Below are 225,527 nucleotides of genomic sequence, written 5' to 3' on the forward strand. Positions count from 1 at the left end.
TCGCGCTCGGTGCGGGTTTCGCCGACGCAGACGATGGCCAGCAGACCCGCCCGCCGCGCGGCAAGGGCCTTGGCACGCACGATCTCGTCGGTTTCGTGGTGATCGGTACGGCGCTCGGAATGACCGACGATGACGGCAGTCGCTCCCGCGTCCGCCAGCATTTCGGCGGAAATATCGCCGGTATGGGCTCCGGAGGCCTCCGCGTGGCAGTCCTGCCCCCCGATAGCAAGCTTCGATCCTTTGGCGCGGGCGGCGAAAGCCGCCACCAGCGTGGCGGGCGGGCAGATCAGCAGGTCAGCATTCCCCTTGGCGGAGGCGCCCGATTCCAGGATCGCCTCCAGTTCCGGCAGCGAACCCCTCAGGCCGTTCATTTTCCAGTTGCCCGCAATTAGCGGTCGGATGGCAGCCGGCATCACTCCTCCCCCTCTGGTGATCACCTCCGCTAGCAGAGGGTTCGTCCTCGCGCCACCCGCCGGCAGGCCTTATCCAGCACTCGTCGGCCCTGCCGCGGCCTCGCACCGGTTGCTCCCGCCGGGGCGGCGTTTTATACGAGACGGAACAATGCGGTGAGGGTCTTCGGCCCAGTCTGTTCCGCCTCCTCTTACAAATGTGGTGTCATGCTTCGAGGGATACGAAACGTCACGTCGAACCGGGTCGGCAAGGCAATCATGAGCGTGCTGTTCGGCATCCTCATTGTCAGCTTCGCCGTCTGGGGCATCGCCGACATTTTCAAGGGTTCGACGCAGACGACGCTCGCAACGGTCGGCAACACCGATATCCCGCTGGAGCAGTTCCGCTCGGCCTATACCGACAAGCTGCAACAGATCAGCCGCCAGATCCGCCGGCCGCTCACCCCCACGCAGGGCCGCGCCTTCGGCATCGACCGCCAGTTGCTGCAACAGACCATCGCCGAGACGGCGCTCGACGAGGAAGGCCGCCGCATGGGCCTTCGGATGTCGGACGCGGAAATCGTCCGCACCATTTCAAGCGATCCGACCTTCGCCGGACCGAACGGCAAGTTCGACCCCGCCCGCTTCGCCATGGCGATGCGCGATTACAGCTACACCGAGCAGCGCTATATCGCGGAGCAGCGCCGCCTCACCCTCCGGCGTGAGCTGATCGGCAGCATCGTCGCGGGCGTCGAGCCCACCAAAACCCAGATCGAGGCGATCAGTCGTTTCCAGGACGAGCAGCGCACCATCGACTACGCCAAGATCGGCCCCGATCAGGCCGGCACTATCGAAGCTCCGTCGCCGGACGCGCTCAACACCTATTTCGAGGCCCACAAGGCTCAGTTCCGCGCGCCGGAATATCGCAAGGTGGTCTACCTTACGCTCTCACCCGACGAACTCGCCAAGAAGGTCGTGGTGTCCGACGACGATGCGCGCAAGGTGTATGACAGCCGCCGCGCCGATTATGTGAAGCCTGATCGCCGCGAAGTGCAGCAGATCGCCTTCCAGAGCGAGGACGCCGCCAAGGCCGCGCGCGCGAAGATCGCTGGCGGCATGTCCTTCGAGGACCTTGCCAAGGACATGAAGCTGACATCCGGGGACATGAACCTCGGCCTCGTCAGCGAAAAGAGCCTCGGTGATCCCATCATCGCCAAGGCCGCGTTCGCACTGCCGCTCAATGAAGTCAGCCAGCCGGTGAAGGGCGCGCTCGCGACCGTGCTGCTCAAGGTCACCAAGATCGAGCCCGGCTCGACGGAGGCCTTCGAGAAGGTCGCTCCTGCCATCAAGAAGGAAATCGCCGAGCAGCGCGTGCGCACCGATTTCGACAAGATGCGAAACGCCGTCGAGGACGAGCGCAGCGGCGGCGCCAGCATCGCGGAGGCCGCACAAAAGAGCGGCCTCGAAGCGACAACGGTCGATGTCGACCGCTCCGGCCGCACACCGGACGGCAAGGAAGCGGCCCTGCCGAAGGGCGTCGATCTGATTACGGCGGCGTTCGGCAGCGATGTCGGCGTCGACAACGATCCCCTCACCTTCCCGGGCGGCGAAGTCTGGTTCGACGTGCTTGGCATCACCCCCTCGCGCGACCGCACGCTCGACGAGGTCAAGGATCAGGTCACCGCCCGCTGGCGCGACGAGCAGGTCGCCACGCGCCTGCGCGCCAAGGCCAAAGAACTGGTCGAGAAGATCAACAAAGGCGGCGTGTTCGCGACCGAGGTGAAGGCCGCCGGGCTGACCACGCAAACCTCCACCCCGTTCAAGCGCGAGGACAAGGTCAACGGGCTGCCGGATATCGTCGTCGATACGGCTTTCCGTACCGCGAAGGGCAGCGCCGCGATGGCAGAAAATATACCGGCCAGCAGCGGCGTGGTCGTTTTCCAGGTCACCAACGTCGCCACCCCGGCGGTCGATCTCAATTCGGACGCATCGAAGAAGATGAAGGAAGGCCTCGCGCAAAACCTGAGCGACGAGCAGATCGGGCAATACATCACCCATCTGGAAACCACTCTCGGCGTGAAGGTGAACGAGAACGTATTCGCGATCGCGACCGGCGCGACCGGCAACCAGTGACCGGCCGCGCATGAGCGATTTCAAATCGATCCTCGCCAAGCTCGCGGACGGCAAATCGCTATCGCGTGAGGAAGCGGTCAGCGCATTCGACTATCTGATGTCAGGCCAGGCCACGCCGTCGCAGATCGCCGGCGCGCTGATGGCGATGCGGGTGCGTGGCGAAACCGTGGACGAGATCACGGGTGCCGTGAGTGCCATGCGCGCGAAGATGCTGCGCGTGACCGCACCAGCTGATGCAGTGGACGTGGTCGGCACCGGCGGCGACGGCGCAGGCTCCGTCAATGTCTCGACCTGTGCGGCGTTTATCGTCGCAGGCGCAGGCGTGCCGGTTGCCAAGCACGGCAATCGCGCGATGTCGTCGAAATCCGGCGCGGCTGACGTGCTGGCCTCGCTCGGCGTCAATATCGAACTGACCCCCGAACAGGTCGGCGCCTGTATCGCCAAGGCGGGTATCGGCTTCATGTTCGCACCCACGCATCACCCGGCGATCCGCCATGTCGGACCGACGCGCGTGGAACTTGGTACCCGCACGATTTTCAATTTGCTGGGGCCGCTCGCCAATCCGGCGGGCGTGAAGCGGCATATGATCGGTGTGTTCGCCAGACATTGGGTCGAGCCCGTGGCGCAGGTTCTGAAGAACCTTGGCGCGACCTCGGCCTGGGTCGTGCACGGCTCAGATGGACTCGACGAGATCACCCTCACCGGTCCGACTTACGTGGCAGAACTGGCCGATGGCGCCATCCGTTCATTTGAAGTCTCACCTGAAGACGGCGGTCTTTCCATCGTGAAAAACGCCGACCTCCAGGGTGGCGATGCCACCGCCAATGCGGCCGCGCTCAAGGCGGTGCTCGACGGCGCAAAGAACCATTACCGCGACGTTGCCCTGCTCAACGCCGGTGCTGCGCTTGTTGTCGCAGGCAGGGCGAAAGACCTCAAGGAAGGTGTTGCGCTCGGCGTCAAGGCGCTCGACAGTGGGGCGGCCGCGGCGAAACTGGCGCAACTCGTTGCCGTGTCCCGTGCTTGAGGAAGACGTATCCTTGTCCGACATTCTGCAAAAGATCGAACGCTACAAGCGCGAGGAAATCGCAGCCGCCAAGGCCGCGCGCCCGCAGGCCAAGGTCGCGGACGCGGCCCGGCGCGCACCACCCGCGCGCGGCTTCGCCAAAGCGATCCGCGATACCATTGCCCGCGACGAATTTGCGCTGATCGCCGAGATCAAGAAGGCGTCGCCATCAAAGGGACTGATCCGCGCCGATTTCGATCCGCCCGCTCTCGCAAAAGCATATGAGGCGGGCGGCGCGACCTGCCTCTCGGTGCTGACCGACACCCCCTCCTTCCAGGGCCATCTCGACTTCATGGTCGCCGCGCGTGCGGCCGTCTCATTGCCGGTGCTGCGCAAGGACTTCATGTACGACACCTATCAGGTGATGGAGGCGCGCGCGCACGGAGCCGATTGCATCCTCATCATCATGGCCGCGCTCGATGATGCGGCGGCGCGCGACATCGAGAACGCCGCGTTCGACCTCGGCATGGACGTGCTGCTCGAAGTTCACAATCAGGAAGAACTTGAACGGGCCTTGAAGCTGCACTCGCCTTTGCTCGGCATCAACAATCGTAATTTGCGCACCTTCGAGACGACGCTTGCAACCAGCGAGGCGCTCGCGGCCTCCGTACCGAAAGATCGCATCATGGTCGGCGAGAGCGGCATCTTCACGCCCGCTGACATCGCGCGGCTGGCGAAGGTCGGCATCTCGACCTTCCTCGTCGGCGAAAGCCTGATGCGGCAGGCCGACGTTACCTCCGCCACCCGCACCCTGCTTGCGAAGGCTTCATGAGACGATGACCAAACCTTCCCTCACCCATATCGACGCCAAGGGCGAAGCGCATATGGTCGATGTGTCGGCAAAGGACGCGACCGAACGCGTCGCGATGGCGGAAGGTTTCGTGGTGATGAGCGCGACTACGCTTAAACTCATCGTCGATGGCAACGCCAAGAAAGGCGACGTTCTCGGCACCGCGCGCGTCGCCGGTATCATGGCGGCGAAACGCACCTCCGATCTCATTCCGCTGTGCCATCCGCTAGCTCTCTCCAAAGTCACGCTCGACATCACCACCGATGACAAGCTGCCCGGCTGCCGTGTCGAGGCGAGCGTCAAGGTGACGGGGCCGACCGGCGTGGAGATGGAAGCACTGACCGCGGTGTCGGTTGCCTGCCTGACCATCTACGACATGATCAAGGCGGTCGAGCGCGGCGTTCACATTGAAGGCATCCGCCTTCTCGAAAAGAGTGGCGGCAAGTCCGGTCACTACAAGCATGAAAAATAACACGGAAGCTCCATCATGGCGCTAATGCCGGTCGCCGACGCACTGAACTCCATCCTCAACGGCATACAGCCTCTGCCCGCAGAAGACGTCGCACTGGACGATGCGCTTCATCGCACTCTGGCCCGCGACATCGCCGCACGCCGAACCCAGCCACCCGCGCCGATGTCGGCGATGGACGGTTACGCCATCCATCTCGAGGATGCCCTCAAGGGCGCGCGCCTCGGTGTAATCGGCGAGAGCGCCGCCGGGCGCCCGTTCGACCAATCCGTCGGCAAGGGCCAGGCGGTCCGCATCTTCACCGGAGGCGTGGTGCCCGACGGCGCTGATACCATCGTCATTCAGGAGGACGTGCAGCGCGACCGCGATTTCATCACTTTATCGGAAGCCGCCCCTGTGCCCCGCCACATCCGCAAAGCGGGTATCGATTTCCGTGAAGGCGACGTCCTGTTGAAGCGCGGAACCCTCCTCAGCGACCGCGATTTGTCGCTCGCCGCATCGATGAACCACCCGGCATTGCCGGTACATCGCAAGCCGAAGGTCGCGATCCTCGCCACCGGCGACGAACTGGTGATGCCGGGCTCGCAACCGGCACCTGGCCAGATCATCTATTCGAACGCCTATGCCATTCGCGCGCTCATGCATAACAGCGGTGCCGAACCAATCGATCTCGGTATCGCCCGCGATACGCTGGAAGATACCCGCGCCGCCATCCGTCGCGCCGAGGCGCTCGGTGCCGACATTCTCATCACCACCGGCGGCGCGTCGGTCGGCGAGCACGATCTCGTCAAACCATCGTTCGAGGCCGAAGGCATCGACATCAAATTCTGGAAGATAGCGCTTCGCCCCGGCAAGCCGATGATGCACGGCCGCAAGGGAGCGATGAGCGTGATCGGCCTGCCGGGCAATCCGTCATCGTCCTACGTCTGTTCGTTCGTGTTCGTGGTGCCCCTGATCCGCGCACTTTCAGGGCGCGCGCACATCGCCCATTGCATCGAGACTGCCATCCTCGGCCACAATCTGCCCGCCAACGATCATCGTCAGGAATACATGCGGGCGCGGATCGCGATCAACGATAGCGGCATCGCCGTCGCGACCGCCGTCGATCATCAGGATAGCTCGCTGCTGAACAATCTATCCGCTGCGGATGCGCTGCTGATCCGCCCGCCGCACGCACCCGCCGCACCGGCAGGCGCGCGCTGCGACATCATCCGGCTGCCAATTTGAGCCTTACGGCCGGGAATCGACCGGCCGGCGGCGCTTCTGCCATGCCGCCACGATCACGAGTAGCGGGATCGCCAGCGCGACCCACGACAGCGCCCACCAGACACCGCCCTGTCCGAGCAGTGCCGACAACAACCCGAAGATCATCAGGGCGGCGAGAGCGGCCGGCCAGCGCCAGATCCGGGAAAATCCAAAGCGCATAGTCACTCCGCCGCTTCACGCGAGACGGCAAGTGCCGCGCTGGCGTTGCTTTCCACCAGTTCCGTATCCGACTCGCTGGCAGACGACGTTCGCCGCGACAGCCATAGATAGAGCCCGCTGCCCAGAACCATGATGGTGACGAGATCGAGCAGTGCCCAGATGATCTTCAGCGGCATGCCGCCGTAATCCTCGAAGTGCAGCGGCCGCGACACTTCCAGCGCACGCAGATACCACGGCATCTCGACCACCGCCTGTAGCTTGCCGCCGCGGGCATCGACCATCACCGGACTGAACAGCCGCGATGTCAGCGGCTCCTTGCCCTTCGCCCAAAAGAGATAATGAAACGGCGAACCGAACTGCGAGCCGGGAAACACCACGCTGGTGATGCGCATGTCAGGCACGGCCGCCTGCGCCGTCTCCAGCGCCTGCTGCACCGAACTCATCTCAGAAGCGGCCGGCGTGGTCTGGCCCTTGAAGGGTTCGAGCATCGCGCGCACGTCCGTGTTCTGCCACAGCATGAACATCGGCTTCGACAGTTCGTTGATGACTCCGGTCGCGCCGACCACGAGCGCCCAGGCCAGCGTCACGACGCCGATCATGTTATGCAGATCGAGCCATTTCAGGCGCGGCGAGCGATCCGCGCGCACGGTGGCGAAATCGAGCTTGCGCATGAACGGACCATAGACCGCGATCCCCGAGACAATCGCGACGACGAACAGAAAACCCATCGTGCCCAGGAACAATTCGCCGGGAAGGCCCGCGAACATATCCCTGTGCAGCGTAAGCATCAGCCCGAGGAAGGTCGGGCTTTCCTCGGTCAGCGGCTTCGACTGCCGGATCACCTGCGCCGTGCGCGCGTCGTATTTGATCCAATGCGCCACCTTACGGTTGGCCTTAAATGCTTCCCATGACGGCGCCATCGTAACGATGACCTTGGGCTCGTCGTCCATGAACGTCGAGACGACGATCTCGTCAGGATACATCTGCCGGCTCTTGGCGACGATCCCATCCAGATTGGCGCTGGGCGTATCCGCGGGCAGCGACGCATAAGGTGGATCAGTATCGAGCAGATGCTCGATCTCCTCGCCGAATATCAGCGGCAGACCGGTGATGCAGATCACCAGCAGAAATGCCGTGCAAATCAGACTGGCCCATTTATGGACCCAGAACCATTTTCGAAAGGCGGAGCGAGTCATTTATGCTCTGCCGATGATCTGCATGTTCGAAAGGTCAGGAACGGGCGGGCGGCGGGCAGCGGCTTCAATTTCCGCCAGCAAAATGTCGACATCAGATGGCAATGGCTGCCAGCCGCAAGGGCATTCCTGTGCATGATGCGTGGCGGAAGACTGCCGATAGATCGCGCCGAGCGCGGAAGCCATCATCCGCATCACCGTCATCGGAGGCACCGCGGAACTGTCGAGTGTCCGGCAAAACGTCGCCATCAGGTGGTGATCGATCTCGGCCTGCATCGGTTCGGGCCCGTCGTGATCTGCCATCGACATCTCTCCTACTGCTCATCGCATCACGCGAAGACGTAGGCGGTTGCCACGAGGCCCTCAACCGAACATTCCCTTCTGGAATTAGAAGATATCGAAGCCATCGCATGGGCAGCATTGCGCGATCAGATGAGCAGCGCCTTGGGCGTCGCTCAAAGGCGTGCGCCGCTACACCCGGGGGCCAAATACGACTTCCGGTCCATTCCGGCATGATTTCCTAAAAACAGCGCCTTCGGATTCATAAGAATTTAACTATTGCAGAACATGTATGGAACATATAGTGTATGTTCATGATTTGTTTCGAGTGAGTCTGGCACCTGTCGTGAACAAACAGGCGGCCGAGGAAACGGGTGATGACCCGCTTGAACATGACTATCCGCTGGACGATGAGATTGAGGGCTGCGCCGGATGCTGACACGCAAACAATATGAACTGCTGCGCTTCATCAACGAGCGGCTGAAGGAAAGCGGCGTTCCGCCTTCCTTCGATGAGATGAAGGATGCCCTCGACTTGCGGTCGAAGTCCGGCATCCACCGGCTTATCACGGCGTTGGAAGAGCGCGGCTTCATCCGCAGGCTCGCCAACCGCGCCCGCGCCATCGAGGTCATCAAGCTGCCCGAGCCCGTCGCCAGCAGCGGCGCCCGGCGCGGTTTCACGCCCAGCGTGATCGAAGGCAATCTCGGCAAGGTGCGCAGCACTGTTCCTGGCGGTTTCGATGAAAGTGGCGAGCAGCCCGTCGCGGTCCCGGTGATGGGGCGCATCGCCGCTGGTACTCCGATCGAGGCGCTGCAGACCCGCAGCCACACCATCAGTGTGCCGCCCGATATGCTCGGCTCCGGCGAGCATTACGCGCTCGAAGTGCGCGGCGATTCGATGGTGGAAGCCGGCATCCTCGACGGCGACATGGCGCTGATCCAGCGCAACGAGAATGCCGATACCGGCGACATCGTCGTGGCGCTGATCGACGAGGAGGAAGCGACTCTGAAGCGTTTCCGCCGCCGCGGGGCCTCCATTGCTCTGGAGCCTGCCAACGCCGCCTATGAGGTCCGCATCCTGCCGCCCAACCGTGTCCGCATTCAGGGCAAGCTGATCGGGCTTTACCGGAAATACTAGGACCGCCACCGCTCAGTCGGCTGCCTCCTGCTCGGCCTCCGGCGGCGTCGCATCGACGGATTGCGAGGTCGCTCCATGCCTTGCTGCGGCGTTAGTCCGCACGCGGGCGGATGCCATCGCGGGAGCCCATGGCCGGTCCACACCCTCAGGCTCACTCATAGTGATGCTGTAGCCCTGCGCCGTTCTTTTTAATGCAACGCCGCCCAGCCCACGCAGATCGTCGCGATAGAAAACGCGGGCGGCGCAATCGGCGGGCGTCTGATATGGCGTGATGAGGATTTTGGCCTGCGCGCAATCATCGACCAGTGCCTCTGGCTGTCTCGTCAGCGCGATCAGATCGCCCTCTTTCCCCTCGACCACGCAGCCCGCCTCGTCGCACGAGACGCCTTGCGCAATGCTCGGGTCGGTGACGGCGCGCGGATCGGCATCGGCCGCCAGCCACTCGCGCCAAACAAAGACATTCTTCGCAGTGTGCATGATGCGCAAACGGCTATCCTTGCCGCGCACCGCAACGCTCGATGCATCGCGCGCGATCAGGATGTCGGGCTCCGTCACAACAGCCGCCCATACCACGCCGCAACCGATCAACCCCACTCCTGCCCAGCGCAGCGGCGAGCGCAACAGACCGAGCACGACGATGCCGCCGCTCATGACGATCAGCGGCCCGATGCTAAAGGCATGAACGCGGCCGAACGCACCCGGCAACGCCGCCACCCATTGCGACACGAAGATCATCCAGTCGATGCCGACACCCATCAGGTGCCAGAACAGGCTGTCGAAACCGAACGGAATGGCCACGATCCCGAGCAAGCCGGCTGGCATCACCAGCACCGACACCACTGGCATCGCGACCAGATTGGCGATGACGCCGTAAGGCGCGATCCGGTGGAAATGAAACGCGGCATAAGGCGTGGTCGCAAGGCCCGCGACAAACGACGCGAGCGCCAGCACCACAAGCTCGCGTCCACCCCAGGCAGCGAAGCGCCCGAGGTTGCTATCGTCGCTCGCGGCAAACCATTGCGGCATCCCGATCTGCGCCAGTACGACAAGCCCAAGCGTTGCAGCAAACGACATTTGAAAACTGGGATGCACCAGCGCCTCCGGGGCGATCAGCAACACCAGCATGGCGGCCAGCGCCAGCGTGCGAAACGTGATCGCGCGACGGTCCGCCATCACCGCGACCAGCACCAGCGCCGTCATATAGAAGGAGCGCTGTGTCGCGACCTCCGCACCCGATAGCAGCAGATAGAACAGCGCCGCGATCAACGCCGCCAGTGCGGCCCATTTCTTGATCGCATAGCGCGTGCTCAACATCGGGCTTAGCGCCAGCAGCGCGCGGATCGCGAAGAACACTACGCCCGCGACCACCGCCATGTGATAACCGGAGATCGACAGCACATGGCCGAGCCCAGAGACAAACAGTGCATCGTTGTTCGTCGTCGAGATCGCATCGCGCCGGCCGGTGAGAAGTGCGGTTGCAATTGCGCGCTGGTCGCCGCTCAAGACCGTGCGAATGCGTGCGTCCACGGCGTCACGCAAACCCTGCATCAACGCCGCATAACGCAACCGCCAGTCGCCTTGCTTCGGCGTGTCCTGTGTCCTGATCGTTCCGAGCACGAAACCGGATGCGCCGATGCACTGAAAATACATGTCTCGCGCAAAATCGTAGCCACCAGGGCGAAGCGGTCGCAGCGGCGGCAACAACCTCGCCTTCAGCGTCACATAGCTGCCGACCGCAGGCGCCGTGCCCTTGCGCACCGATAATCTGACCCGCTGCAAGCGCGGCGCGCCGCGCGCTTCCATTTTCTCAACCCGCAGCATGAAGCGGTCGGCGCGCTCGCGTTCTTCATGCGTCTCGACAAAGCCTTCCAGCGTCGCCGAACCCACCGGGGTCAGCAGCACCGCGTGCGAGACGTATGCAGTCTTCAGCGTCGCGGTGGCAAAGCCGGCAAGCAGCGCCGCAAACAACGCGATATAGGGAAACATCGGCTTTCGCCGCACGGCCAGCGCAAGCAGACACGTCAGTCCCGCGACCGGCGCGACAACCGCCGCCATCGGCTCGCGCGCAGCCGTGAAATAGAGTGCAATGCCTGCGCCGAAAGCGACCGGAATCCATGGCAGCAACCGGCCGGGACCAGTCTCGGCGCGTATCCAGTTGAGGTTCGATTCCGTGAGCGAGCGCCACCAGCGCCCAGGGAAAGTAGACGCGATCGCTGTCTCGCGCGTCGGCCATGCGATGGCCCTGCCCGCGCGCGGCCTTTCCTGCTCCCGGCCCCCGTCCGCCATTCCGCCGCCCGTATGTCGGCTATCCCACCGCCATGCTAGCGGAGGCGATCAGACCCCGACACGGGAACGGATGCAGAATCCGACAGCCGGTTAGCCCGCAACCTTGGCGTAGCTGTCGCGCAGGCCGACGGTGCGGTTAAACACCAGCCTGTCGGGCGTCGAGTCGCGGTCGCGGACGAAATAGCCCTGCCGTTCGAACTGCACCGCACCATCTGCCGCCTCGCCCTTGAATGCAGGCTCGACCTTGCAGCCCGTCAGCGTTTCCAGCGAATTCGGATTGAGCTGCGCGGCGAAATTGCCCGCCTCCGGCTGCGGGGTCGCGAACAGATTGTCGTAGACACGAACTTCCGCCGGCACCGCCGCAGCGGCGCTGACCCAGTGGATCGTCGCCTTCACCTTGCGGCCGTCAGGCGCGTTGCCGCCGCGCGTTGCCGGATCATACGTGCAGCGCAACTCAATCACCTCGCCCGCCGTGTTCTTGATAACCTCGCGGCAGGTGATGAAATAGGCATAGCGCAGCCGCACCTCGCGCCCCGGCGCGAGACGGAAGAACTTCTTAGGCGGCTCCTCCATGAAATCGTCTTGCTCGATGTAAAGCTCACGCCCGAACGGAATCTTGCGCGTGCCCTGTGTCTCGTCCTCGGGATGATTGACCGCCTCGAGTTCCTCGACCTGACCTTCGGGGTAATTCTCGATCACCACTTTCAGCGGGCGCAACACCGCCATGCGGCGCAACGCAGTTTTGTTCAGCGTCTCGCGGATCGCGAAATCAAACATGCCGATATCGACGGTCGAATTGGCCTTGGCGACGCCGATGCGCTTGACGAAATCGCGCAGCGCCTGCGGAGGCACGCCGCGCCGCTGCAGCCCGGCGAGCGTTGGCATGCGCGGATCGTCCCAGCCGGAGACATGGCCCTCGCGCACAAGCTCAGTGAGCACGCGCTTGGACAGCAGCGTATAGGTCATGTTCAGCCGCGCGAATTCGTACTGGCGCGGATGCGAGGGCACCGGCAGATTGTCGAGGAACCAGTCGTAAAGCGGCCGGTGATCCTCGAACTCCAGCGTGCAGATAGAGTGCGTGATGTGCTCAATGGAGTCGGACTGGCCATGCGCGAAATCGTAGCTCGGATAGATGTTCCACGCCGTTCCGGTGCGGGGATGGTGCGCGTGCAGGATGCGATAGAGCACAGGGTCGCGCAGGTTGATGTTGCCGGAACCCATGTCGATCTTGGCGCGCAGCACGCGCGTGCCGTTTGGAAATTCACCAGCGCGCATCCGTGCGAACAGGTCGAGATTCTCCGCAACTGAACGATTGCGGAACGGGCTGTTCTGCCCGGCCTCGGTCAGGGTGCCGCGCGTCAGCCGGATCTCGTCCGGCGACTGGTCGTCGACATAGGCCTTGCCAGCGCGGATCAGGTCCTGCGCCCAGGCGTAAAGCTGCTCGAAATAGTCCGAAGCAAAATGCAGGTGTTCGCCCCAGTCGAAACCGAGCCAGCGGACGTCGCGCTGGATGGCGTCGATGAACTCCTGCTCCTCCTTCGCCGGGTTGGTATCGTCGAAACGCAGATGGCAGCGCCCGCCGAATTCCTCGGCAATACCGAAATTCAGGCAGATCGACTTGGCATGGCCGAGATGCAGGTAGCCGTTGGGTTCCGGCGGAAAGCGCGTCACCACGCCCTTGTGCTTCCCCGAGGCCAGGTCTGCCGCCACAATCTCGCGGATGAAGTCGCGGCCCGCATCCGGCGTCGATTCGTCAGTCATTTTTATCCCTTCAAGTTGCGCCCTATGTGCCAAATCCGCGCCGCCGCGCCAAGAGCACATCCAAGGGATGGGGCCTGCCTTGGCAGCCTGTAAAAAACGAACTTTTGGCCTTCCGGTGGCATTTGCCGCCGGGATGCCGGGACAGTGTCCCGGCAGTATGATAAAGGCCCGCCCAACCCCTCCCGAGAGCGATTGAACCACCTGAAATGACCAAACCCGTTGTCACCCGCTTTGCGCCATCTCCGACCGGCTTTCTCCATATCGGCGGCGGACGCACCGCTCTGTTCAACTGGCTCTATGCCCGCAAAAATGGTGGCAAGATGCTGCTGCGGATCGAAGACACCGACCGCGAGCGTTCCACGCAGGCAGCGATCGATGCGATCCTCGACGGGCTAAAGTGGCTGGGTATCGATTGGGACGGCGAGACGATCTACCAGTTCAGCCGCGCGGGGCGGCACCGCGAGGTCGCCGAGCTGCTTCTGGCTGAGGGCAAGGCCTATCGCTGCTACGCGACTCCGGAGGAACTGACCCAGATGCGCGAGGCAGCGCGGGCCGAAGGCCGGGCCGTGCGCTACGATGGCCGCTGGCGCGATCGCGACCCGGCGGAGGCTCCTGCCGGGGCCAAGCCGGTGATCCGTCTCAAGGCGCCCCAGAGCGGGGAAACCGTGATCGAGGATCAGGTCCAGGGCCGCGTGGTCTGGCAGAACGAGAACCTGGATGATCTGGTGCTGCTTCGTTCCGACGGTACCCCCACCTACATGCTCGCCGTCGTCGTGGATGACCACGACATGGGCGTCACCCACGTCATCCGCGGCGACGACCACCTGATCAACGCTGCGCGCCAGAAGCATATCTACGATGCGCTAGGATGGGATGTGCCGGTCATGGCGCACATTCCGCTGATCCACGGGCCGGACGGCTCAAAGCTCTCCAAGCGCCATGGCGCGCTTGGCGTCGAAGCCTATCGCGCCATGGGATACCTCCCGGCGGCGCTACGGAATTATCTGGTGCGGCTCGGCTGGAGTCATGGCGATCAGGAAATATTTTCCACACAGGAAATGATTGAGGCATTCGATCTCGGTTCGATCGGCCGCTCGGCCGCGCGCTTCGATTTCGCCAAACTCGAAAACCTGAACGGCCATTATATTCGCTCCACCGACGATGCCGAACTGGTGAAAAGTTTCGAGGATGTCCTGCACTTCATCCCGCAAGGCCCCGCGTTGCAGGCCAAACTCAACGACACCACGCGCGCGCAACTCTTGCAGGCGATGCCCGGACTGAAAGAGCGCGCCAAGACGTTGATCGAACTGGTCGAGAGCGCCAACTACATCTTCGCCGACCGGCCCCTCACGATGGACGCAAAGGCGTCAGCATTATTGACGTCGCAAACCCGCGCGCTCATTAGCGAACTCCGCCGTCACCTCGCCGAGGTGAAGGAATGGAACGGGGCAACGACAGAAGCCGCGATGCGTGATTACGCCGAGAAAAACAACCTGAAACTCGGAGCTGTCGCCCAGCCATTGCGCGTGGCTCTGACCGGCAGAACGACGTCTCCCGGTATTTTTGACGTCCTGGCCGTTCTAGGACGTGAAATATCCTTGGCAAGGTTGCAGGATCAGAGCCAGTAACCCCCTACCAAGGCTTAAGATCGCCGTCTTGCAGCGCACATAGCAATACGGTACCCCTTCTGCCGAAGATTTTGGGCGATCGGCCGACTTCGAGATTGTCCACTGCTCGCAATCTGTACCAAGAGACATCGGGGGATCCACGATGGATGTGAAGTCCAACACAAAACAAGCCACCCTTACCGTAGGCGACAAGAGCGTAAACTTGCCTGTCTACAGCGGCACGGTGGGCCCGGATGTCGTCGACATCAGCAAGCTCTACGCTCAGACCGGTATGTTCACCTACGATCCAGGCTTTACCTCCACGGCAAGCTGCCAGTCGAAAATCACTTACATCGATGGCGACGCAGGTATCCTTCAGTACCGCGGCTATCCGATCGAACAGCTCGCCGAACACGGCGACTTCCTCGAAACATGTTACCTCCTCCTGTACGGCGAGCTGCCGACCAAGGCGCAGAAGGACGATTTCGATAAGCGCGTCACGCATCACACCATGGTGCACGAGCAGATGGCGCGTTTCTTCCAGGCGTTCCGCCGTGACGCGCATCCCATGGCCGTGATGGTGGCCTCTGTCGGCGCCCTCGCCGCGTTCTATCACGACTCGACCGACATCAACGATCCGCAGCAGCGCATGATCGCCTCCATGCGGATGATCGCCAAGATTCCGACGCTCGCGGCGATGGCCTACAAATATTCGATCGGCCAGCCGTTCGTTTATCCGCAGAACCGGCTGCACTTCGCCGAGAACTTCCTGCACATGTGCTTTGCGGTGCCGTGCGAGGAATACAAGGTCAACCCCGTTCTCGCCGACGCGTTGGACAAGATCTTCATCCTCCACGCCGACCACGAGCAGAACGCATCAACATCGACGGTGCGCATCGCGGGATCGTCCGGCGCCAATCCGTTTGCCTGCATCGCGGCTGGCATCGCCTGCCTGTGGGGACCTGCACATGGCGGCGCTAATGAGGCCGCATTGGCGATGCTCGGCGAAATCGGAACCGTCGACAAGATTCCGGAATTCATCGCAAAGGTGAAGGACAAGAACAGCAATGTCCGCCTGATGGGCTTCGGGCATCGCGTCTACAAGAACTACGATCCGCGCGCCAAGCTGATGCAGCAGGCCGCGCACAAGGTTCTGAAGGAAACCGGCCACGGCAACGATCCGTTGCTGCATGTCGCCATGGAGCTGGAAAAGATCGCGCTGAGCGACCAGTACTTCATCGACCGCAAGCTGTACCCGAATGTCGACTTCTATTCGGGCATCACGCTGAAGGCGATGGGCTTCCCGACATCGATGTTCACCGTGCTGTTCGCGGTTGCCCGCACCGTCGGCTGGATAAGCCAGTGGAGCGAGATGATCGAAGACCCTGAACAGAAGATCGGCCGCCCGCGCCAGCTCTTCAACGGCTCGACCAAGCGCGATTACGTGCCGCTCGACCAGCGCAAGTAAAAGCTTCGAGACAGAAAACGGCCGGATCTTCCGGCCGTTTTTATTTTTGCGGCTTCATTTCCCGCAAGATAACGTCTGCCGCCTGCTCGCTCGGCGAGCGCCCGCCGGTGTCCATGATCCGATCGAGCTTCGCGAAAGCCTCAAGCTGGTGCCGACGCTGTGGCGTATCGTTCAGAACACTCAGCAACGCAGGCGCGAGGTTCTGCGCCGTGCATTCCTCCTGATGGAACTCAGGGATGACATTCTCACCGATTACAAGATTGGCGAGGATGATCGAGGACACACGGACGACGCGACGTGCGATCCAGGCTTCCACCGCGCCTCCGCGATAGAGCGTCACCATCGGCACGCCGGCCAGCGCCAGTTCGAGCGTTACGGTTCCCGACTTTGCCAGCGCCGCGCGCGCATTGCGAAACGCAGACTGCTTCTCCGCTTCTGTCGTGACGATGCGCGGCCGTATTGGCCATTGCGCAACAGCCTCGTTCACAGCGTCCAGCAGATGCGGCAAGGTCGGCAGCACAGCTTCGACCACAAGCCCCTGCTCGCGTAGCGACGCCAATGTCTCGCCAAACACCGGCATGTGGTGGCGGATTTCACCGCGACGGCTGCCTGGCAACAGAACAAGCACCGGTGGCGGCGTTTTCCGCCGCCGCGCTTCCTCCGCATCTGGCCGCAATGTATCGAGCCGTTCGATCAGCGGGTGGCCGATATAGGTACAAGCCGGGCCGCCGAGGTTGAGATGCACGTCGGGCTCGAACGGTAGCACCGCCAAGACGTGATCCACATAACGGGTCATCGCCCGCGCGCGACCCGGACGCCACACCCATACCGTCGGCGAGACATAGTCGACGATGGGTATCGAAGGAACGGTCTTGCGAACCTTCTTCGCCACGCGGTGGGTGAAGTCGGGACTGTCGATGATCACCAGAATGTCAGGCCTGGCCTGGACGACCGCCGAAGCCGCCTCCCGGATACGCCGAAGCAGCATAGGAAGCTGCCGCGCGACTGCTGCGAAGCCGACGATCGCGAGATCGTCAATCGGGAACAGCGAGACGATCCCCTGCTCCTCCATTTCACGGCCACCGATGCCTGCAAACACAACCTCGTTGCCGAGCCGATGATGCAACTCCTTCATCAAGGCCGCGCCAAGGTGGTCGCCGGAAGGCTCGGTCGCAATCAGAAAGATTTTTCGCGGGCTCCCCATGACCTTCTGCGTCATGGTCAGGACTCCAGCCCGACGACGAAGATGCCGGCATTGTCCGCCGCCTCAACCATCGCTTGCGGTTCAGCGACAACCGAGTGCCCTGCCATCACAGCAATCCCGGCAAGGCCGGCTTCTGCTACCCCCCGGATCGTCTGCGGTCCGAGCGCGGGAAGATCGAGGCGCAGATCCTGCCCCTGCTTCGGCGCCTTGACGAGAACGCCCCGCCCGGGCTTCGCGCGCAACCGCCCGCTCTCTCGGAGCTCCTTGATCCGTACGAGCAGAGCATCGGTCCCCGCAATGTCCTCGATGCTCACCACATGGCCATCGATGACAACGACCGCCTGTCCGACATCGAACGGACTGATCGCTCGCAGCACCTCCCGCCCCTTCGCCGCATCATTCAGACTCGCTGCATCGGGTTGCGCATGCGTGAGGCAGCCGGATGGCATCAGGAGATCAGGCGCGAGGTCGCGCACGCCGAGCACGCGAAAGCCGCCGTCCTCGAACACCCGCGCCGTGGCTGACAAGATATGGTCGTCGCCGCCACGCAGGCCCTTCAAAATCCGGGGAATAAGCCGCATCGCCAGCCAGTCGAACCGCAGATCTTTGAACGCAGGCCGGACCAGATTGCCGATGAAGGTGATGTCGGAGCACCCTTCCTCGCGTAGCGCCTTCATGATCGAACCAAACTGGCCGACTGAAAACCAGTGATGGCGATAATTCACGATGCGCTGTGGATCGCAGAATCCCTTCAGGCCGATAAAGACCGGGGTGCGCCCCTGCGCGAGCAGGCTGTCGGCCAGCGCAAATGGAAGCACGCCACCTCCAGCAATCAATCCGACCGGATGTTGATGATCGGTCCGATTGTCCATCGTCATCCCGTTCAGGAGTGATCGGAATGAAACGAGGGAAGGCATAACGGCCGATTCCGATCGGCCGTTATAAAATCGAGAATGTCCAGAATCGCTGGATCGGAATCATGATCCTTTTGCAGCGCCGGCAGCCGTTCTGCGAAAACGCCGGGCCCAAAAAACAACTTATCGTAAAACGACCGCACGACCCTGAGGCGTGGCGGGGTAAACCCGCGCCGCTTCATGCCAACAATGTTCAGCCCCTCCAGACGAGCCCGCTGACCATTAGCCATGACATACGGGATGATGTCGTGAGTAACGCCAGACATGCCGCCGATTATCGCCTGTGAGCCGATCCGCGTAAACTGATGGACCGCCGACAGACCGCCCATGAAGACGAAATCGCCAACCTCACAGTGACCGCCAAGCGTCGCCGATGTTGCGAAGATCACGTCATTGCCAACGCGGCTGTCGTGACCGACATGTGCATTGTTCATAAAATATCCGCGATCTCCGACGGTCGTGACACCGCCACCCGAGACGGTGCCCGCATTCATCGTCACGCCCTCGCGGATGGTGCAACTGTTTCCGATGACGAGCTTGGTCAGCTCGCCGCGATACCCGGTCGACTGCGGCGCCGTGCCGAGCGATGCGAATGGGTAGATCGTGCAGCTCTCGCCGATCGTCGTCGCGCCGGCGATATTGACGTGAGAAATGAGTGTCGTCCCTGCGCCGATCACGGCATGCGGGCCGACCACGCAAAAGGGTCCGACAGTAACATCGGCGCCGAGAACGGCACCGGATTCAACACGCGCGGAAGGATCAATCTTGGCCATGAACTCAATCCGCCAGCATCGCGCCGACATCGGCCTCGGCGACCGTGACACCATTCACCTTGGCATCACCGTGAAACCACCACATCGCGCGTTTCCGGTTCACGAGCCGCATGTGGTACGAGATCACATCACCCGGCCCCGCCGGCTTGCGGAATTTGCATTTATCGATGGTGAGGAAGTAAACCGCCGTCGGCCGCTCGGTCTCGGTCGATAGCATCCCGATCACGCCCGCTGTCTGCGCCATACCCTCGATCATTAACACGCCCGGATAAATCGGCCGGTTCGGAAAATGACCCTGAAAGCACGGCTCGTTCGCCGTGACGTTCTTGATGCCGATGCCGCTAAAATCGTCGCGAATATCCACCACCCGATCAATCAGGAGGAACGGATACCGGTGCGGCAGGGTCTTCATGATGGTGCCGATGTCCACCGACTCCAAGCGTATTGGCGCTTGCGCTTCCATTATTGTTGCCCTTCTTCACTCGCACCCGGCAATTTCTTCGACTTGCCGCCGTTGAGACCTTCGCGGCCGAGCTTCTCGACCTCGAACAGTTCGCGGAAAAATTGCTTGATCGGCTTCGCGGGAGAGCCACCCCATTTCACATTTGCCGGCACCTCGCCGACGACGCTCGAGCGCGCCGCGAGCATCGAGCCCGCGCCGATGGTGGCATGATCGCTGACGCCGACGCGCGCGCCCAGCACGGCGCCATCGCCAAGCGTCGAACTTCCCGCCACACCGCTCTGGCTGACGATAATGCAGCGCCGCCCAATGGTGACGTTATGGCCAATCTGCACCAGATTATCGATCTTGGTGCCCTCGCCGATCACAGTATCGCGCAACGCCCCGCGATCGACCGTGGTGCCTGCGCCGATCTCGACGTCGTTCTGGATCAGAACCCGCCCACGCTGAGGGACCTTCTTGTGCCCCTTCGGTCCGGACACGAAACCATAGCCATCCTGACCGATCCGGCAGCCCGGATGGATGATGACATCGTTGCCGATGAGGCAATGCAGAATCGTCACGCCCGGGCCGATGCTACAGTTGCGACCGATCTTGACGCCCGCACCGATTACCGTGCTGGCCCCAATCACCGTTCCCATGCCGATCTCGACATCGGGGCCGATCACAGCCAGTGGATCGACGATCACACCATCCTCCAGCAGCGCATCGGGATGGACGACGGCAGATTCGGCTATTCCCTCATTGCCGAACGAGGAGGCCGGCCGCAGCGTGTCGGCATAGAGCACGCGGGCAACCTCCACGAAGGCTGTGTACGGGTTGGCGACACGCAGCACAGCGATGTGGTCGGGCACGTCCGCCTGAAGGCTCGCGCTGACGAGGCAGGCTCCCGCATGCGAGCGATGCAGTTCCTCGCCGTATTTGCGCTTGTCGAAGAATGCGAGGTCCCTGGGACCCGCCTGATCAAGCGTGGACGTTCCGCTGACAGTCTGCCCGGCCCGCGACGGGTCGGCCAATTGAGCTCCCGTCAGAGCGGCAATGTCACCCAAGGTCATGGGCTCCGGCTGCTTGAAAAAGCCCGGCTGCGTCATGCCTGCTGCCTCGCAGAATACTGGCCTTGAAAATCCATAATGGAAGCAGTCCGGAACAAATCATCCATAAAATCAAGCGGCCGGAGGTGATCCGGCCGCTTCAATTTCGGTGAAAACGAGCTGTGTCTCAAGCCCGGATCAGAACGAAGTACCGCCGCCGAACCGGAACTCCTGGACGCGGTCGCCGGTAACCTTGTTGATCGGCACGGCATAGTCGAACCGGAGCGGACCGAACGGCGAGGCCCAGATCAGGCCGACACCCACCGACGAGCGAACCTTCATGGTATCCGTGCCGCCGAGATTGACGGACTGCCCCAGATATTGGGTAACACCTTCATAGCCCCACAACGAGCCGGCATCCGCGAACACCGCCCCCTTCAGGCCAGTTTCCTTGGGCAGGAACCAGAACGGCATCTGCAACTCGGCCGAAGCGCCCCAGTACTTGGTGCCACCCAGCGCATCGTTCGTCGTTCCAAATGTCGTGTCGCGCGGACCGATGCCCATCGGGGCGAAACCACGAACGAGGTTTGGACCCATCTGGAAATTGTCCAGCATGCGGACGTTACCGTTTGGATTGCCAACATTCGCGGCACCGCCTCCACCCCAGCCATTGAGGATACCACCCTGCAGATGGATGAAGCCGACGATGTCGGACACGACCGGCGTATAGAACTTCACGTCACCGGTGGACTTCACATAGCGCACGTCGCCGCCGAGGCCAGCGAAATCTTCTGCCCAAGTGGCCAGAATACCGGAGGTCGGGTTCTTGTTGTTGTCGAGGGTGTTGTAGGTCAGCGTGGCGCCTGCTGACGAGGTCAGGACTCTGCCGAAAGCAAGGCCTGCCTTGACAGGAACCGAGGCTTCCCCATCGACGAAACAATCTTGAATGGTATTAGGCGGAGTAATCTGGGGATACGGGATACCGTTATTACAGTTCTGAAACTGCCACGGCAGCTCAATCTTTTGCTGCGAGATTGAATAGCGCACCTGCAATGACAAATCTTCGCGCAACTGGAAGCCAAGACGCGGGCTGAAGCCGAACGTGTCGGAGTTATACGACACGTAGCTGTTGGCCAACTGCTTGCGCTGATAGAGGTCGAGACCCAGCGCGACGCGATAACCGAGCAGATACGGCTCGACGAATGACAGCGTGTAACCACGCGCATACTGGCCGTACTGCACCGACGCCTTCGCGTACAGGCCGCGGCCCAACAGGTTGCGTTCGGAGACGCTGACTTCCGCGAGCGCACCGTCGGCGGTCGAGTAGCCGCCCGACACCGAGAAGTCGCCGGTTGATTTTTCTTCCACGTCGACGTTGACGATGACGCGATCCGGCGAGGAGCCCGGCTCCTGCGTGATCTTCACTTCCTTGAAGTAATCGAGATTCTTCAGGCGACGCTCGGCGCGGTCGATCAGCGCACGATTGTAGGCATCGCCCTCACCGATATCGAATTCACGGCGCAACACGTAATCGCGCGTGCGCGTGTTGCCGCGGATGTTGATGCGCTCGATGTAGACGCGAGGTCCTTCCGTCACGTCGAACACGATCGAAACGGTGTGATTCTCGAAGTTGCGGTCGCCGCGCGGCTTGACCTGCGCGAAGGCATAACCGCGGCGCGAGGTATCGACCGTCATGTCCTCGACCGATTTCTCGACCGCCTCGACGTTGTAGACGGAGCCGACGCTGACGCGCGACAGGGAACGCAGCGTATTCGCATCGAACGAAGGAATCGTGGAATTGAAGCTGATCGAGCCCACGCGGTACTTCTGACCTTCCTCGATCTTGAAGGTCACAATGAAGCCCTTCACCGAGGGATCGTATTCGGTCAGCGCCGCAACAACCTGCACGTCCGCATAACCGTTCTTGAGATAGAAGCGGCGAATCAGGTCGCGGTCGGCTTCCACGCGATCCGGGTCGTAAACGTCGCCGGAGGAGAGGAAGGACAGGAAATTGGATACGCGGGTCTTGATGATGTCGCGCAGGCGGTAGCTCGAGAACGCGTGGTTGCCGATGAAGTTGATCGCCTGCACGCCGGTCTTCTTGCCTTCCTGAATGACGAAGATCAGGTCGACGCGATTGTTCGGCTGCTCGATGTATTCCGGCGTCACCGTGACGTCATAGCGGCCGGCGTGCCGGTAAATCTCGATGATGCGCTGGGTGTCGGACTGCACCATGGCGCGCGACAGCGTGCCGCGCGGCTTGGACTGCACCTCAGCGGTGAGTTGCTCGTCCTTGATCTTCTTGTTGCCCTCGAACACGACGCGACCGAGCACGGCGTTCTCGGACACCACGACCACAAGGCGGCCACCGCGATGTTCGATTCGGACGTCGGAGAACAGACCAGTGTTGATCAGCGCCTTGAGGCCATCGTCGACCGCGGCGTTGTCGAGGCGGCCACTTGGGCCCGGCTTGAAGTAGGAGCGGATCGTATCGGCTTCGATACGGCGATTGCCTTCAACCCCAATGGAAGCAACCGTCTGGGCATAAGCCGCGGTTACGCTAAAACCGACGGCAGCCACTGTCGCAGCAGGCGCAGCAAATAGAACCAGGGCAGCGGCCAGGCCACCCCGTAGACCCCGCAATCCAACCATCATGCGCTAGGCGCCCTTATCATTCCAAAGCCGACCCTCAGAAAGGGCCGGGAGATTCCCCAAAACATTGCCCGCTTGTAGCCAATTTTAACACTCGGGCAAACGTCCTTTCGCATCGAAAACCTAAAATCCCACCAAGACGTTGCCTATCGGCCACGGGTGGTAAAATTGTTACGATCCAGCGAGATGCAGGATGTCGTTGTAGGTGGCGAACACCATCAGCATCAGCACCAGAGCAAGGCCAAACCGGAAACCCATTTCCTGCGACCTTTCGGACAGCGGACGCCCCCGAATTGCCTCCACTGCATAGAACAAAAGGTGACCGCCATCGAGCATTGGAACCGGAAACAGGTTCAAAAGGCCGATCGAGACCGAGAGCACGGCCGTCAGGTGGACCAGGGCGGCAAGGCCGATGGTCGCCACCTGCCCCGAGATCTGGGCGATTCGGATCGGCCCACCGAGCTGATCGGCGCTCGCGCGGCGGGTGAAGATGTCACCGATGTAGAGGATCGTGCTTTTGGCGACGAACCAGGCCTCCTTGACGCCGAGCCAGAGGCCCGTCGCCGGATCGACGCGCTCAACCGCATGCTCTCCCGGCGTTGCGGACCGGCTGATGCCGAGGATGCCGATCTTGTGGACGTTGTTGAAGCTGTCCTTCACCTCGCGCAGTTCAGGCGTGGCGGTGAGATTTTCGACGCGATCGCCACGCTTCACCGTGAAGTGCAGTTGCTCGCCCGCACGTGTGGAGACGATGCGCTGCATGTCCACGAAGGTTTCAATGGTCTGCCCGTCGATCGACGTGACAACGTCGCCCGGCTTGAAACCCGCTGCAGCAGCGGCGCTGTTGGCCTGCACGGTGTCGACCCGCGCACTGGTGTTGGGCTTGCCGTAGAATGTGAACAGGGCACCGAAAATCACGATCGCCAGAATGAAATTCGCGATCGGGCCTGCCGCCACGATGGCGGCGCGGCGCGCAACGCTCTTGTGGTGGAAGCTATCCTGCCGCTCCTTCTCCGACATCGCGGCAAGCATCTGGGGCGCAGGCGTTGAGGCCTCGCTCGCATCGCCGAAGAATTTCACGTAGCCGCCGAGCGGAATGGCGGAGAGCTTCCAGCGGGTGCCGGTGCGGTCATTGAAACCGAACAGTTCGGGGCCAAAGCCGAGGGAGAACGTCAGCACGCGCACACCAGCCCAGCGCGCCACCAGGAAGTGCCCCAGTTCGTGGAAGAAAACGACGACCGTCAGGACAAACAGAAAAGGAATGAGATAGCCGATCAGGCCGTGGCTTAACGTATGGAAAGCATTGAAGAAAAAATCCACGTCCGTTCCTCGCGTGCAAGCCGCACAGGCCTGCTTCCCCAATCGTCTAGGATGCCTTTAAGGCAATTTGAGGCAAGAGACCTGCTGCGGTTTTTCGCGCAGTATGGTCAACAGCCAAAGCCTCGTCCGCACTCTGCGGCGCCTGCGCCGTTCCCTTGGCCACCAGAGCCTCGAGCGTCGCTTCCACGAGCCGCGCGATGCCGCCGAACGGAATCTTGCGATCAAGGAATGAGGCAACCGCAACCTCGTTAGCCGCGTTGAGCACAGTCGGCGCTGCGCCGCCCGCCCGTAGCGCCTCCTGCACCAACCGCAGGGCCGGAAACCGGACCGGATCTGGCGCCTCAAAGGTCAGTTGGCCCAATGTGGCAAGATCGAGACGCTGGGCCGGACCGTCGATCCGGTACGGCCAGCCGAGGCAATGCGCGATCGGCGTGCGCATGTCGGGCGCGCCCATCTGCGCCACCACCGAGCGGTCGGAGAATTCGACCAGGCCATGGATGATCGACTGCGGGTGCACCAGTACGTCGATCTGGTCGGCCTCAAGTTCAAACAGATGAAACGCCTCGATGATCTCCAGCGCCTTGTTGAACATGGTCGCGGAGTCGATGGTGATCTTGCGGCCCATGCTCCAGTTCGGATGCTTGAGCGCCTGCTCCACGGTCGCATTCTCGATCTGCTCGCGCGGCGCCGAACGGAACGGCCCGCCGGATGCCGTCAGAATGATGCGAACGAGATCTTCGCGGCGGCCCGCGCCGAGCGCCTGGAAGATCGCGTTGTGCTCGGAATCGACCGGCAGCACCGTCGCCTTGCTGGCAGCTGCGTGCTTCATGAAGGCTTCGCCCGCGCAGACAAGACATTCCTTGTTCGCCAGCGCGACAATCTCGCCGCGTCCGGCTGCGGCCATTGCGGGCTTGAGGCCCGCGGCACCACTCATCGCCGCCATCACCCAGTTGGCGGGACGAAGTGCCGCCTCGACCAGTGCGCCCTCGCCCGCTCCCGCCTCGATGCTCGAGCCGGCAAGCGCGTCTTTCAGCTCGCCATACCTCGCCTCGTCAGCAATCGCGGCAAAGCGCGCGTTGAGTTCGCGCGCGAGCTTCGCAAGCTCGGCGACATTGCTGTGTGCAGTCAAAGCCTCGACGCGATAGCGATCCGGCGAACGGCGCACCAGATCGACGGTGCTCTGGCCGATCGAGCCGGTGGCGCCAAGAATCGTGACGACACGATCGGCATGCAGCATCGGTTCGCTTTGACGGAGAGGCACAACACTCATCAGATCACCAAATCATGAAACCACGGCCGATGCCATCCGCGCCGGCACGCAAAAACCCAATCAAAGCCACGAAAATAATCGCAGCGACGAACCCATCGAGCCGATCCATCAGGCCACCATGGCCCGGAATGATCTGACTCGAATCCTTGACCCCGAAACGGCGCTTCACTGCCGACTCGAACAGATCGCCGAGTTGCGCCACCACCGACATCGCGAGCGCGAGAATGAGCAGCGGCACAAACCGCCCCCAGCCAAGCCAACTGACGACCAGCGCTACCACGGCGCTCAGAACAAGCGCGCCGATCGAGCCTGCCCATGTCTTGTTCGGGCTGACGCGCTGCCAGAGTTTCGGGCCGCCGATGGCGCGGCCCGCGAAATAGCCGCCGATGTCGCTCGCCCAGACAACGAACAGCGTGAACATCAGCGCGTAAAACCCCATCGCGCCGTCGAGCCGCACCATTGCCGAGGCAATAAGCGCCGCCGCCGCGTAGATGAATCCCGCCGTGGTCCAGCGCCGCTGCTCCGTCGCCAGAAAGACGATCAGCGTGACGCCGAGAATGAACGCGGCCCACGCTACACCGCCCCATCCGAACCAGAGCGCCAGGCCGATCAGTTCGAGAGCGATCACGCCAGCGGCGAAGGTGCGTGGGTTGCGCGCCGGATTGACGATCTCGTGCCATTCGTAAAACAGGCCGACCGCGATCGCGGTGACCAGCAGCACCCAGAGCCAGCCGCCGGCGAATACGAACATCAAGGCCACCGGCGCCAGCAATGCGGCAGCAGCGATCCGCGCAATGAGATTGCGCGATCCCTTCACGGGGAGTATTGGCGCGGAAGAGTCCGGCATCGCGCCGTTCACGATCCTGTCTTTGCGATCAGGCCGCCGAAACGGCGCTCGCGGGTCGCATATTCGGCAATCGCTCCTTCCAGGGCCGCCTTGTCGAAATCCGGCCAATGAATCGGCACGAAAACAAGTTCACTGTAAGCCGCCTGCCACATCAGAAAATTCGACAGCCGCTGCTCGCCGCTGGTGCGGATGATCAGATCGGGATCGGGGATGTCGGGCACATCGAGATAACTGCCGAGCGTTTCGGCCGTGATCGTCGCCGGATCGCGCTTGCCTTCGGCGACCTCGACCGCCAGCCGCTGTGCGGCATGGGCGATTTCATGGCGCGAGCCGTAGTTGAACGCCACCACCAGCGTCAGCCGCGTGTTGTGGCGCGTCAGATCTTCGGCTTCCTTCAGGAGCGCCTTGATGTCCGGCTCCAGTCCCTCGCGCTCGCCGATGATGCGCACGCAGACGCCGTCACTGTGCAGGGAGGCAAGATCGTTACGGATGAAGCGGCGCAAGAGGCCGAACAGATCGCCGATCTCGCTCGCGGGACGCGACCAGTTCTCCGAACTGAAGGAGAAAATCGTCAGATACGAAATGCCGAGTTCATGCGCGGCGCGTAAAACCTTGCGCAGCGCCTCGACGCCGCGGCGATGCCCTTCCGCGCGCGGCAGTCCACGCGCAGCCGCCCAGCGTCCGTTGCCGTCCATGATGATTGCGACATGCCGCGGCGATCCGGTGTTTTCCGGCTCTCCAGTCTGCGGCGTGTCGCCTTTCAACATCGGTTTCTCTCAGACGGTGAGAATTTCTTTTTCCTTGGTGGCGAGCAGCTTGTCGATGTCGGCAATAGCGGCATCGGTCACCTTCTGGATTTCGCCGGACGCCCGCTCCTGATCGTCCTCGGACATCTGGCGATCCTTCTCCAGCTTCTTGACGATGTCGAGGCCGTCGCGGCGAACGTGACGCACCGCGACCTTGGCCGCCTCCGCATATTTATGCGCGACCTTCACGAGTTCCTTGCGGCGCTCCTCGTTCAATTCCGGAATCCGCAGCCGGATCACCTGGCCCTCTGTCGCGGGATTGAGGCCAAGGTTCGAGTTGACGATCGCGGTCTCGACCGCCTTGACCATCGACTTGTCCCAGACCTGCACGGAGAGAAGGCGCGGTTCGGGGACGCTGACGGTTGCGACCTGATTGAGCGGCATGTGGCTGCCATAGGCTTCGACCTGGACCGGCTCGACCATCGAGATCGCTGCGCGCCCGGTGCGCAGGCCGCCGAGTTCGTGCTTCAGCGAATCCTTGGCGCCATCCATGCGGCGCTTCAGATCGTTGATGTCGAAACCGTTCGTCGTCATGAACTTCCGCTCCTTGTCAGCCAGCCACGATCGTGCCGTTGCCGGTGCCGTCCAGAATTGCGCCGATCGACCCGGATTCGGCGATTGAAAACACGATGATAGGCAATGAGTTCTCGCGGGCAAGCGCGAACGCTGTCGCGTCCATCACCTTGTAGCCGCCCTCGATAGCCTGGGAATGCGTCAGCCGTTCGAACCGCTTGGCGGTCTTGTCGACTTTCGGGTCGGCGCTGTAGACGCCGTCCACATTGGTGGCCTTCAGCACCGCCTGCGCGCCGATCTCGCTCGCGCGCAGCACGGCGGTGGTGTCGGTGGTGAAGAACGGATTGCCCGTGCCGCCCGCGAACAGCACGATGCGGCCGTCCGCGAGATAACGCAGCGCCGCCTTGCGGGTGAACAGTTCACAGACCTGCGGCATCGCCAGCGCGCAGAGCGTGCGCGCGGACTGGCCCTTGCGCTCCAGCGCCGATTCCAGCGCGAGGCAGTTCATGACGGTGGCGAGCATGCCCATGGTGTCGCCGGTCGGCCGCGATACGCCGCGCGAGGATACATCCACGCCGCGGAAGATATTGCCGCCGCCCACGACGACGGCGACTTGAATGCCGCGCTCCACCGCCTCGATGAGGTCGCCTGCAACGCGGTCCAGTGTCGGTTGATCGATGCCGAAAGGCTGGTGGCCGGCGAGATACTCGCCGGACAGTTTCACCACGACGCGACGATAGAGCGGCTCACCCATGACGCGTTGTCCCTTCCAGATCGGTTGAGCGGAAGTCTCCGCTCAGCCCTGTCCGGCAGCGGCGGCGACTTCGGCGGCGAAATCGGATTCTTCTTTCTCGATTCCCTCGCCGAGAGCATAGCGCACAAATCCGGCAACCTTGATAGGCGCGCCGACCTTGCCTTCGGCTTCCTTCACGGCCTGGGCGACGCTTTTGCCGCTGTCATGAATGAAGGCCTGCTCCAGCAGGGTGACTTCCTTGTAGTAGGTCTTGAGGCCCGATTCGACGATCTTCTCGATCATCGCAGCCGGCTTGCCCTGCTGGCGGTACTTGTCGGCCAGCACGTCCTTCTCGCGGGCAACCACCTGCGGGTCGAGACCGGCGGCGTCCAGCGCCTGCGGATTGGCGGCAGCGACATGCATCGCGAGCTGGCGGCCGAGGGCTGCCAGTTCGTCGGCCTTACCGGTCGATTCGAGCGCGACGATCACGCCCATCTTGCCGAGGCCGTCAGTGACGGCATTGTGCACGTAGCTGGCGACCACGCCCTTGCCGACCGAGAGCGTAGCGGCACGGCGCAGCGTCATGTTCTCGCCGATGGTGGCGATCGCGTCGTTGATCGCGGCTTCCACCGTGACGGCGCCGACCTTGGCAGCCTTGATCTTCTCGACATCGGCGCCAGCGTCGAGCGCGACCTGGCCGATCATCTTGACGAGGCCCTGGAACTGCTCGTTGCGGGCCACGAAATCGGTTTCCGAGTTCACCTCGACGACAACGCCCTTGTTGCCGGAGACGACCGCGCCGATCAGGCCTTCGGCGGCGACGCGCCCGGCCTTCTTCGCGGCCTTCGACAGGCCCTTCTTGCGCAGCCAGTCCACCGCGGCGTCGATATCGCCGTTGTTTTCATTGAGCGCCTGCTTGCAATCCATCATGCCCGCGCCGGTCTTTTCGCGCAGATCCTTGACCATCGCTGCTGAGATCGTTGCCATCGTCAAATATCCTCTCGCCTGCAGTTCGCGGCTGCGGTGCCGCATGCCATCGTCTTACAGGGCGTTTCTTGCCTGAAAATGATGCGGCCGGCAGAGCCGGCCGCGAAGGTGGTCTTGAATTATTCCGCGTCGGCGGTCAGCGCCTTCGACTGGGTAACCCAGCCATCGGCGCGGGCCGGAAGACCGACTTCTTCGCCGATCTTGTGTGCGGTGTCGTGGTCGAGTTCGGCGATCTGCCAGTAGTGGAAAACGCCGAGATCGTTGAGCTTCTTCTCGATCGCACCGGACACACCCGACAGCTTCTTGAGGTCGTCGGCAACGCCGCGCGGACCGGCGAGGCCCTGGAAGCCGTCGGCCTTCGGAGCCGCTGCCGCGTCTTCCTTCGGCGGGTTGGCCATGGCGCCGATATCGATGCCGGCATCGCCCTGACCGCGGGAAATACCGTCGATGGCCGCACGCGCAATGAGGTCGCAATACAGCGCGATGGCGCGGCCCGCGTCGTCATTACCCGGAACGACGTAGGTGATGCCCTTCGGGTCGCAGTTGGTGTCGACGATCGCCGCGACCGGAATGTTGAGGCGCTGAGCCTCCTGGATCGCGATATCTTCCTTGTTGGTATCGATCACGAAGATCAGGTCGGGCAGACCACCCATGTCCTTGATGCCGCCGAGCGAACGGTCGAGCTTGTCGCGCTCGCGCTGAAGCGTGAGGCGCTCTTTCTTCGTGTACTGGTTGCCTTCGGCGGAGCCCAGCATCTCTTCGAGCTGGCGCAGACGCTTGATCGAGCCCGACACCGTCTTCCAGTTGGTCAGCGTGCCGCCGAGCCAGCGCGAGTTGACGAAATACTGCGCCGAACGCTTCGCGGCTTCCGCCACGCCATCCTGTGCCTGGCGCTTGGTGCCGACGAACAGGATACGGCCGCCCTTGGCGACGGTGTCGCTCACCGCCTGCAGCGCACGATGCAGCAGCGGAACGGTCTGAGCGAGGTCGATGATGTGGATGTTGTTGCGGGCACCGAAGATGTAATCCGCCATTTTCGGATTCCATCGGTGGGACTGGTGACCAAAGTGAACGCCAGCTTCCAAGAGCTGACGCATCGAGAAATCGGGAAGCGCCATTGTGTATTCTCCGGTTGGTTCCTCCGGAAACGTGTGAGCAATGGACCTTACGGATGCGTCCGAAATGGACAGATCGTGCGGTCCGGTTGCCACCGGACGGCCTGTGACAGCCATGTTTCCGTGTGAGATGGCGCGGCTTATACCCACAGAGGGGCCATAACGCAAGGATTTGGGGGCATTATTTGCCCCCCCCCGCCCCCGGGTTCCGGCGTTGAAGAGAAGGCCGGCGGGGATACCCCGCCGGCCTGGCCTTTTTCAGCATTTCGGTACGTTCGGCGGACACCGCTTGGCCGGCGGGGCTGGCCGTGGTGGCGCCGGGCGCGGCGGGGCCGCTCTTGGTGGAGGGGCCGCCCGGGGTGGCGCTGCCCTTGGCGGTGGCGCTGGCCGCGCGGCCGGGGCCGGACGCGGAGGAGCCGCTGGCCGGACCATCGGCGGCGGACGCTGCGGAGCCATCCGGGGTGGCGGCGCCATACGCGGTTGAGGAGCTGCCCGATGTGGTGGAGGCGCCATTCGGGGCTGGGCCTGCGGGCGAACCTGCGGCGCGGGCCGTGAGGGGGCGACAGGCCGCTGGACCTGCGGCACGGGTCGCGTTCCGGTGGGCGGCGGCGACGGCCGGGCCGATGGCGGCCTCATGGCATCCGGTCCGCGACGATCGGGACGCTGTCCCATATGGCCCGGTCCGCCCGCACCTGGACCACCGGCATTCGGAGCGCCCGGACCACCCGGACGTGCCTGCGGCGTTGCCGCGTTCGGCTGCGGTCCCCGTGCGGCGGGAGCATTCGGCACATTGCTGCGACCCGGCACCGGCAACGCATTGCGATTCGGCGTCGTGGCCGGCGTCATGGTCCGCGCACCCGGCGCAGCCGGCGGCGTGTTGGCGGCGGGACCGAACTTGCGCGGCCCCGGCAGTGGCGCGCGGCGGTCGACGTTGCCGACATTGGCGCGCGGATTGATGAACGAACTCGCGGGGCGCCGCGCCTTACCCTCCTGAATGAGAGTAGCGCGCCGCTGCACCGCGCCGGGCAATGCCGTGCCGGCATTGAATTGCGGCGACAGCCGCTGACCCGCGGGGCCGTTCGGTCCCGGCCGGTTGAAGCTGCCCGGTCCACGCCGGTTGATCTGGTTGTCGATCACCGCGCGGTTGTGGATGTTGGCGAAGATGAAGTTGTGCTGCGGCGGTCGCACATAGATCGGCGGACGCACGAAGATCGGGATCGGCACGAAAATCGGCTGCGGCAGGATGAACAGATCATCCGAATAATACGGCGGCGGCAGATCGATGAAATCCTCCGGTGGCGGCGGCAGATAATAAACCGGCGGCGGTGGCGGCGGCGCAAAATCGAAATCCGGATCGGAGAACATCAGCACCGGCCGGTCGACATACACAATTTCATCCGGCGGCGGCGGCGGCACGTCGTAGTCGATCATCGCGAACGACTGCGGCGGCTCCAGCGCAGCAGATAAAATAGAAAGACGGCGGCGCGCATCGGCGGCATGCGGGCCGTGCGGATAGCGACGCAGATAGGACCAGTAGGCATCCGGCGTATCGGTGCGATAAGTCCGCCGCCATGTGATCGCCTCGCGCCGCGCAGCCACGATCACGCGCACGCGCTTGGCCATCGGATCGCCGGCATAGGCATTGAGGAAATCCTCATAGCCCTGCAGCGTGTCGCGCTCGAGTGCTGCGGCATAGGCATCCTGCGCACCCATGTCCTTGATCGGCTTGTTGCGCGCGGCGGCGGCCTGCTCGGGCGTCGCCTGCGGCGGCGCATCCGGCGCGCGGTCGAAGAACACGAATGGCGCGTCCACCTTTTGTGCGTCCCACGGCACCTGCGCGCCCTTGGTGGTTTCGTTGACGCGCAACCGCACGCGATCGAACAGTTCCGGCAACGGCAGACCGCCCGCGCGGATCATCTCGGCGAGCGCCTGCGCGTAGGCGCCATAAGCGCCCTGCTCCTCCGGCGCGACGGTGCCCGGCGCTGCGTTGAACGCGATCAGCATCTTCGGCTCGGGATCGACCAGCGCGAGACCGCTCGCGATCTGCGCATTCCCATCAATGAAGGGCTGCTGGCGCGCGATGTCGAGCACGACGACGCCCGCCTTCAGCGGCAGCGCCGCAAGCTGGCGCATGTAGTCGTTGAGGCGCAGGCCCTCGGTCGGAATGTCGGTGTCGCGCTCGATCTTGGAATCGACAGGGATGAAATAGTTCTCGCCCGCGAGTTGCAGGCCGTAACCCGAGAGATAGACCATTGCCACCGTATCGGGTCCGGAGGCTTCCGCCTTCTGGATGAAATCGCGGAAGCTGCCGCGCAGCGTATCGCCGTCGAGATCGCGCGCGCCGATCACCTCAAATCCCGCAGCCTGCAATGTCTGCGCGACGAGACCTGCGTCATTAGCGGCGGTCGCGAGCGGTGCCTTGGTGTAGGCGCCGTTACCGATCACAAGCGCGATGCGCTTTTCCTGCGGCTGCTGCGATGGCTGTTGAGCCTGACCGGATACCGGCAGCGTTGCCACGGCCAGTAAAGCGACGGCAGCAAACAATCCCACGAGACGAAACGCCATGGCAGCCTCCGATGCGATACTTCGCGATCATGGCATATTCGGCCCGGACGTGTCTGAATATTATTTGAACGGCCTCTAAAGCGTCTGTACATCCACAACGCCGGTGATCGCCTTCAGCGCACCGGCGATCTGCGGCGACACCTTGAAGCGACCTGGCAGTTTCATATCCACCTCGGTCTCGAGATCGAGCATCATCACCACTGTGACCTCGCCCGCGCTGCCCGAGCGCGCGGCTGCCCCCTGCGCATGGTCTTCGAGGCGGCGGCGGATCGATTCGACCGGCTTGCCATCGCGCAGGAATATCTTGAGCGCCATCGGCGTCTTCGCAGCCGCCTGATCGAGCAGTTCGACATTGTTGATCCGCGCGCGCACGTCTTCGCCCTGTAATTCAGCGGCCAGCTGCAGCAACACCACGAGCCCCGGCTCCAGCATGTCGCGGAATTGGCCGAGCGCCTCAGAGAACAGCACCGCCTCGAAATGTCCGGTCGGATCGGACAGGCCGATGATGCCCATCTTGTTACCGGTCTTGGTGCGACGCTCCATGCGCGACACAACCGTGGCGGCAACCTTGCCTGCGGTGCGGCCGTTCTTCACCGCGTTGGAGAATTCCGCCCACGACTGCACGTTGAGCCGCTGAAGCACGACCCTGTAATCGTCAAGCGGATGACCGGAGAGGAAGAAGCCGACCGCGCCGTACTCACGCTGCAATCGCTCCGCCGGAAGCCACGGCTCGACATTCGGCAGGATCAGCGTCGGCGCGCCGCTCTGGCTGCCGAACATGTCACTCTGCCCGAGCGTGACCGCATCATGACTGCGCTGGCAGGCGGCAAGGATCGCGTCAGCGCCTGCGAACACTGCAGCGCGGTTGGGGTTGAATTCGTCGAACGCACCGGCTGCGGCGAGGCTTTCCAGTACGCGCTTGTTGATCGCACGCGGCGGCACGCGCGCGGCGAAATCCGCGAGCGAGGTGAACGGTCCGCCGTTCTTGCGCGCTTCCACGATCATGTCGACCGCGTGTGTGCCCACGCCTTTCAGCGCCGCGAGGGAATAGAAGATCGTATTGCCGCCGACGGTGAAGGTGCCTTCCGAACGATTGATCGACGGCGGCTCGACCTTGATGCCGAGCCGCTGCGCCTCGGCGCGAAATTCGGACAGTTTGTCCGTGTTGCCGGTATCGAGCGTCATCGAGGCGGCGATGAACTCCACCGGGTAATGCGCCTTCATGAACGCGGTCTGGTACGACACCAGCGCGTAGGCGGCGGCATGGCTCTTGTTGAAGCCGTAGTCGGCGAATTTCGCGAGCAACTCGAAAATCTGCTCGGCCTGCCCCTTGGTGATGCTGTGCTCGACCGAGCCGGAGACGAAACGCACGCGCTGCTTTTCCATCTCGGCACGGATCTTCTTGCCCATCGCGCGGCGTAAGAGGTCCGCCTCGCCGAGCGAATAACCCGCCATCACCTGCGCGATCTGCATCACCTGTTCCTGATAGATGATGACGCCGAACGTCTCTTTCAGGATCGGCTCCAGCACCGGATGCAGATATTCCGGCTCTTCGTCGCCATGCTTGCGCGCGCAATAGGTCGGGATGTTCGCCATCGGACCCGGACGATAGAGCGCGACCAGCGCGATGATGTCCTCGAAACGGTCAGGGCGCATGTCGACAAGCGCGCGCCGCATGCCCTGACTTTCAACCTGGAACACGCCGACCACGTCGCCACGCGTCAGCATCTCGTAGGTTTCCTTGTCGTCGAGCGGCAGGTGCGCCAGATCGACATGGACGTTGCGCTGCTTCAGCAGTTTCACCGCGACATCGAGCACCGTCAGCGTCTTGAGGCCGAGGAAGTCGAATTTCACAAGCCCCGCGGGCTCGACCCATTTCATGTTGAACTGGGTCACCGGCATGTCGGATTTCGGATCGCGATACATCGGCACGAGTTCGGACAGCGGGCGGTCGCCGATCACGATGCCCGCCGCGTGGGTCGAGGCGTGCCGCGTCAAACCTTCAAGACGCTGGGCGATGTCGAAGGCACGCGCCACCACTGGGTCCTCATCGCGGAACGCCTGCAATTTCGGCTCGCCCGCGATGGCAGCGGCGAGCGTCACGGGTGCGGCAGGATTCTGCGGCACCAGCTTGGTGAGCTTGTCGACCTGACCATAAGGCATCTGCAACACGCGGCCAACGTCGCGCAGCACGCCGCGCGCCTGCAGGGTGCCGAAGGTGATGATCTGACCGACCTGATCGCGGCCATAGCGCTCCTGCACGTAATGGATCACCTCGCCGCGGCGATCCTGACAGAAGTCGATGTCGAAGTCCGGCATCGACACGCGCTCGGGATTGAGAAAGCGTTCGAACAGCAGGCCGAAGCGCAGCGGATCGAGGTCGGTGATGGTCAGCGCATAGGCCACCAGCGAGCCCGCGCCGGAGCCGCGCCCCGGCCCGACCGGAATGCCCTGCGCCTTCGCCCACTTGATGAAGTCGGACACGATCAGGAAGTAGCCCGGATATTTCATCCGCTTGATGACATCGAGTTCGAAGGCGAGGCGGTTGTAATAGTCCTCTTCGGTCTGCCCTTCCGCGAGCCCGTGCTTCTCGATCCGGTGCGCCAGCCCCTCCTGGGCCTGCCGCTGCAACTCGGCCGCCTCGGCGGCGGACGGGTCCTCGTGATGTCCGCTACCGACGGTAAAGTGCGGCAGGATCGGCTTGCGCGTTTTGGGGCGGAACGAGCAGCGCTGCGCGATCTCAACCGTGGACGCCAGCGCCTCGGGAAGATCGGCGAACAACACGGCCATCTCGGCGCGGGTCTTGAAACGATGGTCCGGCGTCAGGTGCGCGCGCTCCGTCTCCGCGATCAGCCGCCCGCCCGCGATACAAAGAAGCGCATCGTGGGATTCGTAATCATCGGCGGTAGCGAAATACGGCTCGTTGGTCGCGACCAGCGGCAGGCCCTTGCCGTAGGCAATGTCGATCAGCGCGCTCTCAACGCGCCGTTCGCTGTCGAGCCCATGACGTTGCAGTTCGATATAGAGCCGGTCGCCGAACAGGCCTACCAGTTTCTCCACCCGCTGGAGCGCAAGCTCCGGCTGCTCGGCGGTGAGCGCCTGCGACACCGGCCCTTCCGGTCCGCCGGTCAGCGCGATCAGGCCGCTGGTATCATCCTTAAGCCATTCCGCCTTGATGTGGGGAATCTGCTGCCCGGGCATGTCGAGGAAGGCGCGCGAATTCAACCGCATCAGGCTGCGATAACCCTCCTGGCTCGCAGCGAGCATTACGATGCGAGCCGGTCCGAGCGCCTGCGCGTTGCGCGCATTCGGATCGACGTCGCCGAAATCGACTGCGAGCGCACAGCCGATGATCGGCTGAATGCCGACGCCCGCGAGTTTCTCGGAGAACTCCAGCGCGCCGAACATGTTGTCGCGGTCGGTCAGCGCCAGTGCCGGCTGGTGATCGGCCTTCGCAAGCTCGGCGAGCTTGGGAATCTTCATCGCGCCCTGCAGCAGCGAGTAAGCCGAGTGGACGTGAAGATGGATAAATCCGGGAGAAGCCATCCGGGCAGACTTTCGCGCGCTGGGGAATTGAAAAGGGCCGCGGGAGGCGACTCACTGCCTCAACGGTGCCGCCCGCTCCCGTCGCTGTCCATGCGTAACCACATCCTGGCTGGCGCTATCATCCCTTTCCCCAGCTTGCGGCCCGCACCCCGGTTCCCAGATCGTTTTACAGTTGAGGAATAAGGTGCGCCCACACCGCCACGGTTCCCACAAACAGCACCAGCGAGGCCAGTGCGGCGGCTTCCTCGAAGAACATCTTCAACATGATCGGCTCCTTGATCCCCGGAAATGCCCGGAAAGCTTGGTTGGAACATATGGAGAACAATGTTCTATATCTGTTCTTTCGTCAAGACGCACGGAAGCGTGACTGAATAAACAGCCTTAACGAAGGTTTGACGGGACAGACCCAACCCGTCACCGAACCACTGGCGTCGAAGTGTATTGACCATGGAACTGGACACGTTCACGAACGGGTTCAGACGATTCATAAGATACAGAAGATACAGACGCGCAAATTTCAGGAGACACCGATGCGCAAATTGCTTTTCGCGGCCCTCGCGCTCAGCGCGTACGCTAGCCTCGATATCACGCCGGCGGCCGCGCAGGAGTATCCTTACTGCATCCGTGGCCGCGACTATCCGGGTTTTGGCGATTGCAGCTACCCCAGTTACGCGGCTTGCGCGGCCGCAGCATCCGGCCGCTTCGCCTATTGCGAGCGTAATCCATTCATCCAGCGCGTGCCCGACGCGCCGCGTCCGGGCCGCCGCGTTTACCGCGAAACCTACTGAGGCATAAGAGACGCTGGAGGGGCCGTCATGAATGACATGATCGTACGCCGACTATCCTTGGCCTTCTCCGCGCTCGGTCTTGCCCTGTTAATGGGCGCAGCGACCTCTTCGCCTGCGCAGGCGTTGATTGACTACCCTTATTGCATGAAGGTCTATACGCGCGACCAGTACACCGATTGCAGCTATTCGACGCTGGCGCAATGTCAGATGAGCGCATCGGGCCGCTCGGCGATGTGCTACCGCGACCCGTTCTATGACGGGCCGCCCGGCAGCCCTTATGTGATCAAGCAGCCGCGCGTGCCCTATTCGCCGTTCGGCAGCAATATCGATCCTAATTACGATCCCTATCGCGCAGCGCCCGCGCCCGGACCTCATCGACAGGTCCGCCACAAGCGCAAGACGCATCACACGCATTGATGCTGTGAGGCGCAGCCTCAGTCCAGCTCCACCACCTGCCCGTCCGCCAGCGAGACGCGGCGGTCCATCTGATTGGCCAACTGCATGTTGTGGGTCGCGATCAGCATCGCCACCTGCGTCGCCTTCACGAGTTGCATCAGTGCATTGAAGACGTGATCGGCGGTGTGCGGGTCGAGGTTGCCGGTCGGCTCGTCCGCGAACAGAACACGGGGCGCGTTGGCTACCGCGCGCGCGATCGCGACACGCTGCTGTTCGCCGCCGGACAGTTCGGCCGGGCGATGCGTGATGCGGTCGCCGAGGCCGAGATAGGCCAGGATTTCCTTGGAGCGCTGCACCGTCTCCTTGCGCGGCAGGCCACGGATCATCTGCGGCATCATCACGTTTTCCAGCGCCGAGAATTCCGGCAGCAGGCGGTGTGACTGGTAGACGAAGCCGATATCGGTGCGGCGAATCTGGGTGCGGTCACCGTCCGACAGCGTCGATGTCGGCGCGCCATTGACGTAGACCTCGCCGGAATCCGGCTGCTCGAGAAGTCCCGCGATATGCAGCAGCGTCGATTTGCCGGTGCCCGATGGCGCCACCAGCGCCACCGACTGCCCCGCCCACAGCGCGAGCTTGGCGCCGTTAAGAATGGTCAGCGTGGTTTCGCCCTGCCGGTACTGGCGATGGATGTCGTGGAGGAATACCACCGGCGCGTCGTTGTCTCCGTCTTGCATCGGCGCGCTCACTCGTATCTCAGGGCTTCAATGGGATCGAGCCGCGCCGCGCGCCACGATGGGTACAGCGTCGCCAGGAACGACAGCGTCAATGCCATGATGACGACCGCCGCTGTCTCGCCGATGCTGATCTCGGCCGGCAGCTTGGACAGGAAGTACAGTTCCGGCGAGAACAGTTCGGTATTGGTCAGCCAGGAGATGAACTGGCGGATATTCTCAATGTTCAGACAGATGATGACGCCGAGCAGGAAACCGACCAGCGTGCCGACCACGCCGATCGCCGCACCCGTGATCAGGAAGATGCGCATGATCGAGCCCTGCGTCGCACCCATGGTGCGCAGGATGGCGATGTCGCTGCCCTTGTCCTTCACCAGCATGATCAGGCCGGAAATGATATTGAGCGAAGCAACCAGCACGATCAGCGTCAGGATCAGAAACATGACGTTGCGCTCGACCTGCAGCGCGTTGAAGAAGGTCGAGTTGCGCTGCCGCCAGTCCACCATGAAGATCGGTCGCTGCGCCGCCTCCGCCACCGCCTTGCGGTATTCATCCACCTTGTCGGGATTATCGGTATAGATCTCGATGGCGGTGACATCGTTGGGACGGTTGAAATAGGCCTGCGCTTCTTTCAGCGGCATGAACACGAAGGAGGAATCGTATTCCGACATGCCGATCTCGAACACGGCGGCGACCTTGTAGGGCTTGATGCGCGGCGTAGTGCCCATCGGCGTCACGGCGCCGCGCGGCGCAACCAGTGTGACGGTATCGCCCGCGTGTAACGACAACAGATCGGCGAGACGGCGGCCGATGGCGACGCCCTGCCCGTCGTCAAAACCCTCAAGCGTGCCCTGCTTGATATTCTTGGAAATCGAGGTGAGCTTTTCGAGATCGGCGGCGCGAATGCCGCGCACCAGCACGCCGGAAGCGTTGAATGGCGAGGATGCCAGCGCCTGTCCCTCGACGATGGGCGCGGCGAGACGGATGCCCTGCACGCCATTGATGCGGTCGGCGACTTCCTTCCAGTCGGTCAGCGGCGATTCCAGCGGCTGCACCAGCAGATGACCGTTGAGACCGAGAATCTTGTCGAGCAGTTCTTTCCGGAAACCGTTCATCACCGCCATCACGATGATCAGTGTGGCGACGCCCAGCATGATGCCGAGGAACGAGAAGCCCGCGATGACCGAGATAAATCCTTCCTTGCGCCGCGCCCGCAGATAGCGCGCCGAGATCAGCCACTCGAAAGGAGCAAAAGGGGCAGTCCGAACTGGCTCACTCATCAAATCTGTCCATCGCCCCGGATTCCATGCGAATCAGGCGAATTGTAGTCTAGGCCCACGTCCGCGCCGCCCCCGCAGCGCAATGATTCACCGCTCAATCGCACCAGCGCCGACAATGCGACGTTAAATATCGGTCATGTCAGTTGGCGGACTTCCATTTCGTCTGGAAATGGCGGGACGCCTCGTCAACGCTCATCATCTCGCGGCTGCCGTCGGCGCGTTTCTTGATCTCGACCTTGCCTTCGGCGAGGCCCTTCGGTCCGACCAGAATCTGCCACGGAATACCAATCAAATCGGCAGTGGCGAACTTGCCGCCGGGCCGCTGGTCAGTGTCATCGTAGAGCACGTCCACGCCCGCCGCCGACAATTCCTTGTAGAGCTTCTCGCAGGCTGTGTCGGTATCCGCCGCACCTTGCTTGAGATTGAGAATGGCGACGCGGAAGGGCGCCACTTCCTCCGGCCACTGGATGCCGTTTTCGTCGTGGCAGGCTTCGATGATCGCGCCGACGAGGCGCGAGACGCCGATGCCGTAGGAGCCGCCATGGATCGGCTTCTCTGCACCGTCCGAGCCGACCACCAGCGCCTTCATCGAATCCGAATATTTAGTGCCGAAGTAGAAAATCTGGCCGACTTCGATACCGCGCGTGTTGACGCGCTTGTCGGCAGGCACTTCTTTTTCATAGCGCGCGGTGTCGTGTACGTCCTCGGTCGCGGCGTACAATTCGGTCCACTGCTTGATGATCGGCGTGAGATCGCCGTCATAATTCACGTCCGCACCCGGCACCGGCAGGTCGAGCACGTCCTTGTTGCAGAACACGCCGGATTCGCCGGTCTCCGCCAGCACGATGAACTCGTGGGACAGATCGCCACCAATCGGCCCGGTCTCGGCGCGCATCGGGATCGCCTTCAGCCCCATGCGGGCGAAGGTGCGCAGATAGGCGACGAACATCTTGTTATAGGACAGCCGCGCGGCGGCCTCGTCGATGTCGAACGAATAGGCATCCTTCATCAGGAATTCGCGGCCGCGCATCACCCCGAAACGCGGGCGTTGCTCGTCGCGGAACTTCCACTGGATGTGATAAAGGTTCAGCGGCAGGCTGCGGTACGACTTCACGTAGGCGCGGAAAATCTCCGTGATCATTTCCTCGTTGGTCGGCCCATACAGCAACTCACGCTTGTGGCGATCCTGAATGCGCAGCATCTCAGGCCCGTAGGCGTCGTAGCGGCCGCTCTCGCGCCACAAATCTGCCAGTTGCAGCGTCGGCATCAGAAGCTCGATGGCGCCGGCGCGGTCCTGCTCCTCGCGGACGATCTTCTCGATCTTCTTCAGCACCCGGAAGCCGAGCGGCAACCAGGCATAAATACCCGCAGCCTCCTGCCGCATCATGCCCGCGCGCAGCATCAGCCGGTGCGAGACGATTTCCGCCTCTTTCGGCGTTTCCTTGAGGATGGGGAGAAAAAAGCGCGTCAGCCGCATGGGATGCTCTGGAATCGTGGGGCGGGAAGCCGTCACTGAAACCGGATTGGCGGGCAAAATACAAGGGTTTTACCGACGCAGCCAGCCGTTGCTCGAACGACTGGCTGCCTTTTACCGGCTCTTTTGATGAAAACGCGGGTCGCTGCCCCGTCAGGTAGGCTCAGTGTCCCTTTTGCATATTGTCTGTGTTCTGCATTTTCATGCCGTCCATCTTCATCGCTCCGCTCGAGGCGGCGTTGTCGGCCTTCATAGCCCCGATGGAATTGACCTTGAACTCAACATCCACGGCCCCGGCCTTTTCGAAGGTCAGCCTGCCCTTGATGGTTTCTCCTTGCTTGAGAGGAGCCTTCAGTCCCATCAACATCAGATGATTACCTTCGGGATTGAGCTTCGCCGTCTGGCCGGGCTTGATCTCGATGCCGTTGGGCAAGGGCCGCATCTTCATCACGCCGCCGTCCATTTTCATTTCATGGATTTCGACATGATCCGCAGCCGATATGGACACGCCGGTCAACCGATCGGCCGTCTTGCCATTATTAGTAACCACAAGATACGCGCCGCCGACCTTGGCGCCAGCAGGCGTGGCCCGCGCCCACGGCTGCACAACCGTCAGATCGCCAGCCTTATAGTCGGTTGCGAAGGTCGGTGTGATCGCGCCAACCACCAGAAGCAGCATGGCGCTTGCAACACTTGTCATCTTCCGCATTATTTCTTCCTTTCGCTTGCTGCCCAGTTTTCGAGACTTGAAATATTGGCAGATCCTTCGATCGTGGTCGTAGTGCCGTCCTTACTCATCAGGATTGTGCGCGGAATGTCCCCCTGCCACTTGGGATCAACCTCGTAGCGAAGCCGCTCGGCGAAGGTGTCACCGAATGCCCAGTTCTCGGTGGACGCCAGCCCCGCCTGCGACACCATTGCCCGCACCGCGGCGGGCGTGTTCGGAACCAGATCGGCATCGATCATCACCACGTCCACGCCGGGATTGGCTTTCACGAACTTGCCAAGCTCCGGCAGTTCGACCTTGCACGGCCCGCAGGTGACGCCCCAGAAATGCACCAGCGTCGACCGCCCGGCATGGGCCTGCCGGATCGTTTGCCAGCTTCCGCGCTCGAACGGCCTGATCTCGATGGTGGTGGCATCGGCCAGCGCGACGTTCGCGAACAGGACCGCCGCCGCAACCGCGAACAGCCGGCCCATCAGATGCTGTTTCATGTGAGGTCTCATGTTCTCTGCCCGACCGGCTGGAAATGATAGCCGTCCTTCTTTGTCATCCACGACAGGAACACTGTGCGGCCATAGCTCACCAGCAACGGATGGTCTGAGGAATCTGCCGTCGCTGCGACTGTCTTCGGCTCCGACCATGTCTTGCCGTCATCGGTGGATTGCATCATTCGCACCGTGGTCTTCTCTCCGTCGAATTCCTTCCACGCCAGATAAGTATCTTTGGCGGTGGCAAGCACGAAGGCCCGCGCCGGATTGTGCGACGGATCGCCGATCGCGACCGGATCGGAGAATGTCGCGCCGCCATCAGTCGAGCGCGCATAGAACAGGCCCTGACGATTTTTGCCGTTGGTGTACCAGGTCGCATGATAGGTGCCGGTCGGCGCGATCGACAGGCTTGGTCCCTGATGCGGACAGGCGGAAATCTTCCAGTCGTCATTGCTGACGCGGTGAATAGCGCCGGGCGTTTTCAGATTGCTGAACGTCGTGATGGCGTGATCGCGTACACCGCCCTCGAAGATATTGCGGAAGATCACGACTGGGCGCCCATGACCGGCAAACGCCACACCGAGGCGGCAACACTCGCAGGTGTTGTCGTGCACAAGCTGCGCCTGCGAATACACCACGCCGTCCCGCGATGTCGCGAAGAACAGACCCGCGCCATCATAGGCTTCGCCCTTCTTCTTCGCGGGCGCGCGGTTGCGCTTGTCGAGCCATGCCGCGAACACCGTGCCATCATTGTCGAGCGCGAGCGCCTCGAACCGCTGGCTGACATTGCTCGGCGTGATGGGCTTGATGGGAGCGAACGTCTTGCCGCCATCAGCCGAGCGCGTGGTGAAGACCTCGCCGTTAAATGCCTTGTCGCGGAACGTCGAGAACGCCACGATCAGGTCGCCGTGCTTGTCGATCACGATCTTGGGGCGTGCATCCGGGCCCCAGTCCATATCGAGCTTCTGATCGGTGACGGCAACAGGCTTGCTGAAATTTCGTCCGCCATCTGTTGAGCTGGCAACGGCGACCTTGCCGCCCGCCAGCATCGCGATCCAGAGCTTGCCATCCGGCCCAAATGCGGGTGTCACCTTGGTCGCGCAAGACAGCGCGACTTCCGTGCAACCGGCATCGCTTGCGTGGCTATGCATGTCATGCGCAAGCGCTGGCGCCTGCCAAAGCATCAGCGCGGCAGCGGAAGCAATCCACTTTTTCATGATGACCTGTTTCATCGGAACGCCACCTTCATGCCGGCGATGAATGCACGCGGCGAGCCCGCGTAGATCGAGCCTGTCTTGTTTGCCAGAACGCTCGCCGAATCCTGTATGCCGGTGTTCGACACACTATTTGGGATATTATTGGCCGAGGCAACGTAGGTCCTATCGAACAGGTTGCGGACCTCAAAGTAAACATTGAGTGTCTTGAAGACGTCCGACTTCAGGCCAGTCGTATAGTGCACGTTGAGATTCACCAGTTCGTAGCCCGGCGCTTTCAGCAGATTGGCGTTGTCCATGTAGAAGGCATCCTTCCACTGGACTTCGACGAACGCGCCGAGGCCGGCATAGATGCCCGCCATCTCGTCATAGCCGAGACGCGCAGTCAGTTCGTTCGGAGAGATGCCGGGAATTTTATTGCCCGCACGATTGAAGCTGAAGCTCGCGCCGTTATTCAGTATCTCGGTGTAGTCGGTGTAGATCTCATCGAGATAGGTATAGGCGAGCGTCGCGCGCCAGCCGGGCTGGAATCGCCAGTCGGCGGCGAGTTCGATGCCGCGATGCTCCGAGCGCGGCGCGTTGAACATGAAGCTGGAATTCGGTTGGTTCGGTGGTGTGGCCTGCGACACAAGCTCGTTGCGGAAGAATTCATAGAAGCCGGTGAGGCTGACCTTGACCGTCTTGTTAGGCGTCCAGTCGACCCCGAGGTCGTAGCCGACATTCCGCTGCGGCACGAGGTTCGTGTTGTTGCCGTTCTGGCCATTGGCAAGCACGAACAGGTTGCCGAGCTGCGGCGTGCCGTAGCCGGTGCCGACGCGCGCCCGCCCCTGCCACTCATTACTGAACTTGTAGAGCAGCGCGACTTCCGGCGCGACGTTGGTGAACTGCTTGTCGGCTGGAGTCAGCGCTAGCGTTGCGGTCGGATCGTTGGTGGGAGGATATTTATACGCGGTGTTCACGCCTTTGAGCTGAGTGTTTTCCCAGCCGATCCCGGCGATGGAGGTCAGCGCATCGGTCAATCGCACCTCTTCGCGTGCCCGCAGGCCGAAATTGGTGTGCGTGCCGGTGACGTTCGAGGACAGCAGCCCGAGCGTGGCGTTGCCGCCCGGCATCACGTTGCGGGTGTCGCCGGACCAACTCAGCGTGTTGTAGAAGCCGCCAAAGTAAGTCGTGGAATCGAAACCGAACAACTGACCCTTGTGGGTGATGTCGCTCATGAAATTGTAGGAGGGATAATCGCCGATCGCACTGGTCGTCCCCGTCGGCTGATTGATATTGCGGTCGTCGAACACCAACTGGTTGCGCCATGTCGTCTGGTTGTCGAAATCGTGCTCCCACCGCGCACCGACGATGGTCCGGCGGTCATCGCGGTTGAGTCCCGCCTGTTCCGCAGTCTCCTTGTCTACCCCAGCAGAATTATTGAAACCGTTTTTATTGAGCGTCACCGTCGCACAACCCGGTGCCATGCCCGCAAAAGTCGAACAGCCGCGCTGGAACGGATTCTGCTCAAACTGGTTGAGCGACAGCCGGATCGGTAGCCGCGCATCGAGATTGTTGTTGATGATCTTCAGCGTGAAGCGGTCGTCGGGCGTCGCCTGATAGGTGCCGAGGAAATTCACCGTCTGGGTGTTGAACCAGCTATTGCCGATGAAGCCGTCGCCGCGTGCATCGCTCGCGAACAGCGAGGCTTCGAAGTTGCCGACTTTCTTTCCGACGGTGAAATAATTGTTGAGGTAGCCGAAGCTGCCGCCATCGATGCCGTACTCGACGCCGTCGATGCTGCCGCCGGGACGGGTGCGGAAATTCAGCGCGCCACCGGTGGCATAATTGCCGTACAGCGCCGAGGACGGCCCCCGGATCACGTCGATGGCGCCATAGGCGTGCGGATCAATCAGATCACTTCGGGAGAGGCCGTCCGGCTGGGTCACCGGAAAGCCGTCGTCGAAGATCACCATGTTGCGGATGCCGAAGCCGTTGCGCGCGTTCGAGCCGCGAATCGAGATGCCGAAATCGCGCGGCCCGTTGCCCTGCTTCACCGAGATACCAGGGCTGTCGCGCAGCACGTCGCTCACTGAAAACGACGGGCGATTGTCGAACTGATCGTGGCCAATGGTGGTCGTGGTCTGGCCGGTCGGCGATTGCGTCAGCCCCGCAAGCGCCGCCGCCGGCGTAGTGCTGCCGCCGGTCACAATCACCCGTGGCGGATTTGCTGGCGTGCTGGCGGCGGATCGCGAGGATCGTGTTGCCGCAGCCGCGCGCGCTTTCGGCTTGCGGGCGGGCTTGGCGCGCGCCGTGCGCGGCGCATCTACCATCACCTCGGGGAGAACGTGGCCGTCGACGTGGTCGGCAAGGCTGGATGACGCACCAGCAAAGAGCGCGCCGCAAGCGGCGAGAATCGTGACGCCACCAAGGGCGTTTGGCTTGAACATTGAAATATTCCCGATAACTGCCATGGGCAGTTGTTTCGAACATGAGAACGGCAGGCGGGTTTCGCCGCCGCGTGGACTGTCTCAATCAGGAATAGGCGGGAGGGCCGCGCGCATGCGGCCGATCATCGATTCCGCTGCTGCGGAATGGCGTCCGGCTCTCGAGCCACGCCACACGCTGATAGACGCGCTGGATGGCGACGTAAGGTGCAATGGGATGATCGAGAGTCGGTGCGACATGCGCCAGAACGCAAAGCGGGCAACAGGCCACATGATTTGCCGCGGGCGCGGCGTCGGAAGCCTCGTCGCCATGCCCTGCGCAGATCACAATACCGCTGAGCGGATCGGAGGTCGCGGCGGCAGCGGCACGCATCATCGCAATCGGTGCAAAAAGCTGCACCAGAACCGCGATCATGATGATGGGAACCAGATGTCCCAGCCGCCTGCGCATTGCTACCCCCACCGGATGAAAATCCGGGTGTGACTGACTAAGCACGGCAATATCGAAATGTCGATATCGCTTGTTCCTCCATTTAGAACACCGCCGCGCAACAAAAATTCAAAGCCGGACTCCAATATGAATTTTGTTTCCAAAAATGATGACAGGCGGAAAATCTTGCGCTACACATGCGCGTCAGTCAGGGCGGCCATACTGCCGAACCTGCTGTGGTCTAGGTCTTGGGAGGAGGCCCGACGCGCACAACGCAGCGTCATCCCCGTCTAAACAACGATAGATCCAACTGTTCGGGGACACAGGGTCGCGACATTTAAGCAGCAGGGCTTCCGGCCCTGCTCTTTTTTTGCCCCTATTTCCGGCCCATTTTCTCGCCTGTCTTTGTCGACCTCATCTTTGGTGGCCTGGCTCTGTTCGCATCATGCTGATCGCGCGCAGCTACGCGCGCATTGCGCTGGATCAAGCGCGATAGCGATGGAAAAATATCAGACCATTCAATTTGATCGTGTCACGATCCAATTCCGTGGATCAAAACGGCAGGCCGATCGCCTTACTTATGCGATCCATATCGATAAACCCGAACTGATATGCAAAAAATGCACAGCCGAAAATAATCGACGAGATCAGCGTCGTCCACAGCAGCTTACGGCCCATGCGCGCCAGCACCGGCGCGCCGGGATCGGTCCCCATGCTCACCTCGCCGCTTTCCTGCTGGCTGTGCACGCCGAACGGCAGCACCGCGAACAGGGTGATCCACCAGACGACGAAATAGATCGCAAAGGCGGAGGAGATTGTCTGAGCCATTTTACGCCTCCTCGATCTCGATCAGTGTTCCCGAAAAATCCTTCGGGTGGAAAAACAGCACCGGCTTGCCGTGCGCCCCGATGCGCGGTGTACCGTCGCCAAGCACCCGCCTGCCATCGGCAACGAGCCGGTCGCGCGCCGCGATAATATCATCAACCTCGAAGCAAATGTGGTGAATGCCACCATCCGGGTTGCGCTCAAGGAATTTTGAGATCGGCGACGCCTCGCCCAAAGGCTCGATGAACTCGATCTTGGTGTTTGGCAGCGTCACAAACACCGTGACGACGCCGTGCTCCGGCTGGTCTGCCGGTGCGGATACCTCGGCACCAGCTGCCGCATAGACGGCGGCAGCTGCCCGTGCATCCCTGACTGCGATCGCCATGTGGTTGAGCCGGCCCAGCATCACGCCTTTCAGACCTCCAGAACGTGGACGACGCAGACCGTCTTCTTGCCCCACTGCTCGGCGATCGCCGAGCGGACCGCGCGCCGCACCGCTTCACCGACCGCATCGGAATCGCGCCGTTTGGCGCGCGGCAGGTTGTCGAAGGTCGCAACCGCGACGTCGAAAATCAGTTCATCCATCAACTCGCCTGCGGCATTGCGCTCGGGAATGCCCACCAAGTCGACCTGTGGATCGTCCGCCAGTTCCCCCTGCTCCGTCAGCGCCAATGCCACGAACGCACTGCCGGCAAACGCCAGCCGTCGCCGTGCCACCACCGCGCGCGCGTTCTGGTCCTCCAGAATCTTGCCGTCCTTGTAGAGGCGGCCAGACGGCACCTGCTCAATGATGGCAGGCTCGCCCGGCGCAAGCCGGACCTGATCGCCATTCTTGCAGATCAGCACCTTCGGTACGCCACAGGACCGCGCGAGGCTCGCATGTTCCGACAGATGCAACGCCTCGCCATGCGCCGGAATCAGCAGTTGCGGTCGCACCCATGAGATCATGTCGCGCAGCTCGTCGCGGCGCGGATGGCCGGAGACGTGGACCATGTGGGTCCTGTCGGTGATGACCTTGATGCCCTGACTGACAAGGCCGTTGATGATCGTTCCGACCGACTTCTCGTTGCCAGGAATGGTGCGCGAGGAGAAAATGACCGTATCGCCACTGTTGAGCGTCACCTCGGGATGATCGTCATTGGCGATGCGCGCCAGCGCCGCGCGCGGCTCACCCTGGCTGCCGGTGCACAGCGCCAGCACCTTGTTCGGCGGAAAATGACCATAGAGGTCGGCGCTGCGAAAGGGCGCGATGCCGTCGAGATAACCGGTCTCGCGCGCGACCTGCGCCACGCGCTCCATCGCGCGCCCGATCAGCACGACCTCCCGGTCCGCCTCGCGCGCGGCTTCCGCCACGGCGCGCATTCGCGAAACATTGGAGGCGAAGGTGGTTACCGCCACCCGCCCCTTTGCGTCCTTGATGATCTCGGTCAGACCATGCGCGACTTCGCGCTCGGACGGCGAACGGCCCTCCCGCACGGCATTGGTGGAATCGCCGATCAGTGCCAGTACGCCCTCGTCGCCGAGTTCGCGCAGCCGCTTCTCATTGGTCGGCTCACCGATCAGCGGCGTGGGATCGAGTTTCCAGTCGCCGGTGTGAAGCACCAGCCCCTCGGACGTGCGGATCGCCAGCGCATGCGATTCCGGAATCGAGTGCTGCACGGCGACGAATTCGACGTTGAACGGGCCGATATCGACCCGTCCGCCGGATTCGATCACAGTAACCGGGATATTCGGCGGGTTGCGTTCGCTCGCACACTTCGCCTCGAACAGCGCGGCGGAAAACTTCGTGGCGAAGATCGGACATTGCAGCCGTGGCCACAGATCAATGATCGCGCCGAAATGGTCTTCGTGGGCATGCGTCAGCACGAGGCCGACGAGATTCTTCTTTTCGGATTCGATGAAGCGGGTGTCGGGCATCACCACGTCGATCCCCGGCAGATGCTCCTCGTTGCCGAACGACACGCCAAGATCGACCGCAAGCCATGAGCGCTGCCGGCCCTTGCCGAGGCCGTAGAGCGACAGGTTCATGCCGATCTCGCCGACGCCTCCGAGCGGCACAAAACTCAGTTCGTCTGCACGCGCCATCATGCCGCTCCCGCGGACATCGCCGCACCGAAATAAACATCACCCGCGGCCACCGTGGTGGCCCCGCCGCCATGAGACACGACAAGACGCCCGGCCTCGTCGATGGTCTCGAACGTTCCGTCAATCACGCGATCGCCTTGCCGCACCTGTATCGCCGCGCCGAGCCCGGCCGCGCGCGCAAGCCATTGCGTGCGGATCGCCTCAAAGCCCCGGCCATGATCCCAGATCGAGAACCACTCGGCCCATGCGTCCGTCAGCGCCGCGAATAGTGTCTCCGCATCCGTCACAAGTCCCAACGCCTTGAGCGAGGTCGCCGGATATGGCGTGCCTTCTGGGGCGGCGACGACGTTGAGACCCATGCCGACGACCGCTGCAAGGCTGTCCGGCGTCGCTTCCGCCTCGATCAGGATACCCGCGAGCTTGGCCTCGTTCGCGAGCACATCGTTCGGCCATTTCAGCCTGAACAAAGCCGCATCACCGCTCACCTGCCGTAGTGCCGTCTCCAGTGCGAGGCCCGCCGCGAAGCCCAGCGTCGCCGCGCCTGCGTGATCGGCTGTGAGTGTTTCGACGACGCTGCAGGCAAGATTGCCCGGCGGAGAAATCCACGCCCGCTGCCGCCGTCCATGCCCTGCCGTCTGGTGCGCGGTGGCAAGCCAGAGCGGTCCGCGCTCACCCGCGCGCAGGCGCGTCAGCGCCTCGGCGTTGGTCGAGTTGAGTGTGTCGAAGCTGACAAGGCGGTATTGTGCTGATCGTGCTCGGGGTCCGAGCGCGAAACCCATCAGAACAGCGACTTCGCCGCAGCCGTGGCCGCACTGACCAGAGGACCGGGATAGGCGAAGTACAGGAGGTTGAAGATGCCTGCGAGCGTCAGCACTGTGCGCAGCTCACCCGCCATCGGATCGACCGCACCCTTGGCCTCGTCGAAATACATCGTCTTGATGATGGCGAGATAGTAGAACGCGCCCACTACGCTCGTCAGCACGCCGATCACCGCCAGAGGGTAAAGCCCGGCCTGGATCGCAGCGAGGAAAACGTAGAACTTCGCGAAGAAGCCAGCAAGCGGCGGAATGCCCGCGAGCGAGAACAGCAGCATCGCGAACATGAAAGCGAGATACGGGTTGGTCCGCGACAGACCAGCGAAATCGCTGATCTGCTCGAACGGCTGGCCGTTACGCTTCAGACAGAGAATGAACGAGAAGCTGCCGAACGTCATCGCCACGTAGATCGCGAGATAGATCAGCACGCCCTGCGCACCCTGCGCCGTGCCCGCCGCGAGACCAACCAGCGCGAAGCCCATATGGCCGATCGAGGAATAGGCCATCAGGCGCTTGATGTTCTTCTGACCGATCGCGGCGAATGAGCCCAGCGCCATCGAAGCGATGGAAACGAAGGTGACGATCTGCTGCCAGTCATGCGTCACGTTCGGGAATGCGGTGAGCAGCACGCGCACCAGCACCGCAAGCGCTGCGACCTTCGGGGCGGAGGCGAAGAACGCCGTCACTGGCGTCGGCGCGCCCTCGTAAACGTCCGGCGTCCACATGTGGAACGGCACGATCGAGATCTTGAAGCACAGCCCGACCAGCAGGAAGACGATGCCGAAGATCACACCGATGCTGCCGGTCTTGGCAGCGGCGGCAATGCCTGCGAACTCCACCGTGCCGGTGAAGCCGTAGATCAATGATGCGCCATACAGCATCATGCCTGATGACAGCGCACCGAGCACGAAGTACTTCAGGCCCGCTTCCGTCGACTTCAGATTGTCGCGGTGGCTTGCGGCGACGACATAGAGCGCAAGGCTCATCAACTCGTAGCCAAGGTAAAGCGTGATCAGGTCCGTCGCCGAGATCAGCACCATCATGCCGACGCTGGAGAGCAACACGAGGATCGAATATTCAAAAATCCGCGCCTGATTGGTGAGGAAGCCGCGCGAAATCACCAGCGTCGCGGCGGACGCGACCAGCATCACGGTTTTCAGGAAGCGCGCGTAGTCATCGACCACGAAGCTGTTGCCGAACGTCGTCAGTCGCCCGGCGGGCAGCATCAGTTCCAGCACCAGCGTCACGGCCAGAAGCACGACCGCCAGAATTGTGACGATGCGCACCGTGCGCTCGCCGCGATACGCACCCAGCATCAGGAGCGCCATTGCGCCCAGCGCGAGCACGATCTCGGGCAGGACCGGAAGCAGCGAATAATCTGCGACGTTGACGTTCATTCGTGCGCCCTGCTCTTAAAATAGTGCCGCGGCTTTGACGGCATGAACCGCCGCGCCGTAATTCTCGACGAGTTGATGGATCGATGCCGCCGACATATCCAGCACCGGCTTCGGATACACGCCGAACAGAATGGTGAGAACGATGAACGGCACGAAGATCGCGATCTCGCGCCCGGTCATGTCCTTGATGCTGGCGAGCGACGCCTTGGTCATCTCGCCGAACACGATCTTGCGATACAGCCACAGCGCATAGGCCGCCGACAGGATCACGCCGAGAGTGGCGAAGATCGCGGTCGGGACCGACACCTTGAAGGTGCCCAGCAGCGTCAGGAATTCACCGACGAAGCCGGAGGTTCCCGGCAGGCCGACATTGGCCATGGTGAACAGAAGGAATGTGAAGGCATACAGCGGCATGCGGTTAACGAGGCCGCCATAGGCCGCGATCTCGCGGGTGTGCATGCGGTCGTAGATCACGCCGACGCAGAGGAACAGCGCGCCGGACACGATGCCGTGCGAAATCATCTGGAACACGCCGCCGGCGACGCCCTGCATGGTGCCCGCGAAAATGCCCATCGTGACGAAGCCCATATGCGCGACGGACGAATAAGCGATCAGCTTCTTCATGTCCTCCTGCATCAGCGCGACCAGCGAGGTGTAAACGATGGCGATGGCCGACAGCGTCCATACCAGCGGCGCGAAATCATGCGAAGCCAGCGGGAACATCGGCAGCGAGAACCGCAGGAAGCCGTAGCCGCCCATCTTCAACAGGATCGCGGCGAGCACCACGGAGCCCGCGGTCGGCGCTTCGACGTGCGCATCCGGCAACCATGTGTGGACCGGCCACATCGGCATCTTCACCGCGAAGGACGCGAAGAACGCCAGCCACGCCCACCGCTGGAGATTGTGCGGCAGGTTCGTCGTCATCAGCGTCGGAATATCGGTGGTGCCTGCCTTCGCATACAGCGCCATGATGGCGAGCAGCATCAGCACCGAGCCGAGCAGCGTGTAGAGGAAGAACTTGAAGCTCGCATAAACGCGGCGCGGGCCGCCCCAGACGCCGATGATGAGGAACATCGGGATCAGGCCGCCTTCGAAAAACAGATAGAACAGCACGAGGTCGAGCGACGAGAACGTGCCGATCATCAGCGTCTCAAGGAACAGAAACGCCATCATGTATTCGCGCACACGGTTCTGGATCGATTTCCAGCTCGCGAGGATGCAGAACGGCATCAGCGCCGTGGTCAGGATCACGAACGGCAGCGAAATGCCGTCCACGCCCATGTGGTAGTTGATCGCAGCACCCAGCCACTGGCCCTTCTCGACGAACTGGAAGCCAGGCTGCGATGGATCGAAATGCAGCAGCAGAACCAGCGACACCGCGAAGGTGATGACGGTGGTCCACAGCGCGATCCAGCGCGCGTTGCGGGCGGCAACAGCATCGTTGCCCCGCGCCAGCAGATACAGCAGCACCGCGCCAGCGACCGGCAGGAAGGTGGTGACGGAAAGAACAGGCCAGGTGGTCATTATTGCTGGCCCCCGAGACCGAACATGAACCAGGTGATAAGCCCCGCCACGCCGATCAGCATGGCGAAGGCGTAGTGATAGAGATATCCGGTCTGCAGCTTGACGACGCCCCGCGTCACGTCCAGTACCCGCTTGGACACGCCGTCAGGCCCCAACCCATCGATCAGCATGCCATCGCCCTTCTTCCACAGCGTGTAGCCGATCCACTTGGCCGTGCGCACGAAGATCACGTCGTACAGCTCGTCGAAGTACCACTTGTTGAGCAAGAATTTGTAGAGCAGCGGCTGCTGGTGAGCGAGTTCGACCGGCAGATACGGCTTGGCGATATAGAACAGATACGCCATCGCAAGACCGATCAGCATCATCAGCGTCGGCAGGAAGCCGATCCAGTGCGGGATGTGGTGCATCCCTTCCATCACATGACCGTCGACCTTCAGCGCCGAGCGGAAGAACTCCTCGACGCCATGACCCGCGAACAATTCCTTGAACGGGAAGCCGGCGGCGAAGGAGCCGATCGCAAGTACCGCGAGCGGGATCAGCATCACCAGCGGGCTTTCATGCGCCGCCTCGTAATGATGCTCGTCATGCGGCTTGCCGTGGAAGGTCATGAAAATCAGGCGCCACGAGTAGAACGAGGTCAGGCCTGCCGCGACCACGGTGCAGAGAAAGCCGTAGAACGCGAACGGGTTGCTGCTGTCTGCGGCGAAGGCGGCTTCGATGATCGCATCCTTCGAGAAGTAGCCCGCGGTGAGCGGGAAGCCCGTCAGCGCCAGCGTGCCGATCACCATGGTGGCGTAGGTGAACGGAATTTTCCGCCACAGCCCGCCCATGTTGCGCATGTCCTGCTCGTGATGCATCGCGAGGATCACCGAGCCCGAACCCAGGAACAGCAGCGCCTTGAAGAAGGCGTGCGTGAACAGATGGAAGATGCCGACGGAATAAGCGCCCGCCCCCATCGCCACGAACATGTAGCCGAGCTGCGAACAGGTCGAATATGCGACGACGCGCTTGATGTCGTTCTGCACGAGACCGACGGTTGCGGCGAACAGCGCCGTGGTCGCGCCGATCAACATCACGAAGGCCTTGGCGTGGGGTGCCAGTTCAAACAGCGGCGACAGGCGCGCCACCATGAACACGCCGGCGGTCACCATGGTCGCGGCGTGGATCAGTGCAGAGACCGGCGTCGGGCCTTCCATCGCGTCCGGCAACCAAGTGTGCAGCAGGAACTGTGCGGACTTGCCCATCGCGCCCATGAACAGCAACAGGCAGGTCAGCGTCAGCGCATCGACGTCCCAGCGGAACAGATGGATGGTCTTGCCGACGAGGCCGGGGGCGCCCGCGAAGATCGTCTCGAAGTCCGTTGAGCCGACCAGTGCGAAGATCGCGAAGATGCCGAGGGCGAAGCCGAAATCGCCGACGCGGTTGACAACGAATGCCTTGATCGCGGCCGCGTTCGCCGAGGGCTTCTTGTACCAGAAGCCGATCAAGAGATAGCTCGCAAGGCCCACGCCTTCCCAGCCGAAGAACAGTTGCACGAGGTTGTCGGAGGTCACCAGCATCAGCATCGCGAAGGTGAACAGCGACAAGTACGCCATGAAGCGCGGACGGTTCGGGTCCTCGTTCATGTAGCCGACCGAATACAGATGGACGAGCGAGGACACGGTCGTGACCACGACCAGCATCACCGCCGTCAGCGTATCCACGCGCAACGCCCAGTTGATCTTGAGAGTGCCGGAATCAATCCAGCTCGTCAGCACCACGCGCAGGTCGTGATGCATCAGCGCGACATCGACGAACATCACCCAGGCGAGCGCCGCCGACGTCAGCAGCAGCGCGGTGGTGATGACTTCGGCCAGGCGAGAGCCTGCCGCCGCCGGTTCGACCGGGCCGTGATCGTCGTGACCATGATCCGCATCGTGGTGGGCGTCATGAGCGTGCGCCGCGCCATGAGCATGATCGTCATGCCCGTGCGCGTGGTCCATCTCGTCGCCGCCGGGGCAACGCGCATGCGCGCCGAGGAGCGTGATGAGGCCCGCAATCAGCGCGCCGATCAGTGGCAGGAAAACAATCGCCTGAATCATAACCCTGTCAGCCCTTCATCAGGTTGATGTCTTCGACTGCGATGGAGCCGCGGTTGCGGAAGTAAACGACGAGGATCGCAAGGCCAATCGCCGCCTCGGCCGCTGCCACCGTAAGAACCAGCAGCGCGAACACCTGACCGACGATGTCATGGAGGAAGCTCGAGAACGACACGAGGTTGATGTTGACCGACAAAAGGATCAACTCGACCGACATCAGGATGATGATGACGTTCTTCCGGTTGAGGAAGATGCCGAGAATCCCGAGCGTGAACAGGATCGCGGCGACAGCCAGATAATGCCCAAGACCGATCGTCATTTCACCCACTCCCCGGCGTCGGCGTCCTGCAGCCCCTGCCCCGATGGCACCTGACGCACCGCCATCGCGGTCGCCTTGCCGCGCGCATTCTGGGCGCTGATGTTCTGCCGCTTGACGCTCGGCTTGTGACGCAGCGTCAGCACGATGGCGCCGATCATCGCCACCAGCAGCACGAGGCCCGCGAGCTGGAAGTAATGGATATAGCGCGTGTAGAGCACGAGGCCGATGGCTTCGGTATTGGTGACGGTCGCCGGGATCGGCGCGGTGATCGAATGAGCGACATTCGGGCTCAGCACCCAGCCGCCCGCGACCAGCAGCAGTTCGGCGAGGAAGATCGCGCCGATCAGCAGGCCCACCGGCAGATACTCGATAAAGCCCTGCCGCAGTTCGGCGAAGTCCACGTCCAGCATCATGATGACGAACAGGAACAGAACCGCGACCGCGCCGACATAGACCACGATCAGGATCATCGCGAGGAATTCGGCGTTCAGGAGCACGAACAGTCCCGCCGCGTTAACGAAGGTCAGGATCAGGAACAGCACCGAATGCACCGGGTTGCGCGCGGTCACGACCATCACGGCCGAGGCGACGCAGACGCCAGCAAAGAGATAAAAGAACAGCGCGGGAAGGATCATGAGGCGTTACCTGTACGGCGCGTCTTGTTCGATGTTCTTGGCAATCTCGCGTTCCCAGCGGTCGCCGTTCGCGAGCAATCGGGCCTTGTCGTAGTAGAGTTCTTCGCGCGTCTCGGTGGCGAACTCAAAGTTCGGTCCCTCGACAATGGCATCCACCGGGCAGGCTTCCTGGCACAGGCCGCAATAGATGCACTTCACCATGTCGATGTCATAGCGCACGGTGCGGCGCGTGCCGTCGTTGCGGCGCGGCCCCGCCTCGATGGTGATGGCCTGCGCCGGGCAGATCGCCTCGCACAGCTTGCAGGCGATGCATCGCTCCTCGCCGTTCGGATAACGGCGCAGCGCATGCTCGCCGCGGAAGCGCGGCGAGATCGGGTTCTTCTCGAACGGATAGTTCACGGTCGGCTTCGGCTTGAAGAAGTAGCGCATCGTCACCACGAAGGCGGCGGCGAATTCCTTGAGCAGAAGCGAGTTGACGGCTGATGCTATTCCCATGATGCCCTCACTTCGGCGCCCATTGGGCAAACTGCAGGACGCCTGCAACAATCACGACCATCGCCAGCGACAGCGGCAGGAACACTTTCCAGCCGAGCCGCATCAACTGATCGTAGCGGTAGCGCGGCACGATCGCCTTCGCCATCGCGATCATGAAGAAGAACGCGAATGCCTTGAGCGTAAACCAGATCACGCCCGGCACCCAGCTGAACGGCGGCAGGTCGACCGGTGGCAGCCAGCCGCCCATGAACAGGATGGCGGCCATCGCGCACATGGTGCAGATCGCAACGTACTCGCCGAGCATGAACAGGAGATACGGTGTCGAGCCGTATTCGGTCATGAAGCCCGCGACGAGTTCGGATTCCGCTTCCACGAGATCGAACGGCGGGCGATTGGTTTCCGCAAGCGCCGAGACGTAGAACACCACGAACATCGGCAGCAGCGGCAACCAGTACCAGTTCAGGAAGCTGAGCCACGGCACGCCGAGCATGGTGGCGAGTCCGCGATGGTGCTGCGCCTCGACGATCGCAGTGAGATTCAGCGAACCGACGCACAGAAGCACAGTGATGATGACGAAGCCGATCGAGACTTCATAAGACACCATCTGCGCCGCCGAACGCAGCGCCGCCATGAACGGATATTTCGAGTTCGACGACCAGCCCGCCATGATGATGCCGTAGACCGACAGCGAGGAGATCGCGAGGATATAGAGGATGCCGACATTGATGTCGGCAATCACCCAATTGAGGTTGACCGGGATCACCGCCCAGGCCGCCAGCGCCAGCACGCAGGAGACGAGTGGCGCGAGCAGGAAGATGCCCTTGTTGGCACCATCCGGAATCGTCGGCTCCTTCAGCACGAACTTCAGAAGATCGGCGAAGGATTGGAAAAGACCCCATGGGCCGACCACGTTCGGACCACGGCGAATCTGTACCGCCGCCCAGATCTTGCGGTCGGCGAGCAGGATGTAGGCGATCGCGACCAGCAGCACGACGAGCAGCAGCACGCTTTCCGCCAGCATCACGATCAGCGGCCAGAGGAAGTCCGTCCAGACAGAGCTTGCGAAGAATTCGGACATCAGCTCACTACTCCGCTGCGCTCAGGACTTGCCCGGAGGCAAGGCGCGAACATTCGGCCATCACCGCGGATGCACGGGCAATCGGATTGGTCAGATAGAAGTCGGCAACCGGGCTCTTGAAGGCGGCCTTGTCGGCAGCACCGCCCCGCGCAGCCAGCGCCTTCAGCGCGGCCGCTCCATCCGACGCCTCGATCTGGTCGAGACGCATCAGGTGCGGCACGGTCTTGAACATCGCCTGCCGCAACTGCTGCAAGGAGTCGTAAGGCAGCCGCTCGCCGAGCGTGTCCGACAGTGCACGCAGCACCGCCCAATCCTCGCGGGCATCGCCCGGCGGGAAGCCTGCGCGGTTGGCCATCTGCACGCGCCCTTCGGTGTTGACGTAGATGCCGCTCTTTTCGGTGTAGGCCGCGCCCGGCAGGATGACGTCGGCGCGGTGTGCGCCACGGTCGCCATGGGTGCCGATATAGACGACGAACGTGCCCGCAGGCACTTCGACCTCGTCCGCACCGAGCAGAACCAGAACGTCCAGCGCGCCGGGAGCGAGCATCTTCTCTATATCAAGGCCGCCCTCGCCCGGCACGAAGCCGATGTCGAGCGCACCGGCCGATGAGGCCGCTGTGTGCAGCACGGCGAAACCGTTCCAGCCGTCCTTCACGGCAGCAATGCCTGAGGCCAATGAGGCGGCCTGTGCCAGCAGAGCCGCGCCATCCTTGCGGCCAAAGGCGCCCGCCCCGACCAGCACGATCGGCTTCTTCGCGCCCTTGAGCACGTCGGCAAACGAATGCTTGCCCGCAACAATCTCCGCAACGGTGTCGGCGCCCGCGCCGAGGTGTTCGTAGCGATAGGTCAGATCGGGCTTCTCGCCGATCACGCCGACCTTCATCTGGCCAGTGCGCCAGCGCTTGCGGATACGCGCGTTGATGATCGGCGCTTCCTTGCGCGGATTTGCGCCGATGATGAGAAGCGCGTCGGCTTCCTCGATACCCGCAATGGTCGGGTTGAACAGATAGGACGCGCGGCCGAGCTTTGGATCGAACGCGCCGACATTCTGCGTCGCGATGTTGTTCGAACCGAGCCGCGACAGCAGATCCTTCAGCGCGAACATCTCTTCCACGGCCGCGAGATCGCCCGCAATGGCGCCGATGCGGCTGCCCCGCACCTTCTTCGCGGCGATGGCGGCAAACGCCTCGCTCCACGACGCGGCACGCAGTTTGCCGTTCTCACGAATGTAAGGACGATCCAGGCGCTGGGTGCGCAGACCGTCAACGATGTGACGGGTCTTGTCGGAAATCCATTCTTCGTTCACCGCCTCGTTGACGCGCGGCAGGATGCGCATCACTTCACGGCCACGGGTATCGACGCGGATCGCGGAGCCGACCGCATCCATCACGTCCACGGATTGCGTCTTGCCCAGCTCCCACGGGCGCGCGGCGAACGCATAAGGCTTCGAGGTCAGCGCGCCCACCGGGCAGATGTCCACGAGGTTGCCCTGCAACTCGGAGGTCAGTGCGCTTTCGAGATAGGTGGTGATCTCGACATCTTCGCCGCGGCCAATCAGGCCCATTTCCGGCACGCCGCACACTTCGTTGGCGAAGCGGACGCAGCGCGTGCACTGGATGCAACGGGTCATCACCGTCTTGACCAGCACGCCGAGATATTTGTCCTCGACCGCGCGCTTGTTCTCGGCGAAGCGGCTGGTGTCAACACCATAGCCCATCGCCTGATCCTGCAGATCGCACTCGCCGCCCTGATCGCAGATCGGGCAATCGAGCGGATGGTTGATGAGCAGGAATTCCATCACGCCTTCGCGTGCCTTCTTCACCATCGGCGACTTGGTTTTCACCGAGGGCAATTCGCCGTTCGGGCCCGGCCGGCAGTCGCGCACGCCCCAGGCGCAGCTTGCGACTGGCTTCGGCGAGCCAGCGACCTCGACGAGGCACATGCGGCAGTTGCCGGCGATGGATAGCCGCTCGTGGTAGCAGAAGCGCGGAATCTCGGCGCCCGCCGCCTCGCACGCCTGCAACAGCGTGTACTCGGCCGGGACATCGATTTCTTTTCCGTCGACGAGGATCTTGGTCATCGCATTCACTCCGCCGCGACCATGTGATCGGGGTCAAGAATGCCCTGATCGTCGAGTGTAGATTTGCGCGTGAAGTCGTCGATGCGCCGTTCGATCTCCGGCCGGAAGGCGCGGATCAGGCCCTGGATCGGCCATGCCGCCGCGTCGCCGAGCGCGCAGATGGTGTGGCCTTCGACCTGCTTGGTGACTTCCAGCAGCATGTCGATCTCGCGCTTGTGGGCGCGGCCTTCGACCATGCGCGTCAGCACGCGCCACATCCAGCCGGTGCCTTCGCGGCACGGCGTGCACTGACCGCAGCTCTCGTGCTTGAAGAAGTAGGAAATGCGCGCGATCGCCGCGACCACGTCGGTGGACTTGTCCATGACGATGACACCGGCGGTGCCAAGGCTCGACTTCACCGCACGGGTGCCGTCGAAATCCATAATGAGCTCTTCGCAATCATGCGCCGGGATCAGCGGGCACGATGCGCCGCCGGGAATGATCGCCAACAGATTATCCCAGCCGCCACGAATGCCGCCGCCGTGCTTCTCGATCAATTCCTTGAAGGTGATGCCGAGCGCATCTTCCACCACGCACGGCGTATTCACATGACCGGAGATGCCGAACAACTTGGTACCGACATTGTTCGGACGGCCGATGGCCGCAAACCACGCAGCACCACGCCGCAGAATGTCCGGCGCGACCGCGATCGACTCGACGTTATTCACCGTGGTCGGGCAACCGTAGAGACCAACATTCGCCGGGAACGGCGGCTTCAGGCGCGGCTGGCCCTTCTTGCCTTCGAGGCTTTCCAGAAGTGCCGTCTCTTCGCCGCAGATATAGGCGCCCGCACCGTGGGTTACGTAGAGATCGAACGGCCAGCCGTGGACATTATCCTTGCCGATCAGCTTGGCCTCATAGGCCTGATCGACGGCGGCCTGCAGATGCTCGCGCTCGCGGATGAATTCGCCGCGGATATAAATGTAGGCGGCATGCGCGCCCATCGCGAAGCTCGCGAGCAGGCAGCCCTCCACGAGCAGATGCGGATCGTGCCGCATGATCTCGCGGTCCTTGCAGGTGCCGGGCTCAGATTCGTCCGCGTTGACGACGAGATAGCTCGGACGGCCGTCGGTGGATTCCTTCGGCATGAACGACCATTTCATGCCGGTCGGGAAACCCGCGCCGCCACGGCCGCGCAGACCCGACGCCTTCATTTCGCTGACGATCCAGTCGCGGCCCTTGTCGATGATGGCCTTGGTACCATCCCATGCGCCGCGACGGCGCGCGCCTTCCAGCCCCCAGTCATGAAGGCCGTACAGATTCTTGAAGATGCGATCCTTGTCGTCGAGCATCACTTCTTGCCCTTCTTGGTCGCGTCGTCACCGACTTCCTGCAGAACGCGCGGGCCACCGACGGGCGCCGCAAACTGGCGATCGATCTGCGGGCCGGGCTTCGGCGGATTGCCCGAGGCAAAACCGTCCAGCACCTTGTTCAGCGTCTCCGGCGTCAGATCCTCGTAGGTATCCTTCCAGATCATCACCATCGGCGCATTCACGCAGGCGCCAAGGCACTCGACCTCTTCCCACGAAAAGTCGCCATCGGCCGAGACGTGGAACGGATCGTGATGGATGCGGTGCTTGCAGACCTCGACCAGATCCTTCGCGCCGCGCAGCATGCACGGCGTGGTGCCGCAGACCTGCACATGCGCTTTCTTGCCGACCGGCGAAAGCTGGAACATCGTGTAGAAGGTCGCGATCTCCATGACACGGATATGCGCCATGCCGAGAAGGTCCGCGACCGCGCGGATCGCAGCTTCCGACACCCAGCCTTCGTTCTGCTCCTGCGCGCGCCACAGGATCGCGATCACGGCCGACTGCTGCCGCCCTTCCGGGTATTTCGCAATCTGCTGCTTCGCCCAAGCGAGATTCTCGTCCGTAAAGACGAAGCTCGCAGGCTGCAGCTCTTTCGGTGCCAAACGCCGAACGGACATTACATTCTCTCGATCGTCATGGAGCCGCAGCGCGCGAAGCTCCTGCCCAAATTGTAGATATGCATAGCCATCACCGGTCCACCTCGCCGAACACGATGTCGAGGGAGCCGAGAATGGCGGAAACGTCAGCCAGCAAATGGCCCTTGCAGATGAAGTCCATTGCCTGCAGGTGCGCAAAACCCGGCGCACGGATCTTGCACTTGTAAGGCTTGTTGGTGCCGTCGGCGACGAGATAGACGCCGAACTCGCCCTTCGGCGCTTCCACGGCGGCGTAGACCTCGCCCGCCGGAACGTGAACGCCTTCGGTGTAGAGCTTGAAGTGATGGATCAGCGCTTCCATCGAGCGCTTCATCTCGCCCCGGCGCGGCGGCGTGATCTTGTTGTCCTCGATCACGACAGGCCCCTGCCCGTCCGGCGCGCGCAGCTTGGCGATGCACTGCTTCATGATACGGACCGACTGGTGCATCTCCTCGATGCGGATGCAGTAGCGATCGTAGCAGTCGCCGTTCTTGCCGATCGGGATGTCGAAATCCATTTCGGCGTAGCACTCGTATGGCTGCGCCTTGCGCAGATCCCACGCAGCGCCCGAGCCGCGCACCATCACGCCGGAGAAGCCCCACTCCCACGCCTGTTCGAGCGTCACCACGCCGATGTCGACGTTGCGCTGCTTGAAGATGCGATTGTCGGTGAGCAGCACTTCGAGATCGTCGACCTTCTCGGGGAAGGCATCGCACCAGGCGTCGATATCGTCGATCAGCTTCGGCGGCAGGTCCTGATGCACGCCGCCGATGCGGAAGAACGCCGCATGCATGCGCGAACCGGATGCCCGCTCATAGAACATCATCAGCTTTTCGCGTTCCTCGAAGCCCCACAGCGGAGGCGTCAGAGCGCCGACGTCCATCGCCTGCGTGGTGACGTTAAGAAGATGCGAAAGGATGCGGCCGATTTCGCAATACAGAACGCGGATCAGTTGCCCGCGGCGCGGCACGGTGATGCCGAGCAGCTTTTCCGCCGCGAGGCAGAAGGCATGCTCCTGATTCATCGGCGCGACGTAATCGAGCCGATCGAAATACGGAATCGCCTGCAGATAGGTCTTCTGCTCGATCAGCTTCTCGGTGCCGCGATGCAGGAGGCCAATGTGCGGGTCCACACGCTCGACAACCTCGCCGTCGAGTTCGAGCACGAGGCGCAACACGCCGTGGGCCGCCGGATGCTGCGGGCCGAAATTGATGGTGAAATTGCGCGTGCCGGGGGTGTCGCGCAGGGCGTCGGCTTCGGTAATGCTCATGCGGCTACTCCCGCTTTCGCGGCCTTCTTGGAAACCCGCGCCGTAAACTTGTCCCACATCACGGCATAGCGCTCGTGACGGCCCTCGCCGATCACATCGACGCCGTCATGGGCCTTGACGTTGAAGCGCAGCAGCTTGCCCTTCACGTCGGTGCACTCGACATCGACGTGGATAGTGAGGCCGGGCGGCGTGGCTGCTGTGTGATTGACGTTGATCAGGGTGCCGAGCGTGCCCTCGCCCTCCTCGAGATGAGGGCGGATCATGTCCATGCAGGCCCACTCCATCAGGCCGACCATGTAACCTGTGGCGAAGACGTGCGGCATGATCTGGAAATCGCGCGCTTCGGGAAACAGATGCGGCACGGTCTTGTTCTCCGGCACGCGGTAGGTGAAGCGATGGGTCGATCCGGCGGTGAGCGAAGGCTTCATGGCGTCGATGCCTTCTTTTCTTCGCCCGGCGGATTCGAAACGGCACTCGCCTTCTCGTCACCCGGCAGCAGATAGTCAGCGCCTTCCCATGGCGAGAGGAAGTCGAACTTGCGGAACTCCTGGTTCAGACGCACCGGGTCGTAAACCACGCGCTTTTCCTGGTCGTCATAGCGAACCTCGACGAAACCAGTGGTCGGGAAATCCTTGCGCAGCGGATGACCCTCGAAGCCGTAATCGGTCAGCAGCCGGCGCATGTCGGGATGGCCAGTGAAGATCACACCATAGAGGTCGTAGGTCTCACGCTCGAACCAGTCGCAGCCGGGAAACACGCTGATGATCGAAGGCACCTGCGTCGTCTCGTTCGCCTGCCCGCGCAGCCGCAGCCGCGCATTCAGCGTCGGTGACATGAAGTGATAGACCACATCGAAGCGATTCTCGCGGCCGGGATAGTCGACTGCGGTCACGTCGATGATGTTGACGAAACGGCAGCGCGGATCGGTCTTGAGAAAACGCGCGACCTCGATAATCCGGGAGAGATCGACCGAAATGTTGAGTTCGCCAACCTCGACCGCATGCCCGAGCGCCGCGCCTGGCAGCGCACCAACAATCGTCTCACCGAGAGCGTCGAGTCTGGCGTCGTCCATCATTCAACCTTAGCGTTCAATCGTTCCGGTACGGCGGATCTTCTTTTGCAGGAGCAAGACGCCGTAGAGCAGCGCCTCCGCGGTCGGCGGGCAGCCCGGCACATAGATGTCCACCGGGACGATGCGGTCGCAACCGCGAACCACCGAATAGGAATAGTGATAGTAGCCACCACCGTTCGCGCACGACCCCATCGAGATCACATAGCGCGGCTCCGGCATCTGGTCATAGACCTTACGCAAAGCCGGGGCCATTTTGTTGGTCAGCGTGCCGGCGACGATCATGACATCGGACTGGCGCGGCGAAGCGCGCGGCGCGAAGCCAAAGCGCTCGACGTCGTAGCGCGGCATCGACACCTGCATCATCTCGACCGCGCAGCAGGCCAAGCCAAACGTCATCCACATCAGCGAGCCGGTGCGCGCCCAAGTGATGAGATCGTCGGCTGCCGCGACGAAGAACCCCTTGTCGGACAGCTCATGATTGATCTCGAGGAAATAGCGGTCATCTGCGCCAACCGGCTGGCCGGTACGCGGATCGAGCACGCCCGTCGCTGGCTGTGAAATTTGCGGCGAGCCGGATGACACCGGGGTCGGGTTCAATCCCATTCAAGAGCACCCTTCTTCCACTCATAGGCGAACCCGATGGTCAGGACGCCGAGGAACACCATCATCGACCAGAAACCGACCGCGCCGAGCTTGCCGAACGCCACCGCCCACGGGAACAGGAAGGCGACCTCCAGATCGAAGATGATGAAGAGAATCGCCACCAGATAAAAGCGGACGTCGAATTTCATGCGGGCGTCGTCGAAGGCGTTGAAGCCGCATTCGTAGGCCGACAGTTTTTCCGGATCGGGCTGCTGATAGGCAACCAGGAACGGCGCAACCAGCAACGCCAGACCGATAATGGCCGCTACTCCGATAAACACCACAAGTGGCAGATAGTTCTGCAAGATTCCGCCCATCGGAGACCCTCAATTGTGGCGATCATGTCCGCGGATTCGCGAACCTTGGAATAATTCGAAGGGGGAATAGCGCAGCCCACCGGTAAGGGCAAGACAGGCATACCGCCTAGCCGCAACGCTGCGCACACCGAAGATTTGCCTCAAAGAAGAAGCCGAATTCATGTTTCCCCCGAGGCATCCGCGGCCTAGCCGAGCGTGGCTGCAACGGCCTTGCCACAGGCCTGCGTGTTCGCGCTGCCACCAAGGTCGCGGGTCCGCAGCTTGTCCTCCGGAAGCACCCGCTCGATCGCCGCAATCACGGCCTTGGAGGCCTCCGCTTCACCCAAATGGTCCAGCATCAGGGCCGCCGACCATATCTGTGCAATCGGGTTGGCCACGCCCTGCCCCGCGATGTCGGGTGCCGAGCCATGGACCGGCTCGAACAGGGACGGAAAGCGGCGCTCCGGATTGAGACTTCCCGAGGGTGCGATTCCGATGGTGCCGGTACAGGCCGGGCCGAGGTCGGAGAGGATGTCCCCAAACAGATTCGAGGCCACCACCACGTTGAAGCGGTCCGGGTTCAGGACGAAATGGGCCGCCAGAATATCGATGTGATATTGGTCCCATTTCACGTCGGGATAGGATTTGGCCATCGCCTTCACCCGCTCGTCCCAGTACGGCATCGTGATCGAGATACCATTGGACTTGGTCGCGGAGGTCAGATGCTTCTTCGGGCTCTTCCGGGCGAGTTCGAAGGCATATTTCAAAATGCGGTCGACCCCGGTGCGAGACATCACCGTTTGCTGGGTGACGATCTCCCGATCGGTGCCAGGATACATCCGTCCACCAACGGACGAGTACTCGCCCTCCGTATTCTCGCGCACCACGAAGAAATCGATGTCACCTGGCTTGCGGCCCGTCAGCGGCGATTTCACCCCCGGCATCAGCCGCACCGGGCGGACGTTGGCATATTGGTCGAATTCACGGCGGAATTTGATGAGCGAGCCCCACAGCGACACGTGGTCGGGCACAATGGCGGGCATGCCGACTGCGCCGAAGAAGATCGCGTCATGGTGGATAACCTGCTCCTTCCAGTCTTCCGGCATCATCCGGCCGTGCTTCTGGTAGTAGTCGCAGGAGGCGAAATCGAAATCATCGAGTTGCAGCTCAAAACCGAATTTCTTCGCTGCCGCCTCCAGCACCCGCACGCCTTCCGGCACGACCTCCTTGCCGATCCCGTCGCCGGGAATGATAGCGAGGCGGTATTTGCGATTGGTACCGGAGCGAGGCTGGGTCATCTGGAATTCCTGAAATCAGAGGGCGGATCGCAAGGGGTGGTCGGCGGGGTATAGCGCCGAACCCTGCTCCTTCGCGATAACAATAAGGTGCTAGGGAGTATGCACCTCCGCCCTCTTCCGATGTCTGGCACGAATCTGCCCCCGAAATCGAAAGCCCCGGCACAAGGCCGGGGCTTTCTTTTTTTGCAATCCGCTTATGGGCAGAACCAGACTGGCCCCACCATCACACAGCGCCGGGCGCGCCAGTCATGCGGACGTGCACCATAACGGCGATAGCCGCGCGGAGCCGACGAATAGCGGCCGCCGGGCCGGTAGATCGGACCGCGCGCGCCATGGTGGTGTCCATGGCCGTGATACTGCACCTGAACGATGGATGAGACATCCGCCCTGTCCAGTCCCGTCGTTGAGGAGGTTGGCATAGCCGACGCCGTGGCAATGGCGACAAACGACGCAAAGATCGCGGGGGCGAGATACTTCATCATCTTCATGCTGTTTCCTGATTTTGGTTTCGATGGCGATCCCGTGAGGGAATCAACAACAAAAATATCACACCCTTAACGTGGCACGGCCGCGTCAGTTCCCCAGGAATGCGCGCCGAGCTGCCGATCAGGTCATCATGCAAAGTCGGATGTATGAAAAAATCCCAGAACCATCTGGGATCATGCCCCTTTTCAGACTTTTGCTAAGTCCTTGAAAAGGTGGCGCGAGAGACGGGGCTCGAACCCGCGACCTCCGGCGTGACAGGCCGGCACTCTAACCAACTGAGCTACTCCCGCAGCGGGCCGATGTGATCGATCCGCGAGACGCTGGGACTTAAAGGAGGCTACAATCCAAGTCAAGGACATTACAGATGTCCCTATCCGCCGGACCTTTTTCCACCATTGATGCAAAAAAGACCCTGTTTATGGGCAAAACATCATGGTCAGATCCATGGCGAATCAACTAACCCTTGCGGGATAGTCAGTTCCTTAAAGCCAAGTACCACGAGGAGGGTCATCATGGCGAAGAAAGCAGCTACCCCAGCGACTGTTACGCTCAAGCACCTTGCCGCCGCTCTCGCGGAAGAACACGAGCTGTCGAAGAAGACCGCTGAAGCAATCCTGACCGATATGGTCACCAAGATCACCAAGCACCTCAAGAAGGGTGAGCGCATCCGCATCGTCGGCCTCGGCATCCTCCAGGTCCGCAAGCGCGCTGCCCGCATGGGCCGCAACCCGGCCACCGGCGAAGCCATCCACATCAAGGCCAGCAAGAAGGTCGCCTTCCGCGCCGCCAAGGAGCTGAAGGAAGCCGTCTAAGCGACTTTTCGCTTTTTCGCCAAACGCCATCCCGAAGCCGCATACGCGGTTTTGGGGTGGCGTCTTTCTTTATACGCGTGTCATGGAAACACGGAGCAAGGCTGCTGGTTTGAAAACATGTTGGTCGCGCCTTGACCCTGCCCCGCTTCTTCTCAAGATGGATTTCATCGACACGCGCGGATCGAATGCCGTGCCCTGAGTATGAGGTCCGGCTGCATGACGTCCGCTATGAAATTCAATCACACCGTTCTCGACCGCTTTCTGCGTTACGTACGCATCGACACGCAGTCCGATCCGGAATCGCCGGCCACGCCCTCCACCGAAAAGCAGAAAGATCTCGGCCGCCTGCTCGCGCAGGAATTGCGCGACCTCGGTCTCGCCGACGCCCATCTCGATGAGCACGGCTATGTCTACGCCACACTGCCGGCCAACACCGACAAGAAGGTGCCCGTGGTGTGCTTCTGCTCGCACATGGACACCTCGCCCGATTGCAGTGGCAAGGACGTGAAGCCGCAGATCGTGAAGAACTACCAGGGCAGCGACATTGTGCTGCCGGCGGATTCTTCGCAAATCATCCGCTTCGCTGAGCACCCCGCCCTCGCCGCCCAGATCGGCCACGACATAGTCACCACCGACGGCACCACGCTGCTCGGCGCGGACAACAAATCAGGCGTCGCCGAGATCATGGATGCGGTGCAGGTTCTTCTCGCCAATCCGCAGATCAAGCACGGCACGGTCAAGATCCTGTTCACGCCCGACGAGGAGATCGGCCGCGGCGTCGACAAGGTGGATTTGAAGAAACTCGGGGCGGATGTCGCCTACACGATCGACGGCGAAAGCGCGGGCTCAATCGAGGACGAAAGCTTTTCTGCCGACGCGGCCACGATCCGCATTCAGGGCGTCAGCGCCCACCCCGGCATGGCCAAGGGTAAAATGGAGCACGCGATCAAGATCGCCGCACGCATTGTCGAGAAGCTGCCACAGGACACCCTGACGCCGGAGACGACCGAGGGCCGCGAGGGTTTTCTCCACCCGGTTGGCATCACCGGCGCGCTGGAAGAGACGACGCTGCACTACATCGTGCGCGACTTCACCGTAGCCGAACTGAAGGAGAAGGAGGCGTTGCTGGAGCGCACCGTCGCCGAGGTGATGAAGGATTTTCCGCGATCGACCTATCGTATCGATATCCGCGAGCAGTATCGCAACATGAAGGAGATCGTGGATCGGCAGCCAGAGATCGTGGATTACGCCATGGAAGCGATCCGCCGCGCAGGACTTAAGCCCGAACGCGGCAGCATCCGCGGCGGCACCGACGGTTCGCGGTTGTCATTCATGGGGCTGCCCTGCCCTAACATCTTCGCGGGCGAACACGCCTTCCACTCGCGCCTCGAATGGGTCAGCGTACAGGACATGGAAGCAGCGGTACGCACCATCGTGCATCTCGCTGCGATCTGGGAAGAGCGGGCATAGACCGCGCGCTCGTCGTCAGGCCCTAAGAAAATCGTTCCGACACGTCAGCGTGAATCGAACGTTAAATTCACCATCGCAATTGCGAACTCGCCCCTCTTCATCCGGTTAGCTTGACGAACGGACTTTCTTGCGCCGCCGCAAATCGCGGCTAAATCTTGGCGCAAATAAGAAGGAATGAAGAGGATGAAACCGTCTCTCCAGACCGTACTGGCGGCCACAGCGATCACCGCAATCGGCATCCCGCTGGCGATGGCGACGATCATCGCCGCCTCGATCATCAGCCTGTAATCGATCGCGTCATCAATCCATCGCGGGGTTTCACATTTTCAGATCGGCGGATCCGCTTCGACAAGCTTCTGGCGGTCGATGCGAAACGTCCGCTTGGCGATGGAATTCCAGTGCTTACTGAACGTCGTCGCCAAGCGGATGGAGCGATAGAACCGCTGCTGCCGCTCAATGCGGACCGATGTCTTGGCGTGAAGAAGTGCGAAGTCCTTGGTGTGGGGAAATTTATAGGCGCGCTCGATTCCCGCCAGCACCTCATGGACCCGCCTGACAAACTTCAGCTTCGGTAGGTTGCGCAGAATCCGGACCTGATCTTCCCAGTTTGAATAGAGCGTGGCGTCTTCCAGCGCGCGGGCAGGATCAATAAGATCATTGCCGGGCACGACGACATTCAGGCGTGGAAGGTAACACGCATCGATCTCGTGGCTTTCCATCCATGCGAGCAGCTTCGGCAATCCCATCAGGGTCCGCCTGCTGGGAAGTTCATCGGCATCCGGAAACAGGATCAGCCGCCCGCGGCATTGCGCGATGGCAAAATTGCGCTGCGCGGCAAAATCGTTGTTCAGGCGGCGCTGGAAAAATCGGATCGGCCAATCCTTCTCGAATGATTTTATCGCTTCGACAAAATCATCGTCGGAAAAATCATCGACGACCACGATTTCATCAATGATCGCCCGTGCCGGCTCAAGCGCGGCCATCAGCCACTTGAATTCCTGCATCTCATTATGAGTCATCACCGCAACTGAAATCGAAGCGGGTCGACTGCTGGACCGGAAATCGCTCTGCACGCCTGAACCTCGATCAAGACCAACTGGCCGGTTTATCGTCCCGGCCGTTTCGGCGTGTCAGGAGCACGATATTTGGCGCGATGCAAAGAACCGACTCAATAAAGCACAGAAATCGAATGGTAGGCGGCGAGAGATTCGAACTCCCGACCCTCTCGGTGTAAACGAGATGCTCTAACCAGCTGAGCTAGCCGCCCGTCGCCTTTCCTTTATTCGATTACGCAGTGCTTGACTATCCCGGGCGCGGGGTCGCCGCCGAAGTACTGGTTTATGCAAGGAATAGAGCCGTGGACCCGGCGCACGATGTACCGGCCACGCGCGCCATAACGCACATTCGCGACGCCGCCAACGTCACACACCTCATTTTCGTTGGCGCAAAACTGGCCACGGCCAGGACCACGGCGATAGTCAGGACCTGGGCCATATCCCGGCCCCGGCCCGTAGCCCGGTCTCCCGTAATATTGGGCCGAGGCCGGCTGAGCAAAAAGACCGGCCGACAATGCGAGCGCCAAACCCAGCAAGCAGTTGCGGATCATTTGTTTCCCTCAATCCTTAAAGCTTGATTTTAGCGAACTCGCGGGGCGAGGTCATCCATATCCATGAATATCCAACCATCTGATCCAACAAAAAACGGCGCCCCGGAGGGCGCCGTTGGTCGCATTGGTGGCTGTCGGCGTTCAGTGAGCTGTCAGGCCAGCTTCGTCAGCCCCGTCCTGCGGAGGCGGCACGGCGGTGTCCTCCTCCCAGACGATGGGCGTCGGAGCCCGTACCAGCGCCCTGGACAACACCTCGTCCATCCGGCTCACCGGAATGATCTCCATGCCACCCTTGATGGCGTCGGAAATCTCGGTGAGGTCCTTGGCGTTGTCCTCAGGAATGAAGACCGTCTTGATGCCGCCGCGGCCCGCCGCGAGCAGCTTCTCCTTCAGGCCGCCAATCGGGAGCACCCGCCCGCGCAGCGTGATCTCGCCAGTCATGGCGACATCGTGCCGGATAGGAATGCCGGTCAGCACCGAGACGATGGTGGTCGCCATCGCCACGCCTGCCGACGGGCCATCCTTCGGCGTCGCGCCTTCCGGAACGTGAACGTGGATGTCCCGCTTCTCGAACAGAGGCGGCTCGATGCCGTAATTGATCGCCCGCGAGCGGACATAGGACGCCGCCGCCGAGATCGATTCCTTCATCACGTCGCGCAAATTGCCCGTCACCGTCATGCGGCCCTTGCCGGGCATCATGACACTTTCGATGGTGAGCAACTCACCGCCGACATCGGTCCATGCAAGACCCGTGACGACGCCGACCTGATCCTCGTTCTCGATCTCGCCGTAACGGAACTTCGGCACGCCGAGCATTTCCTCGACCACGGCTTCCGTCACCTTGATCGATTTCTTGCTCGAGAGCATCAATTCCTTGACCGCCTTGCGTGCCAGCGTGGACAGCTCGCGCTCGAGGTTACGCACGCCCGCTTCGCGGGTGTAACGCCGGATCATCAGAAGCAACGCCGCATCGTCGATCGAGAACTCCTTCGACGATAAGCCGTGCTTGGAGATCGCGGTCGGGATCAGATGCTTGCGCGCGATCTCGACCTTCTCGTTCTCGGTGTAGCCGGCGATGCGGATCACCTCCATGCGGTCCATCAGCGGGCCGGGAATATTCAGCGTATTCGCGGTCGTGATGAACATCACGTTGGACAGATCGTAATCGACCTCGAGATAGTGGTCGTTGAACGTGCCGTTCTGCTCGGGGTCGAGCACCTCCAGCAGCGCCGAAGACGGATCGCCACGGAAGTCCGCACCCATTTTGTCGATCTCGTCGAGCAGGAACAGCGGATTCGAAGTCTTCGCCTTCCGCATCGACTGGATGATCTTGCCGGGCATCGAGCCGATATAGGTGCGGCGGTGACCGCGGATCTCCGCCTCGTCCCGCACGCCGCCGAGCGACACGCGCACGAACTCACGGCCGGTCGCCTTCGCGATCGACTTGCCGAGCGAGGTCTTGCCGACGCCCGGAGGGCCGACGAGACACAGGATCGGGCCGGTCAGCTTGTTGGCGCGCGACTGCACGGCGAGATACTCGACGATGCGGTCCTTGACCTTCTCAAGTCCGTAGTGATCGGCATCGAGGATTTCCTGCGCGGCGCCGAGGTCCTTCTTGACCTTGGACTTCTTGCCCCACGGAATCGACAGCAGCCAATCGAGATAGTTGCGCACGACGGTAGCTTCGGCGGACATCGGAGACATCTGCCGCAGCTTCTTCAGTTCGTGCTGCGCCTTCTCGCGAGCTTCCTTCGAGAGCTTGGTCTTGGCGATCTTCTCTTCCAGATCGGCCAGCTCGTCGCGACCTTCGTCGTCGCCGAGCTCTTTCTGGATCGCCTTCATCTGCTCGTTGAGGTAGTACTCGCGCTGGGTCTTCTCCATCTGGCGCTTGACGCGCGAGCGGATCTTCTTCTCGACCTGCAAGACGGAAATCTCGCTCTCCATCAGGCCGAGCACCTTCTCCAGGCGCTGGGAGACGGACAACGTTTCCAGAATATCCTGCCGGTCCGCGATCTTGACCGCAAGATGCGAGGCGACCGTGTCGGCGAGCTTGGCGAAATCGGTGATCTGCTGAACGACGCCCACCACTTCGGCGGAGATCTTCTTGTTCAGCTTCACATAGCTCTCGAAGTCGGACACGACCGAGCGGCCGAGCGCTTCCGCCTCGACGCTGGTGGCGTCGGTGTCGGCGAGCGCGACAGCTTCCGCTTCATAGTAATCGGTGCGATCGGAATATTTGGTGACGCGCGCACGCTCCAGGCCCTCGACCAGCACCTTCACGGTGCCATCGGGCAGCTTGAGGAGTTGCAGCACACTTGCGAGCGTGCCGATCTCATAGATCGAATCCGCCGCAGGATCGTCGTCGGAAGCATTCTTCTGCGTCGCCAGCAAAATCAGCGCGTCGTTCTTCATCACGTCTTCAAGCGCGCGAATGGATTTCTCGCGGCCGACGAAGAGCGGCACGATCATGTGCGGGAAGACAACGATGTCGCGCAGCGGCAGGACCGGATATTGATGGCTTTCACCGGCGACGATGGTGGGACGAGGCTTGGTCGAGGCAGTCATGCCTTTACTTCCTTTTCATTGCGCCCCCTTGCACGCAGTCCATCGCGCGATGCAACCGCAACAAGGTGCAGAGGTGCCGGAAAACAAAGGGCTCGAATGAGCCATCCGCACATGGCGGCCTTTCCCTCCGGGCAGTATTTGCGACGAATCTGCCTTTAAGCAGGCTTCGCTGCAGCCCATTAGGTGGCTATCCCCCACGGGGGTGTCAAGCGGCTGGCAAACCCCAGCCACAACGGGCTTTTTTACGTTTGACACGAATCAAAAACGGCCGCTGGAAACCAGCGGCCGCTTGAATATGTCGGGTTCCAGAAGCGAAACTTATGCGCTTGCGCTGGTCTCGCCTGCCCGGTCGGTACGATCGGCGTAGATGTAGAGCGGCCGCGCGGTCGCCTCCACCACTTCGCGGGAGATCACGACCTCCTCGACGCCTTCCAGACCCGGAAGATCGAACATCGTCTCGAGCAGGATGCTTTCCAGAATGGACCGCAACCCGCGCGCGCCGGTTTTGCGCTCGATGGCCTTGCGCGCGACCGCGCCCAAAGCCTCGTCGGCGAAGGTCAGTTCGATGTTCTCCATCTCGAACAGGCGCTGGTACTGCTTCACCAGCGCGTTCTTCGGCTCAACCAGGATCTTCTTCAGCGAAGCCTCGTCGAGGTCTTCCAGCGTCGCCACCACGGGCAGACGGCCGACGAACTCGGGAATGAGGCCGTACTTCAACAGATCTTCCGGCTCGACCTCGCGGAAGATTTCGCCAGTGCGGCGATCTTCCGGCGCGAGCACGCTGGCCGCGAAGCCAATCGAGGTGGTGCGCCCGCGCGAGGAGATGATCTTCTCGAGCCCTGAGAACGCGCCACCGCAGATGAACAGGATATTGGTCGTATCCACCTGCAGGAACTCCTGCTGCGGATGCTTGCGTCCGCCCTGCGGCGGAACGGAAGCGACCGTGCCTTCCATGATCTTCAGAAGCGCCTGCTGCACGCCCTCGCCCGAGACATCCCGGGTGATCGAGGGGTTGTCCGACTTGCGCGAAATCTTGTCGATTTCGTCGATGTAGACGATGCCGCGCTGCGCGCGCTCAACGTTATAGTCAGCGGCCTGCAGCAGCTTCAGGATGATGTTCTCGACATCCTCACCGACGTAACCGGCTTCGGTCAGCGTCGTCGCGTCGGCCATCGTGAACGGCACGTCGAGGATGCGGGCGAGCGTCTGCGCAAGCAGCGTCTTGCCCGAACCGGTGGGACCGATCAGCAGGATGTTCGACTTCGCGAGTTCGACGTCGTTGTGCTTGGTCTGGTGGTTCAGCCGCTTGTAGTGGTTGTGCACCGCGACCGAGAGCACCTTCTTCGCATGGTTCTGTCCGATGACGTAGTCATCGAGCACCTTGCAGATTTCCTTCGGCGTCGGGATTCCGTCACGCGACTTCACGAGCGAGGACTTGTTCTCCTCGCGGATGATGTCCATGCACAACTCAACGCACTCATCGCAGATAAACACGGTCGGACCCGCGATCAGCTTGCGGACCTCGTGCTGGCTCTTTCCGCAGAACGAGCAATAGAGAGTGTTCTTCGAGTCGCCTGTACCGACCTTGCTCATTCCTGTCTCCGTCTTCCGCTTTCCGTCCGGCTGTCCCGTTCTCGGCTGGAGATAGGAACAAAACGCGTACTGAAAAGACGTTGCATTCGAGATATGCCCGAATCGTGACCCTACCCGAATCCCGATTCAAACCTGGCTCACTCTGCCAGCGAACCATGCTGGCACCCGAGGATCAAGAATTCACTAATCCCCGGAAGGGTGATTTGCCGAGTCTAGCCCGATTTGTCGCGATTTCACGACCGCCAAACCGTGATTTCACCCCGGCGTTGCGGGAATGACACGAGAAACCGGGACCGTTGGGGGCCACTGGTCCCCAACTGCTATGGCAGGCAGAATCGCCCAAACCAACCTTGAGAAACCACCTTAAGAGGCAACCCTATCAGGCAGCTTTCGCTACCGGATCTTCCGGCCGCTTGTCGATCACCTTGTCGACGATGCCGAAGTCCTTGGCCTTGTCGGCGGTGAGGAAGTTGTCGCGCTCCAGCGCATCCTCGATCGTCTTGTAATCCTGCCCGGTGTGCTTGACGTAGATCTCGTTCAACCGCTTCTTCAGATTCAGGATTTCCTGCGCGTGAAGCATGATGTCCGTCGCCTGCCCCTGGAAACCGCCGGACGGCTGGTGAACCATGATGCGCGAGTTCGGCAGCGAGAAGCGCATGTCCTTCTCGCCGGCGGCGAGCAGCAGCGAGCCCATCGAAGCGGCCTGCCCCGTGCATAGCGTGGAAACCGGCGGGCGGATGAACTGCATGGTGTCGTAGATCGCAAGGCCCGACGTCACCACGCCGCCCGGCGAATTGATGTACATCGAGATTTCCTTTTTCGGATTCTCGGCTTCGAGGAACAGCAGCTGCGCGACGACCAGCGTCGACATGCCGTCTTCCACCGGCCCGGTGAGGAAGATGATGCGCTCTTTAAGCAGGCGGGAGAAAATGTCGTAGGCCCGCTCGCCGCGGTTGGTCTGCTCGACCACCATCGGCACAAGGTTCATGTAGGTTTCAACCGGATCGCGCATTGGTCACCTGGGGTTTTCGGAAAATTCGTTAAATGGCCGGCACGCCGGTACCCGCCAAGATAAGCGAGGATTGCTCCCCGGCAAGAGATGTTCAAGCCGATTCGGCGGGCGAAACGAAGCACTCACCGAGGGTGAGGTTAACAAAAGAACCCCACCGGGCGTTAATAAAAGAGGATCGCCCCCGTCTGCGCGGGGGCGATCCGGAATGACCGTTCAGATGCGCGATCAGGCCGCGGTCTTGTCGTCTTCTTCCTTGAGCAGTTCCTCGCGGGAAACCTTCTTCTCGGTGACCTGCGCAAGCTCAAGAATGAAATCGACCACCTTGTCCTCGAAGATCGGCGCGCGGAGCTGCGCGACGGCGCCCGGATTGCTGCGATAATAGTCCCAGACTTCCTTCTCGCGGCCCGGCATCTGGCGGGCGCGCTCGATCACGGCACGGCTCACCTCGTCGTCGGTAACGGTGATCTTGTTCTTGTCGCCGATCTCGGAGAGCACGAGGCCGAGGCGCACGCGGCGGTCCGCGATCTTGCGATACTCTTCCTTCGCCTTCTCCTCGGTGGTGTCCTCGTCGGCGAACGTCTTGCCGGAGGAGTCCATTTCCGCCTTGATCGAGTTCCACATCAGGTCGAACTCGTCGTTGACGAGCGACTCCGGCGGATCGAACTTGTGGGTCTCGTCGAGACGGTCGAGCAGTTCGCGCTTAAGCCGCTGGCGCGTCGCACCGGCAAACTCCTGTGTCAGGCGCTCGCGCATCGCTTCCTTGAGCTTGTCGAGCGACTCGAGGCCAAGGGTCTTGGCGAACTCGTCGTCGATCTTGGCGTCCTGCGGCGCTTCGATGAGCGACGCCGTGGTCTCGAACTCGGCATCCTTGCCGGCGAGATTGGCCGCGCCGTAGTTCTTCGGGAACTGCACCTTCAGAGTGCGGGTCTCGCCCGCGCCGATGCCGATGAGCTGATCCTCGAAGCCCGGAATGAAGGAGTTCGAGCCGAGCACGACCGGAATGTCGCTGCCAGTGCCGCCATCGAATGCCACCCCGTCGATGGTGCCCTTGAAGGACACCGTGACGCGGTCGTCCTTCTCGGCCTTCGCGCCTTCGGCCTTGGCCGCATAGGGACGGCTCTGATCGGCGACGCGCTTGAGCGCATCGTCGAGATCAGCGTCGGTGACTTCGGCAAACTGCTTCTCGACCTTGAAGGTCTTGAAATCGGCCAGCGCGATCGGCGGCACGACTTCGATGGCGACCGAATAATTCAGGTCCTTCTTGCCATCGAGAATGCCCTCGATCTCGGCCTGATCGGTCGGCATCGTCACCTTGGCCTCGTTGGCCAGGCGGAAGCCGCGATCAGTGAAGATCTTCTGGTTGGTCTCGCGGATGGTCTCCTCGAGGGTCTCGGCTGCAACCGACTTGCCGTAGACCTTCTTGAGGTGCGCGACCGGCACCTTGCCGGGGCGGAAGCCGTTGATACGGACCTTGTCCTTCATGCCGGCGAGGCGTTCATTCACCTTGGCATCGATTTCCGCGGCCGGAATGCTGATCTGGAATTCGTGCTTAAGTCCCTCGGAGAGGGTTTCATTCACCTGCATAGCGTCAATCTTCTTCCGGCTTGCCGATCCAATATCGGCTGTTGTCGTTGTTGGGATGCCGCGCAAGGCCGCATCATGAAAAGTCCAAATACTTCAGTACCACGTCTCTCAGTTGCCAAGGCCGCCAAGTCCGGCTCAAGTCCAGTCATGGCGGGCATGAACACGTCTTGCCTGGCGGCGCGAACGGCGGTTGGTGCGCTCGGAGGGACTCGAACCCCCACATCTTTCGACACTGGAACCTAAACCCAGCGCGTCTACCAGTTCCGCCACGAGCGCGCAGCACACAATAGTTTAGTGTCCCGGCACAGCCGCGAGCGGCGGGCTTATAACATGGTGCCGGCCAATCGCGGCAAGAAAAAAAGCGCTATCCGCCGCAGCCCCTGCGGGTTTACTCCCGCCTCTGAAAATGGTCCCCATCGGCCATGAAATTCTTATCGTTTTCGCGCCCACGCCGCCGCTTTCTGGGAGCCCTTGCAGGGGCTGCGATAAGCCCTGTCCTGAGCCCCGCCCTGATGACACCCGGGCGGGCTCAGACCCTCCCTGCGCGCAAGCCTGGAAGCCCGGCCCTTTTGCGGTTCGGGCAGCAATCGCTGTACCTGCACACCGAGGGAATGGCCACGCCGGTCTGGCAGTTGGGCGACGGTCTCCCCTACACACGTTTTTCGGGGAACACCCCGCCCCAGATCGTTTTCACCAACGACACTGCCCAGCCGGTGGCCATGGCTTTTCACGGCCTCGACGGGCCCGCTAGCCTCGAGCCGCTGCTGGAACATGCCCCCCTCGCCCCGCGCGGCGGCACCGCCACATGCGAACTGCCGTCCAAACCCGGAACTTTCCTGATCGATCCGAGACTCCTGTCCGGCGACGACGACCGCCCGGCCCTGCCGCGCGTGCTGGTTGTCGAAGGCGATGAAGCCTTCGGCGCCGACCGCGACGAAGTGTTGCTGATCGAGGACTGGAAGATCGGCACGGACGGCGTGGCGCAGGTTGCGGGCCGCGACAGCGGAAGCGTTGCCTCGCTGTATACGATCAACCGCAGGGTCATCCACGACATCACCGTGCGCCCCAACGAGCGCGTCCGCCTGCGGCTGGTCAATGGCTGCCAGCGCAGCGTCATCGCCCTGAAATTTGTCGACTGCGTCATTACCGTCGTCTCCGTCGACAGTCAGCCGGCTGAATCATTCGTCGCACGCGATGGCCAGATCGTGCTCGCACCCGGAAGCCGGGTCGATGCCCTGCTCGATGCGACGCAGCCGGTCGGCACGCGCAACGAAATCTTGCTGCACGACGGCACCAAGCCGATACCGATCAGCCATGTCGTCACATCGTTCTCGTCGCCCCCGCGCGCGGCCCCTCTGCCTCCGCCGGCGACACCTTCACCTCCGCCGTCGCAAATCGACCTGAAGAATGCCCAGCGTATCGATCTGGCGCTCGAACGGGGACAGTGGCTTCCCGCGATCGCGTTCGACCCGGCGCTGCCTCCCGTTTTCCACACCACCGTTAACCGCACCGTGGTGCTTACGATCACCAATCCGCCCGGCGGATCCGCCGCGACGTTCCGCCTGCACGGCCATCATTTCAGGGTGCTCGACCGCCTCGACGACGGCTGGAAGCCTTACTGGCTGGATACGCTCGCATTCAACCCCGGCCAGACGCAACGCATCGCGTTCAACGCCGCGCATCCCGGCAAGTGGCTGATGCAATGCATGGGAACCAAGTGGAATTCGCCGCGACGGTTGCGCTGGTATGAGGTCGGCTAAAGGTTGACGTCAAACCGCCGATAGAGATCGCGAAACACATTCGGCAGTACGTCCGCGAGATCTTCCGCGATCAGGCCGGGGCCGAACATGCACGCGGCTTCGCCGTGCATCCACACCGCGATGGATGCCGCCTCGAACGCGCTCACACGCTGCGCCAGCATCCCGCCAATCATTCCCGAGAGCACGTCGCCCGCACCTGCGGTCGCGAGCCATGGCGGCGCATTCTCCGCAATCGACGCCCGCCCGTCGGGCGCAGCCACCACCGTGTCCGCGCCCTTGATCAGCACCACCGCATTCGACTCGCGCGCCGCGAGGCGCGCACGCTCCAGTTTCGAAAGCGGATGATCCTTGTTCGCGAGCGATGCAAACAGCCGCGCGAACTCGCCTTCATGCGGCGTCAGCACGGCCTGCACGCCGGGCTGCGCCGCGATGGCGTCGAACAGCGTCTGCGGCATGTCGGCAAAACTCGTCAGCGCATCGGCATCGAGCACCACGGCGCGCGGCCCTGACAGCGCCGTAAGCACCATGTCGCGCGTGCGCAAGCCGATGCCCGCACCGGGACCGATCACGCAAGCATTGAGCCGGGCATCCTCGAGGTAGCTTGCGAAGTCGACCGCCGTGCCGATCTCGCGCACCATCACGGAGGTGAGCGCAGCCGCGTTCACCGCCAACGCATCGCGCGGTGAGGCGACCGTGACGAGTCCCGCGCCCGCGCGCAACGCCGCGCGCGCCGCAAGCCGCGCGGCACCCGTTTCCGCCATGCCGCCCGACATCACCACCGCATGACCGCGTCCGTATTTGTGACCGGCGATGCCTGGGACGGGAAAATGGCCTCGCCACCACGCGGGATCGTTCTCGAAGGTTTTCGGATGAATGACATCGAGCACGCGCGGCGGAATGCCGATGTCGGCGACACTCACCTTCCCGCAATGCAGACGGCCGGGCAGCAGGAGATGGCCAGGCTTTTTACGGAAGAACGTCACCGTGCGGGGGGCCTGGACCGCAACGCCCATCGCCTCGCCGCTGTTGCCGTTAACGCCGCTCGGCAGATCGACCGCAAGCACCAATGCGCCGCTGGCGTTGATCGCCTCAATCATCGCGCGCGGCTCGTCTTTGACTTCACGGTCGAGTCCCGCGCCGAACAGCGCGTCGATAACGAGCGCGGGCTTGCCGAGCGATCGGGGTACGAACGGCAGCAGTGGACCATGCCACTCTTTCGCAGCACGAGCCGCGTCGCCCGTCAGTGTCTCCGGGTTGCAAAGCAAAGCCACGGCGACGTTGCGGCCGCGCGCGGCGAGATCGGCGGCGGCAATGAAACCGTCGCCGCCATTGTTACCGCGTCCAGCCACTACCACGATGTCTCCGGAAGGTGCGAGCACCTGCGCGGCAGCGGCCACGGCCTGCCCCGCCCGCTGCATCAGCGCGAAGCTGTCCCCGCCGTCCTTCACCGCAAGCGCATCGGCACAAGTCATTTCGGCCACGCTCAGGAGTTCCATGACCAACCCTCGCCCAATACCGCCTGTCTTGGAGGCATGTCCGCCCAAAGCAGCGGCAGATTGCCTGCCTTAAAATTGTGCAGTTGCATATTTTGACGCCACAGACTTAGCCAAAAGCTCCAACAACGCTCGCAGAGCAGAGATTAACAGTTTGATAATCCAATACAATCGACAGCCACGCCAGTTGGCACGGAGTCTGCTTTTAAGGGGCCAACGAACGAGGCCGCCAAACGGCCCCGAACGATCCGCGCCGCATCAGCGGCGCCAGTCTGAAATGCCGGAGGCGTGCAGGTGAAAAAAATCGAGGCGATCATCAAGCCGTTCAAGCTCGATGAGGTGAAGGAAGCCCTTCAGGAAGTCGGCCTTCAAGGCATCACCGTAACCGAGGCCAAGGGCTTCGGCCGCCAGAAAGGCCACGCCGAACTGTACCGTGGCGCGGAGTACATCGTCGACTTCCTGCCGAAGGTCAAAATCGAGATTGTGATCGGCGACGAACTCGTCGAGAAAGCCATCGACGCCATCCGCCGCGCCGCACAGACCGGACGCATCGGCGATGGCAAGATTTTCGTCTCCAACATCGAGGAGGCCATCCGTATTCGCACCGGAGAGTCCGGCGTCGACGCCATCTGACACAACCATCACCCGCCCGGCCCCGCTCACCGCGCCCGGCCGGACGATCTCATCCCACCGATCACCAAATCCAAGTAGCACAAGGGGTTTACATGAAGACCGCCCAAGACGTCCTGAAGTCCATCAAGGACAACGACGTGAAGTACGTCGACCTGCGTTTCACTGATCCGCGTGGCAAGTGGCAGCACGTCACCTTCGACGTCTCGATGATCGACGAAGACATCTTCACCGAAGGCACGATGTTCGACGGCTCCTCGATTGCCGGCTGGAAGGCCATCAACGAGTCCGACATGACGCTGATGCCCGACCCGGTGACCGCGACGATCGACCCGTTCTTCGCCGAGACCACCATGGTCATCACCTGCGACATTCTCGAGCCTTCGACCGGCCAGCCCTACAATCGCGACCCGCGCGGCATCGCCAAGAAGGCGGAAGCCATGGTGAAGTCGATGGGCGTGGGCGACACCGTCTATGTCGGCCCGGAAGCCGAGTTCTTCGTGTTCGACGACGTGCGCTTCCAGACCACGCCGTACAACACCGGCTTCAAGCTCGACTCGTCCGAACTGCCAACCAACTCGGACACCGAGTATGAAGGCGGCAACCTCGGCCACCGCATCCGCACCAAGGCCGGTTACTTCCCGGTGCCGCCGCAGGATTCGATCCAGGACATGCGCTCGGAAATGCTCGGCGCGATGGCACGCATGGGCGTGAAGGTCGAGAAGCATCACCACGAAGTCGCTTCCGCTCAGCACGAGCTCGGCATGAAGTTCGACACCCTGACGCTGATGGCCGACCAGATGCAGATCTACAAGTACTGCATCCATCAGGTCGCCCACATCTACGGCAAGACCGCCACCTTCATGCCGAAGCCGGTCTATGGCGACAACGGCTCGGGCATGCACGTCCACCAGTCGATCTGGAAGGACGGCAAGCCGACCTTCGCCGGCAACAAGTACGCCGACCTGTCGGACAACTGCCTCCACTACATCGGTGGCATCATCAAGCACGCCAAGGCGATCAACGCCTTCACCAACCCGTCGACCAACTCCTACAAGCGTCTGGTGCCGGGTTATGAAGCGCCGGTGCTGCTCGCCTACTCGGCGCGCAACCGCTCCGCCTCCTGCCGCATCCCCTACACCGCTTCGCCGAAGGCCAAGCGCGTCGAGGTGCGCTTCCCCGATCCGATGGCCAACCCCTACCTTGCCTTCGCGGCGATGCTGATGGCGGGCCTCGACGGCATCAAGAACAAGATCGATCCGGGCCCGGCGATGGACAAGGACCTGTACGACCTGCCGAAGGAAGAACTGAAGCAGATCCCGACGGTGTGCGGCTCGCTCCGCGAGGCGCTGGAAAACCTCGACAAGGACCGCGCGTTCCTCAAGGTCGGCGGCGTGTTCGACGACGATTTCATCGACAGCTTCATCGAGCTGAAGATGACCGAGGTCGAGCGTTACGAAATGACCCCGCATCCGGTCGAGTTCGAACTTTACTACTCGCTGTAAGCGGCAGCGGCTTCCCGCCGCATCGTCACAAGATCAAAGGGCGTCCCACAGGACGCCCTTTTTTGTTTGCGTGACGCCGGTAAAACGTTCGTTGGCTTTAAGGAAAAACCAGTGAACGGTGGATCGTCGCGCCAGCCCATGCGCCGTCCGCGACGGCGAGCGAAACCGAATGCGGCACGCGCGCGGCGTCGCCGCAGGCGAAGGCGCCCGGAACGCTGGTCTCCTTCATATCGCTGGTGCTTATCTGGCTGCCGAACGGTGTGTCCACCAGTTCACAGCCGAGCGTCGATGCGACAGGCGTGGACGGTGCATTCCGCGACGCCGTGAACAGGCCCGCGAACGACAGGCGGCGGCCATCGGCCAGCAGAACGTTAGCCTCGCCGTCGAGACGCTGGATCGAGCTCTCTTCAATCGCCACCCCGCGCGCGACGAGGTCCGCGCGCATCGCCTCGTCGAGCGTCACCGCGCCGTTCGTCAGGAACGTCACCTGCCCCCATTCCGGAATCAGTTGCGCCTGATGAACCGACATCGGCCCAGTCGCGATGACCCCAATAGGCCCGCGGTCGAGTTCGTATCCGTGACAGTAAGGGCAGTGAAACACGCTGCGGCCCCAGCGCTCAGCCAGACCTTCAACCGGCGGCAGCGCATCACTGACGCCGACGGCGAACAACAGCCTGCGTCCTTCGTGGCGAACACCATCGGCGATTCTCACCGTGAACGAATCTTTTTCTCCCGCCGTCGCTTCGGCGACACCTTCGATCCACGTCAGCGTCGGATAGGCCTGAAGCTGCTTGCGCGCCACGCGCGCGATCTCCGCCGGATTGACGCCATCCTGTCCGAGGAATCCGTGAGAATGGGCAGCGAAACGGTTACGGCGTCGCCCCGCATCGATCACCAGAACGCTGCGCCGCGCGCGCAGCAATTGCAGCGCGGCTGCCATCCCGGCATAGCTGCCACCGATCACGATCACATCGTATGTCACGATCATCCCCTCTTCTTGCGCCACGCCGCATGACGGCGACCGAGATCGGCCACCAGATCGGCGAGCGTCACTTCCGCGAACCGCTCAAGCAGCAGCGCCTCGGTTTCCCTGAAAGCGCCGTCGAGCGCGGCGTTGACGGCCTGCTCGACAAGGCATTCCGGCTCCGGATTGCGGTTGCCGATCGCGAAGATCGCGGGCTCACCCAACACATGGTGCAGATCGCGCAGCGTAATGCTTCCCAGGTCGGCGCGAATGTGCCATCCGCCGGAATGCCCCCGCGCCGAGGTCACAATTCCGGCCTTGCGCAACAGGCCCATCGTCCGGCGCACGACCACCGGATTGGTGTCCATGCATTGCGCGAGCGCTTCCGACGTCATCGGCTCCCCGTGCCCGATCATGTGCAGCAGCGCATGCAGGACCGAAGAAAGGCGGCTGTCCTTTTTCATGTAACTTCAATTATTACGAATTAGACCGTCGTGCAACCCCGCCTTTATCCCGCGCCATGACGGCACATCGCCAGAGAAGCCCCGCCACCACTCTTGATCCGGCACAACCTTTCAGAAAAAGTGCAACGCAACAGTTTTCAGAAGGATCGCCCGTGAGCGTTTCAACCGAACGGAAAAACCAGCGTCAGGATCTCGCCTGGGCCATCGCCGTCGGCGGCATTCTGGCCGTCAGCTTCGCCGCGCTCCTGATCTTCGCCTGGGAATTCGCCGCGACCCTGTTCCTGATTTTCTCCGGCGTGCTGCTCGGCGTGGCGCTGACCGCGATGACCAACCTCCTGAAAAAGGTGATGCCCGGGCCGCACGCGGTGCGGCTGCTCGTGATCTGCCTGCTGCTGGCCACGATGATGGCCGGCATCTTCACGCTCGGCGGCTCGACCATCGCCCAGCAGGCGACCGCCCTGAGCGGCACCATCAAATCGCAGATCGTCAACCTCAAGACGTTCCTCGAATCCTACGGATTCGATGCGAGCTATCTTGACCTCAACACCATTTCGCCGACCAGCCCCCGCACATCGACGACACCAGCGACCACGCCGGCGTTGCCCAACATGCAGCACAACCTGCCGAGTGCCGGCGCGCTCGCATCCGGCGGCGGTGCAATCGTCAGCCAGACGCTGAAGCTCATCCTCGGCACCGTCGGCGCGGTCGGAAACTTCTTTATCGTGCTGTTTCTCGGCCTCGCCTTCGCAGCCCAGCCCGGTGTTTACCGCAAGGGGCTGATCGCGATGTCGCCCAGGGCGATCCGGCCGCAGATCGAAACCGTCATCGACCGCATCGGATCCACATTGGAACGCTGGCTGATCGCCCAGATGATCACGATGACCGTGGTGTTCGTGGTGACCTGGCTTGGCCTTCTGGTGGTCGGCATTCCCGGCGCGTTCATCCTCGGCGTTCAGGCCGGATTGCTGACCTTCATCCCAACGGTCGGCGCGCTGCTCGGCGGCCTCATCATCGTGCTGGCCAGCATTTCCTCTGGCTGGGTCGCCATCGGCAGCGCCTTCGTGCTGCTGCTCGGCGTGCACGCGCTGGAAAGCTATATCCTCACGCCGATCATCCAGCGCGAGGCGATCGACATTCCGCCCGCAACGCTGTTCGCGTTCCAGATCCTGCTCGGAGTGGTGTTCGGCGTGTGGGGCCTGGCGCTGGCGCTCCCGGTGATGGCCGTGGTGAAGGTGATCCTCGTCTATCTGCGCGAGGACCGCCCTAAACCCATCGAGGCGTAAGCGGCGCTCAGTACTTGCCGACCGTCGTCATGTGCTCGACTTCCGGCGGGTTTGCGAAATGCGGCCCGACCAGCGCGCGCCATTCGGTGAAATTCGGCCCTTCGCGGAAATCGACGGTGTGGTTTTCCAGCGTTTCCCACTTGATGAACAGCCGGTAGCGCGACGGCTTCTCGATCGAGCGATGGATTTCCAGGCTCTTCCAGCCCTTGCTGCGCTTGAAGATGGTCTGCGCCATCTCCACCGCCTGCTCGAAGTCCTTTTCCTGACCCGGCTTGACGTCGATCTGCACGATTTCGGTGATCATGGGCTCCCCCTGTGGCTACAGGAGGCTGTAGCGGACGAAAAGCCGCCGGATCAAGTCAAAATCGGGGGATGTGCCTTACAGCGCAACCAGCAGGATGCCGGACAGGATGAACACGCAGCCCAGCAACAGCATCGCGTGCCAGTCTCGCGTCTGCTGATAGCGGCCCTGCGCGCGGCGCTCCGCGATGAGCGCCCGCTCATATTCATCGGAGGTGGAGAACATGCAGGCGAAACCGGCACGCGCGGAAACAGCGGCAGCTTCGAGGGCGGAGATATCGTTACGGGCGCGGTCGATCATGAGCCGATGCTACGCGGCGCATGGTAAACAGACCGTTTAGGGCTGACGCGATTTATCCGCTCAGGCGTGCGCTTCCGAGACAAAGGCGTGCACGTCTTCATGCGCGGGGCGCGATGCCTGGCTCACACTGCCACGGCGGGAATGGTCGAGCACCAGCGGCTCTTCCAGCACGGCCTCGACGCGATTGCGGCCACCCCGCTTGGCACGATAGAGCGCGGTGTCGGCCGACGCCATCAGCACGTCGAGTTCGGTGTTCGCAGGCCCGCCCGCGACGCCGATGCTGACGGTGGTGGCGAGCGGCGCACCATCGATCGCCACACCCGATTGCTCGAACGCGTCGCGGACGCGCTCCGCCGCGAGCAAGGCCTCATCCATCGCGCACGGCAGCAGTGCGGCAAACTCCTCGCCGCCGACGCGGCCGAGCAGATCGGTGATACGCAGCGCCCCGACCGCGACGTTCGCGAACACCTTGAGCACGTCGTCGCCCACAGGATGGCCATAGGTGTCGTTGACCGACTTGAAATGATCGATGTCGAAGATCATCACCGTGATCGAACGGCCAGCCTTGGCCTCTCGCTCGATCATGCGCGCGGTCGCCTCGCCGAATCCACGGCGGTTGAGCAGGCCTGTCAACGGGTCGACCGAGGCCGCCGTCTTGTGAATCGCGAGCGTCCGCTCCGACACCAGCATGAAAATGATGAACACGGTGCCGATGGCATAGAACACCAACTCGGCGGCGAACGCCGCGACCCAAATCGCGGCGTGCGGGTTCGTGCCCGGCCCATCCATGACATCGCCGAGCACGATCGGCAGCATCAGCACCGCGCCATGAAGGATCGGCACGAAGATCGCAGGCCAGCGCGAACGCATTGACTTGCGCCGCTCGCGCCACAGCTCCGCAGCCGTCAGCGCGGCATAGATCGCCACGATACTTGCGCCCAGCACGAGGCGCGCATGGTCCGACAGCGGATCGGCGAAGATGACGGCGGCAAGCCACACGATCGCACCCGCGACAACGCCGATGACGCTCGGGGCGCGGCCGTGAAATACCCGCGCGGCATCCCACACCAGGCCGCAGGCAATGAAACCGACCGCGTTGACCGCGAGCAACAATCCAAAGCCAAGATTCTCACCGCCTGCAATCCACAGCGCGATCGATGCCGCGCCCAGCAGATACGCAGCGCCCCACCAGCCGAGCGCCTCGATCTTTTCCTGTCGCCAGAAAAACATCAGCAGCGCGCCAAGCATCGCGGCGACGAACGTTGCAACCAGATAAAGGGTTGAAATGTCGAGTGACAGGCTATTGCCGGACATACGAACGAAAGCTCCGCTGGAAGGAGCCGGAAATAGCTCTCTCAGCAGGACAAAATTACCAGCCGGTTATTGGCGATGTGTTTGTTTGCGACGACAAGTTTTCTCGAAAATTGTCGATAGTTTGTGACGATCTGGAACCAATTACTCGACAAAAAAGGGCGCCCCGAAGGGCGCCCTTTTGGCGGACCGTCTGCAATTGCAGACAAGTCGAACGAAATTCTTAGCGCTTCGAGAACTGGAAGGAGCGGCGGGCCTTCGCCTTGCCGTACTTCTTGCGCTCGACGACGCGGGAGTCACGGGTGAGGAAACCACCCTTCTTGAGGACGCCACGCAGATCGGGCTCGAAGTGCGTCAGCGCCTTCGAGATGCCGTGGCGCACGGCGCCCGCCTGACCCGACAGACCGCCGCCGGCGACGGTGGCAATGATGTCGTACTGGCCCTGACGGGCAGCGGCGACGATCGGCTGCTGGATCAGCATGCGCAGAACGGGACGCGCGAAATACACTTCGACGTCGCGGGTGTTGACGGTAACCTTGCCGGAGCCGGGCTTGATCCAGACGCGGGCGACTGCGTCCTTGCGCTTGCCGGTGGCATAGGCGCGGCCCTGCTTGTCGACCTTCTTCTCGCGCTTGGGAGCTTCAGGCGCCGCGGTCTTCAGCGACGACAACTGATCGAGGGACTGCATGGTATCGGACATTACGCGGCCCTCGTGTTCTTGCGGTTCAGAGAAGCGATATCGACGACTTCCGGATTCTGGGCCTCGTGCGGATGCTCGGCACCCGGATAGACGCGCAGGTTGCCCATCTGGATACGGCCGAGCGGACCGCGCGGAATCATGCGCTCAATGGCCTTCTCCACGACGCGCTCGGGGAAACGACCCTCGAGGATCGACTTCGCGGAACGCTCCTTGATGCCGCCGATAAAGCCGGTGTGGTTGTAGTAAACCTTGTTGTCGCGCTTGCGCCCGGTGAGGACGACATGCGCGGCGTTGATGATGATGACATTGTCACCGCAATCAACGTGGGGGGTGTAGGTTGGCAGGTGCTTGCCGCGCAAACGCATCGCGACCAAGGTGGCGAGACGACCGACGACCAGACCCTTGGCGTCGATGATCACCCACTTCTTGTTGACCTCGGCCGGTTTCGCCGAAAACGTCTTCATGTGAGATATCCGTGAAAATGGCGTGCGGCGCTGTCGCCGGACTGGGCGTGTTTCTAGAGAACACCCCCTCACCCGTCAACGTCCATCCACGAAAATAAAACCATATAAAACAATAGCTTATAAATATGGTGTTATAATACCACAAAAATCATGATGATTTTGGAATGGAATAGGTCGCGCTCGCATGGGCGATCGGATCGGGCGACGTGCCCGACAGCAGGTTCACCTCGCCGAACGCCATCCGCTTGCCGACCTTGATGAGTCGCGCCGCGGCGACGATGTCCTGCCCCGGCTGGCCCCTGCGCATGAAACTGATGCTGAGATTGGTCGTCACCGCGAGGCCGACCGGCCCGATCGCCGACAACAGCGCCACGTACATCGCGAAATCGGCCAGCGCCATCAGCGTCGGCCCCGACACGGTACCGCCCGGGCGCAGCATATGCTCGCTGTAAGGCTGACGCAGCAGGCTGCTGGTGCCGTCTGCACTCTCGATCAAAATCTCGCCGGAGCTGAACGCCTGAGGAAACTCGCGGTGGAGGAACGCTTCAAGTTCAGCCACCGTCATTTTCGCATTTGTCATGTGGCCCGTTTCGTCACGATCTCATATATGACGCCTGTATCACTGCGGCGCGACAATAAAAACAAAGACGTGCGTGCGCTGCGGGACTAAAGACGAATATCCACACGAGGACTGCCGCCAATGGACCACAATGCTTACCCCGATAGTTATATTCGCGGCATTCTGACCAACATCAAATCCATCGCCATGGTCGGCGCATCGCCCGTCAACGTGCGGCCGAGCTATTTTGCATTCAAATATCTCGACCAGCGCGGATACGACATGATTCCCGTCAACCCCGGACAACTCGGCAAGACGATCGCAGGCAAACCATTCGTCGGCTCACTGAGGGAGATCGGCCGTCCGGTAGACATGATCGATATCTTCCGCGGCTCGGCTCACGCAATGCCGATCGTCGAGGAAGCGCTATCGCTTCCGGTGCTGCCGAAGGTGATCTGGATGCAGCTCGGCGTGCGCGACGATGCCGCCGCCGCCAAGGCGGAAGCCGCAGGCATCAAGGTGGTGATGAACCGCTGCCCGAAGATCGAATACGGCCGCCTCACCTCCGAAATCCAATGGGTCGGCGTGAACTCCCGCACCATCAGCGCCAAGCGCGCACCGATTCCGACGACAGGTATGCGACTGTCGCTCAATCGCCCAAGCGTTGCCGGCGGCTCGACCGCTGCCGCCGATCGCGCGGCACGCGCACAGGCCGACAAGGATCGCAACGGCGCGGCGTAAGCGCCTTTCATTTCAAAGTTTCAGTTCGCCAAAGGATGTTCCATGACTGAACAATTGCCCGGCTTCTCCACCCTCGCCATTCATGCGGGCGCGCAACCCGACCCGACCACCGGCGCACGCGTGACGCCGATCTATCAGACGGCCTCTTTCGTCTTCAACGATGCCGATCATGCCGCTTCGCTGTTCGGCCTGCAGACCTTCGGCAACATCTACACGCGCCTCGGCAACCCGACGACGGCGGTGCTGGAGGAGCGTGTCGCCGCGCTTGAGGGCGGCACCGCGGCGGTTGCGGCCGCCTCCGGCCACGCCGCGCAGGTGATGGCGTTCCACACGCTGTTGCAGCCCGGCGATGAGTTCATCGCCTCGCGCCGCCTGTATGGCGGATCGATCAACCAGTTCACCCACGCCTACAAGAATTTCGGCTGGAACGTGGTGTGGGCGGATTCGGATGACATCAGCACGTTCGAGCGCGCGGTGTCGCCCAAGACCAAAGCGATCTTCGTGGAGTCGGTCGCCAATCCCGGCGGCGCGATTACCGATCTCGAAGCGGTGGCGGAAGTCGCGCGCAAGGCAAAGGTGCCGTTCATCGTCGATAACACACTGGCCTCGCCCTACCTCCTCAAGCCGATCGATCACGGCGCGGACATCGTAGTGCATTCGCTGACCAAGTTCCTTGGCGGCCACGGCAATTCGCTCGGCGGAATCATCGTGGATGCGGGTACGTTCGACTGGACGGCCAGCGGCCGCTATCCCCTGCTGAGCGAGCCGCGTCCGGAATATCACGGCATCCGGATGCACGAGACCTTCGGCAATTTCGCCTTCGCCATCGCCGTGCGCGTGCTGGCGTTGCGCGACCTCGGCCCCGCGATCTCGCCGTTCAACTCATTCATGATCCTGACCGGGATCGAGACGCTGGCGCTGCGCATGCAGCGTCATGTCGACAACACCAAGGCCATCACCGAATGGCTGTCGAAACATCCCGCCGTGTCATGGGTGAATTACGCGAGCCTGCCGGGCGACCGCTATTACAACCTCGCGCGCAAATACACGCCGAAGGGCGCGGGCGCTGTGTTCACCTTCGGGTTGAAGGGCGGCTATGAGGCAGGCATCAGCCTCGTCTCGAATGTGAGGCTGTTCTCTCACCTTGCCAATATCGGCGACACCCGCTCGCTCATCATCCATCCCGCCTCGACCACGCATAGCCAGCTTACCGACGAGCAGAAGACCATGGCGGGCGCAGGTCCCGACGTGGTGCGGCTGTCGATCGGCATCGAGGACAAGGAAGACCTGATCGCCGATCTCGAACAGGCGCTCAACGTTCCGTACTGAGGATCATCCAACACGACAAAAAGCGGCGCCGGTTATGGCGCCGCTTTTCTTTCGCGCATTGAAATTCGGCTATGTCGCCCCGGCGGCCTTGTCGCGGCGAACGAGACGGTTGTTGCGCTGGACCACTGCAAAACTCGCCACCGCGAACAGGATCACCAGCAACTGCGCCGAGACCGCCTCAAGCGTCGGATTGAGACCGATGGTTTCCATCCACCCGAAACCATGGAGCGGCGTGAACGGCACGATGGCCTGCTCCTGGAATTCCTGCATCGCCTCGCCGATGAACTTGATGCCCATCAGGAACAGGAAGGCCGAGGTGACAATAAACAACGGCCGCAACGGAATCCGCTGCGCCACCAGATTGATGAAATAGAACAGCACCGCGAGCGCCAGCGCGGCGGCCAAAAGCCCGCCGAACAGGCCAGCGCTCCAGCCGCCTTCGGTCGCGGCGAGTGCTGTGATGAACAAAACCGTTTCCGCGCCCTCGCGAAACACCGCAAGGAACGCCAGCAGCCCCACCGCCCAGCCGGTGTCTCGCGCCAGCGCGTGGTCGGCCTTGTGGGCAAGGTACTCCTTCCAGCCCTTGGGGTCCTGCTTGTTCCATAGCCAGCCGCTGACATAGAGCATCAGCCCTGCCGCGACGAGAATGACGATGCCTTCCATCAGGTCGCTGTGCTCGCCGGAATTGAGCACGGCGAACAGCCAGGCCGCGATCAGGCTCGCGCCAATCGCCACCAGCGCGCCGAGATAGAGCGCGCCGACGCGATGCCCGCCATCCACCTTACGCAGATAAGCCGCGAGCGCCGCGATCACGAGCATGGCCTCAAGGCCCTCGCGCAGCAGAATGACGGCAGCCTGGATGAATGCGTTCGACATCGGAAATAGACTCCGCAAGCGCCAATTGCTTATGCGCGCGCCTTCGCATGTAAAGACGGTGACGCACGACTACGAGAGGGCAGCGATTTAGAATTCGTCGAGAATGCAAATTAGCGAAGCGCAGGCACGAGCCCCTGCTCCACCGGGCTTTCCACATGATGAAGGCGATAGGCCTGCAGCAGCGTGAATGTCAGCACCACGATCGCGGTCGCCTGATGCAGCAGGCCGAGGGAGATCGGTACCTGATGCAGCAGCGTGAAAATGCCGATCACGAGCTGAAGGCTCAGTGCGGCCATCAGCCATGCTGCGCCGCGGATCACGGCAGGCGATGCCTTGCTGCGGATCACGTCGACGAGGTGCAGCAGCGCCACCCCGAACAGCGTGTAGGCGATCATCCGGTGGGTGAATTGCACCGTCAGCGTGCTGTCGAAGAAATTGCGCCACCATGGCTGCTCGAAGAACAACTGGTCGAGCGGCGGAATGAACCCGCCATCGATGTCAGGCCAGGTGTTGTAGATCTTGCCTGCGCGCAGGCCAGCCACCAGCGCGCCGAAATACAATTGCAGGAACACAAGCCCCAGCAAAATCTTGCTGGTCAGCACGGCCCGCGCGCTGGCGAGGGCCTTTGTCGCACGCGGCGCAAGGCCGCGCATGGTCCAGACGATCGCAGAGAAGATCAGCAGCGCGAGAAGAAAGTGAATCGCAAGCCGGTATTGCGAGACGGAAACGCGTGCGGTCAGCCCCGACTTCACCATCCACCAGCCGACGGCGCCCTGCAGCCCGCCGAGCGCGAACAGCACCCACAGCCGCCGCTTCAAGGCGTGGCCTAGGCCGCCGCGCATCAGGAAATACAGAAACGGAAAGAAGAACACCGCACCGATGCTGCGCGCGAGCAGCCGGTGCGTCCATTCCCACCAGAAGATGGTCTTGAACTCGGACAGGCTCATCCCCGCGTTCATTTCGCGATATTGCGGAATCTGCTTGTAGGCCTCGAATTCCTGATCCCACGCATGGGCGCTCAAGGGCGGCACCATGCCCGAGACCGGATTCCATTGCGTGATCGAGAGACCGGATTCGGTCAGCCGCGTCGCTCCGCCGACCAGCAATGTGCCGATAATCATCGCGGCCACAATTCCGAGCCAGATGCGGATCGGGCGCCGCGACGGCGTCGTGGCGGAACGGGTATCATCGAGGGTGTCGGTCATGGAGATATAAGGTCCGCTGGGGAAGGCTTGATCGGCCGGACGCGGCCCTTATAGTCCCCCCGCTTTGCGGCGCAAGGCGCGCATCCACGCAGGCTCCCGATTTCATGAAGATCAGAACGCGAAAATTCATCGGAACCATAGGCTTGCTCGTTCTCGTCGTGGTGTGGTCGCTGCTCGGAATGGCGATCGCGCAGACGCCGTGGCTCGCCGCTTCGCGGCTGGCGCAGGCCATTTTCTATGTGGTCGCGGGTCTGGGCTGGGTTCTGCCGGCCATGCCGCTGATTGCGTGGATGGCACGGCCGGACGCGCCGACGGCCTGAAAGCCCTCGGCCCGGTTCCGCAAACCCTGATTCATTACCCTTTGTTGACGTTTATTTGAAAAGGTCGACCGGTCAGGGGTGGCAGGCCCCTGCACGATCCGTCCTGACAACAAGGTTTGCAATGGCTAGCGTCGCTGAGCACGAAAACCAAGCCGCCTATGCGCGCGCTGGGGCCGTCAGCGCCGTTACCAGCGTTGCCATCTATGGCAGCCTTGCGGAGGCGGAAGCAATCTGGCGCGGGATGGAGACGCCCGATTATCTCCACACCTCCTTTCAACGCTTCGATTTTCTCAACGCCTGGCAGGCTCATGCCGGCGCGCATCTGAATATAAAACCGCTCATCGTCGTCGCCTCCGACCGCGGGGGCCGCCCCCTGATACTGCTGCCGCTCGGCTCGGTCCGGGAGAATGGCGTGAACATCGCGCGCTTTCTCGGCGGCAAACATCCGACATTCAACATGGGCCTGTGGCGGCGCGACTTCGCGGCTTCCGCCTGCAAAGCCGACATCGATACGATTCTCGCCGCGATTGTGGCCCATGGCGACCGGATCGACCTGCTGGCGCTGACGCAACAACCGGAGCGATGGGACGGCGTTCTCAATCCGCTGGCGCATTTTTCACGCCAACTTTCAGCGAACGCTTGCCCGCTGTTGCGCATGCCACCCGGAGCGCACCCGGAAGACATCATCAGTTCCGGTTTTCGCCGCCGCATCCGCGCGAAGGAAAAGAAGCTGAAGGCGCTGCCCGGCTATCGCTTTTTCCTCGCCCGCACCGACGAGGACATCACGCGCGTCCTCGACGCGTTCTTCACCATCAAGCCGTTGCGCATGGCCGCGCAGAATCTGCCGAACGTGTTTGCCGATCCGGGCATCGAAGCCTTCATCCGCACCGCCTGCCTGTCCAAGGCCCCTAATGACGGGCGCGCCATCGCGATCCACACACTGGAATGCGACAATGAAATTATCGCGATGTTCGCAGGCGTTGCCGATGGCCATCGTATCTCGATGATGTTCAACACCTACACGATGTCCGAGAATGCAAAGTACAGCCCCGGCCTGATCCTGCTGCGTAACATCATCGACCATTATACCGAACTCGGCTATTGCGCCTTCGATCTCGGCATCGGCTCGGATGACTACAAGCGCTGGTTCTGCAAGGACGATGAGCCGATCTTCGACAGCTTCATTCCGCTCAGCGCCTATGGGCGACTGGCGGCGCTCGGCATGTCATCGCTCAATCACGCCAAGCGCATGGTGAAGCAGAATCCGGCCCTGGTGGCCATGGCGCACCGGCTGCGCGCAGCTCTGCATCGCTGACGCAAGGCCGCGCTTCACCCACCGTCAAACACAATCGGTGACTGAACTCAGGCCGCCGCAACCTCTTCCGGCGCGGCTTCGCTCGTGGGCGTGCGGTTGAGGATGCTCACCGCGACAAAGCCGGATGCCATCAGTTGCGCGCGCATGGTCGCCTTCGCGGCCTCCGGAAGGCCGGGGGCCGGCAGGATCACGGCGTGGGCCTGCGAGGCAATCAGCGATGACGGAAGACCGGTCGCGGTGCCCGCGTCCAGTACCACATGGTCGTAAGTCTGCATCAGCGCATCGAGCGCCATGACAACGCGCGGCGACGTCAGCAAAGCGTGATCCGGCTGGATGCCCGCGCCGATCACATGCACCGGCGAACGCGTATCGCGGTTGATGATCTGCCCGAACGAGGCGACGCCCCTGGCGAGATCGCTCAAGCCCGGCGTCTGCGAAACTGCATCCGCCGCCGCGGGCGACAGGCCAATCAGCAAAACTTTTGAATCGCGCGACAACTGCCGCGCCAGCGCCAGCGCCGTGTTGGAGACATCTTCTGCCGCACCCGCTCCAATCAGCGTGATCTTGCGCGCACGTTCACCATTCGCACGGAGCGATTCCGCCAATCGCTCGATCTGCGACTGCACCGACAGCACAGGCTGAATCCCGCCGAACGGTTCAGCCACATATGCCTCGTCTCTCGGCGCGCCCCACGGCGCCGCCATGCGAAGAAGCTCAGCGGTCGCGATATAGCCGCCGGTGAGCATCATCGTCATCAGCGTTGCGATCAGCACGATCGGCAGCTTCTTCGGATAAGCGGGCGTGTTGGAGACGATGGCGCGGGAAATGATGCGGCCATCGGCGGGCGCGGAATCGATGCTCTCACGCGCCGTCGCTTCGCGATACTTCGCAAGGTAGGTCTCCAGAAGATCACGCTGCGCTTTCGCCTCGCGCTCCAGCGCGCGCAACTGCACCTCCTCGCCGTTGCTGGAGGTCGCATGTGCCTTCAACTGGTCGAGACTCGCACTCAGGCTGTCCATCCTCGCACCCGCGATACGTGCATCGTTTTCAAACGCGCGCGACAGCTTGCCCGCCTCCTCGCGAATCTGCCGGTCGAGATCGGCGATCTGCGCCTTCAGTTCCTTGATGCGGGGATGGCGATCCATCAGCGTGGACGATTGTTCGGCCAGTTGCGCGCGCAGCGTGACACGTTGCTCGCTGAGCCGGCGCACCAGATCGGAATTCAGAACCTCGGAGGCCTCGATCGGCCGGCCGCTGTTCAGCATGTCACGGATCGAACGCGCACGCGCTTCCGCATCGGCCTTCTGCGCACGCGCATTGTTGAGTTGCGTGTTCAACTCGCCGAGTTGCTGGTTGGAGAGCGTGGTGTTGTTGGTGCCGATAAACAGATTGGATTTGGAGCGGAATGCCTCGACACGATCCTCGGCGTCGGCAACCTTCCTGCGCAAATTATCGATTTCGCCCGACAGCCACTGGCCGGCCGCCTTGGCCTGCTCCTGCCGTCCGGCCTGCTGCATCACCAGATAGCCGTCCGCAATTGAGTTCGCGACCCGCTCCGCGAGTTTCGGATCGCGCGACTGGAATTCGACGACCATGACGCGCGACTTGTCGACCGCATAGGCGGTGAGACGCTCGTAATAGGCGCCCAGCACCCGCTCCTCCGGCGTCATGCGGAACGGATCGCGACCGATGCCGAACAACGACAGCAGGGATTTCAGCGGCGAAATGCCGTTCAGCACCGGATCGAACTCCGGCAGCTTGTCGAGATGGTTCTTCTTGATGACGTCGATCGCGAGATCCCGCGACAGCAGCAACTGCACCTGGCTCGTCACCGCCGCATCGTCAAGCGCGGCACGCTCCTCGCTGCGCTCGCCGTTCGGACGCAGGAAGATGTTTTCGCGGCCATCGATCAGGATCCGCGCTTCGGACTTGTAGCGCGGCGTGACAACGTTAACGGCGGCCATCGACAGCACGAACACCACCGCCGTCGGCACCAGCACCCATTTGCGCTTGTCGACGAGCGCCTGCCAGATCAGTCTTAAATCGAGATCGCCAAGACGCGGCTTGGATACCACCTTGGACGCCGGCTTCGCGGCGGAGGCTGTCGCGGGAGCCATGTACCGACGAAAAGCGCCTGCAGCACCTTTCAGCCGGTCACGCAAATACGCCACACGCATCAACAGCTCCCGCTACGCTCACACAACTGGTACGGCGCGATTACAGTCCATTAAGGTTGCTGCGCGGTTAATATTGCGCACGTCATGCTTTTTAAACGCGGACGGGCTAAGCAAAAGCCATGCCCTTCCCTGACCGCCCTCTCCGCATTCTGCACGCCGTCCGCGCGCCTGTTGGCGGCATCATCCGTCACATTCTCGATCTCGCGGAGGGACAGGCCGAGCGCGGCCACGAGGTCGGCATCCTGGCCGACAGCCTGACTGGCGGCGAGCGTGCCGACGCGGCGTTGAAAGCCATCGCACCGAAGATGAAGCTCGGCATCTATCGCCTTGCCATTCGCCGCGAACCGCACCCCGCCGACCCGGTCACGGCGCTAAGATTCCTCCAGCTTGCGCGCATGCTCAAGCTCGACGTGCTGCACGGCCATGGCGCGAAGGCAGGCGCATTCGTCCGCCTCAAGGGCGCATCGAAAGACACCATCAGGATTTACACCCCGCATGGTGGGTCACTGCACTACCGGCCCGAAACGCTGAAAGGCGCGTTCTATACGAGGCTCGAGCGCGCCTTGATGAACCGCACTGACCTCTTCCTGTTTGAAAGCGGCTTTGCGCGCGACACCTACGAGCGCGTGGTCGGTAAGCCGTCCGGCCTCGTGCGCTGCGTCTTCAATGGCGTCGGCGCCAATGAATTCGATCCGGTACCGCTGGCCGAGGATGCGACCGATCTCGTCTATGTCGGAGAGTTCCGCCACATCAAGGGCGCCGATCTGCTGATCGAAGCCGTGGCGCGGCTGCGTGCCAACGGCAGGCCCGTGACGCTCACGCTTGCCGGAGACGGCGAGGAAACCGCAACTCTCAAGGCGCTCGTCGCCCGGCACAAGCTGGGTGACGCGGTGCGCTTCATCGGTCACGTCAAGGCGCGCTTCGGCTTCTCGAAAGGCCGCCTGCTGATTGTACCGTCGCGCGGGGACTCGATGCCCTATGTGGTGATCGAAGCCGCCGCCGCCGGCGTGCCACTGCTCGCCGCCAATGTCGGCGGCATTCCGGAAATCTTCGGCCCCTTCAAGGAAGCACTGTTTGCCCCGGACAATGTCGAGGCCATGGCGGATGCCATCGCGGCTGCTCTCGACAACCCCAATGTCGCCCGCGAGCGCAGTAAGGCGCTGCGCGAGCGCATCTTCATGAACTTCTCACAGAAGGCGATGGTCGACGGCGTGCTGGATGCCTATCGGGATACCTTCAACCTTCGTTAACACCCAATGGGAATAACGGATTGTTCTGATTTGTCCGGTATCCGGTCGGGCATCGCGCAAGGCGCGAAACAGGCGGATTTGCAGGCGTGGAAGCGAGTGATCTTCAGGTAAAGGCTGATGCGGCCGCAGTGGGTGCTGCGCCTGCGATGGCAGGCCGCGCCTATCCGTTCGAGCGCCGCCGCAGGCTTTCACCTGCCGCGCTGGCTGTCACCAACGAGAAGGTCCATTCCGCCTATTCGAGCGTCGTCATCAACGGCGTGGTCCGCGCCGCCGATTTCGTTTGCCTCAGCATCGTCGGCATCGCCTCTTATCTCGGTTATGTCGTGCCGATCGACGGCTTCTCCTGGACGCCGGTCTGGGCCGTTCTGGCGATGTCGCTTGTCGCCGTCATCAGTTTTCAGGCCGCCGAGGTCTACGACATCGAGATCTATCGCGGGCGGCTGCGGCAGTTCACGCGCCTGATATCGTCCTGGGCTTTCGTGTTCCTGCTGTTCATCGGTGTGTCGTTCTTCGCCAAGTTCGGCGATACCGTCTCCCGCGTCTGGCTGGTGACGTTCTTCGTATTCGGCTTCATCGCACTCAGCATGGAGCGCATGATGTTGCGCTCGCTGGTACGCAGATGGGCGCGTGAAGGCAGACTCGGCCGCCGCACCATCATCGTCGGCTCCGACGAGAATGGCGAACATTTGATCGAGGCATTGCGCCAGCAGGACGATTCCGATCTCAAGCTGCTCGGTGTATTCGACGACCGCAACGATACGCGCGCGCTCGACACCTGCGCGGGCCTTCCCAAGCTCGGCAAGGTCAACGACATTCTCGAATTCGCCCGCCGCACCCGCGTCGATCTCGTGCTGTTCGCGCTGCCAATTTCGGCCGAGAGCCGCATTCTCGACATGCTGAAGAAGCTGTGGGTGCTGCCGGTGGACATTCGCCTGTCCGCCCACACCAACAAGCTGCGCTTCCGGCCGCGCTCTTATTCCTACATCGGCTCGGTGCCGACGCTCGGCATGTTCGAGCAACCGATTACCGACTGGGATATGGTGATGAAATGGGTGTTCGACCGCTTCGTCGGCGCCCTTCTGCTCGTCCTGCTGGCGCCGGTGATGGCGCTGGTCGCGCTCGCGATCAAGCTCGACAGTCCCGGCCCCGTGCTGTTCCGTCAGAAGCGCTTCGGTTTCAACAACGAGCGCATCGACGTCTTCAAATTCCGCTCTCTCTATCATCATCAGGCCGATCCGCTGGCGGCCAAGGTCGTGACCAAGAACGATCCGCGCGTGACGCGCGTCGGCCGCATCATCCGCAAGACCAGCCTCGACGAACTGCCGCAGCTTTTCAACGTGGTCTTCAAGGGCAATCTGTCGATCGTTGGCCCCCGCCCCCATGCGGTGCAGGGCAAACTGCAAAGCCGCCTGTTCGACGAAGCGGTGGACGGCTATTTCGCGCGCCATCGCGTCAAGCCGGGCATTACCGGCTGGGCGCAGATCAACGGCTGGCGCGGCGAGATCGACAACGAGGAAAAAATCCAGAAACGCGTCGAGTTCGATCTCTATTACATCGAGAACTGGTCGCCGCTGTTCGATCTCTACATCCTGTTGAAAACGCCGTGGGCGTTGATCAAGGGCGAGAACGCCTATTGAGCGCACCGGCGGAGGCCCGGCGATGACCTTCGCCACCGATCACCTGCTCGCCACGCATCGCCTCGCGCCGCCTCGCGTGCGCGCCATCCAGCATGCCCTGATGTGGATCGCGGGCGTCGGCGGCTCGCTGGTGTTCATCGAGCCGAGCCCCTACGAACTCGCGACGCTGGCTGGCATCATTTTCTTCTACGCCACCGGCCTGAGGATGCGCCCCGTGTTCCTGCCGCTGCTCATCATGCTGGTGATGCTGAATTTCGGCTACACAATCTGCTCGATCGATCTGATGGACCAGTCCCAGATCGTGAACTGGATCGCGACCTCGTGGTACATGGCGATCACCGCGTTCTTCTTCGCGCTGGTGCTTGCCGAAGATACCGAAAAGCGGCTCGACCTTCTGCAACGCGGCCTGATTATCGGCGGCGTGATCGCGGGCGGCTCCGGCGTCGCCGGTTACTTCCATCTCGTGCCCGGCGGCTACGATCTGCTGACGCTGTACGGGCGCGCGCGCGGCACGTTCAAGGATCCGAACGTGCTGTCGGCCTTCCTCATCCTGCCCGCATTGCTCGCGCTGCAAAACGTCATCACGGCCCCGTTCTTCAAATCGCTCCGCAATGCGCTGGCGTTCGGCATCATCGCGCTCGCTCTGCTGCTGGCATTCTCGCGCGCCGCCTGGGGCCAGCTCGTCTTCACAGCGATCTTCATGGTGGCGCTGATGTACCTGACGAGCCGGTCGCGCTCGCAGCAAAGCCGCATCGTGCTGACCGCGATCGCCGCCGTCGCCGCGCTGGCGCTGGCACTCGCCGTGCTTCTGTCGTTTGATTCCATCGACAGCCTGTTCAAGGAACGCGCGAGCCTGCACCAGACTTACGACAGCGGCCGCTACGGCCGGTTCGGCCGCCATATTCTCGGCTTCCAGATGGCGCTCGACCTGCCATTCGGCATCGGCCCGTTGCAGTTCAGGCGGTTCTTCCCGGAGGACACGCATAATTCCTTCCTCAACGCCTTCATGTCAGGCGGCTGGATTTCCGGCATCCTGTTCCCGACGCTGGTCTTCGTCACGGTGGCGATGGGCTTCCGGCTGGTTTTCGTGCGGGTGCCGTGGCAGCGCACCTATCTCGCATTCTTCTGCGCATTCCTCGGCACTGTCGGCGAGGCCTTCATCATCGACGTCGACCACTGGCGGCATTTCTGGCTGATGCTGGGCGCGATGTGGGGATTTGCTGCGGCGACCTACGAATACAAGACCCGCAGCATGGCGGCACGAGGCGACGTCGGACTGTTACCGCCGTAGCGCGGGCAGCCGGATCGACGACAGGCGTTCACGCCATCTTGCGAACTGCGCCGTGAGGTTCGCCGGCGGATCGACCACCACGCCCTTGAGGATCATCCAGATACTCACGCCCGCAACAATCATCAGCATGGCGTACTGAACAACAATCGCACCGGGGCGCGAGACGCCGATGGTCGAGCAGGCATATCCCCCGATACGCACCACAAGAACGAGCAGGACAAGTGCCGAGACCGCAAAATTCCGTCCCTGTCGCGTCGTCCGTGGCGGGCCCAGAAAGGCGAACGCCAGAATCACGAATACGAACGGATAAAGACCGGCCAGCAAGCGGTCATGAAGCTCGGCGCGGAACTGCCCGAGGCTGCGCTGCGCAACGGCGTCATCCTTCGGCGGTGAAATCAGCTCGCCGATGAAACGCTCGCGGGCATTGTAGTTGTAAGTCTGCGGCGCCTGCGAGAACTGCGACATGTCGAAAGCGTAGCTCTTGAAGGCGACGATCAGGGGGTCCTTCTTGTCCGCCTGGAAGCGCTGCAGGTTGCCGTCGCTGAGCACCAGAAACGAGCCCTTGTCGGTCTTCTGCACCACGCCGTTTTGCGCCGTGATGTTGATGCGCTCCGCCGGATTGCGCTGATCGTCGATGAACACACCGACCAGCACGCCGCCGGGCCTGCGCTCCTGCACGCGCAGCACCAACTTGTCGAGCCGGATGAACTGCCCCGGCTGCAACACGTTCGCGAGCACGTCCGCGCCGATCTCGGTGTGCCAGCGCCGCAGCGCGCGCAGGCATTCCGGCGCAAGGAAGATCGCGAGAAACGAAATCAGGCAGGCGACGATCACCGTCGAAACCATGAACGGGCGCAGGAACCGCCACGGCGACAGCCCGGCGGCATTCATCACGATGACTTCGGAATCGGCCGAAAGACGGTTGAGCGTGTGCGTCACCGCCAAAAGCATCGCCAGAGGCGCGATGATCAACGCCAGCACGGGAATCGCAAGCCCGGTGATGCCGAGGAACACCAGCACGGTCTGGCCTTGCGCCGTCATCAGGTCGATGCCGCGCAACGCCTGCGTCACCCAGATCACACCGGTCAGCGATACCAGCACGATCAGGAACGACAACAGCGTCAGCCGCACCACATAGGCGTCGATCGCGCCCAGCAGACGGCGCGGAGATATGAGGGAGAGAACCGTCAGGGCAAGGTTCCTCTGTTGAGGGCACTTGTTTCGGAAATCCGGTTTTCCATCATCAACCCGCGAGCCATTGGCGAGGCGTCATCATAACGAAAATCCGCCACGCCCGCGATCAAACCGGAGGCACACCGCGGGGCGATGTCCTCCGCAGGCCAATTTTGGCTATAAAGCCCTGCACTTAAAATACAAGGCAAATCAACGTCATCCGGCACGCACAACTGCTAGCCGAACGGCTCGCCGCCGCCCGGCCAATGCCGCGATGATGAGCCAGCCTATCGCCGCAGCGAGATCGCAAGCCCGCTCAGATCGGCATTCACCATCAAGCCGGCCTGACGGCCCTGCATGGTCAGCACCGCACCCTTTTCGTTGGTCAGAACGATGGCGCTGACACCACGAACCGCCGCGACACCAGCACCTGCTGCGCCATAAACGCCCGCGACATCTGATGGCCTCGTGATGTTGCTGACCGTGCCGACAAGATCGGTCTTCGAGGCGCCGAACACGAGGCCCGCGCTCAGGCCACCGATCGACAGCGGATAGCGGCGGCCATGAAACACCAGCGTACCGCTTCCGCCCGAGGCGCCGATGAACCAGCCACCCTTGAGCACGGAGATGCGGATCGTGCCGCTATCGGCGTGGGCCGCGGAGGCAAAACCCGCCCCAAGGACAACAGCCAATGCAACAACCCATTTTCGCAGCCGGATGGAGAGCATCGCTTTCACCTTCTGTTTTGCGCGGAAGAATCGGCACCGCTGATAGCGAAGGATAAAGCGCCTTCAAGATTCGAAGCAACTGCAGGCACGATGGCTGGCGCCGGAAAAGCATGCCACCGCCGCGAGGCAGACCCCGGCAGCCCTCCAAGTTGCTCTCGACATTCCTTTGAAAAATGGTCGGAGCGGCGGGATTTGAACCCACGACCCCTAGTCCCCCAGACTAGTGCGCTAACCGGGCTGCGCCACGCTCCGACGATGGGCACTGATTAGGGAAATTGGCGGCATAAGGCAAGGCGAGAACCGGGCAAAACGACCCCGGCTACCGCCAGATCAGGGCCGGAAACCGCGGCCTCACCTAGACTGCCCACCCTTACGATACTCCGGATCGATCGCCGCTGCATTCCGCTCGATAAAGAACTTCGACGCGGCAGGCGTCAGATGACCATTATCCCAGGAGGTCGGCTGTCCACCACTGTCCGGAACAGTAATCAGACAGCTATTGCCCTTGCAGAAGGTCGCGGCCGGTGAAATGAACGTCACGTTTTCCGCAGCGGCGACGCGCTTCACCATATTCTCTGCCGCGAATGTCCACCACTCAAGATAGGCTGAATCCCATTCTGGAATTTTATCCGGCGCGGCGGAGCGCTTGAAGATACTGAACTGGAAATCCCGCAGCGGAATCACGGATGGCGCGATCTTCCATTGCGGCATCTGCCCGATGACAACGATGTGTTGCACACCCGCCGCCTTCAGCCAGTCGATCGTTCGGGTCAGCCTTTTCGCATCAACCAGGGCATATTTGCCTGTGCCGTCATAAACTATCCATCGCGCCGCGATGATAACGGTATCCGGCCGCAACAACGGGATCTTTTGTCGCGCGAGTTCATTCGCATCGTCGCAATAACGCGGAAGCGGCGCCGAACTATCCGCCATCGGAGCACAGCTAAATGCGATATAGCGCGCGAGACGGAAGTCCCGCCGCTCCTGTTGCAGGGCCTGTAAGCCGGCAATCAGATGAAAGGCATGTGAATCGCCCCAGACCAGAACGAGCGGTGCACCGGCTGGTCCGATCCCGTCGCATTCGGCGGATGGCCTGGTCTCGGCGCCGTACACGCACACCTGAGCGGCGGCATCCTTGCCCGCATCAATTACACGCTTCTGGATCTCGCGCGGAAAACGGTCCGGGAAGCCGTCTTTCGCGTACACCACCAAACCCAGGGACCCGCAGACAGCAAGAAGAACGGCAAGCGAAACCGCCTTGGTTGAGAGATGGCCGCCCGAGCGGAGCGGACGCTCGATAAACCTGTATGTGAGATGCGCAAGAACACCCGCCGCAACAATCAAGCCAATCGACATGATGACCGTCGGCTCTCTGTGGAAGCGGATGGTGCGGGCGAAAACCAGAAGCGGCCAATGCCACAGATAAAACGGGTAGCTGATCAGTCCGATATAGACCAGCGTGCGGTGACCCAGCATACGGTTCGCTCGCGCATTCTCGCCCGATGCAATCAGCAGAACCGTGCCGGCCACCGGCAACAACGCCCACCATCCAGGAAACGCCCTGTCGCGATCGACCACCATCATCGCTGTCGCGAGCAACAGCAATCCGGCCCATCCCATCCACGACTTGCCGTGAACAAAACCACCGGCGCGGGCATGAAGCAGTGCTAGAATTGACCCCGACCCCAATTCCCAGAAACGGCCCAGCGGCAGAAAGAACGCGCCAACAGGATCGTTCGCGGTCTGCACGACATTGCCGCCAAACGACAGGACCGTCAGCCCGATCGCAATCGCGAGCGCCGCGCGGTGGCGCACCAGCAGCATCAGGATCAGCGGCCAGACCAGATAGAACTGCTCCTCCACACCCAGCGACCAGATGTGCAGCAGCGGGTTGAATTCCGCGCTCGGCGCGAAGTAGTTCTGTTGCAGAAATAACGCGATGTTGGCGATAAAGCCCGCCGATGCCGCCGTGTTGAGGCCCAGCGCGCGATAGGCATCGGGCAGCATGAACAGAAAGCCCATCCCCAGCGAGACAAGCAGAACGAGAATGAGCGCCGGAAAGATGCGCCTGATTCTTCGCCCATAGAACGTTGCGACGCTGAACCGGCTTGCGGCGACATCCTGTCGGATCAGGCTGGTGATCAGAAAGCCGGAAATGACGAAGAACACATCGACGCCGACGAAGCCGCCGCGAAATACCGCCGGAAAATAGTGAAAGCCGACGACGAACAGAACGGCAATCGCCCGCAGGCCATCCACGTCTCGTCGATATGGTAATGACACGTCGATCAATCCCGCAGGCGTGACAAGACCAATTCAGGCTGACTTGGAATCGTCATGCGTGGGCTTGCCCCACGCATCCATCTAAAAAGAGGAGTCTCTTCAAGCAGATGAATTGCCGGGTCAAGCCCGGTAATGGCGGGGCTCGGTTCCATTCAAAGTGAAACCACTCTAGTGTCCCGAATCCGAAGTTCGCCTCACTAGGCAGCATCTTCTACAGCGAACTTCTGAATCACCACGCTGGGCTGCCATGCCGTCAGCCGCCCATGGCCCTGTCGAGCAGAGCACGCGCGCTCAACAGATCATCGAGAACGGATTTCAACTTGGCCTGCCCGTCTCCATGAGTCCGTGTCTGCTGAGGCCCCTTCTGCTGCAGACTTTGACGCACGCCCGGCGGCGCATACGCATCGGCTCCGTTGTGATGCGCGGAAGCCTGCATGACGGCAGGTTTCGTCACTGTCGCAACCGGCACTTCCGGAGCACGCCTGGCCGCAGCCGGCGGCATCGGGCCGATCCGCTCCGACATCGAAGGCACGAAATCCATCAAGGGCCGTAGCGGCGGGCTTTCGGTCTCAAGCTCGACCTCATTCGCCTCGTCGTCCATCTCCTCGGCGGCGTCGATCTCTGCCGTCTCGTACTCGTCGGAGGCGAATTCACGTGCCTCGTGTTGCGGTGCTTCCTCGAATGAGGGACCAGACAAAGAGGCTGGCGCGAGCGCTGCCTCATCGAGATTCTGGACAGCCTTGACGCCATGCTCGCGCAGAATGCGCTGCACGCCACGGATGGTGTAACCCTCGCCGTACAGCAGGCGACGGATTCCGCGCAGCAGTTCCACATCGTCGGGCCGGTAGTACCGGCGGCCGCCGCTGCGTTTCATCGGCTTGATCTGAACGAAGCGCGTTTCCCAAAATCGCAGCACGTGAGCCGGGATATCGAGATCGTCAGCCACTTCGCTGATGGTCCGAAATGCGTCCGGTGCCTTTTCCAAAAGGCAAGCCCCCTGTCAGAATCACGGCATGAATCATCCCGCTTCTGAAAGGGTAACGCTTTTTCGGATTTTCGGAAACGATTCGGTGCTTGCTGGACGAACGGAGGGAAGTTGCCGGGCGCCTGCCGGGTCTAGCCCGCAGCCGCGCTGGCGACGGCCGATTCATCCTTGGTGCCGGCACCGTTGTTGATGCGCTGCTTCAGGATTGCCGACGGCTTGAACACCATGACCCGGCGCGGCGAGATCGGGACCTCGGTCCCCGTCTTGGGGTTGCGGCCGATGCGCTCGCCTTTTTTGCGCACCATGAAGGAGCCGAACGAGGACAGCTTCACCGTTTCGCCCTTCTCAAGGCAGTCGGTGATCTCCTTGAGCACGAGTTCAACGAACGCAGCCGACTCTGTCCGCGACAGGCCGACCTTCTGGTAGACCGCCTCACATAAATCGACTCGTGTGACCGTTTTTCCGCTCTCGCTCATGATCCGAACCCCAGCTACAGCGTGCAAATTATGCTTAAAAATAAGAGGTTAGTTGCAACGGGTCAACCATGCTCATCATGCAACCGCATGATATTCGGACATAATAATCCGCGGCATTCGACCTAAATTTTACCAACGCAACAGGGCCGAGCCCCAGGTGAACCCTCCGCCCATCGCTTCCAGCATCACCAGATCGCCTCGCTTGATGCGTCCGTCATCGGCTGCCGTCGCAAGCGCCAATGGAATGGAGGCCGCCGACGTATTGCCGTGCCGGTCGACGGTCAGCACCACTTTTTGCGGCGCGATATCGAGCTTCTTGGCCGACGCATCGATGATCCGCTTGTTCGCCTGATGCGGAACAAGCCAGTCGATGTCGTTAGCCGTTGTTCCTGTCGCGGCGAAAGCATCGACGATGACATCCGTGATCATGCCGACGGCGTGCTTGAACACCTCGCGGCCTTCCATGCGCAGATGGCCGACGGTCTGCGTCGAGGACGGACCGCCATCGACGTACAATTTGTCCTTGTGGGCACCATCCGAGCGTAGATGGGTGGTGAGAATGCCCCGGTCGGCACTGGTGCCGGCCTGCGGCTGCGCCTCGAGAACCACAGCCCCCGCCCCGTCGCCGAACAGCACGCAGGTGCCACGGTCGTTCCAGTCGAGGATGCGGGAAAAGGTCTCCGCGCCAATCACCAGCGCTCGCTTGTAGGTGCCGGCTTTGAGGAAATTGTCGGCCGTCGCCAGCGCGAAAATGAAGCCGCTGCACACCGCTTGAAGGTCGAACGCAGCACCGTGATGGATGCCAAGCCCGTTCTGGATCTGCACGGCTGTTGCGGGAAAGGTATGGTCCGGCGTCGAGGTCGCGAGCACGATCAGGTCGATCGACTGCGCGTCGACTTTCGCGTCCGCGATCGCCGCCTGCGCCGCCTTGAGGCCGAGATGCGAGGTGAACTCGCCGTCCGCAGCGATGTGACGCTGGCGGATGCCTGTGCGCTGGACGATCCATTCATCCGAGGTCTCGACCATGCCGGCAAGCTCGGCATTGGACATCACGCGCTTGGGCAAATACGCGCCATGGCCGATCACAACCGAACGCATCACACTCACGAAACAGCCTCCTGCGCGGTCGGCATAAGGGTCAGCGACCCGCCGTCACGGTTGAGAGTTTGATTGATCTTTGTCAGGAGATCGTAGCGGACCATCTCATAGCCAACATCCACGGCGGACGCAAAGCCCTCGGCATCGGTGCCGCCATGGCTTTTGATCACAACGCCGTTGAGGCCGAGAAACACTCCGCCATTGACCTTGCGCGGGTCCATCTTGTCCCGCAGGGCCTTGAAGGCGCTCTTGGCGAACAGATAGCCGAGCTTGGAGCGCCAGGTGCGGCTCATCGCGCTGCGCAGATATTCGGCGATCTGGCGCGCGGTACCTTCCGCGGTCTTCAGCGCGATGTTGCCGGAAAAGCCTTCGGTGACGATCACGTCGGCGGCTCCCTTGCCGATGCCGTCACCCTCGACGAAGCCGATGAAGTCCAGCTCCGGCAGGTTCATGGAGCGCAGCAACTCGGCCGCCTCCTTCACCTCCTCGACGCCCTTGACCTCCTCCACCCCGATGTTGAGCAGGCCCACCGTCGGTCGTTCGATGTCGAACAGCACCCGCGCCATCGCGCTGCCCATGATCGCCAGCGAGGCCAGATGGCGGGCGTCGCCGCCGATCGAGGCGCCAACATCGAGCACCACGGACTCGCTGCGGATCGTCGGCCACACGCAGGCGATCGCCGGGCGGTCAATGCCGGGCAGCATGCGCAGGTTGAATCGCGACATCGCCATCAGTGCGCCGGTGTTGCCGGCGGATACGGCCACGTCGGCCTCACCCTTGCGCACGGCATCGAGCGCCAGCCACATCGAAGAGGTCTTGCGGCCACGGCGCAGCGCCTGGCTCGGCTTCTCCTCCATGGTGATGGCGACATCGGTGTGGACGACCTTTGAAGCCGCCTTGATGGCCGGATGAGCGTCGAGCTGCCGGTTGATCGCGGCGCTGTCGCCGAACAGGATGAATTCCGTGTCGGGATGCCGTGTCAGTGAGATTCCTGCGCCCGGGACCACCACGGGGGGGCCGAAATCGCCGCCCATGGCATCGAGCGCAATACGAACCTTCTGGGCCATGGCCGATGTAAGAACCTGATTGTGCAGCAAGCCCGATGAGTTTGCGACTGATCGGAAAACGAACCGCGATTGGCAATGCGAGACGGCTAGTGAGGGACAGTCATACCGCCGTCCCGTCAACAATAGCCAGTTCAGAAGCCGATACAATATCTTGACCGGCCTGTCTCGCTCCTTGAATGGTGTGAATCAGTCCTTTTTCGACCTTTTTGGACCGCCCTTTGGCGCCTGCTGGAGGGCCTTCAGGGCCGCGAACGGGTGTTCCTCCGGGTCGGAGGTCTCAACGGTTGCGGTGAAAGCCACATCCGCCTTCCGGGGATAGGGGTCGATTCCAAGGAACAGCATCTCGGTCGCGAGCCGCCCGAGGTCGATGGCTCCGTTGACGATGATTTCCGGCGGGTCCGGCTCGTCCCCGTCGATATCCACCTTCGGCGGGGCTGCCGCAGCCGAATCCGGCTCGGCGAAAATAATGTCGATGTCTTCCTCGACCCGGTTTTCCAGAGGCTCCAGCGTCACCACGCAGTCCTGACCGATCAGGCCACTGACACGGCCTCGCGCCTGAATGGCTCCCCGGACGTGGGTGAGGTGGAAACTCGCCTGAGCCTCCAGAATCTCCCGCACGCCCGCGACCTCCGCCAAGGCGGCGCGTTCGGCCGCATTGGCCGCAAAGGTGACATGCGACCCGGCAGCCGGGATCTTCGCCACAGCGACCGGGTGGCTCCAAGGATTATCGCGATGGGGCTGATGTCCGCTCATCCGGTTATCCTTCCGCCAAGCCGTTGGCAGGCGGAAACTGCCATTCGCCGCGCGCGAAAGCCGCCTGATCGACCGTGTTAAGCTGCGCCAGCGCTTCCCCTACGTAGGTGGCAAGCCGCTCCGCGCCGGCTGCATTGGCCTCGTTGAAGATGTTGCGGTTGAACGCGGCCGCCAGTTCCGCATGACCCGCATTGAGCGCCGCGTCGTAGGCAGCGGAGCGGCCATAAAAGGCCTCGCCGAACTTCTGCATCCGCTTCGGGACGGTGAGGTCGCCTACCCCCATCTCGCGCAGATTGTCGTCCATGTCGGTGCAAAAACGGTCGAACAGGTGTTGCGCCGGTTCTTCCCCAGCCGGGTCCTGCCGCAGCACCCGCAGCACCATCCACAGATGCAGCAGCACCATGTCGAAGCGCCCGTCCACCGTGTCGGGAACATGGAGCCCAGCATAGAAGGCCGGCTGCCGGGCCTGCGCCACGATCATGCCATAGATGGCCTCGATGGTGCGCTGCGCCGGGGTCGATTTCTTGAGAAACGAGAACATCTTCCGATCCATTGACCTGCCCGCCAGTCCGGGCACGCGGTTCTGTGGTTGCAATGAAGCGTGCCGCCGGGTACGTCAACCGCTCCTGCGATGCAAGAACCTCGGGACTGCAAGAAAGGCCTTCGCCTGACATGACGTTTCGCGCCCTCACCCCCTCCTCCTATCCCCGTTCCCGCTCCATGTCGGGCACCCTGCGCGGCACCGTTGCCGCGCTGGCTCTCGGTCTGGTCCTCGTCGGATGTACCGGCGAGCAGTTCCAGAGGGGTTACATCCTGCCACCCGGCGCGCTGGAACAAGTCCAGATCGGCGCGAGCCAGGATCAGGTGCTGGTGGTGCTGGGTACGCCTTCAACCGTCGCGACGCTGGACGGCGACGTGTTCTATTACATCTCGCAGCGCACGGAGCGGAAGGTCGCCTTCATGCACCAGCAGGTGATCGACCAGCGCGTCATCGCCGTCTATTTCGACAAGAACCGCACCGTCCGGCGCGTGGCGAACTACGGCCTGAAGGACGGTAAGATTTTCGACTTCATCAGCCGCACCACGCCGACCAGCGGCCAGGAGATCAGCTACCTTGCGCCGATCTTCAAGCTGATCAGGTTCCGCGACTGATTTTCGGTGACGTGCCGGTCGCGTTACACCGCGACCAGCCCGCGCGCGACGAAGTCGTAGCCCTGCTCCCAGCGGTCGTGCTGCTCAGTGCCTTCCGGATAGGGATTCTTACGCGGCTCGTGATTGAAGCGCGCGAGCTTCCCCTGCTCGAACGGATCGCTGTCGTCGGCTGCCATGGTTTCGCTCCCTGAGGTTTCGCTCCCTCATGCCGGTCACTTCCGGCCCTGACATCCAACGCAACAGGTATGTTCCGGTTTCCGACAGAGCGCTGAAATTTTCCGGGGGATTGCGAGCCGCGTCGTCTTCAAATTGTCGCAGTGTGCCGGGTCGTTCTGCGCAACAAAAAAGCCCGCGGCATGCCGCGGGCTTTTCGTCACTCTCGTATTGCTATCAATGCGCCAGGATCGCAAGCAGCAACAGTGCCACGATGTTGGTGATCTTGATCATCGGGTTCACGGCGGGGCCCGCCGTGTCCTTGTAGGGATCGCCTACGGTGTCGCCGGTCACGGCCGCCTTATGCGCGTCCGAACCCTTGCCGCCGAAGTGACCATCCTCGATGTACTTCTTGGCGTTGTCCCACGCGCCGCCGCCCGAGGTCATCGAGATCGCGACGAACAGGCCAGTGACGATCACACCGAGCAACATCGCGCCGACTGCGGAGAACGCAGCCGACTTGCCCGCCGCGCCGCCGCCCGCAATCGCATAGATCGCAAAGTAGACGACGATCGGCGACAGCACCGGCAGCAGCGACGGAATGATCATTTCCTTGATCGCAGCCTTGGTCAGCAGGTCCACGGCTTTGCCGTAGTCCGGCTTGTCGGTGCCCTGCATGATGCCCGGCTTCTCACGGAACTGACGGCGCACCTCTTCGACGATGGCGCCCGCCGCGCGGCCGACCGCCGTCATGCCCATCGCGCCGAACAGATACGGCAGCAGGCCACCAAACAGCAGGCCAACCACGACGTACGGGCTGTTGAGCGAGAAGTCCGGCGAAACGCCCTGGAAGTAAGGGTGATGGGCCGCATCCGAGATGAAGAACTTCAGGTCCTGATTGTAGGCCGCGAACAGCACCAGCGCGCCGAGACCGGCGGAGCCGATCGCGTAGCCCTTGGTGACGGCCTTGGTGGTGTTGCCGACCGCGTCGAGCGCGTCGGTCGCCTTGCGGACTTCCTTCGGAAGCCCCGCCATTTCCGCGATGCCGCCCGCGTTGTCCGTCACCGGGCCGAAGGCGTCGAGTGCCACGATCATGCCGGCCAGCGCCAGCATGGTGGTGGTCGCGATCGCGATGCCGAACAGGCCCGCGAGGCTGTAGGTGACGAGGATACCCGCGATGATGACGAGGGCGGGAAGTGCCGTCGATTCCATCGAGATCGCGAGACCCTGGATCACGTTGGTGCCGTGGCCCGTGACCGAGGACTGGGCAATCGACTTCACCGGGCGGAAGTCCGTGCCGGTGTAGTACTCGGTGATCCAGATGATGAGGCCGGTCACAGCAAGACCCGCGACGCCGCACAGGAACAGCGACATGCCGGTGTAGTTCACGCCCGCCAGCGGACCGAAGCCGATCAACTGGTGCACGACGATCGCCACGCCTGCAAGCGAGAGAATGCCGGTCGCGATCAGGCCCTTGTAGAGCGCGCCCATGATCGACTGGCTGGGACCAAGCTTGACGAAGAAGGTGCCGATGATCGAGGTGATAATGCAGATGCCGCCGATAGCGAGCGGCAGCGTCATCACCTGTGTCAGGATCGGCGTGTTGCCGAAGAAGATTGCGGCCAGCACCATGGTCGCGACCGAGGTCACGGCGTAGGTCTCGAACAGGTCCGCCGCCATGCCGGCGCAGTCGCCGACATTGTCGCCGACGTTGTCGGCAATGGTGGCCGGGTTGCGCGGATCATCCTCGGGGATGCCCGCTTCAACCTTGCCGACGAGATCGCCGCCGACGTCCGCACCCTTGGTGAAGATGCCGCCGCCGAGACGGGCGAAGATCGAGATCAGCGATGCGCCGAAGCCGAGCGCCACCAGCGCGTCGATGACGATGCGATCATTTGGCTTCAGGCCGTGCTGCTGGGTCAGGTGCATGAAATAGAGCGTCACACCAAGAAGAGCGAGACCCGCCACCAGAAGGCCGGTGATCGCGCCCGCCTTGAAGGCAAGCTCAAGACCGCCCGCGAGCGACTTGGTCGCCGCCTGCGCAGTGCGGACGTTGGCGCGAACCGAGACGTTCATGCCGATGAATCCCGCAGCACCCGACAGCACCGCGCCGATCAGAAAGCCGACGGCAACCAGAATGCCGAGGAAGTAAGCAAGCAGCGCGAAGATCACGACGCCGACGATCGCGATCGTCATGTACTGACGGCGCAGATAAGCCTGCGCGCCTTCGCGCACCGCCGCCGCGATCTCCTGCATTCGCGCGCTCCCGGCATCGGCCCCCAGCACCGACGAGGTCGCCCACACCGCATAGACAATGGAAAGTGCTCCACAAAGCACGATCAACCACAAAGCTGTCATTGAAATGGCCCCTGATGTTCCCGAAAGACGGCCGTACTCCGCAGCACGCGGACGGCGTCAAAATGAGTGCAGCTCTCGGACGATCGCTTCCCCAATTCGGCGCGAACTCTGCCAAAATCATTTTGCGGACGCAATGATCCAGCCCATAGCCAAATCGTCCTGAAGTCTGGAAATGGCCTAATCCTTTAGGTGCAATGCACCAATTCTAGAAATGGCTGTAAGACAAGCGCTTCAGTGGCATCGGCATACCCGACGCGTCGAGAAAAACCGGAGCCGAAGTCCCGTTTTGCATGCGACCGATCGCAGCCACCGCAACGGCCGCACGCCCGGCTGCCTCGCGGAACGAGGCCCAGCGATTCTCCGGAATGGTGCAGAGAACCTCGTAATCGTCGCCGCCTGCGATCAACGTCTCCACGCCTGCCGTGCCAGCCGATAGAATCCGCCGCGCCGGATCGGAGAACGGTATCGTGGACGCCTCCACCGTGGCCGATACTTTTGACGCCGCGCAAAGCTTGGCGAGATCGCCCGCAAGCCCATCCGAAATATCCATCGCGGCATTGGCGTGCGTGCGGATGGCTTCCGCCAGCGCGTTGCGCGGCTGCGGTATCCGGTAGCGCGCCACCAATGCGTCGCAGGCCGATGCATCGTCGAGCAGTTTCTTACCCTTGAGACAGGCGAGACCAAGCGCGGCGTCGCCTATGGTGCCCGTCACAACGATGATATCGCCGAGCTTCGCGCCATCACGGCGCACCATGGTGCCCGCGGGCAGCTTGCCGAAGATCGTCACCGAGATCATCAGCGGTCCCGGCGTGGAAACGGTGTCGCCGCCGAGCAGCGGACAGCCGAACGCCACCGCATCTTCACCAAGGGCTTCCACGAAAGGCTCAAGCCATGCCTCGCGGACATCGCGCAACGCCAGCGTCAGCACGAAACCGGCGGGCGCCGCTCCCTTCGCCGCGAGATCGGACAGGTTCACCCGCAACGCCTTCTGCGCGAGCGTGGCAGGCGGATCGTTGGGCAGGAAGTGGACGCCCTCGACGATGGCGTCGGTGGTGATGACGATATCCTCGCCCGAGGCCGCGAGGATCGCGGCATCGTCGATCAGCCCCAGCGCGCCTGCATGGGTTGCGAGCGGGCGAAAGTAACGGGCGATGAGATCGTCTTCCGCCGAGGCCATTCCCTAGCCTTTCGCGAATTCATCCGTGCGGAACTGCCGCGCGATCTGGTCGAGCACGGCATTCACCATCCCCGCCTCGTCGGCTTCGACAAAGGCATGCGCGACATCGACATATTCCTTGATGACGACGCGCGCCGGAACGTCCTTGCGGTGGCCCAACTCATATGCGCCAGCACGCAACGTCGCGCGCAGGATCGCCTCGATCCGCTTCAGTGGCCAGCCGCGCGTAAGCGCCTCGTCCAGCATCGGATCGATCTTGCCCTGATCGCGGACCACGCCGGACACGACATCGCGGAAGAATGCGGCTTCCGCCGGCAGATATTCGTCGCCCTCGACCTCGTTGCCGAGCCAGTGGCTTTCAAACTCAGCGAAGATATCGTTGATGCCGGCGCCTGCGATGTCCATCTGGTACAGCGCCTGCACGGCCGCGAGCCGCGCAGCCCCGCGCCGGTTCGCCTTGCCTTCAGTGCCTTTCGGAGCCGCTATTTTAGGAGGTTTGGCCATCACGGCTTCGCCAGCTTGCGCTTGATGCGGATCATCTGGATCGCGGCGCGCGCGGCGTCGCCACCCTTGTTGAGCTTGTTGGCACGGGCGCGTTCCCACGCCTGCTCCTCGTTGTTCACGGTGATGATGCCGTTGCCGAGCGGCACGCTGCGAGACACTGACAGGTCCATCAGGCCGCGCGAAGATTCCATCGACACGATCTCGAAATGGATAGTGTCGCCACGGATCACGCAGCCAAGTGCCACCGCGCCGTCATAGGGGCGACCGTTCTTCTTCGCGGCATCGAGCGCGATCGCAATCGCGGCGGGAATTTCCAGCGCGCCCGGCACGCTGAGAATATCGTAGCCGACACCGGCGGCATCGAGTTCGACCCGCGCGCCTTCGAGCAGCGCATCCTGAATATCATCGTAGAACCGCGCCTCGACGATCACCACGCGGGCGTCGCTGATGTCGGTCTTGTCGTCCAATTGAGCTCGGCGGGGGGTGGCCATCGATCAGTCCGTCAAAGTGAATATTTGCAAGGGGTTGTAGTCGCCGTGGCACATAAAGCAAGCGGCTATCGCATCTCCGAAAGACGCGCTGCGTAGCGGGCCATGACGTCGATTTCGAGGTTGACCTCGCTGCCCACCTGCCAGCCCTGAAGCGTCGTCACCTGCAGGGTGTGCGGGATGATGAGCACCGAGAAAATATCCTCAACCGCCTTGTTCACGGTCAATGAAACGCCATCGAGCGTCACCGATCCCTTCGCCGCGATGAATTTCGCCAATTCACGCGGTGCACGCAGCTCAAAACACGCCATGTCCGGCAGGTTTTCGCGCACAACAATGGTGGCGATGCCGTCGACATGACCGGAGACGATGTGACCGCCGAGTTCGTCGCCGATCTTCAGCGCGCGTTCGAGATTGAGCCGTCCGCCCTCGCGCCAGTTCTTCGCGCTGGTCATGCGTAGCGTCTCCGCCGCCGCATCGACCTCGAACCATGTTCGCCCTGCCTCGACACCGGAACGCACCACCGTCAGGCAGACGCCATTGCACGCAATGGATGCGCCATCGGCTATGGTTGTCTGATCGTAAGCGCAACCGATCCGCAGACGATGCAACTGCCCCTGCGCGCTGGGCTTGATGGAGAGGATATCGCCGATTTCGGTGATGATGCCTGTGAACATGAACAACACTCTTTCAGACGGAGCCGGCGCGACGATAAACCGTCAGCCTGTCGTCTCCGAACCTTTCCGTTTCATCCGCAAGCCAGCCGGACGCAATAGCCGTTTCCAACTGCTGCCCATCCAGCGCGGCCAAGCCATCGCTGCCGATGTTTTTCATGCCCTGAAACAGCCAGAACTCATCCACCAGACCGGCTTTCAGGAAAGACGATGCCACCTTCGCGCCACCCTCGACCAGCAGCCGCGTGATCCCTTGCGCCGACAATGTATGCAACACGGCCTCAAGATCGAGCCCCACCTGGTGATCGTCTACGGCCAGATGAAACACATGGGCACCGGCGGCGCCGAGCTTTGTCGCAGCGGCGGCTTCCGCCGTCTCGGAAGCGATTAGCCACAACGGCGTGGCGCGCGCGGAATGGATCAGGCGGCTATTGCCCGAAAGCCGCAACGCGCGGTCGAGCACCACGCGCACCGGCGAGCAGGCTTCCATCCCCGGCAAGCGGCAGGTCAGCATTGGGTCATCCGCCATTGCGGTGCCGATCCCGATCAGAATCGCATCGTTCTGCGCGCGCAACAGATGCACCCGCGCGTTCGCGGCCTCGCCAGTGATCTGAACCGGCTTATGTCCCGCGGCGGCGATCCTGCCATCGGCGGAAACGGCGAGTTTCAGCGTCACATGAGGGCGCTGCTCGCGCACGCGCAGAAAATGCCCCGCGTGGGCGCGCGCAGCCTCGTCGCGATACAGCCCGACATCGACCTGAATGCCCGCGTCGCGAAGCCGCGCATGGCCCTGCCCCGCCACTTCCGGATTGGGATCTTCGATCGCAGACATTACGCGCGCGATTCCGGCTGCGATGATGGCGTCTGCGCAGGGCGGCGACTTGCCATGATGCGAGCATGGCTCCAGCGTCACATAGAGCGTCGCACCCTTGGCCGCTTTGCCCGCGCGCTGCAAGGCGACCGGCTCGGCGTGTGGACGGCCGCCGGGCTGCGTCCAGCCGCGCCCGAGAATGACGCCGTCCTTCACCACGACCGCGCCCACAGCGGGATTGGGCCAGGTTCGCCCCTGCCCGCGCCGTCCGAGCGCGAGCGCAAGCTGCATGAAGCGATGGTCTTCCGGAGTGAAGGCCGCCGAGGCGCCGGCGGTCATTTTCGCACGTTCGCCGGCACACCTTCGTCCGACAATTCGCCGAGCACGGCCTCGAAATCCTTCGCCTCGCGGAAATCGCGATAGACCGAGGCGAAGCGCACATAGGCGACGTCGTCGAGCTGACGCAGATGTTCCATTACGATTTCGCCAATCGCCTCCGATGAGACTTCCGCCTCGCCGCCGCTTTCAAGCTCCCGCACGATGGTGGACACCATCTTCTCGACCCGCTCAGGATCGACCGGGCGCTTGCGCAAACTGATCTGCAGCGAACGCACCAGCTTGTCGCGGTCGAACGGCACCCTCCGCCCGTTGCGCTTGATGACGGTGAGTTCGCGCAACTGCACGCGCTCGAACGTCGTGAAGCGGAAATTGCACGCGAGGCACACGCGGCGGCGGCGGATCACGGAGGAATCCTCCGTGGGCCGTGAATCCTTCACCTGCGTATCGAGACTGCTGCAGCTTGGGCAACGCATACGTAGGCCGCCTCTCGCGTTTGATTACGAATAGATCGGGAAACGATCGGTCAGTTCACGCACCCGCTTCTTTACCTGCTCCTCGACGCCCGGCGCGGCACCATCCGGCGACTGCGCAACCGCGTTGAGCACTTCGGCGATCAACGCACCGACCTGCTTGAATTCGGCGACGCCGAAACCGCGCGTGGTGGTCGCAGGCGTGCCGAGGCGCAGGCCCGAGGTCACGAACGGCTTCTCGGGGTCGAACGGGATACCGTTTTTGTTGCAGGTCAGGCCCGAGCGCACCAGCGCGCGCTCCGAGATGTTGCCCTTCAGGCCCTTCGGGCGAAGGTCGACCAGCATCAGGTGATTGTCGGTGCCGCCCGAGACGATCTCGAAGCCGTGGCCGCGCAGCGATTCCGCAAGCGCCTTCGCGTTTTCGACGACGTTCTTCGCGTAAACCTTGAAGTCCGGCTGCAGCGCTTCCTTGAACGCCACCGCCTTGGCGGCGATGACATGCATCAGCGGGCCGCCCTGCAGGCCGGGGAAGATCGCCGAATTGATCTTCTTGGCGATCTCCTCGTCGTTGGTGAGGATCAGGCCGCCACGCGGGCCGCGCAGCGACTTGTGCGTGGTGGTGGTGGTGACGTGGGCGTGCGGCACCGGCGAGGCATGCACCCCACCCGCCACGAGGCCCGCGAAGTGCGCCATGTCCACCATGAAATACGCGCCGACGCTGTCGGCGATCTCGCGGAAGCGCTTGAAGTCCCACGCCCGCGAATAGGCCGAGCCGCCCGCGATGATGAGCTTCGGCTTCACTTCCTGCGCCTGCTTTGCGACCGCATCCATATCGATGAGCTGATCCTCGCGCCGCACGGTGTAGTGCTTCGGCGTGAACCACTTGCCCGACATGTTCACCGGCGCACCGTGGGTGAGATGGCCACCCGCGGCAAGATCGAGGCCCATGAAGGTATCGCCGGGCTGCAACAACGCCAGGAACACCGCCTGGTTCATCTGGCTGCCGGAGTTCGGCTGCACGTTGGCGAAGTTCGCGCCGAACAGCTTCTTGGCGCGCTCGATCGCCAGCGTTTCCACCACGTCGACCCATTCGCAGCCGCCGTAATAGCGCTTGCCCGGATAGCCTTCCGCGTACTTGTTGGTGAGCACCGAGCCCTGCGCCTCGAGCACGGCGCGGCTGACGATATTTTCGGACGCGATCAGCTCGATCTCATGCTGCTGGCGGCCGAGTTCGCCCTTGATGGCATCGGCGATCTCGGAATCAGCCTGGCCGAGCGTGGCGGTGAAGAAGGTGTTTGGAGCGGAAGCGGTTTTCGCGGAAGACGACATTGGAAGAATGATCTCCACCGCGGCCGCCGGGCGGCGCGGTCAGGTGAGAATGAAAGCGAAAGAAAGCGCTGCGGGCATACCATATGTGGTCCCGAGGGCCAAGTTTGGGCGGCGGAAGGGGCTATATGCTAAAAAGATAGCGGGGCCGCCACCGGCGCGGAACGCCGGAATCCCGGCCACCCGCAACCAACTGAACTGGAACATCATTTCGAGGCAGATACCGGACGGAAATACCGCCGAGAGACTTCCCGCCTACAGGCGGGTGCAGAACACGATCAGGTTCAGCGAACACGCCACAAGCAGGATCAGCGTCAGGAGGACGCCCACGCGATCACGGTCGGTTTTCAGAATCGGCTGTTTCATGAGCCGATGATGGAAAGAGTCCGGACAAGAGTCCCGGGCTTTATTTTTGAAAGTGCGGCCGGTCGATTCAGGACTCGTTTACGAACCGATTCTCGCCCCAGAGCCTGTCCGGCAGCCCCGGCTCAGGAAGGCTTCGCCGCCTTGCCGCTGACGAGATAGCGCCGCTTGGCGCGTTCGCCAGCCTCCATCGCTTGTGCGCGGGCACCGAACACGGTGCCGCCGTCAAGCCGTGTGGCGCCGAGCATCAGCGACCATTGCCACTCCTGGACCGTGCTGGACTCGCCGCGGCCGTCGATCTTGATTTCTAATCGTTGCTTTGACATCGGCCACCTTTAACAGCGTCTCGCGGGCATGACCAAGGAAAAGGTGGTCACTTCGCGTTATCCGGCTTCTCGTTGTCCCGCCGCTTTTGCAGATCGTCACTGCTGATGGAGATATCGGTCGCCTCCGCGCTCTTGCGCATTTGCAGTTTGAGGCCGTCGTCCAGGTCCCATGTGAATGTCATGGCGGGCTCCTGCCCTTCGACACTGACCGGCTTCTTCCTGTATTGCTCCGATATGTCGTCCGCCAGCGATTGCGCGGACCCCTTCGCATCCGACAGCCGAAGCGTGGCACGCGCCACCTTCTGATCACCGTCCGGCAGATATTCCATGGACAGCCTGCCGCGCCCCGTCGCGCAAACGAACTCGCGCGTCGCCGGCTGATCCTGACAGCCCCATTTCCGCGCCTTGCCAACCGACTCCGCTTGCTTGTGCGTCATGCCCGGAATAACGCCCAGCAGGTCGTGCTTGTCGTAAGACTGCCGCGTCAATCCGAAGATCAAAACGCCCAGGAATATGGCCGTGGCGATGACGCCGATCTGGATTCTGTTCATGATCCCTCCGGCGCACAGGGCTACACCGGCGAGATCAAAAAGAAAACGGCCTCCTCTCGCGAGAAGGCCGTTCCAACCGGAGGGCAATCCGGCTTTACGAGCAAAGGTCAGGTAGCGCGTGACCGGCTTGCCGCCGGAGCACTTGAAGGACGTGAGCCCTTCCGTGCGCCTTCACGCCACCCTGAAATTGATTCAGATCAAAGGCGGTACAGGATCTGGTCGGTCCAGAAGCGCTCGAGGCGATGCAGCGACTTGTTCAGCGTCGCGAACTCATCGTTCGAGATGCCGCCGACCTGCTCCACCGTCTTGACGTGCTTCTGATACAGCGCGTCGACGATGTGGCGGATTTCCTGGCCCTGTTCGGTCAGGCTGATGCGGACCGAGCGGCGATCAACGCGCGAACGCTGGTGATCGAGGAAGCCCATCTCGACGAGCTTCTTCAGATTGTACGAGACGTTCGAGCCAAGGTAATAGCCACGCGTACGCAGCTCACCGGCGGTCAATTCCTTGTCGCCGATATTGTAGAGCAGCAGCGCCTGCACCGAATTGATGTCGGAGCGGCCACGACGATCGAATTCGTCCTTGATGACGTCGAGCAAACGACGATGCAGACGTTCGACGAGCGTGAGAGCTTCGAGATACAGCGGCTGAACCGGCGCCGACGTTTCGTTCGCGGCAGGCGTGACCGCCTTGGCTGCGGATTTCATCATGACACTTCCCCTGTCGTTTTTACGACTTATTCGACGAAACTTTTGTCCCGCCTGATGACCGCAACTTAGGGGCCGCGTTTGAAGATGAGCCTAAAAAACACAATAAAGAGAAGGTTTATTTGATTGAGTAAACGTTTGATTTAGCCAGTGTTTTCAGCCGCTTTTGTAATATTTGATTCAGGAATGGGGCCCCCTGTTCACGCTTCGCTCCACAATCTGTCGCATTCTGAAGCGAAGGCGCCGGAAACCGGAAAGGTTTCGTCAATCATCGAAACCGGGATCGAAAAAAGGCCGCATCGGAAAATGCGGCCTCGAAAAGAAAACATCGAAAATGCTCTGCGCCTATGGCGGCCGCTCGCGCGCCGCCATCCACGCCAATGCGAGATAGGCCGCGAGCAGCACCGCCGCGAACAGCACAACGAGAAAGTGCCCGCCATAGATCGATGGAAACATGATCTCGACCACCGCGAGCGATACAACGGTGGTGAGCCACACCACCGCGCCCCACGGCGTCGCAAGCCACAGCCCGACCGCCGCGACGAGTTCGATTACCGCAAAATAAACGGTGGCCGCCTGCCACTGCATCGTCTGCACTTCGAACGCGCCATCCTGCCCGCCGAGGAACCCTGTGATCTGCGCCCAGTTGTAAAGGCCCATCACCATCGCGATCACGGCCATCGCGCGCAGGAACATGATGAGGCGCGCGGTCCATGTGGTTTCGCCGGTTTCGACCTCACTCGCGAGCGAGGTCAGACCGCCATGCTGATCCTGCCGGGCGGGATCGCTGACCCGCACCATATGGATTTTCCGCGAGGGCTGCTCGAAATCGTCGTTCATCGCGACAGCTTTGGTCGTTCGCCGCGATAAAATCAATCCAGATATTCGCAGGCTTCACGATGACGTAGCCGAGCGGGAATGCTAAATCTGGCCGCAGGAGACTTCTATATGGCGATCAAATTCGGACGACCGATCGAATCCCGCGACACCCCGCCCCGCGCCGACGTAAGCGCCCCCGCAACGGCGCTGCATCTCACCACGCGCCTGCGCCGCAACCGCAAGACCGAATGGGCGCGCCGCCTCGTCCGCGAGAACACGCTGACCACCAACGACCTGATCTGGCCCCTGTTCGTCGCCGATGGTCATAACAAGCGTGAGGCGGTCGCCTCGATGCCGGGCGTCGAACGCCTTTCCGTCGATCAATGCGTGCGCGACGCCGAGCGCGCCATGAAGCTCGATATCCCCTGCATCGCGCTGTTTCCCTACACCGAAGCCGCACTGCGCGATCCGAGCGGCTCCGAGGCGCTGAACATCGACAATCTGGTGTGCCGCACCGTGCGCGCCATCAAGAAGGAATTTCCCGATCTTGGCGTACTGTGCGACGTGGCGCTCGATCCATTCACCAGCCATGGCCATGACGGCCTGTTGCGTGACGATGGCGTCATCATGAACGACGAGACCGTCGCGGTGCTGGTGCGTCAGGCGCTGGTGCAGGCGGAAGCCGGCTGCGACATCATCGCTCCTTCCGACATGATGGATGGCCGTGTCGGTGCCATCCGCGAGGCGCTCGACGCCGCAGGCCACCTCGACGTACAGATCATGGCCTATGCCGCGAAATACGCTTCCGCCTTCTACGGCCCATTCCGCGACGCGGTCGGTTCCGCCAAGGCGCTGACCGGCGACAAGCGCACCTACCAGATGGACCCCGCCAATTCCGACGAGGCACTGCGCGAAGTCGAACTCGACATCGCCGAAGGCGCGGACATGGTGATGGTGAAGCCCGGCCTCCCCTATCTCGATATCCTGCGCCGCGTGAAGGACGCCTTCGCGATGCCGACATTCGCCTATCAGGTGTCGGGCGAGTACGCGATGCTCATGGCAGCGGCGAACAACGGCTGGCTCGATGGCGACCGCGCGATCATGGAAAGCCTCACCGCCTTCAAGCGCGCCGGCGCCGACGGCGTGCTGACTTATTTCGCGCCCCTCGCCGCGGAAAAGCTGCGCGCGGCACGCTAGCTTTCCGTTCCATTTCTTTTTGTTTATCCGGGTACCCGCCGTCTTGCGGCGGGGAACATGTATCGCCATGTCGCAGGAAGCCCCGCTTCCGGGGCGCGGAGGCGATAATGTCGGACACGCAAGGGTCGGGCGGCGGTGCAGCCTGGCGGAACAATCCCTATTCCGGCCCCTACACTACCGATGCGCAGAGCGACCTTGCGCTCTACAGCGGGGTGCTCACCAGGCGCTTCGTCGCCTTCCTGATCGACCTGTTCGTGCTGTCGGTGCCGATCGTGCTGGTGTCGATCTTCATCCTGCTGTTCGGCGTGGTGACGCTCGGCCTTGGCTGGGCGCTGTTCTGGCTGGTGTCGCCCTTCTCCATTATCTGGGCGCTGTTCTATTACGGGCTGTCACTCGGCGGCCCGCATGCCGCCACCATCGGCATGCGCACCCTCGGCATCCATATGGAGATGCTGAATGGCGGGCGGCCCTACTTCCTGCTGGGCGTCGCCCACGCGGTGGCCTACTGGGTTTCCGTGTCGTTCCTCACGCCACTGATTGTGCTGGTTGGTTTCTTCAACCGGCGGGGCCAGTTGCTGCACGATCTCGTGCTCGGCACGGTGCTGGTGAATACGGCCGCCACCATGCCTCCCAGCCGTTCGTTCTGATTGACGGGTCAGGTCATGCGAGCGATGCTTGTGCAGTGAATCGAACCGAGCGGCGGAACCCGCCGCCGCTCACGATCCGGGGTTGACGGCCTGACGTGACGCAACATTCGCGCAATACGCCGCAATTCTATCTGACGGCGCCCACTCCCTGCCCGTATCTCGAAGGGTTCCAGGAGCGCAAGGTTTTCACCCATCTGGTCGGCGACAAGGCAGGCGAGCTGAACGACCTGCTCACCCATGGCGGGTTTCGCCGTAGCCAGTCGATCGCCTATCGCCCCGCGTGCGATCTCTGTCGCGCCTGCGTTTCGGTCCGCGTCATTGCCGACGAGTTCCAGCCGTCGCGTAACCTGCGCAAGGTCCTCCACCGCAATGCCGATCTCGTCGGCGAGATGCGCGAGGCGATTCCGACCTCCGAACAATATTCGGTGTTCCGCGCCTATCTCGATGCGCGCCACCATGATGGCGGCATGGCAGACATGACCGTACTCGACTATGCGATGATGGTGGAAGACAGCCACGTCAGCACGAGCATCATCGAATATCGCCGCCGCACAGCGGACACCGGCATTACCGGCAAGGGCGGAGATCTGGTCGCGGTCGCGCTGACCGATATTCTCGGCGACGGCCTGTCGATGGTCTATTCGTTCTTCGAACCCGGCGAGCACGACCGCTCGCTCGGCACGTTCATGATCCTCGATCACATCGCCCGCGCCCGTAACATGGGCTTGCCCTACGTCTATCTCGGCTACTGGATCGATGGATCGAGCAAGATGAGTTACAAGGGCCGCTTCCTGCCGCAGCAGCGGCTTGCGCCGAATGGATGGGTGCGCGTCGATGTCAACGGCGCGGCCGCATCCGAGCCGCAGGATTAAACCGCTTCGCGGTCAGTCGCGGTAAATCAAATACTCTCGCGTCTCACATAATGAACTACGATGCTTGCAACCTCACGGCGAGCGTCCATTCGTCGCGTGCGAACTATTGTTTTTTTATATCGCATCGGCGTTCAATGCCGCCCTGAGGAATCCCATCGCCTTCACCGGGCGATGCATCAAGAAGGGGCAATACATGTTCAACCGACATTCCGGCATGATCGCAACAGTCGCCTTCAGCCTGATCGCCATTCAGCCGGCATTTGCGGCTTCACAGGATAAGCACGATCTGCCTGAGCCGTTTTTGAGCATGGAGAAAAATTATCTGAAGGAAACGCCCGACCTTCAGAAGGTGATGGACGTCATGATCGCCACCGAGGAGCGACAGGTGAAGGACCCAACGCAGGACATCCTCCACAACCGGCTCTGCGCCGCATTCGTTTACAGGATGGCAAACGATCAGAAGATGCCCGCCGCCGACAAGCGATTGGCTCTCGCCGGCGATATCCTGCACAACATCGCCAAGGAAGAGAAAGAATCGGTGCTGACCAACCCGGACCAACTCTCCAAGGCCCGCGACATGGTCGTGCGGCTGCGCAAGGCCGGCTTCCTGAAAAATTCGCCGAATTTCTGGAACGACGAGAGCGTTCTGACAAATCCTAAAATCGGCAACAACCACGCGCTGATCCACAATATCACCGGCGCGGTCATGGCAGGCGACTTGCTGCGGCAGGTCGGCGGTTATTCGGACAAGGAAATCGAAACCATCGAGGCTGCCGTCGTCGAGCATTCGACCGGCTATTGGTATTTCCGTGACTCGATCGACAAGGCTGCCGGCAAGAAAGGCGCCTGGGAAACCGTCTATCCCGAGCCGGAAAACGACATCGCCAAGTTCACGCATGATGCCGATCTGATCTCGCAATTCGTGCCGGAATCGGTCGTGCCGGATGGCAGCAAATGGCGCGGGCTTGCCAAGAAGCGCTGGGGCGCCAAGACGCCTCAGGAGGAAGGCCACATCGTCTATTACGTTTTCCAGCGCCTGTTCGACGAGGCCAAGACTCCCTCGGGCAAGGAAATGGCCCGTGAACGCTGGAACGAGATCGCCCCTGCCCTCATCAAGCTGATGGGATTGAAGGAAGGCGACGACCCGATCAAGATTCTCGGCGTGCCTTCGGTGTTCGCAAGCTGACGCTGCCCTCGCGCTTCATGGCACAAGTCGTGTTCGGTTTCGCTACGCCCCCGTGACGAAATCGAACACCAGCTTGGCGTTCAACACGATGACCACGACCGCCGTCACCGCGGCTGCCGCGGTCAGCCAGCGGGGCGCCACGAACACGCCCATCTTGGCGCGGCTCCCGGTGAACATCACCAGCGGCACGATGGCGAACGGCAATTGCAGGCTCAGCACCACCTGACTCAAAATCAGAAGCTCGCCTGAGCCTTTCGCGCCATACCAGATCGTCACCAGCGCCGCCGGCACGATGGCGATGGCACGGGTGATGAGACGGCGCAGCCACGGCGCGATACGGATGTTGATGAAGCCTTCCATCACGATCTGGCCGGACAGCGTCGCTGTCACCGTCGAATTCAACCCGCAGCACAACAACGCTACGCCGAACAGCGTCGGCGCCCAGCTCGAGCCCAGCATCGGCGCGAGCAGCGCATGGGCGCGATCGAGCTCAGCGACCTCGTGATTGCCTGCGGCGTTGAAAGTCGCCGCCGCCAGAATCAGGATCGATGCGTTGATGGTCAGCGCAAGGCACAGCGCGAAGGTCGAATCGATGGTCGAGAGCTTGATCGCCTCGCGCTTGTCCGCCTCGGTCGGCCCGTAGCCGCGCGTCTGCACCAGACCGGAATGCAGATAGAGATTATGCGGCATCACCGTCGCGCCGAGAATGCCGAGCGCGAGATAGAGCATGTCGGGATTACGCACGATCTCGACGGTCGGGGCGAAGCCCCGGATCACCGCACCCCAGTCGGGATTCGCCAGCGCGATCTGGATCGCAAAGCACGCCGCGATCACGCCGAGCAACGCGACGACGAACGCCTCCACCCAGCGAAAGCCCAGCGCCTGCAGAGCGAGGATCAGGAACACATCGAGCGCGGTGATCAGCACGCCGATCTCGAGCGGAATGCCGAACAGGAGATTGAGGCCGATAGCAGTGCCGATAATCTCGGCGAGGTCAGTGGCGCTGATGGCGATTTCCGCGAACAGCCACAGCGGCCACGCCACCCATCGCGGGTAGGCATCGCGGCAGGCCTGCGCGAGATCGCGCCCCGCGCCGACGCCGAGCCGCGCACACAGCGATTGCAGGATGATCGCCATGATGTTGGAGATTAGCGCGACCGAGAGCAGCGCATAGCCGAACTTCGAGCCGCCCGCGAGCGAGGTCGCCCAGTTGCCGGGGTCCATGTAGCCGACGGCGACGAGGTAGCCCGGCCCGAGGAAGGCCACCAGCTTGGCCCAGAACGAGCCGCCCTGCTTTACCCTGATCGAGCCGAACACATCGGCCAGCGAAGGCTCGCGATTGGGCGCGCGCCAGCCGCTCTCGGCCGCGACGACGGGTCTCGCCGTGGGGTTAACCTGTGCATCCATTTCCATAGAATGCATGACCACGCATCTAGATGCAAGTGATTTGCAGAAGCGTTAGCTGATGGTTTCGCCGTCGCCGGGCTGCTTCGGGGCAATCGGGGTGAAAAGGCAGCGATCCGGCTTGAGGTCGATCAGCGGGGTTCCGTCGAGGCAATCCAGCCCCTGCACCGTCACCATGTTCCCCTCAACCCGTATGAGCTTGGCGACCGACGTGCCAATCGGATTCGGCCGCACCGGCGAGCGCAGCGAGAAAGTGCCGTGGACCTCGCCATTGCTAGCCGGACTCTGCAGCACGAGGTCGCGCCGCGATTGATCCAGCCAGTACAGGACTTCGACGGTGGAATATTTCTCCAGCCCCTTCAGCGCGGGCACCCAGGGCTCGAAGATCTCAATGCGGCATTCGGGGCCGTCATGCCGCCCCTGCCGTGGTGTCATCATGCGATCGCTCCAGGGCGTGTGGATGCGGCCGATATAGGTCAGCCCAGCATCGGTCGGCGCTGGCGGCGTGACGGCGACTTCACCTTCACGGATTTCATTGCGGCGGACCATCGCGCTCTCCTGAGACATCCCGTCATTCCGGGGCGTGAGCACCGCGAATGGGCCCGGAATCTCGACATGAGTAAGCACTTTGTCAAACCGGATCATGACCCTTTCGCCCCGCTTGCGGGAAGAGAGGCAATCATAAAGGGAAACGCAGATAGAGATATTGAGTGAGCGCAATGCTCCTCACGCGGATCGCCACCGCGCGTCGCAAACGCGCTTACGGCAATCCGACCTCTCCCCGTAAACGGGGAGAGGTAAAGCTGCTAGCCAATCCCCTTGCCGAACTTGTTCGACTTCGGAAAGCCCTTCGGCGGCAGGCGGCCGGCGTCGGCGCGGTTGCCGCGCCAGTCGGACAATTCCTTCCATGTCGCGGAGAATTCGCGGCCGGCAGAATCCTTCCACGTCAGCCCTTCCTTGGCGGTGAAGGTGGTGATGTCCGACAGGCCGCCGTCCTTGTAGCGTTGCAGGCGTACACCGCGCCCGCGCGCCATTTCCGGCACCTGATCGAGCGGGAAGATCAGCATCTTGCGGTTCTCGCCGATCACCGCAACGGTGTCGCCCGCCACGGTGCAGATCGCGGCCGCCTCGTTCGGCGCGGTGACGTTGAGCACCTGCTTGCCCTTGCGGGTGTTGCCGACGCAATCATCCTCGTTGACGACGAAGCCCTGCCCGTCATGGCTCGCGATCAGGAATTTGCGCCCGCCGGTGTTGACGAACAGCGACACGATATTCGCATCGCCTTCGAGATCGATGAAGCTGCGGATCGGATCGCCATGGCCACGACCGCCGGGCAGCTTCTGCGCATCCAGCGTGTAAAAGCGGCCATGAGTGCCGAGTAGCAGCAGCTTCGAGGTGGTTTCAGCGAAGAACGAAATGCCTAAGCGGTCGTCTGTCTTGAACGTGAGGTTCGACAGATCTTCGACGTGCCCCTTGAGTGTGCGAACCCAACCCTTGTCGGAGACGACGACCGTGATCGGCTCGCGCTCGATCAGAGCCTCCTCGATGGCGGCAAGGTCATGCTCCGGCGCGTCAGCGAACTGGGTGCGGCGTTTGCCGAGCGCTGTCTTCGGCCCGAACAGTTCGCGAACCTTCTTGACCTGCTCGCCGACCTTCTTCCACTGCTCGTCCTGGGAAGCGAGCACAGCCTTGAGGTCTTTCAACTCGGCGCGCAGCTTCTTGTCCTCGCCGCGGATCTCCATTTCCTCCAGCTTGCGCAAATTGCGCAGTCGCATGTTGAGGATGGAATCGGCCTGGATGTCGGTGAGCTTGAAGGTCTTGATGAGGACGGGCTTCGGCTCGTCCTCGGTGCGGATGATCTTGATGACCTTGTCGAGGTTGAGATACGCGATCAGGTAGCCGCCGAGCACTTCGAGACGGTGCTCGATCTGGCTCTTGCGATGGTTGGAGCGGCGCACCAGCACGTCGCGCAGATGATCGAGCCACTCGCGCAGGCACTCGGCGAGGCCCAGCACCTTGGGGATGCGGCCCTTCACCAGCACGTTGAGGTTCAGCGGAATCCGGCTCTCAAGATCGGTCTGCTTGAACAGCGTCTCCATCAGGACTTCGGGATCGACGTTCTTCGACTTCGGCTCGATGACGATGCGGATGTCCTCGGCCGATTCATCGCGAATATCGCCGACGAGGTGCAGCTTCTTCTCGTTGAGAAGCTCGGCGATGCGCTCGATCAGCCGAGACTTCTGCACCAGCCATGGAATTTCAGTGACGACGATGTTCCAGGTGCCACGCGCGCCATCTTCCTGATGCCATTTGGCGCGCACACGGAAACCGCCGCGCCCGGTGGCGTAGGCCTCGGCGATCGAGTCCTGCGAATCCACCACGATGCCACCGGTCGGAAAGTCCGGGCCCTTGACGTAACGTAACAGGCCGCGCGTCTTGGTCGCGGGCTTGTCGATGAGATGCAACGCAGCGTCGCACAACTCGGCGGCATTGTGCGGCGGGATCGAGGTCGCCATGCCGACCGCGATGCCCTGCGCGCCGTTGGCGAGGAGATTCGGAAAACCGCCCGGCAAGACGACCGGTTCCTTATCGCTGCCGTCATAGGTCGGGCGAAACTCGACCGCGTCCTCGTCAAGCCCTTCCAGCAGCAGGCGCGCCACGTCGGTCAGGCGCGATTCGGTGTAACGCATCGCCGCCGGGTTATCGCCGTCGACGTTGCCGAAATTGCCCTGCCCGTCGACCAGCGGATAGCGCGAGGAAAAGTCCTGGGCGAGGCGCACCAGCGCGTCGTAGATCGCCTGGTCGCCGTGCGGGTGGAATCCGCCCATCACGTCGCCGACGATCTTGGCGGATTTCTTGAACGGCGAACTTGGATCAAGCCGCAGCAACCGCATACCGTAGAGGATGCGCCGGTGAACCGGCTTCAGCCCGTCACGCGCGTCCGGCAGCGCCCGGTGCATGATGGTGGAGAGCGCGTAAGCGAGGTAGCGCTCCTCGAGCGCCTCACGCAGCGCGACTTCCTGAATGTCCTGCGGTTCGGGGGGAATCAGTGTCTTGCCCATGCCGCAGGGGTTAACGCCTGCCGCTGGGCGGGACAAGGATGGAATGAAACCGTCGAATCAGCCGGACGGCCAATTTTCTCTGCTCCGGACCGCAGACCTCATGACAAAGCCCGATGCCCTGATATTGTCAAAGAGTTCCAGTTCCATGGAACCAGAGCGGATCGGATGGGTTGCCGCATTGAAAGGACCCACAGGAGGAGAAAAATGAAACGTGTCGTTCTGACCGCCCTTGCCGCAGTCACCCTCGCGGGTGCGGCCACCTTGGCCAGCCCGCGTGCTGAAGCCATGACGCTGCCCGGCATCACCGGCGCGCCATCGACCCAAACCGAAAACGTCGCTCTGGTCTGCCGCCGTGTCTGGAACGGCTGGCAGTGGGTACGTAGCTGCTACCGCACCGGCCCGCGCTATTATGGCCCGCGTCCCTATTATGGTCCGCGCCGCTACTACCGCCGTTGGTGACCAGCGGCTGACCGATTTGCAAAACGGGCCGGATTTCCGGCCCGTTTTTTATTGCGGCCGATTGACCCTTATCCGGCGGCCAACTGCACCCAGGACCGCGCCACCGCCGCGATAAACCCGTCCCGCGCATCGGAGTGGCCCTGCCCGCGCGGCTCCAGCACGTTGCGCAGCAGGAACAGGCCGGTCAGCCGAAAGCCCTCCATCATGTCCCGCTCGGTTTCGGCGCCGCTGTCCTCATGACCCGCGCGCAGGAACGGCGGCAGCGGCAGTAACCGTTCGCGCCAAGGTTCCCCGGCGGCACGGGACACCGCGCAGCCCGACTTGGGCGACACATAGATCAGGTCGGCTTGCGCACCCGTCGCGGCGCAACTGGACAGATCGAGGCCGAAGCCGAGCTCGTCCAGCATCGCCATCTCGAAACGGACGACATGCGTGGCCGCGACGACAGGCTCATCGAAGTCATCGAGAATCGCCTCGAGCAATTCGTAAATGCCGTCATGCGGGGCACGCTCCGGCAACAGCCGCGCCAGCGCCGCGAGATGCGTGATGCCATAGGCGGCGTGAGGGCACGCCAGCATGGTGGCCGCGCGCAATTGCGTCCCCTCGATCGCGTAATAGCCGAGATGTTCGTCGAGCCGGGCGCGCCAGACCGCGCTGACCGAATTGCCCGGCTGCAGCAGCGGCCGCATCCGCGTCCCCGCGCCGCCACGCACCAGCCCGAGATGGCGGCCATGGCTGCGCGTCAGCAACTCGACAATGGCACTCGATTCGCCATGTCGCCGCGTGCCGAGGATGATGCCTTCGTCGGTCCACTCCATGAATCGAATCTTACACGATCCGGCACAAAACCGCGTTGCCGGGATCGCCTCTCAGACCAGAATATTATCCGCAAAACACCGGCGCGTTGTCAGGACTGAAACCAGCCTTCCGCGTCGCCGGTAAAGGACTGGTAGATCCCGAGAGCCGTCAGCACCGCCGAGCAGATATCGATCATGCTCGCAAGCGACCAGCCGTCATGGCGCAGGACGCTCGTGAGCGTGAGGATCGACAGGCCGAGCGAGACCATCAGCACCAGGCGCGCCCAGTTGCGCCGCTGATGGGCTGCGACCCACACCAGATGGCAAAACAACAGAATCAGGCCCGCGCTGAAGATCGCGGAGGCCGCCACGTTAATCTGTGGCACGTCTTCGGGGATCGGACGCAAGGGAAACGAAAGCGTATCCAGCAGCAGCGAGGCATAAAGACAAATTTCAAAACGCCGCACATTCTCCGGTACGACAGGCTCAAAGCCTTTCATTCCTTCGGAAACTCCAGTCCCATCTCCCGGTAACGCTCGGGATCGTCGCCCCAATTGTCGCGTACCTTCACGAACAGGAACAGGTGCACTTTCTGTCCGAGAATGTCGGCGATCTCCTTGCGGGCATCCGCACCGATCGCCTTGATGGTGGCACCGCTCTTACCGAGCACGATTTTTCGTTGGCTGTCGCGCTCGACGAAGATGGTCTGCTCGATACGAACGGATCTGTCCTTCAGTTCTTTCCAACTGTCGGTTTCCACCGTCGATTGGTACGGTAGTTCCTGGTGCAGATTCCGGTAGATTTTTTCGCGGGTGATTTCCGCGGCGAGATGACGCAGCGGCGCATCCGACATCTGGTCTTCGGGGTAATGATAAGGCCCCTCCGGCATCGCCTCCGCCAGCGCGCGGCGCAGGTCGTCAACACCGTCGCCGGAAATCGCCGCGATCATGAACGTCTGCTTGAACGCGATCCGCTCGTTGGCTTTCTGCGCCAGCGCGAGCAGCTTCTCGCGCGCGACAAGATCGATCTTGTTGATGACGAGAAACTTCGGATGCTTGACGGCTTCGAGCTTAGCGAAGATCGCGTCGGCCTCCTCGTCAAGCCCGGCGCGCGCATCGAGCAGCACGCAGACCATGTCGGCATCGTGCGCCCCGCTCCACGCGGTCGAGACCATGGCTCGGTCGAGACGCCGCTTCGGCGTGAAGATCCCGGGCGTGTCGACCAGCACGATCTGCGCGTTGTCTTCGATGACGATACCGCGGATCAGCGCGCGCGTGGTCTGCACCTTGCGCGAGACGATGGTGACCTTCGAGCCGACCAGCGCGTTGACGAGCGTTGACTTGCCGACGTTGGGCGCACCGATCAATGCAACGAAGCCGCATCGGGTCGGCGAATTCTGTTCCGACACTTCAGGCATCCTTGCCGCCAGACACGCCTTCACGGCTCAACAAAGCCGATGCCGCCGCCTTCTCCGCCGCGCGCTTGCTTGAGCCGATGCCCTCCGCCGAGGCGAGCCCCGGCAGATCGACCGCGACACGGAAACGCGGATCGTGATGCGGCCCGGTGCGCTCCACCTCGCGATAGACCGGCGTCGGCAATCCCTTGCCCTGCGCCCATTCCTGCAGCACGGTTTTCGGATCGCGCAGCGGCCGCACTGGACGGCGCATGCGCTCGGTCCAGTTGCGAAGAACGAACTGTTCGGCAGCGCCATAGCCGCCATCAAGGAAGATCGCGCCGATCACCGCTTCGCAGATATCGCCGACGATGCTGTTGCGAAGCCGCGCGCCGACGCCCGCGCCGACCGTACCGAGTTTGATGTTCTCATGCAGCCCGAGCGACTTGGCGACATCGACGCAGGCTTCCTTGCGCACCAGATCGGCGAGGCGCTTGGACATCTCGCCCTCGTCCGCCTTCGGGAAGGCGCCATACAGCATGTCCGAGACGATCAGGCCGAGCACATGGTCGCCGAGGAATTCCAGCCGCTGATAGCTGTCGGTGCGGCTCTGCGAGGACTTCAGCGCCGACACATGTGTGAGCGCTGTTTTCAGTAGCGCCGGATTCTTGAAAGTATGACCGATGCGCTGTTCAATCTCGCGCACCAGTTCCTTCGCACTCGGCCGGCGCGGCTTCTTTGGCTTGCCTTCTGCCGCAGGCGTGTCTGCCGCTGCCTTGCGTTCGGACGCTTTCGCCGCCGCAGGCTTCGCGTCGGGAGAATCGCCCTCCTGCACCGGCGCTGCACTCAAGACGTCGCCGATCATCTGATAACCGAGAACAGGCGGCTCCAGCGCACGCTGACCGGCCAGCGCCAGAACTGCCACGCCTGCTCGCCCCTATCGACGGAGAAGAAAATAATCTGGGCACGGCCGATCAGGTTTTCTTCCGGCACATAGCCCACGCCCGACGCCACGCGGCTGTCGCTCGAATTGTCGCGGTTGTCGCCCATCATGAAGTAATGGCCTTCCGGCACGACATAGACGGCGGTGTTGTCATAATAGCCGTTATCGACGCAATCGAGAGTCTTGTAGGTGACGCCATTCGGCAGCGTTTCCTGCCACTGCTTGACGCGTGCGGTCGCGTCTCCCGAGCCGCACGGATCCTCGCCGACAAAATCGGCGACGCGCTCACGCTTCACCGGCACGTCGTTGATGTAGAGCAGCCCCTCTTTCATCTGGATATGATCGCCCGGCAGGCCGATCACGCGCTTGATGTAATCGATGTTGTCCTCGCGCGGAAAGCGGAACACGACGACATCGCCGCGCGCGGGCGCGGAACCAAAGACGCGGCCAGAAAACAGCGGCGGCGAAAACGGCAGCGAATAGTGGCTGTAGCCGTAGGAGTATTTCGAGACGAACAGATAGTCGCCGACCAGCAGCGTCGACTCCATCGAGCCCGATGGAATGTTGAACGGCTGGAACAGGAACGTGCGGATGATCGCCGCGATGATCAGCGCATGAACGACGACGCGGATTGCTTCGCCAATCCCGCCTTCGGATTTGGTGCCGGATGTCGTGCTCATGTCGTCTGAATTCCTTGAAACGGCGGGCGCGGCATGGACCGAAGCACCTGCGCGAGTTTTAAACGCTTGCCGCATCTGGCGCAATCAACGGCGGCGCGACAATCCACCAAACGATTGATATTTCTTTGGAAATTAAGGCAGCGGGATGGTCGGCCGGCGCGCCAGCCCGGCTTTTCCGGCTCAAACCTTGGCTCAGAACTTGGTCAAGGCTTGGGGACCGCGGAAATGATGACAAAGGCCTGCGCCAGGGGCCAGTCATCGGTAATCGTCAGGTCAATCCGGGCCTCATGACCCGGGGGGAGGAGCGACTGAAGCTGCGTCAGCGCCCCACCCGTCAGTTGCATGGTGGGCCGCCCGCCGGGGAGATTGACCACCCCCATGTCCCGCCACCACACCCCTTCCCGGATACCGGTGCCCAGAGCCTTGGCACAGGCCTCCTTGGCCGCGAAGCGCTTGGCATAGGTCGCGACAAACGCACGCGGGGCCTTCGCCCGGCGCGCCGCCTTGGCCTGCTCGGCCTCGGTGAAAATGCGGTCGATGAACCGCGCGCCATGGCGCTCCATCACCTGTTCGACCCGGCGGATATCGATGGTGTCGGAGCCGATTCCGAGAATCATGCCTGCCCCGCTTTCGCCCGGCCACGCGCCATCGCCGCGCGCATGGTACCGATGGCCTGCGCCAGCCCGACGAACAGCGCCTCGCCCATAAGGAAATGACCGATGTTCAGCTCCATGATCTGCGGCAGCGCCGCGATCGTCTCGGCGGTCGCATAATCGAGGCCGTGGCCCGCATGGACTTCGAGGCCGAGCGAATGCGCAAGCTTGGCGCCCTCGACAACGCGCAGCCACTCGGCGTCCGACCTGCTGTTTCGCTCCGCCAGCGCGTCGCACCAGGTTCCGGTGTGAATTTCGATCACCGGCGCCTTCAGCTGCGCGGCCATTTCGATCTGCGCGGGGTCCGGCGAAATGAACAGCGAGGCGCGGATGCCCGCCTCGTTGAACTTTGCGATGGCCGGCGCAAGCGTCGCCTGCTGCCCCACGACATCGAGCCCGCCTTCGGTGGTCAGCTCCATCCGCCGCTCCGGCACGAGGCACACCGCGTGCGGTTTGGTCGCAAGCGCGATGCCGACCATCTCGTCGGTCACCGCCATCTCGAAATTCAGAGGCTTTGAAATCTCGCGCTTCAGCCGCGCCATGTCGGTGTCGCGGATGTGACGGCGGTCCTCGCGCAGATGCGCGGTGATGCCGTCCGCTCCCGCTTCGATCGCCAGCAAGGCGGCACGGACAGGATCGGGCAGCAATCCGCCGCGCGCATTGCGCAGCGTGGCGACGTGATCGACGTTGACCCCAAGGCGGATGGGCAAGGAAGGCATTGATGGATTTCCAGGAGGCTAGCCGTTGACCCGTTCGACGCTCGCGACCACGGCTTTCGCGCGCAACTGGTTGATGATCCCGTTCAGGTGCTTGAGGTCGTAGACCTCGAGATCGATGATGAGATCGGTGAAATCGGGCGAGCGGCGGCTCATGCCGATGTTGTCGATATTGCCGTCATGCTCGGCAATCACGCCCGCGACCTGTGCGAGGCTACCCGGCTCGTTGACGTTCTGCACATGCAGCCGTGCCGGAAAGCGCCGCGGCGCGGCTTCGTCGATGTCCCAACGCACATCGACCCAGCGCTCCGGTTCTTCCTCGAAATCCTTCAAGGCAGGCGCCTGGATCGGATAAATGGTGATGCCCTCGCCCGGCGTGACGATGCCGACGATGCGATCCCCCGGCACGGCACCGCCATTCGGCGCGAACTTGATCGGCAGATCGGAATTGATGCCGTGGATCGGAATCGCCGTGCTGCTCGTGGCAGAATCCGGCGTCTTGCCCTTCGCCGCTGCGCCCTTGATGCCGCTGAGACGCGCCTCTTCCTTGTAATCGGGATACATCGCGCGGGCGACATCGGCGGCCTTCATTTCGCCTCGCCCAACCGCCGCCATCACGTCATCAATCGAGGTGCGTGCGAGCCGCGGCAGCGCGCCCTTGAGCTTGTCGTCGGCGTAGACGATCTTTGCGCGCATGAACAGGCGCTCGACGATGCGTCGCCCCAATCCCGCATACTGATCGCGCACCGCTGCGCGGGTGGCGCGGCGGATCGCAGCCTTCGCCTTGCCGGTGACGGCCAGCGCCTCCCATGCCGAGGGCGGCGCCAGTTGCGCGCGCGAGGTCAACACCACGACCTCGTCGCCATTGTGCAACTCCGAGGACAGCGGCGAGAACTGGCCATTGATCTTGCAGCCCACCGCACTGTTGCCGACGTCGGTATGCACCGCATAGGCAAAGTCGATCACATTGGCGTGGCGTGGCAGCGCGATCAGCTTTCCCTTCGGCGTGAAGCAGAACACCTGATCGTGGAACAGCTCCATCTTGGTGTGTTCGAGGAATTCCTCCGGATTGGCGCTTTCCGCCAGCATCTCGATGGTGTGGCGCAGCCAGGCGAAGGCATTGGATTCCCGCTTCAGCATCTCGGTCGGAGAATCGACGCCCTCCTTGTAGAAGGAGTGCGCAGCGATGCCATACTCGTTAATGCGATCCATCTCCTCGGTGCGGATCTGCAACTCGACGCGCTGATTGCCGGGGCCGATCACCGTGGTGTGGATCGAGCGATAGTCGTTCTGCTTCGGCGTCGAGATGTAATCCTTGAAGCGTCCCGGCACGACCGGCCATGTGGTGTGCACCACGCCGAGCGCCCGGTAGCACTCCTCCGGCGTCTCCAGAATCACGCGAAAACCGAAGATGTCGGACAATTGCTCGAAATTGACCGACTTGCGCTCCATCTTCACCCAGATCGAGAACGGCTGCTTGCGCCGCCCCTTCACCACCGCCTTGAGGCCGTGCGATTCCAGACTCGCGGACAATTGCGTCTCGATCTCGCCGATCAGGTTGCGGTTGAGTTCGGTCAGAGCATCGAGCCGCTGCGTGACCACCGCGCGCGCCTCCGGATCGAGTACCTTGAAAGACAGATCCTCCAGCTCCTCACGCATTTCCTGCATACCCATGCGGCCAGCAAGCGGCGCATAGATGTCGAGCGTCTCCTCGGCGATGCGCTGGCGCGAGGCCGGCGGCATGAATTCCATCGTGCGCATGTTGTGCAGGCGATCGGCGAGCTTGACCAGCAGTACGCGCACGTCGTTCGAGATCGCGAGCAAGAGCTTGCGCAGGTTTTCCGCCTGCTTGGCCTCGCGCGAGACGAGTTCGAGCCGCTTCAGTTTGGTGAGGCCTTCGACCAGCGCGCCGATTTCGGTGCCGAACAACTGGTCGATTTCGGCGCGCGTGGACTCGGTGTCTTCGATGGTGTCGTGCAGCAGCGCGGCGACAATGGTGGCGTCGTCGAGCTTGAGGTCGGTCAGGATCGCGGCGACCTCAAGCGGATGAGAGAAATACGGATCGCCCGAAGCGCGCTTCTGCTCGCCATGGGCCTTCATGGCATAGACATAGGCGCGGTTGAGCAGATCCTCGTCGGTGTGCGGATTGTAGGACCGGACCCGATCCACCAGATCGTACTGCCGCATCATCTTCGGCCGCGCGCGCGCCGGACGCTTGAGCGCAGCCGCGGCCTCCGCCGTGGTGACGCTTGCCTGCATCTGACCTGCGCTGCGGCGTCCAGCCGGCATTTCGAAACCGTCCTTCCGGATTCGGGGCTTATCCCCTGGATGAGAATATCGCCGTCCCCGGTTCCAATCGCAAGAAAGGTTATCGTGAAATGTTGAACAGGATCAAAAGCAAAAGGCCGAAAAACAAAAGGCCCGAGTTTCCCCGGGCCCTGTGATCTACCTATCGTGTCCGGCGCTCGTCCGGCTTATTCGTCTTCCTCAGGCTGCTCTTCCGGCGGCGCGAGGCCTTCCAGACCCTTGAGCAACTCTTCTTCGGTCATGCGCTCGACGGCGACCTCGGTGTCGTCGGCATCGACGCTCGCGCCGGCCGAGCCGATCAGCGGGATCGTGTCCGGCTCCGGTTCGTCCACCTCGACGAACTTCTGCAGCGAGTGCACGAGTTCTTCCCTGAGGTCTTCCGGGGCAATGGTCTGGTCCGCGATTTCACGCAGCGACACCACCGGATTCTTGTCGTTGTCGCGATCGACCGTGATCGGCGAACCCGACGAGATCATGCGCGCGCGATGCGCGGCAAGCAGCACGAGATCAAACCGGTTATCGACCTTGTCGATGCAATCCTCGACGGTAACGCGCGCCATAAAGCCGCTCCGTAAAACAGGTTGAAAAGTTTGTTGCGGTGCCGAAGTAAATACAAGGAATACGCGAGGATCGCAACCGCCAATTTTGCCCGGATTTGCAGGCTTTTTGCGGGGGGAACCACACCGCATTGACGTTCTGTTCAGCTTATCGGAATGCTTTATCTACCCAGGGTAGTTATCGGCCGGTTTTACGCTGGTGGCCAAGGTTTTGCTTCATTGCCTCACCACTATATCGTTATGAAGCACCTGCGCGAGATCAACGCGCCAATAACCTCATAACAAACGGACGAGAAATCTTTTGATGACATCGCCTTCTCATAAAATTGCGCTTTTCATAGATGGAGCCAATCTCTACGCCACCGCCAAAACTCTCGGCTTTGATATCGACTACAAACGCCTTCTGCTTGAATTTCAGAACCGGGGCACGCTGGTTCGCGCCTTCTACTACACCGCCATTATCGAGGATCAGGAATACTCCTCGATTCGTCCGTTGATCGACTGGCTGGACTACAACGGCTACACCGTCGTCACCAAGGCGACGAAGGAATTCATCGACGCCAGCGGCCGCCGCAAGGTGAAGGGCAATATGGACATCGAGCTCGCCGTCGATGCCATGGAGCTGGCCGAGCACATCGACCATATGGTGCTGTTCTCCGGCGACGGCGATTTCCGCTCGCTGGTCGAAGCAGTGCAGCGGCGTGGCGTGCGCGTCACCGTGGTCTCCACCATCTCCAGCCAGCCGCCGATGATCGCGGACGAGTTGCGCCGCCAGGCGGATGTCTTTACTGATCTGGTCCAGCTCCAATCCAAGCTCGGCCGCGATCCGGGCGAGCGCACCACACCGCGCGAGCCCCGGGAGCGCCAGCATACGCCGCAATTCCTGCAGCGGAGCACGAGTACGATTGCACCGCGGGCCAATGAAGAAGAGTACGACGACTAAATCCAAATCAGGCTCGAGGCCCAAAGCGGCCTCGGGCCCCTCTTCTTCCGAGACATCCCACCCCGACCGCGACTGTCCCCTCTGCCTTCGTCTGGCGTCCTTCCGCGAGGACAACCGCGCTGCGCACCCCGACTGGTTCAACGCGCCCGTGCCGCAGTTCGGCGGGGTCGATGCGGCGCTGCTAATCGTCGGCCTTGCGCCCGGTTTGCAGGGCGCCAACCGCACCGGGCGGCCCTTCACCGGCGACTATGCCGGCGATCTCCTGTACCAGACCCTGCTCGATTACGGCTTCGCCTCCGGGCATTACGAGGCACGCCCGAATGACGGCCTGAAACTGGTGAACTGCCGGATCGGCAACGCGGTGCATTGCGTGCCACCGCAGAACAAGCCGACGCCCGCCGAGATCAACACCTGCCGCCAATTTCTTGTTGGCACGATTGCCGAGATGCCGCGCCTGCGCGCCATCGTCTCGCTCGGGCGCATCTCGCACGATTCGACATTAAAGGCGCTGGGCCTGCCCTTGCGCGCCGCGCCTTTCAAGCACGGCGGCGAATTCCAGCACGACAGGATTCGCATCTTCAGCAGCTATCACTGCTCGCGCTACAACACCAACACCGGCGTGCTGACGCCGAAGATGTTTCACGCGGTGTTCGCTAGCGTGCGGGATTATCTGAAAGATTAGACCGGGTTGGCCTTCAGCCACGCCAAGACATCGGCGGCGCTACGGTCCGGAGGAAACACTGGATAGAAAACGTGGGTGATGACACCCGCATCCGCGACCAGCGCGAGGCGCTTCAACAGCGTCTGCCCCGCGACCTCCATCGTCGGCAGCTTCAAAGCCTTGGTCAGTTCGAGTTTGGCATCCGACAGTACCGGAAACGGAATGTGCAGCCGCGTCACCATTTCGCGCTGATAATCCGTGCTCTGGGTGGACAGGCCGAACACACGGGCGGCACCGGCGGCTTTCAGCTCGCCGGCGAGATCGCGGAATGAACAGGTCTGTGGCGTGCAGCCGCGCGCCCCGGGGATCATGTCCCAATCCTCGGTCAGGCCGATCTTGCCGGGCTCACCGGTGCGCGGATAGGCAAAGACGACGATCCGGCCGGGCTCTCGTGACAGTACAACGCTCTCGTCGTTCGTATCCGTCAGCGCCACATCGGGAAAACGCTGGCCGGTGAGGTGCGCTGCCGCGCCGTCATCCTCGGGGGCTGGAATCTTCGACCAATCGGGAGCTTCCAAACTCGGCTGATTCATTTTGACTATCCTCTCGCCCGCAGCAACCGGCTCTTTTCGCGTGACCAGTCCCGCTTCTTTTCCGTTTCACGCTTGTCGTGCAACTTCTTGCCCTTGGCGAGCGCCAGCTCGAGCTTCAGCCTGCCCTGCTCGTTGAAGTACATCTTCAGCGGAATGAGCGTCATCCCCTCGCGCTCGATCGCGCCGATCAGTTTGTTGATCTGGCGCTTGTGCAGCAATAATTTGCGCGGCCGGCGCGGCTCGTGATTGAAGCGGTTGGCCTGCAAATATTCGGGGATGTTGGCGTTGACGAGCCAAATCTCGCCGCCCTTCGAGTCAGCATAGGACTCCGCGATGGTGCTCTTGCCGTTGCGCGCGGACTTCACCTCGGTGCCGGTGAGCATCACACCGGCCTCGATAGTGTCCTCGATGGAATAGTTGAATCGCGCCTTGCGGTTTTCCGCAACGACCTTGATCGGGCGCTCCTTTTTCTCAGCCATCGCAGCGATTTCTGGTCACAGGCGTCACTTCGCCTTCAAGAGGTCGCGGATTTCGGTGAGCAGTTCCTGATCCTTGGTCGGCGCCGGCGGCTCCGCAGGCTTCGCCTCCTCGCGCTTGAACTTGTTGATGAAGCGAATCACCACGAACAGCACGAAAGCGACGATCAAGAAGTTCAGCGTCACGGTCAGGAAGCTGCCCCAGGCCAGCACCGCGCCCTGCTTCTTGGCGTCCACCAGATTGGTCGCGGTCACGGCTTTCGACATGCCGGTGAAGTAGTTCGAGAAGTCGAGGCCGCCCGTGATCGCACCGATCACCGGCATGATGATATCGCCGACCAGAGAGGAGACGATAGCGCCAAACGCAGCACCGATGATGACGCCGACCGCCAGGTCGACGACATTGCCCTTCATGGCGAAGTCGCGGAATTCCTTGAGCATCGAAAACCTCTCCTTATCCAAACAAGGTGGCCAACATTGCTTAATTCAGCACCCCGGCGTGAACCATCGCATCGCGAATGGCTCTGCCAACGAGTGGCGTCACCGGCATCAGCGGCGGACGAACCTCCTCCTCCAGCCGGCCCAGCAGCTTGAGGCCGTGCTTCGCTCCGGCAACGCCCGGCTCCTTGAAGATGGCATCGTGCAACGGCACCAGCCTGTCCTGAATTTTCAGGGCACCCGCGTAGTCCCCCTTGAAAACGGCCGCCATGAGATCGGCGCACGGCTTCGGCGCGATGTTGGCGGTGACCGAAATGCAACCATGCCCGCCCGCCGCCATGTAAGCGAGTGCGGTCATGTCCTCGCCCGACATCTGGATAAAGTCTGGCCCCATGGCGTGCCGCTGCTGCGAGACGCGCGCGAGATTGGCGGTGGCATCCTTCACGCCCGCGATGTTCTTCAACTCGAACAGCCGCGTCATCGTCTCGACCGACATATCCACGACCGAGCGCGGCGGGATATTGTAGATGATGATCGGAATCCCGACCGCATCGTTCACCGCCTTGAAGTGGTGATACATCCCATCCTGCGTGGGCTTGTTGTAATACGGCGTCACTACCAGCACGGCGTCGGCGCCGGCCTTCTCGGCGTGCTTTGCGAGAGCGACCGCTTCCGTGGTCGAGTTCGAGCCCGCACCGGCGATCACCGGCACGCGGCCGCTCGCCTCCTTCACGCACCATTCGACGACCTTGTTGTGTTCGTCATGCGTAAGGGTCGGGCTTTCGCCCGTGGTACCGACGGGAACCATACCGTTCGAGCCTTCGGCGATCTGCCAGCTCACGAGGTTGCGAAATGCGCCCTCGTCCAGGCTGCCGTTTTTGAAAGGGGTGACCAAGGCTGTAAAGGAACCCCGAAACTTGCCATTGGCCGCCATCATCTTTCTCCAAACAATTCCTATGCGAGCTCACCGAGCCCGAAACACTGCGAATATCGCGGGCAAGCCTGATTAAATACCGGCTCCCGCGCTGCGATGAAAGAGCGCGGCGACGATTCCGGCTTTCTTTATCGGCGATTGTGGCCCTGCCAGCCCCGAATTTGCCGCCCTTTCGCGGTATCTAGTGTGGTGGTTCGGGACACTGGGCCGTTCCGATCAAATTCCTGTTTGGCGTCTGAATCCAATAGATTAGACCTGTCGCTGACGGCGACGATGTGATTCGCAGCGAAGGACGGCCGTGGCTTCTGCTCTCTTGAAAATCACAGCCTTTGCGAGTGGTGCGCTGGTCCTCGCGGCACTTGCGCCTGCCGCCCTTCTTGCAGTCCCCTTGCCGAAGCCGCGCCCCGTGCCGCGCAGCGTGATTCCCAAGACTGCCAAATCGCTGTCGCAGCTTCCGGCCGCGCCGAAGCTCTCCGGAACGCAACCCACACCGCTGGCGGCAAAGCCACCGGTGCAAGCAGCACCGCCCCCGCAGGCGCTGACACCCAAAAAATCCCGTGCGCCTCTCGCGGTCGCCGCCACCTCGACGACATCGAAGGCCGATCTGCAGACGCTCGAACAGATCATCGAGCTCGTCCGCGCCAAGCGCCAGTCGGATGCCACACAACTGCAAGGCTCGATCAGCGATCCGCTGGCGCGCAAGCTTTCGGAATGGATCATCCTGCGCAGCGAGGATAACGGCGCATCCTCCGACCGCTACCTCGCCTTCATCACGGAAAATCCGAGCTGGCCGAGCCAGACCTTTTTCCGCAAGCGCGGGGAAGCAGCTCTTTGGGAGGATCGGCGCGACGACAACACCATCCTGTCGTTCTTCGGCAATGACCAGCCGATCACGGCCAAGGGCCGCTTCGCCCTGGCGCGGGCGCTGCTCGATCGCGGCGACCGCGCACGCTCCGAACGGCTGGTGCGCGAGGCATGGCATGAGGATTCGTTCTCCTCCGCCGTCGAAGAGGCAGCCCTTTCGCAATTCTCGGCCTTCCTTAGCGGCGGCGATTTCAAGCGGCGAATGGACACGCTGGCCTATAGCAGCGACTCCGACGGAGCGCTGCGCGCAGCCAAGCACCTCGGCGGTGGTTATGTCGCGCTGGTCAAGGCGCGGATCGGCCTCAATCGCAAGGCATCTAATTCAAAGGCCCTGCTCGCGGCCGTGCCTGCGAACCTGCACAGCGACCCGCTCTATATCCTGAGCCGGATCCAGTACCTGCGGCGCGAAGACAAGATCATGGACGCCGCGCGGCTGATGCTGGACGCACCGCGCGAGCCGTCCCGCATCATCAACACCAACGAATGGTGGATCGAACGGCGGCTCTTGGCGCGCAAGCTCATCGACATCGGCGAGAAGCGCACCGCCTATCGTGTCGCGCGCGACGCGGCGGTGCCCGAGCGCGGCATCTACAAGACGGAGCGAGAATTCACCGCAGGCTGGATCGCATTGCGCTTCCTCAACGATCCCGCCACCGCCGCCCAGCATTTCGCCCGCATCGGGATCAACACCACGAACCCGACCGCAAAGGCGCGGGCCGGATACTGGCAGGGCCGCGCCGCGGAAGCCGCAGGCCGGCATCAGGAAGCCCACGCCGCCTATCAGGCCGCAGCCATCCATTCGACAAGCTATTATGGCCAGCTGGCGCGGGCGAAACTGCACTTGCCGCAACTGGGCCTGAGCGGCAAGCCTGTCACGCCACGGGGCGCGGAACGGCTGGAGATCGTGCGCGCGGTCGAGATTCTCTACGCGCTGGATGAGGAAGACTACATCATCCCGATCATGGCCGACATGGGCGACAATGCCGACCGCGACGCGCTGGCAGCACTTTGCGAGGTAGCAGAGCGCAACAACGATCCGCGCGGCATGCTGGTGGCCGGAAAGGCGGCGCTCAATCGCGGCCTGCCGTTCGACCACTACGCCTATCCGGTCAACGGCATCCCCTCCTATCGCAACATGGGACCGGCGGTGGAGAAGGCCATCGTGTTCGCTATCGCGCGGCAGGAAAGCGCCTTCAATCCTTCGATCGTGTCACCCGCCAACGCCTACGGCCTGATGCAGGTGACACCGGACGCCGCCAAATACGTTACCAAGAAATATGGCGGCACCTATGACCTCGCCCGCCTGAAAGGCGATCCCTCCTACAACGCCACGCTCGGTTCGGCTGAACTCGGCGGATTGATCGAGGATTATCGCGGTTCCTACATCATGACGTTCGCGGGCTACAATGCCGGGCGCGGCAGCGTGCGGAAATGGATCGAGCGCTACGGCGATCCGCGCGACTCGACCGTGGACGCGGTGGACTGGGTCGAACTGATCCCGTTCTCGGAGACGCGCAATTACGTCCAGCGCGTGATGGAAAACCTGCAGGTCTATCGCGCCCGCTTCGGCGGCAGCCACCAATTGATGATCGAAGCCGACCTGCGCCGCGGCGCGATGCAGTAAAAGCATCGTCTTTCTGGCATGATGTACTGCCCCTCCACTCGGGAGAGGTGAAAGAAAGTACACCTGCAATGTCTGCCTTCCACGACATCTTCGCTACGTCCGCCGACGGATTACGGCTGCGCGCGCGCGCCACCGGCCCTGCCGATGCCGCTGCTCTGCCCGTTCTTGGCCTGCCTGGCCTGACGCGAACGGCGGAGGATTTCGATATCGTCGCGCAGGCGCTGGTGAGCAATCCGCAAAATCCACGGCGCGTGGTCGCGATCGATTATCGTGGCCGTGGCAGGTCCGATTTCGATCCGAACCCGGCCAACTACACCGTGCCGATCGAGGCAACTGACGTGCTGACGCTGGCAGCAGCGGCGGGAATCTCCCGTGCGATCTGGCTCGGAACATCGCGCGGCGGGCTGATCTCGATGGTGACCGCGGCCACGCGCCCGGAGCTTGTCGCAGGCATCATCCTCAATGACATCGGTCCCGAACTGGACATCAAAGGGCTAATGAAGATCAAGGGCTATCTGGCCCCGCCGGTCACGCCGCAGACGTGGAGCGAGGCAGTCCGCGGACTGCAACGGCTGTTCGGTAGCGTCTTCCCCGCCCTTACTGAAGAGGATTGGCAGGCTTGGGCGCACCGTGCATTCCGGCAGGATGGAGATGGCCGCCTGACGCGTACTTACGATCCCGCGCTGGCGCGGACGTTCGATGCCATTTCGCTTGAAACGCCGCCGTCACCGCTATGGGAATTGTTCGACCAGATGGCGCAAGTGCCGCTCTTGTCGATCCGCGGCGAGCTCTCGGATCTGTTGTCGCGCGAGTCCGTCGCTGAAATGAAGCGGCGGCGACCCAGCATGGAAACGTGTGATGTGCCCCTGCAAGGCCACGCCCCGCTGCTCGCGGATGCGCCGACGGTGGAGCGGATCAAGGCGTTCTGTCGAAGATGCGACAACGCGGGCAGATTCTAAGCGACATATTCGGTGTCGCCCCCGCCTGCGCTGGGGCAACTCATGAAGGCCACGAGCAAGCGATCTTGCTTTACACATAACCCTCATATCAAAAACAAAACCCCGGCAGTTGCCTGCCGGGGTTCGTTCGATGGCTTCACCCGAAAGTGAGACGATCAGAAGTTGCGCTGAACGCGGAAGATACCCGAGTACCGATCCGTATCGCCGTAAGTGACGGGACGACCCTGGAGGGCAGTCGCACCAACCATATTCTGGTCGATGTGGGTCCAAGTCGCTTCGGCGATGAGAGCGAGGTTCTTTACCGGCTTCCAGGTCGTGTTCAGACCGAGCTGGCTGACGTTGAAGTCAGGGTTGCAGGTCGGAGTCGCGCCACAAATGGTCGCCGTAGCAGTGCCATTGTAGTCAACATGCGACCACGAACCGAACACGCTGGACGACCAGTGGGCGTTCCAGTTGTGGTTGAAGGCGCCGTTGAAGCCGTAGGCCTTGGTCAGCTCAATCGAGCTGCCGAGAGCAGTGGCGAACACGCCATCGGCAAGCGGAACGCTTGCAAAGCTGGCGCCATCAAGCACCGCGAAGCTGCGCGGAGTCGCACCGGAATTGCCGAGCACATAGCGCAGCGCACCCTCGGTGTAGGTACCGCTGATCTTGATGTCGTCGCCGGGGCCGGTCGGCAGGTTCTTGATCTGCAACGCACCGGTCACAGCGAAGCCCCACTTGTCGCCCGGATGGCCGTTCGTAACGGTGGCGGGGGTGTAATAAACACCGGTGACTTCGTGAGCAGCTGCCGAGAACTGCAGCAGACCCCAAGCCTGGTCGAGTCGGATGTTGCCGACGACGTCCGGAGCGGTCGGAGCAGCATAGCTGTTAGTATAAGCCGCACCCGTAGCAAAATTGTAGGTTCCAGCCAGAACGCCAATGCGGTTGGCCTGCTCCTGCTGGTCAACACCGACGCTGGCCGATACGCCGTTGCCGAACTGCCAAGTGTACTGGATGTTGTTAACGCCCGCGTCGTAGTTCGGGCCGCCCATGAGGATCGAGTTGAGGTTGCCCGGAGCGCCATTCCACGGGAGGGCGTAAGCCGAAGCCGAACGACCGAAGGTGAAGCCAGCGAACTGAACGAACGCAGCCTCGACGCGCATGCCGCCGTTGCCCTGAGTGTCGGTGGCGTCCACAGCGGAACCCGTGGTGAACTGCGGGCCGAACGCACCGAAAGTACGGACAACGCCGTATTCGGTCGCGGTGCGGGTGTCGACGTTCATCATGATGCGGGCACGGGACTGATACTGGCCAGCGCTGCGGAGGCGGAGGCCACCATCACCGTTCATGTAGACAGCATCCGACGGGGCCCCGCCAAAGGTGACTTCCGCACGCAGATAGCCGCCGATGCGGATGCAGGTGTCGGTGCCGGGGATGTAGTAGAAACCAGCGCCGTACAGGGAACAAACCTTCACGTACTCGACCGCTTTGGCCTTGACGGGAAGATCAGCCGCCTGTGCGCCACCGATCGCAACGATTGCCGCTGCCGATCCGAGGACAAGGCTCTTAATCTTGCTCATAAAACCTCCAATATGATTGTGTAGGGAAGGTTCCGGCCCGCCGGTGTTAAGTCACACCTGTGGTTTGGTCCCCTTGATCCCCGTGACCGCCTGGTCGCCTCGCGCTTTCGGACACTCCCGCACAAACGCGAGCGACTTAAGCGAAACTTCCAAACGGGACGACCTCGGGATGCCCCCCTCCGTCGCACAGGCAGAATTACCCAACGCCTACACGCACGCAACAAAGACCCGCCGCATCCGGGCCGCCTTTGGATCGTTTCCAAAGAACTGTTGCACAAAAAACACTCACTGTTTTGTGAGATAAACACGTAAGTATTTGAAATATAGATTGTATTCGTAATATCGACGATCCTGGGGTGCTGCGTTGCATTTTTGCATCATCTCGCTCTGCCTACAGCTGCGGCGGTGGAAATCACGAATCAAACAACGCGATTCCATGGCGTCATTCTTGTCACGAATCCGCTGTCCGGCCCTGTTTCAGGATGCGCCGTGGGCCTCATCATTATCTTCGCCGTGCATGATTATAATGTGAGAACGGTCCGCTGCTGATCGTCACCTGCCGATCCCGACTTGCAGGTCACGGCATCGTCAGGCATATCGGGCGCGTGGAGACGTGGCCGAGCGGCTGAAGGCACTCGTTTGCTAAATGAGCATACCTTGAAAAGGGTATCATGGGTTCGAATCCCATCGTCTCCGCCACTTCATTAATCTAAAGGCGATACCCGTCGTATTTCCAAAACGGGACATTCATTACGTGCCGCGTCCCGATCTCAATGACATTTTCAACCGCGCTCTGTTGGCCCACCGTGCCGGTCAACTCGATATCGCCGCCTCGCTTTACCGCGAAGTTCTCACGCACGATAAAAAACAGTTCGCACCTCAGCATCTGCTCGGCGTGATCGAAGGCCAGCGTGGGAATCTCGCGGAAGGCATTCGCCAGATCACCAAGGCTCTCCGGCTCGATCCAAAATCACCGGAAGCTTATCTCAATCTGGGACGGATGCAGGGAGAGGCTGGCGATCTCAGCAATGCGGAAAAGAGCCTTCGCAAATCCATCTCATTGAATCCGAGCAATGCGCTCGCCTATGGTAATCTGGCCGCCGTTTACCGACGCATGAAGCGTTACGAGGAAGCCAAAACCGCAGCCGACCAAGCCCTCCGGATCGATCCGAACGAATGGATGGCCCTTATCAATCGCGGCAATGCGCTTCTCGCCCTTAATCTGCTTGACGACGCCAAAGCAGACTATGAGCGCGCCGCCACTTTGCACCCTTCGGCACCGGAAGCCTGGATCGGCCTTGGCGACATCGCCTGCAAAAATCGCGACATCAAAGCCGCTCTTGCGCACACCCAAAAGGCCCTGACGCTGGCACCAAAATCCGCAGAAGCCTGCCTTCTGCAAGCCCGCCTTCTTGAAATGCGATTCCTCCACGAGGAAGCACTAATCGCAATCAAGCAAGCGTTAGCTGCCGCGCCCGACCTCGTTGAGGCCGACATCCTGCGCAGCAGAATTCTATTCACGGCCAAACGATACTCGGAGACCATTCCAATCCTGGAAAGAATTATCCGGTCAAATCCCGAGACAGTCGGCATCAAAGGGCAGCTTTTCGTCTCCAAGATGATGACCTGCAACTGGGATCGCTATGAAAAGGACCGGCTCGCATGTGTGCGCGCGATCGAAGAGAATCCGGCCCACATCACGCCCTATGATTCCGTGATCGTCACACAGGCCCCTGCTCAACATTTGGCTTGCGCTGTCGCACACACAAAAAGGGGCTTTCCGAAGATCGAGACTGTTTGGCGGGGTCCTCTCTACGCGCATGAGAAAATCCGCATCGGCTACGTGTCTCCCGATTTCAGGGAACATGCGGTCGGCCACGTCATTGCCGACCTGTTCGGGCACCACGACAAGAGACACTTCGAACTTTATGGATTTTCCACCGCCGCTGATGAATCAGCGCTACGCGCCCGGATCAAATCCACCTTCCATCATTTCATCGACATCGGCTCGATGACCCATGAACAGGCTGCGCAATGCATCCGCGACCACGAAATCGACATCCTGATTGATCTGGCAGGACACACGGTCCACACGGGCTTGGACGCCATGGCGTTCAAACCCTCCCCTATTCAGGTCACATGGCTCGGTTTTCCCGGCACCACCGGCGCGCCGTTCATGGATTACATCCTTGCTGATCCGACAGTCATTCCGGCGGAACACGCACCCTTCTATTCGGAGAAGATCGTTCGGCTTCCCGACACTTATCAACCCAACGACGGCGCGCTGAAAGTTGCCGACAGCCCATCACGCGAGGATGTCGGCCTGCCCGCGAGCGGCCTTGTGTTCTGCTGCTTCAACAACACCTTCAAGATCACGCCCGAAGTGTTCGACATCTGGATGCGCTTGCTCGGCCAGGTCGAGGGTAGCGTCCTTTGGCTGTTCGAAGGCAACGCCACCGCAAAGGCAAACCTCATCAAGGAAGCTGTCGCGCGCGGAATTTCCCCCGAGCGTCTCGTTTTCGCTCCGCTTGCAGATTATGCGACCTATCTCGCGCGCACGCAGCTCGCCGACCTGTTCCTCGACAACAACTATTGGAACGGTCATTCCACCGCGAGCGATGCATTACGCTGCGGTGTGCCGGTCATCACCTGCCAGGGCACCAGCTTCGCCAGCCGCGTGGCCTCCTCCCTGCTCCGCGCCATCGAGATGCCGGAGCTCATCACCACATCGCTGGAAGATTACGAGGCGCTGGCGCTCAAGCTGGCGTGCGACCCCGCTTTGCTCGCCGCCACCAAGGACAAGCTCGCGAGGAACCGCCTCACGGCGCCACTGTTCGACACCGCACGCTTCACCCGGCATCTGGAAGCCGCCTATGTGACCATGTACGAACGCGCGCAGCGGGGCGAGCCGCCCGCCTCCTTCGCAGTCGAGGCTCTGCCGTCCAAGATTTGATCGAGGAAAGCCTTTACGCGCCGATCCTCGAGGCGTGGGGCTTTACCCTGGGAGCATTACGCGCAGTAATTTGAAATGACTATCAATTCAATTTGAAAAAACTATTGTTCCTGCCTTAGCCGCCTTATGAAGCGCACTTCCGAACCATGAACCGTGATTTATGATCGGATAAGCAAATTAAAACGGCTCATGTGAAGACACCTTCATATCCCATAATCCATGGTCGGTGGTATATTAGAAGAAATCCAATACTCTGGAGGCCATTATGGGCAGACAAGGCAAGCAGAACTACACGCGACTGACCGAGCCGCTTGTCCGCGAAAACGGTGTGCTGCGGCCCGCCTCCTGGGATGAGGCGCTCGATCGCGCCGCCGAAGGCTTCCGCCGGAACCGCGAGCTCCATGGTGACGACTCGTTCGGCATGTTCGCCTGCTCCCGCTCGACCAACGAGCTGAACTTCATCGCGCAGAAGTTCGCCCGGGCGGTGATGGGCACCAACAACATCGACTCCTGTAACAGAACTTGACACGCTCCTAGCGTCGCCGGTCTGGTGACGGTATTCGGAGCTGGCGGTGGTACCTCGTCCTATCGTGAGATCGAGGACGCGGACTTGATTATCTTCTGGGGCTCCAATGCCCGAGAAGCACACCCGATTTTCTTCCATCACGCCCTGAAGGCGATCCACAAGGGCGCCAAGGTCTATTCGGTCGATCCGCGCCGGTGCAAGACAGCCGAGTGGGCCGACAATTGGCTTGGGCTGGATGTCGGCACCGACGTGGCGTTGGCCTATGGTATCGGCCGCGAGATCATCCACGCCGGATTGACCAACGAGGCCTTCATCGCGAACGCCACCCTTGGGTTCGAAGATTACATCGCCGCGTGCGAGCCGTGGACACTGGAAGTCACGTCCCGTGAGACGGGAGTGCCCGCGGATCTGATCCGTGAGCTCGCGCACGACTATGCCAAGGCGGAACGCGCACAACTGTGCTGGACGCTCGGCATTACGGAACATCACAACGGCACCGACAATGTGCGGGCCCTGTGCAACCTCGCGCTGCTCACCGGCCAGGTCGGCCGCTGGGGCGCGGGCCTGGTTCCGGTGCGCGGTCAGAACAACGTCCAGGGCGGCGGCGACATGGGGGCGATCCCCAGGAACCTGCCCGGCTTCCAGGATGTCGGGAATCCCGAGCATCGGGCGAAGTTCGAACGCCTTTGGGGCGTCACGATGCCTCCGAAGTACGGCTTGACGCTCTCGGAGATGATGGAGGCGATGGACGAGGGACACCTAACCAGCGTCTACATCGTGGGCGAGAACCCGGTGCAGTCCGACGCCGACACCACGGCGGTGGCCAGGCGGTTACAGAACCTGGACCATCTGGTCGTGCAGGATATCTTCCTCACCAAGACCGCCACGTTCGCCGACGTGGTGCTCCCCTGCGCTGCGGCATGGTGCGAAAGCGATGGCACCTTCACCAGCAGCGAACGGCGGGTGCAACTCGTGCGCAAGGCACTGGAACCACCAGGAAGCGCGAAGGACGACATCGAGATCATCCGTCTGGTCGCAAAGCGTCTGGGGCACGATTGGCCGATCCAGACCGCGGAAGAGATTTGGGATGAACTGCGCGCGGTGTCGCCGGCGCACCATGGAATGTCCTACCGGGTGCTTGCAGAACGGGGTGGCGTCCAGTGGCCCTTCCCTGACGAGAATGGACCGGAGTCGCCGTTCCTGCACGGCCGGCTCTGGGAAAAGGATCCCGCGAAGCGCGGACGCTTGGCGCCATTCGGCATCCTTGAGCACAAGCTGCCGGTGGATAAGCTCAACGACGAGTTCCCGCTGCGCCTGACGACCGGCCGGCGACTGACCGACTACAACACCGGCGTGCAATCCGGTGGCTTCAACTCACCGATCCGCGTCGGCGGCTGCGTCGACATCTCTCCGGAGGATATGGTTCGGCTCGGTATCAACGAGGGCGAAGTGGTCCGCGTGACTTCCCGTCGCGGATCGGTGCTGGCGCCTGCCCGTATCGATCCGGGACTGCGCCCCGGCCTGCTCTTCATGGCCTGCAACTTCCCCGACGACGTGGACACCAACTCGCTCACCATCGAAGCGAACGACCCGATCTCGAAAACCGCCGAGTTCAAGGCAACAGCGGTCAAAGTAGAGAAGACCAACGAGCCTCTCCCCGAAGAGAGCGCCGACACCGCTGATCACGAGCCCCAGGATAACGAGCTCGCGACCGCGAACTAGGTAGGAAGGATAAGTTGTGGACCTGAAGTTCTCCAACGCCGAACCGTTCGCTGATGAACGGGACGCGGTTGATCGGCTGCTTGGAACCAGTGAAAGTGGTTGGCACGGTGGCGAGCGCGACGAGAAAGACCACCGGCGCGCGCACAGTGGCCGCTCGCAGAGTCGACGGCACCTCGTCATGGAGGCGCTGCACGCTGTGAATGACCGCGTCGGTTGGATCAGTCCCGGCGCGCTGAACTACATCGGAAAACGGCTCGGCATAGCCGCAGCCGACGTCTACAGCGTCGCGACGTTCTATGCGATGTTCTCCACCAACATGCGGCCGAAACGCATCGTGCACGTCTGCACCGATATCGCCTGCATGGCGCGCGGATCCAAGGAGGTCTGTGCCGACCTCGAGAAGCGGCTGGGTCCGGCCGGCGCCATGAGCGGCTGGAAGCACAGTCCCTGCCTCGGCGTGTGCGAACGCGCACCTGCCGCGCTGGCGGTAGAAGCCGGTGACCCGCCCCATGAGCACCTGATCGGGCCTGCCACTGCCGATGAAGTTGTCCTTGCGCTGAATAACGGTCCCGTGGCCCTCGCAGCCGAGGCGCCGCCCGGCATGGCCGTGCCGCAAGCCGGCCAAGAAGGCCTGATGCTGCTCAAGCGCGTCGGCAAGGTCGACCCGGAAAGCATCGACGACTACCTCGCGACCGGCGGCTATGCCGGATTGCGGCGGGCGTTCGAGATGGGACCCGGCAAGGTCATCAGCGAGGTCAAAGACTCCCGGCTGATGGGCCGCGGCGGGGCGGCGTTTCCCGCCGGCATCAAGTGGGAGAGCACCGCCAAACAGCCTGCCACGCCCCGCTACCTTGTCTGCAACGCCGACGAAAGCGAGCCCGGTACGTTCAAGGATCGCGCCATCCTCGAGGGCGACCCGTTCGCATTGATCGAGTCGATGACCATCGCCGGTTACGCCATCAGCGCTGAGCGGGGCTACATCTACCTGCGCGGCGAGTACCCTCGCGCCTACCGGATGTTGAGCAACGCCATCGCAAGGGCCCGCGGACGCGGATTCCTGGGCGACAACGTCATGGGTACCGGGTGGAGCTTCGAGCTGGAGATCCGGCGCGGTGCCGGCGCCTACATCTGCGGCGAAGAAACCGCGATCTTCAATTCGATCGAGGGCTATCGTGGTGAACCGCGCTCCAAGCCGCCCTTCCCGTTCGAAGCCGGACTCTTCAACAAGCCGACGGTGGTCAACAACGTCGAGACCCTGTGCAACGTCCCGCTGATCATGCAGATGGGCGGCGCAGAGTACGCCAAGATCGGAACCGAGGGCTCCACCGGACCCAAGCTGTTCTGTGTTTCGGGCAACCTCGTGCGCCCCGGCGTCTACGAAGTGCCGTTCGGCGCGACTCTGGGCGATGTTATCAAGTTGGCCGGCGGAGTACCGCAGGGCCGAAAGCTGCAGGCGGTGCTGCTCGGCGGCGCGGCCGGTGTGTTTGTGCGCGCTGATGAGCTTCATATCCCGCTTACCTTCGAGGGTGCTCGCGCCAACAACGCCACCCTGGGCTCGGGCGTGGTGCTGGCCTTCGACGATACCGTCGATCTGCCCGCCATTCTGCTGCGCATCGCGAGCTTCTTCCGCGACGAATCCTGCGGCCAGTGCGTCCCTTGCCGGGTGGGCACGGTACGTCAGGAGGAAGCGCTGCTGCGCATCATGCGCAATGGCCGCGATACCGCGGCCAAGGAACGCAACGTCGGCCTGCTGCGCGACGTCGGCCTGGTTATGAAGGATTCCTCGATCTGCGGTCTTGGTCAGGCTGCCTGGAATGCCGTCGAGTCGGCTATCGACCGCCTCGGCGTACTGGAGAAAAGCCGATGAACGCGCCCGTCCAGCAGATTACGATCTCCATCGACGGCAAGGAGGTCAGCGTCCCTGAGGGGAGCACCATCCTGACCGCGTGTAACGCTGCGGGCAAGGACACGCCGACGCTCTGCTACGGCGACACCCTCACGCCCAAGAACGCCTGCCGCGTTTGCATGGTCGAGCTCAAGGGCTCGCGCGTCCTCGTGCCCTCCTGCTCTCGCAAGGTTCAGCCCGGCATGGAGGTCTTTACCGACACCGACCGGGTGCGGCACAGCCGCCGCCTCGTACTGGAGTTGCTCGATTCCTCGGTCGACCTGTCCACGACGCCGAAGATTCCCGAGTGGAAGGAACGCTACAGCGTCGACTCCGGTCGTTATGGTCCGAAAGCTGGTCCGAGCCTCCGCCGTGATGTTCATGAGCCGGGCGAGCACCACACCGGAAACGGCAGCGTCGCGGCCTCGATGGCCCAGCCAGACAAGATCGACAACGATCTCTATGTGCGCGAGTATGACAAGTGCATCCTCTGCTACAAGTGCGTGGATGCCTGCGGGACCCAGTGGCAGAACAGCTTCGCGATCCAGATCGCGGGGCGCGGATTCGATTCCCAGATTTCCACGGAGTTCGCGGTCGAACTGCCGGAGTCCGCGTGCGTCTTCTGCGGCAACTGCGTGGAGGTGTGTCCGACGGGAGCGCTATCGTTCAAGTCCGAGTACGATATGAGAGCCGCAGGCACTTGGGACGAAGCGCAGCAGACCACGACCACCACGATCTGCACCTACTGCGGCGTCGGCTGTAACGTCGAGCTGCACGTCCAGGACAACAAGATCGTCAAGGTGACCGCGCCCCACGATCACGAAGTCAACCACGGCAATCTGTGCATCAAGGGCAGGTTTGGCTTCACGCACGTCCAGAGCCGCAAGGAAGACGGCAACGACTAGAGTGCTTCCGCTTTAAACGGAATTAGCTATGCCCGGCCTCGTGCCGGGCATTTTGCGTTTTGACGGGCTGATATTTTCGCCTCCGGTCACCGCACCACTTCGCGGTGGTCTTCGTCGATCCGGCGCGTCCAGCCACGTCCGTCCAGATACTCCAGCAGCGGGATCGCCACCCGGCGGCTGGTCCCCAGGGCCTGCCGTGCCTGACTGGTGGTGAAGGGTTGCGGCAATTGCGCCAGTGCCTGTCTCGCAAGCTCTGGCGCGGACGGCAGCAGCACTACACCTCCTGGAAAACGCAACACCCGCCGGGCGCTCTCGGCCGCGGCCAGTTCGCGGATACCAAGGCCGAGGGCGGCGAGATCGCCGGCCAACGGTGCGAGGAAGGGATTCGTAAGCAACCGCGCTTCGAGCTTCGTCACCCCGGCCTCGGCGCGGCCAAGGTCGGCGCGCACCCGCGGCAGCCGGACGCAACCTTGGTGCTGCTCGAGGCCGGCGTCCTCGACGAGTTGGTCGATGAAGCGCGCTGCGGACGGACCAAGGGCGTCGCGCACCGCTCCTTGGGAAACGCCGGGCGTAAGCTGATCCCGCTGGGAGTCATCCTCCACCAGAGCCCGCAGCCGCCCTCGCCACTCGTCATAGGTGGGAAGGTGCACCCACCAGCCACTTCGTTCGCGGATCCCGGGGGGCGGCGCTGCATCGGGACCAACCAGGCCGATCCGGTGCAGGTAGTCCACCTCCACAGCGCCCCGCTCCGCCACCTTGGCCAGCACGTCGCCTTCGGGTGGCATCGCGGAAAGCGCTACCCCGCGCCGGGCACTATCCCCACGGCGCGCGAGTTGCGGTGGATCTGGGTCCAGCACACCGACGCCGCCGAGCACGCGATGACGTGCCGGATGACGGAGCAGCAGCCGATCGCCCACGATCAGCGGCAGCGGCCAGTCGAGAGTGATCCGGGCATGCTCGGCATTGAATCGGCGCAACTGGGCTGGCACCGTCGCCGTTCCGACATGCACGGTGAGTTGTGTGGGCACCTCATCAAGCGCGGCACCCCCGATGCGGCGCACATCGACCTCCGTGGCCATGAGCCAGGCGTCTGGCGCGATCAGTGCCTGACCACGACGAACGTCCCCTGCGGACACGCCACGCAGGTTGACCGCGGCCCGGGTCATGGGACGAAGAGCGTCGGCAGGAGCGTCCCGCGATTCCAGGGCGCGGACGACGACCTCGCGCGGCTCCTGACCATCGCCGGCCACCACGAGCCGATCACCCTTGGTCAGCGTGCCAGCGACGAGGGTACCGGTCGCCACCGTGCCCGCCCCCGAAACGCTGAACGAGCGATCGATCCACAGCCGGAGGCGGCCGCTCGCGTCAGGCGCAGGCGCTTTGGCCAGCACGTCATCGAGGGCTTGCCTGAAGTGGTCTAATCCAGTGCCCTGCACGGCCGATACGGCGACCGCCGGTGCGCCGCGCAGACCTGTGTGTGCGAGTTCGCTGTGAGCACGCTCGATGGTCGCCGCGACGAGATCCGGCGCACGGTCGGCCTTGGTGACCACGATCAGACCGTGGCTGATGCCGAGTGCAGCGATGGCATCGCGATGATCGCTGGATTGCGCCGACCAACCCTCGTCGGCAGCCACCACGAAACACACCACCGGCACCGTCCCCAAGCCAGCAAGTGCATTGCGGATGAACCGCCCGTGGCCGGGCACGTCCACGAAGGCGACCTCACGCCCGGAAGGCAAAGTCGTCCAGGCGAACCCGAGGTCGATGGTGAGCCCGCGCCGGCGCTCCTCCTCCCAGCGGTCCGGCTCCATCCCGGTCAGCGCGCGGACCAGAGTGCTCTTGCCGTGGTCGACATGACCGGCCGTCGCGACGACGTGCGTCGTCATCGCTCGTCGCGCGGGTCGTCGGCCACCGCGGCGGCGTCGAGGTTGCAGCGATTGGCGAAGGCGGACAGGAAACGAACCTGCCAGACCGAGTTACCCGGTCTCACCGATTTCGAAGACCGGGAGGACCACCGGAAACCCAAACACCTCCGAGCGCTCTCACATCGAACACTCATCTTGTCGAGCACTCTCCCTTGAAGGCCTATGCCTGACCAGTGCACGAATGCACACAAAATGCGTTGGTATTGCGTTCTGCAATGCTTGGGAAACGCTTTGATTGTCAAGAAGAAGTTGAACCGTGCAAGATGCACGCGTTCACCGCTCGAATACGCAATTTTTTCTATCAAACAATCGAACGCGACTATCGATGGGCATATTCGAGCTGCCCAGCGATTTTTTAGCACCCATAGTGCGAGCGATGATTGTGCCGCCCGAAATAACCGGTGCGACAGATTTCAGGATCGATACCGCGCACTTCACCCGGCATCTGAAAGCCGCCTACGTGACCATGCACGAACGCGCGCAGCCGGGCGAGCTACCAGCCTCGTTTGCGATCGAGGCCCTGCCGTCCGGAATCTGATCGGGAAAGGCTTTAGTGCGCCGTCATCCATGCGCGGGCTTCGCGCTGGGCCAGCGCGATGTCTTCCGCTGACATCTGTTCGGCGAGTTCGCGGCGCAACTGGATCGCATCCACCCGTCCCTTGAGTGCTGCCAGATTGAACCATTTGTGCGCGGCAATGAAATCGACGATGCCGTCACGGCCGGTCGAGAACATCAACCCGAGGTCGAACAGCACGTCGCCGTTCGCGCTTGCCTCCACCGGCGAAGCGCCGGTCTGGTCGATCACCATCTGAAACATGTCACCCCCCTTGTGGTGCCGGGTGTGCACTTGGCCAGCCGCGGCTCCTGTCCGAATTCCGTCTTTGACATCCCCTCGCCGATTGATCGGCTTGTGAGGGGGATCTGACCGCTAAAATTTGAAGGGTGGTTTAAGTATCGAGATGAATCGAATCTCAACGCACGGCGGCGCACGATCCGTCGCGCCGCAGGAATCCCTGACTCTTCAAGAGCTTCGCGAATTGTTCAGAGAGGATTCAGCCTAACGTTTGGGAAGCCGGTAACCATCGGCCAAACAGGCACGACGCGAGTAATCCCACCCCACAAAGGTCCTGGAGACGATCAATCTGTCGGGAACAAGCTGGCTCAAGGCCAATATCGGAAGCCAGTCAAGAAAACGGGCCCGATAAAGAAACGAGGGCGTCGGTGAACACGTCAGGATTGAGATTCAACCGGAAGCTCCGGTAAACTGCGGATCATGATCCGCAACGTACGAAGAACGCTGACGCTCTTCTGCCGGGTCGGCTGCGGCTAAGAAGCTCACTGCCTGTCCGACCGTCTCTCCTGATGTCTCGCCGACACCCTCTGTCGTCAATCCGGGCTGAAAGTATCCACCGAAGTCGACACCGGCCCTTAATGACGTTGCCGGCCTCAAACTGCCGGCAATCCGTAAGGCGGAGCCTTACTTCTTCTTCTTGGCGACCTTGCGGGTCTTCTTGGCAGTCTTCTTCACTGCCGACTTCGCCTTCTTGGCTTTCGCCTTCTTCGCTTTCTTGGCCATGTTGCCCTCCATTAATGAGATGGCTTTGTCGCTGTCGTGCACTCGGGAATCGAAATGCACTGCATTTGGATTACACCAACGCGTTAAAAAAAACAGTGTCCCGCTTAAGGAAGTGTTGACGCACAGTACACGATGCGACAGCTGCACTGACTCTAAAAACATCGCCACGCATCGCTGGCGCGAGAGCAGCGCGTGATGCCTTCGATCGCCCCTCGCAACAAGAAATTCAAAAAGCCCCTGTTATACGGATATTTCTTGCATCGCATGAAAAGCAGCGAAGCGATGCGGAAAGTCCGGCGCGTGCGTTATCGGCACGAAAAAACGCGCCGCCCGGACTCTGAGTCGGATTTTTTGGCAACGAAATTATTTTCGTGGATTTTTGCTTTTGAGGCGATCGGCGCTCGCATCGGCGTCCATTTCGGCACTTCACTCCGCCGATTCGCGAATCGCGATCTAGACCTCACACACGTCATCCGACATGAAAACGGCGCCGCGCGAATGCCGCGCGACGCCGTTTTGGATCGTGTTCTGCGGGTTCAGATGCCGAGTTTGCTCTTGAGCAGATCGTTGACGGCCTGCGGATTGACCTTGCCGCCCGACGATTTCATCACCTGGCCGACAAACCAGCCGATCAGTTGCGGCTTGGCGCGTGCCTGCTCCACCTTGTCGGGGTTGGCTGCGATGATTTCGTCCACCACCTTCTCGATCGCGCCGAGATCCGTGACCTGCTTCAGTCCAAGGCTCTCCACCAGAGCCTTCGGATCGCCTCCCTTGGTCCAGACAATTTCGAACAAATCCTTGGCGATCTTGCCGGAAATCGTCCCTTCGCCGATCAGATCGACGATCGCGGCGAGTTGCGCCGTTGAGACAGGGGACGCGGCAATCTCCTGCCCTTCCTTGTTCAGGCGGCCGAACAGTTCATTGATAACCCAGTTGGCGGCGAGCTTACCGTCGCGCCCGGCATTGCCGAGACCCGCCAGCACTGCCTCGTAGAAGTCGGCGCTCTCCCGCTCGGCGACCAGAACACCGGCGTCATACGGCGTCAGCCCAAAGCTCTCGATGAAGCGCGTGCGCTTCTCATCCGGCAGCTCCGGCAGATGCGATTTCAGTTCCTCGACATAGGCTGCGGTGAATTCCAGCGGCAGAAGGTCGGGATCCGGGAAGTAACGGTAGTCGTGCGCCTCTTCCTTGGAGCGCATCGACCGGGTCTCGCCCTTGTTGGGGTCGTAGAGCCGGGTCTCCTGCTCGATCGTGCCGCCGTCCTCGATGATCTCGATCTGGCGGCGTGCCTCGAACTCGATGGCCTGGCCGATGAAGCGGATCGAATTGACGTTCTTGATCTCGCAGCGAGTGCCGAATGGCTCGCCGGGCCGGCGCACCGACACGTTGACGTCGGCGCGCAGGTTGCCCTTCTCCATGTCGCCGTCGCAGGTGCCGAGATAGCGCAGGATGCTGCGCAGCTTGGCGACATAGGCCTTGGCTTCCTCGGAGGAGCGCATGTCCGGCTTGGAGACGATCTCCATCAGGGCAACGCCCGAGCGATTGAGATCAACATAGGACATCGCCGGATGCTGGTCGTGCAGCAACTTGCCCGCATCCTGCTCCAGATGCAGCCGCTCGATGCCAACCGACGCAGTGCTGCCGTCCGGAGTGTCGATCAGCACCGTGCCTTCGCCGATGATCGGCGACTTGTACTGGCTGATCTGATAGCCCTGCGGCAGGTCCGGATAGAAATAGTTCTTCCGGTCGAAGGTCGATTTCAGATTGATCTGCGCCTTGAGGCCGAGCCCGGTGCGGATCGCCTGCGCGACGCACTCCTCGTTGATGACAGGCAGCATGCCGGGCATCGCCGCATCGACCAGCGAGACGTGCTCGTTGGGCGCGCCGCCGAATTCGGTCGAGGCGCCGGAAAACAGTTTGGAATTCGAGGTCACCTGGGCATGGACTTCCAGCCCGATGACGACTTCCCAGTCGCCGGTGACGCCCTTGATGAGCTTTTTGGGATCGACGGTTGCGTTCATGGGGCGGCTTTTACCGCGCCCGCGAACAAGAGAAAACCCCCGCGCGGTGGCGTCAGAGGCTCGCCGCGAATGACTTGAAGACCGGGCTCCCTCGCAGCGTGTCCCGGCCCGCCTCGATCACGTCGTCTACCTGCTCGCGCGGCAGGTGAAACCGGGTCGGAACATTGTCGAGCTGCTGCGCGCGGGCCGGATCGAGCTGATCGAATCCGAGCCGCCCGACAAAGAACTTGATGTCCCGGCAATTCCAGCGAGGACCAGCGCCGTATCGGGCGCGGTCGGCCGCCGACAGCCCGCAGCGCCACCGCACCAAGGCGGCCTGCCAGTCGTTCATAGTGCTGTTGAAGGCGGTAAAGCTGCCCGCCACGCTGGCCCCCAAAGCGGTGTCCGCGGTGGCCTTGACGAGTTCCGCGCCGCGCGGTCCCTCAACCGTATTGATCCACTGCGGAGACGGTCCGGGCGCGGCCGCATCGACCACCAGAAACAGCGCCCGCCGCAATTTCACGGCCTGCCTTGGCGAGAGCGGCCCGTAAGGCGTATCCGACGACAGACGCGCGATGGTGAAGCCGGACAATCCGAAATTGTCGACCAGTCCGCCGTCCAGCAATTTGATGTAAGGCACCGCGCCGTCATGGTATTTAATGAGTGCATTGGCGAAGCTGGTGAGCAGCGGTTGCGCATTCCTGTCCCGGCGGACGCGTTCCACCCAGCCCGGCAACGGCTGATTGCATTTCTGAGGGAAGGACTGGATCACAACCGGCGCAAATGCGACCGGCACCGCCGCGGATGCCGCAACGGCATCCGCCAATGGGTACTGCGACAGGTCGCTGCAGATGGCGTTGAATGTCACCGCACCGAACACGAACGGCGTTCTGTTGTAGATATCGGACGCATTGATCCAGACGCGCGGCTTGCCGATCGCCCGGAACTGCCCGAACGTCGCGCCGTGGAACAGGTTTGCATCGAGCCAGCGCGGAAAACCGGTTGAATCGTTGATGCCGCCTGCGAAAGCCCGGCCCAGTGTCGCCAGGTTCAGGTTCGTTTGCAGGTCTTCCTCGGCATTCCGCAGCAAGAATTTCTCGCGGAAGTCGGCGAGGCCGGCTCGTTTCTTCAGACCGTAATAAGCGGCCGTGACGGACCCACCCGAGACGCCGGAGATATATTCGACCCGGTCGATCATCGGGGCCTGCGCGCCGCGCATTGGAATCCGTTCCATTTCCGACAGCACGCCATAAGCGTAAGCGGCTGCGCGCGTGCCGCCACCTGAAAAGGACAGGCCGATAATCGTCTGATCCGCGCTGGTGTCTTCCTCGAAAGCGGGCCCGAGGCTATTGGCCAGGTTCGACGGCGTGCCGGGAAGATTGACCGGATCGTTCTGAATCGTGGCGCAGCCGATCAGCAGCGCACAGACCGACAGACTTCCCAAAACTGAACGCACGCGCGACATTCCACCTCTCCTCAAGCGCGGAGTCTTAAGAGGTTGGGTCGCTATTTTCCTAATACCGGCGGCCGATGTGCAATAGGGTTAACAGGCCCGCCCCAATCCTAGGATTTCGCGCTCTTGATATGTCCTTCTTCGTAGTCGATCGACCAACCGATGAGATTGCGCCAGAGCATTTCAGCAAGATCCGGCGGCACGCCTGCGGCCTCGGCCTCGGCGCGAACATGGGCAACGACCTCCTCGACCCGCTCCGGGATCGCGGCCGGAAGCCCCTCCCGGAGTTTCACAGCGATCACCTGATCGAGGCAGCGCACACGTTCGGCAATCAGCGCGACGAGATCGCGGTCGATCCGGTCGATGACCTCGCGCAGCTCCGGCAGATTTTTCGGTTCGAACGACATCAATCCTGCTTGCCCAACAACGCCGACGCGATCTGGTCCCATTCGGTTTCGAGTAAGGCGGATGACGCAGGCTTGCCCGCACGGCCGTACCAGTATCCCGCATTGTCGAGGTCGCCCTCAATCCGATGGATATGCGCGTGCACCCATGCACCGTCCGCCGTCGGCGTCTGCTGCGCAAGGGAGTGTGCCTGTTCCCAGTTTCCCTTCGCAACCCACCACAGGGCCGTCAGCGGTTGTGACAAATTGGCCGGTGGCGCGGCCTCCGCGAGGCTGGCCTTCAAATCCGAGATGCTCATCACCACCACCTCTTGGGCTCGAACCGCCCCGCCGCCTGCTCGATGGTCTCGCCCAGCGAGAACAGCGTCTCCTCATCGAACGGGCGTCCGATCAATTGTAGCGCGAGCGGCAAGCCCTGCGCATCCTTGCCAGCAGGCACCGCGATGCCCGGCAGGCCCGCCATGTTCACCGTCACCGTGAAAATGTCGTTGAGATACATCTCGACCGGATCGGCCTTGCCCTTTTCGCCGATGCCGAACGCCGCCGACGGCGTCGCGGGCGTGAGGATGGCGTCCACGCCTTTCGCGAACACGTCCTCGAAGTCCTTCTTGATGAGGGTGCGGACCTTCTGCGCGCGCAGATAATAAGCATCGTAATAGCCGGCCGAGAGCACATAGGTGCCGATCATGATGCGGCGGCGGACTTCCGGCCCGAATCCAGCGGCACGGGTATTCTCGTACATCTCGGAAATGGTCTTGCCGTCAACGCGCGCGCCGTAACGCACGCCGTCATAGCGCGCGAGATTCGACGACGCTTCGGCAGGTGCGACGACATAATAAGCCGGCAGCGCGTATTTGGTATGCGGCAGCGACACCTCGACGATCTCCGCACCCGCCGCCTTCAGCCATTCCACGCCCTGCGCCCACAGCTTGTCGATTTCCGGCGACATGCCGTCGATCCGATATTCCTTCGGAATGCCGATCTTCATACCCTTCACGGACTTGCCGATCGCCGCCTCGTAATCCGGCACCGCGCGATCGACCGAGGTGGTGTCCTTGGGATCGTGCCCCGCCATCGAGCGCAGCATAATGGCGGTGTCGCGCACCGTGCGCGCAAACGGGCCTGCCTGATCGAGCGAGGACGCGAACGCGACCACCCCCCAGCGCGAGCAGCGCCCATAGGTCGGCTTGATGCCGACGATGCCGGTGAAAGCCGCAGGCTGACGGATCGAGCCGCCGGTGTCGGTGCCGGTCGCGCCGAGGCAAAGCCCCGCAGCCACCGCCGACGCCGAACCGCCGGACGAGCCGCCCGGCACCAGCGCCGTATCCGATCCCTCGCGCCGCCACGGATTGATGACGCTGCCAAACGCGGAGGTCTCGTTCGAGGAGCCCATCGCGAACTCGTCGTTGTTGAGTTTGCCGAGCAGCACCGCGCCGTCGCGCCAGAGTTGCGCGGTGATGGTCGATTCATAAGGCGGCTTGAAGTCGCCAAGGATCTTCGAGCACGCGGTCAGGCGCACGTCCTTGGTCGCGAACAGATCCTTGATGCCGAGCGGAATGCCGAGAAGGTTGCCGCCCTCGCCTTTCGCGATCTTGGCGTCGGCGTCCTTCGCCATCGCACGGGCCCGCTCCGGCGTCTCCAGCACATAGGCGTTGAGAACGCGTGCGCTCTCCATCGCGGCCAGATGCGCGTCGGTCAGTTCGAGTGCCGTGAAGGATTTCGCCGCAAGACCCTCTTTGGCTTCGGCAAGCGTCAGTGCAGTCAGATCAGTCATTCGTCTCAATCGGGTCGCAGATAAAAGGAGATCGTTTGGTTCGTTTCGCAGCCTGGGAGGCTTTCAGCGCGATGTCATGGCCCTCATCGGGGTCCGGGGTCTTACCCTGCCGTTCCATGTCGTCGAGGTAGTCCATGAACGCCTGATAGAAGTCTTCATCGCTGCAGAGTTCGCACATTGCAGTCCACCCTGCCGCTACTCGACAACCTTGGGCACGAGGAAGAAGTGATCCTCTGTGACCGGCGCGTTCGCCAGCACGAGCCCGGAGATTTCGCCGTCATTGACGACGTCGTGGCGCTTCTTCATCTCCATCGGCATCACGGAGGTCATCGGCTCGATGCCTTCGACATCGACCTCGGACAGTTGCTCGATGAAGGCGAGCATCGCGTTAAGTTCGCCCTGGAGGTGCGGCACCTCCTCATCCTTGACGGCAATCCGCGCAAGCTGCGCGATCCGGCGAACCGTGGCTGCATCGACTGACATTGATTATGGCTCCGGGAAGGTATGGCTCCGGGAATACCGCCGCAGCGGTTCCAATGGCCTGCCTATAAAGCATTTTCCGCTCAAGGGGAAATCCGGGCAGGCATGCCCGCAGCGGTCAAATTGCCCCCAGCTGGCGGCGCTTGAGCCAGCGCCCAATCGCGACAATCGCTCATATCCCCTCGACCAGCCCAAACGGCCAGGTGCCCTGCAAAAAGCCGCAGATCGAGCCCAGCGCGCAGGCCGCCGCGAAGCCAAGAATAAAGTGCGGCGACTTCTCCTCCAGCGCGTAGCAGACCAGCATCGCGGTGACCGCGAACAGCCCGAACAGAGTCAGAGCATCGAGGGACATCAGCACAACTCCAAAAACCCGCAGCCGCGAAAGCGGCCTGCGGGTTGTCAATTCGCAGCCCTGAAGCGGTGCTTACAGCGGCAAGGCCGGCAGCGCCGCGATCCCATCGACCGTCTCCGGGGGCGTATGTGCAACGTTGAGTATCAAGGAGACAGTGAGGAAATATCCGATCAGCCCTGTCAGATCGACCACACCGCGCTCGCCGAGCTGCGCCACCGTCCCGGCATAGGTCGCATCGCAAACGCCACGATGCATCAGCAGTTCCTGCGTAAAATCGTAGACCAGCGCCTCGTCCGCGCTCATGTCGGCGGGACGCCGTCCGCAACGCACCGCCTCGATCGTTTCGGAACTGGTGCCGAGCTTCAACGCCAGCGGAACATGGGTGAACCACTCGAACTGCTGCGTGCAGGCACGGGACACCACCAGCATGGCGAATTCCGAGAGCCGCTGTGGCAAGCTGCTGTCGAAACGAATATATTCTCCAACCCGCTGCAAACGGTCGAGCAACTGCGGACTTCGCAGGAGCGGAATGAACGGGCCTTTGACGCCCTTGCGCGGCCCGGCGATGAGAATCTGTGCTGCGGCTTGCTGGGCGGCATCCATCTGTGCGAGTCCAAGCGGCGGCATGCGGTCTGGGTGCTGATGCATATCGGTTTCCTTCTCCATCATTCGGATGTTTCCGGCGCACTCGCGCCGCGGCCGAGCGCAAGGCTGCTCGCCACGAGAACGAATGCCGCTAATACGCTCGGAGCGGCCAGCCCGCCATGAAACAGGCTGACTGTCGGCGGCCCTAGAATCTGTCCCAGTGCGAAAGCAGCAGTATAGAGCGCGATGAGCCGAGCCGCGCTCGTGCCGCCGAGACGCCGCGCTTCGCGGATGCCTGCCATCGTGATGACCATGAACGTGCCGCCTACGCACAGCGCCGAGAACAACAAGACGTAGAGATTGATCGTGAAGACCGGCGCGATCACACCGGCGGCCAGAATCCATTGCGCGCGAATCCAAAGGCGGCGCGCCGAATGATGCGGCAGGAATGCCGCGGCGCAGAGCGTCGAGATCGCGCCTGCCGCACCGAACACAGGCCATATCAGACCAAACAGGAGCGGATCGGTGATGACCTCCCGCGCCAGAGCGGGCAGGAATGTAGCGGGGATGATGTATCCGTAACCGAAAGCGCCATAGCACAGCGCCGCCAGCCGCGCCTCGCCCCTCAGGGGGGCCGCGCGGGACTTCGTCACCGGCACCTCGTGTCCGTCGTCACCCCTGAGCGGCAGCCAGAGCGCCAACGCGAAGACGGCGGCAACGCCGCCAAGGCAGATCCATGTCGACCGCGCACCGAACGCGAGGCTTCCCGCGGCGAGGCAGATGACGCCCGTGGCGCAGATGCCGACGCCAACTCCGGAAAAGACATAGCCTGACCATGTTTTCTTATGGGCCAGCGCAAGGCGCGGCATCGCCCAAGCGGAAACGCCCACCAGCACGAAGGCGCTGGCGGCACCAGCCAGTAGCCGCAGAATCAGCCAGATCCAGAAACCCTCCGTCAAACCCATTGCGAAGGTGAGGACGGCAATCGACAGAAGTCCCCAGCGGACGGCCCTCGCCGGACCGGGATGCCACCCGATGCAGATCAGTGCACCGGCCAGATAACCAAGGTAATTGGCCGTTGCGAGCCAGCCGCCCTGAACCAGCGTGACGCTCCCTTCCTGCTGCATTAGCGGCAGCACCGGCGTGAATGCGAACCGCCCGATCCCCATCGCGACCGCCAGCCCCGCAAGGCCAATCCATGCGACAGCGCCAACGCGCATGACAGGCGATACGGTCGGGGTGGAAACAGACGACATGAGTTGCCCAGCGGTTGAGTCCATCGACCGCAAGCGTAGACTGACGCTGTATTCTCGGATATTGAATAATGTAGAACATTGTATTCTCTTTATGAGAACACTAGAGGCGCACGATGAACTTCACCGATCTGCAGATGTTCAAGACCGTCGCCGAAGAAGGCGGCATCATCAAAGCGGCGCAGAAACTGCACCGTGTCCCGTCGAACGTAACAACGCGTATCAAACAACTTGAGAGTGCGATCGGCGTGCCGCTGTTTCACCGCGACCGCCAGCGGCTGCATCTTTCGCCCAGCGGCGAATTGCTGCTCGATTATGCGGAACGGCTGATCCGGCTGTCCGAGGAAGCACGCAACGCTGTGTCGGGCGCCCCACCCCATGGACTCTTGAAACTTGGGGCACTGGAAAGCACGTCAGCGAGCCGCCTGCCCGGCGTACTGGCCGACTTTCACCGCCGCTATCCCGATGTGCGCCTGGAATTGACTACCGGTACGAACGATGCGCTGGTCAACGCAGTAGCGGAACGGCGGCTGGATGCGGCCTTTATCGCCGAGCCGCCATCCGTGCGCGGGCTCGCTCACCTGCCCGTGTTTCGTGAACGCCTCGTGGTCATCTCCAGCCTGGATCATCCGCCCATTGCCAGTTCGCGCGAGGCCGCAGGCCAAAGCCTGATCGCCTTTCCGAGCGGCTGCGCCTATCGCCGTGTCATGCAGCGCTGGCTGAAACGCGAAAGCCTCGCCACTCTGAGAGTTCTCGAGCTCACCTCCTACCATGCAATCGTCGCCTGCGTCGCAGCCGGTGCGGGCATCGCGCTGGTGCCGGAAGCCGTGCTCGACGCAATGCCACACGCGCGGGTGCGGCGTAATCCGATTCCGCGCGCCCAAAGCGAGATCGTCACGCCGCTGATCTGGCGCGAAGGCGAAATATCGGCACCGGTCATGGCTCTCCGGATGCTGATGAACTCCATGACGACAGAGACATCCGCAAAAAAGCGAAGTCTAAAAACGCTGCGGAGCGGACGGACAGCCAAGGTCTAGCCTTTGCATCGGGTTTCGCCGCCATGGTAAGTGAGGCGATGCCCGCTCTCATCCTTCCCCTGACCGAGGCTGCCACGCACTGGACGCCGCGCGGCGCGCTGATCGGGCTCGACCTCGGCACCAAGACCATCGGTGTCGCCGTGTCCGACCCCGATCGGCGGCTTGCGACTGGCGTCACGACGATCCAGCGCAAAACCTTCACCAAGGACGCCGCCGAACTGCTCAGGATCGCAGGCGAGCGCGCCTCCTCCGGATTCGTGCTCGGCCTGCCGATCAATATGGACGGCAGCGAAGGCCCGCGCGCACAATCCACCCGCGCGTTCGCCCGTAATTTTTCCAAGCTCACCGACCTCGCCATTGGCCTGTGGGACGAACGGCTCTCGACCGCCGCCGTCGAACGCGAACTGATCGCCAACGATGTCAGCCGCGCGCGCCGCGCCGAGGTGATTGACGAGCACGCCGCAATCTTCATTCTGCAAGGCGCGCTGGACCGCCTCGCGGCGCTGAGCCGCCAGTCATAACCCCGCTCAGGAATGCGTGGCGAGCCAGATGGTCTGGATCGTTGCAGCGAGATTGTTCAGGCCGTGGATCACGACCGTGAGCCACGTCGAATTGCTTCTATAGCGCAAGTAGCCGAGCAGCAACCCGATCGAGAACACCTCGCCGAGGAAGAACCAGTCGTATTGCAGGTGCATCAGCGTCCACACCGCCGAGGACAGGATGATCGCACCGGGAATCCGTAGGAAGGATTCTGACCAGCCGCGATAGAGAAAGCCACGCACGAAGAATTCCTCGGTGACCGGCGCGGCCACCACTATGGCGAGAACGAGCAGCCATAGCGTGTTGTCAGCCTGCGCGGCTTTCAGCGTATCCATCATGAAACCGGGCATCACCTCGCGGCCGGTGGCCTTGGACAGCAAATCCCATCCCTCGACCAGCACCGCGAGGCTGACCGCGCCGATCAGCAGCCACTTCCATGACGGGCGGTTCAGGGCGAGGTAATCCGCAAAACGCTGGCGCGCCAGCTTCGTCGCCACCCAGGTCGCGAACAGCACGCCCGGCAGGCCAGTCATGACCGAGAGCGAGAGCGCCTTGCCGCCCGTGATCACATGCGTCAGCGAATCCGCGAAGGTGGACATGGTGAGCGGCTCTTTCTGCATGAGCAGCAAAACCACAATCGTCGCGCCCTGCCCGAGGAACAGCGCAATGAAAATCAGCAGCCCCCACAGCGAGGTGCCCCAGAATTTCCAGATGCGCGGCTCCGGCGCGGGCACGGGTACAACGGGGTCGGTGAGTGTTTCGGGAAGACTCATCGATGTGCTTTCGCTTGCAAAAGAGGCTTAAGGCAGCGCCCGCGCGAGCAGGCCCTGAATCTCGCCGGGGGTGAGGTCGACCGCGCCATACATCAGCCCACGCCGTTGCGCCAGTCGCGTTTGCGCGAACAGGGCCGCATGGCCGGGATGGACTGCCTTCAGCGCGACCGCGGCAGCGGCAACCGCCAGGCTTTCCACGGCGTTGCGGGCCGCCCCCTCAGCATCCGGCTGGCCCAGTGCCGCAGCGGTTGCGGACAATGCCGCCTTTACACCCGGCAAATCCCCCCCCTCTTGCGCGAGATGGGCCAGCACGGCGGCCGCAGCGTCGCGCTCGCGCGACACCACGCGCAGCACGTCGAGGCACATCACATTGCCGGAGCCCTCCCAGATCGCGTTGACCGGCGCTTCCCGGTAATGCCGAGCCAGAATGCCCTCCTCGACGTAGCCGTTGCCGCCGAGGCACTCCATCGCCTCGTGCAAAAAGGCCGGCGCGCTCTTGCAGACCCAGTATTTCACCACCGGCGTCATCAGCCGCATAGTGGCGCTCTCAACCGGATCATGAGGCGCATGGTCGAAGGCGCGGCACAGCCGCATCACCAGCGCCGTCGTAGCCTCGACATGGAGCGCCATGTCGGCAAGTACGCTGCGCATCAGCGGCTGGTCGGCGAGGTGCCTGCCGAAAACGCTGCGATGCCGCGCATGATGAAGCGCATGCGCAAGACCCGAGCGCATCAGCCCCGCGGAAGCGATGGCGCAATCCTGCCGCGTCAGCGACACCATTTGAATAATGGTGGCAATACCGCGCCCCTCCTCGCCCAGCCGCAGCGCATACGCACCCTCGAACTCCACCTCGGACGAGGCATTGGAGCGGTTGCCGAGCTTATCCTTGAGCCGCTGGAAGCGCAGCGCATTCACCGTTCCGTCCGGCGCAAAACGCGGCATGACAAAGCAGGTGAGCCCACCTTCCACCTGCGCCAGCACGAGGAACGCATCCGACATCGGCGCCGACATGAACCATTTGTGGCCGGTGATGCGATAGTAATCTCCCTCACGCTCGGCGCGCGTGACGTTGGCGCGCACGTCGGTGCCGCCCTGCTTCTCGGTCATACCCATGCCGATGGTCATGCCGCGTTTCTGCCACCACGGCATGAAGGCAGGATCGTAAACATTCGTGCCCAGCACCGGCATGATCTGCACGCGCAGCGCCTCGTCGCTCGCGAGCGCAGCGACCGAGGCGCGTGTCATGGTGATCGGGCACAGGTGCCCGGTCTCGACCTGTGCGGCGATGAAGAACTTTGCCGCGCGCACGACTTCCGCGGCTCCGCCCGCCGACGTGCCAGCCCCGCTCCATGTCGAATTGTGCAACCCGGCATGGGCGCTGTGCGCCATCAACTCGTGATAGGCGGGATGAAACTCCACCTCATCGCGGCGGAATCCGCGCGCGTCGTAGGTCTTCAGCTTCGGCGGGTTCTCGTTGGCAAGCCGCCCGCGCTCGGCCATCGCAGCCGAGCCCCAGAGCCGCCCGAACAGTGACAACTCCTCCGCATGGTCACGCGCGCCATAGGCCGACACCGCCTCCATCAGAGGGACATCGCAGCCGAACAGGTTGATGTCGCAAAAGGGCGGCGATTGGTTGAGCACGGCGCGGGCGGACGACATGGCAATGCTCCTGACGAAGACGGAGCGACACCCGCTCCGATTCGGGCCGGATGGGTACAAGTCTAACGCCAGCGGCATGGCGCGGAAAATCGTCGCAATGAGAAATTTTCCGGAACCTGCCCTGCTGCACGAGGTTTCCCGGCAAGGACTACCGAGAGGAGCGGCAAATGCACGTGAAAGCCATTCTTGCTGCGGTCATCGCGGCGATGATCCTGAGCACATACGGCGCCTCCGCGCAGAACACGCCGGCCCAAAGCCCGACGACTCAAAACCCGAGCCAGCCGGCCACCAGCGATGGGCCTGATGCAACGCAGTCCGCGCCAGCCGAGTCCCCGCAGGCGTCCGGCCATGATGCCCAGTCCGGCCAGCCGGAAACCGGCCCGAACGCGGCCAAGACCCAAGGCACAGCGAGCGGCGACTACAAGGGCATCCACGACAGCAACAAGAAATAACAGCGCCTTTCAGGCACCTTGGGCATGCACCTGGCAGCCGATCGGGCCCGCCTTCTCTGGCTATGGGCGAAGCCCCTTCGGCCGCAATTTACCTTGCCCTGCGCAGGCTAGCGCGAACCGTCCACAGCCGCCAAATCCGCCTTGCTCCGAATGGCAAGTCTGCCTATAGGTTTGGCTTTAATGACCCCTGCACCAAAATCGAGTTTTGTCCTCGGGCACCGGCATCTGCTGGGCATCGAAGGGCTTTCCGCGGCCGACATCACCGGCCTTCTCGACCTCGCCGGCGAATACGTCGAACTGAACCGGCAGGTGGACAAGAAAAGCGCCGTCCTGAGCGGCCGCACCCAGGTCAATTTGTTCTTCGAGAACTCCACCCGCACCCAGTCGTCCTTCGAGATTGCCGGTAAGCGGCTCGGGGCGGATGTCATGAACATGTCCGTCTCCTCGTCCTCGATGCGCAAGGGCGAGACGCTGATGGACACCGCCGTGACGCTGAACGCGATGCACCCCGACATTCTGGTGGTGCGCCATCACGCCTCCGGCGCGGTCGAGCTGCTGGCGCGCAAGGTCGATGGTTCCGTCGTCAACGCGGGTGACGGCGCGCACGAACATCCGACGCAGGCGCTGCTCGACGCACTCACCATCCGCCGCAACAAGGGACGGCTGGAAGGTCTGCTGGTCGCGATCTGCGGCGACGTACTGCATTCGCGCGTCGCCCGCTCGAACATCATTCTGCTCAACCTGATGGGCGCGCGGGTTCGCGTCGTCGGCCCCTCTACGCTGCTGCCACCCGGCATCGAGCGAATGGGTGTCGAGGTCGCGCACGACATGCGCGAGGGGTTGAACGGCGCCGACATCGTGATGATGCTGCGATTGCAGCGCGAGCGCATGAGCGGCTCTTTCGTGCCGTCGAGTTCGGAATACTTCCAATTCTACGGCCTCGACCAGAAGAAGCTGTCTTATGCCAAGCCCGATGCGCTCGTTATGCATCCGGGCCCGATGAATCGCGGAGTCGAGATCGACTCCATTGTCGCCGACGGCGCACAATCGCTGATCCGCGAGCAGGTCGAAATGGGAGTGGCGGTACGCATGGCGGTGCTCGAAGCACTCGCCCGCAATCTGCCGAATGCGTGAACCATGCTGAAAGATAACCGCCCCACGCTTCTCATCAATGCCCGCCTGATCGATCCCTCATGCGATCTCGACGGCCGTGGCGGGGTGCTGATCCATGACGGCGTCATCGCCGAGGCCGGGCCCGGTGTCGGCAAGAGCCATGCACCCGAGGGTGCTGAGATCATCGATTGCGCGGGCAAGGTCATAGCCCCCGGCCTGATCGACATGCGCGCCTTCGTCGGCGAACCCGGCGCGGGCCATCGCGAGACATTCGCCTCCGCAAGCCAGGCGGCGGCGGCGGGCGGTATCACTACCATCATCTGCCAGCCGGACACCAAGCCCGTCACCGACAATTCGGCGACGGTCGACTTCGTGCTGCGCCGCGCCCGCGACACCGCCGTGGTCAACATCCATCCGATGGCCGCGTTGACCAAGGGCTTTGCGGGCGAGGAGATGACCGAGTTCGGCCTTCTCAAGGCCGCGGGCGCGGTCGCCTTCACCGACGGCGCGCGCAGCGTGACGAACGCGCAGGTGATGCGCCGCGCGCTGACCTACGCACGCGATTTCGGCGTGCTGATCGTCCACCACACCGAAGATCCCAACCTCGCAGGCGAAGGAGTGATGAACGAAGGCGAGTTGGCCTCCCGCCTCGGCTTGATCGGCGCGCCGAGCGCCGCCGAAGCGGTGATGCTGGAGCGTGACATGCGCCTCGTCGCGCTGACCGGCGGGCGCTATCACGCCGCCTCCGTGAGTTGCACCGAGTCGCTCGACATCCTGCGGCGCGCGCGCGAAGCCGGTCTTGCCGTCAGCGCCTCCGCCTCGATCAATCATCTGACCCTGAACGAGAACGATATCGGCCCCTACAAGACCTTCCTCAAGCTGTCGCCGCCGCTGCGCACCGAGGACGACCGCAAGGAACTGGTGGCCGCCGTCGCATCCGGGCTCATCGACGTCATCATGTCGGATCATAATCCGCAGGACGTCGAGGTGAAGCGCCTGCCGTTCGCGGAAGCGGCTTCCGGCGCGATCGGGCTGGAAACCATGCTCTCTGCCGGCCTGCGTCTCGTCCACAATGGCGAGATTGAACTAACCCGCCTCATCCGCGCGATGTCCACGCGGCCCGCCGAACTGCTCGGGCTTCCGGGCGGCACACTGCGCAGGGGTCGCCCCGCCGATATCGTCGTGATCGATCTCGATACGCCGTGGATCCTCGACCCCGCCGACCTGAAATCGAAGTGCAAGAACACGCCATTTGATGAGGCCCGCTTCACCGGGCGCGCGGTGCGCACCATTGTCGGCGGCCGCACCGTGTTCGAACAGGTGTGAGCGCATGGACCTCTCGCCTGCAGTCGCGACGGCTCTCTCTCTAGCGATCGGCTACCTGTTCGGCTCGATCCCGTTCGGCCTGCTGATCACCCGCCGCGCGGGCACTGCCGATCTGCGCTCTATCGGCTCGGGCAATATCGGCGCGACCAACGTGCTGCGCACCGGACGCAAAGGCCTCGCTGCCGCGACGCTTGTCGGTGACATGCTCAAGGGCACCGCTGCCGTTCTGCTTGCCCGCTATCTGCTCGGTGACGACGCTGCCATCGCCGCAGGCCTCGGTGCCTTTCTCGGGCACATCCTCCCCGTCTGGCTGAAGTTCAAAGGCGGCAAGGGTGTCGCGACCTATATCGGCGTGCTGCTCGGCCTGTGGTGGCCGGCGGCGCTGATCTTCTGCGCGGTGTGGCTCGCGATTGCCGCCATCACCCGATACTCCTCGCTGGCCGCACTGATCGCCAGCGCCGTGATCCCGCCGCTGCTGCTGTGGCTACAGTACCTGCCGCTGGCGACCCTGTTCGCCGTGCTCTCCGCCATCCTGTGGTTCAAACACCGCGCCAACATCCGCCGTCTGATGGACGGCAGCGAGGGCAAGATCGGCGCGAAGACTTAAAACACCTCTCATTTCGCAACAACCCGCATTGTTCCCTGCCCCGAGTTGCGCAACACTGGCCGCCACGGGAGGCGGTCGTGGACAGGCTCGCATCGGCACCCATCAGGTTGAACGACGGCCAGCGCATCGACTGGCTGCGGCTGATCCGCAGTGAGCATGTCGGGCCCCGCACATTCCGCTCTCTCGTCAATCATTGCGGTAGCGCCAGAGCTGCACTCGAACGCCTGCCCGACCTCGCACGTCGCGGCGGCGCGAGCCGCCCCGGACGGATATGCTCCCTTGAGGAAGCTGAGCGCGAAATCGAAGGTAGTAACAGGCTTGGCGTCACGTTGCTTGCCCCTGGCGAGCACGGCTATCCGCCACGGCTCGCGCTGATCGACGACCCCCCACCCCTGCTCGGCGTGCGCGGTGCACACGAGGTCGAGATGCGCCCGATGATCGGCGTTGTTGGTTCGCGTAACGCCTCCGGCGTCGGTCTGAAATTCGCGCAGACCATCGCGCACGATCTGGCGGCCGCCGGATTCGTCATCACCTCAGGTTTGGCGCGCGGTATCGATCAGGCGGCCCACCGCGCAACATTGAGCGGCGGCACCGTGGCCGTGCTCGCGGGCGGACACGACCGTATCTATCCGCCCGAACATGAAGGCCTGCTCGCCGCGATCATCGACGCAGGCGGCGGCGCAATCTCGGAAATGCCGCTTGGCCACGGCCCACGTGCCCGCGACTTTCCACGCCGCAACCGCCTGATCTCCGGAACTGCACTCGGCATTCTGATCGTCGAAGCCGCCCACCGTTCCGGCTCGCTCATCACCGCGCGCTTCGCCAACGAACAGGGCCGCGAGGTGTTCGCGGTCCCCGGTTCGCCGCTCGACCCGCGCGCCGCCGGGACCAACGACCTCATCAAGCAGGGCGCGACGCTCACGACTTCGGCCGCAGACATTATAAATGTCGTTGCGTCGATCATGGGCCGCCCGATCGAACTGCCGATGGAGGAAGACGAGGCTCCGCACGAGAGCCGCGAGCCACAGGACACCGATCGTGCCCGGATCGTCGGCCTGCTTGGTCCCTCGCCCATCGGGATCGACGATCTGGTGCGGATGGCCGAAACCTCGCCTGCCATCGTGCGTACGGTGCTGCTCGAACTTGAGATGGCCGGGCGGCTGGAACGCCATGGTGGCGGCATGGTTTCGCTGAACTGACTGTTCCAATATCAGCGGGATTTCCGGTGCGTCCGCATCAGGCCATCGGCCTCCATGCGCGCCATGTCCAGAAGATAGCCGAGCGTATCGAAACGATTCCGATGACAGATGGACGTCAGATTGAGCAGCGTCTCCGCAATAAAGGCTGCCGCCTCCTCCGCGCCGCCATCTTCGCCGCGCTGCTCTGATTTAGGCTCCGTCGATCTGTCTCGGCGAGGCGGCATAAACTCCAGCCTGTCCTGGAATCAGGATAATATTCTTATACTCCAAGTTTTGATTTATGCAACTTCCGGCTTAATTTAATTAAAATTTACAACTTTAAGTACCTGTTCCCTTGCCCCTTCAAGCGACCGGCATTTGACAGCACCCCCCACTTTACCCATGTATCGCTGCGAAAGCCTCGTCCCCTCGCGGTGATTCCGGGGCTTATTTTCAGCCTAACTCATTGGATTCAAATGAATCTCGTCATTGTGGAGTCGCCTGCGAAGGCCAAGACGATCAATAAATATCTGGGCTCCTCCTACGAGGTTCTGGCCTCCTACGGCCATGTCCGGGACCTTCCCGCCAAGAACGGCTCGGTCGATCCGGACGCCAATTTCCAGATGATCTGGGAAACCGACCCCAAGGCGGCGAGCCGGCTCAACGACATCGCCAAGGCGCTCAAGGGCGCCGACAAGCTGATCCTCGCCACCGACCCTGATCGCGAGGGCGAGGCGATCTCCTGGCACGTACTGGAGGTCATGAAGCAGAAGCGCGCGCTGAAGGACCAGAAGATCGAGCGCGTTGTCTTCAACGCCATCACCAAACAGTCCATCACCGAGGCGATGCAGCACCCGCGCGAGATCGACGGCGCGCTGGTGGATGCCTACATGGCGCGCCGCGCGCTGGATTATCTCGTCGGCTTCACGCTGTCGCCGGTGCTGTGGCGCAAACTGCCGGGCGCGCGCTCGGCAGGGCGCGTGCAGTCGGTGGCGCTGCGCCTCGTCTGCGACCGCGAGCTTGAGATCGAGAAATTCGTGCCACGCGAATACTGGTCGCTGGTCGCAACGCTTCTCACGCCGCGCGGCGACAGCTTCGAGGCGCGCCTCGTCGGCGCCGACGGCAAGAAAATCCAGCGGCTCGACATCGGCAGCGGTGCGGAAGCCGAGGATTTCAAGAAGGCGCTGGAAAACGGCACCTACTCCGTCGCTTTGGTCGAAGCCAAGCCCGCGCGCCGCAATCCGCAGGCACCCTTCACCACCTCGACGCTGCAGCAGGAGGCCAGCCGCAAGCTCGGCTTCGCGCCCGCGCACACCATGCGTATCGCGCAGCGCCTGTATGAAGGTATCGACATCGGTGGCGAAACCACCGGCCTCATCACTTACATGCGTACCGACGGCGTCTCGATCGCGCCCGAAGCCGTGCCCGCTGTCCGCAAGGTGATCGGTGAGGACTACGGCAACAATTACGTGCCGTCCACGCCGCGCCAGTACACCTCGAAAGCCAAGAACGCGCAGGAAGCGCACGAAGCGATCCGCCCGACCGACGTTTCGCGCCGCCCCGCCAAGCTGAAGGCGCGGCTCGATAACGACCAGTATCGTCTCTACGAACTGATCTGGATGCGCACGGTCGCAAGCCAGATGGAATCCGCTGAACTGGAACGCACCACCGTCGACATCACGGCGAAGGCGGGTTCACGCACGCTGGAATTGCGCGCGTCCGGCCAGGTCGTGAAATTCGATGGCTTCCTCGCGGTCTATCAGGAAGGCCGCGATGACGATCCCGATGACGAGGAAAGCCGCCGCCTGCCTGCGATGAGCGAAGGCGAAGTACTCAAGCGCGAAAGCCTCGCCGTCACCCAGCATTTCACCGAGCCGCCGCCGCGCTTCTCGGAAGCATCGCTGGTCAAGCGCATGGAAGAACTCGGCATCGGGCGGCCTTCAACTTACGCCTCGATCCTGCAGGTCTTAAAAGACCGCGGCTATGTGAAACTCGAGAAGAAGCGCCTCTCCGCCGAGGACAAGGGCCGCGTCGTCGTCGCCTTCCTCGAAAAATTCTTCTCGCGCTATGTCGAGTTCGACTTCACCGCCGACCTCGAGGAAAAGCTCGACAAGATTTCCAACAACGAGATCGCCTGGAAGCAGGTGCTCAAGGATTTCTGGCGCGACTTCATGGGCGCCGTCGATGACATCAAGGACGTCCGCGTCTCCGAGGTGCTCGACGTGCTCGACGCGATGCTCGGCGAACACATCTACGAGCCGCGCGCTGACGGCGGCGATCCGCGCCAATGCCCAAGCTGCGGCACCGGCAAGCTCAATCTCAAGGCCGGCAAGTTCGGTGCCTTTGTCGGCTGCTCGAACTATCCTGAATGCCGCTACACGCGTCCCCTCGCCTCCTCGAGCGCATCGAACGACCGCGTGCTCGGCAAGGACCCGAAAACCGATCTCGATGTCGCGGTGAAGGCCGGGCGTTTCGGCCCATACATCCAGCTCGGCGAGCCGAAGGATTATGCCGAGGACGAGAAGCCGAAGCGCGCGGGCATTCCGAAGAACATGTCGCCCGCCGATGTCGAACTCGATCTCGCGCTCAAGCTGTTGTCGCTGCCGCGCGATGTCGGCCCGCACCCGGAGGATGGCGAGATCATCACCGCGGGCATCGGCCGGTTCGGGCCGTTCGTGCGCCACGGCAAGACCTATGCGAGCCTCGAGGCTGGCGACGATGTTTATAATATCGGCCTCAACCGCGCGGTGACGCTGATCGCCGAGAAGATCGCCAAGGGGCCGAGCCGCCGTTTCGGCGCAGATCCCGGCAAGGAGGTCGGCGACTATCCGGCGCGGGGTGGCAAGATCATGCTCAAGAAGGGCCGCTACGGCGCCTACGTCACCATCGACGGCATCAACGCCACGATCCCCGACGACAAGGAGCCGGACCAGATCACCCTTGAGGAAGCCATCGCGCTGATCGAGGCGCGCGCCACCAAGACCGGCGGCAAGCCCAAGCGTGGCGGCGCGAAGAAAGCCGCGCCGAAGAAGGCTGCCAAGAAAACTGCAACCAAAACCGCGACCAAGAGCGAAGCCGAGGACGCCGAGCCTAAAGCCGCGCCCAAAAAGGCGGCGGCACCTCGCGCAAAGACTGCGGCCAAAGCCAAGCCTCGCGCGGTTGCGAAACCCGCCGCAAAGGCCGTGGCAAAACCCACCAAGGCCGCTGCGAAGAAGAGCGCCGGAAAAGCACGCGGATAATGAAAAAGAAGCATGGCGCGACCGATGGCTTTCCCGACAAGGAGAGCATCGTCGCGTTCATCAAGACCAACCCCCGCGAGGCCGGCACGCGCGAACTGGCGCGGCATTTCGGTCTCAAGAACGAATCCCGCGCGGCATTGCGCCGGATTCTGCGTGAACTCACCGACGAAGGCGTGATCGCCAAACAGGGCAAGCGCGTGCATGACGCGCGCGATCTTCCCCCGACCCTTGTCGCCGACGTGACCAAGACCGACAGCGACGGCGATCTGATCGCCGTGCCCGCCGAATGGGCCGAAGACATCGACGGCCCCGCGCCGGTCATCCACATCCATACCCCACGCCACCCGAAGCCCGGCACCGTCGCAGGCGTCGGCGAGCGCGTGCTGCTGCGGCTGGAGAAGTGCGAGCGCGGCGAACGCGCAGCCCTCTATATCGGCCGCGTCATCAAGGTGCTGGAAAAAACCAGGAACCGCGTGCTCGGCATCTTTCGCGCGAGCCCCCAAGGCGGCGGCCGGATGATTCCGGTCGACAAGAAACAGGCCGGACGTGAACTCGCCATCTCCGCCGCCGACAGCGCCGACGCGCAGGATGGCGACCTCGTCAGCGTCGAACTGACCCGTGGGCGCGGCTACGGCCTGCCCTCCGGGCGCGTGCGCGAGCGGCTCGGCTCGATGAAGACCGAGAAGGCCATCAGCCTGATCGCCATTCACGCCCACGAAATTCCGCAGGAATTCTCGCGCGCCGCCATCGACGAGGCGGAAGCCGCGAAGGTCGCGACCCTGAAGGGGCGCGAAGACTGGCGCGATGTGCCGCTCATCACCATCGACCCGCCGGACGCTAAAGACCACGACGACGCGGTGCATGCCACGCCCGATACCGATCCCGCCAACAAGGGCGGCTTTATCGTCAACGTGGCGATCGCGGACGTCGCCTACTACGTGCGGCCAGATTCGGCGCTCGATCGCGAAGCACTCAAACGCGGCAACTCGGTCTATTTCCCCGACCGCGTGGTGCCGATGCTGCCCGAGCGTATCTCCAACGATCTGTGTTCGCTGAAACCGAACGAGCCGCGCGGGGCCATCGCGGTTCGCATGATAATCGGCGCGGACGGGGTCAAGCGCTCGCACAGCTTCCACCGCATCCTGATGCGCTCGGCGGCAAAACTCTCCTACGCGCAGGCACAGGCCGCGCGCGACGGGCGGCCGGACGACACGACAGGTCCCCTGCTCGAATCCATCATCGCGCCCCTCTACACCGCCTACCGGCTTGTGAAGCGCGCGCGCGACGCGCGCGACCCGCTCGAACTGGAATTACCGGAACGCAAGATCCTGTTGAAACCGGATGGCACGGTGGATCGGGTGACGACGCCGGAACGGCTCGACGCGCATCGGCTGATCGAGGAATTCATGATCCTCGCCAACGTCGCCGCCGCCGAGACGCTGGAGAAGAAGACGCTGCCGCTGATCTATCGCGTGCACGACCAGCCGACGCAGGAGAAGGTCCACAACCTTCACGAATTCCTCAAAACACTCGACATGCCGTTCACCAAATCCGGCGCGCTGCGGCCTGCGGTGTTCAACCGCATCCTCGCTCAGGTGAAGGGCCGCGATACCGAATCTCTCGTGAATGAAGTCGTGCTGCGCTCACAGGCGCAGGCCGAGTACGCCTCGGAGAATTACGGACATTTCGGCCTCAATTTGCGGCGCTATGCGCATTTCACATCCCCAATCAGGCGATACGCCGACCTGATCGTGCACCGCGCGTTGATCCGCGCGCTCGGCCTCGGCGACGGCGCGCTGCCCGAGCACGAGACGCTGGAAACGCTGGGCGAAGTCGCCGCCGCGATCTCGCTCACCGAACGGCGCGCCATGAAGGCCGAACGCGAAACCACCGACCGCCTGATCGCGCATTTTCTCGCCGATCGCGTCGGCGCGGTCTTCGAAGGCCGGATCTCCGGCGTCACCAAAGCAGGTCTGTTCGTCAAACTGAATGAGACGGGCGCCGACGGCCTGATCCCGGTGAGAACGCTCGGCAGCGAATTCTACCATTTCGATGAAACCCGCCATGCGCTGATCGGAACGCGCAGTGGTGCCATGCACAGACTGGGTGACGTCGTGGAGGTTCGTCTGATAGAAGCAGCGCCGGTCGCCGGTGCGCTGCGGTTCGAACTCCTGTCCGAGGGAACCAAGGCGCCGCGCGGCAAGCGTGAGTTCGGAAGTCGAAAACATATCGGCTCGAAGCGCGGCGCGAAGGCGAAGACAGGACGAGGCCCGAAGGGCAAAGACAAGAGCAAGGCTCGCAAGCCCGGCAAGACCAAACCCGGCAAAGGCAAACGAGGCAAATGATGGACAGCGTGGTGCGGACTCCCGAGACCCCGACCAAGGTTTGGACCCAGTCGATGGCCGCGCCCGCAAAGCGCAATCTCTGGAATGCGATGCTGCGCGGCTGCCGTGGCCGCTGCCCGAGCTGCGGCGAAGGCAAGCTGTTCCGCGCCTTCCTGAAAACCGCCGACTGCTGTTCCCAGTGCGGGCAGGACTTCACCCATCACCGCGCCGACGATCTCCCCGCCTATCTCGTGATCGTCATCGTCGGGCACATCGTGGTGCCGATCATGCTGTGGGTTGAGACCAACTACTCGCCGGCCGTCGCCCTCCAATTGGCGATCTATTTGCCAATCACACTGGTGTCATCGCTCCTGCTGCTCCAGCCGGTGAAGGGCGCGGTCGTCGGCCTGCAATGGGCGCTGCGCATGCACGGCTTCGACGAGAGCGAGGCTGAGAGCGCAGCCGAGCGTCCGGCCTGAGCGCTCGCGCGTTTCGGATGAACTCGCTCCCGACACAGACTGCGGACGAGGCCCGGCATCCCTATCGAAGGCCGCGCGATTCCGCGACACTCATCCTGGTCGATCGCAACGGGTCCGTTCCGAAAGTCCTGCTCGGGCGGCGGCGCGCTGACCTCGTCTTCATGCCGAACAAGCTGGTGTTTCCCGGCGGCAGCGTCGATGCGACGGATCATCGTATTCCGCTCGCGACCGAACTTCCCAATGCGCTTGAAACAAAGCTCGTCGCCGGCAGTCCGAAAACGACACCAGCCCGCGCCCGCGCCCTTGTGGTTGCCGCGATTCGTGAGGCCTGCGAGGAGACCGGCCTATGCCTCGGCAGTAAGCCACCCATTCCTCTCACGCCTGTACAAACAGCAACCCTGAAGGGTGAGTGGAGACCCTTCGCGGAGACAGGCCTGCTGCCCGACCCCTCGCAACTCTATTTGATCGCGCGTGCCATCACCCCACCGGGACTGGTTCGCCGGTTCGACACGCGCTTCTTTACCGCCGACATCTCCGCCATCGCCCACACTGTCAACGGCGTCGTCCATGCCGATGCGGAGCTGGTCGAACTCAAATGGATCGAACTCGGCGCCGCCCCGCTCGCCGACATTCACTCGATGACACAGAGTGTACTGGATGAGCTCAATGCCCGCCTCACGATCGGTCCACTGACCCATCAGGCCGAAGTGCCGTTCTTTCATTTCCGCAACGGCGCGCGGCTGCGTGACACGCTCTAGACACCAGGGTGCCGCCCGCGAAAGCAATGGCGGGACGCACGGGCGAACGGTAGGTTGTCGCCCGCATGGCATGGACTTGGCGCGACATCGTGGAGAAGGACTGGCTCCGGCGCGTGGGCGGCGCCGTGTCCGTGATGGCGCATGTCGCGCTGCTGGCGTGGGTCGTCTTCGGCTCGGGCGTCAAGCTCTACGATCCGCCGCCGCCCGCCATCAATGTCGAACTCGTCCCGGCGAAAGACGCGCCTGCGGAGAAATCCGGCGACTTGTCACTGCCGAGTCTCGATACGGCCAAGGGCGATGATGCAAAGCAGGACGAGCCGAAAGCGGACGAGTCCAAGCCTGAAGAGCCCAAGGCTGAAGAACCAAAGGCTGAAGAACCGAAAATCGACGACAAGGCGCTAACGCCTGTGCCCGAGGAAACCAAGCCCGTCGCCGAGCCGCAGACGCCTCCACCGGAACCGCCTGCCCTCCCGCAGGCCGCCATCACCGGCGCACCGACCGTGCAGCCCGACGTGATGAGCCAGTACGGCGATCCGTTCATGTCCGGTCTCGGCGGCTTCACTCCCGATCAGGTCGCCGCCGACCTGAAAACCGATGTTGTCGCCGCCTTTCGCGCACATCTGAAATCATGCCTGAAACTGCCTGCGGGCGTTGCGCCGACAGATGACGCCCGCATCGTGCTGCGGGTGGCGCTCAAGCGCGACGGTAAGCTCGCCAGAACGCCGGCACTGATGGCGGCAAAAGCCACGCCGAAGGGGCCGTTGATTATGAAGGCCGCGATTCACGCGCTCGAAGCCTGCCAGCCCTACTCCATGCTGCCAGCCGAGAAGTATAAGGAATGGCGGGAACTCGACCTCGAATTTACCCCGGCGGGATTCGAACCCGGATGACACCGGATTCCTGCTAAATGGCCGGGAAAACTCATTATTTCCGGGCAGATCGGCGAAAATAGCGGCCTTAAGAGGCCGAAATCCTTGACTTTGGGGCATTCGAGGCTAGGTTGCGGCCAAACGCGGGTCGGCCTCGTCCGGCCCGCTACAGATTCCAGACATCAGATTCAAGGCATCGAGGTTTTCGAACATGGCCAAAGCGGTCACGATCAAGGTCAAGCTCGTCTCCAGCGCGGATACCGGCTTCTATTACGTCGCCAAGAAGAATTCGCGCACCATGACCGACAAGCTGGTCAAGAAGAAGTACGACCCGGTCGCGAAGAAGCACGTCGAATTCCGCGAAGCCAAGATCAAGTAAAGCTCAAGTAAGCCTGATCTTTCGCAAAGCGTCGAACGAAATGACGGAGCCTTTCGGGCTCCGTTTTTTGTTGGCCTCTACACACGCACCGCCGTGCGCACACGCCCGGCATCGCCGAACACGCGCAGGTAGCGTACGATTTCATCCGGACTGCCGGTCGCCTTTTCCGGGTTGTCCGAGAGCTTCACCGCTGGCCGGCCGTTGACTGACGTCACCTTGCAAACCAGCGAGATCGGATCGAGGTCGGCGGTGCCATCGGGCGAGCAGCCGACGAAATCATTGGTGAGGTTGGTACCCCATCCAAAGCTGGTGCGTACCCGCCCGGCGAAATGCCGATACGTCTGTTCGATCGAATCAACGTCCATGCCGTCGGAGAAGATCAGAAGCTTTTCCCGCGGATCACGGCCCCTGTCCTTCCACCACCGAATGATGCCCTCGCCCGCCGGGATCGGCGGCGCGCTGTCAGGCCGAAAGCCGGTCCAGTCCGCCACCCAGTCCGGAGCATCGCGCAGGAACGCCTCGGTGCCGAACGTATCGGGCAGCGCGATCAAAAGATTGCCGTCATAGGTGTGCCGCCATTGGTCAAGAATGAGGTACGGCGCGCGGCGCAGTTCTTCATCGCTGGAAGCAAGAGCAGCCGCGACCATCGGCAGTTCGTGGGCGTTGGTGCCAATCGCTTCGAGATCATTGTCCATCGCCAGTAGCACGTTGGAGGTGCCTTTGAAGGCGGGACCGAGCCCTTCCTTGAGCGCCTCCACGCACCAGCGTTGCCACAGGAAACCGTGGCGGCGCCGGGTGCCGAAATCGGACAAACGCAGCTCATCGAGGGCCTTCAACCGCTCAACCTTGGTCCACAGCTTGGCCTTGGCGCGCGCATAGAGCACGTCGAGCGCGAAGCGGCCCTGCCCTTTCACCGCCTGACGCGAGCGCAGTTCGTTGATGATGGCGAGCGCTGGAATTTCCCACATCGTGGTGTGGGTCCATGGCCCGTGGAAGTGCAGTTCGTACTGACCGTCCACCGCGCGCAACTCGTAGTCCGGAAGCTGGAAGGTCGAAAGCCAGTTGATGAAATCCGGCGCGAACATCTGGGTCTTGCCATAGAAGGTGTTGCCGGCAAGCCAGATGAGCTCCTTCCTGGAAAAGCGCACGCTGCGGGCATGGTCGAGCTGGGCGCGCAGTTCCTTCTCGTCGATGATCTCGCCGAGCCGCACACGCCGGGTCCGGTTGATGACCGAAAAGGTGACCTGCTCGTCCGGATACAGTTTCCGGATCATCTGCAGCATCAGGAATTTGTAGAAGTCGGTATCGAGCAGACTGCGCACGATCGGATCGAGCCGCCAGCCATGGTTGTAGGTTCGCGTTGCGATGTCCGTCACGGTCATGGCGCGATCATAACCGCCGAGGCGGCGCATCGCCAGCGCAGCCCGGATAGCGCTTCGCACCGCGCGGGCTACGCTTGCTGGCTGCTCTAGGCAGCATCCGCGACGACGACGCGGTTGCGACCGTCGTGCTTGGCGCGATACAGCGCCTGGTCGGCGCGCTTGAGCACATCGGCGACCGGCTCACTCTTCTTTTCCAGCATCGAAATGCCGACCGAGATCGTGACCTCGATGCGCTTGGTACCCTTTTCGATGGAAAACGGCTCGTTCGCGATCGAGCGGCGCAGCCGCTCGGCGATGATGCCCGCGACATGCAGGTCGGTTTCCGGCATCACGATGACGAATTCCTCGCCGCCATAACGCGCGGCCAGATCGATACCCCGGATCGACTTGCGGATGCGGGTCGCGAATTCGCGCAGCACATCGTCGCCGGCATCGTGGCCGTAAGTGTCGTTGATCGACTTGAAGAAGTCGATGTCGAGAATCATCAGCGCCAGCGGTTTGCCGCGCGCGGCGGCCTGCTCCGCGAGCGTGCCCACATGACCCTCGAGATAGCGGCGATTGTGCAAACCCGTGAGCGGATCGGTGATCGCCATTTCGAGCGAGTTCTGCACGCTGTCGCGCAGGTAATGCGTATAGCGGCGGCGGCGGATCTGGGTGCGGGCCCGCGCCAGCAATTCGTTCTTGTCCACTGGGCGCAGTAGGTAATCGTTCACGCCGATCTCAAGCCCGCGCAGCAACTGCGTGTTGTTGTCGGCTTCGGAGAGTGCCAGCAACGGCACGCTGCGGGTGCGCTCCAGCGAGCGAACCTGGCTGCAAAGCCGTAGGCCATCGTAGTTTTCGAGGTTGAGCGAGACGATCAGCAGATCGTAATTGTTCTCGGCCGCATGAAACAGCGCTTCGGAGGGATTGGGCTCGACATCGACCGCATGCTCTTCCGCCAGCACCGGCGCGAGCCGCTCGTAGGATGACGGACGATCATCCACCAGAAGAATCTTGCCGCCCTTGCCGGTATCGGCAATCGCCTCCCGTTCGGGCGCCTGGATGCCGATCTCATGAGAGGTAATGGCGCGCATGCGCATCTCGTCGGTCATCATCTTCAGCCGCGTCAGCGAACGCACGCGGGCGATCAGCACCACGTCTGAGACCGGCTTGGTGAGAAAATCGTCGGCGCCGGCATCGAGGCCGCGCACGCGATCCGACGGGCTGTCGAGCGCCGTCACCATCACCACCGGAATGAAGTGCGTACGCGGATTGGATTTCAGCCGGCGACACACCTCGAAACCGTCGATGTCGGGCATCATCACGTCGAGCAGGACGATGTCGCATTCGGCGCGCTGGCAGATTTCAAGCGCCTGCGTGCCGCAATTGGCGGTGACCACATCGAAATATTCCGCCGAGAGCCGTGCCTCCAGCAGCTTGACGTTTGCCGGGACGTCATCAACGACCAGAACCCGCGCGGACATTCCAAAACCCCTTAGCCGACGAAACGCCGGACCGTTTCAATAAATTTTCCGACCGAGATCGGCTTGGACAAATACGCTTCGCAGCCGCCCTCGCGGATGCGTTCCTCGTCGCCCTTCATGGCAAAAGCAGTCACCGCGACCACAGGCGTCGCCCGCAATTCGGCGTCGTCCTTGATCCATCGCGTGACTTCGAGACCCGAGACTTCGGGAAGTTGAATATCCATCAGGATGAGGTCGGGGCGATGTTCGCGCGCCAGTCTCAGGGCCTCGCGGCCATTGCTGGTGCCGACCGTCTGATACCCATGGGCCTCCAACAGATCGCGGAAGAGCTTCATGTTAAGCTCGTTGTCCTCCACGATCAGGACGGTTTTGGCCACCCCCATTCCTCCAATGCCGCTCGACGTCAGTTCCGCCGCCAGTAATACGATTAGGCGTCGCCACGCCGGAATGACTCGGGCATGATGGCCCAAAATAGTGCTGATAAGTTACGGAAAGGCAAATGAGAATGGCCGGAAAGCCCAGCCGGAGTCCCGCAGAAGTTGCTGAAATCGTGGCGATTCGCGCGCTCGCATTTCTGGCCGGTGACCCGGAGCGGTTGGGGCAGTTCCTGTCCGAGAGCGGTATCGGGCCACAGACGTTGCGCGCCTCGGCCTCCGATCCCCGTTTTCTGGCCGGCGTGCTGGATTTCATCGTGCGGGACGACGCCACGGTGAAGGCGTTCTCGGATTTCTCGCAATTCCCCCCGCCGACCATCGCCGCCGCGCGCGAGGCGCTGGGCGAGAGCACGCATGGCTGACTTAACTGACCGCAATGGCGACGCACGATGGACGAGGCCTCTCCTCCTCCCGGCTTCTGCCGGGACTGCCTGACCGACGCGGCTCCGCAGGCGCGGCGCTGCGCCGCCTGCGGCTCGCCGCGCCTGCTGCGGCACCGTGCGCTCACCGAACTCAGCCTCGCCCATATCGATTGCGATGCCTTCTACGCGACGGTCACCAAACGCGACCGGCCCGAGATCGCCGACAGGCCGGTCATCATTGGCGGCGGCAAGCGCGGCGTCGTCGCGGCAGCCTGCTACATCGCCCGCACCTATGGCGTCCGCTCCGCGATGCCGATGTACAAGGCGCTCGACCTGTGTCCTGAGGCCGTCGTCATCCGCCCGGACATGGCGCGCTACGTTCAGGTCGGTCGTCAAGTCCGGCAGGCGATGCACGCACTGACCCCGCTTGTCGAGCCGCTGTCGATCGACGAGGCTTTCCTCGACTTGTCGGGCACCGAGCGCCTACACGGCATGATTCCGGCGAAGGTGCTGGCGCGCTTCGCCACACAGGTCGAGCGCGACATCGGCATCACGGTCTCCGTGGGCCTGTCCGCCAACAAGTTTCTCGCCAAGATCGCTTCCGATCTGGACAAGCCGCGCGGCTTCGCGGTGCTCGACCAGGAGGATGCGCGGACGCTGATGGCGGAGAAGCCGGTCGGCTTCATCTACGGCGTCGGCCCCGCCATGCAGGAAAGACTGCGCGACCACGGGTTTCGCCTGATCGGAGAATTGCAGCGCGCGGACGAAACCGACCTGATGCGTACCTTCGGCGCGGAAGGCCGGAGATTGTGGCGGCTCGCGCGCGGCATTGACGAGCGCAAGGTGGTGCCCGACCGCGGCGCGAAAGTGATCTCCAGCGAAACCACCTTCGAGAACGATCTGCGCGACTATACCTCGCTGGAGCGCATCCTGTGGGACCTGAGCGAAACCGTTTCGCGCCGCCTCAAGACCGGCGGGCTCGCCGGATCGACCGTCACACTGAAGCTGAAAACCGCCGATTTCCGTCAGCGCACGCGCTCACAATCGATCGTCGCCCCAACCCAGCTCGCCAACCGAATCTTCGCGATCGCCCGCGACATGCTGGCGCGCGAAACCGACGGCACCGCATTCCGGCTGATTGGGGTCGGCGTCAGCGCGCTGCAACCTTCGAACGGCAGCGACGACGAGGACATGCTCAACCGCCGCTCGGCGCACGCCGAACGCGCCATGGACGAGGTCCGCAAGCGTTTCGGCGACAACGCCGTGGTGCGCGGCATCGCCTATACGGCGAAGCCCGCGAGCCCTACATCGCTGCGGCGGAAGGACTCGTGATCTCGCACTATTTGCACGGCTTGTTGTCGCCGACCTCGAACTTGTCCATCGTGCCGTTGATGACGAAATCGTTGTAATCGAGCACCAGCGCGCGCGAGACGCCATCCTCGTATAATTCGAACGACATCGTATAGAGCGGGGTCTGCTCGCCCTTGTCCGGCTGCGCGGCGCGGTCGTAATAGCTCACCGTCACCGGCCAGCGGGTCTGCGTCTTCAACTGATCGCTCTTGCTCGCGACATCGGGCGACGCGGGAGCGCGGCCGCCGGCAATCGGCTGCCCGATCACCACGAACGTGTTGTAGACCTTCTCGCCGTTGTCCGAGCCGTCATAGACGCCAAGCTCCAGAATGCGCTTGCCCTCCTTCGCCGCTTCGATGATACGGCGGGTCTGTTCGGTCGGAAACACGATCTCCTTGTCGAGCGTGAAGGTTTTGACCTTTGGCTGCTTCAGCTTCACCGTGATGGTGCCATCCGGCCCGCGCTCCGCCGTGCCGTCCACATAGGAGGGATCGGCGTCGTTGGTCTGGCTCGCGACCTTGAAGCGATAACTCGCACCCTTGGCGTCCTCCCAGTTGGTCGAACGCAGATCGCTCGTCGTGGTCTTGTCCTCGCCGGATTCGATCCGCGACACCTGCCGGAAATCGGTCGAATAACCTTCGCAGGCATTGCCGCCGAACTTGTAGACGATGCGCCCGTTCGCGGAATTGACCGAGGCATTGCCCCGCGCCTGCGCGAGGCTCAGGTCATAGACCGCCTCATGCGCCATGAACGGCACCCCGGCGGAAGGCTGCGCCTGCGCAAACGCGCATGACGCCGCGACGGTGCCGAGCACGCCGAAAATCCGCAAAAACGCTCGCGACAGGACCATGTTCTCTCCTTGCCAACCTAGGAATCGGAGCATATTGGCGCTGGGATTATGCCGCAACTTGGGCATAACACGCGTCAAACAGGGTCAAGTTACGGAGGTTAGGATGGCAGGTGACATCGAACGGAAACTCGCAGGCCTCGGGATCACGCTGCATGCGCCGCTGGCCCCCATCGCCAATTACGTGCCTTTCGTGCGAACCGGCAATATTCTCACCGTCTCCGGCCAGGTCTGCAACAATGCCGACCGGCAGTTGATCGCGCGGGGCAAGTTAGGTGCGGGCGTCAGCATCGAGCAGGGACAGGCAGCCGCGCGCGGTTGCGCCATCAATCTGCTCATTCAGGTGAAAGCCGCCATCGGCGATCTCGATCGCGTGGTGCGGGTGATCCGGCTTGGCGGTTTCATCAATTCCGCGCCGGATTTCCTCGATGGCCCGAAGGTGATGAACGGCGCCTCCGACCTGATGGTGGAAGTGTTTGGCGACAAGGGCCGCCACGCCCGCTCCACCGTCGGCGTCGCCGCCTTGCCTGCGGATGCCGCCGTCGAGGTCGAAGGCCAGTTCGAGGTGATGTGATGCCCTCTCGCGCGCCGGACTGGCTGACGGCTGCGCCGGTCGCGCATCGCGGGCTGCATGACGCGGCCCGTGGCATCGTCGAAAGCACGCCCTCGGCATTTTCTGCGGCGATTGCGGGCGGCTTCGCCATCGAGACCGACCTGCAATTGTCGTCGGATGGCGAGGCGATGGTGTTCCACGACGACACGCTGGCGCGCCTCACCGAGCGCGGCGACGACATCCGCACATTGAGCGCCGCCGAGCTGAAAACCGTGCGCTACAAGGCGACCGCCGACCGCATGATCACGCTGGGCGAGTTGTGCGAGATGACAAACGGCCGCGTGCCGCTGGTGGTGGAGATCAAGAGCCGGTTCGACGGCGACCGCCGCCTGATCCGGCGTATCGCGGAGATCGTGCGCGCCTATCAAGGCCCGCTGGCGCTGATGTCATTCGACCCCGATCAGGTGCTGGCGATCCGCGATCACGTCCCCGACGTGCCGCGCGGCGTCGTCGCGGAGCGGTATTACCGCGAGGACGAATGGCGGGCGCTGCCGCCGGAGAAGGTGCGCGGCATGCTCCATCTGCGCCACGCCTTCCGCACCCGCCCGCACTTCATCGCCTACTGGATCAACGAACTGCCCGCGCCCGCGCCGTGGATCGCGCAACACATCTTCGGCTGTGCGCTGCTGACATGGACGGTGCGCACGCCGGAGCAGCGCGCCCGCGCCGCGCGCTACGCCGACCAGATGATTTTCGAGGGTTTCGTGCCCGAGCCAAAACACCCTTGAAGACACCCGGAAAATCACGATCTATGACGTGAGATAACCGCAGGCTGGCGGGATTACCTGCATTTGACGACACCCACCGACATCACACTCGAAGCCGTATCGTCCGTGCGCCAGATTGCGGCGGCGGACTGGGATGCCTGTGCCAACCCGGATGGCAGCGTCTACAATCCGTTTCTGTCTTATGCGTTCTTCGCCGCACTGGAAGATTCCGGTTCCGCGACCGCGCGCACCGGCTGGCTTGCGCGCCATTTGATCGCGCGCCGTGGCGAACACATCCTCGGCATCGTGCCCTGCTACCTGAAGAACCATTCGCAGGGCGAATATGTGTTCGACCATAACTGGGCGGACGCTTTCATGCGCGCAGGCGGCGCCTATTACCCGAAGCTGCAAGTCTCGGTGCCGTTCACGCCCGTCACCGGCCCGCGCCTGCTGGTCCGCGCCGACACCGATCAGGACCGCACGCGCGAGGCGCTGATCGCCGGGATGATCGGACTGTGCAATCAGCTCAAGGTGTCATCCGTGCATGTCACCTTCGCAACGCAAGGCGAGTGGGACATGCTCGCCGAGCACGGCTTCCTGCAACGCACCGACCAGCAATATCACTGGCGCAACGAGAACTACGCGACTTTCGACGACTTCCTCGCCACACTGGCCTCGCGCCACCGCAAGGCGATTAAGCGCGAGCGCCGCGACGCGCTGGCAAACGGCATCAGCATCCACATCCTCAACGGCTCGGAGATCACCGAGGATGCGTGGGATGCATTCTACGATTTCTACATGGAGACAGGATCACGCAAATGGGGACGGCCCTATCTCAATCGCGCTTTCTATACGCAGATCGCGGAAACGATGGCCGACGACATCGTGCTCATCATGGCGAAACGCGAGGGCCGCTGGATCGCGGGGGCGATCAATTTCAAGGGCTCCGATACGCTTTTTGGACGGCATTGGGGCGCAATCGAACACCACCCATTCCTGCATTTCGAGGTCTGCTATTATCAGGCGATCGACTATGCGATCCGCCACGGGCTGAAATTCGTCGAGGCTGGTGCGCAGGGCGAGCATAAGATTGCGCGCGGCTACCTGCCGCAGATGACCCGCTCCGCGCATTACATCGCGGACCCGAGCCTGCGCCGCGCGGTGCGCGACTATCTCGTGCATGAACGCGATTATGTCGAGCAGGCCGGCCGCGAACTGACGGAAGCCGGTCCGTTCCGCAAAGCGACTTAAATCAGCCTTTGCTGCCGGGATTGTGCAGCACCATGCAGGCCTGCCCCGCTTTGTGAATCTTCGCGCACAATTCGTTCGCGGCCTGCCGCGTGTCCGCACCGATCCGCACCTGATAGAACGCGCGGGTGCCACGGCTGCGCAGCGTCGTGCTGAGTAGGTTCGGATCATGATCGCCGATCACCCCGCTCACCCGCGCCATGGCGCGCGCGTACATCGCCAGCGCCTTGTCGCGCGAAAATCCGGCGGCCAGTTGCACGCCCCACGGGCTTGCCGCGCCGATGCGGACGCGCTCCTCCAGATGAGCGACGAACGGATTCGGCGCATGGCGTAGCAGCGCCATCAGGTCGCGGCACCCTTCCGGCTTCTTGCGGTCCGCAGGATCCTTGCCTGCTTCCGCTTTGTTCCAGTCCTCCACGCTCGCGCCCGTGATGGCATAGACGTAGTTGCGGGTTTCCTCAGGCATCGGCCCCGTGCCCGCCTGCCATTCATGCACGCGGCGCGGCCCGGCGTTGTAGGCGGCGGCGGCAAGCCCGAGATTGCCGAACTCGCCGCGCAATTCGGCGAGAAATTCCGCGGCCTTCGGCAGTGCCTGCACCGGATCGAACGGATCGAGCAGCCGCCGCTCGTTCGCGGTGCCTGGCATGAACTGCGCGACGCCCTGCGCGCGTTGGCCATTCCGCGTCACGGGTCCCACCGCGTCCGGCTGAAATCGGCTCTCCTGCCAGATCACGCGGGCGAAGAATTCCAGCGGCAGGCCGTTCGCCTTCGCCGCGGATTCGATCATCAGGCACATGGATTCACCGGTATCGGCGATTTTCGTGGGCGCGGAAGCCGCCAGTTCCTGCTGCGCGAGCGCAACACTCGCCAGTGATGCGAGCGCGGCACCGGCAAGCCAGCAGGCCAGTCCTCGTCTCACGATCCGGCGCATTTACCTTAACCCCGATCCTGCATGGCCTCGCGCCTCTCCCGCGCCTAAAGCTGCCCCATGGAACAAGGCCAGCCGCACGACGAGCTTCTGCTGGAAGATGAGACTGCTCCGGCCATCGAGCAACCCGGCGAGGCGGAAACCACGCCTGCCCTTCCCGCCGACAATCTTGCCTTTCCGGCCAGCCCGCCCGCCCCTTCCCGTCGCGTCAGCATGGTGCGCGGCGCCGCACGCATGGTGATCGCTTTCGCCTTCTCGCAATATGTCATCATCACGGTGATGGTCGCGACCGGAGCCGCCCTCCTATCGAGAACCGTCTCCAGCCTGCTGGTCGAAAAATTCGACGCCATCACACGGGCGATCCGACATCTCTGAGCAACAAAAAAAGCCCGGCGAGATCGCCGGGCTTTTTCAATTTTTGTGAGAGCCGCTTTACGCCTTGGCCGGTTCCTTGGTGGCCTTGGGCTTGCGCTTGCGCGCGCCCGGCAGCTTTTCGGGTTTCGGCGTGACCGGCCCTTGGACAAACTCGAAACCGATTTTCTCGGCTCCGGCCTCGCCCGGTACCAGCACGACGCGGACATGTCCGCCGCCCTTGAGCTTGCCGAACAGCACCTCGTCCGCCAGAGGCTTCTTGATGTGCTCCTGGATCACGCGGGCCATCGGCCGCGCACCCATCTGCTCGTCGTAGCCCTCCTTCACCAGCCACGCCTTGGCCGGATCGGACAGCTCGATAGTCACGTTGCGGTCGCCGAGCTGCGCCTCGAGCTGCATAACGAACTTCTCGACCACCATACCGATCACATCGGCATCGAGGTGCGCGAAGGAGACGATGGCATCGAGACGGTTGCGGAATTCCGGCGCGAACTGCCGGTTGATCGCCTCGTGGTCCTCGCCCTCACGCTTGCTGCGCGTGAAGCCAAACGCCGCCTTGGCCATGTCGGCCGCGCCCGCGTTGGTCGTCATGATCAGGATGATGTTGCGGAAGTTGACCGACTTGCCGTTGTGGTCGGTGAGCTTGCCGTGATCCATGATCTGCAACAGGACGTTGTAGAGGTCGGGGTGCGCCTTCTCGATCTCGTCCAGCAGCACCACGCAATGCGGATGCTGGTCGACGCCATCGGTGAGCAAGCCCCCCTGATCGAAGCCGACATAGCCCGGAGGCGCGCCAATCAGGCGCGACACGGTATGCCGCTCCATATATTCCGACATGTCGAAGCGCAACAGTTCGACGCCAAGCGAGGATGCCAACTGCTTGGCCACCTCGGTCTTGCCGACGCCGGTCGGGCCGGAGAACAGGTAGCAGCCGATCGGCTTCTCCGGTTCGCGCAGGCCCGCCCGCGCGAGCTTGATCGACGCGGCCAGAGCCTCGATCGCCTTGTCCTGTCCGAACACCGTGCGCTTGAGCGTCGTCTCCAGATGACGCAGCACCTCGGCGTCGTCCTTCGACACGCTCTTGGGCGGAATCCGCGCCATCGTCGCGATGGTCGTCTCGATTTCCTTGATACCGATGGTTTTCTTGCGCTTGCCTTCCGGCACCAGCATCTGCGCCGCGCCGGATTCATCGATCACGTCGATCGCCTTGTCCGGCAGCTTGCGGTCGTGGATGTAACGCGCGGATAGGTTCACCGCCGCCTCGATGGCGTCGTTGGTGTATTTCAGCTTGTGGTAGTCCTCGAAGTAAGGCTTCAGCCCCTTCAGGATGCTGATCGCATCGTCCACCGACGGCTCGTTGACGTCGATCTTCTGGAAGCGCCGCACCAGCGCGCGGTCCTTCTCGAAGTGCTGGCGATACTCTTTATATGTGGTCGAGCCCATGCAGCGGATGCCGCCCGAGGCCAATGCAGGCTTCAGCAGGTTCGAGGCATCCATCGCCCCGCCCGATGTCGCGCCTGCACCGATCACGGTGTGAATCTCGTCGATGAACAGGATCGCATTCGGGTGCGCTTCCAGTTCCTTGATGACCTGCTTCAGCCGCTCCTCGAAATCACCGCGATAGCGCGTGCCCGCGAGCAGCGTGCCCATGTCGAGCGAGAACACGGTGGCGGCCGACAGCACTTCCGGCACGTCGCTGTCGACGATGCGCTTGGCAAGGCCTTCCGCAATTGCGGTCTTGCCGACGCCGGCTTCGCCGACGAACAGCGGGTTGTTCTTCTGGCGGCGGCACAGCACCTGGATAGCGCGATTGATCTCGGCATTGCGGCCGATCACCGGATCGATCTTGCCGTCGCGGGCCTTCTTGTTGAGGTTGACGCAATAAGTCTCGAGCGCCTCGCCCTTCTTCTTCGTGTCCTCGCCGCCCTTGGTGTCGGTGTCGTCATCGACGCCGCGCACAGGCCGCGCTTCCGAGACACCGGGGCGTTTGGCGATGCCATGGCTGATGTAATTCACCGCGTCGTAGCGCGTCATGTCCTGCTCCTGCAGGAAATACGCGGCGTGGCTTTCGCGCTCCGCGAAGATCGCGATCAGCACGTTGGCGCCGGTCACTTCCTCGCGGCCGGATGACTGGACATGGATCACCGCGCGCTGCACGACGCGCTGGAAACCGGCGGTCGGCTTGGCGTCCTCGGCACCATCGCCGATCAGGTTCTCGAATTCGGTTTCGAGGTAGCCGACGAGGCTGCCCCGCAGCTTGTCGAGATCAACGCTGCAGGCGCGCATCACGGCGGCCGCATCGGTATCGTCAATCAGCGATAGCAAAAGATGTTCGAGCGTCGCGTATTGATGATGGCGTTCGTTTGCAATCGCGAGTGCGCGATGCAGGGATTGTTCAAGGCTCTGAGAAAAAGTCGGCATTCGCTTCCTTTGTGGCCCCCGCCATTCTGGCCGTTCGAGTAATCCCCTTCAGCCGTTTCCGCCGTCGCTTCTTTGACTGCCGTTCGGCATTTTCTTGTTCGGTCGTCCTAGTCGTTCGTGAATCTAGTGCATCCGCAAGTGAACGCCACTCTTTGAAGTCAGGTTCCCCAACAAAACATTCCGCCGATCAGATCTTGCAAATCGCTTCCTGCCAACAGGCTACTTCTTTTCCATCACGCATTGCAAAGGATGTTGGTGCTTGCGCGCGAAATCCATCACCTGCGTCACTTTGGTTTCGGCGATTTCGTAAGTGAAAATTCCGCATTCGCCGATCCCGTGATGATGAACATGCAACATGATCTTGGTCGCAGCTTCAACATCCTTCTGGAAGAACCTCTCTAGAACATGAACGACGAATTCCATGGGCGTGTAGTCGTCGTTAAGGATCAGGACGCGATAAAGGCTCGGACGCTTCGTGCGCGGTTTGGTCTTGGTAATGACGGAGGTGCCTGGCCCGGTCCCGTCGGGGCGGCCGTCATCCTTGGACATAATGGGGGCGGTCGAGCGGCGCTCGCCGGTTTGCCCGGTCTTTTGGGTCATAGCGTTGAAAAACTTCTGCAGCATGGCTTTGCGTTCGATCATCCCCGGCCTGCGGCGACACGGGCCCGTCCGCGCTGGCATTTCTCCAATATGGCCCCGGTCCGGCTGCGCCGCAAGCCAACCGGAAAACCCTACCCCTCTCGGAACGCTGGAGAAATTCGCGCGGTCCAGGTGCGGTCCAGGTGATGTAGGGCGGACTTCCCGCTCCGTCTCCTGCCACTCCGTTAACGCCTTGCGCGAAAACAGGCCCCCGGCGGCAACCTTGTGTTGAGGATAGAGGCGCACGGAAGGCCAAAAAGGCGGCATTTTAGGAATGTCCTCGGGTTTACTCACATCATTTTACTACCTCTTCACCCGGCGGCTCTAAGCAAAGTTCCAGATACAACCAGTCTGGTGGCAGCAATGAGCTTCCCGTCGATTACGCGTCTCACCCGCCTCGCGCGGCGATTCCAGACGGACGCCCGCGGCAACGTCGCGATCATTTTTGCTATCGTGTCGATCCCGCTGGTGGCACTCGTCGGCGCCGCGGTGGACTACACACGCGCGGTCTCCGACCGCACCGCACTCCAGAGCGCGCTCGACAGCGCCGCGCTGATGATCTCCAAGGACGCCGCCACGATGTCGGCGAGCCAGATCACCACCCGCGCGCGGCAATATGTCGACTCGCTTTACACTGCCACCGATGCCCCGATCCAAAATTTCACAGCGACCTACACACCGAACAGCGGCAGCGGCGCCTCCATTCTGCTGTCGGCCAACGGCACCATGCCGACCTATTTCATGAGAGTCCTCGGCAGCAACTTCAACACGCTGCCGGTCGCCACGTCCTCGACCACGAAATGGGGCAGCACCCGAATGCGCGTGGCGCTGGTGCTCGATAATACCGGCTCGATGGCGCAGAACGGCAAGATGGCTGCGCTGCAAAGCGCTGCCACCGACATGATCACGAAATTGTCGGCCTTCAACACCACCACGGGCGACGTCTATATTTCCATTGTTCCCTTCGCCAAGGACGTGAACGTCAGCACCTCGAACGTGAGTGCATCCTGGCTGAACTGGACAGAATGGATGGCTGAGCCGCCCTATCTTAGCCAGAACGGTTATCCCAACAACCTCGCCAGCCTGGTAGGCATTACGACGCCCGGTGTCTGGATCGACATGACCGGCCCCGGTTCGAATTGTCCGTTCACCAACAGTTCCTACGGCTTTTCGTGCACCGACAGGCCGGCCACGCTTTCCAACGCCAATAGCGCGAGCAAAATTCCTTCGAGCGGCAACTACAAGGGCATGATCTGTCCCGGCGAAGACAGTGGCCGCAAGCTATCCGGAAAGGCCAGCATCTATTACAACGGATGCTATACGAGCGTATCGGTCACGCTCAAATGGACGGGGTCATCTGCGACTTGCAGCGGAAAGCCAAGCGGTTGCAGTTGCTCGGGCTCGGGCTCGAGCAAGGTTTGCACCCTGCCGGCATACCGGCATGACTGGCGCAACGTGCTCGCCGATCCGAGCGCAACCGCGCCTGATCCGCGCGTAACCCCGGCCCCGGACTCGACCCTGACACAATACGCGGCGACAAACCCCTCCGCTTCCGTGTCGAACGGCGGCTGGACGGGATGCGTCAACGACCGCGACCAGAATTTCGACACCACCAATGACGCGATGACAGGTTCGGGCATCCCTTCGAAATTGCCCTATGCCGAACAGTGGGCTGACTGCCTGCCCGCCACCATCACGCCGATGAGCAATCAGTGGAGCACACTGAAGTCTCAGATCAACGCGATGACTCCGAGCGGCAACACCAACCAGGCCGTGGGTCTGTTCTGGGGCTGGCAGACACTGAACACCACGAATGATCCATTCAAGGCACCGGCCAAGGACCCCAACTGGGTCTACAAAGATTATATCGTGTTGCTCTCCGACGGCCTGAACACCCAGAATCGCTGGACTCAGACGGTGTCCGACATCGATGCCCGCCAGGAACTGCTGTGCAAGAACATCAAGGATCCGGCGCAGAACGGCGGCAACCAGATCACCGTCTTCTCCATCCAGGTCAATATCAGCAGCAAGGACCCAACCTCGAAAGTGCTGCAGGATTGCGCCACCCCGGGCGCCGGATACTTCCAGATGATCACCCAGTCGAGCCAGACGGCGGATGCCTTCAACAACGTGCTGGCAACGATCGCCAAATTGCGCATCTCGCAATAAGCCCGCGTAAGCCAACCTGCGGACGCTTATCGCACTTAGCAAACAAAAAGCCCGGCTTTTCAGCCGGGCTTTTCTAATTCAATCGATCGTCACGCTTAGTGCTGCGTGTACTTCGAAACCAGGCCTTCGAACGGTTTGTAGGATTCCTTGGCGAGATCGGAATAAAGCTGGCCGATCTTCTGCGCCTCAGCCACGAACGTATCGTAGGCGGTCTTGGCGTATTCGCTCTGAACTTCGAGCGCCTTGTCGATCGACTTCACGCCCGAGAGCTTCTCGACATAACCCTTGGTGTCTTCATACGACTTCTTCGAGTAGTCGCCGAACGCGGCGGCGATCGCCTGAAAGCCGTTGGCAACGTTGCGAGCAGAGGCCACCGCGGCGTCGAGCTGCTCTTTGCTTTGCTGCTGGAAATCTTCCACTTTGAACATGGCTCGTCCTTTCAGAAGACGGAACGGATAAGAGAATGGGTGCCGGGTGTCCCGATCACGAAGCCGGCATATCGCATTGCACAAAGCAGGTCAATAATTTTGTGCGCCGCACAACAAAAATCGCCTCAAATCCCGATCATTGAGGAAACGCTTCGTTAAGCCTTTGGCAACTGCCGACCCGTATTTTGATTTACCTGTGTTTCGCGGAAAACCGGGAAGCCAAAAATAAACGTCCATTCAATTACTTATGGAACCAGCCGCCCGACGGCCCATCCATAAGGACGAAGGATGTTTCCACTTCCGGCCCAGAGCAGACAAAGTTCGGGGTCGGCGCAATTTGGCCTCAGAACGAGGTCATGAAAGTTCTGGAATCGGGACGGGGAAGTTCATGCTCGGTGTCAGTTTCGCGTCCGGCAGGACGGCACGCTACCTCACGCTTGCTCTTGCCGCCGTCTCCATCACGCTGCTGCTCACGGACCATGCCGACGCGCGTCGTCGTCATCACCGGCACCACCGCGCCCACGTCGAACGCTCCGGCTACAACCCGCCTTTCGCGTCCATCGTCGTCGATGCCAATTCCGGCGCGACGCTGCAGTCCACCAATGCCGACGCTCTGCGCCATCCCGCGTCGCTGACCAAGATCATGACGCTCTACATGCTGTTCGAGCAGCTCGACAGCGGAAAGCTGCGGCTGGATTCCCAGCTCGAAGTCTCGCGCCATGCTTCCGTACAGGCCCCGACCAAGCTCGGCCTTCGCCCCGGCCAGACCATTCGCGTCGAGGACGCCATCAAGGGCATTGTCACCCGCTCGGCCAATGACGCCGCCGTGGTGGTCGCCGAGGCGATCGGCGGCAGCGAAGAGAACTTCTGCAAGATGATGACGCGCAAGGCCCGCGCGCTCGGCATGAGCAAGACCACCTACGTCAACGCATCGGGCCTGCCCGACGACGATCAGATCACGACCGCGCGCGATCAAGCCACGCTCGGCCGCGCGATCCAGGATCGCTTCCCGACCTATTATCGCTACTTCTCCACCTCGGTCTTCACCTGGCGCGGCAGCCCGATCCGTAACCACAACCATCTGCTCGGCCAGATGGATGGCGTCGACGGCATCAAGACCGGCTATGTCCGCGCGTCGGGTTTCAACCTCGTCACCAACATTCGCCGCGGCAACCGTCATCTCGTCGGCGTGGTGCTCGGCGGCCGCAGCGGCGGTTCGCGCGATGCTACCATGCGCAGGTTGCTCGCCGAGCATCTCGACGAAGGCGCAACGCGCCGCACCGTCGCCGCGATCACCGAACGCAATCCTTCGCGCATGGCCAGCGATGAGGAACCCGCCGCGAAGGCTGCGTCCCGCCCGGTGCCCGCGCCCATCGAGGTTGCCTCCGCCGCGCCCGAGTCCATTCCCACCCCCGCGCCGCGTGCGCCTGAGCCGGCTGCGAAGCCTGAGCCCGCGCCTCTCACCAGCGGCGTGATCTCCTCGCCGCTCGCGGCGATCCCCGGTTCTTCGGAGCCGATGAAGCCGGTGCGCGTCAAGACGGTTCAGGTCCGCATGGCGCAGGCCAAGACGATCGCCAAGAATGCGCTCAAGGCCGCGCTGCCGAGAACCGCGAATGCAGCGCCGGTTGCCGAAGCAGCACCTGAAGCCGCACCCACCGCATCCGTTGCGGCGTCCGCAGCTCATCCTTCCTTCCCTGCGCCGCTGCCGATCGTGATTACCCGCAACACCCCCGGCCTCGGCGAGGCGACCGTTGGCACGCCGATGCCTTCGCCCTCCTCCACCATGGCCTATGCCGACCCCAATCGCGGCCCGCCCCCGACGACGCTTGGTGCGCAGGCGCGCGCAATGGGAACGGGTGCACCTCAGCCTCAGGTTGTCGCATCCGCAGCCCCTTCGCAGGAAATTGCGCCTTCGACCGGCACCAAGCCTGTTGCCCACAGCGGATGGATTATCCAGGTCGGCGCGCTTGAGTCGGAGTCGGAAGCCCGCCAGCGCCTCAATGCCGCGCGCGAAAACGCAAGCCGCTATCTCGGCCGCGCCGATCCCTTCACCGAAGTGTTCTCGAAGGGACGCAAGACCTATTACCGCGCCCGCTTCGCCGGTCTCAGTCAGGATACCGCCGAAGCCGCCTGCAAAGTGCTCAAGCGTTCCGACATCAGTTGCATGACCATCCGTAACTGACCGCTCTCAAACCGATTTTCGGAAAAACGCCCGCGGCTTTCGCGGGCGTTTTCATGTGCGCAAACGCCGCGCGTAATTCTCCGGCTGAAAACCCTTTTTCAAGGTTTGGTCTCTAAAACCTTAACCGTACAAACGACCGCGCCGGACAACGGCGGGCATTTCGGGGCATCATTCAGAGACGCGACCAGCGCCGCTCGACAGGATTTGAGTCTTGTTGCGTGGAGTTAGCGTTGATGCGTGCGAAGAAGAGTGTCCTTGGCCTCGTTGACTCGGGCCGCGAGGTACGTCGACCCCCCCTGGTCGGGATGCAGTTTCTTCATCAGCCCTCGATGAGCGCGGCTGATTTCATCGCGCCCCGCGCCTCGCTGCAGGCCAAGGATCTGATAAGCCTCCTCCGCCGTCATTTTGCCGCTCGCCGCCATGCGGCGATGCTGGCGAGCACCCCCTCCTGCCGCTGCGTCATGCGCGTCTTCACGCCATCCGGGAAACCGGCGGTCAAGATAACTTTCCAGAAGGGCCCGGCTCTGTTCGTCGAACCCGCGCGCCAGCCGCAGCAAATCCGCGAGAGCGAACTCGCCGAGCATCCGCCCCGCTTCGGCGCCGGCAATCACGCGCCCGTCAAGCGCACCGGTACGGCGGTCGAGCGTCAGCTCTATAAACTGGGATCGTATCTGGGCTTGCTGCCCGTCTGAGCGTACCGCCGAGCCGCCCCAGCCGAACTTCGAGGCGAGCTCCGCGCCGAGCGGCGCGTAGCCCAGCAACCCCAGCCCGAACAGACCGAGCGGAATCGCGACGACCAACTCGCCGCGCGCGCCGATCCAGGCGGCGAACGCCAACGCCAGCACACCGCCTATGCGCCGCACCAGCCGCGCCAGCAGTTTCGGATCGGCGGAACGGATGACGTTGAGCCCCATATAGACCAGGGCAAGCACAACGATTCCGGCAATAAGGCTGACCATCAAATATCCGGCTGAATTTCAGGCGCGCGAGCGGCGCAAAGGGACGCGGAGCATCTTATATCATTGCGCCGATTTCTTCGCCTGCGCGCCGGGCGGCGGCGGCACGTCGATCTTGTCGGTGTTGACCGGCGCAAGCTCGCTGTTCTTGTCCTTGTTCAGGAATTTCGACAGCGTGTCCTCGATGCTGAGCTTCAGGCCATCGGGACCGCGATCCGACATATCGGTGTGACGGTACTTGGTGTTGACGACCGTGACGTCCTTGCCGCCTGGCGGCACGACGCCGGCATCGGGAACGAACTCCGGATCTTTCGAGCGGAACGTCAATATTCTGAACGCGCCCTGCAGCGGCACGCGCAGATTGTCGAGCGTGATGACGTCCGCGACCATGCCGGGATGCTTTTCGGCGAAGTACATCGCGATGTCGCCGCCATTGGAATGGCCCACCAGGGTCAGATGCTTGTAGTTGGCATGCGGCTCGCGCTTGGCGACCTCGTGAATCGCAAACAGGATGTTGGCCATGCCGCGCTCATAGATCGGCTCGCGGCCGACATACGGTTCACCCTTCTTGGTGACGAGCGGCGCGTCACTCGCAAGATCGTGCTGGATCGAGATCGCGAGATAGCCGCGCCCGGCAAAGAAATTCGTCAGGAAGGAATATTCCGTGAAGCGGACGGTGTTGCCGTGATTGATGATGACGACCGGCATCGTGATCATCCCGGCATGGGCCCGCATCTCGACATCACGCCGCATCGCGATTTCCACCTCGACGGGACGTTGCCGGGTGCTGTCGTAGAGCGACAGCGTCTGATGGCTGATCCCCCACGTCACCGCCGCGAAATAAGCAGCCGTCACCAGCACGGCGACAATGGCCGTCGCGATGAGAATGCCCCGCGCGATGGGATGGTGCTTCGGGTGGAACCGAAAGCCCTCCCTTGTCTGGGGTGTGATGACCTCGGATGTCATGTAAATAAGGTAATCACGTTCAGGCGAGCAGCAAAGCCGCATCTGACGCCCTGAAAGCGTTCCCCAGCACCCGGAGCATGGCTCCCGGGAAATGGATTCTCCAGCAAAAGCATTGCGTTCCCTTTGTGGATATCTTCAAATCGCGATGGGCTGCGGTCGGCCAACATGCGTAAACCGCAGGCCAAGCACCACCGGATACCATCCGCGTTTCCCGCTCCTGTGTAGATGAAGATGCCGCAGACCCCCGCCGTTGCCCGTACCCTGTCCACCTTGCAGCGAACCCTTGAAGGTCTGCGCAAGCGCAAAAGCACCGTCGCGCTCGTGCCCACCATGGGCGCGCTTCATGACGGTCATATTTCATTGGTCCGGCTGGCGAAGCGGCGCGCCGACAAGGTCGTGGTGTCGATCTTCGTCAACCCGACGCAGTTCGCGCCGCATGAGGATTACGGCTCCTACCCACGCACCTGGAAGGCCGACGCGGTGAAGCTCGCCGCCGAGGGCGTCGACCTGATCTGGAACCCCGACGCCAAGCTGATGTACCCAGAAGGTTTTGTCACCCGCATTCAGGTCGAAGGTCCGGCCACCGCCGGGCTTGAGGATCGCTTCCGTCCGCACTTCTTTGGCGGCGTCGCCACCGTGGTCGCCAAGCTGCTCGCACAGGTCAGGCCCGATGTCGCGATCTTCGGTGAGAAGGACTATCAGCAGTTGAAGGTCGTGACGCAGATGGCGCGCGATCTCAATCTCGGCTCACGCATCGTCGGCGCGCCGATCATGCGCGAGCGCGACGGTCTCGCGATGTCGTCGCGCAACCTTTACCTCACGCCCGACCAGCGCAAGGCCGCGCCTGCATTGCACCGTTCGATGAAGGACGTGGTGCGGCGGCTGCGTCAGGGCGAGGATTTCGCCGCGACCCTTGCTGCCGGCGCGAAGCTGATCGGGGATGCCGGATTCAAGCTCGACTATCTCGAGGCGCGGCACGCCGAAACGCTCGCGCCGCTCACGCAGATCGGAGGCGCACCCGCGCGCCTTCTGGCGGCGGCGACCATCGGCACCACGCGGCTGATCGACAATATGAAAATCTGAAGCGCGCGGCCGCTCAGAGCAGCCCAAGTTCGCGCAATTCCTTGCGCATCGGCTCCGGCATGTCGGCAAGACCCTGTGGCGAGCCGCGCAGATCGGGCGGCACGCTTTTCGCGTCGAGATAGCGCCAGCCTTGAAACGCGCGCATCGGGCGCGGCGACACCGGCACAAGCTTGGTTTCCATCACCAACCGGCAACGCCCGATGCCGTCCTTGTCGCGGAACGGCTCGATCGCGATCAGTTTCTGCCGCGCGGCGATCTCACCCTTGATGACCCAGTAGATCGAACCGCCGTCGAGCAGTTCGGCATCGCGCTTGGGTGTCATTCGCGTCACATGGATATGGCGGGCCTGCTTGCCCTTGGCGCGATTAGCCTTCGCGCGCTCGTCGATCCAATCCTTCAAATCGCGAAACGATGTCGAGCCGACGGAGAGTTTGACCAGATGTAACGGCATGATCTTCGAAAATAGGCCCCTTTCGGAGATAGGCCCGATGGCCCCACTCTCGCAACGCCTGCCTGCGAGTTTTACCGATTATTCTCAGACGCGGGTGCGGCTGCCGGAGCCGAGGGCGCGGCCGCCGCAGGCGGCGTCAACGAGCGCGGATGCGAAGGAGCCGGTTTCTTGGCCGCCGCCTTGGGCGCTGCGTGCGCGGGCTCGGCAGGCTTCGTCGGAACCGAGGACGTTGCGGGCTCCGGTGCCATGATGCTGATCGGCGGAATCGAGGCTGAACTCGGGAAATCACCGGACACCGGCTTGCCGGTCGGCCGTTCCGGCTCAATCGGTGGCACCACGCCGGCTACCGGCGCCAAGGACTGCCCCCAGACCGGTGCGTGCTTGGCCACCAGACCGTCATAGACGCGCTCGTTCATGTTGTTGGCGATCTGCGCGGTGTTGGTGAGGGAGGCGAAGAACGCGCATTTCGACAGCGTGCACTCGTCCCGCGTCGCAAGCACATGGGCCACGATGCCGAAGCGGTCGCGCTCCACGGCGCGGCGCAGCGCGCGCAAGGATGGTGTCATCACCTTGTTCGCGGAAGCCACATCGCCATAGGATTCAAGACGGGAAATCTGCGCGGCCGTGTAGGAAACGGCGGCTGCGGTCGCCTCCGCCGAGGCAAACACGGCGCGCTCGCAACCCGTCTCGACGACTTCACCTGCCAGTTCATCCAGACATGCCAGTGCAGGCAAGGACGCGAAATCCGCCGGAGCCGCGACGGAGACAGACTGTTGCTGGGTGGAGGAATCATGCGCCAGCATCGTTGCGGCAAAGCCTGCTGCCAGCAGCGCCAGCACCACGAACGCGCAGATGGCGAACGTCCGGCTGGAGCGGACCAGCATCACGACAAGCGCAACGGCAAACAGCGCCACCGCGGCGGCGATGAGCACCACCGGAAGATTTGACGAAAGATCGGAAAGGCTGGCGGCGAAAGCCCGGTTCATCCGCGGTTACCTCACTTGTTCCGCTTTGCGGGAAACGCGCCGGGCACAAAAACGGGGCCGCAAAGGGCGGCTCCGGAAGCAGATATCAAGCGCCTGCGAGCTGGCTCTCACGCGCCACGCGCTCGAACGCCTCGGTCGAGCTTTTGATGCGATACTGGCAGTCGTCGCCATCGGTCGGCAGCAAACGGATCACTTCATAGGTGCCGCTCGCTGCGGGACGCGACACGTTGCTGGCCGTGAAATAGACCGTCTCTCCAATGCCGAACTTGTGCTTCAACGCTCTGCTCCATCACTCGAAACGCAAACTGCCGCCCCTACAAAAGACCGGCGGCAGGTTCTGATGATTGGAGACTGTATAGCATGCGGGTGCATCTTTTGCCAGACAAAGGACGCATGGCAAGTACGCCAATATTGCAATCTTTTCAGTAAGATAAGTAAACGGAAGCAGGCTGCGGAGAATCAAGGTATTAAAATGCCACCTGTTATTCAGTTGTTACTTCAATGACTTGCATGATTTCCTGTATCCCCGCCTCTGGTTCCTGCCACTAATCGGCCTCAAAACGCTCGATCACAAGGGTTTCCGCCAGCGCCTGAGCGGTCCATTCCGCGAAGGCCGGGTGTGCGAGCATGGCTTCCATGTATTCGCGCACCGGTTGTGACACCTCGATGGCGTAAGTTCGGAATCGGTGAACCACGGGGGCATACATCGCATCCGCCGCAGTGAAGGTTCCGAACAGGAACGGTCCCGCCTTCCCGTAACGCCGGCGGCAACTGGTCCAGATCTCCTGGACGCGGGCGATGTTCTCCCGCGCCTCGTCCGATAATGCCTTGGCGCGGATCGGGCGATGGATGTTCATGCCGCATTCCCGGCGCAGCGCACCGAAGCCGCCATGCATCTCCGCGCTGATGGCACGGGCATGAGCGCGCGCAGCCGAATCCTGCGGCCAGAGCTGCGCCTGCGGAAATTTCTCGGCCAGATATTCGATGATCGCGATCGAATCCCACACGGTCACGTCGCCATCGGTCAGCACCGGCACCTTTCCGGCGGGCGACACATCGAGAATGCGCCGCTTGTCGTCCGCACCGGCGTAAATCGGGATCAACACTTCCTCGAAGGGAATGTTCGCGGCCTTCATCGCGAGCCATGGCCGGAACGACCACGACGAATAATTCTTGTTGCCGATGTAAAGCGTCAGATCCATGTGCTGCTCCTGCGCCGCCGACTGTGCCACGCCGCCTCTTTCACTCCAACATCCAATCCGTCAACACCCCGCCGCCCCTTGCCCGCAGCTGCCCGATGCGGCAAGGCAAGGTCATGTTCATGTCCGATTCGCCTGCCCCCGCTTCTTCCGCATCCGCCCTTCCGCTCGAAGACGCCATCCTCGCCACGCTCGCGCGCGCGGAGCGTAAAACGCTCGGCGCACCGGAGATCGCCCACGCCATCGCCGAGGGGCGCGACTGGCACGCGCTGCTTGCGCCGATCCGCCGCGCGGCGGTCGCACTCGCGCAATCCGGACGCCTCGTGATCTATCGTCACGGCAAGCCTGTCGATCCGAACGATTTTCGCGGCGTCTATCGCCTTGGATTGCCGCGGCAGGACTGAGCATCGTGGCCGCGATGCTGCAGGCGTGTGGATATGATGTATCCTGCGGAACATTGCTTCTGCTTTCTCCTGTTCCTTCGGAACATGCTTCTCCGGATGAGGTTGGGGGCCTGTTGAAACCAGGAGACTCCTCATGAAGAAGATTCTGCTTGCCGGTGCATGCGTGCTTGCTATGTCCGCAACCGCGATGGCGCAATCATCGACGACGGATGGGTCGTCGACCATGCATAAGAACAGCAATACGATGATGAAGAAGAATACCATGAAGCCGGGCCCGAACGCCGCGACCACCGGCTCGTCGATGGATTCCAAGCGTGGCGTCCCCGGCAACAACACCGCGGGCGGCGACGCATCGCAGTCGAATCCGAAATCGACCGCACCGGGCGCAGCCAAGGCTGGCGGCGGCTAAACGAACCAATCAATCGTCAGATACCCGTCTGTTATCGCAGGCGGGTATCTGCGTTTGAAGATACAAGGATTACGGCGCGGGAAACCACTCGCGGGTGCGCCCGGCGAGCCTGTAACCGATAAGCCCGACCCATTCGTGAACTGCGGTGTCGAGCCGCCCAAGTCCACCACTCAATGTGAGAAACGGCCGCTCCGCATCGACCCAGCCGCGCGTGCGCCAATCCACCGGATAGGCTTCCACATTGAATCCGGCCGCGCGGAAAACACCCATCGCGCGCGGCATGTGATAGGCCGATGTCACCAGCAGCAATCGTTCCCCCGCGACGGGATGAATGAGCGGCCGCGTGAACTCCGCGTTCTCGTAAGTGGTGCGGGAGCGCCCTTCCATCACGATCCGGTCGTCCGCGACACCAAGATCTTCGAGAAACTTGCGGCCCACCTCCGCCTCGGTCGAGAGCGGATGAAACGGATTGGCATTGCCGCCGCTCAGGACGATCTTCGCATTCGGAAAGCGACGCGCGAGCACGGCGGCCGCCGTCATCCGCTCCGCCGACGAATTCATTTCCGGCGCGCCGCGCACCGCCGTCAGATCCGGGTTGATCGCACCGCCGAGCACGATGATGCCGTCGGGCGCCCGCCCGCTCTCCTGCCAGGCGGGAAATCGCTCCGACAATGTCAGCAGCAGCACATTTCCGAGCGGCGAATACCCGCACACCAGCAGCAGCAGGATTCCCGCCGCGCCGATACGAACACCCGCCTTCCGCCACCGCGTCAGCGACAGCATCACGCCGATCAGGCAGACCGTCGCGATAAGGTTGGAAGGCGTGATGAGGAATCCGAAGATTTTCGAGGCGAGATAGACCATCGCCCGCTTATAGCCATTCGGATGCGACCGCCTAAAGTCTTTTTATCGTGACTTGTTAGTCCCACTGGGGCGCGAAGCCGAAATCGGTGATGCGCCCCTCACGCGACCCCATCGCGAACAGCGCGGCCATGTCGTCATCACTCAGGGTAAAATCGAACACATCGATATTTTCCGACAATCGCTCGATCTTCGAGGTCCGCGGAATGGCGACGACATTCTGCTGAACCAGCCACCGCAGGCAGATTTGCGCGGGCGACTTGCCATAACGACGACCGATCTCAATCAGTGTCTCATCGCTCTTGACACGGCCCTTCGCAATCGGGCTGTAGGCGATCACCGCAAGGTCATGCGCGCGGCACGCCTCGATCACCTTGGTCTGGTCGAGATAGGGATGGTACTCGACCTGATCGCACACCAGCGGCTCGGCGCTGAGCGCCAGCGCCTGCTCCATCAATGCCACGGTGAAATTGGACAGGCCGATATGACGCGTGAGACCAAGCTCCTTGACCCGCGCCAGCGCACCGAGCGTCTCCACCAAGGGCACTTGCGGATTGGGCCAGTGCAGCAGCAACAGGTCGATCTCCGAGCGCAGCCGCGACACGCTGTCCTTGACCGAGCGCACCAGTTCGTTCGGCGCGAAATGCGTGGTCCAGACTTTCGTGATCAGGAAGACTTCATTGCGCGGCACACCGGAGAGGCGGATGCCGTCGCCGACCTCGCGCTCGTTTTCATAAACCTGCGCGGTGTCGACAAGGCGATAGCCGAGCCGCAGCGCCTGCTCTACCGCCCGCGAGCAATCGCGCCCCTCCATTTCCCAGGTGCCCAGCCCCAGGATCGGTATCCGCGCTCCACCTGCTTCGACGAATTGCATGACGGCTCCTGCAACTTCGCAGCATACGATAGAAATGTGGGGGCGTTCCCGGTGGAACGCAATTCGCGATCAGGTGCGCGGACCGTTAGCCGCAAGTGCGGCGAACACCATGTCCGGCGCATGGGCGATCACAGCCAGAAGCGCCCGCGCCGGCCCGCGCGGCGAGCGTTTGCCCTGCTCCCAGTTGCGAATGGTCTCGATCGGCACGCATAATTTGGTGGCGAATTCGGCCTGCGTCAGCTTGGCCCGCATCCGCAGTTCGCGCACATGTGGCGTCGCGCCCGCCTCGGAATCGATTGCGGAAACGGCTCCCGCGACAAACGGGGCTTCCCGGCCGTCGACCACTTCGACGATCCGTCCATCCGCTTTCAGCCGCAACCGCTTCATCTTCCATCCCATGAGGGGTTCAGGATCGCCTATGGTCGGCCCTTTATGGTTAAGGCCGGGTTAAATTATTACCGAACCAAGGCCGCGCCGCTGCCCGGAGCATTCCCGCCATGCACGACGAAAATCCGCATTGCACCCGGGGTTCCGCCGCAATACGCCATCGGCACGGTCCAGGGGCGCAATCCCGCGCAGGCAGCAGACCCGCGATTTCCGGTGCAGGCAGATGAAGACGGCGCTGAGTATCTGTTTGATCGTCGAATTGTTGGCTGTCTCAGGAAGCGTCCGGGCCGCGCCCTGCCCGCGGCCGGATGCGCTCGGCACCGCGCGCACGCTGGTGGTCGATGCCAAAACCACGCCGCGCGTGGGACTGAAGAGTTTTCCGCAGACCCTGCCGCTCAACGACAAGGAAGTGGTGCTGACGTTCGACGATGGCCCCTTGCCCGCCACCACCGGCAAGGTGCTTGCCGCGCTATCAGCCGAGTGCGTGCAGGCGACCTTCTTCGTGATCGGCCGCAACGCCCAGGCCTCGCCCCAGATGCTCAGGGCCATGATCCAGCAGGGCCACACCGTCGGCAACCATAGCTGGTCGCATCCGATGCTGAATCAACTCAGCGCCGCGAAGGCGCTCGCCGACATCGACAAGGGTTTTGCCGCGGACGATGCTGTGCTTGGCCCGGCCAAGCCCGGCACGGTCCGGCTATTCCGGTTTCCGTACTTCGCCTCAACGCCTGCGCTCTTAGACGACATGGAAAGTCGCGGCGCGGTGGTGTTCGGCGCGGATTTGTGGGCGAGCGACTGGCTGAAGATGACGCCGCAGCAGGAACTGGACCTGCTGACGGCGCGCCTCGCCCATGCCCGCAAGGGCATCATCCTGCTGCACGACACCAAGCAGCAGACCGCCGCGATGCTGCCGGCCTTCCTGCGCTATCTCAAGCAGAACAACTACAAGGTGGTGCATGTGGTGGCTGCGGGCGACACCTCTTTCACGCCGTCCACCGGACGCGCCGCCGATTAACCTGCCTTTCATAGAGGCCATCCACCCTGTCCCGACTCTCCCAAATCCGCTACGGCAGTTTCATGCGCTCTCTCGTCCTCCGCTCCGCCGCCATCCTGCTCGTGCTGTCCGCCGCGCCGTTCGCGCATGCCGCGGAATGTCCCGGCCATCCCGATGCGCTCGGCACCTCTCGGACGCTGGTGGTCGACCCCACCGAGCACCCGCGCATCGGCACGATGCAATACCCGGAGACGCTACCGCTTGCCGATCATGAGGTGGTGCTGACGTTCGACGATGGCCCCCTGCCCAAGCACACCAAGCCGATCCTCGACATCCTCGCCGCCCAGTGCATCAAGGCGACATTCTTTGTCGTCGGGCAGATGGCGAATGCCTACCCGCAGGAATTGCGCTCGATCCGCGACGCCGGCCACACCATCGGCACGCACACCCAGAACCATCCGCTGCGGATGAACCGGATGTCGATCGAGGAGAACAAGGCCGAGATCGATCAAGGTATCGCCTCGGCTGCTGCGGCCCTCGGCGACCCCACGCAGGTCGCGCCGTTCCTGCGCATTCCCGGCCTGCTTCGCTCCAGCGAGGTCGAGGATTACCTGACCTCCAAAGGTATCCAGACCTGGAGCGCGGATTTCCCTGCCGACGACTGGCACCGCATCTCGCCCGCGCGCGTCACGCAGCTTGCGATCAGCCGCCTCGAGGCCAAGGGGCGTGGCATCCTGCTGCTGCACGACATTCAGGCGCGCACCGAAAAGGCGCTGCCGAACATCCTGCGCGAACTGAAGGCGCGCGGCTATCGCATCGTCCATGTCGTGCCTGCCACGAAGGACCTGCCGAAGACACCGACCGCGCCATGGCAATGGCACCTGCATCCGGTCGAGCCGGTGCTGTCGGCAGCCGACGGCATGCGTTTCCGCTTCGCGCCCCAGCCGCTCCGCGCCGCCGGCAAGACCGCCGCGATGGCTGCGGTGCCGGCGATGGTGCAGTCCTCGCGCAAGGGCGATATCAGCGCGTTGTGGTGGAACGTACACGCTGACGCCGGCGCACAGGATGCGACCGTAGCACTTTTGTCGTCGTCCTCCGCTGCGTTTCAGTTCGGTGAGGACACGCCCAAATCGCCGTATCTGAAGGCAGCCTCGGCATTGCCGCGGGAATAGAGCCCGGCTGAGCGGACGCCGACGGATTTTTCCCCGGGCTGTGGCCTGCGCGCATCTATCGTCAAACCCCGGCTATCATTAAGTTTCTCATCAGGTTGCACTTTCGGGATGGAGCCTGGTGACTCGCCTTGTGCTGATGCTTGTCTGTCTCGTTGCCGGGAGCCTGCCGCTCGCGGCGCAAACTGTTTCGCCCACTGAACCAGCGCCTTCTCTCGAAACCCTGGCCCGTCAGAGCGGCACGCCCGATATTCCCGGCCTCAACATGGTCTGGCTGGTACCGTGGGGCGATCGCGCCGATGCCAACATCTGGCACAACATCGTCGTGCACCGGACTGAAGGTCCTCCCGGATCGGCCTATCGCAATGCGCTGCGTCAGACGCGGGACCCCGAAGGCCGCGGCGCAACGATCTGGGTGGAGACGGACGGCACGGTCTATTGGGCAGTCGGCGAATGGGCGACGCCCAAGCATGTGCGGCTCGGCGGCAACCGCAACGATAATAAATACATCGACAACCGCGAGACCTTTCGCCTGATCCCTAACAACAATTCGATCGGGGTCGAATTCGCGGGCAACTATCCCAATGTCCGCAAGCCGGTGACAGAAGCGCAGATCGAGGCATGGCGAATTCTCGTCCGCGTCTTGCAGGCGCGCTACGGCATTCCGGGCGACCGCATCTTCGCGCACAATTGGGTGGACTATAAGGATCGCCGCTATTGCGAAGGCTGCATGCTCGCCACGATGGCCCGCGCACAAGGCACCGAGATCGCCTTGCAGGGACAACCCCACTAACCGCATTTTCCAGACCGGCGGAGCGGCCTGCCGGAACGGCTGCGGCGGAGGTGTCGCCGACTTCCGCTCCACATAAAAATGACCAACCCCTTGGGGTTGGTCAGGTGGGGTAGAAATACTCGGTCAGATAGATGGAGCCGCGGGCAAGCCCGCGGCTCCGATACGCCTCAGTTAAAGAGCTTCATTGCGTTGATCAGCGTCTGGCTGACGCCTGCAAGCAGAGGGATGCCCACGAAGCCCCACGCCAGTATCAGCAGGAGCGGGCTGGTTTTGGTTTCAGCTTGTTCCATTATCAAGGTCCTTTGAATTCATCATGTTGAGTGCGCTGACAGGAAGCGAGCGATCCGGTTTGAACCGCTCGCTTCCCTTGATGGACGTTTAGCCCCTGGCTGGCACGCCGTCGGGCGTGGCCTCGCCGGCACTCGCCGTGTTCTTCATGTGGTACTTCTTGTCCACGGCCTTGACGCAAGCGTTGGCAATGAAGCCGATCACCAGCAACCCGGCCATGATGTACATGGTGTTGTTGTAGGCTTGCGCCTTCGGAACACCGTGCGTGATGTTGTACTCACGGAGATAGTTGACGATCACCGGACCCGCGACACCTGCCGCCGACCAGGCGGTAAGCAGAATGCCGTGGATGGCGCCGACGTACCGCGTGCCGAACAGGTCACGCAGATAGGCCGGAACGGTTGAGAAGCCGCCGCCATACATCGACACGATGACGAGGAAGCAGCAGACGAACAGGACAACGTTGCCGCTACCACCCGCGAAAGGCACGGTGATGTACAGCACGAAGCCGAGGCACATGAACACGAAGTAAGTGTTCCGGCGGCCGATGTAGTCCGACAGCGACGCCCATGAGAAACGGCCGCCCATGTTGAACAGGCTCATCAGGCCGACAAGGCCGGCTGCAGCAATCGGAGTGATATGACCCGGGAACATTTCCTGGCTCATGGCCGATGCCTGACCGAGCACACCGATGCCTGCCGTGGTGTTGAGGAACAACACAACCCAGACGAACCAGAACTGCGGCGTCTTGATCGCGTCGTACACGAACACATGGTTCGTCGTGACCAGCTTCTTGCTGGCAACCGCCGAGGGCACGTATCCCTCTGGCTTCCAGCCTTCAGCCGGCACGCGGACGATAAGCGCACCCATCATCATGAAGAACAGGTAGACGCAACCGAGCACGACGAAGGTGTTGAACACACCGACATCGGTCGTCGTATGAAACTTGCTCATCAGCCAGACCGACAAAGGCGAAGCAATCATCGCGCCGCCGCCGAAACCCATGATCGCCATGCCCGTCGCCATGCCGGGACGATCCGGAAACCACTTCATCAGCGTCGAGACCGGCGAGATATAGCCGATGCCGAGTGCGCAGCCGCCGATCACGCCGTAGCCGAGATAGATCAGCCAGAGCGTGTGCAGATGGACGCCGAGCGCGGAAATCAGAAAGCCGCTCGCCCAGCAAAGTGCTGCAGTGAACATGGCCTTGCGCGGGCCGCCTTCTTCGACCCACCGTCCGAACACCGCCGAAGAGATGCCGAGAAACAGCATGGCGATGGAGAAGATCCAGCCGAGTTCGGTGAGTTTCCAGTCACCCGGCGCGGACTGGGTGACGCCGAGAAGCTTGGTCATCGGCAGGTTGAATACGCTGAAAGCGTAAGCCTGACCGATACACAGATGCACGCAAAGCGCCGCCGGCGGAATCATCCACCGGCTGTAACCCGGCTTTGCGACTGTTCTTGATCGATCCAGAAATGGAATCCACGCCTTCGAATAAGTCTCCGGCGTATGCATAACTTCAGCCATTATATTTTCCCCTCCCATGGGACGTTGCCCGATCGCATTCAATTATTCGATTGCAAATCACGGAATATTTCCGTTCCCGATACCGCCTTTGACAAACGAATATTCTCGACGGTAATCATCAGCATTTCCGATATGAAATTCGGGCAAGCCGAAACGCCCTGCAAAACAGGGGCTTTATTGAGGAGCTGGGACAGACTCGAAGGTCTTCCGGCCTTTCTTATCAATAAGGCGAATTCCCCTCGCCTCGATTGTGGGGGTGCGGCGAAAGAACTCTGGCATGTCAGTCGATCAGAAATCGCTTTGACAAAGCGATCCGGTTGTCGGTGAATAGCCAGACGGGAAACAAACGAGCGGACAATGGATACCGAACTGGCACGAACCTTTCTCACTGTCGTGACGTCAGGAAGCTTCGTTAATGCGGCGGAACAGCTCCATGTGAGCCAATCCACCGTCAGCACGCGCATTCATGCACTCGAAGAACATCTCGGGTGCGCTCTTTTTGTCCGCAATAAAGCGGGCACTACCCTGACGGCTGCCGGCCGGCAATTCCAGCGTCACGCGACAACGCTTGTCCGGACCGTCGAGCTTGCACGGCATGATGTCGGGCTGCCGCCGGGATTCAGCGGAACGCTGGCGATCGGTGGCCGTATCGGTTTGTGGGAAGAATTTTTGCTGGAATGGCTGCCTGAGATGCAGCGTTGCAGACCGACGATTTCGATTCGGGCGGAGAGCGGAGTCGAGGCTGACATCATGCAGGGATTGATCGAGGGCCGTCTCGACATCGGCGTGATGTACACGCCGCAAAGCCGTCCCGGACTCAAAATCCAGCAATTATTCGAAGAACGGCTGGTGATGGTTGGCAGCACACCAGGCAGACCGCCCGTTCCGCAATCCGATTACGTGTATGTCGATTGGGGGCCGGAGTTCTACACCCGCCACAATACATGCTTCCCGGATTTCACCGGCGCGCCCCTCGTCGCGAATATTGGCTGGCTCGGGCTGCAGAACATTTTGAAAGGCGGCGGCGCAGGCTATTTTCCGGCCCGGATGGTCTGGCCTTATGTAAAGGAAGGCAAACTCCACATTGTCGAGAATGCGCCGGAGTTTTTCATGCCGGCTTATGTCGCCTTTGCAGTCGAACACGACGAGCACGTCATCAATGATGCTCTCAGCATCATGCATCGTATCGCGAGCCAAAATCATGGCGCCAGCAACCCGACTCATGTTCTGAAGCGGACGCGTCAAAAACCGGTCCTCGTCCCCTGAAGCATCCTTTTCGCGCAACGCGCCGAGATCGCGCTGCAAGAACGTCCAATTGAGCGATACGATATTCGCTCGACAGTGATACGCGGCGGCAGCCTCGCGCTTCCGCCGCAGCTTTCACAAGGCAGGATCGCATGCGCGGAGGAACAGGCACCTAGTCGTCGAGGATGAACGTCAGATTCATGTTCACGCGGAAACCGATAATGTTGCCGTCCTTGACTTGAACATTCTGTTCCTTGATCCAGGCACCCTCAATGTTGCTGACTGTCTTTCCCGCGCGTTTGATGCCCTCGGTAATTGCGTCCTCAAAACTTTTCTTCGACAACGACGTGATTTCGATGACCTTGGCGACCGACATCCGCAGCTCCTGTTTCAACGTCAAAAACGGGCTAACAGGCTGGGGACTGAAAAGGTTCCCCTTGGATCGGGCTGAGGTAACGATGCCGCAGGGAGGCGAGCGGCGGTTCTCGCCGTACACACGCGCGCCAGGTCTGTCTTGCAGGAGATGACAGAGCCGCCCGGGCGTTACGCCGTGCGGCTCTCTCATGCGGCTGTCGGCTCAAGTTCCGATTCCACCGCAATCTGAGAGCAATGCTGCGCGGCGCTGGTTAACAAAACACTAACGCGATCCGCCGCATTTGAGGAATCCGTTCCCCCGTCAGGGGTTTCCCACCATGCGCTCCCACGCACCCCTTAAGGATAATGGCAGGCTTCACCGAACGATAATGCGAAGATTGCTAGTGTCCCGAGCAATCTTGCTCAAACATCGATGAAGACATTCATGCGCGCGGCTGCGATCGAACACCCTTCTTCAAGTCACCACGCGACGGATGATCTGCATATGCAGATCGATTCCCTGTCCGACACCGACTGGCATGCGGCTCTCGCCAAATTTTCCGACATCCATTACGAGCAGACCGCCCTGTTCGGGGCCGGACAGCGCGGTGAGACATCGAGTCATCTGCTCGCGACGGAAAACGGAGAGCCGGTATTCGGCGCGCGCGTCGGGATTTACGCGGTGCCGGTGCTCAACCGTGGACTGGCGCTGGTGCGCTTCGGGCCGTTCTGGCGTCGCGCCGACGAGCCGCTCGATCGCGAACGCTACAAGGTCGCAATCCAGGCGCTGATCGATGAATACTGCACGCGCCGGAAGCTCTATCTGATCGTACGCCCGCGCGCGCACCCCGACATTTACCCCATCGAGTCGGAAACCCTCACCGAGATGGGACTATACCCCGGAGAAACCACCGAGCTTGCCCGCTATGTCGTCGATTCCTCGCTCGGCGAAGACGAACAGCGCAAGAGCCTCGGCCAGCAGTGGCGTCGCAATCTGAAAGCCGCGCTCGCCAACAACCTCGATATCCAGATCGGCCGAAGCGAAAACGACGTCGCCAGATTCCAGTCCGTCTATGCGGAAATGGTCGATCGCAAGCACCTCGTCTATCCCGGCATCAATCTTGTCGATCTGATGCCCCAACTGACAAACCTGCCCGACGCAATGCGGATGCGCGTGGCGCTTGCCTATCACGAAGGCAAACCTGTCGCAGGCCTCGCCTTCGCGGTGAACGGCGATGTCGGCTATTACGTGTTCGGCGCGAGCAACGACATCGCCACCGAACTGAAGGCAGGATATGCCTTGCAGTGGAGCGTGCTGAACTGGTTGCGCGAGAATTCACCCGTCAAGTGGTACGAGCTGGGCGGCCCGGGCGATCCCGGCATCAAGCAGTTCAAGAAAGGCTTCGCGGGCAAGCGCGGCATGCTGCTTCCGATTCAGGAATTCCACTATTGCCCAGACATGGTGGCGCGCAGCGTGGTGACGATGCTGTTCGTTGCACGCAACATGCGCAACACCGTGCAGCGCTGGCGGCGCGGCAACTGAGCAACGCGCATCAATCGCTCTCGATTACGATCCTCCGAGGCGACGCGACCAGTCTTCGGTCCGGCCTGATGACAACCGCGCTTCCGCCAGGCGTCGCCAGTTGTCCGGCAGGCCGGGCAACTGCGCAAGCTCGGCGAGCGCTAAGCGATTCATCCTGTCGTGATAAAGCAGATGCGAGGTGCGGTTGAGCGTCCATGCCGGATGCGGCCGCGTCACCAGCGCGCCCCGATCGCCTGCCGCGATCAGCCCCGGCTCGATCACGCGAAAGTACCAGCCGGTGCGCCCGCTCTCCTGCACGCGCCGCGCCATGTCGGCCACGTCGAAACGCAGATTCAGCTTCCAGCATGGCTGGCGGCCCTGACTGACCTCGACCAGCGCCGAGCCGATGCGCCAGCGATCGCCCAGACAGACGTCGGCTTCGCTCGCGCCACCGATGACGAGATTTTCCCCGAACGCGCCCGGGCGAAAGCGTTCCGCCTGCGCGGGCAGTTCATCCGCCCAACCGGATAAATGCGTCACTGCGTAGGCGTGGATCGCCTTGTCCGGTCCGCCGTGATGCTTCCGGTCCGCCTGCTCATCTCCATCGAGACCGAGAGGACCGGCCGCAAGCGCGCCAGCGACCTTGTGTTTATCGATGGCGCTCAGCGCCCCTGCCATACCGAGTGGTTTGGGGCGGCCGATGCGCAGTTCGAGAATGTCAAAACCGGCCATGTCTGTGCCCGTTCTTGTGAAGTGGCCGCGCGAATCGGAACACGCCCAACCACGCCGCAAAGTGCGGGCGAAGGCCGGAAAATACCAGTCAAATCAATGGGAATTTTGGGCTGGTGCGCTCGGAGGGACTCGAACCCCCACGATTTTACTCACTGCCACCTCAAGGCAGCGCGTCTACCAATTCCGCCACGAGCGCTTTGCGACTGCCCCCGGAACAAGGCCCGGGCGGGCCGAAACGGCCCCGTCACGGCCGCCGATGTAACAAATGGATCATGCCGGGACAAGGGCTTGCACCAGCTCGGCCCACAATCTCGAATTCTTGCAACAAAGCCTTCAAAACCGAGGTTTTTAGCCCGGAAAGCGATGACCGCGCCGTCCCGCCCTAGCGCTGGTCCGCCGTTTTCGGCAGCATCCGCTTCACCTCGACGGCGATGCGGTTGCGATTCACAACAACCGCCCCGGAGGCGACCGGCAGGTTGTTGGCCAGCACCTTGACCTCATCCTGCTCGGTGGCATCAAGTTCGATGATGGCCCCGCGGCTCAGCCGCATGACCTGGTGAATCGGCATCCTGGTGGTGCCCAGAACCACCATGAGATCGACGGAAACGTTATCGATTGTCGCCACTGTACCTGACCCGGAAAGACTACTTTTTCCAGATCACCACGCTATGGTGAACCAATGGTTAACGTCCGCGATACCCTTGCCTCATCGCCATTTTCCGCCACGCCGGGGGCCGTCATCGAGTGGCGGGTGACGGATTCGCTGGTCGATTACGAAGAGGCGCTCGCCGCCATGCAGGCGCGCGCGGCCGCGATCGCCGACGGCACCGCGCCGGAACTCGTCTGGCTGCTGGAACACCCCCCTCTTTATACTTCCGGCACCAGCGCCAGGCCCGGCGATCTCGTCGATGCCCGCTTCCCGGTGTTCGCCACCGGCCGCGGCGGGCAATTCACCTATCATGGCCCCGGCCAGCGCGTGGTCTATCTGATGCTGGATCTGAAGCGGCGGCGGCCGGACGTGCGCGCCTATGTCGCCAGTCTCGAACAGCTCATCATCACGACGCTCGCAGCCTTCAACGTGCGCGGCGAACGGCGGGAAGATCGCGTCGGCGTCTGGGTGAAGCGGCCCGAGAAGGGTGACGGCTATGAGGACAAGATCGCGGCGATCGGCGTGCGGCTGAAGCGCTGGGTGTCGCTGCACGGTATCGCCATCAACGTCGAACCGGAGCTGTCGCATTTCACCGGCATCGTCCCGTGCGGAATCGCAGATCCGCGTTATGGCGTCACCAGCCTCGCCGATCTTGGCCTGCCGGTGACGATGCACGATGTCGATATTGCACTTCGGCAGGCGTTCGAGGACGTCTTCGGCGCCCTCGAACCGGCGCAGCCTGAAGTTGCGGATTGATCGTCCCGGTCTTTAACCGGGATAAGGCGAGCGGGCGCAGAGCTTGTTGCCGTCGGGATCGCGCAGATAAGCGAGATACACTTTCTTGCCAGCCGATTCGCGGACGCCCGGAGGATCTTCAGCGGTCTTGCCGCCATTCGCCACGCCAGCCGCGTGCCATGCATCGACCAGCGCCGGGCTTTTGATGCTCAGGCCGATGGTGCCGCCATTGGCGAAACAAGCCGGCTGGCCGTTGATCGGCTTGGTGACAAGAAAACGCGCGCCGCCGTCGCTGTAGGCAAGCCGACCCTTCGCATCGACCGTCCCGGCGGTGCCGCCGGCTGCGGTGAAGATGGCGTCATAGAATTTCTTGGACGCTTCGATGTTATTCGAACCGACCACGACATGGCTGAACATGACAAAACCCTCAATTATGATGGATGAAATGATCTACCGGAAACGCACATATTGATGCAAGGGTCGTGAGACGAGACTTTGCCGGAAGCCATGTTCGCGCCCCGATGAGTCGGGATGCAAATTGACGCAGGCGTTCGGAAAAGCTCTCGCCTTCCCGACCCGGCCTGCGCCAAGCGGCTTCATACCGCCAACTGATACGGCGGAATCCAGAGCTTCTTCGCGATATAGCGCCGCTCCTGCGTCAGCCCGCCGAACCCATAGGCATCCGCGCGCACTTCATGCACGTGAACATAGCTCTCGGTGTGCAGCGGGCCCAGCAGTTCGCCGAACCGCTTGAACGTCGCGGCGATGAACTCGGCCTTCTCGTCCTTGGTGTTGGTGCCGTCGGTGATGTGGATGTCGAGCCAGACGCTGGCGAGCTTCTGCTCGGCGAGCGAGCGGCCACCGGCGAACCAGTCGGACGCCTCGACCGTCTGGACGATGATCGCGGTCACCTTCGGGTCCTTCTGCAGGATTTTGGACGACAATTCGCTGACGGCCGCGGCGATCTCCGCCTTTGAGGGAGAAACGTCCTTGGTCGATGAATACTGAACGGTGATGAGGGGCATGGTCGTCTCCTTGAATTGCTGCCTCGTTGACAACAGGAAGCTAGACCCGCCCGTATGATTTTGGTATCTTATCTAATCTGATATCAATGATAACATATATTGATGATGCCATGAGCACGCTCGACATCGAAACCGTCCAGGCCTTTCTGCTGGTGGCGGAATTGCAGAACTTCACCCGTGCCGCCGAGGTGCTGGGCACCACGCAGGCCGCGGTCTCCATGAAATTGCAGCGGTTGGAGGCGACGCTGAACAAGCGCCTCGTGGAACGCTCGCCGCGCGCCGTCCGGCTGACCGCCGAAGGCATGACCTTCCAGAAAGACGCGAAAGCCCTGATCGATGCGCACGACCGCGCGTTGAACGGCTCGCAGGCCGTGCGCAAACAACTCGCGCTTGGTTTCAGCGATCATGCCGCTGGTCCCGAACTTGTGCCGATCATGGAACGGCTGCGGTCGCTTTCGTCCTCGCTCACGATCACCGTGCAGATCGGCTTCTCGCACGACCTGCTCGATGCGTTCGATTCGGGCACGCTCGATGCGGTGATCGTGCGGCCGGAAGGCAGCCATCGCGGCGGCGAGAAACTGACCGAGGATGAATTCGGCTGGTTCGCCGCGCCATCGTTCAACTGGGCTGTGGGCGAACGGCTTCCCATCGCCACGCTCGCGCCTTCCTGCGGCGTTCGCGCCATTGCCGTGCGCGCGCTCGACAAGGCGAAGCTGCCATGGACGGAAACCTTCATCGGCGGCGGCGTCACGGCGGTCGTCGCGGCTGCCGAAGCCGGCCTCGGCGCCGCTCCGCTTGCCCGCCGCATCGCCCCGCCCGGACTGATCGATATCGGCGCGACCTACAAATTGCCGAAACTCGGGAGATCGAAAGTGATGCTCTATTCAAGAGTGAGCGACGCCGCGCAACTTGCGGCGCTGCGCACCATCTCGGCCGCTTTCCGCAAGATCGTGCTTGCTGCGTAATTCTTTAGCGCCTGCGGGCTCCGACATCGTCGAGCCGCTCCGCTGGCGTCTCGTCCTCCTCTGGCTTCGCAAGAGGCGTGATTATGATCGCAGCCACTTCGCGGTTCGCGCCTTTGATTCCCCACAGGGAGAGCTGTACGGGAAAGGTCCAGCGATGGGCGCGCGGAACTTTCTGCACGATCTGCGTCATCCACTGATCGCAGGCGGCATCGGTCACAAAACAGATGGCGCTCCAGCCTTTTGCGAAGGTGCTGTCGCGCGGCATGCCCCAGATATGCTGATAGGCAAAAGGACGGCTGTAGACGGGATGATCCGGGCTGTAGAACGCCGTGGCGAAAGCCAACCCGTCATCGCCGCTGACACGCGCAAGCGGCGTTTCGGAAGCCTCATGCCACGCAGCCGTCAGCCTGTCGGAAGCCTCACGATAAAAATCCCGGCCGCCCGGATTGGGGTTGGCGTTCCGATAAAGCGCATACAACGGCGACGCAAGGAACGCACACAGAAACAGGCCGCCCACCATGGTCGCAAGGTTGACCGTTTCGACGCGGGGAATCTCGAAACGCAGCGCGCACACCGCAATCAACAGAACGAAGAACAGGCCCTGGAAATGCCACGTCGCCGGCAGATCGCTGTCGAGCATCACGACGAGCAGCATCGGCAGGATGAAGCTCGTGGCGAAAATCAGCAGCAACAGAAGCAAACCGGGTGAAAGATGCCTCAGGTTGCGTCCCCACTCCCGCCATTGCGAACGGAGCATCACCGCAAGGCTGATGGCTGGCAGGAGCAGATAGGCCGCATTGGTGAGAGCAAAAACGGCAGCGTCCTTGATCGAGTGGACACCCTTCCGATCAATATGCATCTCTACGGCGTAGTGAAAGGGCCCGAAATCATTCTCCCACAACCAGTAGATATGCGGCGCGATCCCGGCCAGTCCGCACACCAGCGAAATCCACGGCGCTTTTGAGCGCAGATATCGTGCGCGGTCGGGGTGAAGAATGCCGGCGACCACAAATCCTGCGAGGAGGAAGATCGAATAATATTTGCCGAGCATCGCCAACGCGCACGAAAAGCCCGCCGCTGCCGCCCAGCCTGCCGTGCGCTCCTCGAATGAACGCAGAAAGCAATAGGTCGCCAGCGGCCACACCGCGAGCAGCACACTGTTGGCGTTGAACTTCTCGGCATGGAATTGATAGACCGGCGTCAACAGCAGCAGGAACAGGATCACGGCCCGCTTGTCGCCGCGCACGAAGCGGCGCGCAATCAGATCCACCGCGAACAGCGCCAGCCCGGCGTTGGCCAGCGCCAGCAGACGAAACGACCAGTCCGTCAGCGGAAAGATATCCATCCAGCCGTGAGCCACCCATCCCATCAGCGGCGGATGCTTCCAGAATCCCCAGGCGAGGTGCCGCCCCACGGACCACGTCTCCAGAACGTCCATGTGCAGATTGCCGTGGATGCAGGCGATGCAGAAAATCAGCGTCGAGAGCGCGACGAAGCCAAGGAGCAACGCCGGAATGGACCAGCCGGTCTCGATGCCGTCGAGCCAGCAGGCAATGCCTGCCCGGACGCCACGGAAGCGGGGAGCCAAAAGCGGAGGAGTGTCCACGACAGCCAACAAATAAAGGAATATCGTCCCAGTGCTAGATGCTTCGCGGCGGCTTGACAAGCTGCCTTCGATTTTAGCCCTCACATTCCCTTAAATCGTTGGCAGGCCAGCAAAACCCCCTTCCGCTCCGTGAAGCCGCAATTCGTCCTCCCGCGCCTCTCGCTCCTCGACCCGGCGGACGTGGGCGAAAGACGGGCCATGGCGGCACGCTTCAGCCATCGCGGCGACGGCCTGCGGCGATCCGGCGATCAACATTTCGACCTCTCCGCCCCGGCGGTTGCGCACCCATCCCTCCACCCCGAGACCCTCGGCGGTGTCCTGCGCCCAGGCCCGGAAGCCGACCCCCTGCACCCGGCCATGAATGAGAAGATGCCTGATCGTCCGCGCCATCAGCGGTCCCGTTTGTTCTGTGTGAGGCCCCGCGCCTGTAACAAGACTGTCATGGAGAGAACCTACACCGGACGCGCTTGTTTTCATCCCCTCAGGAGAATTTCATGCGCGCCCGCGTTTCGCTGCCGCTCAGCCTTGCCATTGCCGGTCTGCTGTCTGCCTTTTCGTCCGCAAGCCATGCCGCCAACGCCACGCCGCACAATCTGATCCTGTTTGTGCCGGATGGCCTGCGCGCACTGAAAGTCACGCCGGAGACCGCGCCCGCGATGGCAGCGCTGCGCGACACTGGGGTTAACTTCAAGAATCCCCACTCGCTGTTTCCGACCTTCACCATGCCGAACTCCTCGGGCATGGCGACCGGGCATTACCTCGGCGATACCGGCATCTACAGCAACACGATCTATTCCGGATATCCGGTCGGCGCCGCGCACGGCAGCATGACGCCGTTTCTGGAAAACGATCCGATCCTCGGCGACGTCGATGACCATTTCGGCGGCAATTATCTGAACGAGGAAACGATCCTCGCGAGCGCCCGCCGCGCCGGATTCTCCACTGCCGCGATCGGCAAGCTCGGCCCCACGCTGATGTTCGA

Annotated in this window: 217 protein-coding genes, 7 tRNA genes and 1 pseudogene (2 of these 225 running past the window's edge); 71 read left to right on the forward strand and 154 right to left on the reverse strand. The window is 62.4% G+C overall.

The window, feature by feature from the left end; all coding sequences use genetic code 11:
• Positions 1-413, reverse strand: partial view of a triose-phosphate isomerase gene (gene tpiA, locus AFIDRAFT_RS16400; RefSeq protein WP_009340729.1) — the 5' portion only. Its footprint begins 346 nt before the window's first position; 413 of the gene's 759 nt are visible here — the first part of the coding sequence; it begins with the start codon at positions 411-413; its stop codon lies off the left edge, out of view.
• Between the two features lie 204 nt (positions 414-617).
• Between tpiA and AFIDRAFT_RS16405 the strand changes: the two genes are divergently transcribed.
• The 5 genes from AFIDRAFT_RS16405 to AFIDRAFT_RS16425 are packed head-to-tail and all read left to right on the forward strand — an operon-like array spanning position 618 to position 6,071.
• A complete protein-coding gene (locus tag AFIDRAFT_RS16405) occupies positions 618-2,522 on the forward strand; it encodes a peptidylprolyl isomerase (protein WP_083801661.1) in 1,905 nt (634 codons plus the stop codon).
• A 10-nt stretch (positions 2,523-2,532) separates the two neighbouring features.
• Positions 2,533-3,546: an anthranilate phosphoribosyltransferase gene (gene trpD, locus AFIDRAFT_RS16410; protein WP_009340731.1), complete on the forward strand. Its 1,014-nt coding sequence runs from the start codon at positions 2,533-2,535 to the stop codon at positions 3,544-3,546.
• Between the two features lie 13 nt (positions 3,547-3,559).
• Positions 3,560-4,357: an indole-3-glycerol phosphate synthase TrpC gene (trpC, locus tag AFIDRAFT_RS16415; protein WP_009340732.1), complete on the forward strand. Its 798-nt coding sequence runs from the start codon at positions 3,560-3,562 to the stop codon at positions 4,355-4,357.
• A gap of 4 nt (positions 4,358-4,361) precedes the next feature.
• Entirely contained in the window at positions 4,362-4,847 is a 486-nt protein-coding gene (gene moaC, locus AFIDRAFT_RS16420) for a cyclic pyranopterin monophosphate synthase MoaC (RefSeq protein WP_009340733.1), read from the forward strand.
• 15 nt (positions 4,848-4,862) lie between these two features.
• Entirely contained in the window at positions 4,863-6,071 is a 1,209-nt protein-coding gene (locus AFIDRAFT_RS16425) for a molybdopterin molybdotransferase MoeA (RefSeq protein WP_009340734.1), read from the forward strand.
• 3 nt (positions 6,072-6,074) lie between these two features.
• On the opposite strand, the gene AFIDRAFT_RS16430 is transcribed toward AFIDRAFT_RS16425, so the two are convergent.
• Genes AFIDRAFT_RS16430 through AFIDRAFT_RS16440 form a run of 3 tightly spaced genes read right to left on the reverse strand, consistent with a single transcriptional unit; the run spans position 6,075 to position 7,765 of the window.
• Positions 6,075-6,269 (reverse strand): hypothetical protein, encoded by a 195-nt coding sequence (locus AFIDRAFT_RS16430; protein ID WP_009340735.1) that lies wholly within the window; start codon positions 6,267-6,269, stop codon positions 6,075-6,077.
• Between the two features lie 2 nt (positions 6,270-6,271).
• On the reverse strand, positions 6,272-7,465 hold the full coding sequence (locus tag AFIDRAFT_RS16435; protein ID WP_009340736.1) for a PepSY-associated TM helix domain-containing protein: 1,194 nt from the start codon (positions 7,463-7,465) through the stop codon (positions 6,272-6,274).
• A complete protein-coding gene (locus tag AFIDRAFT_RS16440; RefSeq protein ID WP_009340737.1) occupies positions 7,466-7,765 on the reverse strand; it encodes a hypothetical protein in 300 nt (99 codons plus the stop codon).
• Between the two features lie 408 nt (positions 7,766-8,173).
• Here AFIDRAFT_RS16440 and lexA point away from each other — a divergent pair, with 408 nt between their 5' ends.
• On the forward strand, positions 8,174-8,878 hold the full coding sequence (gene lexA / locus AFIDRAFT_RS16445) for a transcriptional repressor LexA (protein WP_009340738.1): 705 nt from the start codon (positions 8,174-8,176) through the stop codon (positions 8,876-8,878).
• 12 nt (positions 8,879-8,890) lie between these two features.
• On the opposite strand, the gene AFIDRAFT_RS16450 is transcribed toward lexA, so the two are convergent.
• Both AFIDRAFT_RS16450 and AFIDRAFT_RS16455 read right to left on the reverse strand, forming a co-directional pair.
• Positions 8,891-11,164 (reverse strand): ComEC/Rec2 family competence protein, encoded by a 2,274-nt coding sequence (locus tag AFIDRAFT_RS16450; protein ID WP_009340739.1) that lies wholly within the window; start codon positions 11,162-11,164, stop codon positions 8,891-8,893.
• Positions 11,165-11,254: 90 nt separating this feature from the next.
• Positions 11,255-12,925, reverse strand: coding sequence for a glutamine--tRNA ligase/YqeY domain fusion protein (locus AFIDRAFT_RS16455; protein WP_009340740.1), 1,671 nt, complete (start codon positions 12,923-12,925; stop codon positions 11,255-11,257).
• Positions 12,926-13,131: 206 nt separating this feature from the next.
• Between AFIDRAFT_RS16455 and gltX the strand changes: the two genes are divergently transcribed.
• Both gltX and gltA read left to right on the forward strand, forming a co-directional pair.
• Positions 13,132-14,553: a glutamate--tRNA ligase gene (gene gltX, locus AFIDRAFT_RS16460; RefSeq protein WP_009340741.1), complete on the forward strand. Its 1,422-nt coding sequence runs from the start codon at positions 13,132-13,134 to the stop codon at positions 14,551-14,553.
• Positions 14,554-14,695: 142 nt separating this feature from the next.
• Positions 14,696-16,000, forward strand: coding sequence for a citrate synthase (gene gltA, locus AFIDRAFT_RS16465; protein WP_009340742.1), 1,305 nt, complete (start codon positions 14,696-14,698; stop codon positions 15,998-16,000).
• A 40-nt stretch (positions 16,001-16,040) separates the two neighbouring features.
• On the opposite strand, the gene lpxB is transcribed toward gltA, so the two are convergent.
• From lpxB to dnaE, 16 genes are all read right to left on the reverse strand, one after another.
• Positions 16,041-17,219 (reverse strand): lipid-A-disaccharide synthase, encoded by a 1,179-nt coding sequence (gene lpxB, locus AFIDRAFT_RS16470; RefSeq protein ID WP_009340743.1) that lies wholly within the window; start codon positions 17,217-17,219, stop codon positions 16,041-16,043.
• A gap of 2 nt (positions 17,220-17,221) precedes the next feature.
• On the reverse strand, positions 17,222-18,076 hold the full coding sequence (locus AFIDRAFT_RS16475; protein ID WP_009340744.1) for an LpxI family protein: 855 nt from the start codon (positions 18,074-18,076) through the stop codon (positions 17,222-17,224).
• 11 nt (positions 18,077-18,087) lie between these two features.
• Entirely contained in the window at positions 18,088-18,891 is an 804-nt protein-coding gene (gene lpxA, locus AFIDRAFT_RS16480; protein WP_009340745.1) for an acyl-ACP--UDP-N-acetylglucosamine O-acyltransferase, read from the reverse strand.
• A gap of 4 nt (positions 18,892-18,895) precedes the next feature.
• Positions 18,896-19,354, reverse strand: coding sequence for a 3-hydroxyacyl-ACP dehydratase FabZ (gene fabZ, locus AFIDRAFT_RS16485; protein ID WP_009340746.1), 459 nt, complete (start codon positions 19,352-19,354; stop codon positions 18,896-18,898).
• Positions 19,354-20,442: a UDP-3-O-(3-hydroxymyristoyl)glucosamine N-acyltransferase gene (gene lpxD / locus AFIDRAFT_RS16490; protein ID WP_009340747.1), complete on the reverse strand. Its 1,089-nt coding sequence runs from the start codon at positions 20,440-20,442 to the stop codon at positions 19,354-19,356. Before lpxD ends, fabZ begins: the two co-directional genes overlap by 1 nt.
• A 138-nt stretch (positions 20,443-20,580) precedes the next feature.
• Positions 20,581-23,037 (reverse strand): outer membrane protein assembly factor BamA, encoded by a 2,457-nt coding sequence (bamA, locus tag AFIDRAFT_RS16495; protein ID WP_009340748.1) that lies wholly within the window; start codon positions 23,035-23,037, stop codon positions 20,581-20,583.
• A gap of 168 nt (positions 23,038-23,205) precedes the next feature.
• A complete protein-coding gene (rseP, locus tag AFIDRAFT_RS16500) occupies positions 23,206-24,354 on the reverse strand; it encodes an RIP metalloprotease RseP (RefSeq protein ID WP_009340749.1) in 1,149 nt (382 codons plus the stop codon).
• Positions 24,355-24,400: 46 nt separating this feature from the next.
• The gene (dxr, locus tag AFIDRAFT_RS16505) at positions 24,401-25,624 is read right to left on the reverse strand and encodes a 1-deoxy-D-xylulose-5-phosphate reductoisomerase (protein ID WP_040298601.1); all 1,224 of its coding nucleotides are present in this window, start codon (positions 25,622-25,624) and stop codon (positions 24,401-24,403) included.
• A 4-nt stretch (positions 25,625-25,628) separates the two neighbouring features.
• Positions 25,629-26,471 carry a phosphatidate cytidylyltransferase gene (locus tag AFIDRAFT_RS16510; protein WP_009340751.1) on the reverse strand — a complete coding sequence of 281 codons (843 nt, stop codon included), beginning with the start codon at positions 26,469-26,471 and terminating at the stop codon, positions 25,629-25,631.
• Between the two features lie 8 nt (positions 26,472-26,479).
• The gene (locus AFIDRAFT_RS16515; RefSeq protein WP_009340752.1) at positions 26,480-27,238 is read right to left on the reverse strand and encodes an isoprenyl transferase; all 759 of its coding nucleotides are present in this window, start codon (positions 27,236-27,238) and stop codon (positions 26,480-26,482) included.
• Positions 27,239-27,247: 9 nt separating this feature from the next.
• Positions 27,248-27,811 (reverse strand): ribosome recycling factor, encoded by a 564-nt coding sequence (frr, locus tag AFIDRAFT_RS16520; RefSeq protein WP_009340753.1) that lies wholly within the window; start codon positions 27,809-27,811, stop codon positions 27,248-27,250.
• Positions 27,812-27,827: 16 nt separating this feature from the next.
• On the reverse strand, positions 27,828-28,544 hold the full coding sequence (gene pyrH, locus AFIDRAFT_RS16525; RefSeq protein WP_009340754.1) for a UMP kinase: 717 nt from the start codon (positions 28,542-28,544) through the stop codon (positions 27,828-27,830).
• A 42-nt stretch (positions 28,545-28,586) separates the two neighbouring features.
• Complete coding sequence (gene tsf / locus AFIDRAFT_RS16530) at positions 28,587-29,510, reverse strand: translation elongation factor Ts (protein WP_009340755.1); 924 nt, start codon at positions 29,508-29,510, stop codon at positions 28,587-28,589.
• A 119-nt stretch (positions 29,511-29,629) separates the two neighbouring features.
• The gene (locus AFIDRAFT_RS16535) at positions 29,630-30,628 is read right to left on the reverse strand and encodes a 30S ribosomal protein S2 (protein WP_009340756.1); all 999 of its coding nucleotides are present in this window, start codon (positions 30,626-30,628) and stop codon (positions 29,630-29,632) included.
• Between the two features lie 255 nt (positions 30,629-30,883).
• A complete protein-coding gene (locus AFIDRAFT_RS16540) occupies positions 30,884-33,190 on the reverse strand; it encodes a caspase family protein (protein WP_009340757.1) in 2,307 nt (768 codons plus the stop codon).
• A 75-nt stretch (positions 33,191-33,265) separates the two neighbouring features.
• Positions 33,266-36,736, reverse strand: a complete 3,471-nt coding sequence (dnaE, locus tag AFIDRAFT_RS16545; protein WP_040298603.1) for a DNA polymerase III subunit alpha — start codon at positions 36,734-36,736, stop codon at positions 33,266-33,268.
• A gap of 530 nt (positions 36,737-37,266) precedes the next feature.
• On the opposite strand from dnaE, the gene AFIDRAFT_RS16550 reads away from it, so the two are divergent.
• Together AFIDRAFT_RS16550 and AFIDRAFT_RS16555 are read left to right on the forward strand one after the other, a co-directional pair.
• Positions 37,267-37,524: a DUF3551 domain-containing protein gene (locus AFIDRAFT_RS16550; RefSeq protein ID WP_009340759.1), complete on the forward strand. Its 258-nt coding sequence runs from the start codon at positions 37,267-37,269 to the stop codon at positions 37,522-37,524.
• A 27-nt stretch (positions 37,525-37,551) separates the two neighbouring features.
• On the forward strand, positions 37,552-37,941 hold the full coding sequence (locus AFIDRAFT_RS16555) for a DUF3551 domain-containing protein (protein ID WP_009340760.1): 390 nt from the start codon (positions 37,552-37,554) through the stop codon (positions 37,939-37,941).
• Between the two features lie 17 nt (positions 37,942-37,958).
• Here AFIDRAFT_RS16555 and AFIDRAFT_RS16560 read toward each other — a convergent pair whose 3' ends face one another.
• From AFIDRAFT_RS16560 to AFIDRAFT_RS16705, 30 genes are all read right to left on the reverse strand, one after another.
• Complete coding sequence (locus AFIDRAFT_RS16560) at positions 37,959-38,657, reverse strand: ABC transporter ATP-binding protein (protein WP_009340761.1); 699 nt, start codon at positions 38,655-38,657, stop codon at positions 37,959-37,961.
• 8 nt (positions 38,658-38,665) lie between these two features.
• On the reverse strand, positions 38,666-39,934 hold the full coding sequence (locus tag AFIDRAFT_RS16565; RefSeq protein WP_009340762.1) for a lipoprotein-releasing ABC transporter permease subunit: 1,269 nt from the start codon (positions 39,932-39,934) through the stop codon (positions 38,666-38,668).
• 139 nt (positions 39,935-40,073) lie between these two features.
• Positions 40,074-41,411 carry a proline--tRNA ligase gene (gene proS / locus AFIDRAFT_RS16570; RefSeq protein ID WP_009340763.1) on the reverse strand — a complete coding sequence of 446 codons (1,338 nt, stop codon included), beginning with the start codon at positions 41,409-41,411 and terminating at the stop codon, positions 40,074-40,076.
• A 160-nt stretch (positions 41,412-41,571) separates the two neighbouring features.
• On the reverse strand, positions 41,572-42,087 hold the full coding sequence (locus tag AFIDRAFT_RS16575) for a copper chaperone PCu(A)C (RefSeq protein WP_245258196.1): 516 nt from the start codon (positions 42,085-42,087) through the stop codon (positions 41,572-41,574).
• A 29-nt stretch (positions 42,088-42,116) separates the two neighbouring features.
• Entirely contained in the window at positions 42,117-42,623 is a 507-nt protein-coding gene (locus tag AFIDRAFT_RS16580; protein WP_009340765.1) for a TlpA family protein disulfide reductase, read from the reverse strand.
• Positions 42,624-42,631: 8 nt separating this feature from the next.
• A complete protein-coding gene (locus AFIDRAFT_RS16585) occupies positions 42,632-43,852 on the reverse strand; it encodes a sialidase family protein (protein ID WP_009340766.1) in 1,221 nt (406 codons plus the stop codon).
• Positions 43,849-46,263: a TonB-dependent receptor family protein gene (locus AFIDRAFT_RS16590; RefSeq protein WP_009340767.1), complete on the reverse strand. Its 2,415-nt coding sequence runs from the start codon at positions 46,261-46,263 to the stop codon at positions 43,849-43,851. The genes AFIDRAFT_RS16585 and AFIDRAFT_RS16590 overlap by 4 nt, the downstream gene beginning before the upstream one ends.
• 85 nt (positions 46,264-46,348) lie before the next feature.
• Positions 46,349-46,711 (reverse strand): DUF2946 domain-containing protein, encoded by a 363-nt coding sequence (locus AFIDRAFT_RS16595; RefSeq protein WP_009340768.1) that lies wholly within the window; start codon positions 46,709-46,711, stop codon positions 46,349-46,351.
• Between the two features lie 531 nt (positions 46,712-47,242).
• Positions 47,243-47,518 carry a DUF1467 family protein gene (locus tag AFIDRAFT_RS16600; RefSeq protein ID WP_009340769.1) on the reverse strand — a complete coding sequence of 92 codons (276 nt, stop codon included), beginning with the start codon at positions 47,516-47,518 and terminating at the stop codon, positions 47,243-47,245.
• 1 nt (position 47,519) lies between these two features.
• Positions 47,520-47,921, reverse strand: coding sequence for a methylmalonyl-CoA epimerase (mce, locus tag AFIDRAFT_RS16605; protein WP_040298611.1), 402 nt, complete (start codon positions 47,919-47,921; stop codon positions 47,520-47,522).
• An 8-nt stretch (positions 47,922-47,929) separates the two neighbouring features.
• On the reverse strand, positions 47,930-49,600 hold the full coding sequence (locus tag AFIDRAFT_RS16610; protein ID WP_009340771.1) for a ribonuclease J: 1,671 nt from the start codon (positions 49,598-49,600) through the stop codon (positions 47,930-47,932).
• Positions 49,600-50,379 carry a biotin--[acetyl-CoA-carboxylase] ligase gene (locus AFIDRAFT_RS16615; protein ID WP_009340772.1) on the reverse strand — a complete coding sequence of 260 codons (780 nt, stop codon included), beginning with the start codon at positions 50,377-50,379 and terminating at the stop codon, positions 49,600-49,602. The genes AFIDRAFT_RS16610 and AFIDRAFT_RS16615 overlap by 1 nt, the downstream gene beginning before the upstream one ends.
• Positions 50,379-51,812, reverse strand: a complete 1,434-nt coding sequence (nuoN, locus tag AFIDRAFT_RS16620; protein ID WP_009340773.1) for an NADH-quinone oxidoreductase subunit NuoN — start codon at positions 51,810-51,812, stop codon at positions 50,379-50,381. Before nuoN ends, AFIDRAFT_RS16615 begins: the two co-directional genes overlap by 1 nt.
• 15 nt (positions 51,813-51,827) lie before the next feature.
• The gene (locus AFIDRAFT_RS16625) at positions 51,828-53,336 is read right to left on the reverse strand and encodes an NADH-quinone oxidoreductase subunit M (RefSeq protein ID WP_009340774.1); all 1,509 of its coding nucleotides are present in this window, start codon (positions 53,334-53,336) and stop codon (positions 51,828-51,830) included.
• Complete coding sequence (gene nuoL / locus AFIDRAFT_RS16630) at positions 53,336-55,417, reverse strand: NADH-quinone oxidoreductase subunit L (protein WP_009340775.1); 2,082 nt, start codon at positions 55,415-55,417, stop codon at positions 53,336-53,338. Before nuoL ends, AFIDRAFT_RS16625 begins: the two co-directional genes overlap by 1 nt.
• 7 nt (positions 55,418-55,424) lie before the next feature.
• Positions 55,425-55,733 (reverse strand): NADH-quinone oxidoreductase subunit NuoK, encoded by a 309-nt coding sequence (gene nuoK, locus AFIDRAFT_RS16635; RefSeq protein ID WP_002715632.1) that lies wholly within the window; start codon positions 55,731-55,733, stop codon positions 55,425-55,427.
• Positions 55,730-56,368, reverse strand: coding sequence for an NADH-quinone oxidoreductase subunit J (locus AFIDRAFT_RS16640; RefSeq protein WP_009340776.1), 639 nt, complete (start codon positions 56,366-56,368; stop codon positions 55,730-55,732). Before AFIDRAFT_RS16640 ends, nuoK begins: the two co-directional genes overlap by 4 nt.
• A gap of 6 nt (positions 56,369-56,374) precedes the next feature.
• Complete coding sequence (gene nuoI, locus AFIDRAFT_RS16645) at positions 56,375-56,863, reverse strand: NADH-quinone oxidoreductase subunit NuoI (RefSeq protein ID WP_009340777.1); 489 nt, start codon at positions 56,861-56,863, stop codon at positions 56,375-56,377.
• A gap of 7 nt (positions 56,864-56,870) precedes the next feature.
• Positions 56,871-57,941: an NADH-quinone oxidoreductase subunit NuoH gene (gene nuoH, locus AFIDRAFT_RS16650; protein WP_009340778.1), complete on the reverse strand. Its 1,071-nt coding sequence runs from the start codon at positions 57,939-57,941 to the stop codon at positions 56,871-56,873.
• Positions 57,942-57,948: 7 nt separating this feature from the next.
• Entirely contained in the window at positions 57,949-60,021 is a 2,073-nt protein-coding gene (gene nuoG, locus AFIDRAFT_RS16655) for an NADH-quinone oxidoreductase subunit NuoG (protein WP_009340779.1), read from the reverse strand.
• A gap of 5 nt (positions 60,022-60,026) precedes the next feature.
• Positions 60,027-61,352, reverse strand: coding sequence for an NADH-quinone oxidoreductase subunit NuoF (nuoF, locus tag AFIDRAFT_RS16660; protein ID WP_009340780.1), 1,326 nt, complete (start codon positions 61,350-61,352; stop codon positions 60,027-60,029).
• Positions 61,352-61,990, reverse strand: coding sequence for an NADH-quinone oxidoreductase subunit NuoE (gene nuoE / locus AFIDRAFT_RS16665; RefSeq protein WP_009340781.1), 639 nt, complete (start codon positions 61,988-61,990; stop codon positions 61,352-61,354). Before nuoE ends, nuoF begins: the two co-directional genes overlap by 1 nt.
• 70 nt (positions 61,991-62,060) lie before the next feature.
• Positions 62,061-63,278 carry an NADH-quinone oxidoreductase subunit D gene (locus tag AFIDRAFT_RS16670; RefSeq protein ID WP_009340782.1) on the reverse strand — a complete coding sequence of 406 codons (1,218 nt, stop codon included), beginning with the start codon at positions 63,276-63,278 and terminating at the stop codon, positions 62,061-62,063.
• Entirely contained in the window at positions 63,275-63,706 is a 432-nt protein-coding gene (locus AFIDRAFT_RS16675; RefSeq protein WP_009340783.1) for a thioesterase family protein, read from the reverse strand. The genes AFIDRAFT_RS16670 and AFIDRAFT_RS16675 overlap by 4 nt, the downstream gene beginning before the upstream one ends.
• The gene (locus tag AFIDRAFT_RS16680) at positions 63,703-64,350 is read right to left on the reverse strand and encodes an NADH-quinone oxidoreductase subunit C (RefSeq protein WP_009340784.1); all 648 of its coding nucleotides are present in this window, start codon (positions 64,348-64,350) and stop codon (positions 63,703-63,705) included. The genes AFIDRAFT_RS16675 and AFIDRAFT_RS16680 overlap by 4 nt, the downstream gene beginning before the upstream one ends.
• Positions 64,351-64,359: 9 nt before the next feature.
• The gene (locus tag AFIDRAFT_RS16685; protein ID WP_197083243.1) at positions 64,360-64,947 is read right to left on the reverse strand and encodes a NuoB/complex I 20 kDa subunit family protein; all 588 of its coding nucleotides are present in this window, start codon (positions 64,945-64,947) and stop codon (positions 64,360-64,362) included.
• Positions 64,944-65,309: an NADH-quinone oxidoreductase subunit A gene (locus AFIDRAFT_RS16690; protein WP_002715621.1), complete on the reverse strand. Its 366-nt coding sequence runs from the start codon at positions 65,307-65,309 to the stop codon at positions 64,944-64,946. The genes AFIDRAFT_RS16685 and AFIDRAFT_RS16690 overlap by 4 nt, the downstream gene beginning before the upstream one ends.
• 185 nt (positions 65,310-65,494) lie before the next feature.
• Positions 65,495-66,586, reverse strand: coding sequence for a tartrate dehydrogenase (locus AFIDRAFT_RS16695; RefSeq protein WP_009340786.1), 1,092 nt, complete (start codon positions 66,584-66,586; stop codon positions 65,495-65,497).
• A 194-nt stretch (positions 66,587-66,780) separates the two neighbouring features.
• Complete coding sequence (locus AFIDRAFT_RS16700; protein WP_009340787.1) at positions 66,781-67,074, reverse strand: hypothetical protein; 294 nt, start codon at positions 67,072-67,074, stop codon at positions 66,781-66,783.
• A 211-nt stretch (positions 67,075-67,285) separates the two neighbouring features.
• A tRNA-Asp gene (locus AFIDRAFT_RS16705) sits at positions 67,286-67,362 on the reverse strand.
• A gap of 222 nt (positions 67,363-67,584) precedes the next feature.
• On the opposite strand from AFIDRAFT_RS16705, the gene AFIDRAFT_RS16710 reads away from it, so the two are divergent.
• Positions 67,585-67,884 (forward strand): HU family DNA-binding protein, encoded by a 300-nt coding sequence (locus tag AFIDRAFT_RS16710; protein ID WP_002715618.1) that lies wholly within the window; start codon positions 67,585-67,587, stop codon positions 67,882-67,884.
• A 216-nt stretch (positions 67,885-68,100) separates the two neighbouring features.
• A complete protein-coding gene (gene pepT, locus AFIDRAFT_RS16715; protein WP_009340788.1) occupies positions 68,101-69,354 on the forward strand; it encodes a peptidase T in 1,254 nt (417 codons plus the stop codon).
• 326 nt (positions 69,355-69,680) lie between these two features.
• On the opposite strand, the gene AFIDRAFT_RS16725 is transcribed toward pepT, so the two are convergent.
• The 7 genes from AFIDRAFT_RS16725 to AFIDRAFT_RS16755 form a co-directional block, all read right to left on the reverse strand.
• A complete protein-coding gene (locus AFIDRAFT_RS16725; protein ID WP_245258197.1) occupies positions 69,681-70,373 on the reverse strand; it encodes a glycosyltransferase in 693 nt (230 codons plus the stop codon).
• 171 nt (positions 70,374-70,544) lie between these two features.
• A tRNA-Val gene (locus AFIDRAFT_RS16730) sits at positions 70,545-70,621 on the reverse strand.
• A gap of 480 nt (positions 70,622-71,101) precedes the next feature.
• Positions 71,102-73,525, reverse strand: a complete 2,424-nt coding sequence (gene lon / locus AFIDRAFT_RS16735) for an endopeptidase La (protein WP_009340792.1) — start codon at positions 73,523-73,525, stop codon at positions 71,102-71,104.
• A gap of 318 nt (positions 73,526-73,843) precedes the next feature.
• Entirely contained in the window at positions 73,844-75,118 is a 1,275-nt protein-coding gene (clpX, locus tag AFIDRAFT_RS16740) for an ATP-dependent Clp protease ATP-binding subunit ClpX (protein ID WP_009340793.1), read from the reverse strand.
• A gap of 379 nt (positions 75,119-75,497) precedes the next feature.
• Positions 75,498-76,130, reverse strand: a complete 633-nt coding sequence (locus AFIDRAFT_RS16745) for an ATP-dependent Clp protease proteolytic subunit (protein ID WP_009340794.1) — start codon at positions 76,128-76,130, stop codon at positions 75,498-75,500.
• A 225-nt stretch (positions 76,131-76,355) separates the two neighbouring features.
• Complete coding sequence (tig, locus tag AFIDRAFT_RS16750) at positions 76,356-77,714, reverse strand: trigger factor (protein WP_009340795.1); 1,359 nt, start codon at positions 77,712-77,714, stop codon at positions 76,356-76,358.
• Between the two features lie 191 nt (positions 77,715-77,905).
• Positions 77,906-77,990 (reverse strand) — tRNA-Leu (locus AFIDRAFT_RS16755).
• Between the two features lie 335 nt (positions 77,991-78,325).
• On the opposite strand from AFIDRAFT_RS16755, the gene AFIDRAFT_RS16760 reads away from it, so the two are divergent.
• Positions 78,326-79,474, forward strand: a complete 1,149-nt coding sequence (locus AFIDRAFT_RS16760) for a multicopper oxidase domain-containing protein (protein ID WP_245258198.1) — start codon at positions 78,326-78,328, stop codon at positions 79,472-79,474.
• Here the strand turns inward: AFIDRAFT_RS16760 and AFIDRAFT_RS16765 are convergent.
• Positions 79,471-80,970 (reverse strand): bifunctional ADP-dependent NAD(P)H-hydrate dehydratase/NAD(P)H-hydrate epimerase, encoded by a 1,500-nt coding sequence (locus tag AFIDRAFT_RS16765; RefSeq protein WP_009340797.1) that lies wholly within the window; start codon positions 80,968-80,970, stop codon positions 79,471-79,473. The genes AFIDRAFT_RS16760 and AFIDRAFT_RS16765 overlap by 4 nt on opposite strands.
• Positions 80,971-81,261: 291 nt before the next feature.
• On the opposite strand from AFIDRAFT_RS16765, the gene AFIDRAFT_RS16770 reads away from it, so the two are divergent.
• Both AFIDRAFT_RS16770 and glnA read left to right on the forward strand, forming a co-directional pair.
• Positions 81,262-81,600 (forward strand): P-II family nitrogen regulator, encoded by a 339-nt coding sequence (locus AFIDRAFT_RS16770; protein WP_009340798.1) that lies wholly within the window; start codon positions 81,262-81,264, stop codon positions 81,598-81,600.
• A gap of 92 nt (positions 81,601-81,692) precedes the next feature.
• Positions 81,693-83,102 (forward strand): type I glutamate--ammonia ligase, encoded by a 1,410-nt coding sequence (gene glnA / locus AFIDRAFT_RS16775; protein WP_009340799.1) that lies wholly within the window; start codon positions 81,693-81,695, stop codon positions 83,100-83,102.
• Between the two features lie 97 nt (positions 83,103-83,199).
• On the opposite strand, the gene AFIDRAFT_RS16780 is transcribed toward glnA, so the two are convergent.
• Together AFIDRAFT_RS16780 and AFIDRAFT_RS16785 are read right to left on the reverse strand one after the other, a co-directional pair.
• Complete coding sequence (locus AFIDRAFT_RS16780; RefSeq protein ID WP_009340800.1) at positions 83,200-84,090, reverse strand: NAD(P)/FAD-dependent oxidoreductase; 891 nt, start codon at positions 84,088-84,090, stop codon at positions 83,200-83,202.
• A complete protein-coding gene (locus AFIDRAFT_RS16785) occupies positions 84,087-84,530 on the reverse strand; it encodes an Rrf2 family transcriptional regulator (RefSeq protein WP_009340801.1) in 444 nt (147 codons plus the stop codon). The genes AFIDRAFT_RS16780 and AFIDRAFT_RS16785 overlap by 4 nt, the downstream gene beginning before the upstream one ends.
• Before the next feature lie 152 nt (positions 84,531-84,682).
• Here AFIDRAFT_RS16785 and AFIDRAFT_RS16790 point away from each other — a divergent pair, with 152 nt between their 5' ends.
• On the forward strand, positions 84,683-85,813 hold the full coding sequence (locus AFIDRAFT_RS16790; protein ID WP_009340802.1) for an AI-2E family transporter: 1,131 nt from the start codon (positions 84,683-84,685) through the stop codon (positions 85,811-85,813).
• Between the two features lie 7 nt (positions 85,814-85,820).
• Here the strand turns inward: AFIDRAFT_RS16790 and AFIDRAFT_RS16795 are convergent, their stop codons facing one another.
• From AFIDRAFT_RS16795 to AFIDRAFT_RS16820, 6 genes are all read right to left on the reverse strand, one after another.
• Positions 85,821-86,117 carry an antibiotic biosynthesis monooxygenase family protein gene (locus AFIDRAFT_RS16795; protein ID WP_009340803.1) on the reverse strand — a complete coding sequence of 99 codons (297 nt, stop codon included), beginning with the start codon at positions 86,115-86,117 and terminating at the stop codon, positions 85,821-85,823.
• 75 nt (positions 86,118-86,192) lie between these two features.
• The gene (locus AFIDRAFT_RS16800; RefSeq protein WP_009340804.1) at positions 86,193-86,414 is read right to left on the reverse strand and encodes a hypothetical protein; all 222 of its coding nucleotides are present in this window, start codon (positions 86,412-86,414) and stop codon (positions 86,193-86,195) included.
• A 60-nt stretch (positions 86,415-86,474) separates the two neighbouring features.
• Complete coding sequence (locus AFIDRAFT_RS16805) at positions 86,475-87,728, reverse strand: GGDEF domain-containing protein (RefSeq protein ID WP_009340805.1); 1,254 nt, start codon at positions 87,726-87,728, stop codon at positions 86,475-86,477.
• Between the two features lie 220 nt (positions 87,729-87,948).
• Positions 87,949-88,425: a 30S ribosomal protein S9 gene (gene rpsI, locus AFIDRAFT_RS16810; RefSeq protein ID WP_009340806.1), complete on the reverse strand. Its 477-nt coding sequence runs from the start codon at positions 88,423-88,425 to the stop codon at positions 87,949-87,951.
• Positions 88,425-88,889 carry a 50S ribosomal protein L13 gene (gene rplM, locus AFIDRAFT_RS16815; protein ID WP_009340808.1) on the reverse strand — a complete coding sequence of 155 codons (465 nt, stop codon included), beginning with the start codon at positions 88,887-88,889 and terminating at the stop codon, positions 88,425-88,427. Before rplM ends, rpsI begins: the two co-directional genes overlap by 1 nt.
• Positions 88,890-89,037: 148 nt before the next feature.
• Entirely contained in the window at positions 89,038-89,469 is a 432-nt protein-coding gene (locus AFIDRAFT_RS16820; RefSeq protein WP_009340811.1) for a PaaI family thioesterase, read from the reverse strand.
• Between the two features lie 120 nt (positions 89,470-89,589).
• Between AFIDRAFT_RS16820 and AFIDRAFT_RS16825 the strand changes: the two genes are divergently transcribed.
• Positions 89,590-90,189: a CoA-binding protein gene (locus tag AFIDRAFT_RS16825; protein ID WP_009340813.1), complete on the forward strand. Its 600-nt coding sequence runs from the start codon at positions 89,590-89,592 to the stop codon at positions 90,187-90,189.
• Between the two features lie 42 nt (positions 90,190-90,231).
• Positions 90,232-91,518, forward strand: coding sequence for an O-acetylhomoserine aminocarboxypropyltransferase (locus AFIDRAFT_RS16830; RefSeq protein WP_009340815.1), 1,287 nt, complete (start codon positions 90,232-90,234; stop codon positions 91,516-91,518).
• A gap of 69 nt (positions 91,519-91,587) precedes the next feature.
• Here the strand turns inward: AFIDRAFT_RS16830 and AFIDRAFT_RS16835 are convergent, their stop codons facing one another.
• Entirely contained in the window at positions 91,588-92,394 is an 807-nt protein-coding gene (locus tag AFIDRAFT_RS16835; protein ID WP_009340817.1) for an FTR1 family iron permease, read from the reverse strand.
• A 110-nt stretch (positions 92,395-92,504) separates the two neighbouring features.
• Positions 92,505-93,599, reverse strand: coding sequence for a COX15/CtaA family protein (locus AFIDRAFT_RS16840; protein WP_009340819.1), 1,095 nt, complete (start codon positions 93,597-93,599; stop codon positions 92,505-92,507).
• 104 nt (positions 93,600-93,703) lie between these two features.
• Between AFIDRAFT_RS16840 and AFIDRAFT_RS16845 the strand changes: the two genes are divergently transcribed.
• The gene (locus tag AFIDRAFT_RS16845; protein ID WP_009340821.1) at positions 93,704-93,919 is read left to right on the forward strand and encodes a DUF2842 domain-containing protein; all 216 of its coding nucleotides are present in this window, start codon (positions 93,704-93,706) and stop codon (positions 93,917-93,919) included.
• A 121-nt stretch (positions 93,920-94,040) separates the two neighbouring features.
• On the forward strand, positions 94,041-95,234 hold the full coding sequence (locus AFIDRAFT_RS16850; RefSeq protein WP_009340823.1) for a GNAT family N-acetyltransferase: 1,194 nt from the start codon (positions 94,041-94,043) through the stop codon (positions 95,232-95,234).
• Positions 95,235-95,281: 47 nt separating this feature from the next.
• Here the strand turns inward: AFIDRAFT_RS16850 and AFIDRAFT_RS16855 are convergent, their stop codons facing one another.
• Positions 95,282-97,411, reverse strand: coding sequence for a GumC family protein (locus tag AFIDRAFT_RS16855; protein WP_009340825.1), 2,130 nt, complete (start codon positions 97,409-97,411; stop codon positions 95,282-95,284).
• Positions 97,412-97,530: 119 nt separating this feature from the next.
• Between AFIDRAFT_RS16855 and AFIDRAFT_RS16860 the strand changes: the two genes are divergently transcribed.
• The 3 genes from AFIDRAFT_RS16860 (at position 97,531) to AFIDRAFT_RS16870 (ending at position 101,589) form a co-directional block, all read left to right on the forward strand.
• Positions 97,531-98,661: a glycosyltransferase family 4 protein gene (locus AFIDRAFT_RS16860; protein WP_009340827.1), complete on the forward strand. Its 1,131-nt coding sequence runs from the start codon at positions 97,531-97,533 to the stop codon at positions 98,659-98,661.
• A gap of 146 nt (positions 98,662-98,807) precedes the next feature.
• Entirely contained in the window at positions 98,808-100,298 is a 1,491-nt protein-coding gene (locus AFIDRAFT_RS16865) for an undecaprenyl-phosphate glucose phosphotransferase (protein WP_050789623.1), read from the forward strand.
• 22 nt (positions 100,299-100,320) lie between these two features.
• A complete protein-coding gene (locus tag AFIDRAFT_RS16870; RefSeq protein ID WP_009340829.1) occupies positions 100,321-101,589 on the forward strand; it encodes an O-antigen ligase family protein in 1,269 nt (422 codons plus the stop codon).
• Here the strand turns inward: AFIDRAFT_RS16870 and lptF are convergent.
• The 10 genes from lptF to AFIDRAFT_RS16920 all read right to left on the reverse strand — a co-directional run bounded on the left by lptF (position 101,578) and on the right by AFIDRAFT_RS16920 (position 110,693).
• Positions 101,578-102,744 (reverse strand): LPS export ABC transporter permease LptF, encoded by a 1,167-nt coding sequence (lptF, locus tag AFIDRAFT_RS16875; protein ID WP_040298623.1) that lies wholly within the window; start codon positions 102,742-102,744, stop codon positions 101,578-101,580. The genes AFIDRAFT_RS16870 and lptF overlap by 12 nt on opposite strands.
• Positions 102,745-103,049: 305 nt before the next feature.
• The gene (locus tag AFIDRAFT_RS16880; protein WP_009340831.1) at positions 103,050-103,490 is read right to left on the reverse strand and encodes a lipid-binding SYLF domain-containing protein; all 441 of its coding nucleotides are present in this window, start codon (positions 103,488-103,490) and stop codon (positions 103,050-103,052) included.
• 174 nt (positions 103,491-103,664) lie between these two features.
• Positions 103,665-103,742: transfer RNA gene (locus tag AFIDRAFT_RS16885), tRNA-Pro, on the reverse strand.
• A 99-nt stretch (positions 103,743-103,841) separates the two neighbouring features.
• A complete protein-coding gene (locus AFIDRAFT_RS16890) occupies positions 103,842-105,773 on the reverse strand; it encodes an acyltransferase family protein (RefSeq protein WP_040298716.1) in 1,932 nt (643 codons plus the stop codon).
• 253 nt (positions 105,774-106,026) lie between these two features.
• Entirely contained in the window at positions 106,027-106,758 is a 732-nt protein-coding gene (locus AFIDRAFT_RS16895; RefSeq protein ID WP_009340833.1) for a MerR family transcriptional regulator, read from the reverse strand.
• 131 nt (positions 106,759-106,889) lie between these two features.
• Positions 106,890-107,234 (reverse strand): integration host factor subunit alpha, encoded by a 345-nt coding sequence (locus AFIDRAFT_RS16900; protein WP_009340834.1) that lies wholly within the window; start codon positions 107,232-107,234, stop codon positions 106,890-106,892.
• Positions 107,235-107,363: 129 nt separating this feature from the next.
• Entirely contained in the window at positions 107,364-108,341 is a 978-nt protein-coding gene (locus tag AFIDRAFT_RS16905) for a beta-ketoacyl-ACP synthase III (protein ID WP_009340835.1), read from the reverse strand.
• Positions 108,338-109,399 carry a phosphate acyltransferase PlsX gene (plsX, locus tag AFIDRAFT_RS16910; RefSeq protein ID WP_009340837.1) on the reverse strand — a complete coding sequence of 354 codons (1,062 nt, stop codon included), beginning with the start codon at positions 109,397-109,399 and terminating at the stop codon, positions 108,338-108,340. The genes AFIDRAFT_RS16905 and plsX overlap by 4 nt, the downstream gene beginning before the upstream one ends.
• A 186-nt stretch (positions 109,400-109,585) precedes the next feature.
• Positions 109,586-110,152: a YceD family protein gene (locus tag AFIDRAFT_RS16915; RefSeq protein WP_009340838.1), complete on the reverse strand. Its 567-nt coding sequence runs from the start codon at positions 110,150-110,152 to the stop codon at positions 109,586-109,588.
• Positions 110,153-110,156: 4 nt separating this feature from the next.
• Positions 110,157-110,693, reverse strand: a complete 537-nt coding sequence (locus AFIDRAFT_RS16920; protein ID WP_009340840.1) for a ubiquinol-cytochrome C chaperone family protein — start codon at positions 110,691-110,693, stop codon at positions 110,157-110,159.
• A gap of 131 nt (positions 110,694-110,824) precedes the next feature.
• Between AFIDRAFT_RS16920 and AFIDRAFT_RS16925 the strand changes: the two genes are divergently transcribed.
• Positions 110,825-111,304 carry an outer membrane protein assembly factor BamE gene (locus AFIDRAFT_RS16925; RefSeq protein ID WP_009340842.1) on the forward strand — a complete coding sequence of 160 codons (480 nt, stop codon included), beginning with the start codon at positions 110,825-110,827 and terminating at the stop codon, positions 111,302-111,304.
• Between the two features lie 23 nt (positions 111,305-111,327).
• Here the strand turns inward: AFIDRAFT_RS16925 and AFIDRAFT_RS20085 are convergent, their stop codons facing one another.
• The 13 genes from AFIDRAFT_RS20085 to AFIDRAFT_RS16985 all read right to left on the reverse strand — a co-directional run bounded on the left by AFIDRAFT_RS20085 (position 111,328) and on the right by AFIDRAFT_RS16985 (position 122,391).
• Positions 111,328-111,480 carry a hypothetical protein gene (locus AFIDRAFT_RS20085; RefSeq protein WP_009340844.1) on the reverse strand — a complete coding sequence of 51 codons (153 nt, stop codon included), beginning with the start codon at positions 111,478-111,480 and terminating at the stop codon, positions 111,328-111,330.
• Positions 111,481-111,694: 214 nt separating this feature from the next.
• Positions 111,695-113,815 (reverse strand): sodium-translocating pyrophosphatase, encoded by a 2,121-nt coding sequence (locus tag AFIDRAFT_RS16930; protein WP_009340845.1) that lies wholly within the window; start codon positions 113,813-113,815, stop codon positions 111,695-111,697.
• A gap of 205 nt (positions 113,816-114,020) precedes the next feature.
• On the reverse strand, positions 114,021-114,992 hold the full coding sequence (thiL, locus tag AFIDRAFT_RS16935) for a thiamine-phosphate kinase (RefSeq protein WP_009340847.1): 972 nt from the start codon (positions 114,990-114,992) through the stop codon (positions 114,021-114,023).
• A 3-nt stretch (positions 114,993-114,995) separates the two neighbouring features.
• Positions 114,996-115,496 (reverse strand): transcription antitermination factor NusB, encoded by a 501-nt coding sequence (gene nusB / locus AFIDRAFT_RS16940; RefSeq protein ID WP_009340849.1) that lies wholly within the window; start codon positions 115,494-115,496, stop codon positions 114,996-114,998.
• Entirely contained in the window at positions 115,496-115,987 is a 492-nt protein-coding gene (ribH, locus tag AFIDRAFT_RS16945) for a 6,7-dimethyl-8-ribityllumazine synthase (RefSeq protein WP_009340850.1), read from the reverse strand. Before ribH ends, nusB begins: the two co-directional genes overlap by 1 nt.
• Before the next feature lie 65 nt (positions 115,988-116,052).
• Entirely contained in the window at positions 116,053-116,661 is a 609-nt protein-coding gene (locus AFIDRAFT_RS16950) for a riboflavin synthase (protein WP_009340851.1), read from the reverse strand.
• A 13-nt stretch (positions 116,662-116,674) separates the two neighbouring features.
• Positions 116,675-117,808 (reverse strand): bifunctional diaminohydroxyphosphoribosylaminopyrimidine deaminase/5-amino-6-(5-phosphoribosylamino)uracil reductase RibD, encoded by a 1,134-nt coding sequence (gene ribD / locus AFIDRAFT_RS16955; RefSeq protein ID WP_009340852.1) that lies wholly within the window; start codon positions 117,806-117,808, stop codon positions 116,675-116,677.
• Positions 117,805-118,281: a transcriptional regulator NrdR gene (gene nrdR, locus AFIDRAFT_RS16960; protein ID WP_009340854.1), complete on the reverse strand. Its 477-nt coding sequence runs from the start codon at positions 118,279-118,281 to the stop codon at positions 117,805-117,807. The genes ribD and nrdR overlap by 4 nt, the downstream gene beginning before the upstream one ends.
• A gap of 24 nt (positions 118,282-118,305) precedes the next feature.
• The gene (glyA, locus tag AFIDRAFT_RS16965; protein ID WP_009340855.1) at positions 118,306-119,607 is read right to left on the reverse strand and encodes a serine hydroxymethyltransferase; all 1,302 of its coding nucleotides are present in this window, start codon (positions 119,605-119,607) and stop codon (positions 118,306-118,308) included.
• A gap of 485 nt (positions 119,608-120,092) precedes the next feature.
• Positions 120,093-120,293, reverse strand: a complete 201-nt coding sequence (locus AFIDRAFT_RS16970) for a hypothetical protein (protein WP_009340857.1) — start codon at positions 120,291-120,293, stop codon at positions 120,093-120,095.
• A 47-nt stretch (positions 120,294-120,340) separates the two neighbouring features.
• The gene (locus AFIDRAFT_RS16975) at positions 120,341-120,931 is read right to left on the reverse strand and encodes a hypothetical protein (RefSeq protein WP_245258199.1); all 591 of its coding nucleotides are present in this window, start codon (positions 120,929-120,931) and stop codon (positions 120,341-120,343) included.
• A gap of 110 nt (positions 120,932-121,041) precedes the next feature.
• Entirely contained in the window at positions 121,042-121,554 is a 513-nt protein-coding gene (ldtR, locus tag AFIDRAFT_RS16980; protein WP_009340862.1) for a transcriptional regulator LdtR, read from the reverse strand.
• A gap of 342 nt (positions 121,555-121,896) precedes the next feature.
• On the reverse strand, positions 121,897-122,391 hold the full coding sequence (locus AFIDRAFT_RS16985) for a DUF6163 family protein (protein ID WP_009340863.1): 495 nt from the start codon (positions 122,389-122,391) through the stop codon (positions 121,897-121,899).
• A 108-nt stretch (positions 122,392-122,499) separates the two neighbouring features.
• Here AFIDRAFT_RS16985 and hemB point away from each other — a divergent pair, with 108 nt between their 5' ends.
• The 4 genes from hemB to AFIDRAFT_RS17005 all read left to right on the forward strand — a co-directional run bounded on the left by hemB (position 122,500) and on the right by AFIDRAFT_RS17005 (position 126,272).
• Positions 122,500-123,567: a porphobilinogen synthase gene (gene hemB, locus AFIDRAFT_RS16990; protein ID WP_009340865.1), complete on the forward strand. Its 1,068-nt coding sequence runs from the start codon at positions 122,500-122,502 to the stop codon at positions 123,565-123,567.
• 107 nt (positions 123,568-123,674) lie between these two features.
• On the forward strand, positions 123,675-124,214 hold the full coding sequence (locus AFIDRAFT_RS16995; protein WP_009340867.1) for an RDD family protein: 540 nt from the start codon (positions 123,675-123,677) through the stop codon (positions 124,212-124,214).
• Between the two features lie 95 nt (positions 124,215-124,309).
• Positions 124,310-125,086, forward strand: coding sequence for an arginyltransferase (locus tag AFIDRAFT_RS17000; protein ID WP_009340869.1), 777 nt, complete (start codon positions 124,310-124,312; stop codon positions 125,084-125,086).
• A 193-nt stretch (positions 125,087-125,279) separates the two neighbouring features.
• Positions 125,280-126,272 carry a hypothetical protein gene (locus tag AFIDRAFT_RS17005; RefSeq protein ID WP_009340871.1) on the forward strand — a complete coding sequence of 331 codons (993 nt, stop codon included), beginning with the start codon at positions 125,280-125,282 and terminating at the stop codon, positions 126,270-126,272.
• Between the two features lie 42 nt (positions 126,273-126,314).
• Here AFIDRAFT_RS17005 and AFIDRAFT_RS17010 read toward each other — a convergent pair whose 3' ends face one another.
• The 3 genes from AFIDRAFT_RS17010 to parC all read right to left on the reverse strand — a co-directional run bounded on the left by AFIDRAFT_RS17010 (position 126,315) and on the right by parC (position 130,738).
• Positions 126,315-127,685, reverse strand: a complete 1,371-nt coding sequence (locus AFIDRAFT_RS17010) for an Nramp family divalent metal transporter (protein WP_009340873.1) — start codon at positions 127,683-127,685, stop codon at positions 126,315-126,317.
• 45 nt (positions 127,686-127,730) lie between these two features.
• Positions 127,731-128,225, reverse strand: coding sequence for a tRNA (N6-threonylcarbamoyladenosine(37)-N6)-methyltransferase TrmO (tsaA, locus tag AFIDRAFT_RS17015; RefSeq protein ID WP_040298719.1), 495 nt, complete (start codon positions 128,223-128,225; stop codon positions 127,731-127,733).
• 257 nt (positions 128,226-128,482) lie between these two features.
• The gene (gene parC, locus AFIDRAFT_RS17020; RefSeq protein ID WP_009340877.1) at positions 128,483-130,738 is read right to left on the reverse strand and encodes a DNA topoisomerase IV subunit A; all 2,256 of its coding nucleotides are present in this window, start codon (positions 130,736-130,738) and stop codon (positions 128,483-128,485) included.
• A gap of 204 nt (positions 130,739-130,942) precedes the next feature.
• Between parC and AFIDRAFT_RS17025 the strand changes: the two genes are divergently transcribed.
• Positions 130,943-131,197: a hypothetical protein gene (locus tag AFIDRAFT_RS17025; RefSeq protein ID WP_009340878.1), complete on the forward strand. Its 255-nt coding sequence runs from the start codon at positions 130,943-130,945 to the stop codon at positions 131,195-131,197.
• 68 nt (positions 131,198-131,265) lie between these two features.
• Here AFIDRAFT_RS17025 and recO read toward each other — a convergent pair whose 3' ends face one another.
• From recO to rpoZ, 9 genes are all read right to left on the reverse strand, one after another.
• Positions 131,266-132,015: a DNA repair protein RecO gene (recO, locus tag AFIDRAFT_RS17030; RefSeq protein WP_009340880.1), complete on the reverse strand. Its 750-nt coding sequence runs from the start codon at positions 132,013-132,015 to the stop codon at positions 131,266-131,268.
• A gap of 89 nt (positions 132,016-132,104) precedes the next feature.
• On the reverse strand, positions 132,105-132,494 hold the full coding sequence (locus tag AFIDRAFT_RS17035) for a hypothetical protein (RefSeq protein ID WP_009340882.1): 390 nt from the start codon (positions 132,492-132,494) through the stop codon (positions 132,105-132,107).
• The gene (gene era, locus AFIDRAFT_RS17040; protein ID WP_009340883.1) at positions 132,491-133,411 is read right to left on the reverse strand and encodes a GTPase Era; all 921 of its coding nucleotides are present in this window, start codon (positions 133,409-133,411) and stop codon (positions 132,491-132,493) included. The genes AFIDRAFT_RS17035 and era overlap by 4 nt, the downstream gene beginning before the upstream one ends.
• Positions 133,404-134,252, reverse strand: coding sequence for a ribonuclease III (rnc, locus tag AFIDRAFT_RS17045; RefSeq protein WP_009340884.1), 849 nt, complete (start codon positions 134,250-134,252; stop codon positions 133,404-133,406). Before rnc ends, era begins: the two co-directional genes overlap by 8 nt.
• Entirely contained in the window at positions 134,249-135,010 is a 762-nt protein-coding gene (gene lepB, locus AFIDRAFT_RS17050; RefSeq protein WP_009340886.1) for a signal peptidase I, read from the reverse strand. Before lepB ends, rnc begins: the two co-directional genes overlap by 4 nt.
• 203 nt (positions 135,011-135,213) lie before the next feature.
• On the reverse strand, positions 135,214-135,627 hold the full coding sequence (gene acpS / locus AFIDRAFT_RS17055; RefSeq protein WP_009340887.1) for a holo-ACP synthase: 414 nt from the start codon (positions 135,625-135,627) through the stop codon (positions 135,214-135,216).
• Positions 135,624-136,382 carry a pyridoxine 5'-phosphate synthase gene (locus tag AFIDRAFT_RS17060; protein WP_009340888.1) on the reverse strand — a complete coding sequence of 253 codons (759 nt, stop codon included), beginning with the start codon at positions 136,380-136,382 and terminating at the stop codon, positions 135,624-135,626. Before AFIDRAFT_RS17060 ends, acpS begins: the two co-directional genes overlap by 4 nt.
• Before the next feature lie 18 nt (positions 136,383-136,400).
• Positions 136,401-138,668 (reverse strand): RelA/SpoT family protein, encoded by a 2,268-nt coding sequence (locus tag AFIDRAFT_RS17065; RefSeq protein ID WP_009340890.1) that lies wholly within the window; start codon positions 138,666-138,668, stop codon positions 136,401-136,403.
• 185 nt (positions 138,669-138,853) lie between these two features.
• A complete protein-coding gene (gene rpoZ, locus AFIDRAFT_RS17070; RefSeq protein WP_009340892.1) occupies positions 138,854-139,246 on the reverse strand; it encodes a DNA-directed RNA polymerase subunit omega in 393 nt (130 codons plus the stop codon).
• A gap of 301 nt (positions 139,247-139,547) precedes the next feature.
• Here rpoZ and AFIDRAFT_RS17075 point away from each other — a divergent pair, with 301 nt between their 5' ends.
• Together AFIDRAFT_RS17075 and AFIDRAFT_RS17080 are read left to right on the forward strand one after the other, a co-directional pair.
• Positions 139,548-140,186, forward strand: coding sequence for a LabA-like NYN domain-containing protein (locus AFIDRAFT_RS17075; RefSeq protein ID WP_009340895.1), 639 nt, complete (start codon positions 139,548-139,550; stop codon positions 140,184-140,186).
• Complete coding sequence (locus AFIDRAFT_RS17080) at positions 140,164-140,868, forward strand: uracil-DNA glycosylase (protein ID WP_009340897.1); 705 nt, start codon at positions 140,164-140,166, stop codon at positions 140,866-140,868. The genes AFIDRAFT_RS17075 and AFIDRAFT_RS17080 overlap by 23 nt, the downstream gene beginning before the upstream one ends.
• Here AFIDRAFT_RS17080 and AFIDRAFT_RS17085 read toward each other — a convergent pair.
• Genes AFIDRAFT_RS17085 through dapA form a run of 4 tightly spaced genes read right to left on the reverse strand, consistent with a single transcriptional unit; the run spans position 140,865 to position 143,288 of the window.
• A complete protein-coding gene (locus AFIDRAFT_RS17085; protein ID WP_009340898.1) occupies positions 140,865-141,440 on the reverse strand; it encodes a peroxiredoxin in 576 nt (191 codons plus the stop codon). The two genes, AFIDRAFT_RS17080 and AFIDRAFT_RS17085, sit on opposite strands and share 4 nt — an antisense overlap.
• Positions 141,441-141,445: 5 nt before the next feature.
• Positions 141,446-141,919: an SsrA-binding protein SmpB gene (gene smpB, locus AFIDRAFT_RS17090; RefSeq protein ID WP_009340899.1), complete on the reverse strand. Its 474-nt coding sequence runs from the start codon at positions 141,917-141,919 to the stop codon at positions 141,446-141,448.
• A 24-nt stretch (positions 141,920-141,943) separates the two neighbouring features.
• Complete coding sequence (gene mscL, locus AFIDRAFT_RS17095) at positions 141,944-142,357, reverse strand: large conductance mechanosensitive channel protein MscL (protein WP_009340900.1); 414 nt, start codon at positions 142,355-142,357, stop codon at positions 141,944-141,946.
• Between the two features lie 40 nt (positions 142,358-142,397).
• Positions 142,398-143,288: a 4-hydroxy-tetrahydrodipicolinate synthase gene (gene dapA / locus AFIDRAFT_RS17100; RefSeq protein ID WP_009340901.1), complete on the reverse strand. Its 891-nt coding sequence runs from the start codon at positions 143,286-143,288 to the stop codon at positions 142,398-142,400.
• A 298-nt stretch (positions 143,289-143,586) separates the two neighbouring features.
• Between dapA and AFIDRAFT_RS17105 the strand changes: the two genes are divergently transcribed.
• The gene (locus tag AFIDRAFT_RS17105) at positions 143,587-145,776 is read left to right on the forward strand and encodes a lytic transglycosylase domain-containing protein (protein WP_009340902.1); all 2,190 of its coding nucleotides are present in this window, start codon (positions 143,587-143,589) and stop codon (positions 145,774-145,776) included.
• Positions 145,777-145,844: 68 nt separating this feature from the next.
• Entirely contained in the window at positions 145,845-146,735 is an 891-nt protein-coding gene (locus tag AFIDRAFT_RS17110) for an alpha/beta fold hydrolase (RefSeq protein ID WP_009340903.1), read from the forward strand.
• 155 nt (positions 146,736-146,890) lie between these two features.
• Here AFIDRAFT_RS17110 and AFIDRAFT_RS17115 read toward each other — a convergent pair whose 3' ends face one another.
• On the reverse strand, positions 146,891-148,294 hold the full coding sequence (locus AFIDRAFT_RS17115; RefSeq protein WP_009340904.1) for a porin: 1,404 nt from the start codon (positions 148,292-148,294) through the stop codon (positions 146,891-146,893).
• Positions 148,295-148,901: 607 nt separating this feature from the next.
• Here AFIDRAFT_RS17115 and AFIDRAFT_RS17120 point away from each other — a divergent pair.
• The 5 genes and pseudogenes from AFIDRAFT_RS17120 (at position 148,902) to AFIDRAFT_RS17145 (ending at position 156,285) form a co-directional block, all read left to right on the forward strand.
• Positions 148,902-148,993 (forward strand) — tRNA-Ser (locus tag AFIDRAFT_RS17120).
• 55 nt (positions 148,994-149,048) lie between these two features.
• The gene (locus tag AFIDRAFT_RS17125) at positions 149,049-151,247 is read left to right on the forward strand and encodes a tetratricopeptide repeat protein (RefSeq protein ID WP_009340905.1); all 2,199 of its coding nucleotides are present in this window, start codon (positions 149,049-149,051) and stop codon (positions 151,245-151,247) included.
• Positions 151,248-151,438: 191 nt separating this feature from the next.
• A pseudogene (locus AFIDRAFT_RS17135) lies at positions 151,439-153,495 on the forward strand (molybdopterin oxidoreductase family protein).
• 16 nt (positions 153,496-153,511) lie between these two features.
• Complete coding sequence (locus AFIDRAFT_RS17140) at positions 153,512-155,362, forward strand: NAD(P)H-dependent oxidoreductase subunit E (protein WP_009340908.1); 1,851 nt, start codon at positions 153,512-153,514, stop codon at positions 155,360-155,362.
• Positions 155,359-156,285, forward strand: a complete 927-nt coding sequence (locus AFIDRAFT_RS17145) for a 2Fe-2S iron-sulfur cluster-binding protein (protein WP_009340909.1) — start codon at positions 155,359-155,361, stop codon at positions 156,283-156,285. The genes AFIDRAFT_RS17140 and AFIDRAFT_RS17145 overlap by 4 nt, the downstream gene beginning before the upstream one ends.
• An 86-nt stretch (positions 156,286-156,371) precedes the next feature.
• On the opposite strand, the gene selB is transcribed toward AFIDRAFT_RS17145, so the two are convergent.
• Positions 156,372-158,171 carry a selenocysteine-specific translation elongation factor gene (selB, locus tag AFIDRAFT_RS17150; RefSeq protein ID WP_009340910.1) on the reverse strand — a complete coding sequence of 600 codons (1,800 nt, stop codon included), beginning with the start codon at positions 158,169-158,171 and terminating at the stop codon, positions 156,372-156,374.
• Between the two features lie 52 nt (positions 158,172-158,223).
• A tRNA-OTHER gene (locus AFIDRAFT_RS19880) sits at positions 158,224-158,319 on the reverse strand.
• Positions 158,320-158,535: 216 nt separating this feature from the next.
• Here AFIDRAFT_RS19880 and AFIDRAFT_RS19885 point away from each other — a divergent pair.
• Positions 158,536-158,748, forward strand: a complete 213-nt coding sequence (locus AFIDRAFT_RS19885) for a hypothetical protein (RefSeq protein ID WP_009340911.1) — start codon at positions 158,536-158,538, stop codon at positions 158,746-158,748.
• Positions 158,749-158,760: 12 nt separating this feature from the next.
• Here AFIDRAFT_RS19885 and AFIDRAFT_RS17160 read toward each other — a convergent pair whose 3' ends face one another.
• The 11 genes from AFIDRAFT_RS17160 to AFIDRAFT_RS17210 form a co-directional block, all read right to left on the reverse strand.
• On the reverse strand, positions 158,761-159,027 hold the full coding sequence (locus AFIDRAFT_RS17160; protein ID WP_009340912.1) for a hypothetical protein: 267 nt from the start codon (positions 159,025-159,027) through the stop codon (positions 158,761-158,763).
• Between the two features lie 1,295 nt (positions 159,028-160,322).
• Positions 160,323-161,807 carry an Asp-tRNA(Asn)/Glu-tRNA(Gln) amidotransferase subunit GatB gene (gene gatB / locus AFIDRAFT_RS17165; protein ID WP_009340914.1) on the reverse strand — a complete coding sequence of 495 codons (1,485 nt, stop codon included), beginning with the start codon at positions 161,805-161,807 and terminating at the stop codon, positions 160,323-160,325.
• A gap of 52 nt (positions 161,808-161,859) precedes the next feature.
• Positions 161,860-163,251 (reverse strand): patatin-like phospholipase family protein, encoded by a 1,392-nt coding sequence (locus AFIDRAFT_RS17170; protein ID WP_009340915.1) that lies wholly within the window; start codon positions 163,249-163,251, stop codon positions 161,860-161,862.
• 98 nt (positions 163,252-163,349) lie between these two features.
• Positions 163,350-163,646, reverse strand: coding sequence for a chorismate mutase (locus AFIDRAFT_RS17175; RefSeq protein WP_009340916.1), 297 nt, complete (start codon positions 163,644-163,646; stop codon positions 163,350-163,352).
• On the reverse strand, positions 163,646-163,942 hold the full coding sequence (locus AFIDRAFT_RS17180) for a hypothetical protein (RefSeq protein WP_009340917.1): 297 nt from the start codon (positions 163,940-163,942) through the stop codon (positions 163,646-163,648). The genes AFIDRAFT_RS17175 and AFIDRAFT_RS17180 overlap by 1 nt, the downstream gene beginning before the upstream one ends.
• On the reverse strand, positions 163,942-165,417 hold the full coding sequence (gatA, locus tag AFIDRAFT_RS17185; RefSeq protein WP_009340918.1) for an Asp-tRNA(Asn)/Glu-tRNA(Gln) amidotransferase subunit GatA: 1,476 nt from the start codon (positions 165,415-165,417) through the stop codon (positions 163,942-163,944). The genes AFIDRAFT_RS17180 and gatA overlap by 1 nt, the downstream gene beginning before the upstream one ends.
• On the reverse strand, positions 165,410-165,595 hold the full coding sequence (locus AFIDRAFT_RS17190; RefSeq protein ID WP_009340919.1) for a hypothetical protein: 186 nt from the start codon (positions 165,593-165,595) through the stop codon (positions 165,410-165,412). The genes gatA and AFIDRAFT_RS17190 overlap by 8 nt, the downstream gene beginning before the upstream one ends.
• A 17-nt stretch (positions 165,596-165,612) precedes the next feature.
• Positions 165,613-165,900 (reverse strand): Asp-tRNA(Asn)/Glu-tRNA(Gln) amidotransferase subunit GatC, encoded by a 288-nt coding sequence (gene gatC / locus AFIDRAFT_RS17195; protein WP_009340920.1) that lies wholly within the window; start codon positions 165,898-165,900, stop codon positions 165,613-165,615.
• 169 nt (positions 165,901-166,069) lie between these two features.
• A complete protein-coding gene (locus tag AFIDRAFT_RS17200) occupies positions 166,070-166,249 on the reverse strand; it encodes a hypothetical protein (protein WP_009340921.1) in 180 nt (59 codons plus the stop codon).
• Between the two features lie 72 nt (positions 166,250-166,321).
• Positions 166,322-166,897 carry a carboxymuconolactone decarboxylase family protein gene (locus AFIDRAFT_RS17205; protein WP_156786914.1) on the reverse strand — a complete coding sequence of 192 codons (576 nt, stop codon included), beginning with the start codon at positions 166,895-166,897 and terminating at the stop codon, positions 166,322-166,324.
• A gap of 17 nt (positions 166,898-166,914) precedes the next feature.
• Positions 166,915-168,090 carry a YbfB/YjiJ family MFS transporter gene (locus tag AFIDRAFT_RS17210; protein WP_040298630.1) on the reverse strand — a complete coding sequence of 392 codons (1,176 nt, stop codon included), beginning with the start codon at positions 168,088-168,090 and terminating at the stop codon, positions 166,915-166,917.
• Between the two features lie 113 nt (positions 168,091-168,203).
• Between AFIDRAFT_RS17210 and AFIDRAFT_RS17215 the strand changes: the two genes are divergently transcribed.
• Positions 168,204-169,124, forward strand: a complete 921-nt coding sequence (locus AFIDRAFT_RS17215; RefSeq protein ID WP_009340924.1) for a LysR substrate-binding domain-containing protein — start codon at positions 168,204-168,206, stop codon at positions 169,122-169,124.
• Between the two features lie 38 nt (positions 169,125-169,162).
• Positions 169,163-169,645, forward strand: coding sequence for a Holliday junction resolvase RuvX (ruvX, locus tag AFIDRAFT_RS17220; RefSeq protein WP_040298631.1), 483 nt, complete (start codon positions 169,163-169,165; stop codon positions 169,643-169,645).
• A gap of 6 nt (positions 169,646-169,651) precedes the next feature.
• Here ruvX and AFIDRAFT_RS17225 read toward each other — a convergent pair whose 3' ends face one another.
• Both AFIDRAFT_RS17225 and AFIDRAFT_RS17230 read right to left on the reverse strand, forming a co-directional pair.
• Complete coding sequence (locus tag AFIDRAFT_RS17225; protein ID WP_009340926.1) at positions 169,652-170,437, reverse strand: CPBP family intramembrane glutamic endopeptidase; 786 nt, start codon at positions 170,435-170,437, stop codon at positions 169,652-169,654.
• Positions 170,438-170,464: 27 nt separating this feature from the next.
• Positions 170,465-172,096: an acyl-CoA dehydrogenase family protein gene (locus tag AFIDRAFT_RS17230; protein ID WP_009340927.1), complete on the reverse strand. Its 1,632-nt coding sequence runs from the start codon at positions 172,094-172,096 to the stop codon at positions 170,465-170,467.
• Positions 172,097-172,263: 167 nt separating this feature from the next.
• On the opposite strand from AFIDRAFT_RS17230, the gene AFIDRAFT_RS17235 reads away from it, so the two are divergent.
• The 5 genes from AFIDRAFT_RS17235 (at position 172,264) to dprA (ending at position 176,793) form a co-directional block, all read left to right on the forward strand.
• On the forward strand, positions 172,264-172,548 hold the full coding sequence (locus AFIDRAFT_RS17235) for a hypothetical protein (protein WP_009340928.1): 285 nt from the start codon (positions 172,264-172,266) through the stop codon (positions 172,546-172,548).
• A gap of 180 nt (positions 172,549-172,728) precedes the next feature.
• Entirely contained in the window at positions 172,729-173,682 is a 954-nt protein-coding gene (locus AFIDRAFT_RS17240) for an aspartate carbamoyltransferase catalytic subunit (protein ID WP_009340929.1), read from the forward strand.
• Between the two features lie 3 nt (positions 173,683-173,685).
• The gene (locus tag AFIDRAFT_RS17245) at positions 173,686-174,987 is read left to right on the forward strand and encodes a dihydroorotase (protein WP_009340930.1); all 1,302 of its coding nucleotides are present in this window, start codon (positions 173,686-173,688) and stop codon (positions 174,985-174,987) included.
• A gap of 4 nt (positions 174,988-174,991) precedes the next feature.
• Positions 174,992-175,594: a glycerol-3-phosphate 1-O-acyltransferase PlsY gene (gene plsY / locus AFIDRAFT_RS17250; protein ID WP_009340931.1), complete on the forward strand. Its 603-nt coding sequence runs from the start codon at positions 174,992-174,994 to the stop codon at positions 175,592-175,594.
• Positions 175,595-175,671: 77 nt separating this feature from the next.
• Positions 175,672-176,793, forward strand: coding sequence for a DNA-processing protein DprA (gene dprA / locus AFIDRAFT_RS17255; protein ID WP_009340932.1), 1,122 nt, complete (start codon positions 175,672-175,674; stop codon positions 176,791-176,793).
• A gap of 11 nt (positions 176,794-176,804) precedes the next feature.
• Here dprA and AFIDRAFT_RS19615 read toward each other — a convergent pair whose 3' ends face one another.
• On the reverse strand, positions 176,805-177,017 hold the full coding sequence (locus AFIDRAFT_RS19615) for a hypothetical protein (RefSeq protein WP_009340933.1): 213 nt from the start codon (positions 177,015-177,017) through the stop codon (positions 176,805-176,807).
• 231 nt (positions 177,018-177,248) lie between these two features.
• Here AFIDRAFT_RS19615 and topA point away from each other — a divergent pair, with 231 nt between their 5' ends.
• The 6 genes from topA to rpmG all read left to right on the forward strand — a co-directional run bounded on the left by topA (position 177,249) and on the right by rpmG (position 184,820).
• On the forward strand, positions 177,249-180,011 hold the full coding sequence (gene topA / locus AFIDRAFT_RS17260; RefSeq protein WP_009340934.1) for a type I DNA topoisomerase: 2,763 nt from the start codon (positions 177,249-177,251) through the stop codon (positions 180,009-180,011).
• Positions 180,011-182,356 carry a ribonuclease R gene (gene rnr, locus AFIDRAFT_RS17265; RefSeq protein ID WP_009340935.1) on the forward strand — a complete coding sequence of 782 codons (2,346 nt, stop codon included), beginning with the start codon at positions 180,011-180,013 and terminating at the stop codon, positions 182,354-182,356. Before topA ends, rnr begins: the two co-directional genes overlap by 1 nt.
• Positions 182,356-182,814, forward strand: a complete 459-nt coding sequence (locus tag AFIDRAFT_RS17270; protein WP_009340936.1) for a DUF983 domain-containing protein — start codon at positions 182,356-182,358, stop codon at positions 182,812-182,814. Before rnr ends, AFIDRAFT_RS17270 begins: the two co-directional genes overlap by 1 nt.
• A 17-nt stretch (positions 182,815-182,831) precedes the next feature.
• The gene (locus AFIDRAFT_RS17275) at positions 182,832-183,572 is read left to right on the forward strand and encodes an NUDIX hydrolase (protein ID WP_009340937.1); all 741 of its coding nucleotides are present in this window, start codon (positions 182,832-182,834) and stop codon (positions 183,570-183,572) included.
• 65 nt (positions 183,573-183,637) lie between these two features.
• Complete coding sequence (tolA, locus tag AFIDRAFT_RS17280) at positions 183,638-184,462, forward strand: cell envelope integrity protein TolA (RefSeq protein ID WP_009340938.1); 825 nt, start codon at positions 183,638-183,640, stop codon at positions 184,460-184,462.
• 190 nt (positions 184,463-184,652) lie between these two features.
• Positions 184,653-184,820 (forward strand): 50S ribosomal protein L33, encoded by a 168-nt coding sequence (gene rpmG / locus AFIDRAFT_RS17285; RefSeq protein WP_002712167.1) that lies wholly within the window; start codon positions 184,653-184,655, stop codon positions 184,818-184,820.
• A 77-nt stretch (positions 184,821-184,897) separates the two neighbouring features.
• Here the strand turns inward: rpmG and pncB are convergent, their stop codons facing one another.
• From pncB to AFIDRAFT_RS17300, 3 genes are all read right to left on the reverse strand, one after another.
• Positions 184,898-186,202: a nicotinate phosphoribosyltransferase gene (gene pncB / locus AFIDRAFT_RS17290; protein WP_040298724.1), complete on the reverse strand. Its 1,305-nt coding sequence runs from the start codon at positions 186,200-186,202 to the stop codon at positions 184,898-184,900.
• An 86-nt stretch (positions 186,203-186,288) separates the two neighbouring features.
• A complete protein-coding gene (locus AFIDRAFT_RS17295; protein WP_009340940.1) occupies positions 186,289-187,665 on the reverse strand; it encodes a PleD family two-component system response regulator in 1,377 nt (458 codons plus the stop codon).
• An 11-nt stretch (positions 187,666-187,676) separates the two neighbouring features.
• A complete protein-coding gene (locus AFIDRAFT_RS17300; RefSeq protein WP_002715480.1) occupies positions 187,677-188,042 on the reverse strand; it encodes a response regulator in 366 nt (121 codons plus the stop codon).
• Positions 188,043-188,170: 128 nt separating this feature from the next.
• Here AFIDRAFT_RS17300 and AFIDRAFT_RS17305 point away from each other — a divergent pair, with 128 nt between their 5' ends.
• Both AFIDRAFT_RS17305 and AFIDRAFT_RS17310 read left to right on the forward strand, forming a co-directional pair.
• Complete coding sequence (locus AFIDRAFT_RS17305; RefSeq protein WP_009340941.1) at positions 188,171-188,461, forward strand: DUF3572 domain-containing protein; 291 nt, start codon at positions 188,171-188,173, stop codon at positions 188,459-188,461.
• Positions 188,462-188,488: 27 nt separating this feature from the next.
• Positions 188,489-189,793, forward strand: coding sequence for a DNA polymerase IV (locus AFIDRAFT_RS17310; RefSeq protein ID WP_009340942.1), 1,305 nt, complete (start codon positions 188,489-188,491; stop codon positions 189,791-189,793).
• Positions 189,794-189,800: 7 nt separating this feature from the next.
• Here the strand turns inward: AFIDRAFT_RS17310 and AFIDRAFT_RS17315 are convergent, their stop codons facing one another.
• The gene (locus AFIDRAFT_RS17315; RefSeq protein ID WP_009340943.1) at positions 189,801-190,661 is read right to left on the reverse strand and encodes a cell envelope integrity EipB family protein; all 861 of its coding nucleotides are present in this window, start codon (positions 190,659-190,661) and stop codon (positions 189,801-189,803) included.
• A 103-nt stretch (positions 190,662-190,764) separates the two neighbouring features.
• Here AFIDRAFT_RS17315 and AFIDRAFT_RS17320 point away from each other — a divergent pair, with 103 nt between their 5' ends.
• The 3 genes from AFIDRAFT_RS17320 to AFIDRAFT_RS17330 all read left to right on the forward strand — a co-directional run bounded on the left by AFIDRAFT_RS17320 (position 190,765) and on the right by AFIDRAFT_RS17330 (position 193,229).
• On the forward strand, positions 190,765-191,232 hold the full coding sequence (locus AFIDRAFT_RS17320; protein ID WP_009340944.1) for a RidA family protein: 468 nt from the start codon (positions 190,765-190,767) through the stop codon (positions 191,230-191,232).
• Positions 191,232-191,999 carry a glycerophosphodiester phosphodiesterase gene (locus tag AFIDRAFT_RS17325; protein ID WP_009340945.1) on the forward strand — a complete coding sequence of 256 codons (768 nt, stop codon included), beginning with the start codon at positions 191,232-191,234 and terminating at the stop codon, positions 191,997-191,999. Before AFIDRAFT_RS17320 ends, AFIDRAFT_RS17325 begins: the two co-directional genes overlap by 1 nt.
• A 63-nt stretch (positions 192,000-192,062) precedes the next feature.
• Positions 192,063-193,229 (forward strand): GNAT family N-acetyltransferase, encoded by a 1,167-nt coding sequence (locus AFIDRAFT_RS17330; RefSeq protein WP_009340946.1) that lies wholly within the window; start codon positions 192,063-192,065, stop codon positions 193,227-193,229.
• 1 nt (position 193,230) lies between these two features.
• On the opposite strand, the gene AFIDRAFT_RS17335 is transcribed toward AFIDRAFT_RS17330, so the two are convergent.
• Positions 193,231-194,157: a lytic transglycosylase domain-containing protein gene (locus AFIDRAFT_RS17335; RefSeq protein WP_009340947.1), complete on the reverse strand. Its 927-nt coding sequence runs from the start codon at positions 194,155-194,157 to the stop codon at positions 193,231-193,233.
• 57 nt (positions 194,158-194,214) lie between these two features.
• Between AFIDRAFT_RS17335 and AFIDRAFT_RS17340 the strand changes: the two genes are divergently transcribed.
• The gene (locus AFIDRAFT_RS17340; protein WP_009340948.1) at positions 194,215-194,529 is read left to right on the forward strand and encodes a hypothetical protein; all 315 of its coding nucleotides are present in this window, start codon (positions 194,215-194,217) and stop codon (positions 194,527-194,529) included.
• Between the two features lie 57 nt (positions 194,530-194,586).
• Here the strand turns inward: AFIDRAFT_RS17340 and clpA are convergent, their stop codons facing one another.
• Positions 194,587-196,947, reverse strand: a complete 2,361-nt coding sequence (gene clpA, locus AFIDRAFT_RS17345) for an ATP-dependent Clp protease ATP-binding subunit ClpA (RefSeq protein ID WP_009340949.1) — start codon at positions 196,945-196,947, stop codon at positions 194,587-194,589.
• 219 nt (positions 196,948-197,166) lie between these two features.
• Entirely contained in the window at positions 197,167-197,547 is a 381-nt protein-coding gene (gene clpS, locus AFIDRAFT_RS17350) for an ATP-dependent Clp protease adapter ClpS (RefSeq protein WP_082157024.1), read from the reverse strand.
• Between the two features lie 402 nt (positions 197,548-197,949).
• Here clpS and AFIDRAFT_RS17355 point away from each other — a divergent pair, with 402 nt between their 5' ends.
• On the forward strand, positions 197,950-199,755 hold the full coding sequence (locus AFIDRAFT_RS17355; RefSeq protein ID WP_009340951.1) for a TadE/TadG family type IV pilus assembly protein: 1,806 nt from the start codon (positions 197,950-197,952) through the stop codon (positions 199,753-199,755).
• Between the two features lie 95 nt (positions 199,756-199,850).
• Here the strand turns inward: AFIDRAFT_RS17355 and AFIDRAFT_RS17360 are convergent, their stop codons facing one another.
• The gene (locus AFIDRAFT_RS17360) at positions 199,851-200,183 is read right to left on the reverse strand and encodes a phasin family protein (RefSeq protein WP_009340952.1); all 333 of its coding nucleotides are present in this window, start codon (positions 200,181-200,183) and stop codon (positions 199,851-199,853) included.
• 388 nt (positions 200,184-200,571) lie between these two features.
• Between AFIDRAFT_RS17360 and AFIDRAFT_RS17365 the strand changes: the two genes are divergently transcribed.
• The gene (locus tag AFIDRAFT_RS17365; RefSeq protein ID WP_009340953.1) at positions 200,572-202,365 is read left to right on the forward strand and encodes a D-alanyl-D-alanine carboxypeptidase; all 1,794 of its coding nucleotides are present in this window, start codon (positions 200,572-200,574) and stop codon (positions 202,363-202,365) included.
• Between the two features lie 224 nt (positions 202,366-202,589).
• Here AFIDRAFT_RS17365 and AFIDRAFT_RS17370 read toward each other — a convergent pair whose 3' ends face one another.
• Both AFIDRAFT_RS17370 and AFIDRAFT_RS17375 read right to left on the reverse strand, forming a co-directional pair.
• Positions 202,590-203,324 (reverse strand): DnaJ domain-containing protein, encoded by a 735-nt coding sequence (locus tag AFIDRAFT_RS17370; protein WP_009340954.1) that lies wholly within the window; start codon positions 203,322-203,324, stop codon positions 202,590-202,592.
• Positions 203,325-203,384: 60 nt separating this feature from the next.
• Complete coding sequence (locus AFIDRAFT_RS17375; RefSeq protein ID WP_245258200.1) at positions 203,385-204,287, reverse strand: alpha/beta fold hydrolase; 903 nt, start codon at positions 204,285-204,287, stop codon at positions 203,385-203,387.
• Positions 204,288-204,518: 231 nt separating this feature from the next.
• On the opposite strand from AFIDRAFT_RS17375, the gene panC reads away from it, so the two are divergent.
• Positions 204,519-205,370 (forward strand): pantoate--beta-alanine ligase, encoded by an 852-nt coding sequence (panC, locus tag AFIDRAFT_RS17380; protein WP_040298731.1) that lies wholly within the window; start codon positions 204,519-204,521, stop codon positions 205,368-205,370.
• Between the two features lie 13 nt (positions 205,371-205,383).
• Here the strand turns inward: panC and AFIDRAFT_RS17385 are convergent, their stop codons facing one another.
• The 4 genes from AFIDRAFT_RS17385 to AFIDRAFT_RS17400 all read right to left on the reverse strand — a co-directional run bounded on the left by AFIDRAFT_RS17385 (position 205,384) and on the right by AFIDRAFT_RS17400 (position 208,009).
• On the reverse strand, positions 205,384-205,821 hold the full coding sequence (locus AFIDRAFT_RS17385; RefSeq protein WP_009340957.1) for a DUF1489 family protein: 438 nt from the start codon (positions 205,819-205,821) through the stop codon (positions 205,384-205,386).
• 71 nt (positions 205,822-205,892) lie between these two features.
• Positions 205,893-206,807 (reverse strand): hypothetical protein, encoded by a 915-nt coding sequence (locus AFIDRAFT_RS17390; protein WP_009340958.1) that lies wholly within the window; start codon positions 206,805-206,807, stop codon positions 205,893-205,895.
• 85 nt (positions 206,808-206,892) lie between these two features.
• Positions 206,893-207,084, reverse strand: a complete 192-nt coding sequence (locus tag AFIDRAFT_RS17395; protein ID WP_009340959.1) for a hypothetical protein — start codon at positions 207,082-207,084, stop codon at positions 206,893-206,895.
• A gap of 268 nt (positions 207,085-207,352) precedes the next feature.
• The gene (locus AFIDRAFT_RS17400) at positions 207,353-208,009 is read right to left on the reverse strand and encodes a glutathione S-transferase family protein (RefSeq protein ID WP_009340960.1); all 657 of its coding nucleotides are present in this window, start codon (positions 208,007-208,009) and stop codon (positions 207,353-207,355) included.
• Between the two features lie 113 nt (positions 208,010-208,122).
• Between AFIDRAFT_RS17400 and AFIDRAFT_RS17405 the strand changes: the two genes are divergently transcribed.
• Together AFIDRAFT_RS17405 and AFIDRAFT_RS17410 are read left to right on the forward strand one after the other, a co-directional pair.
• Positions 208,123-208,410 (forward strand): DUF3253 domain-containing protein, encoded by a 288-nt coding sequence (locus tag AFIDRAFT_RS17405; protein WP_009340961.1) that lies wholly within the window; start codon positions 208,123-208,125, stop codon positions 208,408-208,410.
• 133 nt (positions 208,411-208,543) lie between these two features.
• Positions 208,544-208,819, forward strand: coding sequence for a hypothetical protein (locus AFIDRAFT_RS17410; RefSeq protein ID WP_009340962.1), 276 nt, complete (start codon positions 208,544-208,546; stop codon positions 208,817-208,819).
• Between the two features lie 69 nt (positions 208,820-208,888).
• On the opposite strand, the gene AFIDRAFT_RS17415 is transcribed toward AFIDRAFT_RS17410, so the two are convergent.
• From AFIDRAFT_RS17415 to AFIDRAFT_RS17425, 3 genes are all read right to left on the reverse strand, one after another.
• The gene (locus AFIDRAFT_RS17415) at positions 208,889-209,683 is read right to left on the reverse strand and encodes a YdcF family protein (RefSeq protein WP_009340963.1); all 795 of its coding nucleotides are present in this window, start codon (positions 209,681-209,683) and stop codon (positions 208,889-208,891) included.
• Positions 209,684-209,738: 55 nt separating this feature from the next.
• On the reverse strand, positions 209,739-210,554 hold the full coding sequence (locus AFIDRAFT_RS17420) for an aldo/keto reductase (protein WP_009340964.1): 816 nt from the start codon (positions 210,552-210,554) through the stop codon (positions 209,739-209,741).
• A 69-nt stretch (positions 210,555-210,623) separates the two neighbouring features.
• Positions 210,624-210,941 (reverse strand): helix-turn-helix domain-containing protein, encoded by a 318-nt coding sequence (locus AFIDRAFT_RS17425; RefSeq protein ID WP_009340965.1) that lies wholly within the window; start codon positions 210,939-210,941, stop codon positions 210,624-210,626.
• A gap of 223 nt (positions 210,942-211,164) precedes the next feature.
• On the opposite strand from AFIDRAFT_RS17425, the gene AFIDRAFT_RS17430 reads away from it, so the two are divergent.
• The 3 genes from AFIDRAFT_RS17430 to AFIDRAFT_RS17440 all read left to right on the forward strand — a co-directional run bounded on the left by AFIDRAFT_RS17430 (position 211,165) and on the right by AFIDRAFT_RS17440 (position 213,897).
• Positions 211,165-211,956: a polysaccharide deacetylase family protein gene (locus AFIDRAFT_RS17430; protein WP_009340966.1), complete on the forward strand. Its 792-nt coding sequence runs from the start codon at positions 211,165-211,167 to the stop codon at positions 211,954-211,956.
• Between the two features lie 62 nt (positions 211,957-212,018).
• Positions 212,019-213,107 carry a polysaccharide deacetylase family protein gene (locus tag AFIDRAFT_RS17435; protein ID WP_009340967.1) on the forward strand — a complete coding sequence of 363 codons (1,089 nt, stop codon included), beginning with the start codon at positions 212,019-212,021 and terminating at the stop codon, positions 213,105-213,107.
• Positions 213,108-213,225: 118 nt separating this feature from the next.
• Entirely contained in the window at positions 213,226-213,897 is a 672-nt protein-coding gene (locus AFIDRAFT_RS17440) for a peptidoglycan recognition protein family protein (RefSeq protein ID WP_009340968.1), read from the forward strand.
• Positions 213,898-214,064: 167 nt separating this feature from the next.
• Here AFIDRAFT_RS17440 and AFIDRAFT_RS20380 read toward each other — a convergent pair whose 3' ends face one another.
• Together AFIDRAFT_RS20380 and AFIDRAFT_RS17445 are read right to left on the reverse strand one after the other, a co-directional pair.
• Complete coding sequence (locus AFIDRAFT_RS20380; protein WP_009340969.1) at positions 214,065-214,187, reverse strand: MFS transporter small subunit; 123 nt, start codon at positions 214,185-214,187, stop codon at positions 214,065-214,067.
• Between the two features lie 88 nt (positions 214,188-214,275).
• Positions 214,276-215,712 (reverse strand): L-lactate MFS transporter, encoded by a 1,437-nt coding sequence (locus tag AFIDRAFT_RS17445; RefSeq protein ID WP_009340970.1) that lies wholly within the window; start codon positions 215,710-215,712, stop codon positions 214,276-214,278.
• A gap of 357 nt (positions 215,713-216,069) precedes the next feature.
• Between AFIDRAFT_RS17445 and AFIDRAFT_RS17450 the strand changes: the two genes are divergently transcribed.
• A complete protein-coding gene (locus AFIDRAFT_RS17450) occupies positions 216,070-216,978 on the forward strand; it encodes a LysR family transcriptional regulator (RefSeq protein ID WP_009340971.1) in 909 nt (302 codons plus the stop codon).
• 151 nt (positions 216,979-217,129) lie between these two features.
• On the opposite strand, the gene AFIDRAFT_RS17455 is transcribed toward AFIDRAFT_RS17450, so the two are convergent.
• Positions 217,130-217,333 carry a dodecin family protein gene (locus tag AFIDRAFT_RS17455; protein WP_009340972.1) on the reverse strand — a complete coding sequence of 68 codons (204 nt, stop codon included), beginning with the start codon at positions 217,331-217,333 and terminating at the stop codon, positions 217,130-217,132.
• Between the two features lie 483 nt (positions 217,334-217,816).
• Between AFIDRAFT_RS17455 and AFIDRAFT_RS17460 the strand changes: the two genes are divergently transcribed.
• Positions 217,817-218,854 (forward strand): lipid II:glycine glycyltransferase FemX, encoded by a 1,038-nt coding sequence (locus AFIDRAFT_RS17460; protein WP_009340973.1) that lies wholly within the window; start codon positions 217,817-217,819, stop codon positions 218,852-218,854.
• A gap of 24 nt (positions 218,855-218,878) precedes the next feature.
• On the opposite strand, the gene AFIDRAFT_RS17465 is transcribed toward AFIDRAFT_RS17460, so the two are convergent.
• The 3 genes from AFIDRAFT_RS17465 to AFIDRAFT_RS17475 all read right to left on the reverse strand — a co-directional run bounded on the left by AFIDRAFT_RS17465 (position 218,879) and on the right by AFIDRAFT_RS17475 (position 220,190).
• Positions 218,879-219,565, reverse strand: coding sequence for an MOSC domain-containing protein (locus AFIDRAFT_RS17465; RefSeq protein WP_009340974.1), 687 nt, complete (start codon positions 219,563-219,565; stop codon positions 218,879-218,881).
• 111 nt (positions 219,566-219,676) lie between these two features.
• Positions 219,677-219,761: transfer RNA gene (locus AFIDRAFT_RS17470), tRNA-Leu, on the reverse strand.
• 186 nt (positions 219,762-219,947) lie between these two features.
• A complete protein-coding gene (locus tag AFIDRAFT_RS17475; RefSeq protein ID WP_009340975.1) occupies positions 219,948-220,190 on the reverse strand; it encodes a FliM/FliN family flagellar motor switch protein in 243 nt (80 codons plus the stop codon).
• Positions 220,191-220,244: 54 nt separating this feature from the next.
• On the opposite strand from AFIDRAFT_RS17475, the gene lipB reads away from it, so the two are divergent.
• Positions 220,245-220,970 carry a lipoyl(octanoyl) transferase LipB gene (gene lipB, locus AFIDRAFT_RS17480; RefSeq protein WP_009340976.1) on the forward strand — a complete coding sequence of 242 codons (726 nt, stop codon included), beginning with the start codon at positions 220,245-220,247 and terminating at the stop codon, positions 220,968-220,970.
• Between the two features lie 12 nt (positions 220,971-220,982).
• Here the strand turns inward: lipB and AFIDRAFT_RS17485 are convergent, their stop codons facing one another.
• Both AFIDRAFT_RS17485 and AFIDRAFT_RS17490 read right to left on the reverse strand, forming a co-directional pair.
• Positions 220,983-221,366 carry a VOC family protein gene (locus AFIDRAFT_RS17485; RefSeq protein ID WP_009340977.1) on the reverse strand — a complete coding sequence of 128 codons (384 nt, stop codon included), beginning with the start codon at positions 221,364-221,366 and terminating at the stop codon, positions 220,983-220,985.
• Positions 221,367-221,545: 179 nt separating this feature from the next.
• Positions 221,546-221,974, reverse strand: a complete 429-nt coding sequence (locus tag AFIDRAFT_RS17490) for a tautomerase family protein (protein WP_009340978.1) — start codon at positions 221,972-221,974, stop codon at positions 221,546-221,548.
• A gap of 110 nt (positions 221,975-222,084) precedes the next feature.
• Here AFIDRAFT_RS17490 and AFIDRAFT_RS17495 point away from each other — a divergent pair, with 110 nt between their 5' ends.
• Positions 222,085-222,939 carry a LysR family transcriptional regulator gene (locus AFIDRAFT_RS17495; protein ID WP_009340979.1) on the forward strand — a complete coding sequence of 285 codons (855 nt, stop codon included), beginning with the start codon at positions 222,085-222,087 and terminating at the stop codon, positions 222,937-222,939.
• A 4-nt stretch (positions 222,940-222,943) separates the two neighbouring features.
• Here the strand turns inward: AFIDRAFT_RS17495 and AFIDRAFT_RS17500 are convergent, their stop codons facing one another.
• Entirely contained in the window at positions 222,944-224,545 is a 1,602-nt protein-coding gene (locus AFIDRAFT_RS17500) for a glycosyltransferase family 39 protein (RefSeq protein WP_009340980.1), read from the reverse strand.
• Between the two features lie 90 nt (positions 224,546-224,635).
• Positions 224,636-224,935: an acylphosphatase gene (locus tag AFIDRAFT_RS17505; RefSeq protein ID WP_009340981.1), complete on the reverse strand. Its 300-nt coding sequence runs from the start codon at positions 224,933-224,935 to the stop codon at positions 224,636-224,638.
• 104 nt (positions 224,936-225,039) lie between these two features.
• On the opposite strand from AFIDRAFT_RS17505, the gene AFIDRAFT_RS17510 reads away from it, so the two are divergent.
• Positions 225,040-225,527, forward strand: the beginning of a protein-coding gene (locus AFIDRAFT_RS17510; protein ID WP_009340982.1) for an alkaline phosphatase family protein. It continues 1,423 nt past the right edge of the window; 488 of the gene's 1,911 nt are visible here — the first part of the coding sequence; its start codon is at positions 225,040-225,042; its stop codon lies off the right edge, out of view.

The sequence above is a fragment of the Afipia sp. 1NLS2 genome, from assembly GCF_000178995.1.
In the GTDB taxonomy this organism is placed as follows: domain Bacteria; phylum Pseudomonadota; class Alphaproteobacteria; order Rhizobiales; family Xanthobacteraceae; genus Afipia.

Bases quoted from the DNA above. Each gene is read 5' to 3' on its own strand.
- AFIDRAFT_RS16590 (WP_009340767.1), bottom strand. From the start codon at position 46,263: ATGTTCAAGCCAAACGCCCTTGGTGGCGTCACGATTCTCGCCGCTTGC.
- AFIDRAFT_RS16585 (WP_009340766.1), bottom strand. From the start codon at position 43,852: ATGAAACAGGTCATCATGAAAAAGTGGATTGCTTCCGCTGCCGCGCTG.
- AFIDRAFT_RS16425 (WP_009340734.1), top strand. From the start codon at position 4,863: ATGGCGCTAATGCCGGTCGCCGACGCACTGAACTCCATCCTCAACGGC.
- AFIDRAFT_RS16515 (WP_009340752.1), bottom strand. From the start codon at position 27,238: ATGTTGAAAGGCGACACGCCGCAGACTGGAGAGCCGGAAAACACCGGA.
- AFIDRAFT_RS16535 (WP_009340756.1), bottom strand. From the start codon at position 30,628: ATGGCGCTTCCCGATTTCTCGATGCGTCAGCTCTTGGAAGCTGGCGTT.
- smpB (WP_009340899.1), bottom strand. From the start codon at position 141,919: ATGGCTGAGAAAAAGGAGCGCCCGATCAAGGTCGTTGCGGAAAACCGC.
- fabZ (WP_009340746.1), bottom strand. From the start codon at position 19,354: ATGGAAGCGCAAGCGCCAATACGCTTGGAGTCGGTGGACATCGGCACC.
- tig (WP_009340795.1), bottom strand. From the start codon at position 77,714: ATGCAGGTGAATGAAACCCTCTCCGAGGGACTTAAGCACGAATTCCAG.
- AFIDRAFT_RS16900 (WP_009340834.1), bottom strand. From the start codon at position 107,234: ATGAGCGAGAGCGGAAAAACGGTCACACGAGTCGATTTATGTGAGGCG.
- bamA (WP_009340748.1), bottom strand. From the start codon at position 23,037: ATGATGGTTGGATTGCGGGGTCTACGGGGTGGCCTGGCCGCTGCCCTG.
- AFIDRAFT_RS16455 (WP_009340740.1), bottom strand. From the start codon at position 12,925: ATGACTGACGAATCGACGCCGGATGCGGGCCGCGACTTCATCCGCGAG.
- tolA (WP_009340938.1), top strand. From the start codon at position 183,638: ATGGCATGGACTTGGCGCGACATCGTGGAGAAGGACTGGCTCCGGCGC.
- AFIDRAFT_RS17145 (WP_009340909.1), top strand. From the start codon at position 155,359: ATGAACGCGCCCGTCCAGCAGATTACGATCTCCATCGACGGCAAGGAG.
- ribH (WP_009340850.1), bottom strand. From the start codon at position 115,987: ATGGCCACCCCCCGCCGAGCTCAATTGGACGACAAGACCGACATCAGC.
- selB (WP_009340910.1), bottom strand. From the start codon at position 158,171: ATGACGACGCACGTCGTCGCGACGGCCGGTCATGTCGACCACGGCAAG.
- AFIDRAFT_RS16450 (WP_009340739.1), bottom strand. From the start codon at position 11,164: ATGGCGGACGGGGGCCGGGAGCAGGAAAGGCCGCGCGCGGGCAGGGCC.
- AFIDRAFT_RS17435 (WP_009340967.1), top strand. From the start codon at position 212,019: ATGCGCTCTCTCGTCCTCCGCTCCGCCGCCATCCTGCTCGTGCTGTCC.
- rpmG (WP_002712167.1), top strand. From the start codon at position 184,653: ATGGCCAAAGCGGTCACGATCAAGGTCAAGCTCGTCTCCAGCGCGGAT.
- gatA (WP_009340918.1), bottom strand. From the start codon at position 165,417: ATGACTGATCTGACTGCACTGACGCTTGCCGAAGCCAAAGAGGGTCTT.
- AFIDRAFT_RS17360 (WP_009340952.1), bottom strand. From the start codon at position 200,183: ATGTTCAAAGTGGAAGATTTCCAGCAGCAAAGCAAAGAGCAGCTCGAC.
- glyA (WP_009340855.1), bottom strand. From the start codon at position 119,607: ATGTCGTCTTCCGCGAAAACCGCTTCCGCTCCAAACACCTTCTTCACC.
- AFIDRAFT_RS17210 (WP_040298630.1), bottom strand. From the start codon at position 168,090: ATGTCGTCTGTTTCCACCCCGACCGTATCGCCTGTCATGCGCGTTGGC.
- AFIDRAFT_RS16760 (WP_245258198.1), top strand. From the start codon at position 78,326: ATGGCCACGCCGGTCTGGCAGTTGGGCGACGGTCTCCCCTACACACGT.
- AFIDRAFT_RS17200 (WP_009340921.1), bottom strand. From the start codon at position 166,249: ATGTCCCTCGATGCTCTGACTCTGTTCGGGCTGTTCGCGGTCACCGCG.
- AFIDRAFT_RS17450 (WP_009340971.1), top strand. From the start codon at position 216,070: ATGGATACCGAACTGGCACGAACCTTTCTCACTGTCGTGACGTCAGGA.
- nuoN (WP_009340773.1), bottom strand. From the start codon at position 51,812: ATGAACGTCAACGTCGCAGATTATTCGCTGCTTCCGGTCCTGCCCGAG.
- lpxD (WP_009340747.1), bottom strand. From the start codon at position 20,442: ATGACGCAGCCGGGCTTTTTCAAGCAGCCGGAGCCCATGACCTTGGGT.
- pepT (WP_009340788.1), top strand. From the start codon at position 68,101: ATGACGTCCGCTATGAAATTCAATCACACCGTTCTCGACCGCTTTCTG.
- AFIDRAFT_RS16925 (WP_009340842.1), top strand. From the start codon at position 110,825: ATGACGTTTCGCGCCCTCACCCCCTCCTCCTATCCCCGTTCCCGCTCC.
- AFIDRAFT_RS16915 (WP_009340838.1), bottom strand. From the start codon at position 110,152: ATGAGCGGACATCAGCCCCATCGCGATAATCCTTGGAGCCACCCGGTC.
- AFIDRAFT_RS16555 (WP_009340760.1), top strand. From the start codon at position 37,552: ATGAATGACATGATCGTACGCCGACTATCCTTGGCCTTCTCCGCGCTC.
- AFIDRAFT_RS16710 (WP_002715618.1), top strand. From the start codon at position 67,585: ATGGCGAAGAAAGCAGCTACCCCAGCGACTGTTACGCTCAAGCACCTT.
- AFIDRAFT_RS16640 (WP_009340776.1), bottom strand. From the start codon at position 56,368: ATGATCCTTCCCGCGCTGTTCTTTTATCTCTTTGCTGGCGTCTGCGTC.
- AFIDRAFT_RS17325 (WP_009340945.1), top strand. From the start codon at position 191,232: ATGCCCTCTCGCGCGCCGGACTGGCTGACGGCTGCGCCGGTCGCGCAT.
- AFIDRAFT_RS17335 (WP_009340947.1), bottom strand. From the start codon at position 194,157: ATGCGCCGGATCGTGAGACGAGGACTGGCCTGCTGGCTTGCCGGTGCC.
- AFIDRAFT_RS17060 (WP_009340888.1), bottom strand. From the start codon at position 136,382: ATGCCTTCCTTGCCCATCCGCCTTGGGGTCAACGTCGATCACGTCGCC.
- AFIDRAFT_RS16830 (WP_009340815.1), top strand. From the start codon at position 90,232: ATGACTGAACAATTGCCCGGCTTCTCCACCCTCGCCATTCATGCGGGC.
- AFIDRAFT_RS16440 (WP_009340737.1), bottom strand. From the start codon at position 7,765: ATGGCAGATCACGACGGGCCCGAACCGATGCAGGCCGAGATCGATCAC.
- AFIDRAFT_RS16745 (WP_009340794.1), bottom strand. From the start codon at position 76,130: ATGCGCGATCCGGTTGAAACCTACATGAACCTTGTGCCGATGGTGGTC.
- AFIDRAFT_RS16845 (WP_009340821.1), top strand. From the start codon at position 93,704: ATGAAGATCAGAACGCGAAAATTCATCGGAACCATAGGCTTGCTCGTT.
- AFIDRAFT_RS17460 (WP_009340973.1), top strand. From the start codon at position 217,817: ATGCAGATCGATTCCCTGTCCGACACCGACTGGCATGCGGCTCTCGCC.
- AFIDRAFT_RS17410 (WP_009340962.1), top strand. From the start codon at position 208,544: ATGAAGAAGATTCTGCTTGCCGGTGCATGCGTGCTTGCTATGTCCGCA.
- AFIDRAFT_RS17035 (WP_009340882.1), bottom strand. From the start codon at position 132,494: ATGAAAGGCTTTGAGCCTGTCGTACCGGAGAATGTGCGGCGTTTTGAA.
- AFIDRAFT_RS17160 (WP_009340912.1), bottom strand. From the start codon at position 159,027: ATGTTTCAGATGGTGATCGACCAGACCGGCGCTTCGCCGGTGGAGGCA.
- rnc (WP_009340884.1), bottom strand. From the start codon at position 134,252: ATGATCGGCGACGTCTTGAGTGCAGCGCCGGTGCAGGAGGGCGATTCT.
- AFIDRAFT_RS16540 (WP_009340757.1), bottom strand. From the start codon at position 33,190: ATGGCGTTTCGTCTCGTGGGATTGTTTGCTGCCGTCGCTTTACTGGCC.
- AFIDRAFT_RS17355 (WP_009340951.1), top strand. From the start codon at position 197,950: ATGAGCTTCCCGTCGATTACGCGTCTCACCCGCCTCGCGCGGCGATTC.
- AFIDRAFT_RS17310 (WP_009340942.1), top strand. From the start codon at position 188,489: ATGGACGAGGCCTCTCCTCCTCCCGGCTTCTGCCGGGACTGCCTGACC.
- AFIDRAFT_RS17305 (WP_009340941.1), top strand. From the start codon at position 188,171: ATGGCCGGAAAGCCCAGCCGGAGTCCCGCAGAAGTTGCTGAAATCGTG.
- AFIDRAFT_RS16600 (WP_009340769.1), bottom strand. From the start codon at position 47,518: ATGGCTCAGACAATCTCCTCCGCCTTTGCGATCTATTTCGTCGTCTGG.
- AFIDRAFT_RS17005 (WP_009340871.1), top strand. From the start codon at position 125,280: ATGTTCAACCGACATTCCGGCATGATCGCAACAGTCGCCTTCAGCCTG.
- AFIDRAFT_RS16575 (WP_245258196.1), bottom strand. From the start codon at position 42,087: ATGCTGCTTCTGGTGGTTGGCGCGATCACACCGACCTTCGCAACCGAC.
- AFIDRAFT_RS17505 (WP_009340981.1), bottom strand. From the start codon at position 224,935: ATGGCGCGGACGATCAGGCATCTTCTCATTCATGGCCGGGTGCAGGGG.
- gltX (WP_009340741.1), top strand. From the start codon at position 13,132: ATGACCAAACCCGTTGTCACCCGCTTTGCGCCATCTCCGACCGGCTTT.
- AFIDRAFT_RS16430 (WP_009340735.1), bottom strand. From the start codon at position 6,269: ATGCGCTTTGGATTTTCCCGGATCTGGCGCTGGCCGGCCGCTCTCGCC.
- tsf (WP_009340755.1), bottom strand. From the start codon at position 29,510: ATGGCAACGATCTCAGCAGCGATGGTCAAGGATCTGCGCGAAAAGACC.
- AFIDRAFT_RS16700 (WP_009340787.1), bottom strand. From the start codon at position 67,074: ATGAAGATGATGAAGTATCTCGCCCCCGCGATCTTTGCGTCGTTTGTC.
- AFIDRAFT_RS17170 (WP_009340915.1), bottom strand. From the start codon at position 163,251: ATGTCGCGCGTGCGTTCAGTTTTGGGAAGTCTGTCGGTCTGTGCGCTG.
- AFIDRAFT_RS16580 (WP_009340765.1), bottom strand. From the start codon at position 42,623: ATGAAACAGCATCTGATGGGCCGGCTGTTCGCGGTTGCGGCGGCGGTC.
- ruvX (WP_040298631.1), top strand. From the start codon at position 169,163: ATGCCCGCTCTCATCCTTCCCCTGACCGAGGCTGCCACGCACTGGACG.
- AFIDRAFT_RS16970 (WP_009340857.1), bottom strand. From the start codon at position 120,293: ATGTCAAAGCAACGATTAGAAATCAAGATCGACGGCCGCGGCGAGTCC.
- AFIDRAFT_RS16695 (WP_009340786.1), bottom strand. From the start codon at position 66,586: ATGACCCAGCCTCGCTCCGGTACCAATCGCAAATACCGCCTCGCTATC.
- AFIDRAFT_RS17445 (WP_009340970.1), bottom strand. From the start codon at position 215,712: ATGGCTGAAGTTATGCATACGCCGGAGACTTATTCGAAGGCGTGGATT.
- AFIDRAFT_RS17490 (WP_009340978.1), bottom strand. From the start codon at position 221,974: ATGCCCCTCATCACCGTTCAGTATTCATCGACCAAGGACGTTTCTCCC.
- AFIDRAFT_RS17400 (WP_009340960.1), bottom strand. From the start codon at position 208,009: ATGGATCTGACGCTTTACATCGGCAACAAGAATTATTCGTCGTGGTCG.
- AFIDRAFT_RS17370 (WP_009340954.1), bottom strand. From the start codon at position 203,324: ATGGTCAGCCTTATTGCCGGAATCGTTGTGCTTGCCCTGGTCTATATG.
- AFIDRAFT_RS16785 (WP_009340801.1), bottom strand. From the start codon at position 84,530: ATGAAAAAGGACAGCCGCCTTTCTTCGGTCCTGCATGCGCTGCTGCAC.
- AFIDRAFT_RS16850 (WP_009340823.1), top strand. From the start codon at position 94,041: ATGGCTAGCGTCGCTGAGCACGAAAACCAAGCCGCCTATGCGCGCGCT.
- lon (WP_009340792.1), bottom strand. From the start codon at position 73,525: ATGACTGCCTCGACCAAGCCTCGTCCCACCATCGTCGCCGGTGAAAGC.
- lpxA (WP_009340745.1), bottom strand. From the start codon at position 18,891: ATGGCCAAGATTGATCCTTCCGCGCGTGTTGAATCCGGTGCCGTTCTC.
- nuoH (WP_009340778.1), bottom strand. From the start codon at position 57,941: ATGTCCGAATTCTTCGCAAGCTCTGTCTGGACGGACTTCCTCTGGCCG.
- AFIDRAFT_RS17295 (WP_009340940.1), bottom strand. From the start codon at position 187,665: ATGTCCGCGCGGGTTCTGGTCGTTGATGACGTCCCGGCAAACGTCAAG.
- AFIDRAFT_RS17075 (WP_009340895.1), top strand. From the start codon at position 139,548: ATGACATCGCCTTCTCATAAAATTGCGCTTTTCATAGATGGAGCCAAT.
- AFIDRAFT_RS16950 (WP_009340851.1), bottom strand. From the start codon at position 116,661: ATGTTCACAGGCATCATCACCGAAATCGGCGATATCCTCTCCATCAAG.
- glnA (WP_009340799.1), top strand. From the start codon at position 81,693: ATGAAGACCGCCCAAGACGTCCTGAAGTCCATCAAGGACAACGACGTG.
- AFIDRAFT_RS17080 (WP_009340897.1), top strand. From the start codon at position 140,164: ATGAAGAAGAGTACGACGACTAAATCCAAATCAGGCTCGAGGCCCAAA.
- nuoF (WP_009340780.1), bottom strand. From the start codon at position 61,352: ATGCTCGACGACAAGGATCGCATCTTCAAGAATCTGTACGGCCTTCAT.
- dxr (WP_040298601.1), bottom strand. From the start codon at position 25,624: ATGAGTGTTGTGCCTCTCCGTCAAAGCGAACCGATGCTGCATGCCGAT.
- plsY (WP_009340931.1), top strand. From the start codon at position 174,992: ATGGACCTCTCGCCTGCAGTCGCGACGGCTCTCTCTCTAGCGATCGGC.
- pyrH (WP_009340754.1), bottom strand. From the start codon at position 28,544: ATGGGTGAGCCGCTCTATCGTCGCGTCGTGGTGAAACTGTCCGGCGAG.
- AFIDRAFT_RS16615 (WP_009340772.1), bottom strand. From the start codon at position 50,379: ATGGGTTTCGCGCTCGGACCCCGAGCACGATCAGCACAATACCGCCTT.
- AFIDRAFT_RS16840 (WP_009340819.1), bottom strand. From the start codon at position 93,599: ATGACCGACACCCTCGATGATACCCGTTCCGCCACGACGCCGTCGCGG.
- gatC (WP_009340920.1), bottom strand. From the start codon at position 165,900: ATGTCAGTCGATGCAGCCACGGTTCGCCGGATCGCGCAGCTTGCGCGG.
- AFIDRAFT_RS17455 (WP_009340972.1), bottom strand. From the start codon at position 217,333: ATGTCGGTCGCCAAGGTCATCGAAATCACGTCGTTGTCGAAGAAAAGT.
- frr (WP_009340753.1), bottom strand. From the start codon at position 27,811: ATGACGACGAACGGTTTCGACATCAACGATCTGAAGCGCCGCATGGAT.
- lexA (WP_009340738.1), top strand. From the start codon at position 8,174: ATGCTGACACGCAAACAATATGAACTGCTGCGCTTCATCAACGAGCGG.
- AFIDRAFT_RS16625 (WP_009340774.1), bottom strand. From the start codon at position 53,336: ATGACCACCTGGCCTGTTCTTTCCGTCACCACCTTCCTGCCGGTCGCT.
- mce (WP_040298611.1), bottom strand. From the start codon at position 47,921: ATGCTGGGCCGGCTCAACCACATGGCGATCGCAGTCAGGGATGCACGG.
- tsaA (WP_040298719.1), bottom strand. From the start codon at position 128,225: ATGGTCCGCCGCAATGAAATCCGTGAAGGTGAAGTCGCCGTCACGCCG.
- nuoE (WP_009340781.1), bottom strand. From the start codon at position 61,990: ATGTCCGTTCGGCGTTTGGCACCGAAAGAGCTGCAGCCTGCGAGCTTC.
- AFIDRAFT_RS17110 (WP_009340903.1), top strand. From the start codon at position 145,845: ATGTCTGCCTTCCACGACATCTTCGCTACGTCCGCCGACGGATTACGG.
- dnaE (WP_040298603.1), bottom strand. From the start codon at position 36,736: ATGGCTTCTCCCGGATTTATCCATCTTCACGTCCACTCGGCTTACTCG.
- nuoL (WP_009340775.1), bottom strand. From the start codon at position 55,417: ATGATTCAGGCGATTGTTTTCCTGCCACTGATCGGCGCGCTGATTGCG.
- rpsI (WP_009340806.1), bottom strand. From the start codon at position 88,425: ATGTCCGATACCATGCAGTCCCTCGATCAGTTGTCGTCGCTGAAGACC.
- AFIDRAFT_RS16920 (WP_009340840.1), bottom strand. From the start codon at position 110,693: ATGTTCTCGTTTCTCAAGAAATCGACCCCGGCGCAGCGCACCATCGAG.
- panC (WP_040298731.1), top strand. From the start codon at position 204,519: ATGCCGCAGACCCCCGCCGTTGCCCGTACCCTGTCCACCTTGCAGCGA.
- AFIDRAFT_RS16725 (WP_245258197.1), bottom strand. From the start codon at position 70,373: ATGACTCATAATGAGATGCAGGAATTCAAGTGGCTGATGGCCGCGCTT.
- rplM (WP_009340808.1), bottom strand. From the start codon at position 88,889: ATGAAGACGTTTTCGGCGAAACCGGCCGAGGTCAACAAGAAGTGGGTG.
- clpX (WP_009340793.1), bottom strand. From the start codon at position 75,118: ATGAGCAAGGTCGGTACAGGCGACTCGAAGAACACTCTCTATTGCTCG.
- AFIDRAFT_RS16995 (WP_009340867.1), top strand. From the start codon at position 123,675: ATGTCGGACACGCAAGGGTCGGGCGGCGGTGCAGCCTGGCGGAACAAT.
- AFIDRAFT_RS17340 (WP_009340948.1), top strand. From the start codon at position 194,215: ATGGAACAAGGCCAGCCGCACGACGAGCTTCTGCTGGAAGATGAGACT.
- nrdR (WP_009340854.1), bottom strand. From the start codon at position 118,281: ATGCGTTGCCCAAGCTGCAGCAGTCTCGATACGCAGGTGAAGGATTCA.
- AFIDRAFT_RS16860 (WP_009340827.1), top strand. From the start codon at position 97,531: ATGCCCTTCCCTGACCGCCCTCTCCGCATTCTGCACGCCGTCCGCGCG.
- AFIDRAFT_RS16690 (WP_002715621.1), bottom strand. From the start codon at position 65,309: ATGGGCGGAATCTTGCAGAACTATCTGCCACTTGTGGTGTTTATCGGA.
- AFIDRAFT_RS20380 (WP_009340969.1), bottom strand. From the start codon at position 214,187: ATGGAACAAGCTGAAACCAAAACCAGCCCGCTCCTGCTGATACTGGCG.
- lepB (WP_009340886.1), bottom strand. From the start codon at position 135,010: ATGAGCACGACATCCGGCACCAAATCCGAAGGCGGGATTGGCGAAGCA.
- AFIDRAFT_RS19885 (WP_009340911.1), top strand. From the start codon at position 158,536: ATGGGCATATTCGAGCTGCCCAGCGATTTTTTAGCACCCATAGTGCGA.
- gatB (WP_009340914.1), bottom strand. From the start codon at position 161,807: ATGAACGCAACCGTCGATCCCAAAAAGCTCATCAAGGGCGTCACCGGC.
- AFIDRAFT_RS16800 (WP_009340804.1), bottom strand. From the start codon at position 86,414: ATGATCGACCGCGCCCGTAACGATATCTCCGCCCTCGAAGCTGCCGCT.
- AFIDRAFT_RS17465 (WP_009340974.1), bottom strand. From the start codon at position 219,565: ATGGCCGGTTTTGACATTCTCGAACTGCGCATCGGCCGCCCCAAACCA.
- AFIDRAFT_RS17375 (WP_245258200.1), bottom strand. From the start codon at position 204,287: ATGACATCCGAGGTCATCACACCCCAGACAAGGGAGGGCTTTCGGTTC.
- rpoZ (WP_009340892.1), bottom strand. From the start codon at position 139,246: ATGGCGCGCGTTACCGTCGAGGATTGCATCGACAAGGTCGATAACCGG.
- AFIDRAFT_RS17430 (WP_009340966.1), top strand. From the start codon at position 211,165: ATGAAGACGGCGCTGAGTATCTGTTTGATCGTCGAATTGTTGGCTGTC.
- trpD (WP_009340731.1), top strand. From the start codon at position 2,533: ATGAGCGATTTCAAATCGATCCTCGCCAAGCTCGCGGACGGCAAATCG.
- era (WP_009340883.1), bottom strand. From the start codon at position 133,411: ATGCCTGAAGTGTCGGAACAGAATTCGCCGACCCGATGCGGCTTCGTT.
- AFIDRAFT_RS17365 (WP_009340953.1), top strand. From the start codon at position 200,572: ATGCTCGGTGTCAGTTTCGCGTCCGGCAGGACGGCACGCTACCTCACG.
- hemB (WP_009340865.1), top strand. From the start codon at position 122,500: ATGGCGATCAAATTCGGACGACCGATCGAATCCCGCGACACCCCGCCC.
- AFIDRAFT_RS16610 (WP_009340771.1), bottom strand. From the start codon at position 49,600: ATGGCGCGTGCAGACGAACTGAGTTTTGTGCCGCTCGGAGGCGTCGGC.
- AFIDRAFT_RS17205 (WP_156786914.1), bottom strand. From the start codon at position 166,897: ATGCATCAGCACCCAGACCGCATGCCGCCGCTTGGACTCGCACAGATG.
- mscL (WP_009340900.1), bottom strand. From the start codon at position 142,357: ATGCTCAAGGAATTCCGCGACTTCGCCATGAAGGGCAATGTCGTCGAC.
- ribD (WP_009340852.1), bottom strand. From the start codon at position 117,808: ATGACCGCCGGCGCCTCGGCGGCCTTCACTCCGGAAGACCATCGCTTC.
- AFIDRAFT_RS16805 (WP_009340805.1), bottom strand. From the start codon at position 87,728: ATGTCCGGCAATAGCCTGTCACTCGACATTTCAACCCTTTATCTGGTT.
- AFIDRAFT_RS16930 (WP_009340845.1), bottom strand. From the start codon at position 113,815: ATGACAGCTTTGTGGTTGATCGTGCTTTGTGGAGCACTTTCCATTGTC.
- ldtR (WP_009340862.1), bottom strand. From the start codon at position 121,554: ATGATGAAATCCGCAGCCAAGGCGGTCACGCCTGCCGCGAACGAAACG.
- parC (WP_009340877.1), bottom strand. From the start codon at position 130,738: ATGGGCAAGACACTGATTCCCCCCGAACCGCAGGACATTCAGGAAGTC.
- AFIDRAFT_RS16405 (WP_083801661.1), top strand. From the start codon at position 618: ATGCTTCGAGGGATACGAAACGTCACGTCGAACCGGGTCGGCAAGGCA.
- AFIDRAFT_RS17010 (WP_009340873.1), bottom strand. From the start codon at position 127,685: ATGGAAATGGATGCACAGGTTAACCCCACGGCGAGACCCGTCGTCGCG.
- AFIDRAFT_RS20085 (WP_009340844.1), bottom strand. From the start codon at position 111,480: ATGGCAGCCGACGACAGCGATCCGTTCGAGCAGGGGAAGCTCGCGCGC.
- AFIDRAFT_RS17390 (WP_009340958.1), bottom strand. From the start codon at position 206,807: ATGAACCGGGCTTTCGCCGCCAGCCTTTCCGATCTTTCGTCAAATCTT.
- pncB (WP_040298724.1), bottom strand. From the start codon at position 186,202: ATGACCGTGACGGACATCGCAACGCGAACCTACAACCATGGCTGGCGG.
- recO (WP_009340880.1), bottom strand. From the start codon at position 132,015: ATGGAGTGGACCGACGAAGGCATCATCCTCGGCACGCGGCGACATGGC.
- AFIDRAFT_RS16825 (WP_009340813.1), top strand. From the start codon at position 89,590: ATGGACCACAATGCTTACCCCGATAGTTATATTCGCGGCATTCTGACC.
- AFIDRAFT_RS16670 (WP_009340782.1), bottom strand. From the start codon at position 63,278: ATGAGCATTACCGAAGCCGACGCCCTGCGCGACACCCCCGGCACGCGC.
- AFIDRAFT_RS16820 (WP_009340811.1), bottom strand. From the start codon at position 89,469: ATGACAAATGCGAAAATGACGGTGGCTGAACTTGAAGCGTTCCTCCAC.
- dapA (WP_009340901.1), bottom strand. From the start codon at position 143,288: ATGGCGGCCAATGGCAAGTTTCGGGGTTCCTTTACAGCCTTGGTCACC.
- nuoI (WP_009340777.1), bottom strand. From the start codon at position 56,863: ATGGGAATAGCATCAGCCGTCAACTCGCTTCTGCTCAAGGAATTCGCC.
- AFIDRAFT_RS16475 (WP_009340744.1), bottom strand. From the start codon at position 18,076: ATGGACAATCGGACCGATCATCAACATCCGGTCGGATTGATTGCTGGA.
- AFIDRAFT_RS16880 (WP_009340831.1), bottom strand. From the start codon at position 103,490: ATGCTCTCCATCCGGCTGCGAAAATGGGTTGTTGCATTGGCTGTTGTC.
- AFIDRAFT_RS16765 (WP_009340797.1), bottom strand. From the start codon at position 80,970: ATGGAACTCCTGAGCGTGGCCGAAATGACTTGTGCCGATGCGCTTGCG.
- AFIDRAFT_RS16835 (WP_009340817.1), bottom strand. From the start codon at position 92,394: ATGTCGAACGCATTCATCCAGGCTGCCGTCATTCTGCTGCGCGAGGGC.
- AFIDRAFT_RS16565 (WP_009340762.1), bottom strand. From the start codon at position 39,934: ATGAGTGAGCCAGTTCGGACTGCCCCTTTTGCTCCTTTCGAGTGGCTG.
- AFIDRAFT_RS17495 (WP_009340979.1), top strand. From the start codon at position 222,085: ATGAGCACGCTCGACATCGAAACCGTCCAGGCCTTTCTGCTGGTGGCG.
- AFIDRAFT_RS16675 (WP_009340783.1), bottom strand. From the start codon at position 63,706: ATGAAGCCTTCGCTCACCGCCGGATCGACCCATCGCTTCACCTACCGC.
- AFIDRAFT_RS16795 (WP_009340803.1), bottom strand. From the start codon at position 86,117: ATGATCACCGAAATCGTGCAGATCGACGTCAAGCCGGGTCAGGAAAAG.
- thiL (WP_009340847.1), bottom strand. From the start codon at position 114,992: ATGGCCTCGGCGGAAGACGATCTCATCGCCCGTTACTTTCGCCCGCTC.
- AFIDRAFT_RS17215 (WP_009340924.1), top strand. From the start codon at position 168,204: ATGAACTTCACCGATCTGCAGATGTTCAAGACCGTCGCCGAAGAAGGC.
- AFIDRAFT_RS16780 (WP_009340800.1), bottom strand. From the start codon at position 84,090: ATGATCGTGACATACGATGTGATCGTGATCGGTGGCAGCTATGCCGGG.
- nuoK (WP_002715632.1), bottom strand. From the start codon at position 55,733: ATGACGATCGGTCTTGGGCATTATCTGGCTGTCGCCGCGATCCTGTTC.
- proS (WP_009340763.1), bottom strand. From the start codon at position 41,411: ATGCGGCTGACGCGCTTTTTTCTCCCCATCCTCAAGGAAACGCCGAAA.
- AFIDRAFT_RS17275 (WP_009340937.1), top strand. From the start codon at position 182,832: ATGAACTCGCTCCCGACACAGACTGCGGACGAGGCCCGGCATCCCTAT.
- plsX (WP_009340837.1), bottom strand. From the start codon at position 109,399: ATGGCCCAGAAGGTTCGTATTGCGCTCGATGCCATGGGCGGCGATTTC.
- AFIDRAFT_RS17245 (WP_009340930.1), top strand. From the start codon at position 173,686: ATGCTGAAAGATAACCGCCCCACGCTTCTCATCAATGCCCGCCTGATC.
- AFIDRAFT_RS16855 (WP_009340825.1), bottom strand. From the start codon at position 97,411: ATGCGTGTGGCGTATTTGCGTGACCGGCTGAAAGGTGCTGCAGGCGCT.
- AFIDRAFT_RS16560 (WP_009340761.1), bottom strand. From the start codon at position 38,657: ATGCAAGACGGAGACAACGACGCGCCGGTGGTATTCCTCCACGACATC.
- AFIDRAFT_RS16865 (WP_050789623.1), top strand. From the start codon at position 98,808: ATGGCAGGCCGCGCCTATCCGTTCGAGCGCCGCCGCAGGCTTTCACCT.
- AFIDRAFT_RS16680 (WP_009340784.1), bottom strand. From the start codon at position 64,350: ATGGACGACGCCAGACTCGACGCTCTCGGTGAGACGATTGTTGGTGCG.
- AFIDRAFT_RS17240 (WP_009340929.1), top strand. From the start codon at position 172,729: ATGACCCCTGCACCAAAATCGAGTTTTGTCCTCGGGCACCGGCATCTG.
- AFIDRAFT_RS16550 (WP_009340759.1), top strand. From the start codon at position 37,267: ATGCGCAAATTGCTTTTCGCGGCCCTCGCGCTCAGCGCGTACGCTAGC.
- AFIDRAFT_RS17235 (WP_009340928.1), top strand. From the start codon at position 172,264: ATGCACGTGAAAGCCATTCTTGCTGCGGTCATCGCGGCGATGATCCTG.
- AFIDRAFT_RS17415 (WP_009340963.1), bottom strand. From the start codon at position 209,683: ATGGTCTATCTCGCCTCGAAAATCTTCGGATTCCTCATCACGCCTTCC.
- AFIDRAFT_RS17225 (WP_009340926.1), bottom strand. From the start codon at position 170,437: ATGAGTCTTCCCGAAACACTCACCGACCCCGTTGTACCCGTGCCCGCG.
- AFIDRAFT_RS17085 (WP_009340898.1), bottom strand. From the start codon at position 141,440: ATGAATCAGCCGAGTTTGGAAGCTCCCGATTGGTCGAAGATTCCAGCC.
- AFIDRAFT_RS17180 (WP_009340917.1), bottom strand. From the start codon at position 163,942: ATGAGCATCTCGGATTTGAAGGCCAGCCTCGCGGAGGCCGCGCCACCG.
- lipB (WP_009340976.1), top strand. From the start codon at position 220,245: ATGGTTAACGTCCGCGATACCCTTGCCTCATCGCCATTTTCCGCCACG.
- AFIDRAFT_RS17315 (WP_009340943.1), bottom strand. From the start codon at position 190,661: ATGGTCCTGTCGCGAGCGTTTTTGCGGATTTTCGGCGTGCTCGGCACC.
- AFIDRAFT_RS17485 (WP_009340977.1), bottom strand. From the start codon at position 221,366: ATGTTCAGCCATGTCGTGGTCGGTTCGAATAACATCGAAGCGTCCAAG.
- AFIDRAFT_RS17025 (WP_009340878.1), top strand. From the start codon at position 130,943: ATGAAACGTGTCGTTCTGACCGCCCTTGCCGCAGTCACCCTCGCGGGT.
- AFIDRAFT_RS16985 (WP_009340863.1), bottom strand. From the start codon at position 122,391: ATGAACGACGATTTCGAGCAGCCCTCGCGGAAAATCCATATGGTGCGG.
- acpS (WP_009340887.1), bottom strand. From the start codon at position 135,627: ATGATTCTCGGAATCGGCTCCGACACCATCGATATCCGCCGGGTCGAA.
- AFIDRAFT_RS16870 (WP_009340829.1), top strand. From the start codon at position 100,321: ATGACCTTCGCCACCGATCACCTGCTCGCCACGCATCGCCTCGCGCCG.
- AFIDRAFT_RS17065 (WP_009340890.1), bottom strand. From the start codon at position 138,668: ATGCCGGCTGGACGCCGCAGCGCAGGTCAGATGCAGGCAAGCGTCACC.
- lpxB (WP_009340743.1), bottom strand. From the start codon at position 17,219: ATGACGCAGAAGGTCATGGGGAGCCCGCGAAAAATCTTTCTGATTGCG.
- AFIDRAFT_RS17190 (WP_009340919.1), bottom strand. From the start codon at position 165,595: ATGTGCGAACTCTGCAGCGATGAAGACTTCTATCAGGCGTTCATGGAC.
- AFIDRAFT_RS19615 (WP_009340933.1), bottom strand. From the start codon at position 177,017: ATGCCGCCTCGCCGAGACAGATCGACGGAGCCTAAATCAGAGCAGCGC.
- gltA (WP_009340742.1), top strand. From the start codon at position 14,696: ATGGATGTGAAGTCCAACACAAAACAAGCCACCCTTACCGTAGGCGAC.
- AFIDRAFT_RS16510 (WP_009340751.1), bottom strand. From the start codon at position 26,471: ATGCCGGACTCTTCCGCGCCAATACTCCCCGTGAAGGGATCGCGCAAT.
- AFIDRAFT_RS17230 (WP_009340927.1), bottom strand. From the start codon at position 172,096: ATGTCGTCCGCCCGCGCCGTGCTCAACCAATCGCCGCCCTTTTGCGAC.
- nusB (WP_009340849.1), bottom strand. From the start codon at position 115,496: ATGGCCAAACCTCCTAAAATAGCGGCTCCGAAAGGCACTGAAGGCAAG.
- AFIDRAFT_RS16595 (WP_009340768.1), bottom strand. From the start codon at position 46,711: ATGCGCAGGCGGCTGGGACATCTGGTTCCCATCATCATGATCGCGGTT.
- AFIDRAFT_RS17385 (WP_009340957.1), bottom strand. From the start codon at position 205,821: ATGCCGTTACATCTGGTCAAACTCTCCGTCGGCTCGACATCGTTTCGC.
- AFIDRAFT_RS17175 (WP_009340916.1), bottom strand. From the start codon at position 163,646: ATGTCGTTCGAACCGAAAAATCTGCCGGAGCTGCGCGAGGTCATCGAC.
- AFIDRAFT_RS17405 (WP_009340961.1), top strand. From the start codon at position 208,123: ATGTTCATGTCCGATTCGCCTGCCCCCGCTTCTTCCGCATCCGCCCTT.
- AFIDRAFT_RS17425 (WP_009340965.1), bottom strand. From the start codon at position 210,941: ATGAAGCGGTTGCGGCTGAAAGCGGATGGACGGATCGTCGAAGTGGTC.
- AFIDRAFT_RS17420 (WP_009340964.1), bottom strand. From the start codon at position 210,554: ATGCAATTCGTCGAAGCAGGTGGAGCGCGGATACCGATCCTGGGGCTG.
- AFIDRAFT_RS17320 (WP_009340944.1), top strand. From the start codon at position 190,765: ATGGCAGGTGACATCGAACGGAAACTCGCAGGCCTCGGGATCACGCTG.
- nuoG (WP_009340779.1), bottom strand. From the start codon at position 60,021: ATGACCAAGATCCTCGTCGACGGAAAAGAAATCGATGTCCCGGCCGAG.
- topA (WP_009340934.1), top strand. From the start codon at position 177,249: ATGAATCTCGTCATTGTGGAGTCGCCTGCGAAGGCCAAGACGATCAAT.
- clpA (WP_009340949.1), bottom strand. From the start codon at position 196,947: ATGCCGACTTTTTCTCAGAGCCTTGAACAATCCCTGCATCGCGCACTC.
- rnr (WP_009340935.1), top strand. From the start codon at position 180,011: ATGAAAAAGAAGCATGGCGCGACCGATGGCTTTCCCGACAAGGAGAGC.
- moaC (WP_009340733.1), top strand. From the start codon at position 4,362: ATGACCAAACCTTCCCTCACCCATATCGACGCCAAGGGCGAAGCGCAT.
- AFIDRAFT_RS17270 (WP_009340936.1), top strand. From the start codon at position 182,356: ATGGACAGCGTGGTGCGGACTCCCGAGACCCCGACCAAGGTTTGGACC.
- clpS (WP_082157024.1), bottom strand. From the start codon at position 197,547: ATGACCCAAAAGACCGGGCAAACCGGCGAGCGCCGCTCGACCGCCCCC.
- AFIDRAFT_RS17115 (WP_009340904.1), bottom strand. From the start codon at position 148,294: ATGAGCAAGATTAAGAGCCTTGTCCTCGGATCGGCAGCGGCAATCGTT.
- AFIDRAFT_RS16435 (WP_009340736.1), bottom strand. From the start codon at position 7,465: ATGACTCGCTCCGCCTTTCGAAAATGGTTCTGGGTCCATAAATGGGCC.